Genomic DNA, 230686 nt, shown 5'->3' with positions numbered 1-230686 from the left:
CCCTGGGAGAGAAGACCCTGAACAAGGCGGCCAAAGCGGGTCTTCCCCTTCCGACAGACACGACCCCGGTGCCGTCGGCGGCACCGGCGTCGCCCGTGGAACCGGTGCAGGGGCACAGGGCTGAGGAACCCGGCGAGCGGTCCGCACGTGAGGTCTCGCCGGAATCGGTGGTCCCCGGCTCCGCCGACGAGGCAGAGCAGCGCATGGGACAGGATCTCCTGCGCATGGTGGCCAGAGCGCGGGGTCTCGGGGTCGATCCTGAACGGGCCCTGCGGCGTGCCGTCAGGGGCTACGTGGCACAGCACCGTGGGAATGCCTGACTTCATGTCCGATTGTGTGGGAATTCGATACGATGACCTCGGATATCGGTGCCGTCACGGGGGAGAAGTTCAGAATTTCCCACAAACTCACTAGGCTCGGTATCGAAGAGCCAATTCATTCTTCACGATTTTCTAGGAGCATTCAGATGGCTATCATCATCGACGTCCACGCGCGCCAGATCCTCGATTCCCGAGGCAACCCGACCGTCGAGGTCGAGGTCCTGCTCGATGACGGAAGCTTCGGCCGCGCGGCCGTGCCGTCCGGCGCCTCCACGGGTGAGTTTGAGGCGGTCGAGCGTCGTGACGGGGACAAATCCGTCTACCTCGGCAAGGGCGTTCTGGACGCGGTCAAGGCAGTCATCGATGAAGTTTCCGAGGTCGTCATCGGCATGGATGCGGCCGACCAGCGGGCCGTGGACGCCGTGATGCTCGAACTCGACGGAACGGACAACAAGGCCAAGCTCGGAGCCAACGCGATTCTGGGCGTTTCTCTGGCCGTGGCGCGCGCGGCGGCCGAGGCCTCCGATCTTCCGCTCTACAAGTACCTTGGTGGGCCGAATGCGCACGTTCTGCCGGTGCCGATGATGAACATCCTCAACGGTGGGTCTCACGCGGACTCCAACGTGGACATCCAAGAATTCATGATCGCCCCGATCGGGGCCCCGACTTTCGCCGAGGCGCTGCGCTACGGTGCTGAGGTCTACCACAGCCTCAAGTCCGTGCTGAAGGAACGCGGCCTGGCCACGGGTCTGGGAGACGAAGGCGGTTTCGCGCCGAACCTTGATTCCAACCGCGCCGCCCTCGACCTGATCGTCGAAGCGATCAAGAAGGCTGGCTATGCTCCGGGCAAGGACGTGGCCCTCGCGCTGGACGCCGCCTCCTCCGAGTTCTACAACAAGGAAGACGGCACCTACTCCTTCGAAGGCGGCCGGAAGACCGCCGAAGAGATGACCGCCTACTACGGCGAGCTCGTGGACGCTTACCCGCTCGTCTCGCTCGAGGACCCCCTGGACGAGGACGACTGGGAAGGCTACAAGACCATCACCGAACAGCTGGGCACCAAGGTCCAGATCGTCGGCGACGACCTCTTCGTGACCAACCCGGAGCGCCTCAGCAAGGGCATCGAACTGGGGGCCGCGAACGCCCTGCTCGTCAAGGTCAACCAGATCGGTTCCCTGACCGAAACCTTCGACGCCATCAGCATGGCGCAGACCCACGAGTTCCGTTGCATGGTCTCGCACCGTTCCGGGGAGACCGAGGACACGACCATCGCGGATATCGTGGTCGCGACCAATTCGGGCCAGATCAAGAGCGGCGCGCCCGCCAGGTCCGAGCGCGTGGCCAAGTACAACCAGCTCCTGCGCATCGAGGAGGAGCTCGGCGCGGCCGCCCAGTACGCGGGTGCGGCTGCTTTCCCGCGTTTCGGCGCCTCCCAGTGATTCCTGAGGGATGACCGCTCCGACGCCCCGCCGGGTTCCTCCCGGCGGGGCGTCTTTCGGTAGAGTAAGGGCTCGAAAGCTTCTTCCCCCGCCCCGAGAGGTTCGATCGCTATGAAGAATCCCTTCGCCGCCGTATCGCGCCGCCTCCGTTCCGGGCAGGGCCGAGCCAAGGGAACCTCCACGGCGGACCCGGCTCAGGAACGGGAGACCCCGGGCGCGGGCAAGACAACGGCGAAGGAGCCGTTCGGATTCGGCTCGTGGCGGCAGCGCCGCGTGGTCGAGCGTGCGGACGCGGAGGACGCCGCCACGTCTGACGAGAACCAGATGGGTCGCGAGGACTGGAGCGACGTCGAAGAAGCCCCCGAGCCTGTCGCGGCCAGGTCCTTTTCGGGACGAACGGTCCTGCTTCTGCTGATCGTGCTGGCACTGGTCGTCCCCCTGGCGCCCACGGTGCACCGCTATTTTGCCCAGCAGGCCGAGATCAACAGCCTGGAACAGCAGATCTCGGGGCTCAAGGATGAGCAGAAGGATCTCAAGGACCAGAAGGATCGCTGGAACGACGACGACTACGTTCGCCAGCAGGCCAGGGAGCGCCTGTCCTACGTCAGCCCAGGTGAAACCCCGTACATCGTGACGGGCAAGGACAAGTCCAGCGACCAGGCGGACGATTCATCGGCCGAGGCGGTCATCTCGAGCCCACCCTCTTGGGGTGAGAATCTCTGGTCCTCACTGTCCCAATCCGCCGAGTGACCCCTTGGCAACCGTGAACGATCTATCCCGCGAAGGAATCCGGTGACTCAGAATCCAGCCCCTCATCAACCCCGAGGGTTCGGCGCGAGCCGGGACACCCTCGCACCGACCGAGACGGACCTGCTGGTCCTCTCCCGGGAGCTGGGGCGTCCGGTGCGCGACGTCGTCGAGATCCCGGCGCGTTGCGTGTGCGGGAATCCGCTGGTCGCCGCCACGGCCCCCCGCTTGTCGAACGGTTCCCCGTTTCCTACCGTGTTCTATCTTGCTCATCCGGTCGTCACGCAGGCCGCCTCACGGTTGGAGGCCGCGGGGCTCATGTACGAGATGACCGACCGGATCGCCCAGGACAACGACGTCGCAGACGCTTACCGGGCCGCACACCGGAATTATTTGGCGGAGCGGGAGCGGGTCCGTCTCGCATCTGGTACGGATCCCGTGCCTGAGATCGAGGGGATCTCTGCCGGAGGGATGCCGGAACGGGTCAAGTGCCTCCATGCGGTGCTCGGGCACACGCTCTCGGTCGGCACGGGCATCAATCCCTTCGGGGACGAGACCCTTCGCGCGATCGAACAGTGGTGGACCCCCGAACGCTGCGCGTGCGACCCCGCGTGGCGCCGTGACGAAGAGTTGTCGAACGAGTCCTGAGGAGAACGAGAGAATATGCGCGTCGGCGCCATTGACTGCGGTACGAATTCCATTCGCCTTCTCATCGCGGATGTCACGAAGGCGTCCTCGGAAGGGGAACCTTCGGTCGTCACCGACGTCGTCCGCGAAATGCGCGTCGTGCGCCTCGGAGCGGGGGTGGACGCCACGGGCTGGCTCGCCCAGGACTCCTTGGACCGCACCTTTGCCGCGGCCGAGGAATACGCGCAGCTGATCAAGAAGCACAAGGTCAAGCACGTGCGGATGGTCGCGACCAGCGCGACCCGCGATGCGGGAAATCGTCACGCGTTCGTCGAAGGGATCAACCAGCGCCTCGGCGTCGTTCCCGAGGTGATTTCGGGATCGGAGGAAGCCGAGTTGTCCTTCCGGGGCGCGGCCGCGACCATCGGGCCCGTGGGCGAGGGCCGGGACCTGGTCGTCGACGTGGGCGGCGGCTCCACCGAGTTCGTGCTCGGGGACGCCTCGGGCGTGCTCGCCTCACGGTCGGTGAACATCGGTTGCGTGCGTCTGACCGAGCGCCACCTCAGCTCGAATCCACCGACGGACGGCCAAGTGCGCATGCTTCTGGGCGACGTCGACGTAGCGGTCACGACCGTTCTCGAGGCCGTCCCCATGCGGACGACCACGAGGCTGGTCGGCGTGGCCGGATCGGTCACGACCCTGACGGCCTACGCCCTGGGGCTCTCCGAGTACGACGCCGAGCGCATCCACGGCAGCGAGCTCAGCATCGACGCCGTCTCATCGGCCGCCGAGGCTCTGACTCGCATGACCCGTGCCCAGAGGGCCGAGCTCGGCATCATGCACGCGGGACGTGCCGATGTCATCGGGGCGGGCGCGCAGATCTGGGCGCGGATCGCCGAACGGGTCGCCGAAATCACCGACGGCGCGGTCACCACGTGTCTCGCCAGCGAGCACGACATCCTGGACGGCATTGCGCTGTCCGTGGCCGAGGCACGGAAACGGACCTGAATCATGGTGCGGCACGGTTGGGCCCTCCGGTGGCTCGCGGCTCTGGCGGTCGTCACGATCGCCTCGGCCGTTCCGGTCGCGGCCGCCGACGCTGAGTCGGGGCCTTCCGCGCCGTCGTCCTCCGACCGCACGGACGAAGAGGTCAGGAAGCGTGAGTACTGGCTTGACGAACTGGGTATTCGCTCCGCGTGGAAACAAGCGACCGGAAAAGGGGTCAAGGTCGCGGTGATTGATACGGGCGTCGATGGCAATCACCAGGATCTCTCCGGCAATGTGCTGGACGGCAAGGATGTCTCCGGGGGAGGCAGCGCGGACGGCTGGAAGCCGGTCGGCGCGGAACCCGAGCACGGAACCCTCGTGGCGTCGATGATCGCTGGACACGGCCACGCGGGCCGGGAGGGCGATGCGCAACCGGGAGGCGAGCCCGGCCAGGGGCTCGGGATGATAGGTATCGCCCCCGAGGCGAACGTCGTTCCGATCTCGGTATGGCTGGGCACACAGAATCCGGGGAACGTGTCGGTAGAGGACCAGATTCCCCGCGCGGTCGAGGAAGCGGTCGATTCCGGGGCGAAAGTCGTGAACCTCTCGGTCGGATCGTCGAAGACGGACTGGCCAGAGCGCTGGGACAAGTCATTCCAGTACGCCCAGGATCACGACGTCGTGGTGGTCGCCTCGGCGGGGAACCGGGGTTCGGGAGTGACGCAGGTGGGCGCCCCGTCGACCATTCCCGGGGTGGTTTCCGTGGGCGGCGTGGACCGCCAGGGCAAGACGTCCTGGGACTCCTCGGCGCAAGGGATTTCCTTGGCCGTTGCGGCGCCGAGCGAAGACCTCATCGGTGCCCTGCCGAACAACAAGTACGGTCTCTGGTCCGGAACGTCCGCCTCGGCGCCGATGGTGTCGGGTCTTCTGGCGCTGATGAGGCAGAAGTACCCCGACGAGTCGTCCGCACAGATCATCCAGCGACTCATCGACACCGCCGAAGACCGCGGAGAGAAAGGCCGGGACCCGCAGTACGGATACGGGATGATCGACCCGATGGCGGCCCTGTCGCGCGATGAGGATGTCTCCGGCACGCGCAAGAATCCTCTGGGATCCGTGGCGTCCTGGGCCAAGGTCCATCGCAGGGCGGACCCGACGGACGAGCCCAGCGAACCCCCTGTTGAAGAACACCAAGCCGGGGAGCGCATAGACCCCGTGGCAGCTCCTGAGCCCGCGCCGGGAAACCACGTGAATCTGCTGTTGCCGATCGGTCTCATCGCCGCCGTGGCCGGATGGATGTGGCTGCTGGCCTCCGGGACGGTCGCTCGGCTACGACGCGTGCTGGGGTCGCCGCCCCACCCGCCGATGCGGATTTTGGCCGAGAGTTTGGGATGGACCAGACGGCGGACGAAGGCCGAACGCACCGAAACGAAAGAACGCAGGTCAGATTTCTGGGGCCCGAGGCAATAAATCGGTGAAACCCGAATGGCGGCGTAAGGTCTTTGGTGACAACATTGGGAGTCGAGACCCTCGCAGTCCACGTGTATCCAAGGGAGTAGCATTTCTACCATGTCTTTTAACCAAGTTGCGAATGACCGCCCTCGTATTCTCATCGTCGGCGGCGGATACGTCGGCTTCACCGTTGCTAGCAAGATCCAGAAGGCCATCAAGGCCTCGGGCGGCGTCGTGACCGTGGTGGATCCCAACCCCTACATGACTTACCTTCCCTTCCTGCCAGAGGTAGCTGCCGGAAACGTCGAGGGGCGCCACGCGACCGTACCGCTGCGCCAGCACCTGCAGGACTGCGAGATCCTGGGTGCCAAGGTCGAGAAGATCGATCACGAGTCCAAGACGGCCACCGTGCGCGGCAACGACGACGGCGACACCTACGAACTCAAGTACGACCAGGTGGTCATCGGCGCGGGCTCCGTGACCCGCGCCTTCCCGATCCCCGGTCTGGCCGAGAACGCGATCGGCATGAAGACGATCGAGGAAGCCGTGCACGTCCGCAACTGGGTCCTCGACCGCATCGAGACAGCCTCCTTGCTCAAGGATGAAGCCGCTCGACGTCGGGCACTGACCTTTGTGGTGGTCGGCGGCGGGTTCGCCGGCGTCGAGACCATCGCCGAACTGGAGGACATGGCTCGGGCCGCGGTGGCGCGCAACTCGCGCCTGCGGGTCTCCGACCTCCGTTTCGTGATGGTCGAGGCCATGGGGCGCATCATGCCCGAGGTCCCCGAGGACCGGGCCGAATCCGTGGTCGCCCACCTGCGTTCCCGCGGCATCGAGGTTCTGCTCAACACGTCCCTGGGCGAGGTCGACGGGGATACCTGCAAGCTCATCAACATGGGAGACAAGTCTCCGGCGGGTGAGGTCGAGACTCAGACCCTGATCTGGACCGCCGGAGTCATGGCGGCACCGTTCCTGAAGCAGTCGACGTTGCCGATCGACGAGCGCGGACGTGTTCGAGTGGGCGCAGACCTGCGCGTGACCGGTGACGACGGTGTGGTCGAGGGTGCGTGGGCGGCAGGCGACAACGCCGCCGTTCCGGACCTGACCGGCAAGGGCGTGGGGGGCTTCTGCGTTCCCAACGCTCAGCACGCTTCGCGCCAGGCCGTGACCCTGGCTGAGAACATCATGGCCGCCCGCAATGGTGGAGAGCTCAAGGACTACTACCACGAGAACCTCGGTGCTGTTGCCGGGCTGGGCGTCTACAAGGGCGTGGCCAATATCAAGGGCCGTTCCTTCGAAGGGCCCCTGGCATGGCTCATGCACCGCGGCTACCACGGGATGGCCATCCCGACCGTCGAGCGAACCACGCGCGTGGCCGCGAACTGGGTGCTCAGCACGGTCTTCGGGCGGGACACCTCGCCGATCCGGAACGAGCGGACCCCGCGTCGGCCTTTCGAGGAGGCCACGGGTATCGCACCGAAGGAAGAAAAGGCGCGCATCTGATCCATGATCCCGTCCTCGTGACGGTCGACAGCTGACCTATGCACCCCGCACCTTCCTGGGAAGGTGCGGGGTGCGTTTCGCCCCAGTAGCCCAATCGGCAGAGGCAGCGGACTTAAAATCCGTCCAGTGTGGGTTCGAGCCCCACCTGGGGCACCGCGCATCGCTCGATGCTCTCTCCCGAGAGCGGAATCCCGGGCTCTCGCCTGCCGCCACCTCGCGGAAATCTGTAGAATGGACGAAATCCCGGGTTCGCACGGGCCGAGCCGCTCGCAGTGTCGCGCGATTCGGGAGTCCACCGCTTGAGAATCGAGGAATCCCATGGGACGTGGAAATCCCCTGATCAGGCGCATGAACAATGATGCGCAGCGAAATGACCATGCTTATGCCGGCCAGTCGCAGTACGGCCGGAATCCCAACGCTTCGCAGGGCGGCGGTGACGCCGCATATGGGCAGGCTCCGAGTGCGGCCTCCCTGAACCAGATGTACAACGCCCCCTCGGCCACTCCTGCGGACACGCAGCGGGCCACGATGGACGACGTCGTCGTCAAGACCCTCAGCATGCTGGGTCTCATCGCCGTCGGCGGTGCGGTCGGTTGGTTCCTGGGAGGCATCGCTGCCCTCTTCGGAATCATCGGTTTCGTGCTCGCCCTGGTCGTGATCTTCAAGCGCAAGACTTCGCCCGCGCTCGTGATGAGCTACGCGGTCTGCGAGGGACTCTTCCTCGGTGGCATCTCCCGTGTCTTCGAGACCCAATTCGGCGGCATCGTGCTGATGGCCGTGGTCTCCACGCTGGTCGTTTTCCTCGGAATGCTTGCACTGTACGCGAAGGCCGGGGTCCGTATCACCGGCAAGGCGGCGAAGGTCTTGGCCATCGGGATGGTTGCCTACCTCGTGTTCATCGTCGGCAACCTCATCTTCGGGGCCTTCACCGGTTCTTCGATGCGGGATGTCACCGTTTTCGGAATTCCGCTCGGGATCATCATCGGCCTGTTGGCCGTGGTCATGGCCTGCGCGTGCCTCATCCAGGACTTCCAGAACATCGACAACGCCCTCCGCGCGGGTGTTCCGCAGAAGGAATCGTGGCGACTGGCCTTCGGCCTCATCGTGACCCTCGTGTGGCTGTACGTCGAGATTCTGCGTCTGCTCAGCTACTTCATGCCACGAAACTAGCCGCATCTTCGGGACGCATCGTCCCCTGACACGAGGCCTCGCCCTTTGGGCGGGGCCTCGTTGTTGTTTCCCCTGATCGCAACCCGTCCGTATGATGAAATCCATGAGCTCTCGTTCGAACGTGACAGCAGACAACATTTCGGAAGTCCACTTGGACAGGAAGGAGTCGTCCGATCGTCCCTCCGGCGCACCGGACATTCCTTTCGCGCTGAATGTCGCGGCCGCGTGGTCGTGGAGGGTCATCGTGATCCTGGCGACGGCCGCCGCTCTCGTGTACCTGTGCCGTTCGATCAGCACGGTGATCGTGGCCGTTCTCGTGGCCGCGTTGCTGGCGGGACTGCTCTCGCCGTTCGTGCTCTGGTTCCGCAGCAAGAAGATCCGGGCCGGATTCGCGACCGCGATCGTCGAGCTCGGCGGCATCCTGGTGGTCCTGGGCCTTCTGACGGTCGTGGGGCAGCAGCTCATCAAAGGTTTCACGGAGCTCTCGGACCAAGTGGTGGTCGGCTACCAGAAGCTCATGAGCTGGTTGTCGGACGGGCCCCTGCAGGTGTCGGTCGACCAGGTCGACCACGCCATCAGTTCACTGACCACCACGGTCAAGGAGAACTCGAGTCAGCTCATGAGCGGGGCGGCGGCCGTCGGATCGACAGCCGGCGAGGTCGGTACCGGGTTGCTGATCATGCTCTTCACCCTGATCTTCTTCCTCCTGGAGGGGGAGAAGATCTGGCTCTTCCTGCTCAAATTCGTGCCCAGAAAGGCCAGAACCGCTGTCAACGGCGCCGGACGCCGGGGGTGGCATTCCCTCGTCTCTTACGCCCGTGTGCAGGTCCTGGTGGCTTTCGTCGACGCCGTCGGGATCGGCCTGGCGGCCTTGATCCTGGGCGTGCCGCTCGCGTTCCCGCTGGGTGTGCTGGTGTTCCTGAGTTCGTTCATCCCGGTCGTGGGAGCGCTCGTCTCGGGTGCGGTGGCTGTGCTCCTGGCGCTCGTCGCCAATGGGCCGATCAACGCCGTGATCATGCTCGCGGCGGTGTTGCTGGTGCAGCAGGTCGAGTCGCATATTCTGCAACCGCTGGTCATGGGTAAGGCCGTTTCCCTCCACCCCTTGGCGGTTGTGCTCGCGGTCGCCCTGGGTTCCATGGTTCTCGGCATCATCGGTGCCCTGTTCGCGGTCCCCGTGCTGGCGGTCGTCAACACCGTGGTCCGCTATCTGGCCAATCGGGAGTGGGAGACCGACTCGAACATCCGCACCACGCCGTACGCTTTCGACTGGGAGATACAGCGTGCGCAGAAAAAGTCGGCCGGCCAGAAGGTCAAGGAGAGACTGTCGTCGGCGGCCAAGAGCCGGAGCAACGGATCGGACAACGGCTCCGCCGGGGACGGTTCCCCGGACCAGGACGCACCCGAGGTCCAGAACGCGGACGACCACGCCCGCCGTTCGACCGGCTCGGCGACCGAGCAGTAGCCTATAGGGTGGGCCAAAACCCACTACCTCCACCGTCCGCAGTAAGGATGAATCAGTGACTCCCTTGGAAGATCTTCCTGTCCATGTCGAGGACATCGCGCAGGCCACACGGCTTGTGGAGGGGACCATTGAGAGGACTCCCATTGCGCACTCGCGGGCCCTGGAACGCAAGATCGGTTCTCCGGTCCATCTCAAGTGTGAGAACCTCCAAAGGTCGGGTTCTTTCAAGGTCCGTGGGGCGTATAACCGGATAGCGCAACTCAGCGACGCAGACAAGGCGTCGGGAGTCGTCGCCGCCTCGGCCGGCAACCATGCTCAGGGTGTTGCCCTGGCGGCGTCGAAACTGGGTATCACGGCGCGTATCTACATGCCCCAGGGCGCTGCCCTCCCCAAGATCGCGGCGACCCAGGACCACGGGGCGGAGGTCATCCTCCATGGCGACAACGTGGATGAGGCCCTGGCCGAAGCCCAGAGATACGCGGACGAGACGGGCGCCGTCTTCGTGCACCCTTTCGACAACAAGCACATCATCGCCGGTCAGGGAACTCTGGGTGCCGAGATCATCGACCAGGTCCCGGACGTGGACACGATCATCACCGGCGTGGGCGGCGGCGGTCTGCTGGCCGGTGTTGCCGTCGCGGCCAAGAGTCACGAGGCGAGGACCGGAAAGAAGATTCGAGTCATAGGCGTCCAGGCCGAGCACGCGGCCGCATACCCGCCGTCTCTCGCCGCAGACGCCCTCGTTCCCCTCAAGAAGGTATCGACCATCGCCGACGGCATCGCCGTGGGGCGCCCCGGACAGATGCCGTTCTCGATCATCAAGGAATTGGTCGACGACGTCGTCACCGTGTCGGAGGACGACCTGGCCCGAGCCCTGATCTTCCTCATCGAGCGCAACAAGCTCGTGGTCGAGCCGGCCGGAGCGGTCGGCGTCGCGGCCCTCATGAACGGCAAGCTCAACGAGAAGTTCGGCAATCTCGGGTCGACCGTATGCCTCCTCTCCGGCGGCAATATCGACCCCATGCTGATGCTCAAAGTGATCCAGCGTGGTCTGTCCGCAGCGGGACGGTACCTGACCGTCAAGATCATGCTGACCGACCACCCGGGCGAGCTGAGGGACATTTCCCGAATCATTTCGGAGTGCGACGCCAATGTGACCGGTGTGGACCACACCCGCGTCGGCGGTTCTTTGTCGATGGGGGACGTCTCCATCACGATCGACATGGAGACGAAGGGGGAGGAGCACAGCAACGAGGTGCTCCAGGCCCTCGAAGCCGAAGGCTTTACCCCGATGGTCGTCGGCTGAGAGACGCTTCGGCGGCCGACGGCGGCCGGGCGGCTCCCGCGTTCTTCCACAGTTCCTCTCCGAGGCAAAAAAATCCGGTCCCGCACCTGGCGGGACCGGATTTTTATGACGTCTGGGTCGAAGGATCAGTAAGGCTTGGCCGACAGAACCTTGAGGGGGATGTCCTTGCCGTTCGGGGCCTTGTAGGACAGCTCGTCGCCGACCTTGTGGCCGTGGATGGCCTGGCCCATGGGCGACTTCTCGGAAAAGACCTGGATGTCCTGGTCGCCCACGAGGGTCTCTGCGACCTCGCGGCTGCCGAGGAGGAAGGTCAGCTTCTTGCCGCCGATTTCGGCCTCCACCAGCATGCCGGATTCGACGACGCCGTCGTCCGCGGGCTTGGCGCCGACCTCGGCGTTCTCAAGCAGGTAGCGCAGCTGGGAGATGCGGCCCTCGTTCTTGCCCTGCTCTTCCTTGGCCGCGTGGTAGCCACCGTTCTCACGCAGATCGCCCTCGTCTCGAGCGGCCTCGATGCGATCGACGATTTCCTGGCGCTTCGGGCCTTCGCGCTCATCGAGTTCCGCCTGCAGGCGGTCGTAGGCCTCCTGAGTGAGCCACGTGCCGTTTTCGGTGGTTTCTTCTGACATGATGTCTCCTTGGTGTGACACCGCAGCCACGGACGTTCCGTGGTGGTTCCGGCGGGCGGTTTCCCTCCTGCGCGGCGTCTGTACGGATAGATAAAACCCGCCCGGGCAAACCCGTGGCGGGAGACGTCAAGGTTCCATTGTAGCTAGTGACGTACGGAACTGAAAACCTGCCGACTTAGTCCGCTGACCAGCAGGATTCCACGGTCGCGGTGTGCGCTTGGGACGTGGTGCGCAGGTTGACCCGATGGGACGACGTGTCGTTGTTGAGCTGGTCCGCGGGGACCTTGCCGACGGTGATTTCTTTCCACCCGACGATTGCGTGCTGGTCATTCAGGGCCTGGATCGCGCAGGTCACGGTCTCGTCATCGTCCTTGGTCAGCTCGAAGTCCATGGTCACCGAGTCGGCCCGCGAATCGTCGAAGCTGACCTCCTTGTAGGAGGGTGCGTGGGAATTGCCGTAGGCCAGCCATGCGACGAACGCCATGCACACGACCACTGCAAGGGCCGCAACGGCCCACCACGTGCGTTTGGAGAGGTGACGCGCAGAACGGCCCTTGCCGTAACGCTGGTCTAGAGTGGTAGTGGTCAATTTTCGACGAACCTGTTCATAGTCTGCGGGACCGTTCGGCCGGCGCGCACACGGACGTGGAGCGCGGCGAACGGCGGCCGGGAATTACTCTCTACTGTATCGAAAAGAATGAGGTGTCAGTACGTGACAAGCGCTCAGGAATCCGACGCGACGCAACCGACGGGCTCGGTGCAGCACCAGCTCGAGTCGGACTGCACGGGCCTGAGGATCCTTGCGGTTCACGCCCATCCCGACGACGAATCCAGCAAAGGTGCGGCGTCGATGGCAGCTTATGCCCGGCGTGGCGCCCGCGTGATGGTTGTCTCGTGCACCGGCGGGGAGCGCGGATCGATTCTCAACCCCGGCGTCGAAGAAAACCGAAGGTCGCATTGGGACCTGGCCGGGCTGCGTCACCGAGAGATGGCGGGAGCCCGCGAGGCGCTCGGCGTGGAGCACCGGTGGCTGGGATTCATGGACTCCGGACTGCCCGAGGGCGATCCCTTGCCGCCTCTGCCCTGGGGTTGCTTTGCGAAGACCCCGCTCGAGCGTGCCGCTGCGCCGCTGGTTCGCATCGTTCGGGAATTCCGCCCGCACGTCATCTTGGCCTACGACGAGAACGGCGGGTATCCGCATCCCGACCACATCATGGCCCACAAGGTCGCTGCTGAGGCGTGGGAGGCCTCGGGCGACCCGCGCCGTTACATCGCCGAGGGGGACGCGTGGGAACCGCTCAAGCTCTACTACGACCGTGCCTTCGACGTCGATCGGTTCAAAGCACTGCATGAGGCCCTGGAAGCGCGAGGTATGCACTCGCCGTTCGCCGAACGCATCGCCCGGTTCGCCGAGTCGGAGCCCGAAGGAGCGCCGCCGGTGTCCCGCCACCAGACCACGACCCGCATTCCGTGCGCAGACTGCTTCGACGTGCGTGACCAAGCCTTGAAGTCCCACGTGTCACAGGTCGACCCGGACGGTTTCTTCTTTGCCGTCAGCAACGACCTCCAGCGCGAAATCTGGCCGTACGAGGACTACGTACTGGCCGCAAGCAGGGTCGAGGCGAATCTCCCGGAGTACGACTTCGCCGAGGGCATCGACTACCGCCAGACACCGGAGACTCGCAGAGGAAATGACCAGACCGCATGATGCTCGTCAGCCACACCGTTCTCAACGCAACCGCAGGGATTCTCGCCGACGGTGAGTCCCCGAGCCTCAAGCCCGGTCTTGACGCCAACCAGGTCTCGCCGGGGGTCATTGGCTTTCTGCTGACCCTTCTGCTGGCGGTGCTCATCATCTTCGTGGCGCTCGACCACACCCGACGCCAGCGGCGGCTGAAGAACCGATTCGACTACGCCATGGCTCGTGAGCAAAAGGAACGCGAAGCCGCAGAGAGCGAGGCGGCAACACACGGTGACCGATCCGGCGACGCTTCCGAGACTCACACCGCGGGCCCCGCCCAGGATGTTTCGGCGCGTGATGACTCGGCCGACGATTCACCGCACGACGACGCCGCGAACAGCACGGGCCGCACCCCGACGGACTGACACGAGCCCGCGTGGCGCACGCGAATCAGGCGTACAAGGAGAACACCACGCCGGTGTAGTGACTCGCGAATCCCAAGATCGTGCATGCGTGGAACAGCTCGTGGAACCCGAAGACCCTGGGAGAGAGCACCGGTCGTTTGAACGCATAGAAGACCGCGCCGGCAATGTAGAAAACGCCCCCTGCGCAGATCAGGAGCGTGGCCACGGGGCTCACGGACCAGAAGTCTCCGAGGAAGAACAGCGCCATGAGGCCCATCACCACGTACAACGGGGTGTAGAGCATCCTCGGAGCGCCGGTCCAGAACACGCGGAACACGACGAGCAACAGCGCACATCCCCAAATGGTCCAGAGCAGAATCACCGATTTCGGCGGACTGAGCATCGTGACGGCCAACGGTGTGTACGTCCCCGCGATGACGAGAGAAATATTGGAATGGTCCAGTCTCTTGAAGAACATCCGTGCCCTGTCCCGCCAGTAGCCACGGTGGTACATCCCCGAGACGCCGAAGAGGACCACGCTGGTCAGGGCGAAGACGGCGCATGCGGCCGAGCGGGCGCCTCCGCCTGCGAGAACGATCAGGACGATGCCGGCCGCGAAGGCCACCGGGGCGAACGAGGAATGGAGCAGCCCCCGCCACAAGGGCTTGCGCTCAACGGCTTCATGGAACCGTTCGGCCGTCGTATTGGCGACGCCCCCGGCTTTGTCCGTGGCCGACCGCACGGTGGAACGGTGCGAGGAATCCATGGCTGCTGGGGTCCTTTCAGGAGCGGGCTGGTGATATGCAGTCTATGAGGAACGGTTGCGAACCACCTGTGAGGCTGTGGACACGGATCTCGGAGCCCATCAGGAGAAGGTACGGTTAAGTCACCAAGGGACTCCGCCCAATTATCCCCGTGGCAAGGGATCCCAGCATATGCCGCCTCGGACAAAGGACCATTATGAAGCTAGTCAAGCCTCTGTACAGCGTGTACGAGCGCAACCTGGCGGCTTCGATCCCTTCCGAGCGCTTGCCGCACCACGTCGGAGTGATGGTGGACGGGAACCGCCGGTGGGCGGCCCTCATGGGCCAGACCACCAAACACGGTCATCAGAAGGGTGCCGAGAGGATCATCGAGTTCCTCGGGTGGTGTCGTGAACTCGGTATCGACGTGGTCACGCTCTACATGCTCTCGACCGAGAACTTGAAGCGCCCCGCTTCCGAACTCGGTGACCTCGTCGGAGTGATCGACGATCTGCTGCGTGAACTCGGGAAAAGCAGGATCGCACGGCTCCAGCCGGTCGGGGCACTGAACCTTCTCCCTGACGGGCTTCCGGAGACGGTGGCGAGCGTGACTGAGCAGACCGCCGACGTCGAGGGCCTGCACGTGAACATCGCGGTCGGCTACGGCGGACGGCAGGAAATCGTCGACTCGGTCCGCGAACTCCTGAGCGATGCTGCGCGGGAAGGCCGCGACATCTCCGATGTGGCCGAAAGCCTCACCGCGGATGATATTTCCAGTTACCTCTACACTCGCGGTCAACCGGATCCTGACCTGGTGATTCGCACTTCGGGGGAGCAACGGCTGTCCGGATTCATGGTGTGGCAGTCCGCATACAGCGAATTCTATTTCTGCGAGGCGCTCTGGCCCGATTTCAGGCGGGTGGACTTCCTCCGCGCGCTGCGCGACTATGCAGGACGGCAACGCCGCTTCGGCTCGTAGACCCGTGGTCGCGCTGATCGGCTCATGGTGGCACGAAGGGGCGCACGGCGTCCTGCCGGCCTCCCTGGGATCGGCCTGCGTGATCATGTACTTGGTTTCCGTCGCCAGGCTGAGCCTGGTCGACGTCCTTCACCACCGGTTGCCCCGGGTATGGGTTCACCAGTTGTCGCTGGTCCTGGGCATTGGCCTGCCCGCTTCCGCGCTGTGCGGGGGAGAGCCTGCTCGTGTGCTGACCTCGGCGGCCGGGGCACTGGGGACGAGACTTCTCTATGGCACGGTCAGGGCCCTGTCGCCGGCCTGGCTCGGCAGGGGAGACGTCCGCCTGGCGCCTGTCCTTGGGGCGGCCTGCGGTTTCGTGTCGCCGGTCCACGCGGTGGCGGCCGTGGTGCTGACATTCGGCGCGTGCGGGGCCTGGGGTACGTTCCTCGTGCTCAGTCGCCGTGCCCGGCCCCACGATCGCATCGCGATGGGTCCATGGATGAGCGGATGCTCGACCCTGGTCTGGCTCGCTCTGCCGCCGACCTGACGTGGCCTCCCGCGGGTAAGGTGGGCACGAATGCCGACGTCGCCGCCCAAGGAGTGCGTACCCATGCCCACACCGGAATTCATTCTGTCCCTGCGCGAGAAGATCGGGCACGACCCCCTGTGGATGCCGGGCGTCACGGCCGTGGTGTTCAACGAAGTCGGTCAGGTGCTGCTGTGCCGTCGGTCCGACAACGGCGCCTGGACCCCGATCACCGGCATTGTCGATCCGGGGGAGGAACCCGCGGTGACGGCCGTGCGCGAGGCGGAGGAGGAAGCCGGCGTCGTGATCCAGGTCGAGGGACTGGCCTCGGTCAAGGCCAACCCGCCGCAAACCTTTCCCAACGGGGACCAGGCGCAGTTTCTCGACCTGACCTTCCGGTGCCGATACGTCTCCGGCGAGGCACGGGTGAACGATGAAGAATCGACCGACATGATGTGGGCTGATCTCGACGACCTGCCACCGATGAACGACCGCATGCTCGACCGGTTGCGGTCGGCATCCTCATTCTCGGGAAGGACATGGTTCTCGCTCGATGGGCTGGATACCTGACCGTCGGGGGACCTCTCCCCGCTCTCTTCCGCACGAGGTGCCCGAGGAGGCCAGATGGTGTAACTGATCGTGATGATGAGGTCGATGACGACGGGCGAACTTCCGGTCGGCCCAGGTGATCAGCCGTTGACCGTAGGCCACGGAGAATCCGATGGAGAAGGCGGACAGGGCGTGGGCGGAGGCGGCATGGCCGCGGGAACGCAGGTCCACGACGTTTGCACCCAGCAGGTCCAGGCCCACGAGAGGAGCCATGGCGACGAGCGCCGGACCCCATGCGGGTCGGCGCGCAAGATACCGCAGCGCCGGGCCGGACAGGAGAAACACCCAAAACCCGGTCTCGCAGGCGATGATGATGGCCAAGGACACGGTTCCCCTGTGGTGGTACACCCGTACCACCCAGAAAGTAGCACATATGTACTACCATCGGGAACGTGCCGAAGAGAATCGATGTGCAAGCTCGCAAGGAACAGCTGGCCGCAGCCGTGTGGGACACCATCGTCGAGAAGGGCATTGGAGCGGTCTCGGTGCGTACGGTCGCCGAAGCGGCCGGCGTCGCGGTAGGTTCCCTGCGACACGTATTTCCCACCCGTGCAGAATTGATCGAATTCTCCGCCCGGCTCATGATCGACAAAGTCTCTGACCGTGTGGCCGGCCTCCAAAGGACCGGCGACGAGCGCACCGACGTCGTGGCAATCCTCTCCCAGTTCTTGCCGTTGGACGCACAGCGGCGTGCCGAGCTCGAGGTCAACCTCGCCCTGATCGCCGAGACTCCGGCCTTACCGGAACTGCAGGGCATCCGCGACGATGCGACCCGGGCCCTGCGGGCGGCCTGCGTCCGGCTGGCCGAGCGGGTGAGGGGAAACGCCGTGAGTTTCGAGGATGCCCTGGCGGGGCAGGGCGACCAGCGTCGGGGCGCGACGCTTCACGCGCTGGTCGACGGCCTGGCGCTGCATCTGCTGGTGGATCCCGCCGCCGAGGAGGAGGCTCTGGCCATCGTGCGCGCTCAGATCGATACGCTGGCCGAGACGTAGGGAGACGGGCGGGGCCGAGTCCTCGCTGCTCGGGGAGCGACGCGCCTACCGTTGAGGGAGAAGCGTACCCGATGACGGCGTCCCGAACACACGAAATCCCGGCCGCCCCCCGAGAATGAACTCGGTTGCCGACCGGGACTGTGCGCTTTCTGAGGGGGCTACCTCAGCGCGTTGATGTTGCGCATGTTCGAGCGTGCCATCGACACGGCCTCGCCCGCACCGCGGTTGAACACGATCTTGGACATTGCCGTCGCGAATCCGAAGACCATGCTGTTGTTGATCTGCGGCGGGATCGACAGGGCCTGCGGATCAGTGATGATCTCGATGACGCTCGGGCCCTTGTGCGCCAGAGCGTCTTCGTAGGCCTTCTGCAGTTTCTTGGGATCGGTCACCCGTACCCCGTGGAAGCCCATGGCCTTGGCCACATCGGCGTAGTTGATGTCCGGAACGTCCACGCCGAAGTCCTGGAGACCGTCCATCATCATTTCCATCTTGACCATACCCAGCGTGGAGTTGTTGAAGACCACGATGTTCAGGGGCAGCTGGTACATGGACGCGGTCGCGAGCTCACCCATCAGCATCGAGAGACCGCCGTCGCCGGACATCGAGATGACCTGACGATTCGGGAATGCGACCTGCGCGCCGACGGCCTGCGGCAAGGCATTCGCCATCGAGCCGTGGAGGTACGATCCGAGCAGGCGCCGGGTTCCGAGCGGGTTGATGTACCGAGCGGACCAGACGTTGCACATGCCGGTGTCTGCGGTGAAGATCGCGTCGTCGTCGGCGACCTGGTCAAGCAACGAGGCCGCATACTCCGGGTGGATTGGCTTGTGCTTCTCCACGTTGCGCGTGTACGCGCCGACGGCCTTGTTCATGATCGTGTCGTGGCGCTTGAGCAGCTTCTCGAGGAACTTGCGGTCCTTCTTCCGTTCGACCAACGGGAGGAGCTTCTCCAGCGTTTCGAGGACACTGCCCTCGATTTGCAGGTCGACGTCGGTGCGGCGACCCATGTGCTCCGGCGCGATGTCGACCTGAATGGTCTTGGTGTCCGGCAGGAACTGGTCGTAGGGGAAGTCCGTGCCGAGCATGATCATCAGGTCGGCGTCGTGGATGCCCTCGGCGGCCGCGCCGTACCCCAGAAGACCGGTCATTCCGACGTCGAACGGGTTGTCGTACTGGATGAAGTCCTTGCCACGGAGCGAGTGCCCGATGGGGGCCGCGACCTTGTCGGCGAATTCGACCACGGTGTCGTGAGCGCCCTTGGCACCGGCACCGACGAACAGTGCGATCTTGGACGCCTTGTTCACCTCGGCGGCGAATTCCGCGATCGTCGCCTCGGAAGGCACCTTGGGCGAGCGGCGCAGGGTGCCGATGGCGGGAGCGTCGACCGATGCGTCCTCATCGGCAAGATCACCTGGGAGCGTCACCACGGAGACGCCCGAACGACCGACGGCGTAGCGAATGGCGGTCGAGAAGACCCGCGGAGCCTGATCGGTTGTGGAGACGAGTTCGTTGTAGACGCTGCACTGTTCGAACAGGCGGTCCGGGTGGGTCTCCTGGAAGTAACCCTGACCGATCTGTGCACTGGGAATGTGGGAAGCGATGGCAAGCACGGGGGCCTGCGAGCGGTTGGCGTCGAAGAGTCCGTTAATGAGGTGCAGGTTGCCCGGACCGCAGGAACCCGCACACACCGCGAGCTCACCGGTCAGCTGCGCCTCGGCGCCGGCAGCGAATGCGGCGGCTTCCTCGTGGCGCACGTGAACCCAGTCGATACCGCCCTTTCGTGCACCGCCCGTGGCGCGCACGGCGTCCACGATCGGGTTCAGAGAGTCCCCGACGATGCCGTAAATGCGGTGAACACCGGCCTCGATCAGCTGTTTCACGATCTGTTCTGCGAGTTTCACTGTTCCTCGATTCCTTGTCGATCGGATTCGACCTAACTCAATCACGCTTCTGCACAATTCAACCAGGGCCCAAAACGCACTATTCCGCTTTTTCCGCGCTTGAGTGTGGAATCACAGGGGGATGTGAACCGGAGCCATCGTGGTGATGCTCGGGGCGTCAGCCGGCGGTCTGGCTGCTGGCCGAGCGTCCGACCCACGGGGCGCGAGGTGGCAATCACGTGCGGCCCGGTGGTGCGAGGTGGCAATCACGTGCGCCTTTCGCGCGGAATACTGCACGTAGTTGCCACGTCCAGGGTCCCGACGACGTCGCGCGCTGGTGGGTTGCTCTGGCGGTGCAATTTTGCGTGGGGGTTACCCGAATCGGAGGCGTTTGCCCCTATGAGGAGGCGGTTTAACCGCCACCCAACGCAGGGAAACGCCACGCCAGCGGGTAACCGCCACCGAACTTCCGCCCAATCTCCGCGTCCGTCCAGGTTTTCGTGCCGGCAACCCCCTCTGAATCGGGCAACCACCACGGAACCGTACATCGGCCCCATACGGAAGGTCCGCACCAGAACCGGAACCAGAATCAGCACCAACGTCAGGCCCCACTGTGAGGTGAGGTGTGTCCGCGCCCCCGGCACCCGCAGGCCACAGCCCCCGCCCAAAGGCCCCCGCCGTCGCCCCCGCCCCCACGGAGGCGACGGTCAGGGAGGTGAAGGAGCGGCCAGGACGCTCCTCCTACCCTGAGTGGTGCTCGCTCTGCTCGGCCGGAGCGGCGTGGCGCGGCCGGTACCCGACCGAACCGTCGGAGGCGTCGGCTCGACCATCGGCGTCCGCGTGCGAATCGCGAACCTTCGCGTCCGAACCATCGGCTTCCGTCGAAGCATTTGCCGGTTGCCCCTCCGGATCATCGGCACGAGCGTCGTCGTCGGAGGAGTGGATGATCGGCTGCGACGCCGTCACGACGGGGAAGCCTCCCGTGGCCAACTGCTGGTAGGCGGCTTCCGCCTCCTCGCCGTCGACGGCTTCGCCACGAGCGACCATGCCTGATACCGAACGGAGCGGGATTTCCTTGAGGAAGAACGCCAGGACGAAGGCCAGAGCCATGAACGGCAACAGGTACCAGAACACCGGTGCCAAGGAATCGGCGTAGGCCGTGACGATTCCGTCCCTGAGGAAATCGGGCATGTCATCGAGCATTTGCGGGGTCAACGACGACGCCGAGTCGGCTCCTCCGCCCTGAGCGGCCGCTGCCTGTGCGGCCTGCGGCGGTAGCGAGTTGAAGACGTCGGTCAACTTGGTCGACAGGTGAGAGGTGAACATGGCCCCGAAGATGGCCACGCCCACCGAGGACCCCATCTCGCGGAAGTAGTTGTTCGCACTCGTCGCCGTGCCCAACTGGGTGAACGGAACCGAGTTCTGTACGACCAGGACGACCACCTGCATGATCAGCCCGAGTCCGAATCCGAAGCAGAACAGCATCGAGCAGACGACCCACACCGGGGTGTCGGCGCTCAACGTGGTCATCCAGACCATGACCATGGAGGTCACCAGAGTACCCACGATGGGGTAGGCCTTGTATTTCCCGGTCTTCGAGATCAGATTTCCGGAGACGATCGAGGTCAGCATCAGACCGGCCATCATCGGGAGCATGAGCAGGCCCGAGGCCGCGGCGGAGGTTCCTGTGGACATCTGCAGGAAGGTCGGGATGAATGCGAGGGCCGCGAACATGCACATGCCGAGGAAGAACCCGATGGCGGTGGCCACGATGAAGATGCGGTTCGTGAACAGGGAGAGCGGAATGATGGGGTCGCTCGCCCTGGACTCGGTCAGCACGAAGACGACCCCGGCCAGAAGCGCTCCGGCGCCCCACATCCAGGTCTCCATCGCCTGCCAACCGTGGCTGTCCGATCCGCCGAAGTCGGTGAAGAAGATCAGGCATGTTGTGGTGATCGAGAGGAAGATGACGCCCAGAATGTCGATCCGGTTCTCCGGCCGATGCGACGGCAGACGCAGGAAAACGATTGCCACGAGCAGGGCGAGAACCCCGAGCGGCACGTTGACATAGAAGCACCACTGCCAGCTCAGGTGGTCGACGAAGAAGCCGCCGAGCAGGGGAGCAATCACGGCAGACATGCCGAAGACCGACCCCATGACACCCATGTACCGGCCGCGTTCCTTGGCGGGGATGATGTCACCAATGATCGCCTGGGCGAGGATCATCAGCCCGCCGCCACCCAGGCCCTGGATAGCGCGGAAGATCACGAAGAACCAGAAGCTCGTGGCGAGGGAAATGACGAGAGACGCCCCGGTGAAGATCACCAGCGCGATCAGGAAGAGATTGCGTCGCCCCAAGGTGTCGCCGAATTTGCCGTAGATCGGCATGACCAGGGTCGAGGCGAGCAGATAGGCCGTGGTGACCCAGGTCTGGTGTTCGACTCCGCCCAGGTCGCCGACAATGGTCGGAAGGGCCGTCGACACGATGGTCTGGTCCATGGAGGCCAGGAACATGGCCACCAGAAGTGCGGCGAAGATGGTCCAAATCCGCCGTTTGGTCAGCAGGAACTTGCCGTCGGCATTCGTCAGTTTCTGATCGCGTCGCGACGTCCTGCCCGCCGCCGGGGCCGCGCTCTGCGCGGAGGTACTGGTCACTGTGTCTCCTGTGAGGTCTTATTCGTCGCGTCGTCCATGGGGAGGAAACCCATGCGGGCGACGTCGTTGTAGGTCTGGATGAGCTGGTCCGGTCCGTATCCCGCGGTGTCGGCCAGATGTTCTATGTAAATGTGGTGGACCGCTTCGACGGTCTTGAGCGCGATCGCGCGCTCCGCGTCCGTCAGGTGTGGATGGCGCTGCCTGAGAAGCTCCGAACGCTCCTGGAAGTTGGCTTCGGCCCGTTTGACGAAATGGTCGATCAGTTTGGGATTCTCGGTCAGGACGGTACGGATACGACGCATCAGCGCAGGCCGCTCGGAGTCCAAACGAGATCGCTCGATGTCCGCACGCAACGCGATGATCTCGCCAACCACCGAGCTGTCGGGCGATCGGTACGCCCCCGCCAGGTACTTCTCCCGGTAGCTGTCCTGGATGGCCTCGCCCTCCAGGTCGAAGATCGCGTCTTCCTTGCTCGAGAAGTAGTTGAAGAACGTCCTGCGCGAGATGCCTGCCCGGGCGGCGGCCTCGTCGACGGTGAATCCGTTGAGTCCGTGCTCCTCGGTGAGATCGAGGCATGCTTCGTGGATCGAGCGACGCGTTTCTTGGCGTTTGCGTTCCCGGAGCCCTTCGGTCCTGGAATCCTTGTCCGAAGATTCACTTTCTGTCACAAAGTGTATTTTTGCACTGCTCGACCGGTCGTGCAATCGGATGGTCTGTGATTTATGACTACGCGTGCAGGTGGGCACAGACGACAAAGGGCCGGCGTCGTCGTGGGAAGTGGGAAGTTCACGACGGCGCCGGCCGGGTCGCGCGCAAAGGCGCGTGTCTTGGAGCCTAGTTGTTGCCGAGCATCTTGGTCACGTCGAGCGCCTCGTCGAGCTGCTCCTCGGTCACCTCGCCGCGTTCGACGTAGCCGAGTTCGACAACGGCATCGCGCACGGTGGTCTTGTGCGCCACCGCGTGCTTGGCGATCTTCGCCGCGGCCTCGTAACCGATGAGCTTGTTCATGGGCGTCACGGTCGACGGTGATGCCTCGGCCAGGAAGCGGGCACGCTCTTCGTTGGCCTCCAGCCCATCGATCATCTTCTCGGCCATGACCTGGGTGGAGTTGCTGAGCAGACGAATCGACTCCAGCAGGTTCGCGGCCATGACGGGGATGCCGACGTTGAGTTCGAAAGCACCATTGGTCGAGGACAGCGCGACGGCGGTGTCGTTGCCGATGACCTGGGCCGCAACCTGGATGACGGCCTCGCAGATCACGGGATTGACCTTGCCGGGCATGATCGACGAGCCGGGCTGCAGATCCGGAATGCGAAGTTCTCCCAGGCCGGTGTTGGGGCCGGAGCCCATCCACCGGATGTCGTTGCACATCTTCATGAGCGAGTACGCGATGGTCCGCAACTGCCCGGACGCCTCCACGAGGCCGTCGCGGTTCGCCTGGGCCTCGAAGTGGTTGCGCGCCTCGGTCAGGGGCAGGCCCGTCTCTTCCGCGAGCAATTCGATCACGCGGGCCGAGAAGCCGTCCGGAGTGTTGATGCCGGTTCCGACTGCCGTGCCGCCGAGGGGTACCTCCGCGACGCGGGGGAGGGCCGCATCGATGCGTTCGATTCCGTAACGAATCTGTGCGGCGTACCCGGAGAATTCCTGCCCGAGGGTGACGGGGGTGGCGTCCATGAGGTGGGTGCGACCGGACTTGACGACGTCCTTGAACTCTTCGGCCTTCTTCTCGAGCGCGGTGGCCAACTGGTCGAGGGCGGGCTTCAAATCATTGATGAGGGCGCCCGTCACGGCCACGTGCACCGAGGTCGGGAAAACGTCGTTGGAGGACTGCGAGGCATTGACGTGATCGTTCGGGTGGACCTCGATGTCCTGGGACTCGAGGGCACGTGTTGCCAAGGTCGCCAGGACCTCGTTGGTGTTCATGTTGGAGGAGGTGCCGGAGCCGGTCTGGAACACGTCGATCGGGAAGTGGGCGTCGTACTCGTGGGAGATGACTTCGTCCGCGGCGTTGCGGATGGCCTCTGCCCGGTCACGATCCAGGACGTCGAGTTCCAGGTTCGCCTGGGCCGCGGCTTTCTTGACGCGCGCGAGCGCGGCGATGTGGGCCGGCTCCAGAGTCTTGCCGGAGATCGGGAAGTTCTGTACGGCACGCTGGGTCTGCGCGCGGTACAGTGCGTCGGCGGGGACGCGGACTTCACCCATGGTGTCGTGTTCGATGCGGAATTCTGTATTTTCAGCCATACCGCCAGTTTAGGACGCCGACGCCTGTATTACCGCTCCGAACGAACGAGCAGGCAAGATGCGTCTACGAATCCAAATCGTGTGAGGAGAAGACGAGCTCGGCCTTGCCATCGCGCAGGTTGTAGAACATGCCGACGACGGCCGTGCGGTTCTCCTCGACGGCGGCCGAGATGACCTTCGACTGGTCGATCATGCGCTCGGCGACCTGGCGGGTGTTCGTACGAACCATGTCGTTGAGCGAGGCGTCGTCGCCTGTCGAACGGCGGGTTTCGATGACGGCCGGCATGATCTCCTCGACGAGATTGCGGACGAATCCAGGCGGCATGTCGCCCGAGTCGTAGGACTGGTTCGCGGCGGTCACCGCACCGCACGAGTCGTGTCCGAGTACGACCATGAGGGGCACATCCAGTTCCGCGACGCTGTATTCCAGCGAACCCAAGGATGCGCTGCTGAGAACCTGGCCAGCGGTGCGGACCACGAAGGTGTCCCCGAGACCGAGGTCGAAGATGATCTCGGCGGCCAGCCGGGAATCGGAGCATCCGAAAATCACCGCGAAGGGGTTCTGCCCCTCGGCCAGGGACTCGCGTCGCGTGGCGTCCTGGTTCGGGTGATTGGGCCTGCCCTCGACGAACCGTGCGTTGCCATCGGCAAGGCGCTTCCATGCTTCCTGCGGACTGATACGAGCCTGGCTGTCGGACATGTTTCGCGCGGCCTTTCGTGGTGTGGGTGCGGGGGATCCGTGTCGGACCTACGCCTTGGACCATATTAGCCCGGGTCAGCCGTCACTCTGGGACGGGCTCTCGGTCGGTGAGGCCGCACCGTCGTCCTGGAGGGATGCCACGGACTCATGGGCGAGCTTCGCGAATTCGTCCTTTTCCGCGTCGCCCGACAGGATGAGCGTGGTTCCATTGACCTCACCCACGTAGGCGGTGGTTCCGTCGCCATCCTTCTTGTCCTGCTTGACGCGGGTGCTCCAGGTGATGCCGTCGATATCGGTCTCACCCGTGGGAGGCGCCGCATCCGTCTTCTGCGAAACCCAGGTCGGGTTTTCCTTATTGGTCTGGGTCACAGTGATGAAGCCCTGTGACGGGGTCACGAACCCGGCCTCCCAGAACGGGACACCGTCCGTGGACCCCGAATTCCATCGAGCGAAATTCGCGTGCCAGTCGTCATCCAGGCGGGGAGCGACCACGGGGTAACCGGCCGTCTCGCTGGCTTCCCGGGCCGTCTTGGTGAGGTCGACGTCGGGACGGTACGTGTCGTTGTCCGGCCTGGGTACGAGCCACAGGAAGGGAAGCAGAATGAGCAGGAGAGCGATCATCGAGAAAACCATGGCCCTGACCGGCGTGTTGAGCCGTTTGACCTGTGACTCGGTGAGTTGAGGCGTCACGGGCAGGTCGTCACCGGCGGCCGTGGACCCCGTGGACGTCTGCCGGTCTGACGTGTCTTCGTGGTTCTCGTGGTTGGATTCGCTCACCTGGCCATTCTGCCGCAGGCGGGATCGTGCTCAAAGCTGACCCAACGAACTCGCGGGATCTTCCACGGTTCTGCACAGTCGTTCTTGTGTCGGCGGACTATCGAACAAGTAAGCTGGGGTGAGCACCCGTGTCGGGCAGAATTGTCCACGGACACCGCGAGGCGCTCCGCAGGACGGTGCGCTGAGCACGACAACTTCGAAGGCGAGGATCTCTGTGTCGGAAGCGAACGAACAGAACAACCAGGCTGACCGCAACCTAGCGCTCGAGCTGGTCCGGGTCACTGAGGCCGCGGCCATTGCGGGAGGCAACTGGGTCGGGGCAGGTGACAAGAACTCGGCCGACGGCGCGGCCGTGGACGCGATGCGCAACATGCTTTCGACCGTCCACTTCAACGGAACCGTCGTCATCGGCGAGGGCGAGAAGGACGAGGCCCCCATGCTGTTCAACGGCGAACAGCTCGGTGATGGGGACGGCCCCGCGCTCGACGTCGCCGTGGACCCCGTGGACGGAACTCGTCTGACGGCCCTGGGCATGAACAACGCCCTGTCCGTGATCGCGGTCGCGGACGGTGGGTCGATGTTCGATCCCTCGGCCGTTTTCTACATGGAAAAACTCGTGACGGGTCCCGACGCCGCGGATCTCGTGGACCTGCGCCTGCCGGTCAAGCAGAACCTGCACTTGGTCGCCAAGGCCAAAGGCAAGCGGATCAACCAGCTGACCGTCTGCATCCTCGACCGCCCGAGGCACGCGCAGCTCGTCGAGGAAGTCCGGGCCACCGGCGCACGGACCCGAATGATTCTGGACGGCGACGTCGCCGGTGCCATCGCGGCCTGCCGGGAGAACACCGGCGTGGACGTCATGCTCGGAACGGGCGGTACGCCGGAGGGAATTGTGGCCGCCTGCGCGATCAAGGCGACCGGGGGCATCATCCAGGGGCGTCTGGCGCCCAAGGACGACGAAGAGAAGCAGAAAGCCATCGACGCGGGCCACAATCTTGACACGGTCATGACCACCAACGAGCTGGTCACCAGCAACAACTGCTTCTTCGCGGCGACGGGCGTGACAGACGGCGACCTCTTGCGGGGTGTCCGTTACTCCGGGAACCGCATCAACACGCAGTCGATCGTCATGAGGTCGAAGTCCGGCACCGTGCGCATGGTCGAAGCCGAGCACATTGCCGAGAAATGGGACAAGTACCAGCGGTAGACCTTGCCACCCGGTCATTGGCGGCCCGGCGGGCCAGGGAGAACCCCTGGCCCGCCGGGCCGTTTCTGTATCCTCAACCCGCCCGCCGTCGCCGGGGGAGGGGACGAGTCCGGCAACCTGGCGGCATAGACCCGTAACCTACCGTTTGACGACGGACCGCAGCCGCTTCACCGTGGCCGAGACGGAGTTCTTGATCGCGGGCAGACCGGTGTCCCGAGCCGAATAGGCCCATCGATAGGCCTTGTAGGGGAGGGCGCGGACGGGGAGATCCCAAGTTCCGGGGAGCGTGACCGGGTACCCGCCGAAGGACTTCTTGAACCCGGTGAAACCTGCCCACGGGTGATTCGGTTCGCCTTCGGGAGCGATCCCGAACATGTCGAATCTCTTCAACCCCTTGGCCTTGGCGTCCAGCATCATCGTGGACACGAGAGGATTGTTGGCGCTGAGCCGGCGATGTTCGAAGGACATGGAGGCGTGCGCGTAGGTCCTGGTGTCCTTCGAGTCGTACACCAGGGCGGCGCCGATCGCTTCGCCGTCGACCCGGGCAAGGTAGAGGGAGGCCGCGCCCAGGGGCATGAGAGAGCGGGCCGCCTGAGTCAGGTAGTCGTCCTTCTGACGATTGAAGCCGACCCGCTCTGCCGTCTTGTTCAGGTATTCCAGCAACACCGATACGTCCGCCGGATCGTGGGACTCCTCGAAGCTGACACCCTTCTTGTGGATGTTCCGGTGCAAATTCCTGTTCGTCGACTTCATCCCCTTGAGGATCGCGTCCTCGTCCTGGGTCAGGTCGACCATCCACGTGTGGCTGGGCTGGATCTGGCGGGGCGCGAAATGCAGGCCTCTCTCCTTGAGGTCCTCGGCCTGGTCCGCGCCCTCCGGGAACATCTCGTCCCGGGTGGGTTCGAGACGGACGAACAGGCACTTCTTGCTCGCGGCCAAGTCGCGGAGGTCCTCGAGGGCGCGCGTGAAACCTTCGGGGGAATCGGCGATCGGTCCGTACGGGCAGTACAGGTACCGCCCTGTGCGGCCTCCCTCCAGGGTGGCGAGGTAGGAGTACCCCTGGCCGTTCTTTTGGAAGACCTCGTGGCCGAGATCGCGCTGGAACGTTGCCCACGCGTCGGACTGCAGAATTGTGCTCATTCTTCCTATCTTAAGAGTCAGGGAACGGAGCAGGTGCCGTTCTCGGTCAGGTCGGCGGCCTGCTGGACGTCCAAGGAGCCGGAAGTGCCCGTGTCGCCGGTGGCCTGGGACTGGCCGCTCAGGCCAAGAACCTGGGCCATCACGAGCGGGTTGACCGAGGCGACGGGTGTCTTTCCGCCACCGGCCCCGTCCGCGGCCTGGGTGTCCGGGGTCTTGCCGTCCTTGGAGTCATGGATGACCTTGTCGACCGAGGAGCGGAACTCATCGTAATCGGGGTAGGTCGGGAAGTCCTCAGGGAAGTACGGCGGGGCCATGCCGTACTGGATGAGGTCGTGATCCTTCGCCTTGAGCCCCAGATCGACGAAGCTCGACAACTGGTTCTCGGGGATATCGGTTTCGATGATCTTCTGACCGGCATCCGAGATGTCCTGGAACCGGGTGAGGACCGTTTGTGGATCAAGCTGCTTGAGCATCGCGGACTGGACACACCTCTGGCGGGCCTCACGGTCGTAATCCGAGGCACCCTCACGGGACCGTCCGTACCAGAGCGCGTGGAACCCGTCCAGGTGCTGTTTGCCCGGTTCGATGTAGCCGTCGATCGGATTCTGTTCGCCCGTCATCTCGTCGTGGCCACCACCGATCGGAACGCGACCGCCCACGTTGATATCGATCCCACCCATGGCGTCGATCAGCTTGGAGAATCCGTCCATGTCCACCAGGACATACGACTGGATCGGCAGGCCAGTGATCCCTTCCGCGGCATCCTTCATGGCCTCGGCCCCGGCGTCCTTCGAGTCCGGGTACAGGTCCTTGTGGTCATTGGCGACATCGGGGTACAACGCGTTCAGGATGCACTCGTCGCCGCAGTTGTAACCGTCCGGGTAGACGTCCCACAGGGGCGAGTCCTTGGCGAACTGGGCGTTCTGCATATTGCGGGGCAGGGAAATCGTGACGGCCTGACCAGTCTTCGCGTCCACGCTGAAGACCGTCATGGAGTCGGGGCGGCGACCGACGCGATCGTCGCCTGCGTCGCCACCCATCAGAAGGAAGTTGTACCGCCCGTCGACGGGTTTCATCTTGGGCCCCTGAGCGAAGATACCGCTGACGGCTCCGCGTCCGACATTGACGAGGTAGGCCGAGTAGCCGACGCCGCCGGCCGTCAAGAACAGGAGCACCACGAAACCGATGATCACGGCCGGGCGCATTCCCTTGGCGAGAAGGACCGGTCTGATCAGTCGTAGCGTGTCGAAGAAGAGCAACGCCCAGAAGATCGCGAGGGCGATGAGCACGATCATCAGGACCAATGAAATGAATCGGCCGGTGACAAGCTCGATGACCCAGGCCCGATGGACCAGCCAGGTGAGCACCAGAAGAATGATCAGAGCCCACACGCACAGGGTGACCGTCAGGGCCACGCGTCCGACCTTCCGGTTTCCCGCGACGAGCTGAGCGGAACCTGGAATCACGGTGGTCAGAATCAGCAGCAGCCAGGCCCTTTTGGTGCGCGTGACCGATCCACCGGACCGGGGGTTGCGCAAAGGATCCGTCATGCGCGAGCCGCCGGCCCGTTCGTCAAGTCCGCGGGCTGCCTCGATGTCGTCCGAGGGGTCGTGGTTGCTTGGGGGAGTAGTCATGATCGACCCGATCTTACAGTCTGACCAGCGAAAACACGTGGCTTTGCCGGAGGAGTTGGGGGAAGTCTGAGCAGGCGCTCAGGTTAGGGAGCGTAGCCGGCCGGAGGATCGTCGTCGTAATCTTCCACGGCCTCGGGCGTGCGGTCCGATGCGGCGTGGCCATCCGGCCCGTCGTTGTCTTGTTTCCGGGACCGTACCTTCTGCGCGAGGGCGACGCCCTTGTCCTTCGCCGTCTGCCTGAGTCCTTCAGCGTATTCGGCCAATTGCCCGCGGAGTTCTTCCGCCTCCTTGGTGTCCCCGGCGCCGAGAATGCGCACGGCGAGAAGACCAGCATTCTTCGCGCCATTGATGGACACGGTCGCGACCGGGACGCCGGCAGGCATTTGTACGATCGAGAGCAGAGAATCCATGCCATCGAGGGTCTTGAGCTGGACAGGGACCCCGACCACGGGCAAGGACGTCACTGAAGCCAACATGCCCGGCAAATGGGCCGCGCCCCCGGCCCCGGCGATGAGGACACGGATGCCGCGCTCTTCCGCGGTCTTGCCGTACCGAATCATGTCCTCAGGCATCCGGTGCGCCGAGACGACGTCGGCCTCGTACGACACGCCGAAGTCTTCGAGGATCTCTGCGGCCGGCTCCAGCGTCGGCCAATCGGAATCGGACCCCATGACCAGACCGACGAGAGGGCTATCCAGGGACTCATTCATTGTTTCTCCTTCACGCTGATCGACCCGTTGCGGGTTCAGGCGTTCTTTGCGGCTCCACGGTCTCTGATGACCGCGGCCGCCTCGTTCGCTACACGGCGCAAGCGATCAATGGACTCGGACGGGCCGGTCACGTTGACGTGACCGACCTTGCGGCCGGAGCGAACGGACTTGCCGTAGAGGTGCACCTTGGCCTCGGGATATTCGGACATCACCTCGGGGAAGGCCCCGTACAGGTTCTGGTTCTCGCCTCCCAGGACATTCTTCATCACGGTGGACTCCGCAACGCGGTCCGTGGAGCCGAGGGGCAGATCCAGGACAGCTCGGAGATGTTGCTCGAATTGGCTGGTCACGGAGCCGTCTTGGGTCCAGTGGCCGGAATTGTGGGGGCGCATGGCCAGCTCGTTGATGAGGAAGCCCGGCCCGCGGCCCGGCGTCTCGAACAGCTCAGCGGCCATCACGCCGGTCACGCCGAGCTCCGAGGCTATGGTCAGAGCGGCCTGCCGGGCGGACTCGGCGATGTCCGGGTCGAGGTTCGGCGCCGGAACGATGACCTCGTTGCACACCGAGTCGACCTGAATGGACTCGGCAACGTCCCAGGCCCGGGACTCGCCCTCCGGCCTCCGGGCGACCAGGGCGGACAGTTCGCGGGAGAATTCAACTTTCTCCTCGGCCAGAAGCGCGCCGCCGGTCCATCCGGCCTCGACGGCCTTCTCGAACCATTGGAGGACCTCGGCGGAATCCGTGGACTGCTCGTCCACGAGCATGACTCCTTTGCCGTCGTATCCACCGCGGGGAGTCTTGAGGACCACGGGCCACCCGGCCCGTTGGCCGAAGGCGCGAAGCTCTTCGGGGCTCGTCACGGCCTCCCACAAGGGATTGGGCAGTCCGAGGCGATCGACGGCGCGTCGCATTTCGATCTTGTCCTGCGCGTGGACGAGGGCTTCCGGTTGGGGGTTCACGGCCACGCCGTCGGCCATGAGCGCACGGAGGTGTTGGGTCGGCACGTGTTCGTGATCGAAGGTCAGGACGTCGGACTCCCGCGCGAAGCCGCGTAGCGTCTCGAGGTCTGTGTACTCGCCCACGGGGGAGTCCGGGACGACCTGCGCCGCGCACACCTCAGGAGATTCTGCGAGAACTCGCAGATTTATTCCGAGTTCGCTGGCCTCAGGGGCCATCATGCGGGCCAGTTGCCCACCGCCAACTACACCGACAACAGGAGCTCTACTGGGAGATTTCACCCCTTCAGCGTACCCGGTGATCACCCGACGAGTGACAGTTTTACCGCCATTTGTGCATTCGAATCGGGCAGCACACGGGTAGACTCGCAGACTGGGCCACACGCGCCGCATCCGTGATGCGATGTCTTCGCGGACGGCGCCACTTTGTTCCCGTGCGCCGTGCGAATGACGCGGCGCCTTCCCCTGACCCCGAATCCGTGGAGTAATGAGTGTCGACCGTTGCTGAGAAAGTCCGTGGGCTCTGGGACCTATTCCTCAAAGAGGTTCTGAAGTTCGGGATCGTCGGTGCGCTCGCGTTCGTCGTCAACGCGACCGTGACCCTGCTTCTGATGAACACTTGGTTCCAGGACGAGGGGCACGCCAAGGCCAAGTTCATTGCAGGCGTCGTCGCCACCCTGTTCTCGTGGATCGTGAACCGTCTCTGGACGTTCCGTCACAAGCGCCAGGAAAACAAATTCCGCGAGGCCATCCAATTCGCGGTCGTCAATCTGATCGGGATCGGCGTCGAGTCCGGCTGTGTCATGTTCACCTTCTATGTCCTCGGACTGACGTCCAAGGAAGCCTCCTTCGTCTCGGGGACGATTGTCGGCACGGTGCTCGGAACGATCGTCAGGTACTTCGCCTACCGGTACTGGGTCTATGGCGGGCAGCAGCGCGAGGATATCGACCAGGACCGGGACCACATGACCCGCGAGGAACAGGTCGGCAGATTCGTCACGGAAGCCACGGAAATTGTCACAGGGACCCTCGACGCGGACGAGGTGGTGCGTCGCTCGAAGAGCAGAGGCCCCTCGGACGCATCGCCTGAGGAATAATTCACGACGCTCCACATCCCCGCTGCGGGGGAGAGGCCTCGGGGACCGATGACCGACGCCGCACGGTCCTTCGAGTAGTCAGCCCGTGGCTCCGCCAGGCCATTGCGTTGCCAGCACATCCCGCCGTCAGGCCATCGCGCCGTCAGACCATTGCGCCGTCAGACCGTCGAGACCGCTCGTTCGTCGACCGAGATGCTCGACAAGCTTTCCGCGCTCTTCGCCACCTGGCGATCCACCAGAATCACGGCCTTGCCCGCTGCCATGATGCCGCAGGACCTGGCCAGGACGTCCAGGCCGAGAGGTTCGGCGGACGGGATCACGACGACGCCGTCCGTTTCCTCGCCGAGTCCGCTCGCGCGATCGCACCACGCGGCGACTTCCTCCATCCACTGGCTCAGGGTGACGGCAGTGGTCTGACCGTCCGTCGTCGCCATCCCGATCTCATGGGATCCGGGGACGGTGTCGATCGGGTCGAAAAGATCGCCGAATGATCTGATCTCTGCGCAGTAGTCGATGGCATCGTCGGGCCAATCACCGGTGCCGCGACCGTATCGGGTGGCCAGAGCCGCGCGGTCCATGACCACGGCCACCTCGGCCTGATCGGCGCGCTCGTCGATCTCGAACCCCAACCAGAAGGTGGGCCGGTCGATCTCGGAATCGATGACACAGCCCGCGCGCAATGCGCCCAGAGCGGCCACGATGCTCCGCCAGTGTTGGGTCGCGGCCAGCCGGATGGAATCGCCATGGGTGGCGTCGAGTTCGTCCACGAAGAGGTTCGCGGACTTGGCGATCCAGTTCTCCGTGACCTTCCCAGACAGTTCGACCCGTTCTCCATCTGTTCCGTACCAGATCAGGGCGGGCCTGGGGGAAGAGGCCAGGAGGCGGCTGAAGGTTTCGAGATTTGCGAAATTCTGGGACGCAACGGTACGTGTCATGACGCCGAGTCTAACGACGACGCCCCGAGACCACGACATGCCGCCGTGAGCTGGACAACAACGTTGGTCCTTGACTTTTGAACTGCATTCGAGCTTGACGTCACGGGCTTACACCGTTGTAATTATGAGTGGAATTCTCACGAGTATCGCGCGGCAGGAAGCGCAAGGAAGGACGAGCATGGGCGAAGCACTGCGGCGCCGAGGCACATCACCCGCTTCCGACGAGAAGGGCATCAGTTCTTCCGTTCCGTCCGACTGGTACGTAGATCCTGCCGATTCTGCCGGACGAGGTCAAGGTGCCTCGTCGTCTTTGGATGATCAGGCCACGGCATTCCTCGAGGCGGCAGAACGCAGGGAAGCGGCGCATTCCTCCCCGCGCGAGTCCGATGAGGGCCGTGTGGACCTCTTCTCTTCCGACCCCGACATCCTGAAGATGTGGCAGGCCGCGGCCGGCCAGTACGGAACGGACGATGAAGAGGGCGAGCTCGCGTGGCAGGCAGATGCTCTCTGCGCTCAGACCGATCCCGAAGCGTTTTTCCCTGAGAAGGGAGGCTCGACCCGCGATGCCAAGCGCGTGTGCTCCGAGTGCCCGGTCAGCGAGGCATGCCTTGACTACGCCCTGGCCAAGGACGAGCGTTTCGGAATCTGGGGCGGGCTGTCCGAAAGGGAACGCCGTCGTCTTCGCAAGAGAGCAAGCTGAGCGGCTCACACCGCCCTCACAGCCGGTGAGAGTATTTTTGGGATCCCATGACTGAGAAAATTCGTATGTGCTCGCGCATGATGTGCCGTCGCGAAGCCTCATGTACCTTGACGTATGCGTATTCGCAATCCACCGTGGTCATTGGCCCTCTGGCCACCAGGGTGGAACCGCACGCGTACGACATGTGCACTTTTCACGCGTCCAAATTGACGGCTCCCCGCGGCTGGGACATTGTCCGAGTCGACGGCGAAGGAAGCCCGGTCATGTCCGAGGGAGAGGGCATCACCGAGACGTCTCCGGTCGGAATGGACAATGCCGCCCCGGTGCCGGACAATGTGACAAATCTTCACTTCTTGCGCGGTCTTGGCCCGCGCTCTTAATAGCAAATTGAGGGCCGCGTCGGGGGACGCGGTAGACCGCTCGCGCCGCACGTCGGAAGGAATATTGTAAGAGTGACCGAACCTACTCCAAAGAACCACAGGTCTGGCTCCGGCCGGACCACACAGGACAGAACCGCCCACAGCGATGGGGCGTCCTTCGGTCTTACACGGCGCCGAGCACTCGCAGGAGGCGCCCTGGGTGTCTTCAGCGCAGCGGTACTGAGCGCCTGCTCCGGAAACGATCAGGCGTCCAAGGATTCCTCGGCGAGTGCGTCACCGTCCAAGACCTTCACCCCGCAGGTCACGGTCACCCCGGAGGCCAATGCCAAGGAGGTCAATCCCGTCGTGCCGGTGAGTGTCACGACCGCCGAGGGCAGGATGTCCGAGGTCGAGATCACTGGCGGCAAGGAAGACGTCAAGGGTCACGTGTCGGAGGACGGCAAGACCTGGACCTCGGACGGCGATCTCGAGTTCGATACGAACTACACGATCAAGTACAAGGTCACCGGAGACAAGGGCGAGCACGAGTCGCAGAGTTGTTTCGCGACCGTCGTGGCCGCCAATGAGGCCGACGCCAAGCTCAACGTCCAGGAAGGGAAGACCTACGGCACCGGACAGGTCATCCAATTCGATTTCTCGGAGCCCGTGACCAACAAGGGCGATATCGAGAAGTCCATCACGGTCACCGGGGGCGGGGCCGCACCCGGTCTTTTCCGCTGGTACTCGGACACCATGGTCCGGTATCGCCCGCAGGACCTCTGGGCGCCCAATTCCGAGGTGACCATTGAGGCGAACATTCTGGGGAAGGATCTCGGCAACGGCCAGATCGGCAACCAGAATTATAAGGTGACCTTCAAGATCGGCGAGAAGCACTATGCCTTCGTGGACAACAACACGAAGAGTATGAAGATGTATGTCAACGACAACATGGTGCGAGAAGCGCCGGTGACCTTGGGCAGCAAGGACTGGCCGTCCGTGACCGGCAAGCTGGTCATCCTCGAGCAGGCCAAGAAATACAAGTTCGATGCGAAGACCCTGGGACTCAAGAAGGGCGACGAGCATTGGTACGAGCCCTTCGAAGCGACCAATACCAGTCGCCTGACGAATAGCGGCGCATTCGTTCACCAGGCGGAGCCTTCGGCCTACAATGTGGTCGGTGTCGCCAATATTTCCCACGGCTGTATCGGTCTGCTGCCCGACGATGCCGAATTCTTCTTCGACACCTTCGAGGTCGGAGACATTGTCGAGACCCAGAACACCGACTATGGCCAGGCCAACCCCGACAACGGGTACGGGGACTGGAACATCCCGTGGGAGCACTACACGGATACCAGCTGGCACGGAAACTGGTGACCCCCGGCAGCCAGGGCGCGTGAGGACCAGGGTTCCGAGCGTGTGAAGTCTGCCGACCGCCGCATATCGAGTAAGGAGAAGCATGTCCTCCACGTCCCGGCCCCAGGGAGAAGACACACCGTGGGCGGAGTCTCCCGAACAGGACTGGGACAATCTTCTTCCCGCGGTCTCCCAGGAGGCTGCGACGGATGCTCCCGAGGCACGGCGGTCCTCCGAAAAGCAGGTGGCCCCTGAACAGCAACGGCCCTCTGAACAGCAGGGGGCCGCGGCGGTTCGGAGGAGCGCTGGGTCTACCGGGAGCGAAGACCACCGTGGCAACGGGCCCTTGGAGCCCGGAGGTCATGACGATACGACACGGCAGGGTCGGGCTCAGACTCAACGGGGAACGGAACCCCGGACCAGGACTGCCCGCGACGCGGCGATCGAGGACAAGCCCCGCGCCCTCGGATTGCGCCGAGCTCTGATGACCATCGCGGTTCCGTTGGCTACCCTCATGCTCGGCGTCCGTGCGATCGCGACCCCGGCCTTCCTGTGGTTCGAGTACCATCGGCCGGGATTTCCGAAGGACTCCTTCGGGTTCTCGACCGACGACCGGATGACCTACGGGTCCTACGGGCTGGAATACGTTCTCAATGCGGCGCCGAGCCGTTACCTCGGCGACCTGACGACGTCGGACGGTCAGTCAATCTTCACCCCGGCTGAGGTCTCGCACATGACGGACGTCAAGCACGTGATGTTGTGGGCCATGGTCGGCGTCGTCCTGTTCTGCCTCGTTGCCCTGGTGGGAATGAAGGGCCTCAGGCGCCGTGCCCCAGGGGCGATCCGCAAGAGCATTTTCTGGGGCGCCTGGTTGACACTGGCCGTGCTCGTGGTTCTCGGAATCTTCGGGGCGTTGGGCTGGCAAGCCTTGTTCACGGGCTTCCACGAGGTCTTCTTCTCCGGAGGCAACTGGGCATTCCGGGAGTCGGACAGTCTCATCCGATTGTTCCCCGAGCAGTTCTGGGTCGACGCCGCCGTGGGGATCGCGATCTTCGGCGTCGTGGTCAGTGCCGTGCTGCTCATCAGCACGTGGCCCACGGCCTACCGGCGCCAGCGCGCGCTCAAGTCCGTCCACGACCGGCAGGAGATCCGCGACCGCTTGAGCCGCTGACTCACCACCTTCTTCGGCCGGCTCGCCGATGCGCGGACACGAAGGACCTGGGCTCCCCACGGGGTTCCGCGCGGCGCAGGATGCACAAAATTGCCACTTCGAGGCGAGATGCCCGACGCTCCGCGCCCGCCGGCCCGCCCGCCTGACGCTCCGCGCCCGCCGGCCCGCCTGACGCTCCGCGCCCGCCGGCCCGCCCGACGCTCCGTGCGAGCCGGGTGCCCGCTAGATCCAGGCGTCGAACCACATGCGCCACCGCCAGTGCTCGTACGGAATCATCTGCCCGCTCCAGATGGGCCAGAAGAAGTTCGTGATGAGCAGCGCCGCGACGAGGAACGTCCCGACCACGACCAGCCCGAGACGGCGTCGCCGCACCGTGTCCCCGGGCCTGCCGAGGCCGAGACCCAGGACGGCTGTCAGACCCAGAATCATCCAGGGCAGGAATGACAAGGCATAGAAGTAGAACGTGGTGCGATCCGGATACGCGAACCATGGAAGGTAGCCGACGGCGAAGACCATGAAGATCGCACCCATGCGCCAGTCCTTCTTGATGATCCACCAGATCAGAACGAAGAGCATGGAGGCGGCGGCCGCCCACCAGATCAGGGGGTTGCCCACGTTCAGGATGGCCTCCGAGCAGCGCGAGGCAGCGCAGCCGGCTTGGCCGGAATCGTAGGACTCGTAATAGTAGGACGTCGGGCGCCCGAGGATGAGCCACTGCCACGCCGGGGACATATACGTGTGAGGCGAATCCAAATGCGTGTGGAAACTGTAGGCCTGCCCGTGGTATTCCCACAGGCTGCGCAATGCAGGAGGCAACCAGGTCACGCCCTCGCCCGGGTGTTCTTCGGCCCAGTGCCGGTCGTAGGCGTCGTTGGAAACGAACCATCCCGTCCAGGTGACCAGGTACGTGACGAGTCCGATGCCCAGGACCGAGAGGGCGGCGGGCCACGAATCCTTGAGCAATGCGCCGGTGAACCATCCGCGTATCCCGACGACGCGTCGTGCGGACACGTCCCACAGGACCGTCAGGATACCGAACACGGCCACGAAGAACAGGGCGTTCCATTTCACTCCCACGGCCGCGCCGCAGGCGACTCCGGCGGCGATGCGCCACCACCTGATCCCGAGCCAGGGGCCGTAAGCAAGGAACCGTGAGGAGGGGGCACCGGAAGGGCCATGGCCTCCGGCACGACTGACCGCATGCGCGAGCTTGCGTCGGGTCGATATGCGGTCGGCCACCAAGAACGCGAAGGCCAGGACAAGCCAGAACATCAGGAAGATGTCCAACAGGGCCAGGCGGGACTGGACGATGTGGAGCCCGTCGATGGCCATCAGGAACCCGGCGATACTCGCCAGGGTGATCGACCGGAACATCATCCACGCGACCCACATGAGTAGGCCAATGGAGAGCGTTCCGAAGAGTGCGGCCGCGAACCTCCACCCAAAGGGGTTGTCATCGCCGAAAAGCATCATTCCGAGGGCGATCATCCATTTGCCCAGGGGAGGATGCACCGCATACTCGGCCATCGCCGAGGGGCGGACGGGGTCGCCCGAGAGGAACGAGGCATTTGCGTCCCTGGGCCATTGGCGCTCGTGGCCGAAATGCAGCAACGAGTAGCCGTCCTTGGCGTAATAGGTCTCGTCGAAGGCCATGGCATTCGGGTGTGCGAGGCCCACGATCCGCAGAAGAGCGGCCAGGATCAGGACGACGGCGGGCGCAACCCACCAGTACCGGGGCAGATGGACAGGAGCCACCCGGAGCCGATCGAGAAGAGCATCGAGGCGGAACGCACCGCGTGGGAACACCGGGTCGCGGTCGCCGTGACGGTGCGCGGAAGCGGTGGATCCGGGGTCCGTGGTCACTGAATCGGTGTTTCTCACCCGACCCATGGTACGGGAGCAACCCCAGGAAAGGAGGACTCCACGACGAGGCCCGGCAGGCGCCGGCCACTCGCCGCGGCCGCGTATTGGCTAGTCTGGACGGGTGAACACGAAACCGGAAGTCTCCGAAACGTCCCCGAGCACATCCGACGCAGGGATCCTCGTTCTGGCCGCCACGCCCATCGGCAATCTCAAGGATGCCAGCGAGCGACTCAAGGAGTACCTGACCAGTGCCGATGTCATTGCTGTGGAGGACACCCGCAAGCTCCGCAAGCTCACGAGCGGGTTGGGAGTGAGTGTCCGCGGCCGAGTCGTCACCAACCACGACCACAACGAGCAGCGTCGTGCCGAGGAGCTCGTCGACGCCGTCCGTTCAGGGCAGACGGTTCTTCTCATGTCGGATGCCGGGATGCCCACCGTCTCCGACCCGGGATTTCGGGTGGTGGAAAGAGCCGTCGAAGAAGGCCTGACGGTCTCCTGTGCCCCTGGGCCTTCGGCCGTCCTCTCCGCGCTCGCGGTCTCGGGCCTGCCCTCGGACCGTTTTGCGTTCGAAGGTTTCGTTCCCCGCAAGGTGTCCGAGCGCCGGGCTCGGTTGGCCGAACTGATCGGCGAACGCCGAACCATGGTCTTCTACGAGGCGCCGCATCGGCTCGCCCCCATGCTGGGCGCGCTGGTCGAGAGCTTCGGGGACGAGCGCCGCGGCGTCGTCGCCCGAGAACTGACCAAACTGCATGAGGAAGTCATCCGTGGAAGCCTGGGCGAGTTGTTCATGTGGGCCGACCACCACCAGGTGCGAGGCGAGATCGCTGTGGTCGTCGAGGGTGCCCCGGAACCCGAGGCCGAGAGCGCCGAATCGTTGACCGACGAGGCAGAACAGCTCGTGGCCGACGGCGTTCGTCTCAAGGAGGCCGTGAACCAGATCGCGGCCACCCACCAGGTCAGCAAGCGAGAACTCTACGAGGCCGTGCTGGCTCGCCGCGCCGAGGACGACGCCTGAGGCCCCCTCCCCATCCTCAATCACCAGGAGCAACACCACCCATGTGCACGCATGCCAATCCCACGTGGCACGATCTCGCGCCCGACGCGAAGGAGCTGATCAGATCCCTCTGGCCGGAGCCGAGCGCACGCCCCAAATTCGTTCCGGGGGAGACTCCACCGGCCTACGAGGCCGAACGGTACACGGGTATCGCCGATGAGGCATCGGGGGAAGGCACGCGACGTCGGAGCGCCTCGGGGGACGACGGTCGCTCCCGAAACCTGATTTTTCCTCCGGCCCCAGAGCCCCTGCCTTCCCCGGTCGTGGACGATCACACCCATATGGATCTGCTCGACGGCGAGGTCGAGATCTCCGCGCTGGACGCCCTGGACACCGGGGCGGCGGCGGGTATCGGTGCCATCGTGCAGGTCGGTTGCGACCTGAAATCCTCGGCATACGCGGTCACGGCCGCGGAGAGCGACCCCCGTGTGCTCGCTGCAGTCGCGATCCACCCGAACGAGGCTCCCGGGTTGGCGGCCCAGGGCAGGCTCGGCGACGCCCTGGGCACGTTGGAGGACATGGCGGGATCGACCAGAGTCCGCGCCATCGGCGAATCCGGGTTGGACTATTTCCGTACCGACGAGGACGGACGCGACGCCCAGCGGGAGAGCTTCAGGCTCCACATCCGGCTCGCCAAGAAGCTGGGCCTGGCCCTGCAGATCCACGACCGGGATGCGCACGATGACGTCGTCGCGATCCTTCGAGAGGAAGGAGCCCCGGACCGGACCGTTTTCCATTGCTATTCCGGAGGCCCGGACCTCGCCGAGATCTGCAACCGGAACGGGTGGTACATGTCCTTCTCCGGAACCGTGACGTTCAAGAACTCGCGCGGGATCCAGGAATCCTTGGAGATGGCCCGGCCGGAACTCGTCCTGGCCGAGACGGATGCTCCTTTCCTGACCCCACACCCATACAGGGGCCGACCGAATGCTTCCTACATGACCAATTACACGGTGAGGTACATGGCCGAGCGTCGGGGAGACGATCTGGCCGCCCTGTGCGACCGCATTCGCGAGAATTCCCTGGACGTCTACGGATCCTGGGGCATTCCCGGCTTTGGCAGGGACCGCTGAGCTCCCGACGGCGAAGCCCGGGAACCGATGACCCGCGACGGGGCACCTGTAGAATCCTTCGGGTGAACGAAACAGCTCTCCTGGGTGCCTCCGAGATCCGCGACCTCGCGGACCGGGCCGGTATCCGCCCGACCAAGACTCTCGGCCAGAACTTCGTGATCGACCCGAACACGATCCGAAGGATCATCGCGACCGCCGAGATCGGTCCGGAGGAGACCGTGCTCGAGGTCGGCCCCGGGCTCGGTTCGCTGACTCTGGGCATCCTCGACGTTGCCGAACGCGTGGTCGCCGTCGAAATCGATCCGCCGTTGGCCGCGCAGTTGCCGGACACGGTCGCCCGCTACCGCCCCGAGAGCGCGAACCGGCTCGACGTCGTCCTCGCCGATGCGCTGAAGGTCCGAGAGCTGCCCATGGTCCCGGACGCTGTCGTGGCGAATCTTCCGTACAACGTTGCCGTGCCGGTGCTGCTGAACCTGCTCGATCGATTTCCGTCGATACGGCACGGACTCGTGATGGTCCAGGACGAAGTTGCTGACCGGCTCGCTGCTCAACCGGGTTCCAAGATCTACGGTGTTCCCTCGGTCAAGGCCGCGTGGTACGCCAGCGTGCGAAAAGCGGGAATCATCGGGACGAACGTCTTCTGGCCCGCCCCCAAGATCCGTTCCGGCCTCGTCTCGTTCACCCGCCGTGCGGAGCCCCTGGCCGACGTCGACCGGACCGTCCTCTTCGCCGCGATCGACGCCGCCTTCGCCCAGCGTCGCAAGACGCTTCGGGCCGCGCTCGCGGGCTGGGCCGGATCTTCGGAGCGTTCGGGCGAGATTCTGGAGGCCGCCGGCATCGACCCCGGACTGCGAGGGGAAAAGCTGGGCATCGAGGAATTCATCCGGATCGCCCAGGCCGCGGAATCCCCCTCGATATGATTCTCTGTTCGAGGCAGAGGACCGGCCTTCAGATCAGCCGACGATGTCGGATAGCTCGAGCCAGCGCATCTCCAGCTCGTCGACCTCGTCCTGGATCTCCTGGGCGCGCCGCCCGAAGTCGGCGAGTCCTTCGTAATCCGACTGGTCGTGTGCGGCCATTTGTTCGTGGAGTTCCTTCTTCGACTCGCTGAGGCGCGCCAGCTTCCGGTCGATGGCCTTCATCTCCTTCTGTGCCTCCCGGATCTCGGCACCGGACCGGGCGGGCGCGGTCGTGGCGGAGGAAGAGGCAACCGGTGTGGGCTTCTCACGGTGTCTGGACTCGGCCTGCTCCTGCTCCCGCAAGTACTGGTCGATGCCGCCCGGCATGTGTCGGAACGAACCGTCCATGACAGCGAACTGTTGATCGGTCACGCGCTCCATGAGGTATCGGTCGTGGGAGACGACCAGGAGCGTTCCCGGCCAGGTGTCCAGGAGGTCCTCCATCGCGGCGAGCATATCGGTGTCCAAGTCATTGGACGGCTCGTCCAGGATCAGCACGTTCGGCTCGTCAAGCAGGATCAGCAGGAGTTGCAACCGACGCTTCTGGCCGCCGGACAGATCGCGAACGGGCGTCGAGAGCTGGGCATTCGTGAACCCCAACCGTTCGAGCAACTGCCCCGGCGTCATTTCCTTGCCATCCGCGACGTAGCTCGTGCGCTTGCGCCCGATCACGTCCGAGACCCTGTCGTTCTGGATTTCCTTCAGCTCGTCCAGCTGCTGGGTCAGAGTGGCGACCCGGACGGTCTTTCCGTGCTTCACCCGACCCGATGAGGGTGCGACGTCGCCCGTCACGAGCCCCAGCAGAGTCGACTTGCCGGCACCGTTGACCCCGAGGATCCCCGTACGCTCGCCCGGGGCGATGAGCCACGTGACATGGTCCAGCACGGGCTTCTCCTCACCGGAGGGGAGGGGGTAGGAGACCGAGACGTCCTCGATGTCCACCACGTCCTTGCCCAGACGCGACACGGCCATCTGGGAGAGCTTCACGGTGTCCCGGACCGGCGGGACGTCGTCGATGAGCTCGTTCGCGGCATCGATGCGGAACTTGGGCTTGGAGGTGCGGGCCGGTGCGCCGCGGCGGAGCCAGGCGAGCTCCTTGCGCATCAGGTTCTGCCTCTTGGCCTCGGCGGCCGCGGCCTGGCGGTCGCGTTCGACGCGTTGCAGGATGTACGCGGCGTAACCGCCCTCGAAGGGCTCGACGACGCCGTCATGCACCTCCCAGGTTTCGGTGCAGATCTCGTCGAGGAACCACCGATCGTGCGTCACGGTCAGCAATCCACCCTGAGACTTCGGCCACCTGTTCTTCAGGTGGCCCGCGAGCCAGGTGATGGCGCCGACGTCCAGGTGGTTCGTGGGCTCGTCCAGCATCAGGACGTCCCAGTCGCCCACGAGCAGTTCCGCGAGTGCCACGCGGCGGCGTTGTCCGCCGGACAAGGAATTGACGGGTGCATCCCAGTCGAGGTCCTGTACGAGACCGGAGATGATGTCGCGGATCCTGGAGTTGGAGGCCCACTCGTATTCGGGGGTGTCGCCGACGAGGGCGTAACCGACCGAGTGGTCATCATTGAGGACGTCGGACTGATCCAGGTAGCCGATGCGGACGCCGGACCGCACCGTGACTCGGCCGGAGTCCGGCTGGATGCGTTGGGCCAGCAGGGACAGGAGAGTGGATTTGCCGTCTCCGTTCTTTCCGACGACGCCGATGCGGTCGCCTTCGGACACGCCGACCGTGACTCCCTCGAATACGGTCCGGGTGGGAAATTCGATGTGAAGCGCTTCGCCTCCAAGTAGATGTGCCACGGTGTTAAGCCTACGTGCTCCCTGACTCGCGCGAAGAACCGCGCGCATGCTTTGATACGATAGAAAACCGTTCGAGGGGCCGCGCCCCAGGGAACAATCCGCCTTGGTGTAATGGCAGCACAGCGGCCTTTGGAGCCGTTTGTCTAGGTTCGAATCCTAGAGGCGGAACGAGTTGGCGCATCCGCGCCGGCAGCCTCCACAACAAGGAGTCCACTTCTCTTGACCTCTGGTATTCAGGAAGCGCCCTCAGCGGTCATCGTTCTGGCCGCCGGTGCCGGCACTCGTATGAAGTCCTCGTTGCCCAAGGTGATGCACTCGATCGGCGGCAGGTCCATGGTCGAACACGCGATCGCCACCGCCCGTGAACTCCAGCCGGACCACCTCGCCGTGGTCGTCCGGCACCAAAGGGACCGTGTCGTTGAACACGTGACCGGATTCGACGAGAACGTGCTCGTGGTGGACCAGGACGAAATCCCCGGGACGGGCCGGGCGGTCGAGGTCGCCGTCGATGCCCTGGACGGCTTGGGCCAGGGCGAGATCGAGGGCACCGTCGTCGTGACCTACGGCGACGTCCCCCTCCTGACCTCGTCGACTATCGGCGATTTGACCACGTACCACCGCGAACAGGGCAATGCCGTGACGGTCCTGACCGCGAACCTGGAGGAACCAGGTGGCTACGGCCGCATCCTGCGCAACGAGGGCGGCGAAGTGACCGCGATCGTCGAGGCGAAGGACGCGACCCCGGAAGAATTGGCCATCACCGAGGTCAACTCGGGGATCTACGCTTTCGATGCCGCCGCGCTCCGGGAGTCCCTCAAGGCGGTCACCACGGAGAACGCTCAGGCCGAGAAGTACCTGACCGATGTCCTCTCCATCGCCCGCGTCAACGGACGCCGCACCTCCGCCCTGACGGTCGAGGATCGTTGGGAGGTCGAAGGAGCGAACGACCGCGTGCAGCTCTCGGAACTGGGGCGCGTCCTCAACCAACGCATCACCGAGAAGCACATGCGCAACGGCGTCACGATCGTGGACCCCGCAACCACCTGGATTGATACCACCGTGCAAATCTCCAATGACGTCACGATCCTTCCCGGGACGCAATTGCACGGGCAGACCGTCATCGAAACGGGGGCCACCGTGGGCCCGGACACCACTCTGACCGACGTCGTGATCGGCGAGGACGCCAGCGTGGTCCGGACACACGGCTCGGGCGCACGGATCGGTGCACGGGCGAATGTCGGTCCCTTCGCGTACCTCCGGCCGGGGACAGTCCTCGGAGAAGAGGGCAAGATCGGCACGTTCTGCGAGACCAAGAACGCCGACATCGGTGACGGCTCCAAGATTCCGCACCTGACCTACGCCGGTGACGTCGAGATCGGCGAGAACTCGAACATCGGTGCGGCTTCGGTGTTCGTCAACTACGACGGCGTCAACAAGCACCGCAGCGTCATCGGGTCCAACGTCCGCATGGGATCCGACAACATGTACGTGGCCCCTCTCCATGTGGGTGACGGTGCATACTCGGGTGCCGGAACGGTGATCCGCAAGGACGTCCCGCCGGGCGCCCTGGTCGTCAACGAAGCTCCCCAGCGCAATGTCGAGGGCTGGGTCGAAAAGAAGCGTGCAGGCACACCGGCGGCGGAAGCCGCGCGGAAAGCGCGCGACACCGATGCGAACAGCAGCGAGGAAGGCTAGAGCCCATGACCCAGACCATGACGAACCCAGGAGAAAAGAAGCTCGTCCTGGTGACGGGAAGGGCGCACCCCGATCTTGCGGAGTCCGTGGCCGACGAGCTCGGATGCGACCTTCTTCCCGCGTCGGCCTATGACTTCGCCAATGGTGAGACCTACGTCAGGTTCGAGGATTCCGTGCGGGGCGCGGACTGCTTCGTGATGCAGTCCCATCCGGCACCGATCAACCAGTGGCTCATGGAGCAGATCATCATGATCGATGCTCTCAAGAGGGCTTCGGCCCGCAGGATCACGGTCATCGCTCCGTTCTATCCGTACGCTCGCCAGGACAAGAAGCACAAGGGTCGCGAGCCGATTTCGGCCCGCCTGATCGCCGACCTCTACAAAACCGCAGGCGCGGACCGCATCATGAGCGTGGACCTGCACACGGCCCAGATCCAGGGCTTCTTCGACGGCCCGGTCGATCACCTCATGGCGATCCCGCTGCTGGTCGGATACGTCAAGACGCGTGTGGACCTCAACAACGTCACCGTGGTCTCCCCGGATACCGGCCGTGTTCGTGTGGCCGAGCAATGGTCGGAGATGCTGGGTGGGGCGCCACTGGCCTTCGTGCACAAGACACGGGATATTTCGGTGCCGAACCAGGCCATGTCCAAGACGGTCGTCGGAGACATCGAGGGCCGCTCGTGCGTGCTGATCGATGACATGATCGACACCGGCGGAACCATCTCGGGCGCCGTGAAGGTCCTGCAGGACGCCGGGGCCAAGGACGTCATCATCGCAGCGACGCACCCCGTCTTTTCCGGCCCCGCCTGCGAACGTCTCGAGAACTCGGGCGCCAACGAAGTCGTGGTGACCAATACGCTCCCCGTGCCGGAGGAGCGCCAGTTCGAAAACCTCACGGTGCTCTCGATCGCGCCGATGATCGCGCGCGCCATCAAGGAGGTCTTCGAGGACGGCTCGGTCACGAGCCTGTTCGGCGGCGTCGGCTAGGAAACTCGACCGGTGTCACGGGATATGGGCCCGTTCCGCCGGTACTGATCATGTGATGGTGGGGAACATGCACAACGAGTGTGTCCACGGGGGATCTGGGCACGGGGGAGCGGCCTTTGACCGGCCGGAGCCATGGCCGTAGGCGTGCCGCGGGCCCTGTGGATTGTTCCCGTACCGGAGTACGGGGGAGTGGCCAGGCACGTGCTCGACGTCGCCCGGGTGGGTCTGCCGGGATGGGACGTCACGGTGCTGTGCCCCGAGGGGGAGCTGGCAGCCCGCCTGCGCAATCAGGGGGCGCACGTCATCACCGGCGCATTCGGTCCCCGAGCCGGCGTCCTCCGTTCGGCGCGAACTCTGCGCCGCATCGTCCGTGGCCTCCGGCCTCAGGTCGTCCACTCTCACCTCGCCTATGCCGACGTCGTCGCCGCGGCCGTGATCGGCGGGATGAAGATCGCCGCGGTCATGCCCGGGGTCCCTCCTGCGCCGGCACTCGTGTCCACCGAACACGGCATAGCGCCCGGGGACACGACCTATCGGACGTCGGTCCGGCGGGCACGCATCATGAACCTGCTCCACACTGCCAGACTGCGTGTCACCGATGGGGCGATCGCGGTCTCCGCATCGACTCGTCGCCTCATGGCCGACACATGGCGGGCGCGTCACGTTCGGGTGGTGCGCAACGGCGTCGACGTCGCCTCGGTCCGTGAGGCCGTGGACCGCGAGCGCGCTCGGACCCCGCGCGCCCGCGGACCCCGATATCTGACGCTGTCCAGGCTCGCACCTGAGAAAAGGATCGACGCCGTGATCCGGGCCTTCGCGGTCGTCGCGGCCCAGGAACCCACCGCGGTGCTTCGCATCGCGGGAGAGGGGCCGGCCAAGGACGACCTGGTGGCACTGACCCAGGACCTCGGCTTGGATAGATCTGTCGACTTCATGAGGTTTGTCGAGCCCGAGCATGCGCTGGCCTGGACGGATGTGCTGGTGCAGGTCTCCGAATGGGAGAACTGCTCCTACACCCTTCTGGATGCGGTGGCGGCCGGGGTGGCCGTCGTCGCGACCGACGTCGGGGGCAACCGCGAGATCCTCGACGACGACGCCCTGATCCCGCCCGATATCGTCAGCGACGCGTCTGCCGATCAGGGGTGGCTGCTTCCGGACGCTCTGCCCCGGACCGCGGTGTCCCGTGATGACCGCCCCGCATCGGTCCACGAGATGGTGAGCGGAATCGTCGCCGCCTACCCGGCCCGGAGCCGGGCGGAGGCCATGACGAGGAACCGGGCATCCGGCCGGCGTCTCTTTCTTGCGACGAATAACGGCGATATTTCCGGTGGAGAGACCATGTTGTTCCACATGGCCCGGGCGGCACGCGACCAGGGTCGCGAGGTCGTCGTCGTGGCGCCGACCTTCCCGCGCGATGTCCTGGACCGTGCCGTGCGAGAAGGATTCCCCGTGCACGGGATTACGGCGCGGAATCGCGTGCAGTACATGCGGGGTCTCGCGAAATTCGGACTGACGCATCGACTCGACCGGATCTGGTGCAACGGTCTGGTGCCCTCGTTCGCGCTCTCAGGTCACCCCCGACGGATTGTGCACCTGCACCAGGTCCCGCTCCGCATCCATCTGCCGCTGTGCGCAATCGCGAAAGTGGGGGCAACGATGTGTCTCACGCCGTCGCCCTACATGTCGGAACGCGTGCCCGGGAGCCGGATTTTCGACAACTGGGTACCGGAGGTGTCGTGCCGCGAGCGACGTCCTCGTGCGGACGGGACGATCCGGGTCGGTCACATCGGGCGAATCAGCCCGCGCAAGGGAGTGGTGACATTGGCGGATGCCTGCGTGCGGCTCATGGAAGAAGGGAATGACCTGGAACTGCACCTCGCGGGCGGCCAGCGACACGTGAGATGGGGCGAGGTGGTCGCAGTCGAAAGGGCGCTCGCGCGCGTACCCCGGAACAGACTGCATCGCACCGGAAATGTCCCGGTCGAGGAGTTCTTCGACCGCGTCGACCTTCTGGTCTGCGGCTCGGAGCTTCCGGAAGCATTCGGCCCCGTGGCGGCCGAGGCCATGAGCGCGGGCCTTCCCGTGGTCGTCAGTGACGCCGGAAGTCTGCCGGGCGTGGTGGGGGAGAGTCACCCATGGATTTTTGCCGCGGGCAACGTCGATTCTCTCGCCGAGACCCTGCGCCGCGCGATTCACGCGCTTACGGCCTCCGACGAATCCTTCCCGGCCATGATCGCGGCCGGCCGTGAACGGTGGCGTCGAAAGTATTCACCGGAGGCTGCCGCGGTCCGGATGCGCCAGGTCCTCGACGACCTTGACGCACTCGGCTGAAGTCGCTGCGTCGGGAGACACGATGAACCCCTTGACCACCGCTCGGTCGTCATCGCATGGGGGAGCGGATCGGCTCGCCACGCGCGCCGCACATCACCTCGCGGGAGGCTACGAGGTGAGGTACAAAAGATACGGTTGGGAGGACATGTGCACGGGATGCCGGCTGATCGGAAAGGGAGCCGCCGCTCGTCCCGGTCCGGAACTGACTGTGAGCTTCGCCGGAACGCTGCACCCCGCCGCACACGCCGAAATTTCTAGGAGTATCGATGTATCGCACCATGGCACGTGTGGCCGAACATCTGATGCCCGGAAGTCGGAATCCGGACTGTCCGCTGGCCATAGCCCACGATTACCTGACCCAACGCGGCGGAGCCGAACGTGTGGTTCTGGCCCTGCATCGGATCTTTCCCGAGGCTCCGATCTACACGACGCTCTACGACCCTGAGGCCACTTTCCCGGAGTTCAGGGACGCGGACATCCGAACCTCGGCGCTGAACAAGATCGGACTGCTCCGGAGGAATCACAGACTCGCGTTGCCGTTGCTGCCTCTGGTCTCGACGCTGTTCCGTGTGCCAGCCCGTCTCACCATGGTCTCCTCGACGGGGTGGGCGCACGGATTCAGAGCCACCGGCAGAATGGTGGTGTACTGCCACAGTCCGGCCCGGTGGTTGTACCTGAGCGACCAGTACATGGGGGAGGGTGCGGCGGCAAGGGCCGTCGGATTGTTTCTGAGAGTCCTGAAACCGTCGCTCATCAGATGGGACAAGTGGGCAGCGCGACGACTCGACCAGCCGTATATCGCCAACTCGACGGTGGTGCGAGACCGTATCCGGGCGGCCTACGGCGTGGTCGCCCCCGTTGTTCACCCGCCGCAGAGCGTGGACTCCCAAGAAGCCCAGACTCCGGTTCCGGGATTCGACGCCGAGGACGGCGGATTTTTCCTGGTCGTTTCGCGATTGCTTCCGTACAAGAATGTCCACCGCGTCATCGAGGCGGTCCGGGGCACCCACCATCGTCTGGTCGTGGTCGGCACGGGGCCTCTTGAACAGGAGCTCCGCTCGCGTGCCCCGGCAAATGTTCGGATGCTCCACAACCTTGACGACGCCCAGATGCGGTGGTGCTATGCGCATTGTTCGGCCGTGGTCGCGGTGTCCCACGAGGATTTCGGAATAGCGCCCCTGGAAGGTGCCGCCTTCGGCAAACCGACCATTGCACTGCGGGCCGGCGGTTTTCTGGATACGGTCGGGTCGGGGGAGACGGGCGCCTTCGTGGACTCTCCGACGCCGGCCGGCATCCGACGAGCCCTGGACCAGTTCGACCCCTCCCGTTTCGACGGCGAGGTACTGCGTCAGCACGCAGAAGAATTCGGCCAGGCGCGGTTCGAGGAGCAACTCCGGTCAATTCTGAGAGACCTCGGCGAGGAGGTCTAGCTCCCATTGTCGGGGCATCAGGGCCGTCCATGCGAATGCTGTGGCGCCGAAGCGATGGCTTCCGCCGGCGCCTTCACTCGCTGAGGTACCCTCCGGCCTCCAGTTTGCGGAACAAACGCTCCGACTCGGGGCGAATATCGGCTTTGGAAACCTCGTAGAGGGCCGACATTTCTTGGATGCTCTCTTCAAGGCTCCTTCCGTCCGCCCAGGACAACCACAGGTCGATCGCTGTGCCGGACAATTGGAGCGGTTGGTGGTCCGGAACCCGGGCGACGAGGCAGTGCGGCCCGTCCGGTCCGTTCGCGAGCACCCAGGCCACGTCGTCCGAAATCCGGGTCATTGGCTTCCTCGTCCTTTCGAACCCCCCAGGCCCCCACGCACACGATGCCCGATGTCGGCGCCCGCCCGACGCATGCGGCGCACCCATTCCGCGACCATGTCGGCACGGGACGGCCGGCGCCCGAGCCGCATCGACAAATGGTCCTTGTTCACCAGCAACGACGAAGCGGCAACCCGTGCCTTGGCGCGGAGCGTACGTGCCGCCGCGTACCGGGCAATCCATTCGTCGATCCTGGAACCTCCCACAGTCATGTACTTCCACAGCAAGTAGTCCGGGTGGTTCCTGTACTCCTCAAGTTCCCCCAACGAGGCGGCCAGCGCGATCTCCGCGCCGAACTCGGCGGCCCTGCGTCGCATCCGCTCCAGGTCGCGTGCTGACAGGACCCTGCGCAAGTACTCTATGTCCTGGGTCCCGCGCCACCCATCCCGACCCGCGTGAAGCATGATCAGCAGAATCTGGTCGGCGTCGGAGGGGACGGTGCACGGGTAATGGGCTATGGGCAGAGACTGCCGCTCGGCCCACAGGCGATCGAAGTTGTCCTCGGCGTGGACATCCATGCCGGGAAAATAGCGATGGATGTCCACCGCTCCCCACCACGGGTGGCGGAAGGTTGCCGCGTGCTGGAAAGCCGACCCGGACGAAAAATCTGCCACTTGTTCCCATCCGCCCGCGACCAACCGATGCGTGAAGGTATCGACGTGGCTCGGGCGTACCAGGATGTCCGCATCGGTGCTGTGTCGATTGCTGCGGTAGAAGCCTTCCGTCGCGGCATACCCCTTGACGTGCAGGATATCGGCTCCGCACGCGTTCGCGACGGCCTGCAGGCTGGCGTGAGCGAGGCGGATGCGGCCACCCAATTCGACGGCGTCCATGATCCCCTCGGCCCTAGGAACTGCGGCCGGTCAGGACACTCGCACCGGGGCCTGGGCGTCGGCCTGTTTCTTGGCCCCGTGCAAGGGCGGCTCGAAGCGAACCGGTACAGCGCAAAAGAATGTTTGCACTGGTCAGCCTAATAAATCTCGATATTGTCATGTGATTCCTCAAGGGTAGCCCCATCTGCCCAGAAGGGATTTCGCGCGGTACATCCGAAATAGGGAGTCGAGCAGAATCCTGAACGATTCTCGGGAACCGGGAATTGGCGATACCAAATCTAGCACCGCAACGGGGGAACACGTGCGCTCATCTGCACTCCTGGCGTCGAACAGGCGGGATATCGGTCACGGCGACGTGCTGCGTACCGTCCGCAGATCCGCGATGACCGTGCTGGCTGGGCTCCTGATGATCGCGGCATGGTGCTTCTTCTGGCCCGACGGGTCTCTCATCGGAGGGATACTGGTGAGCATCTGGTCGTGGTTGACGCCGACACCGTGGCTCCACGACCACATCGGGCCCAGGGTCGTGGAACAGGGGATGAATGCCGCGGTCTTCGTGCCGTTGACCGCGTGCCTTGTTCTGGCATTTCCGCACTTTCGAATCTGGGTGTGGTGGATTCTCTCGGCGCTCTGCTCCTGTTCGATCGAATTGTTCCAGCTGCTCTTTCTTCCGGGGCGTGTGTTCGATCCCGTCGACGCCGTATTCAATTCGATCGGGGGCATTCTCGGATCAATTCTGGGCCTGATGCTGCTGCGTCGAATTCTTCGGGCACGCGCCCGTGGGGACTCTCGAAGGGCACCTGTTCTGGGAGGGCGTCGTCGAAGAGTCCCAGGCAACGGGTTTCGTGCCGCGAGCCGATCGCATCGCGCCCAGGAGACACGTGAGGTACGTTGCGGGATCCCGGGCTTGCCCGGAAGCCGGGGAAGACCGCATAATTGAACGGCATGCCAAGGCGAGGGAGGAATGATCCTCCGTAATCGACGATGGCTGGTCTGCGAAACACCGTGGGAGATATCCCGTCCGGAACCGCGCCAGTTCCAATCAACTTGGCGCACATCAGAACCGTTCCGATACGAAAGGTGATTCAGCATGGCTGATCGCACAAAGATCTCCGCGGAAAACCGCAACGAATTCGGCAAGGGCGCTGCCCGCCGCATCCGCCGCGAGAGCAAGATCCCCGCCGTGATTTACGGTCACGGGGAAGACCCCATCCACATCGTCCTTCCGGGGCACGCGACCATGATGGCCGCGCGTAACCCCAACGCTGTCCTTTCCCTGAACATCGAGGGCAAGAGCCACCTCGCCATGATCAAGGACATCCAGCGCCACGCGATTCGTCCGGAGATCTACCACGTCGACCTGCTGACCGTTCGTCGCGGTGAGCGCGTTGAGGTCGAGATCCCCGTCACCGTCGAGGGCGAGGTCGCGCCGGGCAACCTCTGGACCCAGCCCGAGCAGGTCGTCGTCGTCGACGCCGACGCTCTGGATGTTCCCGAGGAAGTCCTCGTGTCGATCGACGGCCGTTCCGACGGCGAGCACGTGACCGCCGCCGATCTCCTTCTTCCCGAGGGTGTCAACCTCGTCTCCGAGGAAGACCTGATCATCGTGAACGTCTCCCAGGAGGTCGAGCAGGACCTCGGCGAAGAGACCGACGAAGAAGCCGAGGGCGAGGAAGCCGAAGAGGGAGCCTCCGAGGACAACTCCTCCGAGGATTCCGACGAGGACAGCGAGTAACACTCGCCGAAACCTCGCGAAAGGCCCGTCGATGCGCATCGACGGGCCTTTCCCTTGTCCGTTGCCCGTGAGCGAATCATCGCCACCGGGTCCATCCGCACAATGACGACGCCGGGCGCCCCGGCCTGGAGGAGAACATCATGGCCGAAACCTGGCTGGTCATGGGACTGGGAAACCCCGGCCCCCAATACGTCAATACTCGCCACAACGTGGGACAGATGGTCGTCGATACCTTGGCCCGCAGCATGCAGGCCTCGTTCAAACGCCACAAGACCGGTGCCGTCGTCGTCGAGGGCCGGCTCGGAATCGGTGGGCCTCGCGTGGTCCTGGCCAAATCCACGGGGTACATGAACACCTCGGGCGGCCCCGCTTCGGCCCTCGCGAAGTTCTACGAAGTCGATCCGGACCACGTGATTGCCGTGCATGACGAGATCGACATCCCTTTCGACACCGTCAAGCTCAAACAGGGCGGGGGAGAAGGCGGCCACAATGGACTGCGGGATATTTCGAAAGCACTGGGGACCAAGGACTACCTGCGTGTGCGCGTCGGTGTGGGCCGCCCACCCGGACGGATGGACACTGCCGACTACGTGCTGAAGAATTTTTCGTCTGCCGAGGCCAAGCAACTGCCGGCTCTCCTCGAGGACTCGGCGGATGCCGTCGAGCTCGTCATGACCCAGGGCCTGACCGCGGCCCAGCAAAAATTCCATGCACGTTAAGCCGCAAGGCACCCCGGCGGATATCCGCGAGCACTGGTCCTAGGATGGGGGCCATGAGCAATTCGACCCGCCAGAATTCTCCTTCCGCCACCGGCCCCCTGGACGACGCGAAGGTTCGGAGCCTGCTCCGGGACTTTCCGATACTCGCCAGGCGAGACGGTGAGGACCCGTTGGTGTACCTCGACACGGGGGCCACGAGCCAGAACCCCGCTCCCGTGCTCGATGCCGAACGGGACTACTACGAACACAACAATTCGGCCGTCCACCGCGGGGCCCACAGCCTGGCCGTGACCGCGACCGACGCGTTTGAGGATGCTCGCCGCACGGTGGCCGATTTTGTGGGCGTCACGGAGAACGAACTGGTCTGGACGTCGAACGCGACCGAAGCGATCAACCTGGTCGCCTACTCGTTCTCCAACGCTTCCGCCGGGTTGGGCGGACCCGAAGCCGAACGATTCGCGCTCGGCCCGGGGGACGAGATCGTGACCACCGAAGCCGAACACCACGCCAACCTCATCCCATGGCAGCAACTGGCCGCCAGAACCGGTGCGACGCTGCGCTACATCCCGGTGGGCGAGGACGGGCTGCTGGACGAGGACGCCGCCGAGGGCATCGTCGGACCGGCCACCAGGATCTTCGCCTTCACTCATGTCTCCAACGTGCTCGGATCGGTCACCGACGTCCGGACATTCGTCCGGCTGGCCAAGAAATACGATGCCCTGACGGTCCTGGACGCATGCCAGTCCGTCCCGCACATGCCGGTCGACTTCGCCGACCTCGGAGTGGATTTCGCGGCCTTCTCCGGGCACAAGATGCTGGGTCCCACCGGGATCGGTGCCCTGTACGGCCGATACGACCTTCTCAAGTCCATGCCGCCATTCCTGACCGGCGGATCCATGATCACCAAGGTCACCATGGATGAGGCACAATTCATGGAGCCGCCCATGCGGTTCGAGGCCGGCACACAGCGCGTCTCGCAGGCCGTAGCGCTGGCCAGTGCCGTCCGTTACCTGGACGAGATCGGAATGGACAACGTGCACGTGTGGGAGGCCGAACTCGGGCGGCGGCTCGCGGAGGGAGTCTCACAGATCGACGGCGTCCGTCTGCTCGGTCCGGAACCCGGCGCCGAACGTGCGGGGCTCGTGTCGATCGACGTGGATGGGGTCCATCCCCACGACGTCGGGCAGCTCCTGGACAGCAAAGGTATCGCCGTTCGGGTGGGGCACCACTGCGCCCAGCCGCTGCACCGGCGGTTGGGGATCACCGCCTCGACTCGGGCCAGCGCGTACGTATACAACACGACCGCGGACGTGGACCGGTTTCTGGACGCCCTGGGTGACGTCCGGCCCTTCTTCGGGCTGGGCGGCGCCTCCGACGGAGGACGGTCATGAGCGATCTCGACCAGTTGTACCAGCAGGTCATTCTCGACCACTCCCGACGCCGTACGGGCGAGGGGCTCGAATCCGGCGGTACTCGACACACCGCCGAGAACCACCAGTACAACCCGACGTGCGGGGACGAGATCAACGTGCGCGTGAGCCTGGACGACGCCGGGAACCGGGTGGAGAGCCTCACCTGGGAGGGTGACGGCTGCTCGATCTCGATGGCCTCCGCATCCGTGCTCTCCGAGATGGCACCCGGCATGAGCATGGGGGAGTTCGCGAACAGGGTCGACGAGTTCCGGCAGATGTTGCGGTCGCGCGGTCAGATCGAACCGGACGAGGAATCACTCGGGGACGCGGCAGCGTTCGCCGGGGTCTCCAAATTCGTGGCGCGGGTCAAATGCGCCATGCTGGCCTGGGTCGCGGCGGAGGAAGCCGCGAAGGAAGCGGCCCTCTGACCAGCCCCGAGGCCTCTCGTCCGGGGAGCCCCGGCCGCTCGGGACCGATTCAGGATGACGCAGGGTCGTCCTGAGACCGTGCCTGCGTCGCCTCGGATTCGTCCGGGGTGGCGCCGTCGTAGGTGTCCACCGCGACGCCCTGAGCACGAAGACGCTTGTAGTGGGTGTTGCGCATGCCCAGCAGAATTCCGCCCAAGATCGCCGAGAGCAGGGAACCGGTGAGCACACCGACCTTGGCGTGGTCGTCATGGATCGTGCCCAGACCGAAGCTCAGCTCCGCGACGAGCAGCGCGACGGTGAAGCCGATGCCGCCCATCATGGCCAGTCCGAAGACGTCGATCCACTTCATGTCCTCATCGATCTCCGCCCCGGAGACTCGCGTCAGAATCCACGTCGACCCGAAGATTCCGATGGTCTTGCCGGCCACGAGTCCCACGACGACGCCGATGGCGACGGGGTCCGAGAAGGCATCCACGATCCCGGGCCATCCGCCCACGGCAACGCCCGAGGCGAAGAACGCGAATACCGGGATCGCGATGCCGTTCGACAGCGGCGAGAAACGATGGGACAACCGGGGTGCCAAGCCGATCGGAGCCTCACCGGCCTGCGGTTTGGAACGGCGAAGCACCGGAACCATGAAACCGAGCACCACGCCGGCGATGGTCGCGTGGATGCCTGCCGAGTAGATGAGCACCCAGGTCACCACGCCGATCGGCAACAGGATGACCCAGGGAGCCCACCGGCTGTGGGCGAAAAACCGCGGCCACCGATGGGTCAGGATCCAGAACAGGGCCGCGGGCAGGATCGCGAGCCCGAGGTACAGGAAATTCACGCCCTCCGAATAGACGAACGCGATGATCACGATGGCGATCAGGTCGTCGACCACGGCCAAGGTCAGCAGAAAGGTCCGCATGGCCGTCGGCAGCGCGGAGCCCACGACCGCCAGGACGGACACGGCGAAAGCGATGTCCGTGGCCGTGGGAGTGGCCCACCCTCGCAGGGTAGCGGCGTCGCCCCAGATCAGATTGATGGCGGCGTAGATCAGGGCCGGCATGGCCACGCCACCGAAGGCGGCAACAACGGGAACGATGGCCTTCTTGATCCGACGCAACTCGCCGTCGACGAACTCGGACTTCAGCTCGAGCCCGGTCATGAAGAAGAACACGGCAAGAAGGCCCTCGGAGGCCCATTCGCCCACCGTGTGGAAAGCGCTGTCGACCGCGGGTATCCCGAGGTGGGCGTCGCGCAGACCGAAGTATCCATCGGCCATGAAGGAATTGGCGAACAGGAGCCCGAGGACCATGGCCGCGATCATCAGCAGTCCACCGGTGTTGCCGTTGCGCAGCTTCGAACCGAACGTGCTCTGGTGGTAGCCCTCTTGCTCGAGTGTTGTCGTCATGTCTTCCTCAGTGTGCGGGATCGTGGGGGTCCGCTCTTACGCTAACGGCGCCTCCCGGTCTCCACCGAATCCTCGTGACGACGAGGCTGTGTGGGACGGCCGGGAGGCGCCGCAGGCGAGGGGCCGGGATCAGCCGTGGTTCTTGATCCAGTCCTCGGCGGTCGTGCTCTGGAGGGACAGAGCCTTGCCGATGTACGGCTCGGCGGCGGCGGAGATCTTCTTTCCGACCAGCGGAATATTGGCCTTGACCTCGCCCTCGACGTCGACGACGGTCTGCTCGCCCTGGGATGCGAGGTCCTGGTGCGCGCTCGCCGAGACGGGCATTCCGGCGACGTCGATCGACGTGTCGACGCTTCTCGAACCGTTCTCCTGCGGTGCACTGTACTTGTCGACCTGAGTCAGCTTGACCCCGTTGCCGACGAACTTCTGGGCGACGCTGGGGACCTTGTCCGCTCCGACACCGCGAACGGTGGTCACGGTGAAGGCACCGGAGGTCTCGCCCTCGACCTTCAACGACTCGAATTCGACGCCGGCCTTCTTGGCCACGTGGCGGGCGAAGTCCTCCGACGTGAAGGCCTCGAGGACCTTGTCGATCGGCGCGTTGATGGTGTGCGATTCTTTCATGGCCATGGATGTCTCACTTCGTGTCGTCGAATGGTTCAGGCCTCAGTCTAGCGGGCAGGAGCCCGCCGACCGCGAGGGTTTCGCGGTGGGGTTAAGCCGGGAGCATGCGGGCGTGGAGCCCACGAGACGACCGGCGTAATGTAGTATCCGTTCGGCCCGAGACCGAACGTGCCCGCGTCCGGAACGGAATTCGGGCGCATTTCTGCGTGCCCGGAAACGGACGCGATCATCGCCCCCGACCACTCAAGGACCGTCATCTCATGAGCCTCACTGGGTTGCGCAAAGCCCTCGACCAGGAACCCACGTTCGCGAATGTCCTGGCGCAGGCATCCCGATCGGCGTCCGAACGGTCCTCCGAAACCGTGATCGGGGCGGCCGAAGGGCTCAGGGCACCCTTGCTGGCACAGATTGCGGACGGACTCTCGACCGCCGCGTCCGCCGGTCGCGCGGGACGGGAGGGCAACCACGCTCCGATCGTGCTGGCGATGACCGCGACCGATCGCGAGGCCGAGGACCTCGAGGCAGTTCTGGGATCGTATATCGATCCGCGCAGCGTGACCCGGTTCCCCGCTTGGGAGACCCTGCCCCACGAACGCCTGTCGCCAAGGTCGGACACCGTGGGCCAGCGTCTGGCCGTCCTGCGTCGCATGTCCGAGGCGAACGACGACGTCCGGGTGGTCATCGCTCCCGTGCGCTCTGTCCTCCAGCCCATTTCGGCCAGCCTCGAATCCATGAAGCCGGTCCGACTGGAGGTGGGGGAGGAACACGACTTCGAGGGAACGGTCGAGGCGCTGTCCGCCGCCGCGTATTCCAGGGTCGATCTGGTCACCAAGCGGGGCGAGTTCGCCGTACGCGGCGGAATCATCGACGTCTTCTCTCCCGTCGAGGACCACCCGGTGCGCATCGACTTCTTCGGCGACGAGATCGATACCATGAAATGGTTCGCGGTCGCCGATCAGCGCACCTTCACACCCAAGGACGAGGAAGACCCCACGGAGCTGATTGCCCCACCGTGCCGGGAAATCCTCATCACCCCCAACGTGATGTCCCGAGCGGCAAAGCTCAAGGACACTCTTCCGGGGGCCGAGTCCATGCTCGAACGCATCGCGGGCGGCATCTACGTCGAGGGCATGGAATCTCTTGCCCCATTGCTGGTCGACGAGATGACGACGCTGATCGCCTCCCTTCCTGACGACTCGATGACCGTGCTTCTCGAGCCCGAGAAGATTCGGGCCAGAGCGGCCGACCTGGTTGCCACGAACGAGGAATTCCTCCTGGCCGCGTGGGAGCAGGCGTCCAACGGACAACAGGCTCCCATCGATATCAACGAGACCGGCCTCGCGCAGGCCAGCTTCATGGCCGTCGCGGACGCGCGCCACGAGGCCTTGGACCGGGGGCACGGCTGGTGGTCCGTCACCTCTCTCGGTGTCGACGAAGCCATCGAGGACGAAGCCGACAGCCTGACGATCGCGGTCCGAGCTCCCCTGACTTTTGCGGGGAATATCGACGCCATGCTCGAGGTGGTCGGGGACCACGTGCGCAACGGGTGGCAGGTCGTCGCCGTGACCGACGGGCCGGGCCCGTTGAACCGGCTCGCCGAACTCTTCCAGTCCGCGGACCTGCCGGCCGCCCGGAGGGATGACCTGACCGAGGAGCCCCAGGCCGGAATCATCGAGTTGACCACGGCACCGCACGGGACCGGTTTCGTCCTCGAGGATGCCAAAATCGCCCTGCTCACCGAGTCCGACGTGCTGGGGAAGGCGAGCCCCTACACCACGCGCGACATGAGGAAGCTGCCGGCGCGGCGTCGTCGGAATGCGGTGGATCCTCTTGCTCTGAAGCCCGGGGACTACGTGGTCCACGAGCAGCACGGCATCGGCCAGTTCGTGGAACTGATCCAGAGGCCGATCGCAGGGGCCATGATCAAGCCTGGGCAGCCGAAGCCCATGAAGGAGTACCTGGTCCTCGAATACGCATCCTCCAAGCGTGGTGCGCCGAGGGACCGGCTCTTCGTGCCGACGGATCAACTCGACCAGGTCACCAACTACGTCGGTGGCGATGCACCCACGTTGTCCAAGATGGGCGGATCGGACTGGGCCAAGACCAAGTCCAAGGCCCGCAAGGCCGTCAAGGAGATCGCGGCCGATCTCATCCGGCTGTATTCGGCGCGTATGGCCTCGCGCGGTCACGCCTTCGGCCCGGACACCCCGTGGCAGCGAGAGCTCGAGGAAGCATTTCCCTATGTCGAGACTCCCGACCAGTTGACCACGATCAACGAGGTCAAGCACGACATGGAGCGGGAGATTCCCATGGACCGCCTGATCTCCGGCGACGTGGGTTACGGCAAGACCGAAGTCGCCGTGCGTGCGGCCTTCAAGGCCGTCCAGGAGGGAAAACAGGTCGCGATCCTGGTCCCGACCACCCTCCTGGCCCAGCAGCACTCTGAGACCTTCACCGAACGTTTCAGCGGTTTCCCGGTGCGCGTGTCCACGTTGTCCCGTTTCCAGACGCCCAAGGAGTCCAAGGCCGTCGAATCGGGGATCTCGGACGGAAGCATCGACGTCGTGATCGGAACCCATCGTCTGCTCTCCTCGGACATCACCTTCAAGGATCTGGGGTTGGTGATCATCGACGAAGAGCAGCGTTTCGGCGTCGAGCACAAGGAGAAGCTCAAGACCCTCCGGACCAACGTCGACGTCCTGGCCATGTCGGCAACCCCGATTCCCCGTACGCTCGAGATGTCGCTGACGGGTATCCGTGAGACTTCTACCCTGGCGACGCCGCCCGAGGAAAGACACCCGGTGCTGACCTTCGTGGGGCCGCACACGGAGAAGCAGGTTGCGGCGGCGGTCCGACGCGAGCTCATGCGCGAAGGCCAGGTGTTCTACGTGCACAACAGGGTTTCCTCCATCGACCGCGTCGCTTCCGACCTGCAGAAACTCGTTCCCGAGGCACGTATCGCGGTCGCTCACGGGCAGATGAGCGAGTCCCGCCTCGAGCAGATCATCGTCGACTTCTGGGAAAAGCGGTTCGACGTGCTGGTCTGCACCACGATCGTCGAGACCGGACTGGACATCTCCAACGCCAATACCTTGATCGTCGACCGCGCCAACAACTACGGCCTGTCCCAGCTTCACCAGCTCAGAGGGCGCGTGGGCCGCGGGCGCGAGCGGGCCTATGCGTACTTCCTCTACCCGTTGGAGAAACCGTTGGGCGAGGTCGCGCTCGAGCGTCTCAAAGCCGTTGCCGCGCACAACGAACTTGGCGCAGGAATGCAGTTGGCGATGAAGGACCTCGAGATCCGTGGTGCCGGCAACCTGCTCGGTGGTGAGCAGTCGGGCCATATCGCGGGTGTCGGTTTCGACCTGTACCTGAGACTGGTCGGCGAGGCCGTCGCCGACTACCGCGGTGAGGACCAGGAAGAGGCCCCGGCCGAGATGAAGATCGAGCTTCCGGTGGACGCCCACCTCCCGCACGACTACGTGCCGGGGGAGAGGCTTCGCCTCGAGGCGTACCGGAATCTCGCGGCCGCCGCGAGCGATGAAGCGGTGGACGACGTCGCCGCGGAACTGCGGGACCGTTACGGCGAGCTGCCGCAGCCCGCCGAGAACCTGCTCAAGATCGCCCGCCTGCGCATCAAGGCGCGGGCGGCCGGTCTCACGGAGATCATGGTCATGGGACCGAAGATCCGTTTCTACCCGGTCGACCTGGCCGAGTCGCGGCAGATGCGACTCGACCGCATGTATCCGCAGTCGATCACGAAGGTCGTCCAGGGCACGGAACAGAAGCAGATCCTGGTTCCCAAACCGAAGTCGGCCCCGGTGGGCGGCAAGGACCTCGTGGACGACGAGATCCTGGACTGGGCCGAGGCGTTCATCGACGCGATCCTGGCGTAGGGCGCAAGGCCCGAGTCTCTTGGGGATCAGGTGCGGCTCAGCCTCGATCGCGCAGAAAAGCGCCCCGCCCCGGGCAAACCGGGGCGGGGCGCTGTCTACGCGGTGCGGGTTATTCTCCGCGGCGTCTAGAGCTGAGTGAGTTCCTTGCCCGAGGGGGAGCCCTTGGCGGTCTTGCTCCTCAGGATGTTGAGCGGAACCATGAAGGTCAGTCCGTAGAGCACGATGGCGATCGCAAACGGCAACCAGGCCTTGGAATCGGAAATCCACAGACCGAAGCAGTAGAACGACGCAACCAGCAGAATCATGCAGAACACGAAGTTCAGCAGGTTGGTCACCAGATGGCCCTCTCCCGAGTGGCTGCGTACCTTCTGGTTGGTCTGGTACTGCTTCGAATTATGAGCGGGCCCGGACGCGCCGTGCCTGAACGCCGATTCTTCTCCGTGGGTCATACGGTCCTCATTCCTCAAGGTTGGTCACCCGCGCACCACAGCAGACGGGCACACGGTCGGATGACGAGTCCATTCCAGTATAGGAGCTGTGGGACTATCTCGCGTCCCGAACGATCTCGATGCCTTTGGACGCCCCGATTCGGGTCGCCCCGGCCGCGACCATATTGAGCGCGTCCTCGCGGCTGTGGATTCCGCCAGAGGCCTTGACGCCGATGTCGGGCCCCACGGTCTCGCGCATCAGCTGGACGTCGGCGACGGTTGCGCCGCCGGTCGAGAAGCCCGTGGACGTCTTGACGAATTCGGCACCGACAGCCACGGCGGCCCTGCACGCGAGCACTTTCTGGTCGTCGTCGAGCAGGCAGGCCTCGATGATGACTTTGAGCACGCCCTGTCGGTCGTGGACCGCGTCGGCCACGGCACGAATGTCGGCGACCAGGGCCTCCTCGTCACCCTCGATGGCCGCCGCGATATCGATGACCATGTCGATTTCTCGGGCGCCGTCGGCGAGGGCCGTTGCCGCCTCGAAGACTTTCGCGTCGGTCGTCGTCGCGCCGAGAGGGAAGCCAACCACGACGCACGGCACGGGGTCATGCCCCTCGAGCTCGTCGGCGACGAGTTTGGCCCAGATGGGATTCACGCACACGGAGGCGAATCCGTGCTCGCGCGCTTCGCGGCACAGGCGAAGGACATCCTCTTTCCGCGCATCCGGGGCCAGGATCGTGTGATCGATCATGCCGGCGAGGTTCGAGGGAAGGTCGGTGGATTCAGTCATGAGCTCTCCATTCGGGGTGACCGTCCGCGGCGGAAGGGACGGCAAAGACGCGGTGCGGGGCAGCGGCACTAGGACTCCGAGTCCACGCCCAGGGCAAGGGCGATGTCCTCGCGGAGCGCCGTGAGGCGACGGTTCGCCATGCCACGAGCCTCTGCGAGGGGCGTTTCCTTCTCGACCGGTACCACGGCCTCGAGGTAGCACTTGAGTTTGGGTTCCGTGCCCGACGGACGCACGATCACGCGTCCCCCGTTTTCGGTCAGGTACACCAGGGCATCGGTCGGTGGAAGGTTCTTGGAGCCCTGGGAGAGATCCCGGACCTTGGTCACTGGTGAACCACCCAGCTTCTCGGGCCGAGTCCCGCGCAACCGGCCCATCATGGCCGTCATCCGGTCCAGGTCCTCGACTCGGACGGACAACTGGGACGTCGCGTGGACCCCGTGCTGTCGGGCGATGTCATCGAGAACGTCCGTGAGCGACTTGCCTGCGTCCTTGAGCTTGGCGGCATAGTCGGCCACGATCAGTGCGGCAGAGATCCCGTCCTTGTCCTTGACCAGGTCGGGAGCCACGCAATAACCCAAGGCCTCCTCGTACCCGTAGACCAGCCCCTGGACGCGGGCGATCCACTTGAAGCCCGTCAGGGTCTCACGGTGTTCGATCCCGTGCGCCGTCGCCATGCGCCCGAGCAGACTCGAGGAAACGATCGAGCTGGCGAAGTAGCGGCGCGAACCGCTCGTCGCCGGAAGACGCTCGAGCATGATGCGTCCAATGATCGCCCCGACTTCGTCGCCCGTGAGAATTCTCCAACCATCGTCCGCTTCCGCATCCGGCACGGCGAAGGCGACGCGGTCGGCGTCGGGATCGTTGGCGACCACCAGATCCGCATCCCGGTCCCGGGCCAATCCGATCGCGAGATCCATGGCACCGGGCTCTTCCGGGTTGGGGAACCGGACGGTCGGGAACTTGGGGTCCGGCAAGGCCTGCTCGGGAACCACGTGAAGACGGTCGAACCCTGCCCGGGACAGGACGAAGGACATGACCTCCCCGCCCACACCGTGCATTGGAGTCAGAACCACGGAGAGGGACCGAGAGGATGGGGCGATACCCGGGATCAGGGAAGTGACCTCGTGCTCGTAGTCGCGCGCGAGCCGCTCCGGGAGCATCGTCCAGCCGGAATCCGCTCGCTCGATGCGATCGACGGAGGGGGCGTCGGCGATCTTCTCGGCGATCTCGGTGTCGATCGGCGGAATGATCTGCGCGCCGCGGGCATCCTCACCGACGGCCTGGCCGCCCAGGTAAACCTTGTAGCCGTTGTCGGACGCTGGATTGTGCGAGGCCGTGACCATGATGCCGACGTCGGCCTTCAGCAAACGAGTCGCCCAAGCGAGCACGGGCGTGGGAAGGGGTACCGGCATGAGGAAAGCGTCCAGACCGGCCGCCGTGAAGATCCCCGCCGTGTCCCGGGCAAAGGCGTCGGACTTGGTCCGGGCGTCGTAGCCGATCACCGCTCGAGGCGTTGCCGTCCAATTCTCCTTCGCGGCCCTCTCCTTGAGGTAGGTTGCGACGCCATAGGCCGCCTGGGCCACGACGGCGCGGTTCATGCGCATGGGTCCTGCACCGAGCGCCGCGCGCAACCCCGCCGTTCCGAACTGGAGCCGCCCGGAGAAGCGCTCGCGCAGGAGGGCCTCGCCTTCCTCGGTTTCGGCGTGGCTGATCATCTCCAGGAGCTCGCGCTGGGTCTGGGGATCCGGGTCGGCCTCGACCCATTGCATTGCTTCGTTGATCAGTTCCGTCGTCATGGATAAACCTCGTCGTTTTCCTGAAGTGCCGTGGTGCTAGTGGTCCAAGCGGGCAATGATCTGCGCCAGCAACTCGGAGATGCGCGGACCGGCGTTCCGCCCCTCTTCCAGGACTTCGTGGTGGCTCAGCGGGCTGTCGGAAATTCCCGCAGCGGCGTTGGTGACCAAGGATATACCGAATACTTCCAGGCCGGCGGCGCGGGCCGCAATGGCCTCGAGCGCCGTGGACATCCCCACCAGGTCCGCGCCCAGGGTCTGGGCCATGCGGATCTCCGCCGGAGTTTCGTAATGCGGTCCGGGAAGCTGGAGGTAGACCCCTTCCTCGAGGCTCGGGTCGATCGATCGGGCGATCTCCCGAATGCGGGGAGAATACAGATCCGTCAGATCGACAAAATGCGCTCCGACAAGAGGGGAACCGCCCGTGAGGTTGATGTGGTCCTTGATCAGCACGGGCGTGCCGGGGCGATACGTCGGTTGCAGACCGCCGCACCCGTTGGTCAAAATCATGGTCGAGCACCCGGCGGCCGCGGCCGTACGCACGCCATGGACAACCTGCTGGATGCCATGACCTTCGTACAGGTGGGTCCGCGCACCGATGACCAGTGCCCGGCGGCCCTCCGGCGTCCTGACGGAGGTGAGGGTTCCGGCGTGGCCCGCAATCTCCGAGGAACGGAATCCGGGAACGTCGTCGGCGTTGAGGACATGCGTCGCCTCACCGATGAGCTCGGCGGCGCCGCCCCACCCGGACCCCAGGGTGAGGCCATAGTCGTGGCGCTTCACGCCGGTCTGTTCGGCGATGTACTCCGCGGCGCGCTGGGCCAAACGATGCGGTTCGAACCCCATGCTCGAGGAGTTGTTCGGAAGTTCCGCGGGAAGTGTGTTCTTGCTGGTCGTCACGCTCCAAACCTAGCAGGATACGTTCGACGATGGGGCTCCTGGCCAGGTCTGACAGGTGAAAACGGTCCTCGGCGACGAGGCAGGAGGCTCCGGGACTTGGATCGGTTCGGATCTGTGGGGAACAATGAGGACCGTGAGCGAAGCTATTGCATTTACACCACAGAGGATCATCATCATCGGAGGCGGCCCCGGCGGCTACGAGGCCGCGCTGGTTGCCGCGAACCTTGGGGCAGACGTCACCCTTATCGAGGAGCAGGGCTTGGGAGGCTCGGCGGTGATCACCGACGTCGTGCCCTCGAAGACCTTGATTGCCTCCGCGGACACCATGAACAGGTTCAGCGAGGCGCCCGCCCTGGGCATCCGCACCCGGGCCGGGGACGAGCTCGTGGAACTCGAAGTCCACATCGAGAAGGTCAATCGTCGCCTGCTGAACCTGGCCCAGCAGCAATCCAAGGACATCCGTCGGAGTCTCGAGAAGGCCGGGGTGAAGGTCATCGACGGCACAGGGCGGATGCTCGATGAGCACACGGTCGAGGTCCGGGACAAGCAGGGCCTGACCTATGAGCTCGATACGCACGCAGTGCTGCTCAGCGTCGGTGCCCACCCACGTGAGCTGGAGACCGCCAAACCGGACGGGGAGCGCATCTTCAACTGGAAGCAGTTGTACCAGCTCAAGGAGGTCCCTGAGCACCTCATCGTGGTCGGCTCCGGTGTGACGGGTGCGGAGTTCGCCTCCGCTTATCGTGGCCTCGGTGCGGAGGTCACCCTCATCTCCTCGCGAGACCGGGTTCTTCCCAGTGAGGACGAGGACGCCGCGAAGGTTCTGGAGGACGTGTTCGACCGGCGAGGGCTGAATGTCATGCCTCGCTCGCGCGCCGCGTCGGTCGAGCGCGAGGGCGACGGCGTGATCGTGACCCTCTCCGACGGACGCAAGGTCTCCGGTTCGCATTGTCTCCTGGCCGTCGGCTCGATTCCGAACACCAAGGACCTCGGACTCGAGAACGCGGGCGTGACCACGACCGAATCCGGCCACATTGTGGTGGACGGCGTTTCACGCACCACCGCGCCGAACGTGTATGCGTCCGGAGACTGCACCGGCGTGATGCCCCTGGCCTCCGTGGCCGCGATGCAGGGCCGGATCGCCATCGCGCACCTGCTCGGAGACTCCGTGTCGCCTCTCAAGAAACACCGCGTGGCCTCCAACGTGTTCACGTCTCCCGAGATCGCGACTGTGGGCGTTTCCCAGGCCGATATCGAGAGCGGCAAGTACCAGGCGGACACCGTCATGCTGTCCCTCTCGACCAACGCGAGGGCCAAGATGATGGCCGTGGAAGACGGCTTCGTCAAGGTCTTCGCCCGCAAGGGGTCGGGGACGGTTATCGGCGGCGTCGTCGTCGGTCCTCGTGCCTCCGAGCTGATCTTCTCGATCTCCTTGGCGGTCAACACCAAGATGTCCGCGGACGATTTTGCCGACACCTTCTCGGTCTACCCCTCGTTGACGGGATCAATATCCGAAGCGGCCCGACGGTTGCACAAGATGCCTGTCTAGGCCCGAAGCGGACGACGAAAGACGCCGCCGCGCCCACCGTGAGAAGGTGGGCGCGGCGGCGTCTTTGTGCGGTGAGGCCGGGGGCCGCGTCTAGGAGGCGTCGGAGCTGATCGAGGCGAGATCGACGTCCCTGGTTTCCCGGGAGATGAGCAGAGCGATCATCGTGATGACCGCCGCACCCGCCAGGTACCAGCCCACGGCGCTGACCCCGCCCCAGGCGTTGAGGGACACCGCGATGTACGGGGTGATGGCCGCACCCAGGATCGATGCGACGTTGTAAGCGATTCCGGAGCCCGTGTACCGAACGTTGGTGGGGAACAGCTCGGGCAGGAACGCGGACATCGACCCGAAGGACAGGCCCATGATGGCCATGCCGATCGAGATGAAAATGATCAGGCCGGGGATGTTGGCGCCTGTCCCGGTACCGATGGTCGACGGGGCCATGAACAGACCGAAGCTGAGACCGAACGCGAGGATCAGTACGTTGGTCACGAGTTGCTGACGGCGCCGTCCGAAGCGATCCGCGAGCCAACCGGAGACCGGAACGAAGGCCGCGAAGAACAGTACCGAGACGAGCTGAACCTGCAGGAACGTGTGATACGGGATGCCCAGGCCTGCGCCCTTGGACGGTTTGCCGATGCCATAGGACAGGATCCAGGCTGTCATCAGGTAGAACAGCACGTAGCAGGACAGCATGATGAAGGTTCCGAGAAGCATCGGCTTCCACGCCGTGCGGAAAGCGTCCACCAGGGGAGTCTTGACCTTTTCGCCCTTCTGGACCGCCTGCTTGAACACCGGGGTTTCCTCGAGCCGGACGCGCACGTACAGTCCCAAGGCAACCATCAGCACGGAGAAGAGGAACGGGACGCGCCATCCCCAGATCAGGAAAGGCGAGTCAGTCGCGGCCGCATCCTTGGTGGAGTCGAAGTTCATCCACGTGGTCAGGAGGAGCACGAAACCGTTGGCCAAGATGAAGCCGATGGGGGCTCCCAGCTGGGGCCACATTGCGGCACGCGCTCTCTTGCCGGGCTTGGAGTACTCGGAGGCGAGCAGGGCCGCACCGGACCACTCACCGCCAAGGCCCATACCTTGAGCGAAACGGAGGATCGTGAGCAGCGCCGGGGCCCAGAAGGAGATCTGGTGATAGGTGGGCAGCAGCCCGATCAGAAAGGTCGCCACCCCCATGGTCAGCAAGGCGCCGATCAGAGTCGCCTTGCGGCCGATCCGGTCACCGAAGTGGCCGAAGACCACCGAACCCAAAGGTCGCCCGAAGAACGCTGCGGCAAATGTGGCCATCGACGCCAGAAGCTTGGTCGTATCGTCCTGGCCCGTGAAGAACAACGCCGGGAAGACGGCAACGGCGGCGGTCGCGTAGACGTAAAAATCGTAGAACTCGATGGTCGTGCCGACGAGGGAGGCCGTGATGATGCGGTGTTTCGGCACTCGCTGTTCCACGGGCGGGGCTTCGGCCGGAGAAGAACCGGTCGGAACGGACGTGTCAGGAAGTGACATCGAGGCTCCTCATGTTGTGAACGACGGCTCGCACGGCCGCCATGGTGCGTGATCGTCTTCTCACCATAAAGTCGGCATCTACATGGTGGACAAACGTTCCAAATATTGAGAAGACGTGAGGGCTTCGTTCCGCGTAGTGGCGTTGTTGTGGGGTTGCGGCGGCCACAATTGCACGAGAGTGCCACCTGGCGGTGGGGTGCGGGTCGCGGGCCGCGGGCCGCGGGCCGCGGGTGCACGGGGTTGCCTTCTCGTGGGGGGGGGGCGACGTCGTCGTTGTCTGGGGTGATGTTGTTGGGTGGGGGGTTGCCCGAAGGGGAGGAGTTTTCCGCCGTTAGGCGGGGTTTTAACCTCCACCTAACGGCGGTGAGCGCCACCGAATCGGGTAACCACCACCCAATTTGGGCATGGCAGGAGGGACCCCTCCGGGTAACCGCGACGCCATCGCGCCGGGCCGCCGAACCAGGCCCGCCGAACGAGGCCCGCCCGACCAGGGCATCCGCGCCGCCGTCGTGTACCGGGCGACGCGCCGCGTCACACGGCCGGGCGCCGCCTCAGGCCGGTCCGTGACCGGCCCGGAGACACGGCGGGCGGCGTCGTACGAAACGACGCCGCCCGCGCAGGTGTCTGCGAACCCGAGAGACTACTTGATCGTTGCGATCACGGAGCCGGCCGTGACTGTGTCGCCCGGTTTGGCCTTGAGCCCGGTGACCTTGCCCGACTTGTGGGCCGTCAACGGTTGCTCCATCTTCATGGCTTCGAGGACCACGACCAGGTCGCCTTCGCTGACCTTGCTCCCGTCCTTGACCGCCGTCTTGACGATGGTTCCCTGCATCGGCGATGTCAGGTCGTCACCGCTCGTCGCCGACGTGGCCGAACCGGACCGGTTCTTGCGCTGTCGCGTCTTCGAGGACTTGGAGGACGACGACGCGGCGCCGCCCACGTTCGGGATCAGCACCTCGAGCCTCTTGCCATTGACCTCGACGACGACCTTCTGACGATCGTCGTCCTCGCTGTCGATGGAGCCCGGGTTGCCGCCGTAGGGCTCGATGCTGTTGTTGAATTCGGTTTCGATCCAACGGGTGTGCACCGAGAACGGTTCGTCGCCTTCGGGGGCAAAGGCCGGGTCGGAGACCACGACACGATGGAACGTGGTCGCGGTCGGCATGCCGGTGATCTGCAATTCGGCCAGGGCGCGCCGTGAGCGTTCGAGCGCCTGCTGGCGGGAATTGCCCGACACGATGAGCTTGGCCAGCATGGAGTCGAAATTGCCGCCGATGACGTCGCCGCCGACGACGCCCGAATCCCAGCGGACACCGGGGCCGGAGGGGACCGTCAGCGTCTCGACTGTCCCCGGGGACGGCATGAAGTTGCGGCCCGGATCCTCACCGTTGATACGGAACTCGAAGGAGTGGCCGCGCAATTCGGGATCGCCGTAGCCCAGTTCCTCACCGCGAGCGACCCGGAACTGCTCCCGGACGAGGTCCAGTCCGGAGACCTCTTCGGAGACCGGGTGCTCGACTTGGAGCCTGGTGTTGACCTCGAGGAAGCTGATTACGCCGTCCTGGCCGACCAGGAACTCGCACGTGCCTGCGCCCTGGTACTCGGCCTCGCGGAGAATGTCCTTGGAAGATTCGTAGAGCCGTTCGAGCTGCTGGTCCGAGAGGAACGGGGCCGGTGCCTCTTCGACCAGCTTCTGGTTGCGGCGTTGCAATGAGCAGTCGCGGGTCGAAACGACGACGACGTTGCCGTGCGCGTCCGCGATGCACTGGGTCTCCACGTGGCGGGGTGCATCCAGGAATCGTTCGATGAAGCACTCGCCGCGCCCGAAGGCGGCCGTGGCCTCGCGAACGGCCGATTCGAACATCTCTGGGATGTCCTCGCGTTCGCGGGCGACTTTGATGCCGCGTCCGCCGCCTCCGAAGGCTGCCTTGATCGCGATGGGGAGACCGTGCTGATCAGCGAAGTCCAGGACCTCCTGCGCGTTGGCGACGGGATCCTTGGTACCAGGAACCAGGGGAGCGCCGACCTTTTCGGCGATATGGCGTGCGGCAACCTTGTCGCCGAGTTCGGTGATAGCAGCGGGGGAGGGACCGATCCATGTGAGGCCGGCTTCCTGGACGGCGTGGGCGAATTCCGCATTCTCCGAAAGGAATCCGTACCCGGGGTGGATGGAGTCGGCGCCCGAACGTCGGGCCGCATCCAGGATTTTGTCGATCACGAGGTAGGAGTCGGCGGCGGTCGAACCTCCCAGGGAGAAGGCTTCGTCCGCGAGCTTCACATGGAGCGCATCGCGATCCGGGTCCGCATAGACGGCCACGGTCTGCAGGCCTTCGTCCGCGGCCGCACGGATCACACGAACCGCGATTTCACCACGGTTGGCGATCAGCACCTTGCCGACCGGACCGCTGGTGTAACGGGAATCCGCTCTGTTCTTCTGCTCTGACTCAGTGCTGGTCACTCATCCACTCCTTATAATCCTCCCGTGAGCTTAGTAGCAAAAACGCCATTTGCCTAAGTATTCGGCCTCCACAATTCTGCTATGCGCCGGCCACGTTCTTCGAGCAGATCTTTCAATGCATTGACGCTCAGTCCCAGTACCGTATGGGACTCTCCCCGAATCCCTGCGATGAATGCCGCACCGTAGCCTTCGATCGTGAACGAACCCGCGACTTCCAGGGGCTCTCCCGTGGCCACGTATGCGGTGATCTCCTCATTGCTCATGACGTCGAAGGTCACTTCGGCGGACCGAATCCGGCCGGCCCCCGAAGGCTTGTGGCCGGTGTGTTCCGTATCCGACCGATCGACCAACCAGTGCCCGGTGTGCAGGATTCCGGTGGAGCCGCTCATTCTTCGAATGCGGGAGATGGCGACGTCGGGCTCGTGCGGCTTTCCGTAGGGTTCGCCCTCGAACTCGAACACGGAATCGCATCCCAGAACGAAACTTCCGCGGGTCTCGGGCAATGCCGCGACGGCTTCCGCCTTGGCCCGGGCCAGGACCAGTGCCGTGTGGTCAGGAGCCAATGGCCCACCCTGGTCGGCTTCGGCGGCGGACAAGGCCGCGTCTTCGTCGACCCCGGAGACGATGGTCCGGAACCGGATTCCCGAGGCGTTGAGGACCGAAGCCCGAGCGGGGGACTGGGAGGCCAGGACGAGATCGAGGTCGGGCACGGCGCCGGGGGACGCGGCCGCGTTCGACGGAGGGGTCTGTTCGAATGACTTCGGAGTGCACACGTGACCCAGTCTAGGCCAGCGGTGTGCACCCCGATCGTCAGGAGGGGCGTGGAATCAGAAGAGTCCGGTCGGCTCCTCGGAGTAGGAGACCAGCAGATTCTTGGTCTGCTGATAGTGGTCGAGCATCATCAAGTGATTCTCTCGGCCGTACCCGGATTTCTTGTAGCCACCGAACGCGGCGTGGGCCGGATACGAGTGGTAGTTGTTGACCCACACGCGTCCCGCCTGGATCGCGCGACCGGCCCGGTAGGCCGTGTTCTGGCCGCGGGTCCAGACGCCGGCCCCGAGACCGTAGGCGGTGTCGTTGGCGATCCGGATCGCGTCGTCGTAATCCTTGAAGGTGGTCACGCCGAGCACGGGCCCGAAGATCTCTTCCTGGAAGACGCACATCGAATTGTCTCCGCGGAACACGGTCGGCTGGATGTAGTAGCCGCCCTTCAGGTTCCCGTCGAGCTCGAGTGACTGGCCTCCCAAGAGTACTTCGGCGCCCTCTTGCGGGCCCTTCTCCAGGTACCCGGAGATCTTGTCGAACTGCTGCTTTGAGGCCTGGGCACCGACCATGGTTTCGGTGTCCAGCGGATTTCCCTGCTTGATCTTGCGGGCGCGTTCGAGGCCGTCGGCGACGAACTGGTCCGCGATGGATTCCTGAACGAGGGCACGCGAGGGGCAGGTGCAGACCTCGCCCTGGTTCAGGGCGAAGGACACGAATCCTTCGAGAGCCTTCTGATAGAAGGAATCGTCCTGGGATGCAACGTCCTCGAAGAAGATGTTGGGGGACTTTCCGCCGAGCTCAAGGGTTGATGGGATGATGTTGTCCGCGGCGGCCTTGGCGATTACCGATCCGGTGGTGGTCTCACCCGTGAAAGCGATCTTGCGAATCCGGTCGGACCCGGACAGCGCAGCGCCGGCTTCCTCGCCGAAACCGTTGACGATGTTGAGTACGCCGTCCGGCAGGATGTCCTGGAAGATTTCGGCGACCAGGAGAATCGAGGCCGGGGTTTGCTCGGCCGGTTTCAGAACGACCGTGTTCCCCGCGGCCAGGGCGGGGGCGATCTTCCACGTGGCCATCAGAATCGGGAAGTTCCACGGAATGATCTGGCCGACGACGCCGAGCGGCTCGTGGAAGTGGTACGCCGTGGTGTTCTCGTCGAGCTGCGAGAGGCGGCCTTCCTGAGTGCGGACGGCCGAGGCGAAGTACCGGAAGTGGTCCACGGCCAAGGGGATGTCGGCGGCCAGGCACTCGCGGACGGGCTTGCCGTTGTCCCAGGTCTCCGCGACGGAGATGCGTTCGAGGTTCGCTTCCATGGCGTCGGCGAGCTTCAGAAGAACGGCCGCTCGCTCGGTCGGGGAAGTCTTGCCCCAGCTGTCGAAGGCCTTCCATGCGGCGTCGATGGCCAGGTCGACGTCTTCCGCGGTGCTGCGTGCGACCTCGGTGAAGACCTCACCCGTGACCGGTGATTTGTTCTCGAAATATTGACCCTTGGTCGGCGGGACCCAGGATCCTCCGATGAAATTCTCGTAGCGGGAACGGAACGCGGTGGGCGAATCGGGTGTCCCGGGCTGTGCATAGACCGTCATGGTGTCTCCTTCGACGTCCAAAAAAACGTGACATACACAATACTAACGACTGCGGGGCGAGAGGGTCACCCCTCCCGCCCCGCAGTCATTGGGATCGGACCGTTGCCCACGGGTCAGCCGACGCCGGCTCCCGAAACCTGTCGCTCCGGACTGACCTCCTCGTCGGCCCCGGCGAATTCCTCGGCCGAGAGGTCGGATTCGAACCAGTCACTGGACCGCTTGGCGTTGTACAGGTCCTCGTCCAGAATTCCCTCCCTCTTCGAAATGATGGCCGGGATCAGCGCCTGACCGGAAACGTTCAGCGCGGTGCGCCCCATGTCGATGATGGGATCGATGGCAAGAAGCAGGCCGACGCCGTCGAGCGGGAGGCCCAGCGTCGACAGCGTCAGGGTCAGCATGACGGTCGCGCCCGTGGTTCCGGCAGTAGCCGCAGACCCCAGGACGGAGACGACGATGATGAGCACGTACTGCGCGATGCTCAGGTCGATCCCGTAGAACTGCGCCACGAAAGTCGCCGCCAGCGCCGGGTACACCGCCGCGCATCCGTCCATCTTGGTCGTGGCCCCGAATGGGACCGCGAAGGATGCGAAGGCCTGTGGGACACCGAAGTTGCGTTCCGCGACCCGCTGGGTCACGGGCATGGTCCCGATGGATGACCGGGAGACGAAGCCGATCTGTGCGGCGGGCCAGACGCCTGAGAAGAACTGTTTGACGGACAAGCCCTGGGTTCGCGCCAGAACGGGGTAGACCACGAATCCGACGATCGCGAGCCCCACGTAGAGAAGGATCACGAACTTGGCGAGCGAGCCCATCGTGGTCCAGCCGTACGTGAAGACGGCGGTCCCGATCAGGCCGAGGGTTCCGAGCGGGGCCAGGCGGATGATCCACCACAGGACCTTCTGGATGATGGCCAGGGCAGAGCGGATGAACGCGAGGAAGGGCTCGGCGGCCTTGCCGACCTTGAGGGCAGCGATGCCGATGGCTCCGGAAATGACCAGGATCTGGAGGACATTGAAGGTTGGGGACGAGGTCAGATCGCCGTCCGCCTCCTCGGTGCTCACGGTGAGGCCCAGGAAATTGGCCGGAATGATGCTGGTGACGAAGGACAGCCACGATCCCGTGGTGCCCGAATAGGCATCCGGTGCGGACATGCCGGTGTTGGCGCCGGGGCGGAAGATCGCACCCAGCAGGATGCCGATGACGACGGCGATCAGCGCCGTCCCGGCGAACCAGAGAATCGTCTTCCAAGCCAGCCGTGCAGCGTTCGTGACCTGGCTCAGATTCGCGATCGAGGAGATCACCGCCGTGACCACGAGCGGAACGACCGCGGCCTTGAGCAGGGAAACGTAGCTCGAACCGATCGTGTCCAGGGTGGTCATGAGCCAGTTGGGGTTCTTCTCCGCGTCCCCGCCGAGGGCGAGGGCCAAGAATCCGAGGGCCACGCCGAGGACCAGGCCCATGAGGATCTGGAGACCGAAGTTGGTCATCCAGGAGGGGAGCCGGCGAGTGCGGGGAGGGGGTGCAGATGCGGGAGTATCCGGCGTCGTGGCGGAAGGGCGAGTAGACATGACCTCAACCCTAAGGCGTCGAGCAATAACACAGAAAAGGACTGAGAAGAAATATTACGGGAATAAATGTGTCCTGTGGCCTAGATCATCGCCAAGGGCAGGCCTCACCGTGACACAGCGCGACGGAGAGTGTCGAGACCCACCGAACCGACCTTCAGGGCCCTGGTGTGGAAATCCTTGATGCTCTCACCCCGAGCCAGCGCCTCATCGCGCAACTGCTCCCAGATGCGCTGGCCGACCTTGTACGACGGAGCCTGACCGTACCACCCGAGGTAACGGTTGAACTCGAAGTCCAACTGCCCCTGGGGGATATCGAGGTTCTGCTTCAGGAATTCGTACCCGATCTCGGGGGTCCACGGGCCCGGCTCGACGCTGAGTTCCTCGGCCCACCGGCCGGGGATCGGCAGTTCGCAGTGGACGCCGATGTCGAAGACGACCCGTGCGGCACGCATCCGCTGCCCGTCGAGCATGCCCATCATGTCACCCGGATCGTCCAGGTATCCGAGTCCGGCCATAAGGCGTTCGGCGTAGAGCGCCCACCCTTCTCCGTGCCCTGAATACCAGAGGCCGTGGGCTCTCCACTTGTTGATGGACTCGGCCATCGCGGTCGACGTGGAGAACTGGAGATGATGACCGGGCACGCCCTCGTGATAGACCGTCGAGGTCTCGCTCCACGTGGTGAACTCCCGCTCCCCCTCCGTGACCGACCACCACATGCGACCCGGCCTCGAGAAGTCCGCAGAGGGGCCCGTGTAATAGATGCCGCCCTCCTGGGTCGGGGCGATCATGCATTCGAGCCGGCGCATGGGCCCATCGATCACAAAGTGTTCCCGCGAGAGGCCTTCGACCGCCCGGTCCGAGAGGTCCTGCATCCATTCTCGAAGAGCGTCCTTGCCCTCGATCCTGCGCGAGGGGTCCCGGTTCAGCAGTTCCTTGGCCTCCGCGATCGTGGCGCCCGGGCTGATCCGACGGGCGGCCTCCTGTTGCTCGTCGATGATCCGGTCCAGCTCGTCGATTCCCCAGGCGTAGGTTTCGTCCAGGTCGATCGTCGCGCCGAGGAACTCCCGAGAGCGGAGACGGTAGCGCTCGCGGCCGACGGCGTCCCGTTCGGGGGCCTGGGGGAGAAGTTCGTCCCGGAGGTATTCGGCCAGTTCGGCGTGGGCCGCGCGGGCCTTTTCTGCGGAGGCTCGCCCCTTCGCGTCCAGGGTCGGATCGGATGCGGCGGCGTCGGCGGCCAGGCCATCGAAGAATCCACCGGGTTCGGCGTAGGCTGCGAGCTGGTCGGCCAGGATGCCGACCTGCCGGGCTGCGGCGACCCGGCCCTGACGCGCGGCATCCGCCAGTGTGTCGCGGAAACCCTGGAGGGCTCGGCGAACGTTCTCCATGCGTCCGACGATGTGTGCCCAATCCTGCGGGGTGGCTTGCGGCATGAGATCGAAGACCTGACGGACGGCGTGCGCCGGGGTCTCGATGTTGTTCAGCTCCCAGTCGCCCAGGCCCGCCTCATGCATCTCGACGACGAGCCCGAGGCTCTCGCGCAACGCGTCCAGGGTCACCCGGTCGACGTCGTCCTGTGGTCTGAGCCCCTCGGCCTCGGCCAGCGTTCGGCGGGCGAGTCGCACATGTTCGAGCGCGCCCTCGGGGGAGAGGTCCCCGTACTCGGTCTCGCGGCCCGGGATGCCTTCTATCGTGGCCGCGGCCGGATCCAGGTCCATGAGGGAGTCGTAATAGCGGTCGGCCAGGCGGTCGACGTCGCTGGTCCGCCGATCGAGACGCAAGGATTCGGGCAACTCATTCGTCATGGCACCATCCTAGACCGTGATGACAGGGATCACAGGGGCGGGAAAATGGAAAAGCCCCCACCGGCCGCACGGGTCGGTGAGGGCTTTCGTGGAGCGCGGGGCTTACCTCGGTTTGGCGCGGCGCCAGGAACCCGGGCCGGGAGGGAGGCTCGCACCGATGCGCTGGCGTCGTGACAACAGGCGGCCGACGTCGGACAGCGGCCCGTTCGTCTGCCTCGATCTCGGCTCGGGCTGTCGTTGCCGTGACTGGAGCACGGCCACGGTCAGCGCGGCGATCTCTTCTTCGGTCGGGGACCCCTTGACCACCGAGAACATAGGCTCTTCGGGCGTGGATGCTTCGTTCTGCACAGCCATGATTCCTTCCCCTAGAGCGGGATGTTGCCGTGCTTCTTGGCGGGCAGCGCGGCTCTCTTGTCGTGCAGGGCACGGAGGGACTTGATGATGTTGACGCGGGTCTCCGACGGCGGGATGACCGCGTCGATGTAGCCGCGCTCGGCCGCCTGATACGGGTTGAGCAACTCTTCCTCGTACTTCTGGATCAGCTCGGAACGCAACGCCTCGACGTCCTCGCCGTTTTCCTCGGCCGTCTTGAGATCGCGACGGTACAGAATATTGACCGCGCCCTGTGCACCCATGACGCCGATCTGGGCCGTGGGCCAGGCGAGGTTGATGTCCGCGCCGAGCTTCTTCGACCCCATCACGATGTACGCCCCACCGTACGCCTTGCGCGTGATCACGGTGACGACCGGGACGGTGGCCTCCGCGTAAGCGAAGATCAGCTTGGCGCCACGGCGGATGATGCCGTTGAACTCCTGCTCGGTGCCCGGGAGGAACCCGGGGACGTCCACGAACGTCAGGATCGGGATGTTGAAGGCATCGCAGTGGCGCACGAACCGCGCGGCCTTCTCGGAGGCGGCGATGTCCAGGGTTCCGGCGAACTGCATCGGCTGGTTTGCGATGATGCCGACCGTTCGGCCTTCGACCCGTCCGTAGCCCGTCATGACGTTGGGAGCGTACAGGGCCTGCATCTCGAGGAAGTGGTCGTCGTCGACCACGGACTCGATCACCGCCCGCATGTCGTAGGGCTGGTTGGCCGAATCGGGAATCAGGCCGTCGAGGTCGAGGTCGTCGACCGTGATCTCCGGATCCTGGTCGTGCTCGACGAGGGGACCGTCCTGAAGATTGTTGGACGGAAGGAATTCGAGGAGTTCCCGCAGGAAATCAAAGGCGTCCTCTTCGTCCTCCGCGAGGTAGTGAGAGGTTCCGGTGACCGAATTGTGCGAGTTCGCCCCGCCGAGGGTCTCCATGTCGACCTCTTCGCCGGTCACGGTCTTGATGACGTCCGGTCCGGTGATGAACATGTGGGAGGACTTGTCCACCATGATCACGTAGTCCGTGAGGGCGGGGGAGTAGGCGGCGCCGCCGGCGCACGGGCCCATGATCACCGAGATCTGGGGGATGACGCCGGACGCGCGAACATTCATCCGGAAGATGTCCGCGAACATCGCCAGCGATGCCACACCCTCCTGAATGCGGGCGCCGCCGCCGTCGTTGATGCCGATGACGGGGCAGCCGTTGCGCAGCGCAAACTTCTGGACCTTGACGATCTTCTCCCCATTGACCTGGGAGAGTGACCCGCCATAGACCGTGAAGTCCTGGGCGTAGACGGCCACGAGCCGTCCGTCCACCGTGCCGTAGCCGGAGACCAGGCCGTCACCGAGCGGCCTCTTCTGGTCCATGCCGAAGGCGGTCGTGCGGTGCGTGGCCAGGGCGTCGAATTCCACGAAGGAGTCTTCGTCCAGGAACATCTCGATGCGTTCGCGCGCGGTGGATTTGCCGCGAGCATGCTGCCGTTCCACGGGCCCCGGGCCGGTGGGCATCCACGAGGCCTCGCGGCGCTCGTAGAAGTCTGCGATCTTGCCGGCAGTCGTGGTGAGATCCGGGCCCGACTCGTTCTGCGCGTGGTCGGAGTCCTGGCGGGAGAGATCTTCGGTCATCTTGTCCTCTGTACGAGTCCGGGGTCCCGGTGCGGAAGCATGCGAGTCCCGGCTGGAATTGCGCTGTCTGCCTGTCGACCCAAAGTAACAAAGGGCGACGGGCGGTCCGTGGCGCCGTGCCGACGAACCTGGGGACGGGGTATGTCCCGGTCTACCCTACCGACCCGAGGACCGGATTCCACGCACGAACTTCGTGCGCGGTCACGACGCCGTGGACGACCATGGGGTCCTTGGCCAGCAGAGACTCGACGTCGTCGGCGGTCTCGGCGGAGAAGATCAGCAGGGCACCCTCGGCGCCATCGTCGGTATACGGGCCGGACGCCAACAGATGGCCCTGGTCCAACAGGCTCCCGAGGTATTCGCGGTGTTGGCCTCGATGGGCGGCCTGCTGGTCTGCCGGGCCGTACGAATAGTGGACGACGAAGTGGGCCATGGTGTTCCTTCCGAGCGGAGTTGGCTTTCCGCCTCTAAACTAGCTCACAACACGTCACCGCAGGTGGCGTACCGGACGCCGATCGAGAGAGAGCATCGCTGTATGACCACGAGGAGCGCGAAGCCCCTGGACGCCGAGCGGCTGTTGCCGGGTCCCGGGCAGGACTACCGGCTCATCGGCGCCCCCGTCGAGCTCGTGGACGAGATCGGATCCACCAACGACGAACTGGCGCATCGACTGACCCGTTCCGAAGACGTCTCCCACCTCGCGGCCCTCCTCACAGAACACCAGGTCTCCGGCAAGGGCCGGAGGGATCGAGTGTGGACCGCGCCCAAATACAGTTCGGCCGTGGTCTCCTTCGCCGTGCGATCGCACGCGGGCGAGCAGCCGTTGCCAAATGATTCCCTGCACTGGGTCACACCGTTGCTGGCCCTGGCGGCACGCACGGCGATCCGGCAGACGACCGGGCTCCCCGTGGACATCAAATGGCCGAACGACCTGTTGATCAACGGTCGCAAGGTTGCCGGGATCCTCGCTCGCGTGGTCCCCATCGGGCCGGAGACACTCGACGTCGTTGTTGGCATCGGAATCAACGCCAACATCGATGCCGACCTGCTCCCAGTCGAGACCGCGACGTCGTTGCGCGCCGAGCTCGGGGGCGACGTGGACCGGACCGAGATCCTGATCAGGGTCATCCGCGAGTTCCGTGCCTCGGTCCAGGAATTTTGTGCGACCGGCGGTGACCCGGCGCTGCCCCGCGGCGCGAAGCCTTCCCTCGTGGCCGAGCTCCGTGAGGAACTGGACACCCTGGGCCGTCGAGTCCTCGTCCAGATGATGGATCCTGCCCCGGACTTCACGGGTCTCGCTCACGACATCGACGAGGACGGTTCCCTCCTCGTCCGCTGCGACGACGGAACGGACAGAACCGTCGCGGTCGGCGACGTGGTCCATCTCAGGCCGGAAAACGGGTCCTGGGCCGACGTCGCCGGAACGGGGATCGCGTGAAATTCCGTGATTCCCTCGACCCGGGTGAGCACGTCATTACGTGCAACCGGGCTCACGCCCTCAAACTCCTGAGACCGGCCATCGTGCTTCTGATCGCGATCTTCGCGACGAACTTTCTCCAGGTGGTGACGGCTGGGCATTCGGGCTGGACCGCGGTCGGGCCGATCATTCTGGTGGCCGCGCTCGTGTACGTCGTCGTGCGGTTCATCAAATGGGCCACGACCGGGTACGCACTGACCAACCGGCGTATTGTCGTGTTCCGCGGCGTCGGTGGGGGCGGGCCGGTGTCGATTCCCCTCGAGTACGTCGCCGGGGTCGTCGGGCCCAAGGGTGGGGCTCGCCTGACCGGTTGCGGCACGATCCGGATATCGGCCAGGGGCCAGACCTTCGAGCTGACCTGCCAGAAGGATCCGGGGCGATTCTCGGACCTGTGCTATCGGGCCCACCTGCGCCGAGTAAACGCTCTGCGTTGACCCTGAGTCTCCGGGGAATACTACCGGGAACGGCCCTGTGATCTGTAGCATGAGAACGAGGTGTGAAACCTCGGGGACAGTCGAGCGCGCTCTGCGCCAGCGAGCCCGCAGCCAGCCATGAGTCAAGGAAGGTGGAGCACGCTAGTGCCGCAGGAGGAACCCGAAGGCAATCCGGTCTATACAGGACCTCAAACGAGTCAGCTCAACCTCCAGAACCCGGCTCAGTTCAACCTGTACAAGTCCGACGACGCCAAGGCCGCCGTCGGTGCCCTTGAGCGCGCCCTCCTGGGGGAGAACCGCTCCATGACTCGCCGCGAGGCCGCCCGCGGGGGCGACGTCTCGCTCCTGTCCGCCCGGAAGATTTGGCGGGCGCTGGGGATGCCGAATCTCAAGGACGAGGACGTCTACTTCACCGGCTCGGATTCCGAGGCCCTCGGCACCGTGTCGGCCATGGTTCGCAGCGGGCATGTGACCGAGGACGGCATCCTCTCGATCGTGCGCTCCGTGGGCCAGATGATGGACCGCATGGTCGCGTGGCAGGTCGAGGCCCTGGTCGAGGACATGGTCGCCCACCAGGGCATGAGCGACGCCGAGGCTCGGCGCGAACTGCTCAACGTGCTCCCGGAGCTGCTGAACGAACTCGAGGACCTCATGCGCTACGGCTATCGGCGGCAGCTCAATGCCGCCGTCGTGCGCTTGGCCCTGAAGGCGGAGAAGCCCGTGGTCGGCAACGACGACGCCGTCACCGACTACCGATCGCTCCCGCTCGTCCGCGGCATCGGTTTTGCGGACCTCGTGTCCTTCACATCCCTGTCCCGTCAGATGAGCGAGAAGACACTCGCTAGCCTGGTCCAGCACTTCGAGCAGCGTTGCGCGGAGGTCGTGGCGGTCGGGGGCGGCCGCATCATTAAGACTGTCGGGGACGAAGTCCTGTTCATGACCGAATCTCCGGAAGCCGGCGCCCGTATCTCTCTGACGCTGTCGCAGATCATCCGTGAGGATCCGAATCTCCCGGAGGCGCGCGTTGCTTTTGTCTGGGGGCGGATTCTGCCTAGGCTGGGGGACGTATACGGTCCGACCGTCAATCTCGCATCGCGTCTCGTCGCGCTCGCGGAACCTGGTTCGGTCATGACCGATGCATCTACCGCCAACGTGCTCGAGGGCGACGAACGTTTCGTGATGAATCCCCAGGGGGTGCGCAACGTTCGCGGCTTCGGAGACGTCCGCCCCGTGTCGCTCGCTCCGGGCGTGGGAACCGAATTGGAGATTGACTTCGAATGACCGAATCGCTCGACCTCGCAACGTGCGTTGGGGCCACGACCAACAAGGGCAGTCATCGTTCCAACAACGAAGACTCCTTGGTGTCCATTGGCAATCTGTGTGCCGTGGCCGACGGTATGGGTGGGCACGAGGCCGGTGAGGTGGCCAGCGCTATGTGCGTCAATACCCTGGCCGAAGCCGAGCTCTTTCGTACGTTGTCCTTCGAGGTCGAACCCGCGGAGGTCCATGCGGAGGATTCGAAGGGACTGTTCAAGCGGCGTCGTCGGGCCACGTCGAACCTCAACGCGAAGATCATGGAGATCCTCAACGACATCAAGGGCGTGATCGGCGAGGCGGACGAGAGCATCAAGTCGGCAGCCGCCATGCGCGCAGGCACAACGCTCACGGGAGCCTGGCTCGTCAAGATCGGTGGCCAGAATATGTGGATCATCTTCAACGTCGGGGACTCGCGCACGTATCGACTCCGGCGGGACACCGACGAACCCATCAGCGACACGCCGACCTCCGTCTCGCAGACGCCCATCGAAGGCGTGAGCCTCGAACAGATCACGGTGGACCACTCCGAGGTCCAGTACCTGGTCGACACGGGGCAGATCACGGCCCTCGAGGCCCTCACCCACCCGAGGCGCAACGTGATTACGCGCGCCTTGGGAACGGGCAATTACTGGGAACCCGATTTCTGGGTCATCCCTGCGAAACCGGGCGATCGTCTGATGATGTGCTCGGACGGCCTTTCCGGAGAGCTGTCCAATGAATACATGGCCAGGGTCCTGTCGACCGTCGTCCACCCCAAGGACGCTTCGGCTGTTCTCCAGGCGGCGGCGATCCGCGCGGGCGGGCGGGACAACATCTCGGTCATCGTCGCCGACGCCGTGCAGGCCGGTTCCTGTCAGAACCACGGGTGCGACGGCGACACGGACGGCGTGGACCGTGCCGAGAGCGATGACGGCGTGATCGACCTGGACAACTGGCACGCCAACGACCTCAGCGATCCCGAGAAGACCGGCGACCGCCCGGACGGCCCATTGGCCACGAACGAGAAGCTACCCGGCGCCGACGACGAAGACCGGTAGGTCTTTCCCACTCGCGCCGGCGCTGGGGCTGGCGTTGGGTGCCGGGCTGGGCGTCCGGGCTGGGTGCGTGCCCGGGCTGGGCGTCCGGGCTGGGTGCCGAGGCGGCAGTTTCGAGCGCCATCTGCCTGCGAGATGGCAGTATTGAGCGATTTTCGCCGCTGGAACCGCTCGGTACTGCCACGTCGTGCTGAGTCTTGCTCACAGTTGCCACCTCGTCCTGGATGTCGCGCGGGATTGTCACCTCATGGGCGCCTGGCCAGGGTCGGGAGGACGTAGTCGGCGTCGCAAGTCGTGTTGAGTGGTGGTTGGCCGATCGAGTGCTGGTTACCCGACGACGTCGTGCCCTAGCGGAACCGTGTTGGGAGGCGGTTGCCCGATGGTGAGGTGTTTTCCCGCCTTGGGTGGGGTTCTAACCGCCACCTAACGAGGGCAATCGGCTCGGAATCGGGTAACCGCCACCTAATAAGGGGAGGCCAAGGCACGGGTGGGGTCTCGCGTAGCAGGCTAAGCGCCTCCGAATCGGGTAACCGCCGCCCACCGGCGGCATCCGGGCCTCCGTGAGATACCTGGCTTCTCAGGATGCGGCGAGTTACCTTGATCCCGCCCCGCCCCGCCCCGCGCAGACCCCGACCTCCGGTGTCCTGGGGCGGCGGACGATCGGCAGCCATCCAAGAAGTCAGCGGATCGGCGCATCCGCCGACGGCGAGGGCGAAGAAGAAGCAAAGGGAGCCAAAACGCGGATTGTGCGGAACAATGGTCTTCCGTGAGTAGCGCTGAAGAACAACGAGCACAGCAGGCCACCGAGGAGAGCCACCGCGAGGTCCCGGCCGAGGATCTCAAGGAACGGTATGCCCAACTGACCCAGCGGGTCAGGGACGCACGCGTCTCCTATTACGTCGAGGATTCTCCGACGATCTCGGACGCGGAGTACGACGCGCTCTACCGGGATCTCGAACGGATCGAGGCCGAGCATCCGCAACTCAAGGCGAACGACTCACCGACGCAGGAGGTCGGCGGTGAACCTTCCGAGGCCTTCGCGCCGGTCCAGCACCTGGAGCGGATGTACTCTCTCGAAGACGTGTTCTCGATCGACGAGCTCAAGGCGTGGCTCGACAGGGCCGAAGAGTCCATTCAGGAAGTGAGGCCCGGCCACGAGAATGCATGGCTGACCGAGCTCAAAATCGATGGGCTCGCGATCAACCTGCTCTACCGGAACGGTCGATTGACCCGGGCGGCAACCCGAGGGGACGGGACCACCGGGGAAGACGTCTCACACAACGTCGCGACCATCGACTCGGTGCCACAAACCCTCGAGGGCACGGGGCATCCCGAGGAGATCGAGGTCCGTGGCGAAGTGTTCATCGCTTCCGCGGACTTCAAGGAGCTCAACGAGGCCCTCGTCGCCGACGGCAAGGCCCCCTTCGCGAATCCGAGGAACGCGGCGGCGGGATCGCTCCGTCAAAAGGATCCCCAAGTGACGGCCCGGCGCAAGCTCTCGATGTTCGTCCACGGCATCGGTGCTCGCGAGGGGCTGTCCGCGCAGTCGCAGGCGGAGACCTACGATCTCCTGAAGTCGTGGGGGCTTCCCGTCAGCCCGTACACCAAACTTCTGTCCGGCGGCGAGGAAATCCTCGAATTCATCGCCGACTACGGCGAGCACCGGCACGATCTGGTCCACGAAATCGACGGGATCGTGATCAAGGTCAACGACTTCCGCACACAGCAGCTTCTCGGCCACACGTCACGGGTTCCTCGGTGGTCGGTGGCATACAAGTATCCGCCGGAAGAGGTCAATACCAAGCTCGAGGACATTCGGGTCAGCGTCGGCCGGACCGGGCGTGTGACCCCCTACGGCCTGATGGACCCGGTCAAGGTCGCCGGCTCGACCGTCGAGATGGCGACGTTGCACAACCAGGACGTGGTGCGGGCCAAGGGCGTGCTGATCGGTGACACGGTGGTCCTGCGCAAAGCGGGAGATGTGATTCCGGAGATCGTGGGACCAGTGGTCGCCCTGCGAGACGGTTCGGAACGTGAGTTCGACATGCCGACCCACTGCCCTTCCTGCGGGACCGAGTTGGCTCCGGCCAAGGAGGGCGACGTCGACATCCGTTGCCCCAACGCCCGGTCATGCCCCGCCCAGCTCTGGCAGACGCTGTTCCATACCGCGGGACGCGGGGCGTTTGACATCGATGCCCTGGGGGAGGAAGCCGCAAGGGCCCTGACTCAGCCGGTCGAACCCGAGACCCCGCCGCTGACGAGCATTGCTGGTTTGTTTGATCTCGTACCTGAGGACCTGGCGGACGTGCGTATTGAACGCGAGGTCAGGAAGAAGGGGGCACCCACGGGGGAGACGGAATTGGTCCCCTACTTCTACACGCGAGGGACGGCGAACAAGCCTTCGGCACCTTCTGCGAACACGCGCAGAATGTTCGACCAGATCGAGGAAGCCAAGTCCCAACCGTTGTGGCGAGTCCTGGTCGCCCTCTCTATTCGGCACGTGGGGCCGACGGCGTCCCGGGCATTGGCCACCGAATTCGGATCGATGCAGGCGATCCGCGACGCCGATGAAGAGAGACTGGCCGACACGGACGGTGTCGGGCCGACCATCGCGCGAGCGGTCAAGGAATGGTTTTCGGAGGAGTGGCACCGCGAGATCGTCGACCGGTGGGCCGCGGCCGGTGTCCGGATGGAGGATGAGCGGGACGAATCCGTTCCCCGCGTTCTCGAAGGGGTCACGATCGTCGTGACCGGCACTCTGGAAGAGTTCACCCGCGACTCCGCGAAGGAAGCGATTCTGCAACGCGGAGGCAAGGCCTCCGGATCTGTGTCGAAGAACACAGACTATCTGGTTGCGGGCGAGAACGCCGGCTCAAAGCTGGACAAGGCGGAAAATTTGGGCGTGACGGTGCTCAAGGGTGAAGACTTCAAAATTCTTCTCCAGGAGGGGCCGACGGCGCTGGATCGTGATGATGGCGCGGAAGACGGTCACGAAACGGTCACGGAATAGTCACATGCTTGTGACGCGGAACATGTCGGGGAGGGTTGCATCGCCTCTGGCCGGCTCATAGGCTGGCACGCGTGCCTACGGACCTGGCTGGTTGCCGGGTAGGGCACCAACCAAAAAAGTTTCGCTTCCATCGAGAAATTGGTTGCAAACTCCAAAATCGTTACTGTATCGTTATAAACAGTTCGTCGCCGAGAGGTGACTCCTGGGTTCACGCAGACTTGCGAGAACCCCTCCTGAACAATGCTGGGTGCTGCCGTAACACCGGACGTCGTCTAAAGGGCAGACACCTGAAACTTGACCTAAGACATCTATAGGTAGACGACGGCGCGAGGAAGTCCAGGGATGGACGGAGCGTAGGTGGCCTGAGGAGCATCGTGAACAATACTTCCACTTTCCGACGCAATGCCCGCCGCGGTGCAGCCGCCCTCGTGATCGGTGGCGCCGCCGCCGGTGCGCTGGCTACCGCTCCCGCAAATGCCGATAGCCTCGACTGGGACGCCGTCGCACAGTGCGAGTCCGGCGGAGACTGGTCGACTTCGACCGGTAACGGCTTCTCCGGTGGCCTGCAGTTCACCCCGAGCACCTGGGCAGCCTTCGGCGGCCAGGGTGACCCCCAGAGCGCTTCCAAGGATCAGCAGATCCAGGTTGCCGAGAAGGTTCTGGCTGAGCAGGGTCCCGGCGCATGGCCGAACTGCTCCGCTCAGGGTGCCGGTGGGGACTCCGGTTCCGATCAGCAGCAGGCTCAGCCGCAGCAGGACGTCCAGGCTCAGTCCCAGGATGTCCAGGAGTTCCAGGCCCCGGCCGAGCAGGCCCAGCCCGAGCAGGCTCCCGTTGAGCAGGCTCAGCCCGAGCAGGCTCCCGTTGAGCAGGCCCCTGTTGAGCAGGCTCCCGTTGAGCAGGCTCAGCCCGAGGCTCAGCAGGTTCCCGAGCAGCAGACCTACGAGGCTCCCGCCCAGGAGCAGGTTGCTGCCCCGGTTCAGTCCTCCGCTGCAACTCACACCGTGTCCGTTGGCGACACCTTGAAGTCGATCGCCGATCAGTACGGCGTGTCCGTGGATGCCCTGGTTCAGGCCAACGGCTCCGTCGTGACCAACCCGGACCTGATCTTCCCGGGCCAGACCCTGGAGATCCCGGCCGCGTAAGTGAGGCCTGTACAACTCACTGCGGTGAGTCCGTACACTTCTTGAGATCGTGCCCCGCCCTGTCCACAGGGCGGGGCACGATTGTTTTAACCCGTTCTCGGCCATGACTAGACTGGTACGGGACCCGCGCGTTCCCGCCCCAGGAGTCGCGCAGGGAAGAGACACCGCCAACGGAGCAGGAGAATTCATGACTGCCATTACGCGTGACCAGGTCGCACACTTAGCGGCCTTGGCTCACATCGAGATGGACGAGACCGAGCTGGAATCGATGTCCTCGGAGCTCGACGGGATCGTCGGAGCGGTGCAATCGGTATCGGCAGCGCCGATTGACGACGTCCCACCCACATCGCATCCGCTTCCGCTGTCCAACGCCTTCCGGGAGGATGTCGTGGGAGAAACCCTGACCAACGATGAAGCGCTGAACAACGCGCCCGATGCCGAGGACGGTCAGTTCAAGGTCCCGGCCATCCTGGACGAAGACTAGGAGGGCGCGATCATGACCACGAATCAGAACGCACTGATCACACTCAGCGCATCCGAGGCCGCCGAAGGCCTGCGCAACGGCGACTTCACCTCGGAGCAGCTGACCCAGGCCCACCTGGATCGTATCGAGACCACCGAGGGCACCGCCGTCGACGCCGAGGACCGGTCGCGCGGCAAGACCGGCCTGAACGCGTTCCTGCACGTGAATGCGGAGCAGGCATTGGATGATGCGAAGCAGGTGGATGCTGACCGCGCCGCTGGAAATCAGTTGCCTCCGCTGGCCGGTGTCCCGATCGCCGTCAAGGACCTCATCGTCACCACCGGGCAGCCCACCACGGCCGCTTCCCGGATGCTCGAAGGATGGATGAGTCCCTACGATGCGACCGTCGTCCAGAAGATCCGTGAAGCCCGGTTGCCCATCCTGGGAAAGACCAACCTGGATGAATTTGCCATGGGTTCCTCGACCGAGCACTCGGCATTCGGATGCACGCGGAACCCGTGGGACCTCGACCGCATCCCGGGTGGTTCCGGTGGCGGGTCCGCTGCCGCAGTGAGCGCCTTCCAGGCTCCGCTGGCCCTGGGCACTGACACGGGCGGGTCCATCCGTCAGCCGGCATCCGTGACCGGCTCGGTGGGAGTCAAGCCCACCTATGGATCCGTTTCTCGGTACGGCGTGATCGCCATGGCGTCGTCCTTGGACCAGGTCGGCCCGGTGACCCGGACTGTTCGGGATGCGGCCGCGCTTCACGAAGTCATCGGCGGGTACGACGCGCGCGATTCGACCTCGATCAACGAACCCGTGGGACCGTACCTGGCCGAGGCCGAGAAGGGCGCCTCCGAGGGAGGCCTCAAGGGGCTGAGGGTCGGCGTCGTCAAGGAACTGACGGGTGACGGTTTCCAGAGCGGCGTATCCCAACGTTTCCAGGAGTCCTTGGAGCTTCTCCGTGCCGCGGGTGCGGAGATCGTGGAGGTTTCCACGCCTCACTTCGACCATGCACTGGGCGCGTATTACCTGATCATGGCCTCGGAAGTTTCCTCCAACCTCGCGAAGTACGACGGCGTTCGCTTCGGCTTGCGCACGCTGCCCGCGGAAGGCCCCGTAACCATCGAGCGCGTCATGTCCGCGACCCGCGCCGCAGGATTTGGTCCTGAGGCGAAGCGGCGCATCATCCTGGGTACCTACGCGCTGTCCGCGGGGTACTACGACGCCTACTACGGTTCCGCCCAGAAGGTCAGGACCCTGGTGCAGCGTGACTTCACGAATGCTTTCGAGCAGGTGGACGTTCTCGTGTCGCCGACGTCGCCGACCACGGCGTTCAAACTCGGTGAGAAGACGGATGACCCTGTGTCGATGTACCTCAACGACATCGCGACGATCCCGACCAACCTCGCGGGCGTCCCGGCCATTTCGGTGCCAGCCGGGCTTGCTCCGGAAAACGGACTGCCCGTCGGGGTCCAGTTCATGGCCCCGGTCAAGGAGGACGCGCGGCTTTATCGCGTGGGCGCCGGTCTGGAAGCCGCGCTCCAACAGCAATGGGGCGGAGGCCTTCTCGACCAGTTGCCCGAGACCGAGTCCCTGATCGCCGCCCGGACGCAAGGAAGTGCCAAGTAAATGTCAGACGAGATTTTGTCCTTCGACGAGGCAATGGCCAAGTACGACCCCGTACTGGGTTTCGAGGTGCACGTCGAGCTGAATACCAAGACCAAGATGTTCGACGACGCCCCGAATGCGTTCGGTGACGAACCGAATACCAATATCACCCCGGTGTCCCTGGGCCTTCCGGGAGTACTTCCCAAGGTCAACGGAACAGCGGTGGAGTCGGCGATCAAACTGGGTCTGGCCCTCGGCTGCGACATCGCGCCGGTGAGCCACTTCGCCAGGAAGAACTACTTCTACCCCGATACGCCCAAAAATTTCCAGACCTCACAGTACGACGAACCGATTGCCGAGAACGGTTCGGTGGATATCGAGCTCGAGGACGGTACGCAGTTCACGGTCGAAATCGAGCGGGCGCACATGGAGGAAGACGCGGGCAAGCTGAGCCACAAGGGTGGCGCAGGCCGCATCCAGGGCGCCGAATACTCCCTGGTGGACTACAACCGCTCGGGCGTACCTCTCATCGAGATTGTGACGCGTCCGATCTGGGGCGCGGGGGAGAGGGCTCCGGAACTGGCCAAGGCGTACGTCAAGGCGATTCGAGAGATCGTGAAGAACCTGGGTATCTCGGACGCACGCATGGAGCGCGGCAATGTTCGCTGCGATGCCAACGTGTCGCTGAGCCCCAAGGGATCCGAAACCCTCGGCACCCGTACCGAGACCAAGAACGTGAACTCGATGCGCGCCGTCGAGCGTGCGGTGCGCTACGAGATCTGCCGCCACGCGGCGGTTCTCGATGCAGGGGAGCAGATCGTCCAGGAGACCCGCCACTGGCACGAGGACACCAGGGAGACGACCTCCGGCCGTCCCAAGTCCGACGCCGACGACTACCGCTATTTCCCCGAACCGGACCTCGTACCGGTCGTGACGAACGCGGAGTGGATCGAGCGGTTGCGGGCCGAGCTTCCGGAACCTCCCGCCGAACGTCGTCGTCGGCTCCAGGCCGACTGGGGCTACTCGGACGAGGAATTCCGGGACGTCGTCAACGCCGGTGTGATGACCGAGATCGAGGAAACCATTGCCGCGGGCGCCAGTGCGTCGGTCGCCAGGAAGTGGTGGATGGGGGAGATCTCGCGCCTGGCGAAGGTCCGCGAGATCGATCCCGGTGATCTGGGCGCGAGCCCCGAGACCGTCGTCGAACTGGACGGGCTCATCCAGGAAGGGAAGATCAACGACAAGATCGCCCGCCAGGTGCTCGAGCACGTGGTAGATGGAGAAGGGACCCCGGGGGAGGTCGTCGAGAAACACGGCCTCGCCGTCGTCTCCGACGAAGGCGAGCTCTCGAGCGCGGTCGACGACGCCTTGGCCAACATGCCCGACGTCGCCGAGAAGATCCGCGGAGGCAAGGTCCAGGCGGCCGGTGCCGTGGTCGGCCAGGTCATGAAGGCCACCCGCGGCCAGGCCGACGCCGCCCGCGTGCGTGAGCTGATCCTCGAAAAGCTCGGCGTCGAAGGCTGAGAACGTGCTGTCTGCAAAGCCGAGGGGCGCCCGGTGGCCTAGCTGGTCGATCGGGCGCCCCTCGGTCTTTGTCCGGGTCGAGGCAAGCCCCCGCCGGAGAGCCACAGCCGTCGAGTTGGCAATTATGTGCATTTCCGCCGGCGAGGTGGCGGTTTTGGGACGAATCCCGACGTTTTCGGTCCCACAACTGCCACCTCGTGACGCAAGGGGGCCTGGGGCTCGTGGAGACACGTGGCGGTTACCCGATGCGGTGGCGAAAACCCACGTCAGGAGGGGGTTGAACCGCCTCCGAACGGGGGAGATCGGCTCCGCATCGGGGTAGTGCCACGCAACCTTGTCCGGGGACAGCCACGGTGCGCCCAAGAGACCCGCCCACCGGATCCCGCCCGGGGGGGGGCTAGGAGTCGATACCGAGACAGTTGAGCAGGAAGGCGTACTCCCAGGCCGTGTCCTCCCACTGTCGATACCGTCCGGATCCGCCACCATGACCGCCGTCCATCTCGATGCGCAGCAGGATCGGGGCCGTGCCAGTGGTGAACTCTCGGAGCTTGGGGACCCACTTGGCGGGTTCCACGTAGAGCACCCGGGTATCGTTCAAGCTCGTCACCGCCGCAATGGGCGGGTAAGCCACCGGACGGACGTTCTCGTAAGGGGCGTAGGAAGTCATGTACTCGTAGACTTCCTTGTCCTCGATCGGGTTGCCCCACTCCTCCCACTCGAGAGCGGACAGGGGCAGATCCGGATCGCTGATGCTGGTCACCGGGTCAACGAACGGGACCGCGGCCAGGACACCGCAGTACTTTTCAGGGGCCATATTGACTATCGCGCCCATGAGTAGGCCGCCCGCCGAACCGCCATAGGCGGCGATGCGGGACTCGTCCGCCCACGGTTGCGCAGCCACATGATCGGTGACCGCGACGAAGTCGGTGAACGTATTGGTTTTCTGCAATTTCTTGCCCTGCAGATACCAGTCGCGGCCGAGCTCGCCGCCACCCCGCACGTGAGCCACCACGTAGACCACACCGCGGTCGAGCAGGCTCAGACGCGATACCGAAAACCCCGGATTCGAACTGGCCTCGTAGGATCCGTATCCGTACTGGATCACTGGGTGAGGGGTCTGCAGGTCGGCGTCGGCCCGGTGGATCACCGAGAGCGGAACCATCGTCCCGTCGGGGGCGTGTGCCCACTCGCGATGGGCGACGTAGTCCTCGCTCCGGAAGCCGCCCAGAACCGGGGTCTGCTTACGGAGTTCGAGCTCGTCCAACCCGGGGAAGTAGTCGTACTGCCGCCACGGCGTCACATACGAGATGTAGCCCAGACCCACGACGGGCGAACGCAACGCCATCGCCGTGATCTTGGCGGTATAGAGCTCCTCGCCGGAGAAGGGTTCCACGGGTTCGGGGAGGTCGCCGCCCTCGAGTGTTTGCCGAATCGCGTCCAGGCTGATGAACCCGGCCTTCTCGAGCCCGTCCTCACGCAGGCTGGCGGCCAGGTGGGTCTGGTTGAAATGGAAGCCATTGAGTCGTCGCGTCGACGACGCCGGCACCACTACGGTCCACGCCGAGCGCAACTCGTCCATCGACAGGCCCGAGAGCGCGGATTCGTAGTCGACAGCGGTCAATTCGCCATTCGGCGCCTGATGGTCATGGCACAGCAGAACATAGGAACGACCATTCAGATCGATCGGTTCGGCCGAGTACAGAACCCGTTCGTCTCGGGGGATGACCACGTGGGCGACGGGTGCCCGTCCCGACCCGGCGGCCTCGAGGTCGGCGAGAGCCAGGAGTCGCGTCTCGTTGTACTCCGAGCACCCGACGTCGATGCACAGATGCTTCTCGTCCGCGGTCGTCTCAGTACCCAGCCACAAGGCGACATCCTCCTCGTGGTGAAGGACCAAGTCCTGACCCACGGGCGTGCCGAGCCGGTGCGAGCGCAATTCGTAGGGGCGCCACGAGTCGTCCACCAGGGTGTAGATCAGATGCGACCCGTTCGGCGTGAGGAAGCCGCCGGCGAATACCCCCTCCACGACGTCGGGCAGGAGCGAGCCCGTGGTCAGGTTCTTGACGTACTGATCGAAGCGCTCGTCGCCGGAATCATCGACGGAGTACGTCAGCAACCGGCCGTCCTCGGTGACGTGGAAGGACCCGAGCGCGAAGAAGGGGAGGCCTTCGGCCAGCTCGTTGCAGTCGAGGAGAACCTCCTCGCCGTCGAGGGCGGCGTCCGCAGGAACTTCGGGCGGGGTCCAGTCCGCGCGCAGATCACCGGTGTTCAGGGCGGGGACACGGCAGAAACTCGCGTAATTCTTTCCCTCGACGGTTCTGCGGAAATACCACCAGTCGCCGAGCCGGTTGGGGACCGACAAATCGGTCTCCTGGGTTCGGGATCTGATCTCCCCGAAGATCGAGGAGCGCAGCGTCCCGAGCCCCGAGGTCACGGCCTCGGCATAGGCGTTCTCCCGCTCGAGGTGTTCGATCACCTGGGGGTCGTCCTTGGCTCGAAGCCACTCGTAGTCGTCCACGACGTCGTGTCCGTGCATCGAGCGCGTGGTCGGCGCTTTCCGGGTCTCCGGGGGCACGGCGTCGGTATTCCAGGTGGGGCGTGCGGTTTCACGAGAACGAGGTGAAGTCATGCATCCCAGCCTACGTTCGAAAGCACCGGCGCCGCCGCCCCGGACGGACGTTCCTACCGAATCTCCGTGGTGTCGACGGCCTCGCGCGTGCGACGAGTCAGGGGGTAAGCGAGGGCCAGGAGGATCACCCACACCGCCCCGATGATGAGGGACATGCGAGTGTCCTCGAAGAACCCGAGAAGCACGACGACGCCGATCATGAAGGCCAGCGCGAGCCAGGAAGCGGCCGGCCACCAGGGAGTCGGGAAGCGGGAGGGCCCCGAGCCCTCGCGGGAGCGTCGGCGTCGCATGGCCAGGTGCGTCACCAGGATCATGACCCAGACCAGAACCGTAGCGAACGTCACCAGGGTTGCGACGTAGAGGAATGCATTCTCGAAGAAGTGATTGACCAGCACCCCTGCCACGAGCACGATGCCCATCGCGGCCACCGTCATGCTGGGAGTGCCCCGCGACGATACTCGGCTGAAGGAGCGCGGCGCGAGACCGCGTTGGGCGAGACCGTACAGCATCCGCCCGGCCCCGTAGATGTCCGAATTGATCGCAGAGACGGCAGCCGTAAGAACCACCACGTTCAGGATGTGGGCGGCCGCCGGGATGCCCAACCCGGAGAAGATCTGTACGAAAGGAGAGCCTTCGTCGCCGATGCTGCTCCAGGGGTAGAGGGACATGATCACGCCCATCGTGAGGACATAGAAGAGCAGGATGCGCACCGGGACGGTGTTGATCGCCCCGGGGATGGATTTCTCGGGGTCTTCGGCCTCGCCCGCGGTGATTCCGATGTTTTCCACGCCCCCGAAGGCGAACATGACCACGGTGAAACAGGCCAAGAAACCGGAGAACCCGTGAGGGAAGAAGCCACCCTGTTCCCACAGGTTCGTCACGGACGGCTGGATCTCCTGGTGCAACTGAACACCGAAGACGATCAGTGCCAGGCCGCCGACGATCATCGCCACGATGGCACCGACCTTCACCAGGGTCAGCCAGAACTCGACCTCGCCGTAGACCTTCACCTTGGTGAGGTTGACCGCCATGATGATCGCGACGACCGAGACGATCCATATCCAGCTCGGCGTGGTCGGGAACCAGAACTTCATGTAGAGGGAAAAGGCCGTGACGTCTGCGACGGCGACTAGCGCCATCTCGAAAGCAAAACTCCATCCCGTGACGAATCCCGCCCAGCGGCCCAAATATTCGGTCGCATAGTCGGCGAAAGAGCCGGGGACCGGGTGGACCAGGGCCATTTCGCCCATGGCACGCATGACCATGAACACCGCCGCACCACCGATGACGTACGCCAGAAGCACCGAGGGGCCGGCGAACTGGATGGCGTCCGCGGACCCGAGGAACAGGCCCGTGCCGATGGCCGAGCCGAGGGCAATGAAGCGAATGTGACGCAGGGTCAGCCCGCGCCTGAGCGACGTCTGCGGGTTGTCGGCGACGTCGCCCGCGGTTCCCGTTCCGCCCCTTCTCGGGGACGGGTTTTTCTCCTGGCTCACGGTCTTCCTTCGGGGCGGTCGATGATGGTGCCGCCCGGTCCGACACCGGACGACCATGAGACAGGGTACGCAATGGTCTCGCTCACGTCATAAATGTCATGACGTTTCACGTGGGTGCAGTATGACGCCGGTACTTGACGCGCGCTCCGCCCATGCGAAAACCTTGTATCGGGTCAAGAGAGCCAGCGCAAAGCCCCAGCTTGCTGGCCGGCAACCCTCCAACCGCGGTGGGGTGCCCTGGGTGAGGACCTGGTGGTCGCGAAACAGCGATCGCAAGCGCGGGCGCGGTGTGCCCGGTCGTCTCGATCAGTGAGACTCGTATTCCCCGGTGAACCAGAGGGTTCCGGGTCGACCCGGGTGCTGATGGATCGGAAGACGGCCGGTCGCTCCATGCCCCTCGACATTGACAGGAGCAAAAATGAGCACTCAAGGTCTTCCCACTCCTTCCGCACCGCAGGGCTGGAAGTTCGAGACACAGCAAATTCACGCCGGACAGGATCCGGATTCCGCGACCGGTGCGCGGGCATTGCCGATCTACCAAACGACGTCCTTCGTGTTCGACGACGCCGAGCAGGCGGCCAACCGCTTCGGGCTGAAGGAACTCGGCCCCATCTATTCGCGCTTGACGAACCCGACCCAGGAAGTCGTCGAGAACCGCATCGCTGCGCTCGAAGGCGGCGTCGGCGCCCTTCTGGTCGCGTCCGGTCAAGCAGCCATCACCATCGCGATCCTTAATATCGCGAGGGCCGGGGACCACGTGGTCGCGAGCCCCAGCCTTTATGGCGGCACGTACAACCTCCTCAAGCACACCTTGAGTTCCTACGGCATCGAGACCACATTCGTGGAGGACTTCGACAACCCGGAGGCCTGGCGTGCCGCGGTCCGGCCGAACACCAAGGTTTTCTACGGCGAGACCGTGCCGAATCCGCGTAGCGACGTGTTCGATATCGAGCCGTTGGCCGAACTCGCTCACGAAGTCGGTGTGCCGTTGGTCGTGGACAACACGGTGCCCACCCCGTACCTCGTCAAGCCGTTCGAATGGGGCGCCGACGTCGTCGTGCACTCGGCGACCAAATACCTCGGAGGGCATGGAAACAGCATCGGGGGCGTGATCGTCGATTCCGGCAATTTCGATTATTCGAAGTACCCGGACCGGTTCCCGCAGTTCAATACCCCGGATCCCAGCTACCACGGCCTGGTCTTCGCCGAAGACCTCGGCCCCAACGGCGTCTTCGGGGTCAATCTCTCCTACATACTGCGGGCACGTGTGACCCTGTTGCGTGACCTCGGTGCCTCCATCTCGCCGACGAACGCATTCAATATTTCCATCGGCCTCGAAACTCTTTCCCTTCGCGTGGAGAGGCACGTCGAGAACGCTCGCAAGGTCGCCACATGGCTTGAAGCTCGTCCCGACGTGACGCGCGTGCACTATGCGGGTCTCGAGTCCTCGCCCTGGTATGACCTCGGCCGGAAATACGCGCCCCAGGGCGTCGGAGCGGTCGTCGGCTTCGAACTCGAGGGGGGTGCGGAGCCGGCCCGGACCTTCGTGGATTCCCTCCAGCTTCACTCCAACGTCGCCAACATCGGGGACGTGCACTCGTTGGTCATCCACCCCGCCTCGACCACGCACTCGCAGCTTTCGGAGAAGGAGCTTCGCGATGCGGGCGTGGCTCCCGGATTCGTCAGGCTTTCCGTGGGGCTGGAGCACATAGACGACATCCTGGCCGATCTCGAGCACGGTTTCGACGCGCTGACATCCGCGGACGGCGCGACCGTATCCGCAGAACCTGTATCCGCGAACGGGCAATAGACGAACGAGGAGCAGACGTGACGATCGTTGGTACCGGTGCGCGCAAGGCCGAGACCAGGGGAGACGGCGTAGTCAATTACTACGACGTCGGCGACCTTCTGGTGGACTCCGGCGCCGTGATCTCCGATGCCACCATCGCGTACGAGACCTGGGGGACGTTGAACCAGGACGCGTCCAACGCCGTCCTGGTTCTTCACGCCCTGACCGGGGACACGCACGCGGCGCACGGTGAGGCCCCGGAGGGGGCGAGTGATCTCGAGCGCCGGGCAGCCGAGGAAGAAGGCTGGTGGGAAGGGCTCATCGGACCGGGTGCAGCGATCGACACCGACCAGTACTTCGTTGTGTGTCCGAACATCATCGGCGGCTGTTACGGATCGACCGGGCCGTCGTCCCCGGCGCCGGCGACGATCGATCCGGAGCGGCGTCCGTGGGGATCCAGGTTTCCCCTGACCACGATCCGGGATTCCGTGCGGGCCGAAGCCGTGCTGGCGGATGGCCTCGGAATCGACCAGTGGTCCCTGGCGATCGGAGGCTCGATGGGCGGAGCCCGTGCGATCGAGTGGGCCGTGACCTTCCCGGACCGGGTACGCCACTGCGCCACGATTGCTGCTGGGGCCGAATCGACGGCGGAGCAGCTCTCCTGGGGCCAGGCCCAGGCGCTCGCGATCCGGCAGGACCCGAATTTTGCCGGGGGAGACTACTATTCGGGGCCCTTCCCGATCGATGGCCTGGGGCTGGCCCGCCGCATCGCCCATATCACCTATCGATCCGCGACCGAACTGCACTACCGTTTCGGTCGTCACCCACAAGGCGACGAGGACCCTTCGGGGCCGTGCGTGAACACGCGGGGTCGTTACCGGGTCGAAAGCTACCTGGACCATCAGGCGTCGAAGCTTGCGGGCCGATTCGACGCGAATTCCTACCTGTGCGTCAATGACGCCCTCATGAGCCACGACGTCGCCCGAGGCCGAGGCTCTCTGAAGGAAGCCCTCGCACGGGCGACGTGCGGATGGACGATTGTGGCCGTGGACTCGGACCGCCTGTTCTACCCCCGGGATTCGGAGATACTTGCGCGCTCCCTCCCTGAACCCGTGGAAGTGGGGTATATCAGCTCACCGAGTGGCCACGACGCCTTCCTGATAGAGACCTCCCAAATCAGCAAGTTCCTCCGTGCGGGCGATGCGCTGCGGGACGCCCCCTTGGGGTCGTCGGGCCGGGACTGACGAGGAACCCTTCCGGACGGCGGCGTCGTTGACCCGACACCGGCAACGACGTCGGGCGGTGGGCCGTACGGCCCTGGATCGTGAATAGGATGGGACTCATGACTCCACATCCCACCGTCGAATTCTCGCGCCCTGAATCCGAGCGTCCCGGGACGCACCTCGTCCTGATGCTTCACGGCTACGGTTCCCACGAAAAGGACCTCCTGGGGCTTCTGCCGGCTCTTCCCCAGGATGGCTTCACCTACGCGGGAATGAGAGCACCCGACCCGGTCCCGGGCGGCGGGCCCGGGTACAGCTGGTTCGCCCTCCAAGGCACGTTTGGCCAGGACATCACCGCCGACGTCGAAGAAGCCCAGCAAGCGGCCGCCGACGTCGTCGCCTGGATCGAGAACAACGCTGAGGGCTACTCGGACGTGACCCTTTTCGGGTTCTCCCAAGGAATGGCCGTCGCGACCTCCGTGTTGCGTCATCGCCCGGATCTCGTCCGCGCCGTCGTCGGGTTGTCCGGATTCGTTCTGGACGCCCAGAGCGACTTCCTCGACGACGCCGCACTGTCGTCTCTGTCCCCGAAAGTTCCCTTCTTCTACGGGCGCGACCAGGAGGATCCGGTGATCCCGTCCGACATGGTCGCCTTCAACCTCGATTGGCTACGTGACCACACCCAGGTGACCAAGGTCCTGTACGCAGGCATGGGCCATGGCGTGAACAACCAGGAGATGAAACACGTCTCCGAATTCCTGCAGTACTCGCTTCGGTAAAACTGGGGGCGAGGCGGCTTCGTTCCGCGTGGTGGCGTTGTTGTGCGGTTGCGGCGGTCAGAACTGCATGAGAGTGCCACTTGGCGGTGGGGTGCGGGTCGCGGGCCGCGGGTGCACGGGGTTGCCTTCTCGGGGGGGGGGGGGGGGGGCGACGTCGTCGTCGTCTGGGGTGATGTTGTTGGGTGGGGTGATGTTGTTGGGTGGGGGGTTGCCCGAAGGGGAGGAGTTTTCCGCCGTTAGGCGGGGTTTCAACCTCCACCTAACGGCGGTGAGCGCCACCGAATCGGGCAACCGCCACCCAATTTGGGCATGGCAGGAGGGACCCCTCCGGGCAACCGCCACTCAACTCGGGCACGGCAGGAGGGACCGATCCGGAAACCCGCCGAGGCCCGAGAGCGCCACCCCCACGCCCCGATGCCCGTGCCGCGCGTCGTGTCAGGCGCGCTCTATGCGGAGGGTCGCGTCACCGAGAGCGACGACGTCGCCCGGATGAAGCTGCTTGCCGCGCTGGTATTCCGGTTCCCCGTTCACGGAGACGAGGCCCTCGGCGATAACCTCCCGGGCCTCGACGCCGTCCTCGACGAGGCTGGCGAACTTGAGCAGTTGGCCCAGCCGGATCATGTCTTCGCTGATTTGGACGGTCTGATCGTCTGAAGTGGTCATGGTGTCCAGCCTATCGACATGGGATGGGTGCCCTGGGCCGGAAACCGGTAGTCTGGTAGGAGAATCGACCCCTGCGCGCGTCGCACTCCGGCGGCGCGCGATGATTGATGGAGTGAGCAATACCTATGGCACCAAAGTCCACGCTGGACAACGTCATCACGCTGGCCAAGCGCCGCGGATTCGTTTTTCAGGCCGGTGAGATCTACGGCGGTTCCCGGTCGGCGTGGGACTACGGCCCCCTCGGAGCCGAGCTGAAAGAAAACATCCGCCAGCTCTGGTGGCAGAATTTCGTGCGGTCGCGCGAGGACATGGTGGGGCTGGATTCCTCGATCATTCTTCCCACCCCGGTGTGGGAAGCATCGGGCCACGTCGAAACCTTCACGGATCCGTTGGTCGAGTCCTTGCACACCCACCGCCGGTATCGCGCGGACCACCTGATCGAGGCCTATGAGAAGAAGCATGGGCATCCTCCGGCCAATGGCCTGGCGGACATCAACGACCCGGAGACCGGGCAGCCGGGCAAGTGGACCGAACCGCAGCAGTTCTCCGGTCTGATGAAGACCTATCTGGGCGCCGTCGACAACGAGGAAGGCCTCCACTTCCTGCGACCCGAGACGGCCCAGGGCATCTTCGTGAACTTCAACAACGTGGTCACCGCCGCCCGCAAACGGCCCCCGTTCGGCATCGGACAGATTGGTAAGGCCTTCCGGAACGAGATCACCCCCGGAAACTTCATCTTCCGGACCCGTGAGTTCGAGCAGATGGAAATCGAGTTCTTCACCCATCCGGATGACGCGCCGAAGTACTTTGATACGTGGGTCGAGGACTGCTGGAACTGGTTCGTCGACCTGGGGATCAACCCGGACAATATGCGGAAGTTCGACGTCCCGGAGGACGAGCGGGCCCATTACTCGGCCGGAACCATCGACATCGAATACAAGTTCGGTTTCCAAGGCAACGAATGGGGCGAGCTCATGGGCGTGGCCAACAGAACCGACTACGACCTCGGCGTACACAACGAGAACTCGAACACCCGCCTCGAATACTTCGACCAGGGGACCGGGGACCGTTACGTGCCCTACGTGATCGAGCCTTCCTTCGGGCTCACCCGTTCCATGATGGCGTTCCTGGTTGACGCGTACACGGAAGACGAGGCGCCGAACACCAAGGGCGGCGTCGACACCCGCACGGTGCTCAAGCTCGACCCGCGCCTGTCGCCGGTCAAGGCGGCGGTTCTTCCGTTGTCCAAGAAGGAGACCCTGACGCCGACCGCGGAAAGGCTGGCCGCCGACCTCAGGAAGAACTGGAACGTCGACTACGACACGTCCGGCGCTATCGGCCGTCGCTACCGTCGTCAGGACGAAATCGGTACACCGTTCTGCATCACGGTGGACTTCGACACTCTGGAGGACAACGCCGTCACGATCCGCGAACGCGACACGATGACACAGGAACGCGTCAGTCTCGATCAGGTCAAGTCCTACCTCGCGGGCCACCTGATCAAATAACCCAGAGGGGAGCGGTATGGCGGACTACACGATCCGTGACTGGCACGAGGGCGACGATCTGCAGCTGATGCAGATCTGGCCCGAGGCCGAGAACACCCAAGCGGCCGTTTTTCGCGCCAAGTTCGGCCCCGACGCCGAGCAGCCGTGGCAACGGACCGTCGTGGCCGAACACGACAGCGTGCCCGTGGCCGCGGCAACGGTGTACGAGACGTCGTTGCACTCCTCCAGGCTCTGGGCCTACGTCGAGGTCGCTCCCGATCACCGTCGGGCGGGGCTCGGTGGGCGCCTGATGCAGGCCCTGCGGGATGCGGCCGAGACCGCGCCGTCGGGCGTGGTCTCCCTGCGAAGCAAGATCGAGCCCGGATCGGCAGGCGCAGGGTTCGCCCAGTGGGCGGGTCTCGGGTCGATCCAGCGCACTCGCATGATCAGGGTCGACGCCGGCGCCCTGCCCCAGCGCGCCCTGCGCGAGGACCAGGACGGCAACCTGGACCAGGCGATCGAGGACCTTGCCACGGGGTCCCTCGAGCTGACCCAGGCCGTCTGGGACTTCTATCGACGCGTCCACGAATGGGACCCGCCCGCGGAGCAGTCTCTCGGTCGGGTGAACCGCCTGTTCCTCTCGGACGAGGCCGAGGCCTATGGCGCGATCGTCATGCGCGACGGCGTGATCGAAGCCCGGAAGAACGGTAAGAACGCGCCGATCGCGGCCTTCGCCGTGAGCTACCGGCCCTTGGACGCCGATGCTCCCGGGCGGGAATTCTCGGAGGAAGAGCCGACCGAGGTCCTTCTCGGCTACGACGTCGACCGCGTGCGGTCCGGCGGGGACGTCGAGCAGCTGCTGGCTCTTCTCGTCGCCCAGTACCCCGTGGTGATCGAGGTGGACGACTCGATGAGCATCCTGACCGAACTCGTCGATGCCCTGTTGGACCGGGGCACGGCCCACCTCGAGGAAGAGACCCTGGTGGTCGCGGACCGCTAGGCGCTCGCGGGACACCAGCGATGGACGACGTACGGGTGGAGAGGATTCTGCGGGCCGTGGAATGCGTCCCGGAAGGCCGAGTCGCAACATACGGCCTGATCGGTCGAGTGGTCGGGGAGGTTCCGCGCGTGGTCGGGTACACGATGTCCCGTTGGGGCGGCAACGTCCCGTGGTGGCGCATCGTCAACGCCCAGGGAGTGATTCCCGGGCACGAATCCACGGCCGTCCCGCACTGGGAACGCGAAGGGCTCCTGAACCGTGACGGTGACGGTCTCTCGACATCGAGCGCGGCCTCAGGCCTCCGGGTGCGCCTGAGCGAGGTTCTGGCGGACGAGGACATGCTGGCCCGGGCGTGGGCGGAAGCGGTCGCGGGCCTGCCGGAGACCTGAATCGCTCACCCGGTCAGCGCGCTCGCGGGCCAGGTGAAGGCCATGACGCCGCCATCGACCGTGATCGTCTCGCCCGTGACGAAGGAGGAATCGTCCGAGGCCAGGAAGGCCACCACCGCGGCCACCTCTTCGGGCTTCCCGAGGCGTTCGAGCGGTGTGACGCGAGCCTGCTGCTCCCGGAAGCTCTTGCCCTCCGCATCGGCCGACCCCACCAGCTCGTCGACGAGCGGCGTTTCAATGGTGCCCGGGCAGACCGCGTTGGCCCGAATGTTGCGGGACCCGTAGTCGGTCGCCGTCGCTCGCGTGAAATTGACGACGCCGCCCTTGGCCGCGTTGTAGCCCGATCGATCGGCGTCCGCGGCAAGCCCTGAGAAGGAAGCCATGTTGACGATGGCTCCGTGTCCGGCGTCGAACATGAGCGGCACCAGATACTTGGTCACCAGGAATGTCCCGCGCAGGTCCACCGCGATGATCCGGTCGAAGAGCTCGGTCGGATATTCGTGGACCTTGCCGCCCTTGTTGTCGACGCCCGCGTTGTTGACCAGGGCGTCGATCCCACCCCATACATCGCTGACCTGCTGGGCCAGATCTCGGACGGATTCTTCGTCGGCGACGTCGACGACGAAGCTCTCGACCTCGGCACCCGCGTCCCGAGCCGCCTGGGCCGCGGTCTCCAGGTCCTTCTGGTTGACGTCCACGAGCCCCAGAATCGCTCCTTCGGAGGCAAGACGCTGAGCCGTGGCACGGCCGATGCCGGTCGCGGCCCCCGTGATGACGACTCGACGGTTCTCAAAACGTTTCATGGCGTGCTGTCCTCCGTAATACCTGGTCAGTCCCGGGCGAGTAATTCCCGGTACCCCAACGGTAGAAATCCCGCGGGCGCGGAGTCGAGGTTTTCGGAGGAATTCATGCCATGGAAATATATAGAGTTGGAAGACCGCCCGAAGAACGGCCGGTTACGGAGAGGGGATCCCATGAGCACACCAGGAACTTTCGTCGCGGGTGTTACCGACGCCGACATCGAGGAAGGCCGCCGCGCCTATCAACAGGATCGGGACCACGTGTTCCACTCGTGGTCAGCGCAGGGGACGGTGGACCCGATGACCGTTCTCCGCACGGAAGGCTCCTACGTCTGGGACGGCGAGGGGCGCAGGCTCCTGGACTTCTCCTCCCAAATGGTGAACACGAATATCGGGCACCAGCACCCCGCCGTGGTCCGGGCGATCCAGGACCAAGCGGGAAAGATCTGCACGATCGCGCCGTCTCACGTCAACGCCGCGCGCTCCGAGGCGGCCCGGCTGATTGCCGAGCTGACGCCCGGAGACCTGAACCACGTGTTCTTCACCAACGGGGGAGCGGATGCCAACGAGCACGCGATCCGTATGGCCAGGGTGCACACCGGTCGCCACAAAGTTCTCTCGGCCTACCGCAGCTATCATGGCGGCACGGACCTTGCGGTCAACGTGACGGGCGACGCCCGTCGATTCGGCAACGACCATGCCGGGGCGGGTGTGGCCCGCTTCCTGCCTGCATATCCCTACAGGTCGTACTTCGACTCGACCAGCGAGGAAGAAGAAACCAGCCGGGCCCTGCGCCACCTGGAGGACGTGATTCTCCTGGAGGGGCCAGAGAGTATCGCCGCCCTGATCCTGGAATCCGTTCCGGGCACACCAGGAATCTACGTTCCCCCGAAGGGTTACATGCAGGGGGTGAGAGACCTCGCGGACAAGTACGGCATCGTCTGGATCGCAGACGAAGTCATGGTCGGATTCGGGCGAACCGGTGAGTGGTTCGCCGTGGACCACTGGAACCAGCGGCCGGATCTGATGACCTTTGCCAAAGGCGTGAATTCAGGGTACGTGCCGCTCGGCGGCGTCGCGATCTCGGACGAGATCTACCAGACCTTCGAGGAGCGCCCCTATCCCGGCGGACTGACCTATTCGGGCCACCCTCTCGCCTGCGCGGCAGCCGTAGCGACCATAGAGGCGATGAAGGACGAAGGGATGGTCGAGAACGCGCGGCGCCTCGGCACAGATGTCTTCGGCCCCGGCCTTGCAGAGATCGCGGAGAAACACCCGTCGGTCGGTGATGTCCGAGGCCTCGGATGTTTCTGGGCCATCGAGCTCGTCAAGGATCGGCAGACCAAGGAGCCCCTCGCGCCGTACGGCGAATCCTCTGCCGCCATGGGAGAACTCATCGGGGAGCTGAAAGCAGGCGGCATGCTGCCCTTCGCAAACTACAACCGGATCCACGTGGCTCCGCCCCTGAACATGTCGACCGAAGAGGCCTGTGAAGGGCTCCGCATCATCGACGAGGCGCTCTCCGTGGCCGACGCTCACACCGTCTGAGACCCCTCCGCGCTTGCGGCACACTGCTTTGGCGGGCCGAGTGATGTGAGTTCGCTCTTCCTCGGCCCGCTGGTGGAGCAGCGTGTGAGAAAATCGCAACGTGACTACTGCCATCCCGACTCGCCTGTCCCTGCCTCCGCTCCAGCTCGGCCACCTCACGGTGGACGTGCCGGTAGTCCTCGCCCCCATGGCGGGCGTGACCAACAGGGCCTTCCGCAGACTGTGTCGGGAATACGGTGGGGGACTGTACGTGACCGAAATGGTCACGGCCCGGGCGCTCGTAGAACGTCGCCCCGAGTCGCTGAGGATCATCGATCACGACGACGATGAGAAGGTCCGCTCGATCCAGATCTACGGGGTCGACGCGGTCAACGTCGGCAAGGCCATCCGCATGGTTGCGGAGGAGGACCGGGCCGATCACATCGATCTGAACTTCGGGTGCCCGGTTCCCAAGGTGACCAAGAACGGCGGTGGTTCGGCCCTTCCGTGGAAGACCGATCTTTTCGAAGCCATCGTCGGTACCGCCGTCCGTGAGGCGTCGCGGGCCGACATCCCGGTCACGGTCAAGATGCGCAAGGGCATTGACGATGACCACATCACCTTCCTCGACGCGGCCAGGACGGCTCGCGACGCCGGGGTGGCCGCGATCGCGCTGCACGGCCGAACCGCGGCACAGCACTATTCGGGCCAGGCTGATTGGGACTCGATCGCGGAACTCCGGGAAGCCGTCCCGGACGTTCCGGTCCTCGGCAACGGGGACATCTGGTCCGCGGAAGACGCCGCCCGCATGGTCGAGCAGACCGGCGTGGACGGCGTCGTGATTGGTCGCGGGTGCCAGGGGAGGCCTTGGCTCTTCGGCGATCTCCAGGCCGCGTTCGAAGGCCGTGATGACCGTTTCCGTCCTGGAGTCGCCGAAGTCATCAAGATCATCTATCGCCACGCGGAACTGCTCGTGGAGACTTTCGGGGAGGAGCGCCGAGGTATGCGCGAAATCCGCAAGCACATCGCGTGGTACTTCAAGGGGTATCCGGTCGGCGGCGAGCTCCGCGCGCAGATGGCGCAGGTCAGCACGCTTGCGGAATTTCGGGATCTGCTGGGCCGACTCGACCAGTCGTTGCCGTACCCCGGCGCGGACGTCGAGGGGCCCAGGGGACGTGCGGGATCGCCGAAAAAGCCGCATCTTCCGGAGGGGTGGCTCGATTCCCGCATCCTCGGCGACGCCGAGCGGCTTGGGCTCGCGGACGCCGAACTCGACGTGTCCGGTGGCTGACTCGAGGCGGCAGGATTCCCCGCCGTCGTCTTCTGTCACCGTCTTCCGCGCCATGGCGCGGTAGCCTGGGTACGACTCGTTTCCCCGACAAAGGCGAACCCCCACATGACTTCTCCGACCGAACCCCGTCAGCCCGGTTATTCGCCCCGGGACGCTGACCGCTGGTTTCCGGAGCATCACAAGAATCTCTATCGCAGCCAATTCGAGCGCGACCGGGCCCGAGTTCTGCATTCCTCGGCCCTGCGCCGGCTGGGATTCAAGACGCAGGTCGTCTCTCCGAGCTCGGACGACTTCATACGGACCCGCCTGACCCACTCGCTCGAGGTCGCACAGGTCGGTCGGGAGGTGGGCCGGATGATCGGTTGCGACCCCGACGTCGTCGACGCGGCCTGCCTGGCCCACGACCTCGGTCACCCTCCGTTCGGGCACAACGGCGAGGCCGCCCTCGATGCGATCGCGGCCGATGCAGGCGGGTTCGAGGGCAACGCCCAGACGCTCAGGCTCCTGACGCGCCTCGAGCCCAAAGTCATCATGCCCGACGGGCGATCCGCGGGGCTGAACCTCACGAGGGCCTCGCTCGACGCAGCATGCAAGTATCCGTGGGCCAAGGAGGACGCCCCTGTCCGTCACGGGACCAAGAGCCGCAAATTCGGCGTCTACGAGGACGATCTCCCGGTCTTCGACTGGTTCCGGGAAGGCGCCCCGGAAGGTCGAAAGTGCCTGGAGGCCCAGGTCATGGATCTCGCGGACGACATCTCCTACTCGGTCCACGATGTCGAGGACGCCGTCTTCGGCGGACACGTGCAACTGGGGTGGATGGACCGCGCGGCGGACCGTGAACGTGTCCTGACGTGGACCCAACGCTGGTACATGCCGGACACGGACCCGCAGGAACTCGACGACGCCCTGGCGCGCCTCCAGAAACTCGACGAGTGGCTGCCTCTCGTGACCGGTACCCGTGCCTCCATGGCGGCTCTGAAGGCGTTGACGAGCCGGTTGATCGGCCGCTTCGCCGGCGAGGCGATCGCGGCCACGCGGGCGGAATACGGCGAAGGGAACCTGACCCGCTATGCGGCCAGGCTAAGGATTCCTCGGGACACCATCACCGAGATCGCCGTCATGAAGGGCATCGCGACCGCCTACGTAATGGCGGTGAGGGACCAGGAACCGCTGTACGACAATCAGCGCGAGATGCTCGCCGTCCTGGTCCAGGCTCTCCTCGACACCGACGGGATCTTCCTTGATCCCGTGTTCGCCGCAGACTGGCGGGAGACCGATCGTCACGACGACGTCGCTCGACTGCGTCTCGTGGTGGACCAAGTCGCATCGCTCACGGATTCCTCTGCCGTGCGCCTGCACGACCGCATCACGGGTCTCAACTGGCGGGTCGGGGACAAGCCCCTGTGGTGAGTCGTCCACGTTCGTCGGCCCGGGGCGGTCCGGATTTGTCAGGGCGGATAAACTGGCCCACGTGGCTGGTTTGATTCGACGCGAGGACATTGACGAGGTGCGCTCCCGCACGGACATCCGGGAGGTCGTCGAAGGCTATGTCACGCTCAAGTCCGCAGGCATCGGGTCCTACAAGGGGCTCTGCCCCTTCCACGACGAACGCACGCCGTCCTTCCACGTTCGACCCCAGATGGGCACGTACCACTGTTTCGGGTGCGGTGAATCCGGGGACGTGATCTCTTTCGTCATGGAGATGGACCACACGTCCTTCTCGGAGACCGTGGAGCGACTGGCCGCCCGCGTCGGGTACGAACTCCATTACGAGCAGGGCAGCGGCCCGTCGAAGGAGGAGAAGGGACGCCGGCAGCGACTCATCGATGCGCACAAGATCGCGCAAGAATTCTTCGAGAAGGCCCTGTACACGCGGCAGGCCTCGGCGGCCCAGAATTTCCTGGGCGGCCGCGGGTTCGACGGAGACGCCGCGCGGAAGTTCGGCGTCGGGTATGCGCCCCAAGGGTGGTCCACCCTGCTCAAGCACCTTCGGGACCGCGGGTTCACCGATGAGGAGCTCAAGGCCACGGGAATGTTCTCCGAGGGCCAGCGCGGTCTGTACGACCGCTTCAGGGGGCGCCTGATCTGGCCGATTCGGAACCTCACCGGTGAGACGATCGGCTTCGGCGCCCGAAAGCTCTTCGAAGACGACAAGGGTCCGAAGTATCTGAATACCCCTGAAACCCAGCTCTACAAGAAGTCCCAGGTGCTCTACGGGATCGACCTCGCGAAGAGGAAGATCGCGCAGGGCAAGCAGATCGTGGTCGTCGAGGGGTACACCGACGTGATGGCCGCACACCTGGCCGGGATCGAGACGGCGGTGGCCACCTGCGGCACGGCCTTCGGGACGGAGCACATCAAAATCGTCCGGCGCCTGCTCGGTGACGACGGCTCCGGCGGGGAAGTGGTCTTCACCTTCGACGGGGACGAGGCCGGGCAGAAGGCGGCCCTCCACGCATTCCAGGAGGACCAACGGTTCAGCGCACAGACGTATGTGTGCGTGGCACCGGAGGGAATGGACCCCTGCGACCTGCGTCTCAAGCGCGGGGACAAAGCCGTACGGGACCTCCTGAAGGCCAAGCGCCCACTCTTCGAATTCGCGATCCGGGTGACGCTGAGGGACTTCGATCTGGAGAGCATCGAGGGCCGCATTCGCGCCATGAGGGTTGTTGCTCCGATGGTGGCGTCGATCAGGGACTCGGGTCTGCGCCATGCCTACCAGCGCGAGGTCGCACGATGGATCGGCGTCGAACTCGAGGAACTCGATGGCGCCGTGCGAGGGGCGGCCCGTCAGCCGGTCGAACGACGTCGCGAAGACATTCAGGCGGCGTCGGCCGGCCCGGAAGATCGCCCCAAGCCCCAGGTCGAGCTGCCGGACTACACCAACGATGCCGCCGCCCGCCGGGAGCGCCAGGCACTCGAGGTCCTGGTCCAAGTCCCGGATTTGGTCGAGCGGTCGCAGTGGGAGGCGTTGCCGTCGATCCGAGTGAGATACCGGGTGCACCACGAGATTCTTCGGGGCATCCTCGCTGCTCATGACGAGATCGACGCCGTCCCCGGGGGACGCTGGGTCAACGGGATCAGAAACCATACCCATGAGGCCGCGCACTCGCTGTTGGCCGAGCTGACCGTTGCCCCGTTGCCGGCGACCACGCAACGGCAGGTAGAGAACCATGCCGTCTCGATCCTGAACAGGCTCCTCGCCCAGGAACTCAGCGTGCGCCAGCGCGACAAGGTCCGCGAGCTCGAACGGGTCGACTCCGTGGTCGAAGCGGATCGGTTCCGGAGCATCCAGCGAGAGATCCTCGACCTCGAGTCCAAGCGACGCCAACTCTCTGAGGTGCGGTGACCATCGTCACCGAGGGGCCGTTTTGCGTCGTGTCAGCGAAGCCTGTAGAGTTTAGTGCTGTTGCGAGCGTTGAAGAACGTCAGTAGCGGTCCCCCGTAGCTCAACGGCAGAGCATTCGACTGTTAATCGAAGGGTTACTGGTTCGAATCCAGTCGGGGGAGCCACAGGAGCCCGGAATATCAGGCAAGTAGCCAGGTATTCCGGGCTTTTTTCGTCAGACACCGCCCGGAGCCGCTTCGGGGCTCCTTTTAAGGGGTTGCCGCTCGAGGGCCGGCCGGGCCCGGGATCCGATGTTGCCTGGAACCCGCTGCTCGACATCACAAGAGCCGAGATGTGCTGAGGGGGTCGACTCCAACAATGGGCAATGAAAGTGCGATTCACGGTGCAGATCGTGACGACGTCGTCGTTCCCTGAAATTCTTTCGGCGAGTGACGCAATCGAATTTCGGAACGTTTCCTCTTCTCGTTCGAAGGGGTTCTGCAGACGATGGACGCCGCGCGAGCGGGGGCGGTCGAAGCCGCAGTCTTGCCAACCGGCGGGCGGGCGAGGGCGCCGTCCCGCGGCTCCGGCTCGGACCGGCACGTGGTACGGATCTGAAATAGTTCGAGGTATTCGGTTCGTGAGCAGGTTCCCCAGAAGAACAAAAAAACTCAGAAGCCCGTTCTCACGTGGCACAACTCTCTATGTCGCCCCAGAAATGATAGGTTTGGCTGTGAAATTCAATGACATTGACTAGGGAGGCTTGATGTCTCACTCCATCGACAACGGAGAGACCACTGACCAGCAGAAGCCCCGTTCATACCGGGGAGGCGTCAGCTCTCTGAAGGCTGGGGCCAGCCAGGTCCTGGGTATCGGCAAGGTGGCCTCCCGCTTGGGCCCCAAGCAGATCAAGGACGAAATCCAGATCGCCAAGCTGGAGATGAAGGACAAGGGCGTCAAGCTCGGCGTGGGTGCCGCCTTCGTCGTGGTCGGCCTCGTCTTCCTGCTCTTCGCGACCATTGCTCTGATCGGCGCGGCCATTGCCGGTCTCGCGACCGTGATGCCGCTGTGGCTCTCGGCGCTGCTCTTTGCCGCCTTGTTCATTGTCTTGCTGGCAATCTTCGCGCTCATCGGCCTGTTGAAGATCAAGAAGCAGCTTCCGCTCAAACCGGAATCCGCGATCTTCGGCTTCCTCTACGACCTCGGGGTTGCCAAGGAAGGCTCGTCCTACACCTCCAGCCGTGTGCGTCGTGAGATGCAGGAGAAGCAGGAGGCCAAGGCCGACGAGAAGCAGAAGGCCAAGGAAGAGAAGAAGAACCAGGAGAAGTCCGGTCAGGCGCCGGAGAATGCGCAGCCCACCCAGGATCAGCTGGAGCAGCGGACCAAGGCCCGCCGCGACCATCTGAAGTCCCTCCGGGACGACTTCGGGAATCAGTTCTCCTCCGTCCAGTCCTCCGCGACAGGACTCGTGGACAAGTCCAAGTCCGATGCCCAGTCGGCTCCGGACCGGGCGAAGTCGGCGGCCTCGAACTTCACCGCCAACGTGTCCGACCCGGAGAACATCAAGGCTCGGTGGAAGCCGTTGACCGCATTCGCCGTATCGGTCGGAGCATTCTTCGTGTTCCTCGGCCGCCTGTTCAAGAAGAACTGACTCGGCTCACGAGTTACCGGCCTCAAGCCGAAGAAGACGCCCGCTCACCATCTGGTGGGCGGGCGTCTTCGCATGTTCCCTGGCGAAGACCGGTCGAACCATGAAATACGCCTCACCCGAAGACGAGGGACAGCTCGCCCTCGGTCGGTAGACTGTGGGGGACCGCGTGGACGCCACGACCCACCAAGCAGACGACGGAACGCGACCGAGCTATGACTACCAGACCCTTGAAGATCCTCATCGGCGCGGACACCTATCCGCCGGACATCAACGGTGCCGCACAGTTCGGGCACCGGTTGGCGGAGGGCATGCGGGATCGCGGTCACGACGTGCACGTGCTTGCGGCGCGGACCACCAGCGGGCCTTCGTACGACATCGAGATCGATGGCATCACCGAGCATCGGCTGCGTTCCCACCACCCGCCGACACACCCGTACTTCCGGTTCTGCTTCCCCTGGGAGATGCAACGGAGGGTCGGCCGGTTGCTCGAGGAGATCAAGCCCGACGTCGTGCACATCCAGTGCCACTACATCATTGGCCGCATGCTGTCCTGGGAATGCAAGCGGCGGGGCATCCGGTTGGTGGCCACGAACCACTTCATGCCGGAAAACCTGAACCCTTTCCTCCCGTTCCCGAAGCTCGCGCTGGACGTGATTGCGAAGTGCTCCTGGATGGACATGGAGCGGGTGCTCGGTCGGGCCGATCACGTCACGACGCCGACGCCGATCGGTGCGAAGGCCATGCACGACCACGGTTTTGCGACGCCCGTCATCCCCGTGTCCAATGGCATTGACTCTGCGGTCTACGAACTGGGTCCGGGGGAGGAGATCGACAAGCGCGACCACCCGGTGATTTTCTTCGCCGGTCGCCTGGCGGTCGAGAAGAACATCGACGTGCTGATCAAGGCCCTGGCACTGTTGCCCGAGGAGCTCGACGCGCATCTGGAGCTCGCCGGCAGCGGCGAGATCGAGGACGATCTCAGGGCGGTCGCCCGTCACGCCGGGGTTGAGGACCGGGTGCATTTCCTCGGGTTCGTTTCCGACGCCGAGCTTCGTGCCGGATATCTCCGGGCCGATGTTTTCTGCCAGCCGGGGACCGCCGAGTTGCAGTCGCTCGTGACGCTCGAGGCCATGTCGGCCTCGAAGCCCGTGGTCCTCGCCGATGCTCTCGCCCTGCCGCACCTTGTCCGGGCAGGAGAGAACGGATACCTCTTCGAGCCGGGCAACGAGCAGGACCTCGGCGAGAAGTTGGCGCGCGTGCTCTCCGCGACGCCCGAAGAGCGACGTCGCATGGGAGAGGTCAGCCACACCATGGTCAAGAAGCACGATGTCGACAAGACCTGGGACGTCTTCGAGTCCATGTACGACGGCTCGTACAGCGGCTCAGAAGGCCAGTGATTCGAAGGCCGCGCCCCGACCGACAAGCGGATGGACGTTCGCTGCCGCGGGATGCGGTATCCTGGATTGCCGGTCTGTCCCGTTGTCTGCGGGATCCAGACCCTGCATTCGGGGGGTTAGCTCAGCTGGTCAGAGCAGAGGACTCATAATCCTTTGGTCGCGGGTTCAAGCCCCGCACCCCCTACCACCAGGCCCGCCCGGCCCGGAACGATCCGGGCGCGGCGGGCTCTCGGCCTTCCCCCGACCCCTTCCGAGCGACGGACCGGGCGTGTGCAGGGGGGCATTGCGGGTTCATTTTCCCGTGCGTGACCAATCGACGTCGCGACCGATGGTGGGAGCCCATTTCTCGATGGTTTCGGTCTTCCAGCCGTACCATTCGGACGTCTTGGACCCGTGCAGTATCGCGTCGGGCTTCGGCATGGTGCCTGCATTATGACGCTGTTGGATAGCGGCCGGAGTCATGCCCAGGGCCACTGCGATCTTGTGGCGGCTGACGTAGTGAATGGTCACGAGTGATGGATTCCTTCCGAGCCCGCAGGCTCTGAGTCGGGCACTGCACCATCACCCTAGGCGATTTCGGAATCCGCGGCAGAGTGTGGTTCACAGCGTGGAACGTGCCAGTGCGCCACGGCCCCGCCCAGGCTCATCCGCTAGGGGCCGGGGCCACGAGACCGCGGCAGGAGGACGGAGGGATGCAGCGCTCCCACCAGGCTCAGCGGGTTGATGTATTCGTCTCCGTCTCTGACGCCCCAGTGCAGGCACGAGGCGCAGCCTTCGTGCCGCAGCTCGGGATCACGGCGAGCTACGACGGTGCCCGCGGTGACGTGTGTTCCTCTCGGAAGTTGGTCGATCACGGGCTCGAAGCTGGTCCGGAGTCCGTCGTCCGTGGTGATGGTGATGACGCCACGATCCACGACCCAGCCCGAGTGGGATACGGTCCCGGATGTGGGGGCCCGTATCTCCTGGGCCTTGGCGCAGTCCAGGTCGATGCCGCGGTGTCCCGCCGTCCATTTCTGGACGGGTTTCGCGAAGGGGCGAACAACAGGTGGCCTCGGGGAGAGGGGCCAGCTCCACGATGGGACGCGGAGGGGTGTCGCAGACGGTGCGGTCCAACCTGCGGACAGGACCGTGAGCGTGGTCAGAACCAACGCGAGACGTGAACGCATGACGTCAGTACATCGCCGCTCACGGTTCGGGTCGGCGTCGTGCGAGGGGCCCGCTCGTTGTCAGTGGAAAAGTGTGATTGATATCGGTGAATATTTGGTCGGTGGACAATTCGCGCGTGCTGTATAGTTGCCGTAGCAGTGGACGATCTGTGTCCGCTGACTTCGCGTGACCTGTGCGTCCTTCGGCAGACGCAGGACGGTGCCAGCCAACGGTCCGCCACCCGCACGGTGGCGGTAACGGCCGGTTCAGGACCCGCTCGGGGCCTCCCGGCGGGGAATCGCAGATCGCCAGGAATGCGGTGGGCTTGTGTCCACCCGAGACAACCGATAACTACGAGGACGGTGCGTGACCCAGAAGCACGTGGGGCGTACCGCACCAAAGGAGACGACATGCCCGTCGTAACTATGCGCCAGCTGCTCGATTCCGGTGTCCACTTCGGTCACCAGACCCGCCGCTGGAACCCGAAGATGAAGCGCTTCATCTTCACCGAGCGCAACGGCATCTACATCATCGATCTGCAGCAGTCGCTCGAATTCATCGACCGCGCGTTCGAGGCCGTCAAGGCAACCGTTGCACACGGTGGAACCATCCTCTTCGTGGGCACCAAGAAGCAGGCCCAGGAAGCCATCGCGGAGCAGGCAACCCGCGTCAACATGCCGTACGTCAACCACCGTTGGCTCGGCGGCATGCTCACCAACTTCGCCACGGTCTCCAAGCGCATCGAGCGCATGAAGGAACTCGAGCAGGTCGACTTCGACGACGTCGCCGCTTCGCAGTACACCAAGAAGGAGCTCCTCCTCCTCCGTCGCGAGTTCGAGAAGCTCGAGAAGACCCTGGGCGGTATCCGCAACCTGTCCAAGACCCCGTCGCTGCTGTGGGTCGTCGACACCAAGAAGGAGCACCTCGCGGTCGACGAGGCACAGAAGCTCGGCATCCCGGTCGTTGCGATCCTGGACACCAACTGCGACCCGGACGAAGTCGCCTTCCCGATCCCGGGCAACGACGACGCGATCCGCTCCGTGAACCTGCTGACCCGCGTGGTCGCCGACGCCGTGGCCGAAGGCCTGCTCGAGCGCAACAACAAGCAGGCCGGCAAGGCGGACGCCCCCGAGGAGCCCATGGCAGAGTGGGAGAAGGAACTTCTCGAGCAGCACGAGGCCCAGAAGTCAGAGAAGGCCGCCGACGCTGAGACCTCCGAGAAGGCAGCTGATGCCGAGACCTCCGAGAAGGCTTCGGAGCCCGAGGCATCGGAGAAGACCGAGGCTCAGGAATCCGCCGAGGCTTCTTCCAACTAATTCCCAGTTGACCGGTCCGCGCACGATCGGACCGCACAGCAACCGCAGGGCCGGGCCGCACCGGCCCGGCCCTGCGTCGACGTGCTCATCACAAAACCTAAGGAGTTCAGATGGCGAACTACACTGCAGCCGATATCAAGGCGCTGCGCGAACGCACCGGTGCCGGCATGCTCGATGTCAAGAAGGCTTTGGACGAGGCCGAGGGCGATCAGCAGAAGGCCATGGAGATCATCCGCGTCAAGGGTCTCAAGGGCGTCACCAAGCGCGAGGGCCGCGCAACCGCTGAAGGCCTCGTCGCCGCGCGCGTCGAGAACGGCGTCGGCTACCTCGTCGAGGTCAACTCGGAGACCGACTTCGTGGCGAAGTCCGCTCCGTTCATCGAATTCGGAAACGACGTTCTCGAGGCGGCCGTGAGCGCGGACGCCGGCAACCTGGAGGACCTCCTGAAGGCCACCTCCAAGGGCAAGACCGTGGAGGAGCAGGTCACCGAGGCCGGCGCCCTGCTCGGCGAAAAGGTCGTCGTGCGCCGCGTCGCACGTCTCGAGGGCGACAACGTCGCCGTCTACCTGCACAAGACCTCGAAGGACCTGCCCGCACAGGTCGGCGTCCTCCTCGCCGTCGATGGCAAGGACGCCGAGGAAGTCGCCCACGACGTCGCCGTCCACATCGCCGCCATGGCACCGAAGTTCCTCGACGAGTCCGCGATCCCGGCCGAGCAGGTCGAGTCCGAGCGTCACATCGCCGAAGAGACCGCTCGTTCCGAGGGCAAGCCCGATAAGATCATTCCGCAGATCGTCCAGGGCCGTCTGAAGGGCTTCTTCAAGGAGAACACCCTCCTCGACCAGGACTTCGCCAAGGACTCCAAGAAGTCCGTCGGCCAGGTTCTGGAAGAGGCAGGCGCCCAGGCGACCGGGTTCGTGCGTTTCCGCGTCGGCAACTGACAAACCCAGTGATTGAGGGAGCGTCCACCGAGAGTGGGCGCTCCCTCTTTGCGTAAGCTGTTTGCGACAGCGCAGACCAACCACGACCAGCAGGGCCGGGAGCCCAGGAGGATCAATGTCCGTCAATACCACCCCCTCAGCCGCACCCCACCGGCGTCGCGTCTTGCTCAAACTCTCTGGAGAGGTTTTCGGCGGCGGCCGCGTCGGCATCGACACCGCAGTCGTGCGCAAGTTCGCCGAGCAGATTGCCTCGACCGTTGGGCAGGCGGAAACCTCGATCGTCGTCGGGGGCGGCAACTTCTTCCGGGGGGCTGAACTCTCCTCGGCCGGTCTCGATCGCTCGCGCGCCGATTACATGGGCATGTTGGGCACCGTCATGAATTCCCTGGCCCTCCAGGACATCCTCGAACAGAGCGGGGTGAACACCCGCGTGCAGTCGGCCATCGAGATGGCCCAGGTCGCCGAGAACTACATCCCTCGGCGCGCCATCCGCCACATGGAGAAGGATCGCGTGGTCATCTTCGGCGCCGGAGCGGGTCTCCCGTACTTCTCGACCGATACCGTGGCGGCCCAGCGAGCCCTCGAGATCGGTGCCGACGAGGTGCTGGTGGCCAAGAACGGCGTCGACGGTGTCTACACGGCGGATCCGAAGGTTGAGCCCGACGCCGAGATGCTGGCCCACCTGACGTACGGCGAAGCCCTTCACCGCGACATCCGTGTGATGGACCAGACGGCGTTCAGCCTGTGCAAGGACAACAACGTGACCATGCGCGTATTCGGCATGCAGGGTGAGGGCAACGTTGCACGCGCGATCCTCGGTGAGGAGATCGGCACGCTGGTTACCGCCTAGTCCTACGGGTACGGCGGTTAGCCCCGTCCGGAGCGGGGTGGCTAGACTGATTCAGGAGACTTTCGCCGACGTCGCGACCGGTCCGTTCGGGCCGGTGCCACGTTGTAGCGGCCCGGCCGGAACAGCCGGGTGCACAGAGAATGAGGAGATCGAAGTGATCGAAGAAGCCCTGTCCGATGCCCGTACCAAAATGGGCAAAGCCGTCGACGCCGCGAAGGAAGATTTCGCCGCCGTGCGCACCGGCCGCGCCAACCCGTCGATGTTCTCCGGCGTGCTCGTCAGCTATTACGGATCCCCGACCCCCTTGCAGCAGCTGGCTTCCTTCCAGAACCCCGACGCCCGCACGCTCCTCATCACCCCGTTCGACAAGACCTCCCTCAACGACATCGAGAAGGCCCTGCGCGATTCCGACCTTGGCGCGAATCCTGCCAATGACGGCAACGTGATTCGCGTGGTGATGCCCGAGCTCACGGAGGAGCGTCGCAAGGATTACGTGCGCATGGTCTCGGGCAAGGCAGAAGATGCCCGCGTCTCGGTGCGCAACATCCGGCGCACGGCCAAGACCTCGATCGAAAAGGCCGTCAAGGACGGCGAGACCGGCGAAGACGAGGGCAACCGGGCCGAGAAAGAGCTCGACGCCATCACGAAGAAGCACGTCGAGCAGATCGACGACCTGCTGAAGCGCAAGGAAGCCGAGCTGCTCGAGGTCTGATGTCGTCTCCCGCAGACCCCTCGACCTCGCCCAAGAAACAGTCCAAGGCCGGCAGAAATCTGCCGGCCGCCATCGGCGTCGGCGCGAGTCTGGTCGTCGTCGTCATCATCGGACTGTTCTTTGTCCCGCTGGTGATCGTGGCCCTCGCGGCCCTCGCGGCCGCCGTCGGCACGTGGGAAGTCGGTCGGTCCCTCAACCACAAGAGGGGAATGCGGGTCCCACTCGTGCCCGCCGTCGTGACGGGCGCACTGTTTCCCTTCGCCGCCTATTACGGCGGGGGAGAAGCCCTGATCCTGTCGGTCCTCGGAGCGGTGGTTCTGCTGACTCTCTGGAGGGCCTTCGGGCGAAAAGACGGAATGCTCCAGTCCATCATGGGCGGGATCTTCGTGATGAGCTGGGTTCCGTTCATGCTGGCCCTTGCGGTCCTGATCTTTCGTGAGGACAATGGGGCCGCCAAGGTATTCACGATCGTGCTCATGGCCATCGGCAACGATACCTGGGGGTACGTCGCGGGCGTTCTGTTCGGGAAGCACCCCATGGCCCCGAGAATCAGCCCCAAGAAGACGTGGGAAGGATTCGCGGGCTCGATGGTCGGTTCCATGGTGGTGGGAGTGCTGTGCGCAGTCTTCCTGCTCCACGGGCCGTGGTGGAATGGGCTGGTGATCGCCGTGTTGCTCGTCATCGCTTCCACGGTCGGGGACCTCGCGGAATCGATGGTCAAGCGCGAAATCGGCATCAAGGACATGAGCAACATCCTTCCCGGCCATGGCGGAGTCATGGACAGGTTGGATTCGATCGTCTTCGCCGCGGCCATCGGCTACGTCATCTTCGCCGCACTGCTGGTCTGACCCAACCCGATATTCACTGGAGGAAGCCATGCCCGGCTCATCGGTCCGAGAGCCCAATGACGCCGCCGTCACGGCGACGCAAGAAACCCATCGCATAGGTCGGGTCCCGCGCAAGCACAAGGGATACTCGACCTACCAGGTTCGGCAGATCCTTGACCGGTGCGGCCAGCAGGCCGAATCCCTGCGCGCCGGCAACCCGGAGCTGACGATTACCGCCGCCGAGATCCGAGGCACGGAGTTCGACCAGGAAAAGGGCGGCTACCGGCCGGCGGATGTCGACCGGGCCCTGGAATCCTACGAGGACCATTTCGCCGAGGTCGAGAAGAACGACGTCCTCCGGAATCAAGGACAAGATGCCTGGCACGACCACGCATCAGGCCTGGCAGACCTCGTGATGGGGAGGCTCAAGCGACCCGACGGGGAACGGTTCCGGCGCCCCGCCAGGCGCCGCACCGAAGGGTACTTCGTGGGCGACGTGGACCGTCTGTGCAGGGAGCTGCTGGACTACTTCCGCAACTCCGACGACATCTCGCCGGCCAAAATCCGCAGCGCTTCGTTCAGGCCCGCAACCACCAAACACGCCTACGACGAGGCTCAGGTGGACGCGTTCCTGGAACGAGCCATCCAACTCACTCAAGCATTGCGCTGATTTCGCTTCGGCGGTCGACGACCGCGGACGCTGATCACACCGTCCGATGACCGCCGTGCCCCCTTCCGACATCGCGGCGTCGTGCTCTGGAAGGAGAAGACTATGCGCAGCATTGCTCGCATCATGAGGGCCACCGGCTCGCTCTGGCCCTTCTATCTCGGCATCCTGATCTGTTCGGTGCTCACCGCGGTCGGATCGCTCGCCACACCCTTCGTGCTGAAGTTCGCGACCGACGCCGTGGTCGCCGCTCTCAACGGGCACGGCGAGTCGACCGTCCGCATCATTTTTACGTTCGCCGGGCTGTACCTGGTTATGCAGCTGTTCAGCACGTTCATCTCGAATTACGGCGGCTACCTGGGCGACATCATGGGGCAGCGCATGCGGTCCCTTCTTTCGACCCGGTATTTCCACAAATTGTTGAGCCTGCCGCAGAGCTACTTCGACACCCAGCTGACGGGGTCCGTGGTCTCCCGCCTCAACCGGTCGATCGCGGAAGTCACGTTCTTCATCAAGTCGATGTCGAACAACTTCTTTTCGACCATCATCACGACGATCGCGGTGCTCATCATCATGTTCGTCTACTACTGGCCGCTGGCCATCTTGTTGCTCGTGATCTATCCGACGTATTTGTGGCTCACGGGTCTGACCAGCCGGAAGTGGCAGGTCTGGGAACGTGACAAGAACGAGCACATCGACTTGGCCGGCGGACGATTCAACGAGGTGATCTCGCAACTGCGGGTGGTCAAGTCCTTCGGCACCCAGGCCCGGGAGCTCGCGGCCTTCACCCGGCACTTCACGGATACCGTGTCACTGACCAAGGACCAGTCGCGGCATTGGCACCGCATGGACAACTTCCGCAGGTCGGCGCTGAACATTGTCTTCTTCCTGATGTACCTGTTGATCTTCTGGAAGACCCTTGAAGGCGACTTCTCCCTCGGCGACATGGTGCTGATGATCCAGTTGATGGCGATGGCTTCCCAACCGGTCGCGATGCTCTCGTGGATCATCGACTCGGCGCAGCGTGCGATCGCCGGATCCCGCGAGTATTTCGAGGTCATGAACCTGCCGGACGATCCACGGTCGGGCTCCGTGGTGGCCCCGACGGTGACCGCCACGATCAACCGAGTCTCTACTGACGGGCGCGACGAGCCGGCCTCGACGTCGAATTCGTCGGAGAACCTGCCCGACCCGGTCATTACCTTCGAAGACGTTGCCTTCGCCTACGACGGCGAGCAGGCCGTTCTCCGGGACATCAATCTGGCCGTGTCCAGGGGCGAGAAAGTGGCCTTCGTGGGCGAGTCCGGGGGAGGGAAATCCACCCTGATGTCCCTCCTTCAGGGGCTGTACATGCCCACCGAGGGCAGGGTTACGGTCGCGGGATTCGACACCTCGACCTCGACCCTGGGGCAAATGCGCGCGGCCATGGGCATGGTGTTCCAGGATTCGTCTTTGTTCTCCGGGACCATTGCGGAGAACATCGCCTATGCGAGGCCCCAGGCCACGCGGGAGGAGATCGTGGAGGCCGCGACGCAGGCCAACGCTGATGTCTTCGTCCGGCAGTTTGCGGACGGCTACGATTCCCTGATCGGCGAGCGCGGTCTCAAGCTCTCGGGCGGACAGAAACAGAGGATCGCGGTCGCCCGTGCGATTCTCAAGGACGCGCCGATCCTGATCCTTGACGAGGCGACCAGCGCGCTGGACACCCGGTCCGAACGCGTGGTGCAGGAGGCGCTGGACCGGTTGATGATCGGGAGAACCAGCCTGATCATTGCGCACCGGCTGTCGACGATCTCCGCCGTGGACCGCATCGTGACGCTCGAGAACGGGAGGATCAGGGAAGTCGGCACGCCGAGCGAGCTCGCGACCTCGGGTGGCATCTATTCCGAGCTCCTGGAGCTGCAGCTGTCCGCCACGGCCGCCGATCGGCAGCGACTCAAGAAATTCGGCATCGTCGGCTAGGCCGCACCGCGATAGGGCGAGGTGTCTCCGGTACCGTCGGTATCGCCGATTGTCGAAAGGATCACCATGAAGCTCTCCCGCACGGTCATCGTCTCCGGGCTCCTGGGCACCAGTGTTCTGGGCCTCGCGGGCCCGGCGGCCCAGGCATCGGAGGCGACCACGGCCTCACACGAGATCTCGCCGTACCTCAACGTCAGCGAGTCCAACGTCCACACGTTGCAGGACAACCAGGCAGCTACCGGCGTGTCCGCGGCGACCCTGGCATTCCTCAACGCGCGTCCCGGAAGCTGCGATCTCCAGTGGGACGCGGCCGCCGGGCAGGGGCCGGGGTATCTTCAGGAACAGATCGCGCAGTATCAGCAGGCCGGTGGCGCTGCCACGATCTCCTTCGGGGGCGCGGGCAACCGGGACAACCTCTTGGCCCACACGTGCGACGACGTCGGCCGCATCACCGAAGCCTACAGGCAGGTCGTGGACACATATGGGGTCACGCACCTCGACTTCGACCTCGAACAAGGGGCCCAGAAGGATGACGCCGCCAACCAGCGCCGCAACCAGGCCCTGGCCCAGCTCCAGCAGGAACGGCCCGAAGTCACGGTCGACTACACCTTCCCGGTCGAGCCGAGAGGGCTGGGTCCGGACGCTCAGGGTGTGCTGTCCGATGCCGCGACCAAGGCCGTGGCGGTCAATACCGTGAACATCATGACGATGGACTTCGGCAAAGAACAGGACACCGTCCGTTCCGGAAAATACGCAATCGACGGGACCAATGCGCAGCTGGCGGAGCTGTACGGCGAGCAACGTCCAGGACTCGGAGTGACCTTCAGTATGGGCGAGAGCGCCAACCAGCAGGACTTCACCCAGGACGACGCCAGGGAGCTCCAGAGCTATGCCGTCCAGCAGGGAGCGTCGAAACTGTCATATTGGCAACTGGCCAAGGACGCCGAGACCGATTACAGCTATTCCCGGACACTGGCCGGCCTCGGATAGGTCACCCGGACGTGGTCGGGCTGTCAGGCCATCCTGTGTACTGCTCGGCCAGGAAGGCCCGACCGTGCACGGAATCGACCAGGGATCGCAGCTCTCCTCGATGCCTCGCGGCGGCGAAGGGGCCCTCCTCAGGATCCTGGTGCAACATCCCGGTCATCCAGTAGGAGAAATTCTGCGCCTTCCAGACCCGTGCGAGGGCGGTCGAGGAATACTCGTCCAGCAAACCCGTGTTGCCTCCGACCGCGGAGGCCAGCGCCGGAGCGAGGACGCGAACATCGGCGAGCGCCAGGTTGAGACCCTTGGCCCCGGTGGGCGGAACCGTGTGAGCGGCGTCGCCGGCCAGGACCAACCGCTCATATCTCATGGGGTCGCACACGAAGGACCGGAATTTGAGCACTGTCTTCTCGAAGATGGGGCCGGTTTTCAGTGTCAGGTGATCCGGGCCTTCGACGCGCTTTTGGAGCTCGTTCCAAATATCCTCGTCACTCCACGCTTCCGGGTCGGTGTCCGGGTCGCATTGGAAATACATGCGTTGCACGTCCGCGCTGCGCTGTGAGATGAGCGCGAATCCGTGCGGGGACCGAGCGTAGATGAGCTCAGGGGCGCTCGGGGCCGCGGTGGCCAGGATTCCGAACCAGGCAAACGGGTAGGTGGTCGACGAGTGCGTGCGCCGGTTCTCCGGAATAGCGTTGCGGCACACGGATCGTGACCCGTCGGCACCCACGACGTATCGGGCACGGACCACCCGGCTGGAGCCGTCCGATTCCACGAAGCCTATGCCAGGGTTCTCGGAGTCGATGTCCAGGGGGCGGGCCTCGGACACGTCGTAGCGGACGTCCATGGCGTGACGGTGCGCGGCCGAGGCGAGGTCGTGGAAGACCTCGTTCTGCGGATACAGCCAGACCGATTCGCCGACCAGTTCGCGGAAATCGACCCGATGGGATTCTCCGTCGAAACGCAGATCGATGCCGTCGTGCCGGTGTCCTTCGGACAGCACCCGTGACCCGAGGTCTTCGTGGGTGAGCATCTCGACGGAACCGTGTTCCAGAATCCCTGCCCGGTGCGTCCGATGGATCTCGTCCTCGCCCCGGGAATCGACAGTGACCGTGGACAACCCTTCGCGGCGCAACAGGTGGGCAAGCATGAGGCCGGCAGGGCCTGCCCCCATGATGGCGACGTCCACCGACTGATCGGACATGGTTCTCCCTTCGACGATTGTTCCAGCTCACATCGGATCGGTGAGATCGCACAATGCTCGTTCGCATGCCGAACAAGCTGCCGCGAGGCCAGGCATGGAACGGTATGCTCCGCACGGTCGTGCCCCTCCGACGACCGGGCGAGTGCCACTTAATGCATTCCGAGGCGAAGTGTCTCTGCTGATACGGTGACTTGGGCCTCGCCACCCATCGTTTCGCATGAGGAGTCCGGCATCCGCCTTCGGGCGTCGAACCGACTGAACTCTTCCCTGCTTCCGGCGAATGGTCCTGAACGGCCCTCACCTTCTTCGACGCTGACTTTGGAGAGATTCTTGACTCTGCCCCAGACCGTTTCCCTGGTCCTTCTGATCCTGATCCTGATCGGGGCCGTGTGGAAAAAGATCAACATCGGGATTCTGTCCTTGTGCGCGACATTCGTGCTGCTCATCGTCTCCGGAGCCTCCCCGGACGAGGTGTACAAGAGCTTCCCCGCCGATTTGGTGGTGCTGATCATCGGCGTCTCCCTGATGTTCAGCCACCTGGAGCTCAGTGGGGCGATCCGATGGATCATCAACGGAGTCTTCAGACTGGTCGGTCCGCGCCATGGCTTGATTCCATGGGTCGGCTTCCTGCTCGGCGGATTCCTCTCGACCGTCGGAATCTTCAGCACGGGGCCGGTAGCAATTCTGGTTCCGATCATCGCTTTCGTTTCCGTGACCTACCCCGGCACATACTTGATCAACGCCTTGGGCGTGATCATGGGAGCTATCGGTTTGGGGATGTCACCTCTGAACCCCACAGGAGCCACGCTCCAACACCTGGCGAGCAAGGCCGGCGTCTCCTACTCCGGCTGGGGCCTGTGGGTCGTGGCGGTCGTGGTCACCGCCGTCGCGCTCGCTGTGCTCCAGGTGCTCTTCCGTAACCTGGCCAAGCGAGGCAAGGCACTCGTAGAACCACGCGCCTCACAGGTCGAGGAAGGTTCCGACTCCAGCTCCGCATCGATCAACACTGCCTATGCGGTGGCATCGATCATCGGTCTGGTTCTGTTCGTGGTGTGCGTGATCGCCTTCGGCTTCGACGTCGGGCTCACGGCCATGGCGGTCACCGCGGTGCTGCAACTGATTTTCCACCCGCAGCAGAAGGACATGCTGGGGCGCGTCCCGTGGGGAGCGACCCTGCTGATCGGGGGCCTACTGACGTATCTCGGTCTCCTGGAATCCGTGGGAACCATCGACTCGATCCAGAACTCGATGAGCGGCGTGGCCTCAGGGGCGATTCTCCTCCTGGTCCTGGCCTACCTGACCGCCGTCCTGTGCAATGTGGAGTCCTCCGCCTTGGGTGTGCTGAGCCTGACCATGCCCCTGGTCTTCGGTTTCTTCGCGGATTCCCCGCATATCTTTTGGATCGTGGCGGCGGTTGCGGTCCCTTCGGGGCTCATGGTGATGAACCCGATCCACATCGCTGGCACACTCGTGGTCGCCAACGCGCAACAGGACAAGCAGAACGACGTCTTCAGGATGTTCCTCGCGACCTCGCTGGGTCTGACGATCGTCGTGCCCGGGCTCCTCGCCGTCATACCTCTGGCGCTGGGCCTCTGAGAGGGTGGTCACCATGACGACCGACGGATTGCCCGTATCCATCGTCCGCGGTGGGACCAGCCGCGGCGTATTCCTCAGAATTCGCGATCTGCCTCGCGAGCCCTCGGAGAGGGACGCGCTGTGCGTAGCGCTGATCGGCAGCCCCGACCCTTTGGCCGTCGACGGTCTGGGCGGGGGAGCTTCCTCGAACAGCAAGATCATGGCCGTGGACGTGCCGGAGGTGATCGCCGGCCTGCCCGGAGCGAAGGAGTGCCCGGACGACGTCGACCTGGTGACCTTGTTCGTCCAGGTCGATCCTCGGAGGCCCGACGTCGATCTGAGCGGCAACTGCGGGAACCTGAGCGCGGCCGTGAGTGCCTACGCCCTGTCTCGTGGCCTGGTCCGTGGCGTGGGCGAGCGTTTCTCGGTTCGGGTGTGGAACATGAATACCCAGGCGGTGTACGAGCTCGAGCACGTGCTCTCCGGGGGAGTCCTTCCTCGGTCTGGCGACTTCTCGATGCCCGGGGTGCTCACCGCCGGACCCCGGATTGATATGCGATTCGAAGCGCCCGGGGGAGAGCAGACCGGAGCCGCCCTGCCGTGCGGACCCATGTCCTTTCTTCCCGAAGCCGGCCTCGAGGCGAGCTTGGTCGATATCACGAACCCGCTGGTCCTCGTTCGGGCGGAGGACCTCGGACTGCCCGTCGGGGCCACGCCCGAGGAGCTCAACGTGCGGACCGAAGTTCTGGATCGTCTCGAAGTCCTGCGGAAGGAAGCGGGACGCCACATGGGGTTGCCCGCGAGCGCGGCGATACCCAGGGTCTCCTGCTTGGATCATGCCGAGGGTCCGCATGAGGTCGGAGTCTGAACGACATCCCTGGGGGTTTTCCACCATGCGATCCCCGTGACGGCGGCCATCGCGCTCGGCGGGGCGTCGGCACTCGGAGGCACCTTGCTCGATGAATGTGCCGACCCGACGCCGGACGGAGACCTGCTGATCAGCCAGCCCCAAGGCACCGTGACGACGACGGCACGCGCGTCCCAGGGGCGGGTGCAATCCGCCGGAATCGCTCGTAACGCACGAATTGTCGCCGATGCGGTGGTTCATCCGGCCTGAGGCCGGGCCCGTCCCAGCCTGGACTCGCGCACGGCACGGCGCGGAGCGACCGGGAACGTGCCGGGTGCTCGTAGAATCGAGCTCGCGGGCGATGACCGGTCCGCACAAGAAATGAACGGGAGACTGTGTGGATCTTTCTCAAGTCCTGGGCGGCTCGTGGCTGATGTTTGTGGTCGGTGTGCTCGTCATGGCGGTGGGCATTGCTGTGTCCATCGCGCTGCACGAGGTGGGGCACCTGATTCCGGCCAAGCTGTTCAACGTGCGTGTGACCCAGTACATGATCGGATTCGGAAAGACCTTGTTCTCTCGGCGCAAGGGGGAGACCGAGTACGGGATCAAGGCCATACCGCTCGGTGGATACATCTCGATGATCGGAATGTACCCGCCGGACAAGGACGGCCGCAGGATCACGAGCGACTCCACGGGACTCGTCCAGCAGATGGCGGCCGAGACCCGCAGCATGGAGGCGGAACGCCTGCAACCAGGTGACGAGAACCGGCAATTCTACCAGTTGCCGATATGGAAGCGGATCGTCATCATGCTGGGCGGGCCGTGCATGAACCTTCTGATCGGCGTCGTGTGCCTGAGCATCGTGGTGCTCTCTTTCGGCACCAACGAGCCGACGACCAAGGTGGAGTCGGTCAACGAGTGCATCCACAAGGTCCAGGCCGGTCAGGACACCCAGCGAACCGATTGCGGACCCGATGACCCCGCGGCCCCGGCCCACGATGCGGGAGTGAAGCCTGGCGACCGGATCGTCCGCTTCGCCGACCAGGACATCGAATCCTGGGACCAGTTGACCCGGTTGATTCGCGAGCACGGCGACCAGGAGGTTCCGGTCGTCGTCGACCGGGACGGCAGGCACGTGCAATTGAGCATGACCCCGATGATCACGCAACGTCCGGTCACCAACGCTGCCGGCGTTCCGGAGACGAAGGCGGACGGGACGCCCAAAACGGAGGACGTCGGCTTCGTCGGCATCGGGCCGGAACAGGAATTGCGCGATGGAACGGTGGGGGACATCCCACCGGTCATCGGGCAAACCTTCGGCCAGATCGGGGGAGTGATCATCAAGCTTCCCGTGCGCGTGTGGGATGTCGGCGTCGCCCTCTTTACACAGAAGGAACGCCCAGCCGATTCTCCGATGTCGGTGGTCGGTGTGGGCCGAGTGGCCGGCGAGGTGGCATCGACCCAGGACATCCCGACCTTTGCCAAGGCCGGGTACATCGTGTCCGTCCTGGGCACCCTGAACTTCAGCCTCTTCGTGTTCAACCTGATCCCATTGCTTCCGCTCGACGGCGGACACGTCGCGGGCGCCCTCTGGGAGGGAATACGCAGGCTCTGGGCCAGGTTGAGAAGAAAAGCGGACCCCGGACATTTCGACCCCATTCGCTTGCTGCCGCTGACGTACGTCGTGGCCGTGGCCTTCATGGGAATGTCGGTTCTGCTGATCGCCGCGGACATCTTCGACCCGGTGAAAATCTTCTGACCCCGGAAGCAGTGACGTCGTGAAATTCTTGGCACAGCGAGGCGAACGCATCTCGGGCCCCACCGTGCGTCCACTGACCGTGGACGACGACGCCGACCTCCTCTCCCTCATCGGGCGCAGCCCCCTGGCGAATCTGTTCCCCCTGGAACACTACGAACGCATTGGCCTGCCCAGGCCATCGTTCCTGACCAGGATGCATTCGGCCTCGCCCTTCGTCGGTGTCTTCGAACCCGCCGAACGTGGCGCAGAGGCCGGTCTCCCGGTCCTGGCGGGAGCCGTCTGGCTGGGGGCCAATCTGGTTCCGATTCACCTGGAACGGCAGCATTTTTCCCGGGTCGCGGACTATGTCCTGCGGACCCACAAACAGCCGGCGTCCGTCTTCGGGCCGGCCGACATGGTCATGCCCCTGTGGGAGAGAATTCGCGGAAACATGCCATTGCCTTTCGACGTCCGCCCCGACCAGCCCTTCATGAGTCTGGCCGATCCCGAGGCGGCCCGGCGGGCAGCGCAGCGGGAAACCGCGCGTGGTCTCTCGCCCGTGCGGTGGGCCGAGGCCGAGGACCTGGACGCTCTCTTGCCCGCGAGCGTGTCGATGTTCACGGAGGAAGTCGGGTACTCGCCCATGGATCGCAATCCGCAGGGGTACACGGACCGAGTCCTCGATTCGGCCAGGACGGGGCGCACCGTGCTCGCCACGGACCCGGAGGGGAACGTGATCTTCAAAACGGACCTGGGGCTGACCGCGGGGGACATGTGCCAGCTGCAAGGTGTGTGGTTGGCCCCGCGTCTTCGGGGACGAGGCCTCTCCGAGGCGTTCCTGGCTCAGGCCTGCGAACTCATCGCTCCCCGATTTCCGCGCATCAGCCTCTACGTCAATGACTACAACGGCCCTGCCCGCGCTCTCTATCGGGCCGTCGGCTTCGAGCGGATCGGTACCTTCTCCACGATCCTGATGTGACGGGGGAGAAGGCCCGAGCCGGTATGTACCAGGCGGTCGGCTCCTTTAGACTTGTCGGAGACAATCGGCACTCCAGAGAAACGGACACCATAGTTGGCCATTCGCCTTTCCTCGCTCTTCCTCCGCACCCTGCGTGAGAATCCCGTCGACGCGGACGTGGACAGCCACAAACTCCTGGTGCGCGCCGGGTATATTCGCAGGGCCGCACCCGGAATCTACTCCTGGTTGCCGCTGGGGCTCCGGGTGCTGAACAAGGTCGAGACGATCGTGCGCGAGGAAATGGACGCGATCGGCGCCCAGGAGGTCCACTTCCCGGCGCTGCTCCCGAGGGAGCCGTACGAGACCTCCAATCGGTGGGCCGAGTACGGCGACAACCTCTTCCGGCTCAAGGATCGCAAGGACGCCGACTACCTTCTGGCACCGACCCACGAGGAAATGTTCACGCTCCTGGTCAAGGACATGTATTCCTCGTACAAGGACCTCCCGGTCACCTTGTACCAGATCCAGACCAAGTACAGGGACGAAGCCCGTCCGCGGGCAGGTCTCCTGCGCGGCCGCGAGTTCATCATGAAGGACTCCTACTCCTTCACCGTGGACGAGGACGGACTCGAGGACGCCTATCAGGCGCACCGTGCTGCTTACCAGCGGATCTTCGCACGCTTGGGGCTCGAGACCGTGATCGTCCAGGCCCAGTCCGGAGCCATGGGCGGATCACGATCCGAAGAATTCCTCCACCCGACCCCGATCGGCGAGGACACTTTCGTCCGCTCCGACGGTGGGTACGCGGCCAACGTCGAGGCCGTGACGACCGTGGCTCCCGACCCCATGGACGCGGAAGGTCTGCGGACTGCCCACGTCGAGGAGACGCCGGATTCCCCGACGATCGATACCCTTGTGGCGCAGGCCAACGCCCTGCACCCGAGGGAGAACGCGTCCTGGACCGCAGCGGACACCCTCAAAAACCTGTTGGTCACCGTGGTGTTGCCGAGCGGCGAGAGGCAGATGGTCGCCGTCGGCATTCCGGGGAACCGTTCGGTCGACCTCAAGCGCCTGGAGGTAAGCCTCGCCGACGCGCTGGAGGTCGGTGGGGAGATTGAGGTCACCCAGGCGGACGACGCCGATCTGCGCAGCTACCCGATGCTCGTCAAGGGGTACATCGGACCGGGCCTCAGCCTGGACGCCCAGACCCTTGGCGCCGATTCGACCACGGGAATCCCGTACTTCGTCGACCCCCGCGTCGTCCCCGGCACTTCGTGGATCACGGGCGCGAACCTGCAGGGCCGCCACGTCTTCGACCTCGTGGCCGGACGGGACTTCTCCTGGGACGGCGTCGTGGAGGCGTGCGAGGTCCGCGCGGGCGATCCGGCCCCGGACGGCTCCGGCCCGTTGAAGACCGCCCGCGGAATCGAAATGGGCCACATTTTCGCCCTCGGACGCAAATATGCCGAGGCCCTTGGCCTGAAAGTTCTCGACTCGAATGGAAAGCTCGTGACCGTCACGATGGGCTCCTACGGGGTCGGCGTCACGCGGGCGCTCGCCGCGATTGCGGAGTCCAACCACGATGAACGCGGTCTGATCTGGCCGAGGAACCTGGCCCCGGCCGACGTCCACGTGGTGGCGGCCGGCAAGGGCGAGGAGATCTTGGAAGGCGCCGAGAGCATTGTCGGCCAGCTCGAGTCCGCAGGATTCGAGGTGATCTTCGACGACCGTCCCAAGACCTCGCCCGGGGTCAAATTCGGTGATGCGGAGCTTCTCGGAGTTCCGACCGTGCTGGTCGTGGGTCGTGGCTACAAGGACGGCACCGTGGAGATCAAGGACCGCGCGAGTGGTGAATCCCGCGAGGTCGAGATCTCGTCGGTGGTCGAGGAACTCACACGAGAGATGGGATCCTGACCATCCGGTGCCGTGACGCCGCCGCATAATGGCCGGAATCGAATCGTTGGACCCGGGAGTCCTGGTCCTGGTGCTGCTCGGCGGCTTCCTGGCGGGATGGGTTGACGCCGTCGTCGGCGGTGGCGGACTGATCCAATTGCCCGTCGTGCTGATGGTCCCGGGCATGACTCCTGTCCAAGCCCTCGCGACGAACAAGCTCGGATCCCTCTTCGGGACGAGCACGAGCGCGATCACCTACTTTCGGCGTACGACGACGCCCCTGAGGCCCTCGTTGCCCATGGCCGTGGTGGCCTTCTGCGGGAGCTTCGGCGGGGCCATCGTCGCCTCGTCCCTGCCCCAAGCCGTGTTCAAACCGGTGATCCTGCTCGCTCTGGTCGCCGTTGCGGCATTCACGGTGTTGCGCCCCGACGCGGGCCAATTGCACCAACCGATGACCAACGAGCGCACGGCGTTGTTGCGCTCGACGGCCCTCGGGCTGGTAATCGGCTTCTATGACGGAGTCCTCGGGCCAGGCACCGGGTCGTTCCTGATCATCGGCCTGATCACGCTCTTGGGGCAGAGTTTTCTGAGGGCCAGTGCGCAGGCCAAAGTCGCCAACATGGCGACCAATCTCGGGGCGCTCGCTTTTTTCGGTCTCCACGGTTCGATCCTGTGGACCCTCGGTCTTCTCCTCGGCGTGGCCAACATGGCCGGTGGCTACACCGGAGCCCCGGAGTGCCGTCGCCAAGGGAAACGGGTTCGTCCGCGTCGTGTTTCTGGCGGTCGTGTCCGTGCTGATCATCAAGACCGGTTGGGACGTGTGGCACGAGCTGGTGCTCGGGAAGAACTAGCCGCACGATGTTCGCCCCGGCGGCCTGTGCCGGCGGGCCGAGGCGCCGAATGCAGGATCAGGAGATGCCCGGCAGGGCCGGGATGTCCCCGCTGACTTGGGAGGACACGACCGTATTCAAGGCCAGTGACCGCGCGCCCCACGCCGTCCACGACTTCGTTCCGTGGACGTCGGATTTGCCCGGGTCCTGCGTCCTGATCAGCGCGATCGATTCGTGGGCCAGGTGGTCCGCCTGACCGGTCATGACCTTTCCGGGATCCTTCGTGTCGTCGGGAAGGTCGTAGGCCGCGTGCGGCTGGGGGACCGACTCGCAGGCCTGGTCCAGTCCGGCGCGCAGCTGCTGGAGTTGCGAAGAATGGACCGTGGCCGCGACGTCGAGCCGCTGAGCAGTGGCCTCGGCGGTGCCGTCGACGTCTTCCCGGGCCTGGAAGTAAGACTCGGCCCAGGAAGATGAATAGAGACCGGTCAGGATGTCGGAGAGCTCCTCGGAGTCCTCCGAAGCACCACGCTTCGAATCCCCGGAGGCCGACCCCGCCGAAGCCTTGTCCTTGGCCTCGTCGGACATCGCCGGGCACATCCCCGTAGCGTCCAACGCCTGGTTCTGCCCCAGACCCGTCATGTCCTTCAGCTGGGCGCTCGCTGTCGACGACGCATCACCCACCTCGCCCAGGGAACCGTTGAACAGCTGGACGGTGCCCCACTGGTTCACAGCGATCGAAACGAGCGTGGCGGATTCGTCCGAGCTCAGGCCGTCGGTCGAGGCGAGGTCGTAGACGGTCTTCGAGCTGCGAGTGATCTCATCGGTCAGCCCGCGAAGATCGGTAGGGCGGCGGGAATCGTCCGCTTCGGCCTTGTCGACGGCCGTGCGGTTGAGGGCATCCAGCTGTTCTTCCACGTCGGACTCCAGATTCTCCTTCTGGAACCCGGAGACCCCTGAGCTCGCGATGCCGGCCCGGAGGGTCTTCAGCTCGGCGGCCGCCTTCTGCTGTGCATCGACTCCGCTCTGTCCGTGTGACGTCCGCCACCAGACGAAGGCCGACGCTGCGAGGAGCACCAGGAGAACGACCAACACGATCACGAACAGGGTCTTGGCGGCTGCAGTCTTCATGCGTTTGTGGTTCCTCTGGTGCTTCGGGTTCCTGGCTCAACTCACCATCATGGCACGTCACCGGGCCCTCTGGGCGCGGTACCCTGGACGCAGGACATGACATGACCATCACAGGAGTTCTCTTGGCCAACAACGGCTCGAACCGCAAGACAGGTGCAGGCAAGAACAATTCCCGCGAGCGTCGCAGAATTGCGCGTTCCAAGGCCGACGCGGGCTACTCCGACCAGGCTCACCCGCGCAATTCCCTGTCGGACACTCTGGATCTCGACGCCCTGCGCAGCGTCGTCGAACCCGTCGTCGCCGAATTCGGGCTGGTGCTCGAAGAATTGGTCGGTCGAGGGGCCGGGCGGACCCAGACGGTGATGGTCGTCGTCGATCTCCAGGAGGACGACGAGGGAAGTGTTGGTCTCGACACGATCGCGGAGGTTTCGACCGCGGTCTCTGAGGCGCTGGACCGGACCGAGCAGGACCCCGAGGAAACCTACATGCTCGAGGTCTCCTCGCCCGGGGCGACTCGGCGCCTCACCGAACCCCGCCACTGGAAGCGCTCGCGGGGGCGTCTGCTGAGAATCAGGATGTCCGACGGCCAGTCGTTCCTTGGCCGCCTCGAGGAGACCGACGGGACAACCGCGACCATCGCCCGCAAGAAGGACACACCCAAGGGGGTTCCTGCCAAATACCTGGAGCCCGAGGACCTCGCGATCTCGGACGTGAATTCCGCCCAGGTCGAGGTCGAGTTCAGTGACTGAAGGATCCCGGCTAGAATAGGTCGGAATGCAGGGGCCGACCAGGACCAGGTCCGGGCCCAGCCGGGTGCCGGGGCGCGATTGCGTCCCGGTGCTTTGGCACATGGAGCAAGGAAAGGCCAGCAATGGACATCGACATGAGCAACCTCCGCCTCCTGGAGAAGGAGCGCGACATACCCGTCGATCAGCTGATCCGGATGATCGAGTCCGCTCTCTTGCTGGCCTACGAGAAGAACGCCGGGGCGATCCGCAATGCCCGCGCCGTGGTGGACCAGGACACCGGGCACGTGAGCATCGTGGCGCCCGAGATCGACGAGAACGGCGAGGTCATCGGGGAGTTCGACGACACGCCTCGGAACTTCGGCCGTATTGCGGCGGCCACCGCGCGTCAGGTGATCTTCCAGCGCCTCCGCGAGGCGGAGGACAACCAGGTTCTCGGCGACTTCCGTGATCGTGAGGGTCAGCTCGTCTCCGGCCAGATCCAACAGGGCGGACGGAACGACATGGTCCAGATCGACCTGGGCACCGTGGAAGGGGTGCTTCCCCCGCACGAGCAGGTGCCCGGCGAAACCTATTCCCATGGTGCGCGCATCCGGACCTTCGTGGTCGAGGCCCGGCGTGGTTTCAAAGGACCATCCATCACTCTGTCCCGGTCCCACCCGGATCTCGTGCGTCGCCTCTTCGAGCACGAGGTCCCGGAGATTGAAGACGGGTCGGTCGAGATCATGTCGATCGCCCGCGAGGCCGGGCATCGGACCAAGATCGCGGTTCGCGCAACCCAAGAAGGCATCAATGCCAAGGGCTCGTGCATTGGAGAAATGGGTTCCCGAGTCCGCGCCGTCACCTCCGAGCTGAACAACGAGAAGATCGACATTGTCAGTTACTCCGAGGACCCCTCGGCCTATATTTCCGGCGCCCTGAGCCCGGCCAAGGTCGCATCGGTCGAGGTCGATCCGCAGGGCAGGTTCCAGGCCAGGGCGATCGTCCCGGATGACCAGCTGTCCCTGGCGATCGGCAAGGAAGGGCAGAATGCCCGACTGGCGGCCAAATTGACCAACTGGCGCATCGACATCGTCTCGGAGTCCAAAGCTCGGGCAGCCCACACGGCCGAATAGCGTTCCGCATTTGTGTGGGCATCCTCACAGCTAGAGGTGTGTTTCGGCCAATCTTTGGGGGAAACACACCATCGGGGGATACACTGGACTCCGGTTATCGATTGCGCTCGACGCCCGGTATGAGCACGAATGGTCGGAAGGGGATGAGATTTTGTCTTCTCCCCCCGGAATCCGTACGTGCATAGGGTGCCGACGCTCCGATGATCGAACCGCACTAGTTCGTGTGGTCCTCCAGAGGGCGCAGGGAGATCGAACGGGCGAGATCGTCCTGGACCGGAATCGGTCCATGAAGGGGCGAGGAGCCTGGTTGCATCCCGATCGTCAGTGTTTGGACCGGGCTCTCGGAACGAAGGCCTTTGCCAGGTCGTTCCGGTGTCCCGTGGATCCGAAACCTCTCGAACGCCAATGGGCCGCGGAGGAAGACTCCGTGCCGCAACGCTGTGATCCGCGTGAGGACCGCCCCCTAGCTCAATCAACGGGTGCGAGTACACCTGAAGAAAGCGAGTAGAAAGCCGATGGAAACCCGATGAGTGCCGCGCAATGAGTACTTCACTGTGCTCGGCCAACGGCGAGTCCCGAGGCAACCGCGTGGTTGCCGAGAGCCTTATACGGAATTAAGCGGTTTGTGCCTGTTTCGGCGCAGACCGAGACAGGAGTAATGTGGCAAAGCCCCGCGTTCACGAGCTCGCGAAAGAGCTCAACATCACCTCGAAGGAAGCGATCGCCAAGCTTCAGGACTTGGGCGAGTTCGTTCGGGGAGCATCGTCCACGGTGGAACCCCCCGTGGTGAAGAAACTGCGCGCCGCCTTCGCGGACCGTGCGCAGGCCCCCGCAAAGGGAGGCCAGACACCCAAAAAGCAGTCGACCGGCAACGAAACCGGTTCGAAGGCCCCGGAAGCATCGACCCCCTCGGAGCCCGAGGCCACGACGCCGAAGAAGGATGCCCCGAAGCCGGGCGCACCCAAGCCGTCCGGCCCCACGCCGGCGACCGCGGGCAAGCCGACGCCCAAGCCCGGTGCCGCGAACAAGGCCGAACCGAAGCAGAACGCTTCCACGGGTCAGGCCGAGCCCGAGGCTTCGAAGGACAACGGTCAGGAACAGCCGACCCCTGCTGCGCCCGAGGACCAGGCGCCTCAGGAAGACACGCCCAAGGCACAGGCGACCAAACCCGGTGCGCCGAAGCCGGGCGCACCCAAGCCCGGTGCACGCCCCGGAAACAACCCCTACACGTCGCAGCAGGGCATGCGCACGGACTCGTCCGCGCCCAAGCCCGGTTCCGCACCGACTCCGGGGCCCCGCCCCGCATCGGCACGCGGCAATGCGCCGAAGCCCGGTGCACCCCGTCCGGGCAACAACCCCTTCAGCTCCCAGCAGGGCATGAGGGGCGCCAACGGCGGCAACCGCCGCGGCGGTCCGCGGCCCGGCCAAGGTCAGGGTCAGGGCCAGGGAGGCCCGCGCCCGGGTCAGGGCCAAAGCGGTCCTCGTCCCGGTGCCGGTGCCGGTGGGCAGCGCGGTAACGCTCCGAGGCCCGCGGCCCCCGCGGGCAACCGACCGAGCCCCAACATGATGCCGGCCAAGATGCCGTCCAACGTGGGCGGTCGCCCCGGTGGAGCAAGCCCCGGCGGCGGCAACGGTCCCCGCCGAGGCGGGCCCAGCGCCGGCGGGCCTCCGCGCGGCGGCGGTCGTGGACGCGGTAACGCCCAGGGCGCCTTCGGACGCGGAAACTCGCGGCGCAAGCAGCGCAAGTCGAGGCAGGCAAAGCGGAACGAGATGGAGCAGATGCAGGCTCCTACGGCCGGCGGCGTCGTTGTCCCTCGCGGCAACGGCGAGACGGTCGTCCGTATGCGCCGTGGTTCCTCGGTCATGGACTTCGCGGAAAAGATCAATGCGAACCCCGCAGCGTTGGTGACCGTGCTCATCCACCTTGGTGAAATGGCCACGCAGACCCAGTCGCTGGACCAGGACACCTTCGAGCTCCTGGGCGCCGAGCTGGGCTACAAGATCCAGATCGTCTCGCCTGAGGACGAGGAGCGCGAGCTGCTCGAATCCTTCGACATCAATCTCGACGCCGAGCGTGAGGCAGAGACGGATGAACAGCTCGAGGCACGTCCTCCGGTAGTCACCGTGATGGGTCACGTCGACCACGGCAAGACCCGCCTGCTCGACGCGATTCGCCACACCAACGTGATCGAAGGCGAGGCCGGTGGCATCACGCAGCACATCGGTGCCTACCAGATCACCACCACCGTGGACGACGAAGACCGGCTCATCACCTTCATCGATACCCCGGGTCACGAGGCGTTCACCGCCATGCGTGCCCGTGGTGCCAAGGTCACCGACATCGCCGTGCTCGTGGTTGCCGCGGACGACGGCGTCATGCCCCAGACCGTCGAGGCGTTGAACCACGCCCAGGCGGCGGACGTGCCGATCGTCGTCGCGGTCAACAAGATCGACAAAGAGGGCGCGAACGCGGACAAGATCCGTGGTCAGCTGGCCGAATACGGTCTGGTCCCCGAGGAATACGGCGGCGACACGATGTTCGTCGACGTTTCGGCACGTCAGCACCAAAACATCGAGGACCTGCTCGATGCCATCTGCCTGACCGCGGACGGGGCCCTCGAGCTCCAGGCCAACCCGGACAAGGAAGCTCGCGGCGTCGCCATCGAAGCGAACCTGGACAAGGGCCGCGGCGCGGTGTGCACCGTCCTCGTCCAGTCGGGTACGTTGCATGTTGGCGACAGCATCGTCGCGGGCGTGGCCCACGGCAGGGTTCGTGCGATGTTCGACGAGAACGGTCAGAGCGTCAGCGAAGCCGGTCCGTCCCGGCCCGTCCAGGTCCTGGGCCTGTCCACGGTTCCCCGTGCGGGCGACACCTTCCTCTCGACCCAGGAGGAACGGACCGCACGCCAGATCGCCGAGAAGCGCGAGGCTGCGGACCGCAATGCTCAGCTGGCCAAGCGTCGCAAGCGCGTCACGCTCGAATCCTTCGACGAGGCCGTGGCCCAGGGCAAGATGGACACGCTCAACCTCATCATCAAGGGTGACGTCTCCGGTGCCGTCGAGGCTCTGGAGGACTCGTTGCTCAAGATCGAGGTGGGCGACGGCGACGAGGTGCAACTGCGCGTGATCCACCGCGGCGTCGGTGCCATCACCCAGAACGACGTCAACCTGGCCACGGTCGACAACGCGATCATCATCGGATTCAACGTCCGTCCGGCAGAGCGAGTCACGGAACTCGCCGACCGCGAGGGCGTGGAGATGAAGTTCTACAGCGTCATCTACCAGGCCATCGACGAGGTCGAGCAGGCCCTCAAGGGAATGCTCAAGCCCGAGTACGAGGAAGTCGACCTCGGCTCGGCGGAGGTCCGCGAGGTCTTCCGTTCGTCGAAGTGGGGCAACATTGCCGGTTCGATCGTGCGCAGCGGGCTCATTCGCCGCAACGCGAAGGCCAGGCTGGTGCGCGACGGCACGGTGGTCTCCGACTCGCTGACCATCGAGTCGCTCCGCCGGTTCAAGGATGACGCGACTGAGGTCCGCGACGGATACGAATGCGGTATCGGGCTCGGATCCTTCAACGACATCCGTGAAGGCGACATGATCGAGACGTGGGAGATGCAGGAGAAGCCCCGCGACTGATCTCGCGCGAGCATCCGGTCATCCACAATCGATGATCTGACGAGCACGGGCCGGTGCCCAGGGGTAACCTGGACACCGGCCCGTACTTCACGGAGCACACTTTTTCGAGCGTCCCTTCGCGGGGCGCACTGACTTGAGGAGAGATCATGGCTGACGCAGCTCGTGCGGCTCGCTTGGCGGACCGGATCAAGGTCATCGTGGCCCAGGCTCTCGAGCGCCGGGTCAAGGACCCGCGTCTCGGTTTCGTCACGGTCACGGATGCCAGGGTCACCAACGACCTTCAGCACGCGACCGTCTACTACACGGTCTATGGAACCGAGGAGGAACAGGCCGGAACCCGTGCGGCTCTCGAATCCGCCAAGGGAATCCTCCGGTCGGAGGTGGGCAAGAACATCACGGCCCGCCTGACTCCCACGCTGACTTTCGTCCCGGACGAGGTCCCGGTCAACGCCAACCACCTCGAAGACATCCTTCGACAGGCCCGGGCCCGTGATGCGGAACTGGCCGAGGCGGCGGAAGGCAAGACCTTCGCGGGCGACGCCGACCCGTACCGTCGGGACGATGAGGCCGCTCCGGAGGGGACGGAACAACAGGAGAGCACGCCGCACACGGACGCGGCTCGCGCGGACCTCGCGGGCATGCGGGACGGTTACGACCCGGTCGACGAGGACTTCGGGAAGGGCGCCCACTGCGACCCAGACTCGGGCACCACCCAGATGCGCGAGGCCCAGGAGGGCACCGAGTAAGTGGCACGTGATCGTTCGCGCCAGGACGGGCCCTCGGGGCTCGTCGTGGTGGACAAGCCCGCGGGGATGACGAGTCACGATGTCGTCGGCCGCATGCGAAGAATCGCCGGTACCCGTCGCGTCGGACACGCCGGAACCCTGGACCCGATGGCCACGGGAGTGCTGATCCTGGGCATCAACAAAGCGACCAAGCTGTTGACCTGGGTCAGCGGCGAGTCCAAGACGTATTCGGCGACCATCCGCCTCGGGCAGTGCACGCTGACCGATGACGCGGAGGGTGAAGTGACGAGCCACGCGTCGGATTCGGTTCTCGCCGCGATTGCCGACTCGGCGGTGCATGCGGCGGTCGGTGAGTTGAGGGGCGAGATCATGCAGGTCCCCTCGGCGGTTTCCGCGATCAAGATCAACGGCGTGAGATCCTATGCGAAGGTGCGTTCCGGCGAGGAGGTCGAACTCGAGGCCAGGCCCGTGACCATCCACGCCTTTGAGGTCCTCGGTATTCGACGAGCTCACGCACCCGAGGGAGAAGCAACCCAGCCCGTCATCGACGTGGACGTTGAGGTGACCTGCAGCTCAGGTACCTACGTGCGGGCCCTGGCCCGAGACATAGGTGAACACCTTGGTGTCGGTGGCCACCTGGTCCGTCTGCGGCGACTGAGCGTGGGGGAGGTCGGGATCGACGATGCGGCCACGCTCGAAGACCTCGCGACCGCCAGCGAGCGCGGCGAGGCACTACCGATTTTGGCGCTCGAACGCGCCGCGGAACGGCTCTTCCTGCGCCGCGACCTCGACGACGAAGAAGCCACCGCCATCTCGAACGGTCGCTGGATCGCTCCGAGCCCCGACCGCGCGGTTCCCCCTGGGGATCGGAGCGACGATTCCGGGGCCAGGCGCACGGACGACATCGTGCCTGCCCGTGAACTGACGGCGGCCTTCGCTCCGGACGGGACCCTGGTCGCCCTGGTGCAGAACCAGCGGCGCCAAGGCAAGCAGGTCGGGGTCCCGCATCTCGTTTTCGTTTCGGGCACCCGGTTTCCGATCGACCGAGAAAATGGGGGAGAGGCGTGATTGCGGGCTACGACCTGTGGTTCTGGATTGCCTTGGTACTCGGTGCAGCATCCGCGCTCGTGTGCCTCGTGCAATTTTTGCGCGGACGGGCCACGGACGATCTGTCCCAGGGCTCGGTGCTGATTCTCGAGGCCTTTCTGGTGGTCTACCTTATTGGCTCGATCGTCATGCAGACCATCACCGACGGCCCATCCGGCGATGCCTGGGAATACTACGGCTACCTTCTGACCGCGATGCTGATTCCGGCCGGAACCTTCGTTTGGTCCATGACGGAACGGACCCGCTGGTCCACTTTGGTCCTGGCCGTCGCCGGTCCCATCATCATCGTGATGGTCCAACGCATGAACGTGCTGTGGTACTACTACTGAGTCTCCACCATCCGACCCACCAGAGAGGTCAAGACTGACATGAACGACGTCGAGGCGAACGACGCGCGGCAGACCCCGGGCCCGTCGGCCAAGTCGAAGGGCCCCGGGATGATCCTGGTCGCCGTGTACGCCCTGTTCTCCCTGTCCGCGGGGGCGCGGGCGCTCTACCAGATCCTTGCCAAATTCGACGAGGCTCCGGTCTCCTTCGTGCTCTCCGGCGTCGCGGCCGCGATTTACGTTTACGCCACGATCTCGCTGGCGCGAAAGGGCATCGGTGCCTATTGGTCTGCCGTGTGGGCCATCCTGATCGAATTGCTCGGGGTGATTGCGGTGGGCATCTTCTCCTACGTGCGGCCCGACATGTTCCCCTTGGCCTCGGTCTGGTCCCACTTCGGTTCCGGGTACGGTTATGTTCCCCTGGTTCTGCCGATCATCGGGTTGTTGTGGTTGTACCGGAACAGGCCGTTACGTCGCGTGCCCTCGGCGAGCTGAAGTGCCCGCCGAGACGTGCGGTCCTAGAGTGGTATCAGGAAGAGACGATCTACCCGAACGGAGCCGATCATGACCGACCCCTCGTCGTCCGAAAACAACGCGAAGGGCCCCGAGGGCCGTTCGACGAGTCCTTGGGAAGCGCCTCACTCCTCAGGCCAGCCACGGCAACCGGAGCAGCCCGGACAGCCACGACAGCCGCAACCATCCGCGTCCCAGCGTCCGTCTGCCGACCGGCCGAATCGCCCCGGAGCCCCGCAGAAAGGCTCCCGCGGAGCGGCGACATCCGCCGCCGACTCCCCCCGGAAGACCCGAGGAAAGGGCAAGGCGGCGCAGGGACAGGCCACGACCACGTCGAGTGGTAAGCCGGGCAAGCAACAGGATTGGGGTTTGTTCCGCGCCGTCGTCGCCCTCTACGGGCTCGTGATCATTGCCTACGGCGTGTGGCAGATTTTCGCGGGGACGGCGTCCCTGCCCGGTGAGTCAACCGGCTCGAGCGCCACGGTGGCCGCCTCCTACGGGGCTCTCGCCGCAGTCTTGTGCGGCGTTGGTGCCGCATTCGTGGCGATCGCCGTCAAATTCAAGTGGGCCAACGTCTTGTGGTTCGTGTGCCTCATGATCTTCCTCGGCGGAGTCGGCCGGATCTTCTCCTGGGCAATCTTCGGTCTGCCGCACCCGCTCATGATCGTGCTCATGGTCCTGGACCTCGTGATCCCGCCGTGCCTGCTGGTCTGGCACGCATGGATCCGCAAGGCGAATCGAATCCGCAGCGAGATGACCCAGGGCGGCACGCAGCCCGCCGAATCGAAGAAAGCGGGTAAGAAGCGTTCATAACAGTGGTCGCCGGACGGCGGCCCACTGGCACAAGGACTAGACTGATGGCCGCGGCTCGAGAACCGTGCCGCGGTCTGGTATGAGGAGATTCGTGGACTGTTTCAGGAGCCTGGACGAGATCCCGCAGGGATACGGCCCCACAGCGGTGACGATCGGGAATTTCGACGGCGTCCACCGGGGCCATGCTCGGGTCATCAGGACCGTCGTGGCGGAGGCGCACTCCGACGGGCTCAGGGCCGTCGCGATTTCTTTCGACCCGCACCCCGCCCTGGTGCACCGGCCGGACGTTCCGCACTTCCCCATTATGGGTTTGCGGGACAGCCTGGATCTCCTCGACGAGTTGGGACTGGACGCGCTCGTCCTGCTGCCCTATTCCCTCGAGTTCGCGCAGGAGACCCCCGAGGACTTCGTGCGCACCACGTTCGTCGAAGGCCTCGGCGCCAAGAAGGTCGTGATCGGTGCCGATGTCCGCTTCGGCCGCAACAATTCGGGAGATCTCGACGCGATGAAGCAGCTCGGACAAGAACACGGCTTCGAGGTGGCCGTGGTCGAGGACCTCTCGACCGACAACGATCTCACCGAACTGGACGCCGAGGACGAACACCGCCGATGCTCGTCGACCTGGATCAGGGAGCTGCTCGCCGCCGGCGACGTCGATTCGGCCGCGCACTTGCTGGGCAGGTACCACCGCATGCGGGGGGAAGTGGTTCACGGTGCGGCACGGGGGCGCGAGCTCGGATTTCCTACGGCCAACATGGCATCGAATTCGGACGGCTTGATTCCGGCCGACGGCGTCTACGCGGGGTGGCTCCACGACGAAACCGAGCAACGGTGGCCCGTGGCGATCTCCGTGGGGTCCAATCCCACGTTCGAAGGGGTGTCGCGGCAGGTCGAGGCGCACGTCATGGGTCGCCCTCACGAGGAGGTCGAGGACTTCGACCTCTACGGGCAGAACGTCATCCTGGAGTTCGTGGCGCACCTGAGGTCCATGGTTGCTTACGAGGGGATGGACGCTCTCATCCGCCAGATGACCAAGGACGTCGACGACGCCTGGCGGGCCCTGGGATACGATCCCGAATGACCTGAACCACACGGGCGCCGTAACGGCCGGCCGGAGTGCAGGAATACGGCGCCCAGGACACCAAGCGCGCAAAACCTGCTGGGTCAACCCGGTCGAGCCAACCCCGGCAGACGAGAGCACTGGGCCCCGGAGAGATGACTACTCTCCGGGGCCCAGTGCTCGCTCACGAGCCTAGAATTCCTCGTGCTTGCGAGGGTCGAATCCCTTGTAGGCAATGCCCGTATGGAGGCGTTTGATGACCTCCATCTGCTCAGGGCTGAGCTCCCAGTCGAAGACGTTCAGATTCTGCTCCATGCGCTCCGGCGTCGACGTCTTGGGGATCGGCACGATCTTGTTCTGGACCATCCACCGCAGAACCACCTGCGCGGGAGTGACCCCAAGGGTGTCGGCGATGTCACCGAGTTCGGGAGTCTCATCCAGTCCCTGCATGCGCCCGAGGGGAGACCATGCCTGGGTCACGATCTTTTTCTTCTCGTGGTATGCCCGCCACTTCTCCTGCTGCTCGCGGACCTGGAGCTCGATCTGGTTGACCACCGGGATCTCGCTGGTCTCTTCTCCGAGACGGTCAATGTGTTCGGGCAGGAAGTTGGACGTGCCGATCGAGCGCACCAGACCCTCCTCCTTCAACGCGATCATGGCCTTCCACGACTCGACGTACAGATCCACCGACGGATTCGGCCAGTGAATGAGGTAAAGGTCCAGGTAATCCAGGCCCATGGTCCGCAAGGACTCCTTGGCCGCGGCAATGGTGGGCTCGTATCCGTGATCTTTTCCGGCGAGCTTGGTCGTCACGAAGATCTCCTCGCGATCGACGCCGGAATTGCTGACGCCGCGTCCAACACCCTTCTCGTTGCCGTATTGGGCTGCGGTGTCGATCAAGCGGTGTCCGCGCCTGATGGCCTCGGCAACGTTCGCCTCGGCTTCGGCGTCGGACATCGGGTAGGTTCCGAACCCGACGGCCGGGATCTCGTGGCCGTCGCGCAGCGTGTGGGTGTGCATCGTGGTCTCCTGAATTCTGTGGTCGTCTGCTGTGGCGAGTTTACGCGGGGACGCCGTCGGTCGCTCTGATCACGGCGAGGACGGCGTCGGCCGACCTGCGTGCGACGATCTCCACGGACATATGGAAGTCCTGGTCGGCGGCCGGCCCGCACAGGTCGGACACACCTCGCACGGACAGGAACGGGACGTTGTGGCTCGTGCAAACCTGTGCGATCGCCGTGGTCTCCATGTCGGTCGTGACCGCGTGCGGGAAGGCTTCGCGGGTGTCCTTGACGTTACTCTGCGTCACAAACGATCCGCCCGCGAGCATCTGGCCGACGTGATGGGTTCCGTCTTCCGCCACGAGTCTCCGGGCGGCGTCGAGGAGCCCACCGTGGGGTGCGTAGTCGACCGGCATCCCGGGGACCTGGCCGCGTTCGTATCCGAAGGCCGTCGCATCCGCGTCCGTGAACGTGTAGGAATCGCCCACCGCGAGGTCGCCGACCTCGACGTCCTGCCGGAGCCCGCCCGCGCTGCCGGCCGAGAAGACAGCACGGGGACCCGACGCCGCAATCGCCGTGGTCGCGGCGCTCGCAGCATTGACCAGCCCGATGCCGGACCTGACCAGAAGGATGGACCGCCCTTCATGGCTGAGCGGGGAGTACCGCGCACGGCCGAACTCGACGTCGGGCCCGATGCGCTGGCAGGAGTCGAGGAAGGGGGCGGCCTCTTCGTCCATGGCCACCTGCACCACCACGCCGCCGTCCACCTCTTCACGAACTTCGGGGGAGAGCGGCGCCACCGGTTGGGGGCTCACGCGTACACCTCGCCCCAGGCGTCACGCTGTTCGAGGAAATCGGAGACGGCGCCCTGGGCCCCGGACAGGGTGTGGTTGCTGCCCCAGCCGCACTGGGTCTCGTTGGCCGCGGGCACCTCGCTCGCACCCAGAATGTCCCGGAAGGTCTTCTCGAGCACGGTCAGGAACTCGTCCGGTTCGAGGCCGAGCGTCAGAGCGTAGAAGCCCGTTTGGCATCCCATGGGCGAGAAATCGATGAGCGCATCGGTGTGGTTGCGCATGTGCTCGGCGGTCAGGTGCTCGATCGAGTGGACGACCGGCATGTCGAGGTGCCCCTGATTCGGCTGGGCGAAGCGGACATCGTATTTGATGAGGGTGTCACCGCCGGGAAGTTCTTTCCGGTCTGCGATACGCACGTACGGTGCCGCGACCTTGGTGTGGTCCAGGTTGAAGGATTCGACGTTCATCTTCTGCATGCATCAATTGTTGCGCACATGTGCACGTTAAGTCAGGGTCGCCCCTCGCTCACTCGTCGACGCCGTCATCCGTTTCGTCGGGCCACAGGGCCTTGAGCACTTCTTCGCGCGGGATCTCGAGGATCGCGACGACGCTCATCAGGGAACGCAACTTCGGATTGGATGGATTCCGGGTTGCGCGATCGCTGTAACCGTACTCCATCTGCTGATAGTGCTGGCGTGATATGCCCGCCGCGAGTGCGACCTTCTCCTGGGTGATACCGAGGTCCGCACGATGTGATTGCAGGAGGCTCCCGAGGCGCTGTGCCGTCTGGCGATCAAGGGAGTCTGAAGTCATTGATCCAGAATCCGAGCGCGCTCGATTCTGGTCTACCAAGTACACTTGGCAAACTCCGATATCCTCGATGATGCAAAGTGTACTCGGCATGGGGTGGGGGACGCAATGGATCCGAGCGCAGGATTATCGGGGCCTGAGGGGTGGCCCGTTCGGTCAGGGCCGTGGGCGGAGCCCTCCGAAACCTATGGGCTGACCTGGCCGGGGAAGCGGGCTGCGCGATGTCTCGCGGAGGCCCCGACGCAGTCCCGGTTCGTGTCCATGGACGGTCGAGAGATCGAACCGGTGTCGATTCGCCAGAATCTGGTGATCGAAGGGGACAGCCTGGAGGCCCTCAAGATCCTGAAGAGAACGCACCTGGCCTCCTTCGACGTCGTCTGCATCGATCCGCCGTACAACGGTGGAACGACCGCCGACTACAGGGACAACTTCCACAGACCACAAGCAGAAGAAGACCGAGCCGCAGGACTGGTCGGCAGTCGGGGCCGGGGCGCGTCGGCGGGGAAGAGTGCGGGGCGGCGACATTCCCTGTGGCTGGACCTGATGTACCCGAGACTGCACCTCGCCCGTGAACTGATGGCGCCGACCGGCGTGATCGCGGTGTCGATCGACGACGTCGAGGCACCCCGTCTCAGGATGCTCCTGGACGAGGTATTCGGGGAGGAGAATCACTGCGCGACCATCGTGTGGGAGAAGAAGTATGCGCCTGCGAACGATTGCCGATCTTTCTCGGTCGTCCACGACTACGTGATGCTGTACTCGGCATCCCCGGCCTTCCGCAGAAGGCTCCTGCCCCGCAGCGAGTCCGCGAATCGGCCGTACCGTCACGACGACGCGGACGGTCGTGGACCGTACCGAGCCAGTGACCTCTCCGTGCGTACCTACCACCCGGCCAACGACTACCCCCTGGTCAACCCGTTGACCGGTACCGAGCATCGCCCGCCGGCGGGGAGGTGCTGGGGGTATGACCGAGCGTCGATGGACAGGTTGATCGAGAACGGGCGCATCTACTGGGGCGCGGACGGGACCCGGTCCCCGCAGCTCAAGAGGTACCTCTCGGAAGTCCAGGACGGCATGGTTCCCACAACGCTGTGGACGCGCGACGTCGCCGGCCACACCCACACTGCCCGGGCCGAGCTCAAGGCCCTCTTCGGGACCACGGCGGTCTTCGAAACGCCCAAGCCGGTGCGGCTGATCCGACGCCTGCTGCAGGTCTCGGCGGACAAGGACGCAATGGTGCTCGACTTCTTCGCTGGATCAGGAACCACGGGCCACGCCGTCATGAGACAGAACGCGGAGGACGGCGGCCACAGGTCCTGCGTGCTGGTTCAGCTGGACGAGCCCATCGACGGCCGACGAAAACCGGAAGTCGCGAGGGAATTCGGGACCATCGCCGAAGTCACCCGACAGCGAGTGCGACGCGCGGGAGAGGCCCTGCGAGCGGAGTTTCCCGCGCTGGATCAAGGCCTGACTCGGTTCACCGAGGTAAGGATCGAATGACCAGGCGTTCCCGCTTTGGAGAAGGGCCTGGGCGTGCGCTATACCGGAAAAGATAGTTTTCCTCCCAGGAAAGGTGGCCCAATATGTCCGCTCTTGCCCCCACGCTCTTCTCTACGGCCGGATTGCTCGGCGGATACAAGGTGGCTCGCTCGACCGGAAATCGCCCCTTGGGCGGGGCAGTCCTGGCCGCCGCGGGTGTGGCCGCCTTCCGCGGGTGGAAGGCGAACGCGGGGACCGGCACGGCCGCCGCGCTCACCGGCGTCTATGTCCTGTCCTTCGGCCTCTCTCATCCGCTCGCCAAGAAGATCGGCGCGTGGCCCAGCGTCTTCGCCGTGACCGCGGCAACCGGTGCGGCGTCGGCCGTTCTGGGGCGGGACCTCGGCAAGGGCCGGGGGACCGGGCGGTGAGTCACGCGAATCCGACTCCCGCCACGGGGTCGGAATGCACGCGCTGGAACCCCGAGAGCTATCTCGAGTTCGGCGACCAGAGATCCCGGCCGCTGACCGATCTCCTGCGCCGCGTGCCCTTGTCCCGGGCCGAAAGCGTCGTCGATCTCGGGTGCGGACCCGGCAATGACGTGCCGGTGATCCAGCAGATCTGGCCCGAGGCCGTCGTGCACGGCGTGGACAGCAGTCAGGACATGATCGACGCCGCCCGGGCGGCCGGGGCCCCCGGAGCGGATTACGAGCACTCGGACGTCCTGGACTGGCTGAGGGCGCGGCAGGAGAACGGCTGGACGCACGCGGAGCCTCGGCTCATCGTCTCCAATGCGCTGTTCCAGTGGGTCGATGGACACCTGGACTGGCTGCCCGAAGTTGCCGATCTCGTTCCTGAGGGCGGCGTCTTCGCTTTCCAGGTCCCCGGCAACTTCGATGCCCCCTCGCACACCCTCCTCCGGGAGACGGCCGCGCAGCCTGCCTATGCGCCTCACCTGACCGAGAAGCTCCGCGACACCGTGATCGGAGCACGGGAGTATCTCTCCGTCCTGTCCCGACCGGGATGGTCGGTGGATGCGTGGGAAACGACCTACTTGCATGTCCTGCCGGGGGAGGACGCCGTGTTCCGGTGGATTTCATCGACCGGCGCGCGCCCGGTGCTCAATGCTCTTCCCGAGCCGGAGAAGTCCGCGTTCGTCGAGGAGTACAAGGCTGCGCTGCGCGAGGCCTACCCGGCCGAGTCTTGCGGCACCGTCCTGCCGTTCCGCCGGATTTTCGTGGTGGCCGCACGGCTCGCCGAGCGCTGAGGTCCCGGGGACGCCTCGCGCCCGGAGCAGAATGTGAGGCACCGACCAATGCAGATGACACGCGGAAAGTAAGGACCATGACAACGGGACAGCACGAATTCACCCCACGCCTCGCGCACAATTTCTCCGATACGGAGGATTCCCCGGTCAGGGCCCTTCTCGATCTGGTCAGCCGTCCCGGCGTCATTTCTTTCGCCGGTGGCGTGCCCGACCCGGCCTACTTCGATCTCGATGCCATCAGGTCCGCCTACGATGCAGCCCTGTCCCGGCCTGATCGTGCTCTCCAGTACTCCTCGAGCGACGGTGAACTCGAACTGCGGGAGATCATCGCGGCCAACCTGACCGACGAAGGCATTCCCTCCCAGGCCGGGGACGTGCTCGTGACCACCGGGTCCCAGCAAGGGCTGACCCTGATGGGGCAGGTCATGATCGACCAAGGCGACGTGATCTTGGTCGAGGACCCGACCTACCTCGCCGCGCTCCAGACCTTCGGGCTCGCGGGCGCGCACTTCGTCGCCGTCGACTGCGACGACGACGGAGTGGTTCCCGAGGCGCTCGAGAAAGCCATCGAACTGCACCGACCCAAGCTCGTGTACCTCATCCCGAGTTACCAGAACCCGAGCGGACGGACCATGCCGGCCCAGCGACGTCGGGACGTGGCGGATATTCTGCTCAGGACCCGGACCATGCTCATCGAGGACGACCCGTACTCGAGCCTGCGTTACTCCGGGGAGCACCTCGAGCCGATCTGCGCGATCGAGGGCATGGCCGAACAGACCGCCCTGCTGCAGACGCTGTCCAAATCGGTCGCCCCCGGAATCCGGCTCGGGTGGGCTCGCGTGCCCGCATCGGTCCGCGACGCACTGATCGTGGGCAAACAGGCGATCGACCTGCACAGTTCGACGGTCGACCAGTACGCGGCCGCTCACTACCTGGCCCACCCGGAGACGCACCAGTCGGATGCGGAAAAGCTCGAGGTGTACGGCCAGAGGCTGCGGACCATGGTCCGTGAGTTGCCCCGGGCCCTGCCCGAAGGCACGCATGTGACGTCGCCGTCGGGCGGAATGTTCCTGTGGGCAGAGCTTCCCGAGGCATACGACACGGATGCACTCCTGCCGTACGCGATGCGGGAAGGCGTCGGTTTCGTCCCCGGCAGTTCTTTCCACGTCGACACGAGTATCCGGAACACCATGCGAATTTCCTTCGTGACCAACGCGGAGAGCGAGATCGTCGAGGGTGTCACCCGGCTCGCACGCGCCGTCGAGGCCTACGAGGCGGAACAGTTCGCGGCCTGACTCCCTACTCGGCGCCCGGGGCCCGGGTCGGGAGGAGGGCCGTGCGTCGGGATCGGGGTGAGGTCACCGTCGGATCGTCCGGGATCCAGAACCTCAGGGGAGCGTCGACGTTCTTGCTGATGCCAATGCGGCGTCCGCGCACGAACTCAACGGGGGAGCGGGCGGGCTCGATCCAGAACCCGTCGCTCGGGGCCTCGTCCGCCGCACCGGAGTGCACCTGATGGACGGGGCTTCCGTTGTCCACCAGATCCAGGCCGAGGGCAGAACCCAAATTTCCCGGACCGCGAGCCAGGTTCGCGTCCGTGGAGGCGAGGCCGCGACGTCGACGGACCTCCTCGTGGCCCGACAGGACCTCGCCGGCACGCATGAGGCAACCGGAGGCCGTGCCGTCCGGCGAACAGACCAGATTGCCGGCCCGGTGAATCCCGTAGGAGGCGTAGACATAGAGATGGCTCGGTTCGCCGAACATGGTCGCGCACCGAGGGGTGGGGCCCTTGTGCGCGTGGGACGCGGGATCGGATGTTCCGAGGTACGCCTCGACCTCGGTCAGTCGGATCGCGACGGAACCTCGATGGATCACGGCACCGAGCAGGTGCTCGGCCACGACGTCGGCCGCTCGGGAGAAGTCGATCATGGCACCATCGTTGCACGCCGCGTAGCACGTCTCACACTCGGCCACGGAGGTCCGCGACGAGGCAATCTTCCGGCGGAGGACTCGATCCGTTAGACTGGGGAGCACGTCTGGCTGCAGTCCGTGGTTGCCAGTCGCCCCGAACACGTGATCCTCAGGCGGCTCAGCCCGCCCGGGACTGTCCGCGGTGTTCCGGGGTTCCCGGCGGCATTCGCCGTATCGGGCCGTTCACGGCACTGACTCTAGGAGTTAATTCAGTGGCACTGGATCCCGCTGTCAAGCAGGAAATCATCAAGGAGTACGCAACCCACGAGGGCGACACGGGTTCGCCCGAGGTCCAGGTTGCGGTTCTGACTCGTCGCATCAGCGACCTGACGGAGCACCTCAAGTTCCACAAGCACGACCACCACTCGCGTCGTGGTCTCATGATCCTCGTCGGTCGCCGCCGCAACATGCTCGGCTACCTGCGTCGGATCGATATCGAGCGCTACCGTACGCTGATCCAGCGTCTCGGAATCCGCCGATAAGGACGACAAATGCGAGGGGCGGCGCCGCCTTCCGGAATCCGGCTTTCTGACATGGGAGACTGGTGACCGGACGGCAGCGCCGCCCTCTCGCTGTTCACCACGAAACGGCGAGGTGCCCGGCGTGAGCCGGGAACAACGAGAAAACACCGTGCGAGGCCCAGCCTCTCCTTGCGGTCCTCGGTAGTGGCCCCCGGATGACACATCCGTGGGCCTCGATCGAAGACCGAGTCGAGGCGGGCCCGCGCGAAGAACAGAAACGGAGGTGACCCTTGGAGGGTCCCGAGATTCAATTCGCAGAAGCCATTATCGACAATGGCAAGTTCGGCAAGCGCACCGTGCGCTTCGAAACCGGTCGGCTGGCCAAGCAGGCAGCCGGATCCGCATTCGTCTCGATCGACGAGGACACCAGCATGCTGTCGGCCACCGCCGTCGGCAAGCACCCGCGCGAAGGCTTCGACTTCTTTCCGCTGACGGTCGACGTCGAAGAGCGCATGTACGCAGCGGGCCGCATCCCCGGGTCGTTCTTCCGTCGTGAGGGACGCCCCTCGACGGACGCGGTCCTGGCGTGCCGCCTGATCGACCGCCCGTTGCGCCCGGCCTTCGCCAAGGGCATCCGCAACGAGGTGCAGGTCGTCGTCACCGTGCTGACGATCGACCCGGACGAAATCTACAACACCGTGGCGATCAACGCCGCGTCGATGTCCACGACCCTGTCCGGTCTCCCGTTCCAGGGGCCGGTCGGCGGAATCCGCATCGCCCTGATTGACGGGCAGTGGGTTGCTTTCCCCAAGCACTCGCAGCTCGAGAACGCGGTCTTCGACATGGCCGTGGCCGGTCGCGTGGTGACCAAGTCGGACGGAACCGAGGACGTCGCGATCATGATGGTCGAGGCCGAGGCCACCGACAAGTCGTGGGACCTGGTCCAGTCCGGTGCCGCCGCTCCGACCGAGGACATCGTGGCCGAGGGTCTCGAGGCGTCCAAGCCGTTCATCAAGGCCCTGTGCGACGCCCAGTCGGACCTGGCCGAGCGCGCCGGCAAGCCGACCATGGAGATCGAGCGCTTCGGCGGCTACGGTGACGACGTCGCCCACGCCGTGGAATCCAAGTTCTCCGGCAAGATCAAGGACGTCTACTCCATCGCCGGCAAGCAGGACCGGGAGATCGCTTCCGAGGACCTGCAGAAGGAGATCGCCGAGGAGCTCGCCGGTGAGGGCAAGGAATTCGAAGGGCGTCTGGACGAGGTCAACGGGGCTTTCAACGCTCTGACCAAGCAGACGGTGCGCCAGCGGATCCTGACCGATCAGGTGCGTATCGACGGCCGCGGGCTGACCGACATTCGGCAGCTCACCGCGGAGGTCGAGGTCCTGCCGCGCGTGCACGGATCCGCGATCTTCGAGCGCGGCGAAACCCAGATCATGGGTGTGACCACGTTGAACATGCTCAAACTGGAGCAGCAGATCGACTCCCTCTCCCCGGTCAAGTCGAAGCGCTACATCCACCACTACAACTTCCCGCCCTACTCCACGGGCGAGACCGGTCGTGTCGGTTCCCCGAAGCGGCGCGAAATCGGGCACGGTGCCCTCGCTGAGCGGGCCATCACCCCGGTTCTGCCGTCCCGCGAGGAGTTCCCGTACGCGATCCGTCAGGTCTCGGAGGCGCTCGGATCGAACGGCTCGACGTCGATGGGCTCCGTGTGCGCATCGACCCTGTCGCTGCTCAACGCCGGTGTTCCGTTGCGTGCACCCGTCGCGGGCATCGCGATGGGCCTGGTTTCGGACGAGGTCGACGGCGAGACGCGATACGCCGCGCTGACCGACATCCTCGGGGCCGAAGACGCTCTCGGCGACATGGACTTCAAGGTCGCCGGCACGTCCGAGTTCGTGACCGCGATCCAGCTCGACACCAAGCTCGACGGAATTCCCGCCTCGGTGCTGGGTGCTGCGCTCAAGCAGGCCCGCGAGGCGCGGCTGCACATCCTCGATGTGCTGACCTCCGCGATCGACCAGCCTGACGAGATGAGCGAATTTGCCCCGCGCATCATCAGCGTGCACGTGCCCGTGTCCAAGATCGGTGAGGTCATCGGCCCGAAGGGCAAGATGATCAACCAGATCCAGGAGGACACCGGCGCGGACATCACGATCGAGGACGACGGGACCGTGTACATCGGCGCCGTCGACGGACCGTCGGCCGAGGCTGCACGCTCCGCGATCAACGCCATCGCGAACCCGCAGGTCCCCGAGGTCGGCGAACGCTACCTGGGAACGGTCGTCAAGACCACGACCTTCGGTGCCTTCGTCTCCCTGACCCCGGGCAAGGACGGCCTCCTGCACATTTCGGAACTGCGCAAGCTCAATGACGGCAAGCGCGTGACCGAGGTCGAGGACGTCGTCGGTGTCGGGCAGAAGGTTCAGGTCGAGATCACCAAGATCGACGACCGCGGCAAGCTGTCCCTGGCACCGGTGGTTTCCGAGGAAGACGCCGCCGCCCAGAGCGACGACGAGGAGTAATCTCCGCGTAGCCGTGAGAGAAGGCCCCGGTCGGGATCCTGTGAGGATCCCCGGCCGGGGCCTTCTGTCGAATTGGACCCGGTCCACGATGGTCCTAGACTCGACGCCGGGCCGGTCTACGCCGTCGGCCCCCAGAATGACCGCCCGCAGTGAGGAACTGACTGTCGCCATGCCATACGCATTGGGTCTCGATCCCGAGCAGCTTGCCGAAGAATTCGACTACGAGCACGGACGCCTGGTGTGCGCGACCGAGGGCGGCAACGAGGTGAGGCGATCCGTACTGCCCGGCGGAGTCCGAGTCCTGACCGAGCGGATGCCGGGCCAGCGCAGCGTCGCGCTGGGATTCTGGCTCGGCGTCGGATCCCGCGACGAGACGCAGGGCATGTACGGTTCGACCCATTTTCTCGAGCACCTCCTCTTCAAGGGCACGCCCTCGCGCAGCGCCCTGGATATCGCGGAGGAGTTCGACGCCGTCGGGGGAGAATCCAACGCCCTGACGGCCAAGGAGCACACCTGCTACTACGCCAGGGTTCTGTCCGAGGACGTCGGTATGGCCGTGGATGTCATCGCCGACATGGTGACCTCGGCCAGCATCGATCCCCGCGAGCTCGAGCAAGAGCGTGGAGTGATCCTCGAGGAAATAGCGATGGACCTGGACGACCCAACGGACGTTGCCTTCGAGAACTTCACCGCGAAGGTCATGGGGGAGCACCCCCTGGGCCGGCCGATCGGCGGCACTCCGTCCGAAATCACCCAGGTTGCCCGCGACGCGGTGTGGGAGCACTACGCGAAGTACTACACCCCGGACCGCCTGGTCATTTCCGCCGCAGGCGGACTCGAGCACTCCACTGTCGTGCGACTCGTGCTCGACGCGCTCGAACGGGCCGGATGGGAGCTTCCGGAGAGAACAAAACCCGCGCCGCGGAGGGTTCGCACCCCAGCCGTCCTTCACCCCGAATTCGGAGACCACACCGTTGACCGAGCCTTCGAGCAGGCCAACGTGGTGCTGGGGAGCACCGGCCTGATCGCGGGGGCACCGCAGCGGTATGCGATGTCCGTGCTCAACGCCTGCCTGGGCGGAGGCATGTCCTCCCGACTGTTCCAGGAGATACGGGAGAAGCGTGGGCTGGCCTACAACACGTTCTCCTTCGGTGGCTCCTATTCCGACGCCGGATACTTCGGGATGTACGCGGGGTGCACCGCGGACAAGGCGCCGGTCGTGGTCGACCTGATGCGGGCGGAACTTGACCGGCTCGCCGAGTTGGGTCTGCGCGAGCGTGAGTTGGACAAGTTCACGGGGCAACTCAGCGGGGCCACGATCCTCGGGAGCGAGGACCCGGGTTCGCGCATGTCGCGACTCGGCCGGTCCGAGCTGGACACCGGACACTTCACCGATCTGGACGAACTCCACGAGAACATCAGGGCGGTCACGGCTCAGGATGTCCAGGACCTGGCAGCGGACCTGGCAGAGCGACCGACCGTGACCACGTGGGTCGGCACGGGCGCGGCCTCGGCAGCGAACGCGACGGCGTCGTAACAGCTATGTTTTGAATGTGACATGGGTTAAAGTTTTTGCATGTGTTCCTCGATCTTCGTGACAGGAGAGGCGAAGTCCCCGTCGAACAACCCGATCACCTCCAAGTTCGGGCTTTTCTTCATCGGGCTCGTCGTCGATACGGACACGCACCGAATTCTCGATGCAGAATGCACGGCGACGTTGGCGCTGACGAACGCGTTCGTCAGGAGCTTGATCGTCGGTGCCGGCATCGATGAGGAGGAAGACCTGGTTGAGCGGATCTCCACCAGGTACCACGGATCGTCCCAACGGGCTCTGATCACGGCGTTGCGCAATGCGGCGTCCAAGTACCGTTGCGCGACCGACAACACACGTTAGGCACCTGATTGCTTGGTCCCTCCCCGGGGACCGGACCCAGTCGGAAATACCGGACCAGACTGTCCCGGTGTTTCCGACTTTTTTGTACTCAGGGTGCAGAAAGGAAACGAGCATGATCACCGACGGCTTCCTCTTCTTGGGGGTCTTGCTTGCGCTGGCTGCTGTCATCGTCTACTGCGAGAAACGCTCTCGTTTGGCATTCTTCCGTTATGTGCCGGGCTTCGTGCTCATGTACATCCTCACCGCACTGCTGAACACCGTGGGGGTGTTCAGCCAGGGCGACGAAGTCCTCGACCTCGGGACAGGGGTTCAGGACGCCCTGCTGCCCGCGATGATCCTGTTGCTGCTGTTCCAATGCGATGTCCGCAAGATCATCAAACTCGGGCCCAAGCTGTTGCTGACCTACGTGGTCACGGCGTTCAGTATCTTCGTGGGCTTCGTCGTCTCGTACCTGATCCTCCACGCCGTGTTGGACCCCGAGGCCTGGAAAGCACTCGGCGCGCTCGCGGCATCCTGGACCGGGGGTTCAGCCAACATGGTGGCCGTCCAGTCGATCCTGCACGCGCCCCAAGATGTCTTCGGATACGTGCTGATCGTCGACACGATCATCTACTCCGTGTGGCTCCTGGTCATGTTCGGCTCGGTCTCGATCTCGGACAAATTCAACAAGTGGACGAAGGCCGACACCCGGTATCTGGATGTGCACGCGAACAATGAAGGGACCGCGGACCAGAAGCCCATCGATCTGACCTCCCTGATCTGCGTAATCGGATTCAGTATCTTCATCTCCGCGGCGGCGTCCAGCATCGGCGGTCTCCTGCCGGAAATCGGCGTCGTGATCACCTCCAGCACCTGGACGATCCTGATCGTCAGCGTTCTTGGCCTGGTCATCGGCTCCACGAAGCTCGGCAACGTCGCGGGGTCCAGCGAAGTAGCGACGGTCATGCTCTACATGATCATCGGGATCATCGCGTCCCAGTCCGACTTCGCGTCGCTGGGACAGGCCCCGCTCTACCTCGTGGCCGGCGTGATCGTGATGATCGTGCACATCGCCATCGTGGTGCTGTACGCGAAGCTGACCCGCACCGAGCTGTTCAGCCTGGCCGTGGCGAGTACCGCCAATATTGGCGGCATCGCCTCGGCACCCGTGGTCGCGAGCGCGTTCAACCGTCAGCTCGTGCCCGTGGGTGTCCTGTTCGCGCTGATCGGCGCATTCGCCGGAACCTTCTTCGGCCTCATGGCCGCACAGGTTCTGGCGCTTCTCTGATGCTCGCCGCCCATACCCTTCGGAAAGGACAATCATGACCACGAACGGACTGAACCGGTTGCGGGACCTCCGCGCCATGCCGTACAGCGGACCGCTCAAGCGGCCGTTCATCACCTCGCGCCGGCGCGTCGAGTCCGTGCAGGGCGTGCTCGTCGAACTCGAGCTGGAGGACGGCTCCATCGGATACGGGACGGCCGCCGAGACGTGGGCGGTCACCGGGGAATCGGTGGCCTCCTCCCTGGCCGCGATCAATGGTCCCGTGTTCGAGGCACTCGCGGGTCGTGACCTCTCCCTGCGGGAGGCCGAGGACGCGATCGCGAGCTGCTGCGTGGGCAATACCAGCGCCAAGTCGGCGGTGGATGTGGCTCTCCACGATGCCTGGGCCACCGGACTCGGCGTGCCCCTGGCCGTCGCCCTGGGCGGACGGCCGGACGCACACGCTCCCACGGACATGACGATCAGCCTGGACGACCCGGAGGCCATGGCTCGCGAGGCCGTCGCCGCCAGCTCGGACGGATTCGAGATTCTCAAGGTCAAATTGGGCGGGGACCCCGCCGTCGACCTCAATCGTCTCGAGTCCGTTCACGAGGCCGTGCCTTCGGCCCGATTCCGGCTCGACGCCAATCAGGGGTGGGGCGCGAAGGAGGCCATCCGTATGATTCGCCGGATCGAGGACGCCGGCATACCGGTCGATCTGGTCGAACAACCCACGCCCAAAGCAAACCTGGAGGCGTTGGCCCAGGTCACGGCCGCTGTCGATACCCCGATCATGGCCGACGAGTCCGTGGCCGACGAACGTGACGCCTGGGAGATTCTGCGTCGAGAGGCAGCGGACCTCATCAACATCAAACTCGCCAAGTGCGGTGGTATCCGCCCCGCGCTGGCCATCGCCGACCTGGCCGCAACCGCCGGAGTCGGCTGCATGATGGGCGCCATGATGGAGCCTCGCGTCTCGGTTGCCGCGGCGGCCCACGTGGCACTCGCGCACCCCAATATTCAGCTCGTCGACCTGGACTCCGCCGAATGGATCCAGGACCCGCGGATCTCCGGGGGGTACGAGCTCGAGGGCTCCCGGCTCTCACTCACCGAGGCACCCGGTCTCGGCATGTCAATGGATTCTGCACTCACCGAAGGGACAGCACCATGAGATTTCACCGTTCTATCGCCACGGCCGGAGCACTCGGCCTGGCCTGTTCGCTGGCTGGTGGCCCGGCACTCGCCGAGCCCGCCGATCAGGGCCAGACTGTATCCCAGCCTGGGGAAGGGATCGAGGCCGGGGACACGGCATTCGTGGACACCACGGTCGCGACCCTGTGGGGCGAACCGGAGCAGACGCGGCCCATGGACGAGCCATCTACGACCAACCCGGTCGATCTCGATCAGTGGAACAAGAATATGGAAAGGACCGAAGACCGTGGGTGGCTGACCGGCCACACGGAGACCCAAGCGGTCTACGGGTCCGAGGTCTCGGTCATCGAGACCAAGGGGGACTGGTCCAAGGTCGCGGTCAACGATCAGTCGACTCCCAAGGACGATCGCGGATACCCGGGCTGGGTTCCCACGGGACAGCTGATCGAGAACCAGTCCTTCGACGAGCAGAAGGATTCCGGTCAACGCGCGGTCGTCACCTCGGACAAGGCGGCTCTGACCGGCGACTCGGGGGAGGACGGCAGCAACCTCAACCTGAGCTTCAACACGGAACTGCCGGTGGTCTCGCAGGATGGTTCGTCGGTGCAGGTGGGCCTGCCGACCGGTGGGACCGGATCGGTCAAGGCGACGGACGTCTCGGTATACGCCCCGGGGGAGAAGCCCGAGCGACCGACCGGTGAACAGGTCGTCGAGACCGGCAAGCAATTCGACGGGCTGCGCTACCTGTGGGCAGGCGTGTCCTCCTACGGGTACGACTGCTCCGGCTTCACGTACAGCATGTACCGGGCCCACGGGATCGATATCCCGCGCGACGCCGACGCCCAGGCGGAGTTCGGCCAGGACGTGGCGGAGGACGACCTTCAGCCCGGTGACTTGCTGTTCTTCGCCCAGCCGGGCGGTACGGGGGCCGTGCACCACGTCGGGATGTACATGGGCGACGGCAAGATGATTCACGCCCCCAACGAGTCGACCACCGTGTCGGTGACCGATTGGAAGCAATGGGATTCCAAGGGCGAGTTCTCCGGAGCCAAGCGGATGCTCTGACCCTCAACATGCTCCCGCCGGGGCCGGACGAGCCGGCCCCGGCAGGAGCAGATTGCGCTGGTAGGTCCTGCCTCAGACGAGGCCGTTGAGCGCGCGCAGAACCGTCCTGAACTTCGAAGCGGTTTCCGCGTGTTCGCTCTCGGGATCGGAACCCGCCACGATCCCGGCCCCTGCGTACAGGGTGATGAACTGCCCCTCGAGGCTCGCGCAGCGCAGCGCGAGCGACCAGCGGCCGTTGCCCGAGGAATCGGTCCAGCCCACCAGGCCGGAATAGTAGCGGCGTGACCCGCCCTCGAGGTCCAGGATCGTGCGTACCGCCGGGCCGACCGGGGTACCGCCCACGGCGGGCGTCGGATGGATGGCGAGGGCGGCTTCCAAGGCCGAGACCTCGGGCGCCAGGCGACCGGTGATCCGCGTGCCGAGATGCCACATCGAGTCCGTTGCGAACAGTTGGGGGCGGACCGGCACCTGGAGCTCGCTCGCGAGGCGGCCGATCGACTCGCGGATGTGCCGGGTTACGAAGCCGTGCTCGTGCAGGTCCTTGGCCGAGGACGAGAGCAGGCGCGTGGCCTCTTCGGCGTCCGGCCCTCCGGGGGAACGACCGAGCGATCCCGCCAAGGGGTGGGTCACGAATCTGGAGTCGTTGACATCCGCTATGATCTCCGGGCTCGCCCCGATCCAGGAGCTGCCGTCCTGCATGCGGACACGGAAGACGTCAGCCCGGCCGCCCACGCCGGACAAGCGATCGAACAGACGTTCCTCGGCTCTCCGGCGGTCCGTTTCCTTGAGCCGCATGGTCGTGGTCCGGGACAGGACCACCTTCTCCAGGGTTCCGGCACCGATCCGGTCCAGGGCCTCGGAGACGTTGTGCCGAAACCGCTCGGACTCGGGCGGGGCCGGTAGCTCCCCGGGAACGACGTCGCCCGAGCCGGTCGCGACGTGAGGGGTCCACACGGCGTCGTCGGTCATGCGCAATTCGGCGGGCTCGGAGAGATCGAAGGGGATCATTCCGCACAGCACCTGGGTCCGTCCGGTGGCGCGCTCTCGCTCCCGCAGATCGCGGATGACCTCCCGGGCCGCCCCCGGACTCCGACCGAAGACCGGCCACAGGACCTCGCCGCCCGAGGCTTCCAGGGTCCACCTGCCGGAGGAGAACGCGAAATCTGCGTTCCCATCCGCAGGAGCAGTCACGGTCGTCGTGGGTCTTTCTTCGAGTAGGGGAGAATTCATCGTTGTGTGGCGCCTCCGTCCACGGTCAGTTCGGTTGCTGTGATGTGTGCCGCCCGGGCCGACACGAGGAACTCGACGACCTCGGCAATGTCCTGAGGATCCGCGACGCGTCCCAGCGGAATTCCGGACCGATAGAGAGCGGCGTCGCCCATCACGGTCTGTGCCGTGCGGTCCACGCCCTGCCACAGGCCCTCGACCATGGGGGTCTTCGTGGTGCCCGGGTTGACCACGGCGCACCGAATTCCCGCGCCGCCGAGTTCGAGCCCGAGACTGCGCGTGTACTGCGCCGCGAATGCCTTGCTTGCTCCGTAGGCGGCGAAGTCGGCGCGCGGACCGGCGCCGGCATTAGAAGCAATGGTGACGATCGAGCGCAAGGGGCGGGTCCCTGGGTCATGGCCTCCCTGGCGGACCATCACGCGGGCCGCGGCCGTGCTCGCGCGCAGCACGCCGAGGGCGTTGACATCGATCATCCGGAGGACGTCGGCCTCCGTGGTCTCCAGTGCGGGACCCGTCGCAATCGTCCCGGCCGCGTTGACCAGCGACCTGATCCGGTAACGAGCCGAGAGGTCTTCGAAGAACGAGGCCACCGCGTCGGGATCCGTCACATCCAAATCCCTGTGCTCGACACCATCGCTCGGCCCGCCCTCGGTTCCGGGCCGGGGAGCACGGGTTCGGTCCGCGGAGACCACCACGGCACCACCGTGGTCCTCGGCGCGATCCCGCAACAAATCGACGACGACTCTGCCGATGCCGCCCGAACCTCCGGTCACGACGATCGCCTGGGGCAGATCCTTCACGAGGCCATCTCCTCGACGCGCCGCCCACCGCTGTCCCGTGAGGGCGCGACCGGACTCCGGACGATCTCCTCGGTCGTGCACACCTGTCCACACCGTCCGGCGACGTACTCGAGCGCCATCCGGTGGTGCGAGAGATCGAAATCGGCTTGGGCATCCGCGACGAAGAACACCTGAATGCCCTCCATATACGCTTCCAAGGCCGTGGTCAGGCACCCGATATGTGAGTAGACGCCGGCGATCACCAGCTGGTCCCGCCCGTGATTGCGCAACCTGTAATCCAGGTCGGTGCGGTAGAACGCGCTGTACCTCCACTTGGTCAGGACGGCGTCCCGCTCATCGGGAGCAAGCTCGTCGATGATGCCGGCGGCGTGCTCATTCGTCAGTCCGGGACCCCAGAAATCAGTCAGAAGCTGGCGATCGGCCGGGTCCTGGGACGGAGGTTGCGCCGTGTAAACCACCGGGGCGCCTGCTTCGTGGAAGAAGTCGCGCAGGACGCGGGACTGCTCGACGGCGGTCTCGATCTGGGAGCCGGGAGTCCGGTCGAAGGCATCGACGAAATGGTTCTGCATGTCGTGGACGAGTAGCAGCGCCCGGTTCGGATCGAACTGCCACTCGGTTCTGTTGGGCCACGGCGACTCGGCGTCGAGGGTGTACGGATCAATACTGGGCAGGGGCAATGGAACTCCTCATCGATGGGTCGAAGAAACTGTCCGAATTCCGCTCTTCGTGCGGTTCGGTCCTCAGCGCTCGGGCCAGGCCGTCGACGACGGCGCCGCGCCACCACGCGAAGTCATGACCGCCGGTGTACATGGTCAGCGCGCTGGACCACCCGGCGTCGAGCATGGTCCGGTGCAGGATTCGACCCCGCGGGACGGTGAGGCCCTCGCGCTCGCCGATCGCGATCTCCACGGACACGTCCTGGGGAGTCGAGGACTGGTACCGCTCGGTGATCCAGTCCATGCCCTCACGGGTCCCGAGATCGTGCGGTTTCGAGGCTCCGTCGGGGGTCCACCAGAGCGAGGGGGAGTGGGCGAGGGCGTGTCCGAAAGCGTGAGGCAGGTCCAGGGCGGCGACCAGCGCAGAGAGGCCACCCAGGCTCTGTCCGGCGATGATCCGGCCGTCGCGTCCCCTGAGCTCGATACCCACGGTCCGGGCGCAGTCCTCGGCCCACTCCGTCGCGTCCTCCGCGACGTCGCGCAGGAATCCCGTGTTCGCCCCGAGACACGCGATCCGGTCAGGGGTGTCGTTGTTGGCGATGCCCAGAACGGCCACCGGAGGAATCCGGCCCGAGTCCGTGGCCGCCTCCAATGCGTAGGGCAACCAGAGGTTTCCGAACCAGTTCTCGGCGTCGAAGATCGTGAGCAGGGCAAGGGGTGCTGCATGGCGCTCGTCCTTCACCGGGGACGGGAGGTACAGCCAGTGGTCCCTTGCGCGGCCCGAGGTCTCGGCGCGGGGAAGAGCCCTGACGTCTCGCACGATGCGCCCGCGCAACGTGCGGGACCTGTGGTCGTCCCATTCCTGTTGGGCCGGAGCCGTGGGTCCGGAGTAGACCGACAGGCCGTGCCGCCCCCGGTCCACCAGGGGCTGCCCGGGGTTGAGAGGGTCGAGCAAGGAATCGTAGGCGTTGAACCGAGGGGGACCGGAGCGTCGCTGCTGTTCCGGGGACATGGGCGTGAAGGCGTAACTGACGCGCAGGGACGGTTCGAGCTCGAGGGTTCGGACCCAGATGTCCGTCCCGGGGACGTGCCGCATCAGTCCGTGGTCGTAGAGGGCCTTGTCCGTCACGCGGTTCATGGCCAGGTGGACGGATTCGGAACCCTCGGCGTCGTCGCGGACGTGCTTGCCCCGCCACAGGAAGGTGACGAGGTCCGACCCGGGGTCCACCATGGGGGTCCCGCGACGAGAGACCTCGGCCCACCACCGTTCCAATTCCTCGCACGTCGCGTTCTTCATGGTTCGGGCGATCGACTCCTCGTCCAGGAAGCCCGTGGTCTCCAGGGCGTGTGTCGGGGTCTTCATCGTCGGAGCTCGTCCTTGCGTATCGGGGTGCACTGTCCTGTGGCCACCGAGTGGCCCATAAAATAAGCTACAGAAATCTAAGCTATTCCATACGGACTCGGGAGGCGCAAGCTGGATGTGCCGTAAGTCTCCGGTATGACGCCTGGATTCGGGAAGGGCGGTAGTCAATGGACTTTGCTTCGGCGATTTGGTTAGGCTCTACAAACGCCGGGCAAAGCCAGGCCAAGCTCCCCCAATTTTGCAAGGAATCCCATGAGAGTTCTCGTCATCGGTCCGCCCCTCTACGGACTCTTGTACCCCGTGATCTCGCTGGCGCAGGGCCTGAGGGCCTCGGGTCACGAGGTCGTCGTGGGGACCGCCGGAGACATGTCGCACCGTGTGGCCGAAGCCGGCCTGGTGTCCTTCGACGCGGCACCCGGCCTGGACCCCGACGCCGAGTACCGGCGTCGTGAGGACGAGCGGAAACAGGCCAATATTGGGACCGCGCCGGGAGACTTCTCCTTCTTCAGCCACGAAATGACGGACCGTCTCGTGGAATTCACCGGTTCGTGGATGCCTGACCTGATCGTCTATCCGCCGCTGGGCGTGGTCGGGCGACTCCTGGGCGCCAGATTCGGCATCCCCACGGTCCTGCAGACCGTGGGCTTCGCCCACCAGCAGAAGCACGTGGACACGGTGACCCACTCCCTCCGCGAGAAGTTCGAGCAGCACGGCGTCGCCGAACCCCGCGAGGACCTGGCCTGGCTCGACGTCGCGCCGCCGAGCATGAGCGTGCTCGACCACCCGTCCGAGCTGACCATGCCACTGCGGTATGTGCCGTACAACGGAGGCGCGATCTTCCAGGACTGGTGGGTCCGGCCGGAGCGGCCTCGGGTGCTCGTCAGCCTCGGCACGCTGAAGCCCATGGTCGATGGGCTCGACCTGATCGACTGGGTTCTCCACCGGGCCGACGAACTCGACGCCCAGGTGGTTCTGCAGCTCAAGGACAACGCCCGGGAAGAGCTCGTGGACGAGCTGCCGAGCAACGTGACCCTCACCGACTGGATCCCGATGGGCGGACTGGTCGAGAACTCGGACGTGTTCATTCATCACGGTGGTGCCGGCAATACGTTCACCGCTCTGGCCGCGGGTGTGCCTCAGATCGTCTTCGGCGAGGGCGCCGACCGCCCGATGAACGCGAGGATCGTGCAGGAACGCGGTTGCGGCATCGTTCCCGGCGACGGCGGTCTCACCGCCGAGACGATCCGCTCCGTCGTTCACGGTCCCGAGTACAGGGAACAGGCGGAAGAAGTTCGGTCCGAGATCCGCGGCATGCCTGGCCCTGCCGAGGTGGCCGATCGTCTCTCCGGCGCGCTGGTGGGGGTGTAGACGATCGTATCTACCACCGAATCCCAGACGGATCGTGAACACGACGAAGGGTACCTCCGGCGCCTGCTGAGGGTTTGTTGCGAATTCCCGGGCCTCGTCGGGCTCATCCTCGTGGTATCCGTGGCGACCATCGCGGCCGTCGTCGCTGGCCCCCTCCTGACCAGGCAAGGCGTCAACGGCGCTATGGCCGGCGACGTGTCCCAGCTGTGGTGGCTCGGTGCGGGTCTGGTCGGAATCGCGGCCTTCGACTTCCTGGGCGATTACCTCCGCCGGTTCACCGCGGGAAAGCTGTCCCTCCGGGTGCAGCACAGGCTCCGCAGCCGCGTCTTCGACTCGATCCAGCGACTCGACGGCCCGGCCCAGGACTCACTGCGCACCGGGCAGGTGGTCTCCAGGACCAATAACGACCTCCAGCAGGTCCAGTCCATGATGCAGATGTGCCCCGTGCCCGTCTCCGTCATCTCCTACTACGTGTTCGGCATCGCGGTCATGCTCTGGCTCTCGCCGAGCCTGACCCTGATCGCCGTCGGCGTGGTCGCCCTGTTGGGCTTCACCGCGTGGCGGACGCGCAAGCGCGTCTTCGAGACCTCGGCCGCCGCCCAGCACGACGTCGGGCAGATCACCGAGAACATCAGGTCCGCCCTGTCCGGAATCTCCGTGGTCAAATCTTTCGTTCAGGAGACGAGGCATATCCGGTGGGTCGAGAAGGCCAGCCGATCGTTGTTCTCGCGCCGCATGCAAACGATGCGTGCGCAGGCGGCCCCGAGCGCGACCATGCTCGCGCTGCCTCCGGCCGGCCAGGCGGCGCTCCTGCTCGTCGGCGGCTGGCAAGTCACCACGGGCCGGTTGGATCTGGGGACCTTCGTTGCCTTCTCCACGTACCTGAGCATGCTCACGGGACCAACCCGCGTGATGGCGTCGTTCCTGGTGATCGCTCAAAGGACGCGCACGTGCGCCGAGCGCATCTTCGAACTGATGGATGCTCGCCCCGAGATGAAGGACGGCGCGGAACACCCGCCCCGCAGCACGGGCCTCCAACTGAAGAACATCTCCTTCGGCTACACCTCGGACGAACCCGTGCTCCACGACGTCAGCCTGACCGTTCGGCCCGGTGAAACGGTGGCCGTAGTCGGCGCATCCGGGTCCGGCAAGTCGACCCTGGCCCTGCTCGCGCCCCGGTTCTACGACGTCACCGGAGGATCGGTGCTGATCGGCGATCCCGCCGCGGGGGAGACGACCGAGACGGACGGCCAGCGCGTCATCCGTGAGCTCAGGCTCTCGGAACTGAGACAGGAAGTCGGCGTCGTCTTCGAGGACCCCTTCCTTTTCCGCGCGACCGTGCGGGAGAACATTGCGTACGGGACCCCGGACAGCTCCGAAGAGCAGGTGCGTGCGGCCGCGATCGCCGCGGGCGCCGATGAGTTCATCGTCCAGATGGAGCATGCCTACGAGACCGAACTGGCCGAGGGCGGTCGGAACCTCTCCGGCGGGCAGCGGCAACGTATCGCCCTCGCGAGGGCTCTGCTCACACAACCGAGAGTATTGATCGTCGACGACGCCACGAGCTCCGTGGACGCGACCACCGAGAGCGGCATCAATGCGACCCTGCGTCGATACGCCAGGTCCGGGGCGGGGAGTCATCCAGGTGACGCGGCGGATCCGGCGTCGTCCAAGTGCACTCTGCTCATCGCCCGCCGTCGGAGCACGCTCGAGATCGCCGACAGGATCGTCGTGCTCGACGACGGCCGAACGGTCGGCGAAGGAACCCGCGAGGAGCTGATGCGTTCCTGCCCGCAGTTCGCCGATCTCATGGCCGGCGGGCACGAGGAAATCGACCGGGTTTCCGGAGAAACGGATCTCTGGCCCGACGCCGAGACCACGGAACCAACGAAGCCCGCGCTCGGCGCCGACATGCCGGAGGACGCGCAGGCCGACCGGGGCGGCTGGCTCACGCGGCTTCCCGACGCCGCGGCGTCGATGGCCGCCGACCCGAAGGTCACCCGCGTGGCCCAGATGCTGAAACCGGTCAAGGGGCTTTTCACGGCGGCACTGGTGCTCATCGCCCTGAGCTCGTTGGCCACCGTGCTGGTCCCGCTCATGATCCAACGCGGGATCGATGAAGGCATCGCCCCGGGCGATCACAGGACCCTGCTGTTCTACGCGATCCTGGCGTGGTCCCTCATCGCCGGAGACTGGATCTTCTACATCGGTCAGTCCTTGTTCAGTGCGAAGGGGTCGGAGTCCGTGCAATACGGGGTCAGGGTGCGCAGCTTCAGGCACGTGCTCGGATTCTCCCTGCCGTACTTCGAGAAGGAACAGGGCGGCCAGGTCATGACGCGGCTGACGGTCGACGTGGACTCGCTCTCGCGATTCCTGCAATCCGGCTTGGTCAACGGGTTGATGTCCCTGATCACGATGTTCGGTATCGGTGTCGCGATGCTCGTGTTCAATCCATTGTTGGCCGTCATCGCCTTGTCCCCGATTCCGCTGGTCCTGGTCGCCACGATCATCTTCCAGCGTCTCTCGACCAAGGCCTACGACAGGGCCAGAGAAGACATCGGGAAGGTCAACAGCTCCTTGCAGGAGAACATCTCGGGCCTGCGCGTGGTGCAGTCCCACGGGAAGCAGTCGATCGCTTCCCAGTTCTTCCAGAAGGTCTCGGACGCATACAGGGTCTCCCGCGAAAAGGCCCAACGGTACATCGCCCTGTACTTCCCGTTCGTGGTCTTTTGTTCGCAGGTCTCGAACGCCCTCGTCCTGGTCGCCGGCGCACGGTTCGTTGCGGACGGGACGGTGACCCCCGGTGTCCTGGCCGCGTTCCTGTTGTTCCTCGGGCAGTTCTACGGGCCGATCCAACAGCTGGCGAATATTTTCGATTCCTTCCAGCAGGCGCGGATCGGGCAGAAGCGCACGGACGAGCTGCTCGCGATACCGCAGGAGGAGGCCGACGTCGTCGACAGCGATCGTACGGCCGCGGATGCGTCCCGGCTTTCGGGTCACATCCGCCTCGACGATGTCTCCTACACGCACGACGGCGCCGTCGAACCCGCCCTCAAGAACGTCGATCTCACCCTGGACCAGGGGTCCAGCCTTGCCGTCGTCGGAAGCACCGGCGCCGGCAAGACCACCTTGGTCAAGGTCATGGCCTGGCTCTACGAGGCCGAGACCGGGCGGGTCGAGATCGGGGACCGGGACAGGGGAGGCCTCGACCGTGAGACGTACCGTCGTCGCGTCGGGGTCGTGGGCCAGGCGCCTCACCTATTCGACACCACGATCGCCGAGAACATCCGCTACGCGCGCCCCGATGCGACGGACGCCGAGGTCGAGGCCGCAGCCCGACGCAGCGGCGCGATCCTGGCCATCGCCCGCCTGCCTCGCGGATTCCGTTACCAGGTCGACGACGGCGGATCGAACCTCGCGCAGGGCCACCGGCAACTCATCGCCCTCGCGAGGGCCGAACTCGCCGGAACCGATCTGCTCCTGCTCGACGAAGCCACGGCGCACCTCGATGCCGCCTCGCAATCGGCCGTCATGGACGCGGTCGCCGCAACCGATGCGACCACGGTCATCGTGGCGCACCGTTTGGCGACGGCGGCCCGGTGCGACCGCATCGCCGTCATGGAACACGGCCGGATCGTGGAGTTCGGAACCCACGACGACCTGCTCGCGCAGGGCGGCCGGTACCGGCGACTCCATGCGTCGGCCGAAGCGGCCGTCGGCGCGCCAACGACCTCGGGCTGACGAACCCTCCGTCAGCCCGCCCAGGAACGGGGCCCCCCAGGCCCCCTGAGAAAAGGAAAGAAATCATGTCACCGCGCTATGAGAATGAACCACACCTCGCCACGACGGACACCGAATTCGCCGGTTCGTCCGAATCCGCCTCAAGGGCCGAGCGGAGGCAGGGACAGATCTCCGGACGACGTCGTTCCGGGTCCGCCGCCGGGGTGATCGCGGCGCTGGGCATCGGCGCCCTCGTGCTGTCGGGATGCGGCGACGCAGGCAGCACCACCTCGGAAGCCGATCAGGCGAGTGCCAGCTCGTCGGAGACGACCGGCGACAGCCAACAGGTCAAGCTGCCCTCGGGCTGGAAGCATGCGGTGGGGACCACCGATTTCCAGGACGTCCGGGCCGAAAGCAAACTGCCCACCACGGTGACCGACGGGACCGGGAGCGAGGTGACGGTCAAGGATGCGTCCAAGATCATTTCCGCCGGTGACGGCATTTCCTCGACTCTGGCCGCGCTGGGCCTCAAGGACAAGATCTATGCGGCCCCGAACAACAGCACCTCCTCCGCGGGCAAGGACGCTCCCGAGCACTTCGAGTTCAGCAAGCAGACCGGCACGGAAGGCCTGCTGGCTCTGGACGGATCGCTGTTCATCGGTGACAACACCAAGCGCCACGGAGACGTCGCCAAGCAGTTCCGCGACGCCGGAACGGATGCAGTCGTCGTCGACGACCAACAGAGCCAGGCCGAGAAGCTCCAGGCCGTCGCCGACTACGTGGGTGCTCACGACGCCGGGACCAAGCTGGTCGACAAGCTGAACTCCGACATGGATGCGGCCAAGAAGAAGGTCGACAAGTCCGACCTCAAGGGACACAAGGTCATCCAGGTGACCGCGACCGGTGCGGGTGGCGCAAACTCCGTGGCAGGAACCGGGACGCCCGGGACCGAAATGATCGAGAACCTCGGCATGACCTCGGTCGGGGCCGACAGCGGGCTCCGCGGCCTGTCCCGTGAGTTCAGCAATGAGGGCATTCTCGCCTCGGATCCTGACGTGATCGTGATGGCCGAATCCGATCTCGAGGCCTGGGGCGGCGAGGACGGCCTGTGGGACGCCTTCCCGACCCTGAAGGAGACGAAGGCCGGGAAAGAGAAGCACATCGTCGTCATGCCCGACGCCCAGATCCGCTACTCGAGCCCGGAGCTGGGAGCCGGTGCCGAAGCGCTCGCCAAAGCGATCTCGGAGTTCTGATCCCGCATGCCGATGACACGCAGTGAATCCGGCGGGACCGACATCCGCCGACTACCGCTGGCCGGGACCCTGATCGTGGGGCTCGTGCTCCTGGCAGGGCTCATGGTCGTGTCCGTCTCGATCGGACCGGTGCGGGTCGTGCTCACCGACGTGGTGCACATCCTGCTGTCTCCGGTCCTCGGCGGGGACGACTCGCTCAGTCAGAGGGACGTCTCGGTGGTCTGGCAGTTGCGGGTTCCCCGAATCCTGCTGGGCGTCATGGTCGGCGCGGCGCTGGCGATCTCTGGGGCGTGCCTCCAGAGCCTGTTCAACAACCCGCTGGCCGACCCCGGCATCGTCGGGGTCACCAGCGGGGCCTCGGTCGGTGCGGTCGGGGCGATCGTGCTGGCCGGCGGCTTCGCGTCCCAATGGGTCGTCCCGCTGGGGGCTTTCGCCGCCGGTCTGGCCGTGACCGGGCTGATCTACGCGCTGGCCAGGCCGGGGCGGACCACCGGGACGGCGCGCATGCTGCTCGTCGGCATCGCGGTCGGCTCGGCGTGTCAGGCCCTCGTGGGTTTCTTCACGTACATCGCCGATGACAGCCAGCTTCAGACCCTGGTGTTCTGGCAGATGGGCTCTCTCGGGCGAGCCAACTGGGCCCAGCTGGTCGGTGTTCTCCCGATCTTCCTGATAGGTCTCCTCCTGGTTCTGCGTCTCTCGAAGACGCTCGATGTGCTGACCCTGGGGGAGAGGCAGGCCCAGCATCTGGGCCTCAACGTGAAGTTGAGCCGGCTCGCGATCATCGTGACCACGGCGCTCCTGACGGCGGCCGCGGTGGCCTTCGCCGGATCGATCGGATTCGTCGGGCTCGTGGTCCCGCACATCATGAGGTTCCTCGTGGGCCCCGGCCACAAGGCCCTGCTCCCGGCCTCCGCGATCGCGGGCGCCGTCCTGGTGGTTGCGGCGGATGCCGCGTCTCGCACGCTCAACCCGCCGACCGAGATCCCGATCGGGCTGTTCACGGCGGCCGTCGGTGCGCCGTTCTTCCTGTTCCTGATCCTTCGTGAGAAGAGGAGGATCTCATGATGCGAGGCAAACGCGGTCGTCCGGAGACACCGGCGTCCGGGGACTCGATGCCAACGCCGCGTGGGCCCCACACACCCGTCGTCGAGGTGCGGTCCGTCAGCTATGCGATCGGCTCCAAGACCCTGATCGACGACGTAGCATTCGATCTGCTTCCCGGCACGGTCACCGCTCTGGTCGGGCCCAACGGGGCCGGCAAGTCGACCATGCTCGGGCTGCTCGCGGGCGACTTCGTGCCCCAGCACGGCCAGGTTCTGGTCGGCGGGCGCGCCCCCGGACAGTGGCGCCCTCTCGAACTGGCCCGCGAACGGTCCGTGATGCTCCAGCAGCAGACCACCCATTTCGGATTCAGCGTTGAGGAAGCCGTGGCCATGGGGCGTCTCCCGCACGACGTCGACGAGGAAAGAGACCGGGACATCGTCGAATCGGCCCTCGAGGAGTCCGATGTCGCGCGACTGAGACGACGGGACGTCACAACCCTCTCCGGCGGTGAATCGGCGAGAGTCGCCTACGCACGAACGGTCACCCAGACCACACCGATCGTGCTCCTGGACGAGCCGACCGCCGCACTCGACCTCCAGAACCAGGAAGCTCTGCTCCGATCGACCCAGCGTCTGGCCGAGAACGGTGCCGCCGTGGTCGTGGTCCTTCACGACCTCAACCAGGCGGCACGATATGCGACCCGCGTGCTCATGTTTTCCCGGAGTCGATTGGTGGCCGACGGGGCACCCCCGGAGGTCCTCACCCCGGAACGGATCGAGGCCGTCTACGGGCAGAAAGTCCATCTCTTGGAGCATCCCCAGACGGGGGCCCCGATCCTGGTGCCGGTGCACGACTGACCGGTAGGCCCGCGCCCCGGCGTTCGCCGCACGCATCCACTGACACGAAGGAAGGAAACCATGACCCAAACCGCCCTGAACGGCCGAACGAGCCTGGCCGAATATCCAGGGATTCCCGAAGAGTTCGCGGCGAAGTACCGCGCGGCCGGCTACTGGATCGACGAGACCTTCCAGGATTTCCTCCTGGACCGGTGCGCCCGATTCGCGGACCGGACCGCGCTCGTCGCCCGCTCGTCACGGGACCCGGAAACGGGCAGCCTGGCGACTCGGCGCTGGACCTACGCTCACTTGGAGGACGAAGCCAGGCGTTCGGCCCGAACGCTCCGGGACGTCGGCGTCGCGCCGGGCGACCGCGTGATCCTGCAACTGCCGAACACCGCCGAGTACATGGCCTACCTCTGCGGGTCGTTCCTGTTGGGAGCGCTGCCCGTCTTCGCCCTGCCCAAGCACCGGGCGAGCGAGCTGGGCCACTTCGCCCGAAAGACCGACGCGGCGGCCCACATCGTCTGCCAGGGGGCCGAAGGATTCGACTACCTCGGTCTCTACCGGGAGTACGCCGACGGCATGCGGACCGAAGGCCTCCAACCCCCGGTCCTGATCGAGGCGAGCGGGCAGGAGACGGAGAGCCAGGACGGCGTCGTCGCCATCCCGGACCGTCCGGAACCCTTGCTCGACCTGCCACGACCCGTGCGCAACCGAGGGGCCGAACGGCTGAGCGAGAACGTCGCGTTCCTCCAGCTGTCCGGAGGGACCACCGGAATGTCCAAACTGATTCCCCGAACCCACGCGGACTACCTCTACTCGGTCAGGGCCTCGGACCCGATCTGCGGTGTGGACCGCGAGACCAGAATGCTCGTGGTCCTGCCCGCCGCACACAATTTCACGATGAGCTCTCCGGGGATCCTCGGGGTGCTGCACGAGGGAGGCAGCCTCGTGTTCGCGGCGGATCCGAGCCCGCAGACCGCGTTCTCCCTCATCGAGCAGGAACGGGTCACGATGGCATCCCTGGTCCCGCCCCTGCTGCAGGCGTGGATTCTCTCGGCCCAGAGGAAGTTCCCGGACCTTTCGAGCCTCACGACGATTCAGGTCGGCGGGGCCAAGCTCGCCCCGAGCGTGGCCGAAAAGGTCGGCCCGGTCCTGGGCGCTCGGCTCCAACAGGTCTTCGGGATGGCGGAGGGACTGGTCAACTACACGAGGGACACCGACCCGGAGGAACTCGTCGTTCGGACACAGGGACTGCCCATCAGCCCCGACGACGAGCTGCTGGTCGTCGACGACGACGACCGTCCCGTGGCCGAGGGCGAAACCGGTCACCTCCTGACCCGTGGCCCCTACACGATCCGCGGCTACTACCTCGAGGACAAGGCCAACCGCTTCGGTTTCACCCAGGACGGGTATTACCGAACCGGTGACATCGTCCGGTTGCATCCCACGGGGCACGTCGAGGTCACCGGGCGGTCGAAGGACCAGATCAATCGGGCCGGAGAAAAGATCGCGGTGGACGAGATCGAGGACGTGACCCTGAGCGCCGACGGCGTGGCCGATGCCGTCGTCGTCGGGATACCCGACGACGACCTCGGAGAACGCGTCGGCCTGGTGGTCCTGCCCCGGGACGATGCCGACTTCGGCCCGGACCCGAGAACCTGGTTCCGCGCGTGGTTCCGGGAACGGGGGATCGCGGAATTCAAGATCCCGGAACGCGTCGAGATTCGTCGGGACCTACCCCTGACCAATGTCGGCAAGATCTCGCGCCGCCACCTCAGGACCGCCCTGGCCGAGGACCTCGCCGCGTCACGGGCCTGACCCCAGGAGACGTCCAACCGGCCGGTTGGACGGCCGGAGGATCCGGTTCCGCCGGAGGCACCGGACCAAGAACCAAACCATTGCCGTCGCGGCGCTCCACCGTCACGGCGCCCCTCATCATTGCCTGGTCATCACCGCACAAGGAGAAAAAATGATCGACGATTCGACACTCAAGTCAGTCCTGGCGCCGCACTTGCGCGAGGAGGGTGCCTTGGACAAGGCATTCCATGACCCCACGGCCAACTTGTTCGACCTGGGTATGGATTCCATCTCGGCATTCGCGCTCCTGGACGACCTCCAGGATCACGGGGTGAGTCTGGAATTCACCGAGTTGATCGCTGACCCCAGCGTCGGATTCCTCCGTGAAGCGTCGGAAAGGGCCTAGTCATCGTGGACCGGAACGACCCTCCCTGGTACCCGCTCACGGACGCGGCGCGTGGAATAGGCTTCGCGACCCGACTCGACCCGGACAATCCTTGCTACAACACCGCCGAATGCGTCGAATTCACCGAGCCGGTGGACGCGGAGGCGCTTCGGTCCGCGCTCAGGACCGTGTACGCGGAGAACGAGGGCTTCCGGGTCGAACTGGATCAACGCGGCAGCGAGCTCGGTTGGCGCCCGCTCGACATCGACCTCGACATCGACGAATTCCTCCGTCGTGTCACCGTGGGACGCAGCATCGGACTCGAGGCCACGCCCGACGAGGCGCGGCGGACGGTGCTCGATTGGTGCGCGGAAACGGTCGGCACGGCCCTCGACGTCGAGCGGGGCCGCACCGTGGATTCCGCGATCATCGAGTGCGGCGGCCGCCAATGGTTCTACCACTGTTTCCACCACCTGGTCGCCGACGGATTCGCCGCATTCGATGCCCTACGTCGGGTGGGACAGGTCTACGGGCGGATTCTCGAGGGTGAGGCCCCCGAGCCGGCTCACAGGCCGGGGCTCGCGGAGCTCCGGGCCCAGGACGCCGCCGACGCCGAGCGTCGCACTGCGGATCTCGAGGCCTGGTCGGAGCGTCTCGAGCACGAGGACACACCGACGGATTACTCCCTCGCGCAACGCGAGGCGGCGCCGTCGGCCACGGCCCACCGTGTTGTCCGGCCGGTCGACGTGAGTCTCCAGGAGGCGATCGTCGAGGTCGCCCGCGGCGCGGAGGCGCAATGGCCGACGGGCGTGGTGGCCGCCGTCGGCTCGTACCTCTCCCGAGCCCTTGGCCTGCCCCAGGCGAGTTTCGGCGTTCCCCAGATGAATCGGGCCCTGGCCGGTGGCCCTCGAGTCGCAGCCCGCACGGGATGCACCGCGGTGAATGTGTTGCCCATCCACGTCTCCGCCCTCACGCGCCCCCAGGACCAAGTGCGGCAGGTCCGAGACCAGATGGTGTTCAACCACGAGCATGCTCTGGCCCGCCAGGAGGATCTGGAAAGGCAGGCTGCGCGTCGAGGCGGTCGGCCCTTCGGGGCCCAGATCAACGTGGTTCCCTTCGACGCCGTCCTGCGATTCGGCCCGTGCCGGGCTCAGGTCCACAACGTGTCCGCGGGCCCGGTTCCCGACATGACGGTGTGCCTGAGAGGCATGCCCGGTCGGGGCCACGACCTCAGCCTCGAACTGACCGCCAACCCTGACTTGTATTCCCCGGAGGAAACAGAGCGGCACGCGCATCGAATCCTGCGATGGATGCATTCGTGGGCCGAGGCAGCAAGCACGAAAACTCCGACCGCGGAGCTCGACCAGGCACTTCCCGAGGAAATCGACCGTATCCGCGGCCTGTCCGCCACGGAGCACGAGGTCGAGGCGCGAACGCTCCTCGAACGGTTCGAGGAGCAGGCCGAACGCACCCCGGAGGCACTTGCCCTCCGCGAGGGACCTGCATACGGTGCCGCGGATCGTTTCGGGGGCGGGGCCAGAACCTACGCCGAACTCGTCCGCGCGGCCCGTGACGTCGCGGAGGGGCTCTCTGCCGCCGGCGTGGCCCGGGGCGACGTCGTCGGTCTCCGGGTCGAGCGCGGCGTCGAACAGTTCGAGCTCCTCTACGGCCTGTTGTACGCCGGGGCCGTGTACCTGCCGATCGACCCGACCCTCCCCGTCGGTCGCGTCGCGGCCATGCTCGAGGACGCCGAGTGCTCGACACTGATCAGCGGAACGGGTCTGGCGGTGCCGGACTTCTCCGAGGTCGCGACCGAGACCGACGCTCCGGCCCAGACCGCGCCTGTCCGCCTCCTGGAAGCCCGAGAGATCTTCCGACTGGGACGCGAGGCGGAGTCACGAACCCCCTCCGAGGCTTTTCCGGGTCGTCGAACCCGTCCGGACGATCTGGCCTATGTCCAGTTCACGTCCGGATCGACCGGACGTCCCAAGGGCGTGCCGACCACCCACCGGGCCCTGGACAACAGGTTGCGGTGGCAACAGCACCTGATTCCGATCGATGGGTCCGACCGGATCGCTCACAAGACGGCGATTTCCTTCGATGTCCACGTGTGGGAGCTGTACTGGCCGCTTCAGGAGGGCGCCTGCATCGTGATCGCGGCCCCCGGAGGCCACAAGGATCCCGAGTACTTGGCTCGGCTCCTTCGGGACGAGGCAGTCACGGGCCTACATTTCGTGCCGACGATGCTCTCGGCGTTCATCTCGACCCCTTCCGTCCGCGCACTCCTGGGAGCCGAACGAGTCGCGCTCCGCCGCATCGTGTGCAGCGGTGAGGCGTTGACCAGGGAACAGGTTCGAGGAACCTTCGACCTCTTGGGCGTCCGTCCCCTGAATCTGTACGGCCCGACCGAGGCCGCGATCGACGTTACGGCCTGGGACACGGAAACGGACCCCGACGCCGCCGTCGTGCCCATCGGGCGCCCGGCCTGGAATACCGGGTGCCACGTCGTCGATCCGACGGGCCACCTGTGTCCACCAGGTATACCGGGTGAGCTGTGTCTGTCGGGTGTCCAGGTCATGTCCGGATACCTCAATCGACCGGACGCCGACGCCGCTGCCCTGGACACGATTCCCCTGAGCAGCGGTCGCCGCCAGCCCGGATCTCCCGACGCGTCCTCGTCCGGGCCGGAGACACTCCGGGTGTACCGCACCGGCGATCTGGCCGTGTGGAGGGAGGACGGCGTCCTGGAGTACAGGGGGCGCCGGGACCACCAGATCAAGATCCGGGGCCAGCGTCTCGAACTGGGGGAAGTGGAAGCGGTCCTTGCCGACGTCGAGGGCGTCCATGCCGCCGTCGTTCTGGTCAAGAGCATCGGCGGGCAACAGACGCTGGCGGCCTTCATCGAAGGCGACTCCGAACGCGGCGATGAGGTTCTGGCCGTGGCCAAGCATCATGCTGCCGCCGTGCTGCCCGAGTACATGGTTCCCGCGCTGTGGTCGCGTGTGGACAGCATGCCCGTGACCACTAACGGCAAGGCGGACCGAAGGGCACTGGATGCGATGGAACTGGTCCTGCCGGACCAGGGAGGCGTGCCCCGATCCCTGAGGGAACAGACGGTCTGCACGATCTTCGCCGACGTCCTCGACGTGCCGTCGATCGGCCCGGACACGGACTTCTTCTCGGCCGGGGGAGCATCGCTGAGCGCCCTCGAGCTGGGGATCCGCGTCGAAGAGCAATTCGGAACGCCCTGTTCCCTCGCGAAGGTCTTTGCCCATCCCACGCCCAGGTCCCTGGCCGAGGCCCTCGAGGACGACGACGCGGGCGAGCTCGAACCGGCCCTGCGGCTGCGCAACGGGCAGGACCCGCAGGCGACGCCGGTCGTGTTCCTCCCTCCCGCGGGGGGTCTCGGGTGGTGCTACGCCTCGTTCCTGAAGTATCTCGATCCGTCATCGTCCGTCTGGACCCTTCAGGCCAGGCAGTTCTCGGACCCGTCGTCGCCATGGCCCGAGGCCTTGGAAGAGCTCGCGGAGGATTACGCCGCGTCCCTGTCCGCAATCGCGCCGCAGGGGTGCATCCTGGCCGGTTGGTCCGTGGGCGGGATCGCGGCCGTCGACGTCGCCGCGCGGGCCTCACGGGACGGCGTGGACGTCGAGAAGGTCGTGCTGTTGGACGCTTACCCGCCGTCCTACTGGCGGGGCCGCCCGGAGCCGACCGAATCCGATCTGTGGATCGCACTGATGCGCATGGGTGGGATAGAGCCACGGGAGGTGCCCGGCGATTTGGCCGGGACCGTCGCAGCGCTCAGGGAGCATGGCTCTCCGTTGGCCAACCTGGACGACACATCGTTGCGCACGTGCATCACGTCGGTGTGGAAGGCGATGGGCTACACGAGGGGCCGTGATACCCAGGCATTCGCCGGCAGGCTGATCCTGTGCTCGGCGCAAGACAGCCTGGAGGCCGGCGCCGATCCCACCGCGTGGTTGCCGTGGTGCGACGAACTGGAGACCCACGTCGTCGAGGGCGACCATGCCGCGGTTCTCCGAGGAGCAAATGCCGAGAGCGTCGCGCACTGTCTGGTCCCGGACGCGGCGGTCCGCGTATGACCCCTGCGCGAGGTGGCAGTGAGGTGGCAGTGTTGTGCAGCTTCCGGCGTGAAATCTGCACAACGTTGCCACCTCGCGGCGGGTGCGTGCGGGGCGGGAGCTAGTTCCCGCCCAGCCCGAGCGCGGCGACGAGTGCGGCGATGACTTCATCCGCCGCAGCCTCTTCGTAGCCCCGCGTGCACACGGCCAAGTAGCGGCAATCCTCGGAGCCGGGGTCCCCGATGAACGCGACGTCGTGCCGGTACCCCGGAACTTCACCGGATTTCGACCCCCACCGGATGCCCGTGGCGAGCGATCTCCCGATAGGGGGAACCGTCTGTGCTTCCAGAGCCTCGACGAAGAGCGACACCACATCGCGGGGCACGTCCCGGCCCGGCCCGAGGTTTCCCGTGACCGTGGCTCGCATGAGTTTCGTCAGATCACCGGCGGTCGTCTCGTTCGTCAGCCCTCCGTCCTGGGCCGCGGGGTCTCCGATCAGTCGTTCGACGCGCGTGGACTCGAGGCCCAGGTCCGCGAAGACCCGGGCGACGGCGTCGATCCCCACCGCACCCAACAGAATGTTGGTTGCTTCGTTCGACGAGCGAGAGATCATGAGGTGGCAGAGTTCGGCGACCGAGAGGTCGGTTCCGTCCGCCGGGAATTCGGCGTCGAGATGGTCACCGGTGAGGCAGAACCGTTCCCCGTCGGCCCCCTCGAAGGTCCTCGTGGCCCCGTACACAGACCGGAGAGAGAGATCCCCGGCGGCCACGGCCCGACCCGCGGCCAGAGCGACCCCCAATTTGATGGTCGATGCTGCGTAGTAGACGGTTCGGGGCTGATGGTCCGCGAGTCGTCGTCCGGCCTGGTCGCACAAGGAGAAGCTCACGGAGGGGAGGGGCACGCTGTGATCTGCCATGGTCCCGAACCTAGCAGAGGCCATGACGCGCCGGAGCGCCGGTACGGGTCAGTCGTGCTCCGGACCAGCCGTGGCCGTGCGGTCCGCAAGCTTTTTCTTCGCCTCCGCAACGGCGTCGGCGACCGTCTGGGCGTAGAGCTCCTGTCCCGGGGGCTCTGGGTGGACGCCGTCGGAGACCATCAGGTCGGGCCTGCCGTCCGACGCCTTGGCCCAGTCCGCGACGACGATCTTGTCGCTCTTCTTTCCTGCGGTACGGACCGTCTCGTTGGAGGTCTTGACCCAATCGAGTTTCGGCGGGGCCTGACCCGTGACCAGCACGATTTCCCGGGTCTGGTCCGATTCGGCCAGGTCGGTGAGGGTATCGACGTCCTCCTGGGTCATCCCTGAGTTGGTCGACAGGGAAACGACCACGATCCGGCCCAGCTCGTGCTTGTCCCGCTGTTTCCTGGCCACGTCCAGACCATCGGAGACCTCCCGGCTGACCTTGGCGTCGACCGAGATCCCGGGCATTTTTGATTGCAGGTCGTCGGCGGCGGACACGGTCACGGAATCGCCGATCATCGTCACGTCTTGTCCATCCGGCGTCGGCTTGTAGGCGCTGGGGCCGGACGGGCTCGGAGTAGCGGACGGCGAGGTCTCCGGCTGGTCCAGGGCGTCCTTGCCCTTCGAGATGACCGACTGGGCCTGGGTCCTCTCCGGTGCCTCCAAGCACGCGGCCACGGTGCCGGAGACGGTCACCACGGCCACGAGCATGGTCCCTGCCGCGGCCCACCGCACGTTCCCGGGTCGTTTGAGTGCCCGGAAGAGTGCGGCCGTGGCACCGAGGAATCCTTTGCGTCGGACCGGTTGTTCGAGCCACTTGTACGAGGCCGCCGCGACGACCACGGTGGCGGCGAGGACACCGATGTTCTTGGGCGTCTCCCACATCGTGGGCGCTCCGTAGTGCATGAGGGTCAGCATCGGCCAGTGCCAGAGGTACAGCCCGTACGAGCGCTTGCCGATCCACTCGAAGGGAGCCAGGGAGAGGAAACGTCTCAGTCCGGCGGCACCCGTCCCGCGGACGTCGGGAAGGAGACACTGGATCACGCCCAGACCGAGAAGCGACGCGGCGACCAAGCCCCACGGGGCCAAGAGCTCAGGGTTCTCCTCCGTCAGGAAACGTGCCAGAACGGGCAGGAGCACCAGGCTGGCCCAACCCACCAGGATGCGAACCACGTTGAGGCCGGGCGAATAGGCCTTCTCCACCGCAGGGACCTGAGTGCCCCGTCGTGGCGGGTACATGCTCCACGGCACCATGAGCGCCAGGACGGCGCCGAACATGAGCCCGAAGGCGTGCGAGTCGAGACCGTAGTAGCTGCGGATCATGTCGCCCTTGGCGGCGGTCCACGCCGCCATCGCCACCACGGATCCCGTCGCGAGGACGGCAGGTACCAGGGTTCTCTTCCGCCAGGACCTGACCAGGATGCAGGTCGTCACGAGGACGATCGGCCACGCCAGGTAGAACTGTTCCTCGACCGCGAGCGACCAGAAATTCGTGAACAGCTCGGGGGAAGTCCGTGTGAAGTAGTCGTTGTCGGCGACCACGTTCGCCCAGTTGGAGGTGTAGGTCAGGGAGGTCATCACCTGGCGGGGCATCTCCACCAGAACATCCCCGCCGAGGACCAAGGCCACGGAGGTACACACGAGCACGCACAGGACCATCGCGGGCACCAGGCGGCGCAAGCGACGCATCCAGAACTGCGGCAGGTGCATCATGCCCGTGTACGCGGCCTCGCGGAGCAGCAGGGCCGTGATGAGGTACCCGGAAATCACGAAGAACAGATCGACGCCGACGAGCCCTCCCGGCAACGCCATCGGCCACACGTGGTACACGATCACCAAGATGACCGCGATCGCACGGAGCCCGTCGAGTCCGCGCAGGACGAAGCGTTCCTGCCCCGCCCGGGGCGGGACGGACGAGTCGAAGAGTATCGGGGGTGTCATGGGGCGACGCGGTCCTAGCAACGAGATTCGGGTTCGATATCGGTATTGGTCCGGGGTCGAAGTCCGTAATGATTACCAGAACATGGTAGTAGTCCGAGGCCCAATGAGAGGCCACCGTGGACAAAGCTTCGGATGAGTTCGGCACCGGGAGGGGACAAGTCGGCGGTTTGTCGAAGCGGCGATAGGGTGGAAGACATGACTGATGTGATCAAGGTTGCTGTACTCGGCGCGTCCGGAAGGATGGGCTCGGAAGCTGTCAAAGCCGTGGAATCGGCGGAGGACATGGAACTGGTCGCGGCACTCGGCTCGAGCGACCCGCTCGACCGGACGGACGGTGCAGGGGCCGATGTCGTCGTCGACCTGACCGTTCCGGCTGCCAGCGAGGAGAATGTTCGCTACGCCGTCGAGCACGGGATGCATGCCGTGGTCGGGACCACGGGGTGGGACGAGGCCAAGCTCGATCGGTTGCGTGCGCTGCTCGAAGATCACCCTCGGACCGGTGTCCTGATTGCCCCCAACTTTGCTATCGGGGCGGTCCTCGCGGGCAAATTCGCGGCCACGGCGAGCAAGTACTTCGAATCGGTCGAGGTCGTCGAGCTGCACCACCCCAACAAGCTCGATGCGCCTTCGGGCACCGCCGCCCACACGGCTCGGGAGATCGCGGAGGCACGCCGGAGCGTCGGTCGCGGACCGAGCCCGGACGCGACCGAATCCGACCCGCAGGGTGCGCGTGGCGCCGTGGTCGACGACGTCCACGTCCACGCGGTTCGTTTGAGGGGCCTGGTGGCCCACGAGGAGATTCTCCTCGGCGACGAGGGGCAGCAGCTGTCGATCCGCCATGATTCCTTCGACCGCGTCTCCTTCATGCCCGGCGTCCTGCTGGGCATCAGGACCGTGGGGCAGCGCCCCGGCCTGACCCACGGTTTGGACGGCTACTTGGACCTGGACTGACGCGTGCGCGGACTCAAGATCTTCACTGGGGCGGCCGTCGTCCTGGTCGCCATCACCGTCTGGCTGCTTCCGGTTCCGGCCGGAACACGGCTGTTCATCACGGTCATTCTGGCCTTCAGCGCAGCCTTCGTCTTCATCGATTCGACGAACAAGGGGAAGACCTTCGCCGCCGTGACCGTGGCGCTCCTGGCCCTCTACCTGGTGGTCACCCTCCAGAGAGGGGTGCTCCTGGTCGGGTCGGGGAATCTCGCCGGAATCCTCCTGGGGGCGGGGCTCATCGTCCTCCCACTCATCGGGGCCTGGGCCTTGATCAAGGAGGTCCTCTTCGGCATTCGTGTTCAGCAATTGGCCCGGATCCTGGGCCGCGAGGGCGGGCTTCCCGAAGACAACCTGCCGCGGACGGCGTCGGGCGGTATCGACCGCGATGCGGCCGACGCCGATTTCGAGCGCTACCAGCGCGAGGCCGAGGCCGATCCGGAGGATTGGCGGTCCTGGTTCCGGCTCTCCTGCGCGTATGACGCCGCGGGGGACCGGAAGAGGGCCAGACGGTCGATGCGCGATGCGGTCGCCCTGTATCGGGGCCGTCCGGCCACGGCCTTGTCGCAGGGCGAGGAAGCCTGAAAGTGCTGTAGCCTGGGAAACATGCCTGAGTCTTCGATCGCGAACACTGCCACAGTCGAGCCCCTTTTCGGTCGCTTGCTGACCGCCATGGTCACGCCCTTCGCGGCCGATGGATCCGTGGATGAGGAGGCCACCGCAACGCTCGCCCGCGAACTGGTCGAGCGCGGCAATGACGGCCTGGTCGTCTGCGGCACCACGGGTGAATACTCCACGATGACCGACGAGGAGAACGCCCGTGTCTTCCGCATCGTCAAAGATGCGGTAGGGGACAGGGCGTTTATCATCGCGGGCGTCGGGTCCAACGACACCAGCCACACGATTCACGTGGCCGGACTCGCGGAAGAGGTCGGCGTCGACGGTCTGCTGGTCGTGACCCCGTATTACAACAAGCCGACCCAGGCGGGCCTGCTGGCCCACTTCCGGGCCGTCGCCGACGCCGTCACAACCCCGATCATGCTCTACGACATTCCGGGCCGCGCGGGAATCCAGATCGAGGCCGAAACCCTGATCGCGCTCGCCGAGCACCCGAATATCGTTGCCGTGAAGGACGCCAAGGCGGACTTCGCGAGCGCTACCGAGGTTCTGTCCCGAACGGACCTCCAGTTCTATTCCGGTGACGACGGCCTCACCCTTCCGTGGATGTCCGTGGGTGCCACGGGACTGATCGGTGTGACCACCCATGTGGTCCCCGAACAGTTCCGTGAGCTCATCGACGCCGTGGTCCGCGGCGATCTCGCGACCGCCCAGCGCCTCCACCAGGAGACGCATCCGGTGGTCACAGCGACCATGACCCGCGTCCCCGGCGCGGTGGCCGCAAAAACAATTCTTCAATGGCAGGGACGGCTAGCAACCTCCACGGTGCGCCTGCCGCATGTTGGACCCACCGAAGCCGAGACCGCACGAATCCGGTCCGACCTCGAGGGTTCGATTGCCGCCTCAAGCATCAGATAACATCCGGGCCCCGCTGCTGAGGCGGGGCCCTCATCATAAGAAAGGGGTCCCGTGACCCAGATACCCACCAATTTGCCGAAACCTCCGAAGCTGAAGAAGGACACGCTGCGCGTCCTGACTTTGGGCGGACTCGGAGAGGTCGGCCGCAACATGACGGTCTACGAACTCAACGGAAAACTGTTGGTCGTGGACTGCGGGGTTCTCTTCCCGGAAGAGACCCAGCCCGGCGTCGACCTGATTCTGCCCGACCTGAACCACATCCTGGACCGCCTCGATGACATCGTCGCCATTGTGCTGACGCACGGGCACGAGGATCACATCGGCGCGGTTCCTTACCTGCTCAAGCGCCGCCCCGACATCCCCCTGATCGGTTCGCAACTGACCCTTGCACTGGTCGAAGCCAAGTTGCAGGAGCACCGCATCCGGTCCACCAGCATCGCCGTCGAGGCGGGTGACGTCGAGGATCTGCGTCCGTTCGAATGCGAATTCGTGGCCGTCAACCACTCGATTCCTGACGCGCTCGCGGTGTTCATCAGGACCAAGGCCGGAAAGGTCCTGCACACCGGTGACTTCAAGATGGATCAGCTGCCGCTGGACGGCCGGATCACCGACCTCCGGCATTTCGCCCGGCTCGGCGAGGAAGGCGTGGATCTTTTCCTCCCTGACTCGACCAACGCCGAGGTGCCCGGCTTCACGCCCACGGAGAAGGACATCGGCCCCGTTCTTTCGGACGTATTCCGCGATGCCCCGAAGCGAATCATCGTCGCTTCCTTCTCCTCGCACGTGCACAGAGTCCAGCAGGTCATCGATGCGGCGGTCGAGCGCGGTCGCAAGGTTGCCCTGTGTGGTCGTTCGATGGTCCGCAATATGACCATCGCTGAAAAACTTGGCTACCTGCAGGTGCCGGACAATGTGCTGATCGATTTGAAGCACGTGGACAATTACCGCGAGGACGAAGTGGTGCTCATGTGCACCGGCTCCCAGGGTGAGCCGATGGCGGCACTTTCGCGGATGGCCAGCGGCGACCACAGGATCCAGATCGAGCAGGACGACACGATCGTGCTCGCCTCCTCCTTGATCCCCGGCAACGAGAACAGCGTGTACCGGGTCATCAACGGTCTGCTCAAGCTCGGTGCCAACGTAATCCACAAGGGCAATGCCAAGGTCCACGTCTCGGGCCACGCGGCCGCGGGCGAACTGCTTTACTGCTACAACATCCTCGAACCCAATTACGTGCTCCCGGTGCACGGTGAAGTTCGTCACCTCATTGCGAATGGCAAGCTGGCGATGGAGACCGGTGTGCCGGAGGAGAACGTTCTTCTGGGGGAGAGCGGTGTCGCCGTCGACATGAGAAACGGCGAGGCTCGTATCTCGGGCGCGGTCGATTGCGGATACGTCTACGTCGACGGAAAGTCCGTGGGTGAGATCACGGACCAGGACCTCAAGGATCGTCGCACGCTGGGCGAGGAAGGGTTCGTCTCGATCGTGATCGTGGTCGATCGCAAGACCAAGCGTGTCGTGGCCGGCCCGGACATCCACGCCCGCGGTGTTGCGGAAGAGGACTCGGTATTCACACCGCTGATTCCCAAGATCACGGAGGCCCTCGAAGAGGCCTTGAACGAGAAGTCGTCCAAGCGTCTGAGCAATCACCAGATGCAGCAGATCGTGCGCCGAACGATCGGCCAGTGGATCGGTCGCAAGCTGCGCCGCAAGCCGATGATCATCCCCGTGGTGGTCGAGCACAACCAGGAGGACTGAGGCCAGGAAGCTCGCGGGGACGACCCCCGTATCGATGGGGCGGTGATCCACGGATTCGGCCGGTTTCGAACCGGGCGAGTGTGGGTTCCGCCCTCATCGTCTACCCTGGAACATATGGCGACTCGTACTTCCCCCACCCCTCAGAAGGGCGCATCGCAGTCGCGGCGTTCGTCGGGCGGCACCAAGAAAGCCGCCACTCGTTCTTCGCGTGCGACCACTGACGCACCTGACCAGCCCAATTGGCTCGTCCGGGCGATCCTCGGTGCGTGGGTAGGTTGTGCCCACCTGGTCGGCGGCGCAATCCGTCGCATGGGCACACTGCGCACCGAACTTGCACCGGAGGACCGGCGCGACGGCGGAGCCCTGCTCATGCTCGCGCTCGCGCTGATCACCGCCGCCGTCGAATGGTGGAGTCTGGCCTCCGTGGGTCTGCAGGCCGTGTCCTGGCCGGCCATGGCGTGGCACGCCGTGGTCGCCGGGACCTTCGGGCGCATGGCCCTCCTGGCCCCGGTTCTGCTCGGCGGATTCTCGATCCGCGCATTCAGACACCCGACCGAGATGGGTGCCAACAACCGCATCGCTGTCGGACTGTTGCTCATGGTCATCAGCGGTTCCGCGCTCTTTGACCTGGCGGCCGGTTCCCCGAGCGTGGAATCGGGCTTGGACGCCGTCCGGAGTGGCGGCGGGATTGTCGGCCTGTTGGCCGGAGCCACGCTGTCCAAGCTCATTACGGTGCCCGGGACCATGACCCTGCACATTCTTCTGGCCCTGATTTCGATCCTTATCGTCACGGCGACGCCGATCCGTTCGATCGTTCCGAACATCAGGTCGGTCTTCGGGCGCCTCGTCGGGGAAAAACCGCAGGAGAGGGGAGCCGATCTTTCGGCTCCTGAGCACGACCGAAGCTACCTCAACGACGAACACGGGGAACAGAAATCTGTCAAGCCGAAGCGGTCCCTGTTCGGTCGCCGCGAGAAGTCCGGGAACGAAACCGAGCCCCTGGACGGCTACGCCGGGGACGAAGCCTTCACGAGGGCCGTAGTCGACAAGAACGCGCCGAAGGGGGACCCCAACGGCGGACGGCTGGGCACCGCGCCCACCGAGGTCTTCGACCACAATTCCGCCGGGGAGCCCGGTTCAGCGCCCAAGAAGAAGAAATCCGAACTGTTCGACCTGGGCAAGTTCAATCGGGCCAAGTCGGCCAGAGAAGACCAGCAACGCGAGGCCCAACCCGAGCAGAGTTCCTCCGAGGACCTGGACAAGACCCGCGTCATCGGTGGCGCCGATCCTGATGCGACCGAGGTCATCGACTCGGGCCAACCGGCCCCGGACGCACGGAAGCCTTCCCAGAGTTCATCCGCAACCGAAAAGTTGTCGGAGAACCCGCACGAAGGCGTCTCACCGCTGGTCGAGAAGCCGAACCCCAAGGAAGCCGAGACATTCTCCGCGGATGACGCATCGTTGGCGGACGATTCGATCCCGCACGCCCAACCGCAGAGCGGTGCGGCACGCGAGGCTGCGCTTTCGAGCACTGACTATGTCCTCCCGCAGCAGAAGACGTTGGTCCAGGGACCTCCCGCCAAGGAGCGTTCCGAGGTCAACGACTCAGTCGTCGAGGCACTGACCAACGTCCTCGACCAGTTCAAGGTCGACGCTCAGGTCACCGGGTTCTCTCGTGGTCCGACCGTGACCAGGTACGAGATCGAGCTTGGTTCCGGTACCAAGGTCGAGCGCGTCACCGCCTTGTCGAAGAACATCTCCTACGCCGTCGCGAGCGCCGACGTGAGAATTCTTTCCCCGATCCCCGGGAAGTCGGCGATCGGCATCGAAATCCCGAATACCGACCGTGAGACGGTTGCGCTCGGAGACGTTCTGCGGTCCAACAAGGCACATGCTTCGCCGCACCCGATGGTCATGGGTGTGGGCAAGGATGTCGAAGGCGGATTCGTGGTGGCCAATTTGGCCAAGATGCCGCACATCCTCGTGGCGGGTGCCACCGGCGCGGGTAAGTCCTCGTTCGTCAACTCGATGATCACCTCGATCCTGATGCGGGCCACGCCCGACGAAGTACGCCTGGTCATGGTGGACCCGAAGCGAGTGGAGCTGACGGCCTACGAGGGCGTCCCGCACCTGATCACGCCGATCATCACGAACCCCAAGAAGGCTGCGGAGGCTTTGCAGTGGGTCGTCCGCGAAATGGACGCGCGCTATGACGACCTCTCCCATTTCGGGTTCAAGCACATCGACGACTTCAACAAGGCCGTCCGTGAGGGCAAGGTCCAACCGGAACCGGGGTCCAAACGGAAGATCCGCCCGTACCCGTATCTGCTGGTGATTGTCGACGAGCTGGCCGATCTGATGATGGTCGCGCCCAGGGACGTCGAGGACGCGATCGTCCGAATCACGCAGTTGGCCCGTGCGGCGGGAATCCATTTGGTCCTGGCGACCCAGCGTCCGTCGGTCGACGTGGTGACGGGCCTGATCAAGGCAAACGTTCCTTCCCGGATGGCCTTCGCGACCTCGTCCGTGACGGACTCCCGCGTCGTGCTGGACCAGGCCGGAGCGGAAAAGCTGATCGGCCAGGGCGATGCCCTGTTCCTGCCGATGGGCGCTTCCAAACCGATGCGTGTGCAGGGCGCGTGGGTCTCGGAATCGGAGATCCACGACGTCGTCGAGCACGTCAAGACGCAAATGCCGGTCAGCTACCGTGCCGATGTCATCCAGGACCAGCCGAAGAAGCAGATTGACGAGGATATCGGGGGCGACCTCGACGTACTGCTCCAGGCGGCGGAACTGATCATCAACTCGCAGTTCGGCTCGACCTCGATGTTGCAGCGCAAACTTCGTGTCGGTTTCGCGAAGGCCGGGCGCCTCATGGATCTGCTGGAATCCCGGGAGATCGTCGGCCCGTCCGAGGGGTCCAAGGCACGCGATGTTCTGGTGGCTCCTGACGACCTTCCGGCGGCTCTCGCGAAGATTCGCGGTGAGGAGCCTCCGGCCGGTTCGGGCGATGACCAGAGCGGGCAAGGAGACGACCCCGTCGAGGAGTCGTTGCAGAACGTCGCGACCGATTACAACGATCACACGGACGAACCGAACGACGAAGACGCGTGGCAACTGACCGGTCGATGAGTTCGTTACCGGGCGGCACGAAGAAGGGGCACTCATGAGCAGCGCAGAATCATCGGGGTCTACCCCCAAGCAGTCCAACCTCAATCTCCCGAATGCGCTGACGACGCTCCGAATCCTGATGGTCCCGTTCTTCGTGTGGTTCCTTCTTGCCGGGGGTCACTTCGGCGAGCTGTCGATGGGGATGCGCTGGGCGGCGGTTGTCGTCTTCGGTGCCGCGATGTACACGGACAAACTCGATGGCGACATCGCGCGTTCGCGAAACCTCATCACGGACTACGGAAAAATCGCCGACCCGATCGCCGACAAGCTCCTGACCGGAGCGGCCTTCGTGGTCCTGTCGATGCTGGGGGAGCTGTGGTGGTGGGTCACAATCGTGATCCTCGTGCGCGAATGGGGAATCACGATCATGCGGTTCTTCGTGATCCGTTACGGAGTCATGGCTGCGTCCAAGGGCGGCAAGCTCAAAACCGTTCTGCAGACGGTGGCCCTTGTGCTGTTCATCCTCCCTCTGGGGGCTGTGGGCTGGTGGCTGATGATTCCCGGGTGGATCGTCATGGCCGCTGTGGTCGTGGTGACCGTGGTGACCGGGGTGGATTACGTGGTCAAGGCCGTGGCGCTCAGACGTGACTACCTGGCTGGGAACGGTAAGGCATGAGTCGGGCGCCGCTTCCGGAGAACGAGACGACGTCGGCCCTGGCCGCGCGCGTGGTCGCGTCCGGCACGGTGTCAGGCCAGACCGTGTCCACGGCGGAGTCATTGACTGCCGGGATGCTCGCGTCCACCATCTGCTCGGTCTCGGGCGCGTCCGCAGTCTTCTGGGGCGGAATCGTCTCTTACGACAACTCGGTCAAGTCCGGCCTGCTCGGAGTTCGCGAGGACCTGTTGGCAGACAAGGGTTCGGTAGATCCCGACGTCGCCCGCTCGATGGCAGCGGGGGCTCGGCGAGTCTGCGGCACGGACTGGGCCGTTTCCACGACCGGAGTCGCGGGCCCGAACCCTCATGACGGCAAACCCGTGGGCCTGGTGTACTTGGGATGCGCTGGGCCCCAGGGATACGCGGCCCGGGAACTGAGGCTCGAAGGCGACCGCGCGGAGATTCGGGAACAGACCGTATGGGCGGCATTGCGACTCCTCGTGGAATCCATGGCCAGGGAGGGCTGACCGCTGGCGATTCCGGGATACACGGCTTACCCAGAATATTCACAGCCTTCTCTCGCCGATAGCGGGAATGAATTCCCAGGGAACTTGGTTTGAATGAACGTGACGGTGCGAAAACAATCCGTCCACAGGCCTGACGCACAGATGCGAACTGCATTAGGCTGAAGAAACCACGTGGCACTCAACACTGAGAGGCCACATCGAAAAGGGAGATAGGCATAAAGATGACTAAGCAACCCGTGTCCGTGAACGGCGTCGTCCGTTGGAAGGATGTGGGACAGTCAGAAGATTTCACGCCCGAACCGCAGGAGCCCAAAGTGATTGTCCTTCGCCACGAAATCGGTGAGGTCCTTCGAGACATCCGCCAGCGACAGGGACGCACCCTGCGCGAGGTGTCCCACAGTGCCCGCGTCTCGCTCGGATACCTCAGTGAGGTCGAGCGCGGTCAGAAGGAAGCATCCTCAGAATTGCTCGCTTCCATTTGTGCGGCACTGGAGATTCCCTTGTCCCAGATGCTTCGAGAGGTCTCGGACCGTCTCGCGGCAGCCGAAGGGCTCAACGTTCCGGATACCGTCCCCAACGAACTTTCCGAGGAGTTCCGCCGCGAATACGGCATGAACGCCACCGGGTCGATGGATCTGCCTCATACGCAGCGAACTCGCCCGATCGTCCGATAATCACAGAGCACGTCGCATCCCGAGCCAGTTTCATCTGAGAAGCCGGAGCCCGGCGGGATGCGCTCCGTGGGCAGGACAGAAAATCCGTGTTGTCATCGCGAGAAAATCGCGGACGGCGCGGATTTTCGTGTGAGAGGAGCCCCCTTACGGGCAGACCGTCCGGGCCATAGCGAGCTGAACGGCCCGCCAGGATCTGATGTGCCCTGCCGTGCGGATATCGTGATGACGGATCCAGAGGAAGGCTGAACTATGAAGATTTCGGAGTTCTGGCGGAGCATGGAAGACGAATTCGGCTTCGGTTACGCGCGAGTCGTGGGGGACCAAACGGTACTCGACGCCGTCGGGAGCAGAACCGCGAACGAGGCGCTCGAAGAGGGTGTTGCGCCGCTTCGGGTGTGGCAGGCGGTGTGTCGCCAGCACGATCTTCCCGAGTCACGGTGGTTGGGCACAGATCCGGGAGAACCGAGCTGAGGCTCGGATCTGTGCCCAAGCGGCCGTCGCAGAACATCGAAAATATATTCGAATTCATGTTCGAGATCGGTTAGACTCGAGGCCAGAGGCGTGGCGCGGGTTTTCCACAGATGCCCCAAACCGCTTAACTTGTCAGTCCCCTTGACTAGCGTGAGGACTGAAACGCACGACAGCAGGCTCGTTGTCATCGACGGGCCACGGAATTGAGGTAATCATGGCTGCTAAATCGCGAAACACGGCTTCCGTATCCCGCGCGACCGGTTCGGACCGGGAAAAAGCACTGGACACGGTTCTTGCGCAGATCGACAAGAACTATGGCAAGGGCTCGGTCATGCGGCTGGGTGACAGGGAAGCGGTCAAGACAGAGACCATTTCGACCGGTGCCCTCGCACTCGACGTGGCATTGGGCGTCGGGGGTCTTCCCCGGGGCCGCGTGGTTGAGATCTACGGCCCGGAGTCCTCGGGTAAAACGACCCTCGCGTTGCATGCCGTGGCGAATTGCCAAAAGGCCGGCGGTATCGCAGCCTTCATCGACGCCGAGCACGCTCTCGACCCCGTCTACGCGGAAAAGCTCGGCGTGGACACCGATTCCCTCCTGGTCTCTCAGCCCGATACGGGTGAACAGGCCCTGGAGATCATGGACATGTTGGTTGGTTCAGGGTCGATCGACATCATCGTGGTTGACTCCGTGGCGGCACTTACCCCTCGCGCCGAGATCGAAGGCGAAATGGGAGATTCCCACGTGGGGTTGCAGGCTCGGCTGATGTCTCAGGCCTTGCGCAAGATCACGGGTCGTTTGTCGCAGACCGATACCACGGCTGTTTTCATCAACCAGTTGCGCGAAAAGATCGGTGTCTTCTTCGGGAGCCCCGAGACCACCACGGGTGGCAAGGCATTGAAATTCTACTCTTCGGTGCGCATTGATATTCGTCGCATTGAAACGCTCAAGGATGGCGCGAATCCGGTGGGCGCGCGCACCAAGGCCAAGGTCGTCAAGAACAAGATGGCGCCACCGTTCAAGATCGCCGAATTCGACATGCTGTATGGCGAAGGAATTTCTGTCGAGGGCGGCATTATCGATATGGCGGTCGAGCACAATATCGTCAAGAAGTCCGGAGCTTGGTTCACCTACGGCGGGGACCAATTGGGTCAGGGCAAGGAGAACGCGCGGCGTTTCCTCAAGGACAATCCGGAGCTCGCGGAAGAAATACAGCAGAAGACTCTCGTCAAGGCCGGGATCATCGATTCGGAAGACGAAGACCCCGATGCGGGATCCACTCCGATCGACGCGTCCGCCGGAGAAGATAGCGAGAATTCTGCCGAATTGAGCGATGACCCGCTGGATGCGTTGCCCGAGAACTTCTGATGAGTCTTCGCTCAGGTCGAGGCGACGGCCGGAACCGCTCTGGGGCCGGCCGTCGCCGCAAGGGTAGCCGGCTCGGTGGTCCGGCCGTCTCCCCGAAATACTCGGCGTCACGGGGCCAGGGGCTCGAAAGCTCGGGAGCTTCGGAGTTCTCGGTTCATTCTCGCAGTCACGATGTAGGGCAGAGTCCGGAGACGGCCGAAGAAAAGGTCTCCCGGCCGGCCGAAGAGAAGACCGAGTACGAGCAAGCCAAGGACATCGTTCTCCGGCAACTCACCATGGCGGCGCGCAGCCGTGCCGAGCTGGAGGACAAGTTGCGTTCGAAGCAGATCGGGGAGGAGACCATCACCGAGATCCTCGACAAATACGAGGACTGGGGGCTGGTCAATGACCAAGAGTTTGCGGAGATGTTCGTCAGAAGCCGAGCGACCAGCCGCAAGCTCGCACGACCAGCCCTGCGCCGCGAACTCGCCGACAAAGGCATCACGGGGGACATCGCGGAGGAGGCACTGGCCCAGCGCACGGACGAGGACGAACGGGAGGACGCCCGCGCATTGGTTCGGAAAAAGATCAAGCGTGGTGCGGATCTGAACGACAGGACCGTGAGGGAGAAGGAACTGCGACGGTTGGCTTCGATGCTGGCCCGTCGGGGGTATTCGCCCGGTGTCGCATTCGACGTGGCCAAGCAAGAGCTCCACATCGTGGGCGAGGAAGAATTCGACGATCTTCCCTGACCCGTCATCCTCTGGAGGCGAACCGTTGCTGACGAGGCCCAGTCCTCGTCCCCGGGAAGCTAGGAGCCAGCGCGGGTCGGCGCGAGTTCCGTGAGTATCGATGTCAGGACGAGGCGTGCGATGTCTTCCCGCTCTGACGTCACACTCCAACAAGAGGCCAGGAAGTCCCCGACCTCATCCCACTGGCCCGCGCTCGGACCGATGTCGGGCCCGCCCAAGTCCGGTGCCGAGGGCAGGCCCAGCCTGGCCTCGACCACCAGGAGCGCCGGGTCGCAATATCCGGTCCCCTCACCATCCATTTGCCGATAGGTTCCGTCGCCATCTTCGGCAAAGTTGGCAGGGTTCATATCGCCGCACCACATGACCGACAGCGCCGGGTCCAGAAATTTCCTGAGTTGGTCATCGGTGATACCCGCCTGCCGTGCCAGCCCCAAAGACGGCAGCGCCCCTGGGCAGCCTTTCGCCGCGGACACCGGATCCGACCGGCCTATTGAGTCACGGAACTCTTGCGCGGCCGGGGAGGTGGCAGGCACCACCAGGTCTGGCCAGGACCGGGCCCACCTCACCAGGTCCTCGGCGGAATACTGCTGGCCCGACCGAACGCCCAGGTCCTCGTGGATGAGTACCCTGGCTTCGTCGTCGTAGGCCAGGACTGCGGCCGCCCCGGGAAGCACCTTGGCTCCGAATTTGGCGCGCAAGTAACCGAAGCCGCTCGCATTTCGCGCTGAGTCCCTGCGCCGAAAATGTTTGAGAACCACTGACCGTTGCCTCGATCGACAGCGCGCCACGATGGAACGGGGTGTCGCGGACAGGACCTCAATGGAGTCGATGGCCCCACCCAACCGTTCCGCGGCAATCATCCCGCCTCGACTCACGTGAAGTCGTGCCCGCGAACTCGACCACGCAACGAGCTCATCGAACCCCGTGAATACCGGGCAGTCCGTGGCGCCGGAACGGGCGGGGGAGAAGCTATGGTCGGTCACGCCTCCCAGAATACGGTGGATGCGTGTGCCCCGGGCAGGTCGAAGCGCCCCGGACCGGCTCCCGTGACCGACGTCAAGGTCGTCAGCGAGAGGTGCCCGGTGTCTTGTACGCTGGCAGAGTGACTGCAAACCCAACCGACGAAGACCGCCAGACGCCTGCGCCCGATGCCGAAGCGCCCATGCCGGGCATCGACGAGCAGACCGGAGAGCACCGCACCTACGAGGTCAGAACCTTCGGGTGCCAGATGAACGTGCACGACTCCGAGAGGATCTCCGGACTCCTCGAGTCGGCAGGATACGTCCCCTTCTCCGAGGCCTCGCTCTCCGAAGGCGATGCGCCCGAGAAAGCATCGTCGAAGGACACGCCCGACCTGGTCGTATTCAACACGTGTGCCGTTCGCGAGAATGCGGACAACAAGCTGTATGGCAACCTGGGGAACCTCGCGCCCACGAAGCGCGAGAACAAGGGCATGCAGATCGCCGTCGGCGGCTGCCTGGCACAGAAGGACCAGAACACGATCGTGGAGAAGGCCCCCTGGGTCGACGTCGTGTTCGGCACGCACAACATCGGTTCGTTGCCGGCCCTGCTCGAACGTTCGCGGCACAACGAAGAAGCTGCCACCGAACTCCTCGAGTCCCTGGAAGTGTTCCCGTCCACGTTGCCGACCAAGCGGGACTCGGTCTATTCCGGGTGGGTTTCCATCTCCGTCGGATGCAACAACACCTGCACGTTCTGCATCGTGCCGTCCCTCCGGGGCAAGGAGAAGGACCGTCGCCCCGGAGACATTCTCACGGAAGTACAGGCCCTGGTCGACGACGGCGCGATCGAGGTGACCCTCCTGGGCCAGAACGTGAATTCCTACGGCGTCGAATTCGGCGACCGCGAGGCCTTCTCGAAACTACTGCGAGCCTGCGGGCAGATCGAAGGACTCGAGCGGGTCCGATTCACCAGTCCGCACCCCGCCGCATTCACCGACGACGTCATCGACGCCATGGCGGAGACACCCAACGTCATGCCCGTGCTGCACATGCCCCTCCAGTCGGGATCGGACAAGGTGCTCAAGGACATGCGTCGGTCCTACCGCTCCAAGAAGTTCCTGGGGATCCTGGACAAGGTCCGGGAACGGATCCCGCACGCCGCGATCACCACGGACATCATCGTCGGGTTCCCGGGGGAGACGGAGGAGGACTTCCAGGCCACCCTGGATGTCGTCGAGAAGTCCCGCTTCTCCTCCGCATTCACCTTCCAGTACTCGATCCGGCCGGGAACTCCCGCGGGCGAGATGGAAAACCAGGTGCCCAAGGAAGTCGTCCAGGAACGGTACGAGAGGTTGACTGCCCTCCAGGACCGCATCAGCCGCGAGGAGAACGAGCGACTGATCGGTACCCAGGTCGAGGTCATGGTCAGCGCCGCAACGGGACGCAAGAGCGGTGAGACGCACCGTCTGTCGGGTCGGAGCAAGGACCAGCGCCTCGTTCATTTCTCGGTACCCGCTGGGGCGGAGTCGCCGAGGCCCGGCGACCTCGTGACCGTCACGATCACGGAGGCCGCTCCATTCCACGTGATCTCGGACCCGGCATCGGCTTCCCCGGCCGATTACTCCGTTCGGCGTTCCCGCGCCGGCGACGCGTGGGATCGTGCCCAAGCGGAATCTTGTGGAACGGGCGGCGGCAAACCGGGGACCACCCTTCTGGGCATGCCATCGATACCTGGCCGGTCGTCGACCCTCACCGGCGCCCGGTAGCGGTGGCCGGTTCGATTCGTCACGCCGCCATGGAAAATGTGTCGGCGCCGCAGCGAACAAGTGACGATGGTTTGCCCGTTCTCCCGGTGCTTGCCGTGGTCGGCCCCACAGGCACGGGCAAATCGGACCTCGCCGTGGCCTTGGCCCACGCCCTGCACGGTGAAGTGATCAACGCTGACTCGATGCAGTTCTACCGTGGCATGGACATCGGTACCGCAAAAGTGCCCGCGGCCGAGCGGGGCGGCGTGCCGCATCACCTTCTGGACACGCTCGATATTCGGGAAGAGGCCTCCGTGGCGGACTTCCAGCGGCGAGCGCGACAGGTTGTCGACGAGATCCGCGGCCGAGGCCGCGCCCCAATAATGGTCGGTGGCTCCGGGCTCTATGTCCGAGCCGCCCTCGATGTCCTGGACTTTCCCGGGACGGACCCGGTGGTCCGTGAGCGGCTCGAAACCGAGCTGGAGGCCCAGGGGCGCGGACCACTGCTCGCCCGGCTGATGAAGGTTGATCCGGAGTCGGCGGATCGCATCAAAGACGACCGCCGACTCGTGCGGGCACTCGAAGTCCACGAGGTCACCGGGCGCCCGTTCTCCTCCTACATGCCGAGGCGCGAGTACTTCCAGCCGGCCCTCCAGGTTGGCCTGGACGGCGACCGGGATGTATTGCACGAGCGTCTCGCGACTCGCGTTCGCACCATGGTGCGGGATGGATTGCTCGATGAGGTTCGCCGCCTTGCGGACCATGGCCTCCGCGAGGGCAAGACCGCGCCGCGTGCGGTGGGGTACTCGCAGTTTCTCCGCGTCGTCGAGGGAACGACGTCGATCGAGACGGCGATCGAGGAAACCGTCGTCGCGACCCGCCAACTGGCTCGGCGCCAGAGCACCTGGTTCCGGGCCGATCCGAGGATTCATTGGCTGGATTTCTCGGACCCCTTGGACGAGAACGTGGCGCGTGTGGTTGAGCTGTTCCGTCGGACGGCGGCGGGTTAAACTGGAATGGTGACTTCTCATCGAACCGCTGCACCCGATCACTCCGTCGAAGAATCTGCCGCCCCTGGTGCCGCCGTCCACCAGACCGAGTCCGCGGGGGAGGACTCCCCGTGGGGTGAGCTGTCCGGCATGAGCCTGACGAAAGGACACGGAACGGGCAATGATTTCGTGCTGTTGACCGATGCGGAGGGGCGACTCTCTCTGGAGGGTTCCCTCGTCGAATCGGTGTGCGACCGTCACCGCGGTATCGGGGCGGACGGATTGATCCGAGCCATCCGGTCGGAGGAGCTGCCCGAAGGCAGGCAAGTGCTGGAAACCTCGCCCGACGCCGAGTGGTTCATGGACTACCGCAACGCGGACGGGTCTTTGTCGGAAATGTGCGGCAACGGTGTGCGGGTGTTCGTCCACTACCTCCTGACGGAGGGCCTCGTGTCTGTCGAATCGGGCCAGAGCCTGACCATCGGGACCCGGGGAGGGGCGAAGGTCGTGGCCAAGGTCGAGGACGGTTACGCGGTCGATATGGGACCGTGGGGGTTCATCCATGGCGATGAAGCACGAGACTCGGGTTCGGACAGCCTCGTGACGGCTCGCGGGCTGAGGACACCCCGCCCCGGCCTGTCGATCACCATGGGCAATCCGCACACGGTGGTCGCCCTGGCTGGTGAGGAGAAGCTCGGTAAGCTCGGGCTCGACGAGGTCCCGAATGTGCGTCCGGTTCCGCCCCAGGGGACCAACGTCGAGTTCGTGGTTCCGGTCGACTCCGAGGACAACGACACCATCGGCCGCATTGCGATGAGGGTCCACGAACGCGGTGTGGGCGAGACCCAATCCTGCGGCACCGGGGCTTGTGCGGCGGCTGCGGCGACTCGCTTCTGGGCGGGCGACGACGCGCCCGATGAATGGGTCGTCGAGGTGCCCGGAGGCGCGGTAGGAGCAACATTCGTCATGGCCCCGGACGAGCTGGAACACGTGGTCCTGTCCGGACCGGCCGTCCTGGTCGGAAAGGTTGTTCTCGGCTAGACTTCCCGGGCGGGTCCCCGCCGGACCTCGATGACACGAAACCCCTTGGCCGTGGCATATCGATGGACGGCGAACTCCGTACCCAGGTTCTGGGCCAACCACGGAATCAGAGAATCCGCGCCGAGGTTCTTCTGGACCACGAGGTAGGCCGAGCCCCCGGCCGAGAGCCTGGGCAACCAGGTCATCAGGATGTCGTGCAGAACGTCCTTACCCACGCGAATGGGCGGGTTGGACCAGATGGTGTCGAAGCTCAGACCGGGGTCGACGTCGTCGGGCAGAGCAGTCGAGATGGTGTCCAGTCCCATCGAGGCCGCATTGCGCCGAGTCAGTTCGATACTCCGCTGATTGACATCGACACCAAGGACCCGGGCACCGGGTCTCCTGAGCGCCAGGGCCAGGGTGATCGGCCCCCAGCCGCAACCTATGTCGAGGAGGGAATTTCCTCGTGGTTCGGGTGCTTCTCTGAGGAGAACCGCGGTTCCCTTGTCGAGTCCCTTGGGACTGAAAACACCCGATGCCGTGACGAGGTGTCTTTCGGAGCCCTCGAGCTCGACGGTCAGGGGTCGGGGTGTCAGCCCGTCCTCGTGGTGGGAGGAAAAGTAGTGCTCGGCCATGAAGAGCGATTTTACGGCATGAGCGGACCTGCGGGACCCGACCGAAAGCAGACCGCCACTGCTCCGGGCGGTCATCCACAGATCGACGTGCGCCACGGTGCACGACTTGGCGACGCGGATAGAATTGCAGAAGACGACGTCGCCGGAAAGGCGCGCGTTACCCCAAGAAAGGCACTATGCCCCAGAACGAAACCACAGGTTCCGCGGACCAGGGCGGTTCGCGGCCGACCGATGCCCAGCTCAGGGCCAGCGTGGATCGAGTCCTCGGTCGATTCTCCGCCGAAGAAGAACACGAGGAAGCGATCCTCGATCGCAAAGCCCCTGAACTGGCCCGCGAGGGCAGGGAACTGACCGCTGCAGACGGCGACCAGCAGGAACTGGAAGAACGTCGCGCGTTGCGCCGCGTCCAGGGTCTCTCCACGGAGCTCGAGGACGTTACCGAGGTGGAATACCGCCAACTGCGGCTCGAGAAGGTCGTTCTCGCTGGTATCTGGTCGGAAGGAACGCAGGCCGAAGCGGAGAACTCACTGCGGGAGCTGGCCGCGCTCGCCGAGACCGCCGGCTCCGAGGTGCGCGACGGCCTGGTCCAGCGTCGACTCAAGCCCGATCCGGGGACATTCCTGGGATCGGGCAAGGCCCAGGAACTTCGGGAGATCGTCCAATCGACCGGCTCGGACACGGTCATCATCGATTCCGAACTCGCGCCCTCCCAGCGTCGTGCCCTTGAGGACATCGTCAAGGTCAAGGTCATCGACCGGACGTCGTTGATCCTCGACATCTTCGCCCAGCATGCCAAGTCACGAGAGGGAAAGGCCCAGGTCGAGCTCGCACAGCTCGAGTACTTGCTGCCCCGACTCCGTGGCTGGGGCGATTCCATGTCCCGGCAGGCCGGTGGCCGTGCCGCGGGCGGTGAAGGCATCGGCTCCCGTGGGCCCGGTGAGACCAAGATCGAACTGGACCGGCGTCGTATTCGTTCCCGCATGGCGAAGCTGCGGCGCGAGATCGCGGCGATGAAACCGGCCCGAGAGACCAAACGGCAGAATCGTCGTCGCAACCATGTTCCTTCAGTCGCGATCGCCGGGTACACCAACGCCGGGAAGTCCTCGCTGCTCAACAGGCTCACGGATGCCGGCGTGCTCGTCGAGAACGCGCTGTTTGCGACCCTGGACCCGACCGTCCGCAAGGCTGTGACCCCTGATGGAATTGGCTACACGCTCTCGGACACCGTGGGTTTCGTGCGCTCTCTGCCGACGCAGCTGGTCGAGGCCTTCCGATCCACGTTGGAGGAAGTCGCGGATTCCGACGTCATCCTGCACGTCGTCGACGTCTCCCACCCCGAGCCCGAGGGCCAGATCCGAGCGGTTCGCGACGTGCTGGCCGATGTGGATGCCCACGACGTTCCGGAAATCATCGTGCTCAACAAGGCCGACGCGGCCGATCCTTATGTCGTTGAGCGTCTGCGCCAGCGGGAACCCCGACACGCCGTCGTCTCGGCTCGTACCGGAGAAGGGATCGAAGAGCTCAAACAGCTGATCTCGGACACCATTCCGAGGCCGGACGTTCGACTCGAGCTCCTGGTGCCCTACTCCCACGGAGAGGTTGTCTCGCGGTTGCACTCGTGGGATACCGAGATCCTCTCGACAGAGTTCGAAGAGGGTGGCACGCGGATGAGCGTTCTGGTCCGTCAGGATATGGCGGCAGAATTGCACGAATACACGATTTCGAACGCCTGAACTGTCGGAGGCTGGATTCATGAATACTGCGCCGACGGGTGAGGAACCGGAGACGCTGCCGGGCGCCAAGGACGTCCTGGAGCTGCTGGACACCGCAGTCGACAGGACGGGCGGACAACGGCGTGACGGGCAGAGGCGCATGGCCGCCCACGTGGCGCAGGCTCTGGAGACGAACAAGCATTTGCTGGTTCAGGCCGGTACGGGAACGGGCAAGTCGTTGGCGTATTTGATTCCGGCGATCCGGCGCGCGATCGACGCCGAGTCCCCGATTGTGGTGGCAACCGCGACCTTGGCACTCCAGGCGCAGATCGTCACCCGAGACATGCCGCGCCTGCTCGAAACCTTGGACGACCAGCTCGAGCGCCCGGTCGACGTCTCCCTGCTCAAAGGGCGGAACAACTACGTGTGTCTGCACAAACTCGAGGGCGGGTACCCCGAGGAAGAAGACCCCAACGCGCTCTTCTCCCTGAACTCCGAGGGGGCGTCCGCTTCTGGCCATCCGGATCGCGGTGGCACGGGACTCGCCGAGGAAATCGTGCGTCTCCGCTCCTGGGCGGAAACGAGCGACACCGGAGACCGGGACGAGCTGTTGCCCGGGGTCAGCGACAAGGCGTGGAGACAGGTTTCCGTGACCGCGTCAGAATGCCTCGGCCGCAAGTGCCCCCTGGTTGAGGAATGCTTCTCGGAACTGGCGCGACAGAAGGCCGGCGAGGCCGACATCGTCATCACCAACCACGCGCTCCTGGCGATCAACGCCTTCGAAGGAATCGGTGTCCTTCCGGAGCATGACACCGTGATCGTCGATGAGGCCCATGAACTCGTCGATCGGGTCACGGGTGCGGTGACCGGAGCGATTTCGCCCGTCATGGTGCGCTCCGCGGCCAGAGCGGTGCGCAAGCACACGAGCGCCTCGCACGACCCGCTGACCGCTGCCGCCGACGCATTGGACGCCGCCTGCACCGGGAAGCCCGCGGAGCTCATGGCACACGGTCTGACCCCGGATCTGCAGAGGGCCATGGAACTGGTGCGTGACGCGAGCCGCGCGGCTTTGTCCGACACCAAGCCGGAAGGCAAAGACGCCGACGCCGGTCGACAGACTGCCCGAGCCCGGCTGACCGAGGTCCTCGAGCTGGCGGAGAGGACGCTCGGCGCCGACGGCAAGTACGAGGTCGTGTGGATCAGCCGAGTTGGGGGCTGGGAGCCGGGACGCGGCTACGTTGCGGCGGCCGATACCGACCCGGCCACCATTCACGTGGCGCCGTTGTCGGTGGCTTCGAGGCTTCGGGAGGGCTTGTTCCAGGACCGTACGGTCGTCCTGACTTCGGCGACCCTCTCCATCGGTCACTCCTTCGACTCGGCGGCCGGATCGCTCGGTCTCAGAGGCGAGAAGGCGCCCGCGTGGGAGGGCCTCGATGTGGGCTCACCGTTCGACTATCCCAAGCAGGGAATGCTGTATCTCGCCTCGGACCTGCCGAAACCGGCGCGGGGAGTTTCTGAGGAACAGCTCGAGCGGGTGCTCCAACTGGTCGAGGCCTCGGGCGGAGGGACCTTGGGGCTGTTCTCGTCCAAGCGAGGGGCCGAGCAGGCGGCCGAGTACGTGAGGAACAATTCTGACCTGGAGGTCCTCGTCCAGGGCGAATCCTCCTTGCGCGGGCTGGTCAAGGAATTCACGGAAGACGCCGATACCTGCCTGTTTGGGACCATGAGCTTGTGGCAGGGGGTCGATGTTCCGGGAGCGTCGTGTCGCCTGGTGATCATCGACCGGATTCCGTTTCCGCGTCCCGACGACCCGCTTTCCTCCGCACGGGCCAGGGCAGTGAGCCAGACCGGAGGGAATGGATTCATGGCTGTCTCGGCCTATCACGCGGCCATCAGGCTGGCCCAGGGGACCGGTCGGCTGATCCGTTCGCAAGAAGACCGCGGCGTCGTCGCCGTCCTGGATTCCAGACTCGCCACCGCACGCTACGGCGGGTTCCTGCGCAGCGCATTGCCCCCGTTGTGGACCACTGACAAGTTGCCGACGGTCACCGCGGCCCTGCGGAGGCTCGCCGCCGGTTGATTCCGGCCCGGTGCACGCTGACCGCGCGATGCGTACGCGCGCCGGGCCCCGCGCCCGGGACCGAGTGAAGCTGGCCGGGGCCGGACTCACATCGAGCGCAGGACCGAAACGACCTTGCCCATGATCGTCGCGTGGTCTCCGAGAATCGGCTCGTACTGTCGGTTCTGAGGCAGCAGCCAGGTGTGCCCGTCCCGTTGCCGGAAGGTCTTGACCGTGGCCTCGTCGTCCAACAGCGCCGCGACGATGTCGCCGTTCTCCGCGTCGCTCTGCTGACGGACCACAACCCAGTCGCCGTCGCAGATCGCGGCCTCGACCATCGAGTCTCCTCGGACCTCGAGCATGAAGAGCTGGCCCTGGCCGACCAATTGACGGGGGAGGGCGACGACGTCGTCCACGTGCTGCTCAGCTGTGATGGGAACACCCGCGGCGATTCGGCCGACCAGCGGCACCTGGGCGGTTGCCCCATCCGGTTGGCTCTCCGGGAAGAGCGGCACGACCTTGTCGTTCGATTTTTCTCTTGATGGTTCCGCCACGGCCGGTTCCTGGGCCGTGGCGGCCGGGAACCGAGGACCCTCTTCACCCACGGGTGTTTCGCAAAGCACCTCGATGGCTCGCGGTCGTTTCGGATCGCGACGGATGAAGCCAAGGGCTTCCAACCGCGAGAGCTGATGGGTCACGCTCGACAGGCTGGACAGCCCGACCAGGTCGCCGATCTCTCGCATGGACGGCGGATAGCCGTGCGTCTCGACGGACGATGCAATCGCTTCGAGAATTCTGCGCTGTCGCGGGGTGAGCGGCTTGGCCTGGTGAGGAAGCTGGGTGGCCACCGGTTCGTCCTTCCCTGGAGGTGCTTAAGTTGTCAGTCGCCCCGTGTGTACTGGAACTACGGCCCAGGCGACCACGATCATCGTGCCGTCGCCCGTTCGGATGCGGTTGCTGAAAGTCGCACCGAAGGAGTCCTCCCCAGAGGGAATGCGATCCGGCCGGTACAACCGATTTGCGTTACCCCTCAGGCTAGGCCAGAGGAAGTGGCAAATCAAACAAGTGTTCTATTTTTCTCGACAGTGTTCGAAGACTTTGGTAGAACAGACGTACGAACTCGAACATCTGTTCGAACTCTCATCACTCACGCCGAATACGAAGGGATCTTCGCATGAGCACGTTTACTCAGACCAAGGGCCGTGACGCGGAATGGATCCGTCACGTAGGAGCCGCTCGTGCCCGAACCTCACACATGTCGCTGACTCGACGAGGCCGTTTCGTGTTCTTCGGGTTGCCGGTCCTGTCCGCCGTCGTTGTCCTCGCGGTGGCTCTCATGATGTTCCTCGTGCCGGGCACCGCGCAGGCGGGTACGGAGAATGCCGCCTCGACCACGCAATCCGTCGTCGTCGGCAGCGGGGACACCCTGTGGGACATCGCTCGGGACGTGGATTCCAGCGCGGATGTTCGAGTGACCATGGACAAGATCAACGATCTGAACGATCTGGGCAGCGGACAGGTTACCCCCGGACAGCGTCTTATTGTCCCGATAATTTCGGAGTAAGGTTCGGCGGTCCTTAGCATGGTGGGGTGACTGACTCATTGGACGCGTTGAACAACCTGCCCCTCCGGGACGACCTTCGAGGTCGGTCCCCTTACGGCGCCCCCATGCTCGAGGTGCCGTACGCGTTGAACGTCAACGAGAACACGCATCCTATGCCGGCCGAGGTTGTGGAGGCGGTGACCGAAGGAGTGCGAGAAGCGGCTCGTTCGCTCAATCGTTACCCGGACCGTGATTTCACGGAGCTCCGTTCCGAGCTGGCCGCTTTTGTGGGACACGGCCTCGACCAGAACAACCTGTGGGCGGCCAATGGGTCGAACGAAATTCTCCAGCAGATCCTGCAAGTTTTCGGCGGTCCGGGTCGCCGGCTCTTGAGTTTCGTCCCAACGTATTCGATGTATCCGCTCTTGGCTTCGGGGACCAATACGGAATTTGTGGCGGGGGACAGGGCCGAGGATTTCTCGCTGTCGCCCGAATCCGCGGCCCGTCAAGTTGCCGACCAAAAGCCTGCCATCACCGTCCTCTGCTCCCCCAACAATCCGACCGGCACGGCTCTCGACCCCGAGGTCGTCGAGGCCGTGTACGACGCCGCGACATCCTTCGATGGCATCGTCGTGGTCGATGAAGCCTACGCCGAGTTCGCCAGGGACCCTGATCGGACGGCGCTCAGGTTGTTGCCGGGGCGCGAACGACTCATCGTCACCCGAACCATGAGCAAGGCGTTCGCTCTGGCAGGCGCCAGGATCGGCTACTTTACGGCGGCTCCCGCCGTGGTGGATGCGATCAAGCTGGTCAGGCTCCCGTACCACTTGTCCGCTGTCACGCAGGCCACGGCCTTGGCTGCTCTGCGTCACCGCGGGCAGCTTCTGTCCAACGTGGAGGACATCAAGAAACAGAGGGACCGCATCGTCGAGCACTTGCGGGACCTGGGCCTGAGCCCCGCCTCCTCGGATTCGAATTTCGTCTTCTTCGGCGGGGTGGGGGACAGCCACGGGCTGTGGCAGGACCTGCTGGAAGACGGCGTCCTGATTCGTGACGTCGGAATTCCGGGGCATCTGCGCGTCACGGCGGGGACCGAGGAAGAAACCACCGCTTTTCTCGATAGTCTGGACAGGCACATCGAGCGGCGGCGGGACCTGGACTCCGCCGACGCCTGAGACTTTCGGAACCGATCCAGACAGTGAGGGCCGAGCCCTCTCGACCGCAGGAGAGTCATGACGACCCCATCACCGGCCCGCACAGCCAGCATGAGCCGCGAAACCAGCGAATCCACGGTTTCCGTCGACATCAACCTGGATGGAACCGGACGGTCCCGTATCGAGACGACCGTGCCGTTCTACGATCACATGCTCACAGCGCTGTCCAAGCATTCCCTGATCGATCTGGACATCCGATGCTCGGGAGATACCCACGTGGACGTGCACCATACCGTGGAGGATACGGCCATCGTCCTGGGTGAGGCATTGAAGGAAGCTCTGGGGGACAAACGTGGAATCCGTCGGTTCGGTCAGTCCGCGGTGCCTCTCGACGAGGCGCTGGCCCGAGCGGTCGTGGATATTTCCGGTCGCCCCTTTCTCGTCCACACAGGGGAGCCGGAAGGTTTTGAGTTTCACCTGATTGGTGGGCACTTCACCGGTTCTATGGTGCGCCACGTCCTGGAAGCCTTGTCCTTCCACGCAGGGATCTGCTTGCACATGGACGTCGTCTCCGGCAGGGATCCCCACCACATTGCGGAAGCAGAGTTCAAAGCGTTGGCCCGAGCGTTGCGCGAGGCCGTGGAGTCGGATCCGCGAGTAGAGGGTATCCCTTCCACCAAGGGAGCCCTGTAGATGATGTCCGAACCCGCGAAGGATTCGTTCGAGCAGTCCGACAGCTCGCGTCCGACCGTGACCGTTCTCGACTACGGGGCCGGTAACGTCCGTTCTGCGGTTCGGGCGTTGGAAGCCGCGGGCGCCGACGTCGTCCTGTCTCGCTCGGAGTCCGACGTGCTCGGGGCGGACGGGCTCGTGGTTCCCGGGGTCGGCGCCTTCTCGGCAGTCATGAGCTCCCTCAGAGCGGCGGGCGCTCCCAGAATGATCGGGCGCCGAATCGCCGGCGGGCGTCCCGTCCTCGGCATCTGCGTGGGTCTCCAGGTCTTCTTCGACCATGGGTCCGAGCATGGGCAGGAGACCGACGGTTTGGGGGAGTGGCCCGGCCGTGTGGAGCGACTGCGGTCTGACGTCGTGCCCCACATGGGATGGAACTCGGTCCAACCACCGGAGGGCAGCACTCTGTTCCGCGGTGTGGAGGACGAAAGGTTCTATTTCGTGCATTCCTACGGAGTGCAGGAATGGGAGTTCGACCAGACCATCGAAGTCATGAAGCCGCCGCAGGTCACCTGGTCCGATCATGGAGGGCCGTTCATCGCGGCCGTGGAGAACGGGCCGTTGTCTGCAACGCAATTCCATCCAGAAAAGTCCTCGACGGCGGGCCTCCAGCTGTTGCGGAACTGGCTGGGCACTCTTCCGCGCGCCGGGCGTCTAGAAACCGCCGGCGCGAAGGTGGACCTCGAACATCAGGATATCGACCCGAGAGGACGTGACCCGCGGTGAGCCCCATAGTCTCAGGACTGCTGCTCATGACCTTCGGTGCCTTCCTCGCCGGAGGCGCCATTTCCTTCCGCAAGCAGAAGATCACCGTCATCGCCCAGATCGTCCTCTGGGTGCTCGCGGTCGCCTTCTTCGCCTATGGCTTTTACGTGACAACTCTGGACTAGAGGGGACCACATCGCATGACAACCAACGAAAAACTCGAGCTTCTGCCTGCTGTGGACGTAGCCGACGGTCAAGCCGTGCGGCTCGTGCAGGGCGAGGCCGGATCGGAAACGGGCTACGGTGACCCGGTCGAGGCCGCCCTGGCCTGGCAGGAGGCCGGGGCCGAGTGGCTCCACCTGGTCGATTTGGACGCCGCCTTCGGACGAGGCAACAACGCTGACGTGCTTCGCCGTGTGTCCCAGTCGCTGGATCTCAGGATCGAGATGTCCGGCGGGATTCGCGACGACGAGTCACTCGAACGAGCTCTGGACCTCAAACCTGCGCGCATCAACCTCGGAACGGCCGCGCTGGAAAACCCCGAGTGGACCAAGCGCGTGATCGCCGAACACGGTGACGTCATCGCCGTGGGCCTCGACGTGCGGGGCACCACGTTGGCGGCACGCGGGTGGACGCAGGAGGGCGGTGACCTCTGGGAGGTTCTCGATCGGCTCAACGACGACGGGTGCGCCCGCTACGTGGTCACGGACGTGACGAAGGATGGGACGTTGAAAGGTCCCAACACCGAACTTCTCGCCGAGGTGGCCCGTCGCACCGACAAGCCGGTGGTTGCCTCCGGCGGCATCTCGTCCCTGCAGGACATCGAGTCCTTGCGCGCCATGGTGCCCCACGGTGTCGAGGGCGCCATCGTGGGCAAGGCCCTCTATGCTGGAAAGTTCACACTTGCCGAGGCCCTCGACGTCGCCGGGCGTCCGGAGCGCCCATGACCGGCAAGAAGGAGCTGCCCGCCCACATTCGTGCCCAGCTCGCGAGTGCAGGGCGGTCGACGGACACCGGGGGACAACCCTGGGAGGGGCGAAATCTGGGGGAAGGGACATCCCACACCCACGCGTATCCCTCCGATGACGGGCTGACGCCCACGGAGCTCGAGGCGGCTCTCGGCCGTTTCGCGCGCGGGGAAGCCCCGGAAGAGGTCGTCGTCGACGCCCTCGCGAACGTTCGGTTGTTTGCACCCGTGGTCGCCGAGCTGTCCCAATCCCACGTCACCGAGGAAGGGCTCGTCTCCGACAAGGAGTCGGACATGGCGCTGGTCAGCATCCAAGCACCGGACGGACGCAAGGCCCTGCCCGTGTTCTCCAATGTGGAGGACCTGGCTTCCTGGCATGATCAGGCCCGTCCCGTAGCCGCGGACTCGAGAAAAATGGCACTCTCGGCCGTCGAGGACGAGAACCAGCTGCTCGTGCTGAACCCTGGATCGACGCTGACTTTCGTGGTTCGCAGGCCGGCGCTGTGGGCCATCGCCAAAGGCACCAGGTGGCGTCCCGCTTATTCCGATCCCGAGGTGCTCGAGGCGTTGCAAGAATGCGGGGAGCCGGACCCGTCCGTTCTGTCGGTCAACATGGCTCCGGGGCGAGGAGTGGGATGCCGCGATGCCGAAGGGCGCCTCCTTCCGGGCGGAGGGCCGGGGCCGGAGCTGAGCGTTGAACTCACGATTCGTCCCGGGCTGGATCAGCGGGAACTCGACACGTCGGTCGAAGAATTCCAGAAGCGCTTCTCGGCTCATCAGACCCTTGCGGATCGGGTCGATTCGGCTGACATTCGTCTGCGCGCCGGATCCTGAGCGCCGCACAGGACCGACGACCCAAACCATAGCGGGCGCCGCCGCACCGGTGAGCGCGGCCCCGGCGGCCGGGCTCGATCACGCGACCCGGCCAAGCCCCGACCGACGCGGCTCGACCGGTGCCCTGGCCGGCGTCGCTCAGAAGACGGGGCCGGTGAACTTTTCTCCGGGGCCCTGGCCGGGCGCGTCCGGGGAGATGGACGCCTCGCGGAAAGCCAGCTGCAAGGAGCGGAGGCCATCGCGCAGGGGACCGGCATGCTGGGAGCCGATTTCGGGGGCCGCCGCCGTGACCAGCCCGGCCAACGCCGTGATGAGTTTCCGAGCCTCGTCGAGATCCTTGACGTCTTCCGCGTCTTCTTCGGCAGCCAAACCGCATTTCACGGCCGCGGCACTCATCATGTGCACCGCGGAGGTGGTGATGACCTCGACGGCCGCGACGTCGGCGATATCGCGCATTTGCTGCCCGATGGCTTCGACCTCCTCGGGCGTCGGCTCTGAGGCCGAAGGGTTCTGCGCTGCCGCGACGGACTCGTCGAATCGGAAGGTCTCCCGCGGGTTCGTATCGCGGCCGGAGTCCTGGGAAGAAGAATTGTTGGTCATGAGTCCAGCTTCCCACAAGGCAACGGCGATCGGGCTTCCCGCGACGAGGTTTGTCATGAACACCACTGGGAGCGGGCGTGCCGATGGTGTATAGTGGTCACCAGTTTCAAGCGGAGCTACGCTCCCACCCGCGCCAATCCCTCGGATTGCCGGGTTGCGTCACGATGACGTGGACTCATCCCATGGGTGAGGGCTGTTCGTATCGTGGTCAAGCCTCCGTTTGAAAGCAACGGAGGCTTTTTTGTTGCCGTTGCAGTTATCAACAACCTATGGGGAAACCCGCTGACTACAGGAGTGCCACATTAGCGATCCACGTATCAATGACCGTATCCGCGTCCCGGAAGTCCGCCTGGTAGGCCCAAGCGGCGAACAGGTTGGGATTGTCCGCGTAGAAGACGCCCTGCGTCTGGCGCGCGAATCGGATCTTGATCTGGTCGAGGTAGCACCGTCCGCCAAGCCGCCGGTATGCAAGCTCATGGACTTCGGCAAGTACAAGTACGAGGCCGCGGTCAAGGCTCGCGAATCCCGGCGGAACCAGACGAACACGGTGCTCAAGGAAATCCGTTTCCGGCTGAAGATCGATGACCACGACTACGAGACCAAGGTAGGACACGCCAAACGTTTCCTCTCCGCCGGTGACAAGGTCAAGGCCATGATCCAGTTCCGCGGCCGCGAGCAGCAGCGTCCCGAGATGGGGGTCCGTCTCCTCGAACGCATGGCGGATGACCTGGCAGAGGTGGGGGCCGTCGAGTCCAACCCCCGTCAGGACGGCCGCAATATGGTCATGGTCCTCGGTCCCTTGCGCAACAAGGCCGAAAGCCGTGCGCAGGCGCGCCGTGAACAGAAGAACCAGCAGGGTGGTGGCCGGAAGTCGCGCGAGCGAGTGGACACCAAGTCTGCCGAGCCGGTCACCAACAGCATGGCCGACGCCATGCCTTCCGAGCTCAAAGAGCAAGCCAAGGGACAGGAGAGCGGCACTTCGGCCGAGCCGAAGACCGATTCCTCCGCCGAATGATCAGGTGTCAACCGGTCGGTCGCACGGACCGGGCCAGGTTGCCCACGGCTGGATCCCCGTCAGCAGCGGCCTGAACGGTCGTTGCAAGTCCGACCCCGCGCGCTCCCTGTGAGCGTGTTGGGAGAAAACGTAAGGAGAACGGCTGATATGCCGAAGCAGAAGACTCACTCGGGTGCCAAGAAGCGTTTCAAGCTGACCGGCACGGGCAAGGTGAAGCGCCAGCAGGCGAACCGCCGCCACTACTTGGAGCACAAGTCCTCCCGTCTGACCCGTCGCCTCGCGAGCGACCAGATCGTCACGGGCGGTCAGTCCAAGGTCATCAAGAAGATGCTGACCAAGTAGTCACTCGTTCCGATCGGCTGAGGCCGTTCCGCCAACATTTTTGGACCGCCCGGGTGCGGTTCGCAGAACAGATAGGAGTGCACAAGTGGCACGTGTGAAGAGGGCGGTCAACGCCCACAAGAAGCGTCGTACGACCCTGGACCGCGCGGCCGGCTACCGCGGTCAGCGCTCGCGGCTCTACCGCAAGGCCAAGGAGCAGGTCACCCACTCGTTCGTATACAACTACGATCACCGCCGCAAGAGGAAGGGCGACTTCCGCCGGCTCTGGATCCAGCGCATCAACGCCGCTGCTCGCGCCGAGGGTCTGACCTACAACCGTTTCATCCAGGGCCTCAAGGCCGCTGAGGTCGAGGTCGATCGCCGCATGCTCTCCGAGCTGGCGGTCAACGAGCCGACCGCGTTCAAGGCACTCGTCGACATCGCCAAGAACAACCTCCCCGAGGACACCTCCGCCAAGGCCGCCTAGAGCCTGACGCCTCAACTCGAGGAAAAGACGCCGCCGCACCCACCTGGTCGTTCATCGACCCGGTGACGGTCCGGCGGCGTCTTTCGTCCGCGCACTTCCGTCACCGCGACGGGCGGAGCACCCGCGTCGGGTAGCCTGACACGGTGGATACTTTCGAATTGCTCTCACGGGAACGAACGCTGATCAACCCGCGGGCCGACCGCGTCAAGGACGTCGCAGCACTCGCGCGTTCCAGGGCTCGAGCCAAGACCGGGCTCTTCGTGGTGGAAGGGCCGCAAGGGGTCCGTGAGGCGCTGGCCGCTCACCGCGACCGGCCGATCCTGGACGCCGTCTACGTCACCGAAGCAGCGCTCGAGCGCCACCCCGATCTGAGCGATGCGATCGCGGCGGCCGCGGGGACCGGGGCGCCGTCGACATCGGGCAAACCGCGGAGGCTCTTCGTGCGCCTGGTATCCGACGAGGTCCTGGCCGCGATGTCGGATGCGCTGACACCCCAGGGTGTGCTGGCCGTTGCTCACGGGCGGGAAGTTCTCGGTTCGGGGCCCTGGGCATCGAACGTCGACCCCGGTCTGGTTTCCGCGATGGTTCGGGTCCAGGACCCAGGAAATGCCGGGACGCTCATTCGTGCATCGGATGCGGTCGGTGCGGACGCGGTCGTCACGACCAAGGGGAGCGTCGAGGTCCTGAATCCGAAGACCATCAGGTCGACCGCGGGATCGGTGTTCCACCTGCCGGTCACGGCCGGCATGGACTTCCACGAACTCGTGGGCCGGGCCCGAGATCGCGGCATGATGATCCTCGCCGCCGACGGACACGGGGACCATGACCTCGACGACCTGGCCGACGCCGCCGCTCAGGCCCGCCTCGGCGGGGAGAAGCAGATCCCCTCAACCGGCATTGATCTGCGTCGACCCACGCTCTGGCTCTTCGGCAACGAAGCCCAGGGGTTGAGCGATGAAGAAAAGCTATTGGCGGACGCTCGCGTCGCCGTTCCCGTCCACGGAAGGGCCGAATCCCTCAACGTGGGCACGGCAGCGACCGTTTGCCTCTATGCCAGCGCCCGAGCCAGGCGGAACTGACGCGGCGCCGGTAGGTGCACTCACCCTGAGAACCAATCATCGACCGGGAGCGAAAGAATGGCCGACAAAGGCGGAAACACAGCGATCTTCGCGGCACTCGGCGCCAACTTGGGCATAGCCGTCCTCAAATTCGGGGCGTACCTGCTGACCAAGTCCTCGTCCATGCTGGCGGAATCGATCCATTCGCTCGCCGACACAGGCAATCAGATCCTTCTCCTGATCGGGGGCAAGGCGTCCAGGAAAAAGGCCGACAAGGAACATCCGTTCGGCCACGGTCAGAACCGATACATCTATGCCTTCCTGGTGTCGATCGTGATGTTCAGTCTCGGCGGGCTCTTCTCTCTCTACGAGGGCTGGGAGAAGTGGCACGAGCCCCACGCGATTGAGTCATGGGCATGGGTCCCTATCGCGGTCCTGGTGGGGTCGATCCTCCTCGAGGGGCGGTCCCTCCTCGTGGCGTCCAAGGAAGCCCGAACGAAGAGGGGGCGCAAAAGCTGGTTGGGCTTTTTCCGCGCCGCCAAGTCGCCCGAATTGCCGGTCGTGATGTTGGAGGATTCCGCCGCCGTGACGGGCCTGTGCCTGGCCCTGGTCGGAGTCGTGATGACGGTGATCACCGGAGACGGGCGTTGGGACGCGGCCGGGTCGGGGGCCATCGGGGTGCTCCTGGTCGTCGTCGCCATTTTCCTGGCCATCGAAATCAAGTCCCTGCTCGTCGGCGAATCGGCTGGCCCGGAGAAGGAGCGGATGATCAGGGAAGCCGTGACTTCGGAAGAAGGAATCGAGTTGATCCACCTCAAGACCATGCACATGGGACCCGAGGAGATCCTGGTTGCGGCCAAGATCGCGGTCGGTGGCAGCGTCGATACCCTGGGTCTCGTCGATGCGATCAACGCTTCGGAGGCGCGTATCAGATCCGAGCTGCCCGAGGCTCGCCTCATTTACATTGAGCCGGACATCTACCGGGAGAATTACGTCCCCCAGGGACCGGAGGGTGACGACGGCGAGGGGAGCGCCCGATGACGGAAAAAACCTATCCGGTCCAGGTGGTCGGGGCCGCGCTCGTCGATGACCTGGACGAGCCGGCTCACCTGCTCGTCGCGTGTCGATCCGCCCCCGAGGCACTGGCCGGGCTCTGGGAGTTCCCGGGCGGCAAGGCGGAGCCGGGGGAAGACGCAGTGACTGCGCTTCGCCGGGAACTGCGCGAGGAACTAGGCGTGGACATCGACCTCGGCGCCGAAATTCCGGGACCGCAGGCTCAGGGTTGGCCGCTCACCGAACGCATGGCCATGAGGGTCTTCTGGGGTTCGGTATCGAAAGGCGTGCCCGAGCCTCTGGAGGACCATAGCGAGCTTCGCTGGATGAACCTGTCTGACGTGGACGGACTCCGGAACTTGGGCTGGATCCCGGCGGACCTGCCGATCGTAGAGGCGCTCGTCCACAGGGTGAGCTGAGGAGCCTCCATATCCTCTAGACTGGTGGTGCTCGAGCGAACATTTCGATCAGCTGCCCTGCGTCGGATCGGCCCCTCGAGCATCCCGCAGTACGAATCAGATCCAAGAGATGAGTTGTTCATGACTGAAACGTCGCCGGACAACGCCGCGCCATGGCCGGGCCCCGACCCGGTGCTCGAAGACATGGCCGGCGTTCTGGACACAGAACCCGAACGGGGCCTGGAGCGAGTTCGCGAAGCATTTTCCGCGGAAGCCGACCAGGCCATTGAGAGCATCGAGAACCGGACTCCGGACTTCGACGCACTCAAGCAGGTTCGGCTCCGGTTCACGGGGGAGAAGTCTGGCGTCGGCGTCGCCAACCGGCAGATGCGCTCGCTGTCGAATCAGCACAAGAAGGAGATCGGCAAGCTCCTCGGTCAGACTCGGGCCAGAATCACCCAGGCGCTGGAGACCCGCAATGAGCAGCTCGAAGCGGAGCATGCGGCGCGGATCCTCGTTGAAGAGGCCGTTGACGTCACGGCAGGTTCGGGACATCGCTCCATCGGCGGACGCCATCCCGTGGCTCTTCTGCAGGAGCAGGCCACGGACATGTTCGTTTCCATGGGATGGGAAGTCGAGGACGGCCCCGAGGTCGAATCGGAGTGGTTCAACTTCGATTCGCTGAATTTCAAGCCGGACCATCCCGCTCGAGAGCTGCAGGACACCTTCTTCGTGGACCCGGCCGAGGCGCATCTCGTGCTTCGCACACACACGTCGCCGGTCCAGATGCGTGCCCTCCACCAGCGTGAGTTGCCTTTGTACATCGTGTGCCCGGGGCGGGTTTACCGCACCGACGAGCTTGACGCGACCCACACCCCGGTGTTCCACCAGATCGAGGGGCTGGCCGTAGACCGGGGGCTGACCATGGCCGATCTGAAGGGGACCCTCGAGCACTTCGCCCGCCAGATGTTCGGCTCCGAGGCAAGGATCAGGCTCCGTCCGAACTACTTCCCGTTCACCGAGCCTTCCGCCGAAATGGACGTGTGGCACCCCAACGCCAAGGGCGGGCCCCAGTGGATCGAGTGGGGCGGTTGCGGCATGGTTCACCCGAATGTTCTGCGGGCCGGGGGAGTCGACCCGGACCAGTATTCCGGTTTCGCCTTCGGCATGGGTGTCGAGAGGACGCTCATGTTCCGCAACGGCGTCCCGGACATGAGGGACATGATCGAAGGCGACGTTCGCTTCAGCGAGCACTTTGGGATGGAGATTTAGTTCATGCGTATTCCCCTGTCATGGTTGCGCGAGTATGCGCCCCTCCCCGAGGGTGCCTCCGCGGAGTACCTGATGGAGACCCTCGTCCGTGTGGGACTCGAGGAAGAAGATGTACACCGGCCGTCGGACGATATTTCCGGACCCGTCGTCGTCGGGCAGGTGCTCACGATGGAACCGGAGGAACACTCCAACGGCAAGACCGTCAACTGGTGCACGGTTCGGGTGGTTCCCGAGGGCGAAGAACAGACACTGACCGGCGAGGGCATCGACCCGTCGGGAATCCAGGGCATCGTCTGCGGTGCGCACAATTTCGCGCCGGGGGACAAGGTCGTGGTCACCCTTCCCGGGGCCGTGCTGCCCGGAAACTTTGCGATTGCGGCCCGCAAAACCTACGGTCACGTATCCGCCGGAATGATTGCGTCGGTTCGCGAATTGGGCATCGGTGATGATCACGACGGGATCCTGGTGCTGTCCACCCTCGGGCTCGACCCTGAGATCGGCTCGGACGCGCTGGCACTGCTGGGTCTCGACGACGAAGCTGCCGAAATCAACGTGACGCCGGACCGTGGATATGCGTTTTCGATCCGCGGCGTTGCCCGCGAGTACTGCCACGCCGTGAACGAGGACTTCGTGGACCCCGCGACCGACCTCGCGCAACGCGCTCCCGCCGCGAACGCGTCGGGCCACCCGGTGAAGATACGCGACGACGCCCCCATTCACGACCATCAGGGCGCCACGCGGTTCGTGGCCAGGACAGTATCCGGAGTTGATCCCGAGGCTCCGACACCTCCGTGGATGTCCTCCCGCCTGAGGCTCGCTGGGATCCGTTCGATCTCACTGCCGGTCGACATTTCCAACTATGTGATGCTCGAGTACGGTCAGCCACTGCATTTCTACGATGCCGATCGACTGACGGGGGCCATTGAGGTTCGACGTGCGCATGCGGGGGAGACCCTGACGACCCTCGATGGGAAAGAACGTTCCCTCGACCCGGAGGACCTGCTCATCACCGACGAGACCGGCCCGATCGGCCTGGCGGGCGTCATGGGGGGAGCCTCGACCGAGGTGACTGCTTCGACCCGCCGCATCCTGGTGGAAGCGGCGCGGTTCGAGGAAGTGTCGATCGCACGGACGCGACGTCGCCACCGGTTGCCTTCCGAAGCATCCAAGCGTTTCGAACGCGGGGTTGACCCTCTCGTTGCGGCCGCCGCGGCCGAGCGCGCGGTCGAGCTGCTCGAAGAACTGGCCGGGGGCAGGGCCGAAGAGGGAGTCACGGACGTCTTCGACCACTACTACCCGCACGAAATCCACTGTGCCGTGGACTACCCGAGCAAACGCATCGGCATGGAGATTGCCGAATCGGACGTCATCACGATTCTGGAGGACATCGGCGCGACCGTGGTCCGCACGGGCGACGTTCTTCAGGTGACGGTGCCTTCATGGCGTCCCGACCTGCTCGAACCCGAGGACCTTGCGGAAGAGGTCGCAAGGCTCTCCGGGTACGAGAAGATCCCGTCCACCCTTCCTGTTCCGCCCAGCGGCCGTGGGCTGACCGTCGAGCAGTCGGTGCGTCGGCGTTGTCTCAATGCCCTGGCGGCCGCGGGACTCACCGAGGTGGCTTCGTATCCATTTGTCAGCGAGGCCGACAACCGTCTCTTCGGCACCCCCGAGGAAAACGAGCCCGTCCCGGCGATCGCATTGGCGAATCCGATCAGCGAGTCCTTCGGATCGTTGCAGACGTCGCTGCTTCCCGGCCTCGTCCAGGTGCTCAAGCGCAACCATTCGCGAGGATTCCGTGACCTGGCCCTGTACGAGTCGGCTCTGGTCTTCCACCCCCGTGAGCATCTGGGAACGCAGAACATTCCTGCGGTCGGGCAGAAGCCCGATCCCGGTGTCCTGGCCGATCTGCACGCGGGCCTGCCGCGCCAGCCCCGCCATATCGCCGCGATCTTGACCGGTCACGATGCCCAGGTCTCGCCAGGAGTCACCCCGCGCGCGTACGACTGGCAGGATGCGCTCGATGTCGCACGCATGGTGGCCGACACGGCGGGGGTACGTCTGGATGTCCGTCAGGGACGTCACCAGGCATTCCATCCCGGCAGAACCGCGGAGCTCTTCGTTGCGGACGGACGGCGTGTCGGCTGGGCCGGCGAATTGCACCCTCAGGTCCTCAAAGACTTGGACCTGCCGACGAGAACGGTTGCTGTCGAGATCGACTTCACCGAGCTGGCCCGTACTGCGGGTGCACCAGTGTCGGCGGAGGCCATCTCCGGGTACCCGGCGGTGACCCAAGATGTCGCCCTGGTGCTCGACGCCGATATCCCCGCGGCCGATGTCCTGAAGACGTTGCGCGAAGGCTCGGGCGAGTTGCTCGAGGATGTGCGCGTCTTCGACGACTACCGTGGATCGGGCATCGAGGAGCACAAGAAATCATTGGCATGCGCCATGCGTTTCCGTGCTCCTGACCGCACACTGACGAACGACGAGGCGAGTGAGATCAGAGAGGCCGCAATCGAGCTTGCTTCGCAACGCCACGGGGCCGTTCTCCGCGGGTAGACTGTTCGGAATCCACCGCACGAGACCGGGCTTCCCCCGCATGATCCGGTAGACGAGGAGAATCGTGTCAGAAGACTTCTTTGGCTTTGACGAGGACGACGAGCACTCGGGGCGCTATCTCCGCCGCCGGTCCAAATGGCGATGGCTGGGGGTTCTCATCGTCATTGTCGCTCTGCTGCTGGCCGGGTTGCTGACCTACGGTGGCGTTCGCGCGCTGCACGCGGCAAAGGAGGACGCTCCGCACGCCGGCCATTCCTGGGTGGTCTCCGGTCAGTTCCTGACCTCGACCAATGATCTGCAGACCAAGACGTTCAACGGTGTCTACCAAGGCAACCTGCCGAAGGACACGAACGTGTCCTATCAGCGGTTCGACGGCGGCGTGAACGACCCGATCGATGTGAAGCCGGGGCAGCAGGTCCAATTCCGTGGAACCCAGACTGGGGCCCAGGATGACGACTTCCCCCAGAACGTCGACGCACTGATGGCGGTGGACGACGGCGTGCTGAAGGTCGTCAAGACGGACGACCCGGGATCACTCAAGCCCGTGACCGACGATTCCGTATCCGCGGAGAAACGCAACGGGTGGCTGATGATCGCCGGTGCGATCCTCGTGTTCCTCGCCGGTGTCGTGGGCGCCGTCTACGCCGGGCGCAGGACCCGCCACGAGGAGATCGAGGCCTAGAAACAGTCGTGGTCGTCTTGCTCGATGACCGCTCGTCAGAGAAGCGATCAAGGACCGCCCAGCAAATGCTGGGCGGTCCTTCGTCATGTGTCCCGTCACCGGGTTCAGGGCATGAGCTCCGTGTCCCGCGGTGAGGACACCGCTTACCGGCTCAAGGCTCCAGGAGAACCTTTCCACGAGTCTTCCTGCCCTCGAGGTACTCGTGGGCGCCAGCGGCATCCGCGAGAGGGAAGGTCTGGTCATGGGTGATCTTCAGGCGCCCCGCGAGGATGTCGTCGAAGAGCTCGCCCATGCGCCACTCGAGTTCGCGCCGGTCCCGCAGATACGCTCCCATCGACGGACGTGTTACGTACAGTGAACCCATCGCGTTCAGCCGCTGAAGGTCAAAAGGTGGCACCTGGCCGCTGGCGCCTCCGAAGAGGACAGCCATTCCGCGCGGCTTCAGGGTTGTCAGCGAGTCCTCGAAAGTCGTCTTCCCGACCGAGTCGTACACGACGTCGACGCCGCGGCCGTCCGTCAGCTCGCGGGTCCGATCGGCGAAGTCGTCATAGCGCACCACGTGATCGGTCCCGTGACCGAGCGCGATCTGTTCCTTCTCGTCAGAGGACACCGTGGCGATTACCCGCGCACCGAGGTTCTTGATCATCTGGATGGCCAGGCCTCCGACTCCGCCTGCACCCGCGTGAAACAGAACCGTGTCCGATGCACTGACCGGGTACGTGGACCGAACCAAATAGTGTGCCGTGACGCCCTGGAGGGGCAGACAGGCAGCGTCCATGGGATCGATGCCCTCCGGAATGCGGACGCTCTTGTCGTCATCCACCACGAAATATTCGGCGTATGTGGCCGTGGCCTGACTCGTGGCGATGCGATCGCCCACCGTGGCATTGACGGCCCCCGGCCCGGCCGCCACAACGACGCCTACGGCCTCGCTGCCCGGGACGAAGGGGTAGGACACGTCGTACACGCCCGAGCGTTGATAGGTCTCGATGAAATTCACGCCCGTGGCCTTGGTTCTGACCAGCAATTGGGTGCCCGAAGGCTCAGGGACGGGCACGGATCTCTCTTCGAAGACCCCTGGCCCTCCGCTGGAAGGCGCGACCACTGCGGTCATGGACTCCGGTATCTGCTCTGACAAAGCCAACTCCTTCGGTCGTGAAGTGATCTCGCGGCCATCCTAGTCGCTCCATGCATAAAGATTTAGACCACTGTATAAATCTGCGGTACAGTGTCGTCATGACATTTTCGGTAGCAGTATCCGGTGCCACGGGCTACGCGGGCGGAGAGGTCCTCCGCCTTTTGTCTCAGCACCCCCAGGTGGACGTGACCACCGTGACCGCGAATTCCACCGCGGGCGCGCGATTGGGGGAACTGGCCCCGAACCTGCGATCCCTGGCCGACCTCACGGTCCAGGAGACCAGTGCGGCGACATTGTCCGGGCACGACGTCGTTTTCCTTGCCCTGCCCCATGGAGCAAGTGGCCCCGTGGCGGCCGAGCTGCCCGAAGGGACACTCGTCATCGACGCCGGGGCAGACCACCGGCTCCGAGACCCGGACGCGTGGGCTCGTTTCTACGGGACGGAGCACGCAGGTCACTGGCCGTACGGTCTGCCCGAGCTGATCACCGCGCCGTACCGGACCGGAGCGCCGACCAAGCAACGAGAGGAATTGGCCGGTGTTTCGAGGATTGCCGTGCCGGGTTGTTACCCCACGAGTGCTCAGCTCGCATTGGCCCCCGGCCTTGCCGCTGGTCTGCTCGACCCGGAGGACATCGTCATCGTTGCAGCGTCCGGAACCTCGGGAGCCGGCAAGGCCGCCAAGCCGCATTTGATGGCCAGCGAAGCCATGTCGTCGATGTCTCCGTACGGTGTCGGCGGCGTGCACCGCCACACTCCCGAGATGGAGCAGGGCTTCGGCGATGCCTCGGGCGAGCCCGTGAGCGTGAGCTTCACCCCAACCCTGGCTCCGATGCCTCGCGGCATTCTGACCACCGCGACGGCTCGAATTCTTCCGGGTGTGAGCGAGGACGAACTTCGCGCTGCCTGGGGTGCGGCGTACTCCTCCGAACCGTTCGTCCATGTGCTTCCCGAAGGCCAGTGGCCGACCACCAAGTCGGTGCAGGGAAGCAACCACGCCGTGATGCAGCTGGCGCTCGATCCGCATGTCGGGCGCGTGATCGTCACCTGCGCGATAGACAACCTGGCCAAGGGCACTGCGGGTGGTGCCGTCCAGTCGATGAACATTGCCCTGGGCCTCCCGGAGACCACAGGCCTTGACCAGGAAGGACTCGTGCCATGAGTTCAGAACCGAAGAACGCTCCGGAGATCGACGTCGAGAACGGACTGGCCGGAATCCGCGGATTCGAATATTCCGGGGTGTCCGCCGGGTTGAAGGCCAGTGGCGGGATGGACGTCGCCCTCGTGCGCAACTTGGGCCCCGAATTCACTGCCGCGGCTGTGTTCACCACGAATCGTTTCGCCGCGGCGCCGGTCGAGTGGTCTCGCGAGGTGGTGGGCGACGGGCGGGTGGACGTCGTCGTTCTCAATTCCGGTGGCGCGAATGCCTGCACGGGAACCGAGGGGTTTCGCAACACCCACCGGACCGCCGAGGAAGTTGCCACGCTGACCGACGCGGCCGCGGGCGATGTGCTCGTGTGCTCGACGGGTCTCATCGGCGAGCAACTGCCGATGGATCTGTTGCTGCCGGGGCTTCGGGACGCGGCGGACTCACTGGGCGAAGGCCCCGAGTACGACGACGCCGCGGCGTCGGCCATCATGACCACCGACACCGTGTCCAAGAAGGCCTCCGTGACCCTTCAGACTGAACAGGGGCCAGTACGCATCGGCGGGATCGCCAAGGGCGCCGGAATGTTGGCCCCAGGCTTGGCGACGATGCTCGTGGTCCTCGCCACCGATGCCTCGATGTCCGCGGAGAACCTCGATGCGGCTCTGCGCTCGGCCACGGAGCGCAGTTTCGACCGGGCCGACTCGGACGGTTGCATGTCCACGAACGACACCGTCGCGTTGATGGCCTCGGGCGCCAGTGGCGCGGTCCCCGAACAGCAGGAGTTCACGGATGCCCTCACTCGGGTTTGCGTGAGCTTGGCCCTCCAGCTGATCGGCGACGCCGAAGGTTCCAGTCACGATATTCACGTCACCACCGTCGGGGCCTCCTCGGAGGCCCAGGCGTTGGAGGTTTCTCGTGCCGTGGCGCGTTCCAACCTCTTCAAGTGCGCGATCTTCGGCAACGATCCGAATTGGGGACGCATCCTCTCCGAGGTGGGGACCACGTCGGTGGACTTCGACCCCTCGGACGTCAACGTATCCATCAACGGAGTCATGATCTGCCGGGGTGGCGCCATTGGTGAGGACCGGTCGCTGGTTGACCTGTCCGCGGACCGAATAGTGAACGTCGTGATAGACCTTGGCGCCGGGAGCGAGTCCGGGACCATCTGGACCAACGACCTGACCCACGATTATGTCGAGGAAAACTCGGCTTACTCGAGCTAGGAGAGGTGAGCACGGTGCCCCAACAGAGTGATCACATGCGTTACGCCTCGGCGCAGAGCAAGGCCGGTACGCTCATGGAAGCCTTGCCCTGGATCCAGCGATTCGCGGGCAAGGTCATGGTCTTCAAATATGGCGGCAACGCCATGATCAATGAAGAACTGCGCGAGGCCTTCGCGGAGGACATGGTCTTCCTCAGGTCCGTGGGAATCAAGCCGGTCGTGGTGCACGGAGGCGGGCCGCAGATCTCGTCCATGCTGGAAAGACTCGGCATCGAGAGCGAGTTCCGCGGCGGGCTCCGGTACACGACCCCGGAAGCCATGGACGTGGTGCGCATGGTTCTCACCGGACAGGTGGCCCGGCAGCTCGTAGGGCTCATCAACCAGCACGGCCCTCACGCCGTCGGGATGTCCGGCGAGGACGGCGGGCTCTTGAGAGCCAGGCGCATCACGACCGTCGTCGACGGGGTTGAGACCGATCTAGGTCTGGTCGGTGAGGTGGTCGGCGTCAACACCACCGCCATCACCTCGATGATCGATGCGGGGAAAATCCCCGTGATCTCCTCGATTGCCCCCGAAATCCTGGCCGACGGGCGAGCCGTCGAGCAGGGGATGCCCCTGGATACGCCCACGGGGGAGGTCCTCAACGTCAACGCCGATACGGCCGCGGCGGCCGTTGCCGCTGCGATCGGGGCAGAGAAGCTGGTGATGCTGACCGACGTCGAGGGGTTGTACGCCGACTGGCCGGATCGGGATTCGCTGATCAGCTCGCTGACGGCCGGAGAACTCCGGCGGATCATTCCCAGCCTCTCGGAAGGCATGATCCCCAAGATGAGCGCCTGCCTCGCGGCCGTCGAGAACCGTGTCCCCGCAGCTTCGATCGTCGACGGTCGACGCGCCCACTCACCGCTCTTGGAAATTTTTACGGATTCAGGGATCGGGACCCAGGTCACGGGGGAGGTTACGGAGCCCAAACCGTTGGCCGATTTCGTCCTGGTGAACCCGTTCCGGACGACCGAGGAGGAAACCTCATGAACCAGCAGGAATTGCTCAACGACTACCGCGAGAATCTCTTGGGAGTGTTCGGTGATCCGAGCCTTGTCCTGACCTCGGGCCAGGGGTCGAGGGTGACCGACGCGGACGGCCGCACCTACGTCGATCTTCTGGGCGGCATCGCGGTCAACGCTCTCGGATACGGCCACCCCGTGTGGGTCGAGGCCGTATCCCGTCAGGCCGGTCGTCTGGGGCATGTCTCCAATTTCTTCACGACCCCGGAACAGTTGTCGCTGGCCGGCAAGCTCCTGGACATCACCGGTGCCCCGGACTCGGGGAAGGTGTTCTTCACGAATTCCGGAACCGAGGCCAATGAGGCCGCGTTGAAGCTGGTCAGGTCCCACGGAAATTCGGCGACGCCGGCCAAGCAACGCATCCTGGCCCTCGACCACGGTTTTCACGGTCGGACTGCCGGTGCGCTGGCCGCAACCTCCAAAGAGGCCTATCGGACCCCGTTCGAGCCGCTGCCGGGCGGCGTCGAGTTCGTCGAACCGACCACGCAGGCTCTCGAAGCGGCGTTCGACGACGACGTCGCCGGCCTCATCCTCGAGCCCATCCAGGGCGAGGCCGGGGTGCATCCTCTCCCGACGGGATTCCTGGCGGCGGCAAGGCGACTGACCAGGGAGCACGCGGCCCTCCTGGTGGTCGATGAAGTCCAAACCGGTATGGGTCGTACAGGCCGCTGGCTCGCGAGCCAGGAGGTGCTGACGGGGGAGCAGGCCCCCGACGTCGTCACGCTCGCGAAGTCTCTCGGGGGAGGATTCCCGATCGGTGCGATGATCGTGATGACCCCGGAGGCGACCCGAGTTCTCGGTCCGGGCAACCACGGGACGACCTTCGGAGGCAATCCCTTGGCCATGGCGGCGGGGCTGGCGACCATTCAGGTCATCGAAGACGAAGGACTGCTCGAGCGTGCTCGTACCGTCGGCCAAGGACTTCGCGACGGCCTGGCCTCGATCGATGGGGTCGCGGAGGTTCGGGGAGAGGGGTTGCTCATCGGTATCGATCTCGACCTCTCACAGTTCTCGGCCGATGCCCCGGCCCCGGCCGTCGTTACCGAAGCCCGCGACCGTGGGTTCATCATCAACGCCACCGGGCCTTCCACCCTGCGTCTGGCGCCCCCTTTGGTGATCGAGGGCGCACATATCGACGCGTTCCTCGAGGCCCTCCCCACGATCCTGGATGCCGTCCGCTCCGTGTGAACCCCGCGATGCGCGACCGAATCATTGACCCAGAAAAGAATTGAGACCATGACACGCCATTTCCTGGTGGACACCGACCTTTCCCCGGACGAGCAGAAGACCGTCCTCGACCTGGCCGAGAGGATGAAAGCAGATCGCTGGTCCGAGAAACCCCTGGCCGGGCCGCAGTCGGTAGCGGTCATCTTCGACAAGACGTCCACGCGAACGCGCTTCTCCTTCGGCGTCGGCATCGGTGATCTCGGTGGGAACCCGCTGATCGTCAACCCGGGCGAATCGCAGCTCGGCCACAAGGAGTCGATCGCAGACACCACACATGTCTTGTCTCGCATGGTCTCGACGATCGTCTGGCGAACGTTTGAACAGTCCGGGCTGGAGGAGATGGCCGAGAATTCGACGGTTCCGGTCATCAACGCGCTCTCGGACGATTACCACCCATGCCAGATCCTGGCCGACCTCCTGACGGTTCGGGAGAGCTTCGGTCAGACGGAGGGCCTGACCCTGGCCTACGTGGGGGACGCCGCCAACAACATGGCCCACTCCTACCTTCTGGGCGGCGTTACGGCGGGGATGAACGTCCGTGTCGCCGGGCCGGATGGGTACCTTCCTCGAGAGGACATCCTCGTTGCCGCGCGCGGCCGGGCCGATGAGACCGGTGGTTCGGTTCTGGTGACCGAAGATGTCGACGCCGCCCTGGACGGTGCCGACGTCGTCGTCACGGATACCTGGATTTCGATGGGCCAGGAAAATGAAACCGAACAGCGCCGGAAGATCTTTGCTCCGTACGGAGTCACCGGTGAGTCCATGGCCAAAGCCAAGGACTCGGCCATTTTCATGCACTGCCTGCCGGCCTTCCGCGGGTTCGAGGTCACCTCCGATGTGATCGACGGGCCGTCCTCGGTGGTGTGGGACGAGGCGGAGAATCGGCTGCACGCGCAAAAGGCCCTGATGACATGGTTGTTGGAGGCTTCACGCGCCGGAAAGGAACGACGCTAGACATGGGAATCCCCTCGACCAAGGCCGCACGCCAGGCGCGCATCATCTCCCTGCTCGAGACGGCCAAGATCAGATCCCAATCCGAGCTCGCGGACTATTTGGAGAAGGACGGGGTCCAGGTCACGCAGGCGACACTCTCGCGCGACCTCGTCGAAATCGGTGCCGAACGGATTCGCGGTACGGATGGGGTCCTGATCTATTCGGTGGCCGGTATCGACCCCGTCAAGGAACGGGACGCTCCCGACAGGCTCAAGGGGTTGTTCCGCGATCTGCTGATCATGGCCGAGGCCAGCGGGAACATCGTGATGCTCAGGACGCCGGCCGGCGCCGCCCAGTTCCTCGCGTCAGCACTGGATCACACGGAGATTCCCGAAGCCATCGGCACCATAGCCGGTGACGACACGGTCATGGTCGTCTCCCGGGACCCGAATGGGGGCCAGACACTGGCGCAACGGTTCCTGGAGTGGTCCGAGTAGACCGGTGAGGTGACCACTGGGCGACTGGCAGGTCAGAGGATGCCGCGTTCGCGGAGCAAGACCTTCATATCGTCGATATCGAAGAATTCGGCGATCGCTCCGGCCGACTGCGAGCCCAAGGAGGGGTCGGCACCGGCATCCAGGAGCGCGTTGGTGATCTCGCGATTGTTGCGGAAGATCGCACTGGCCAGGGCCGTCTGCCCCCGATCATTGAGACGGTCCACATCAGCACCGCGCTCGAGCAACAATGCGACGATGTCCGGATGTTCCCTGTAGGCACCGAGGATGAGCAAAGTGTCACCCTTGGGGTCAGTCAGGTTGACCGGGACACCCTGGTCGAGGACGGCGGCCAGCTGCTGGGTTTGTCCTTCGCGGGCGAGATCGAAGATCTGGTGCAAAGCCTCCAGCTCCTGGTCACTCAGCTCGCTCGCGTTGTCACTGCTGTCGGTCATCGAAAGAACCATCCTCTTATTGTGAGCAATTCAGAATAACTCTACAGGATGCGCTCTGCCACTGGGGTGCGGGGTGGCGCGTTCATGCAGCTCGAGCCCGAATTTCGCCCCTAGAGTGCCACGTCGTCCGCTCGACCGCTCGCGGCTACCATGTCACGCCGACGCCGATGTGTATAAATACAATTCATGCTGTATAGTCATACAAGATGACAAGACAGGCTTCCGGTGCAGGCACCGGAGGAGCACGAGGAGAAAGGGCGCACCCCATGACGGATCGGGTTGTACTTGCGTATTCCGGAGGTTTGGACACCTCTGTGGCCATCGGTTGGATCGGAGAAGCCACCGGTGCCGAAGTCATTGCCGTGGCGGTCGACGTCGGGCAGGGCGGAGAAGACCTGGAGACGGTCCGGCAGCGAGCCCTCGACTGCGGTGCGGTTGAGGCCTATGTGGCGGATGCTCGGGAAGAGTTCGCGACCGATTACTGCATGCCGGCGCTCAAGACCAATGCGCTGTACATGGACGCCTACCCGTTGGTCTCCGCGGTATCCCGGCCGGTGATCGTCAAGCACTTGGTCAAAGCGGCCAAGCAGTTCAACGCCACCACGGTTGCCCACGGATGCACGGGCAAGGGCAACGACCAGGTACGGTTCGAGGTCGGCATCCAGACCCTCGGACCCGACCTGAAGTGCATTGCTCCCGTTCGGGATCTCGCCCTGACGCGCGAAAAGGCCATCACCTACGCCGAGAACAACGACCTTCCGATCGTCACCACCAAATCCAACCCGTTCTCGATCGACCAGAACGTGTGGGGCAGGGCAGTGGAGACCGGTTTCCTGGAAGACATCTGGAACCGGCCCACCAAGGACGTCTACGACTACACGGATGACCCGACCTTCCCGCCGGCCGTCGACGAAGTCACCATCACCTTCGAACAGGGCATCCCGGTGGCCATCGACGGCGAATCCGTGACTCCCCTTGAAGCCATCGAGATCATGAACCGCAGGGCCGGTGCCCAGGGCATCGGCCGGATCGACGTCGTCGAGGACAGGCTCGTGGGCATCAAGTCCCGCGAGATCTACGAGGCTCCCGGGGCGATGGCTCTCATTGCCGCGCACAAGGAACTCGAGAACGTGACGATCGAGCGGGAACAGGCCCGGTTCAAGAAGACCGTGGACCAGCGGTGGACCGAATTGGTCTACGACGGCCAGTGGTTCTCTCCCTTGAAGAAGTCCTTGGACGTCTTCGTGGAGGACACCCAGAAGATGGTCAACGGAGAGGTCCGGATGGACCTGCACGGCGGCCGGGCCACTGTGACTGGCCGCCGGTCCAACACGTCGCTGTATGACTTCAACCTGGCGACCTATGATGAGGGCGACAGTTTCGACCAGTCCAATGCGCGTGGCTTCATCGAGCTCTTCGGGATGTCGTCGAAGGTCGCCTCGTCGCGCGACCAGCGGTTGGGACTGTAACGAGCAAGAAAATCCGCCTCTGCCCGTCGACCTGGGTCGACGGGCAGAGGCGGATCACGTGCGCGCGGCCGATGCGGACGCGGAAGAAAGGTGAATGGTGACTTCACAGCAGGACAAGCACGGAACCAATGAGGGTGCTCTCTGGGGCGGTCGTTTTGCCGGAGGGCCGTCCGACGCACTCGCGGCCCTGAGCAAGTCGACACAGTTCGACTGGCGGCTCGCGCCCTATGACATCGCCGGTTCGCGCGCTCACGCCCGGGTGCTGCACGCCAAGAACCTGCTTTCGGACGCGGAGCTCTCAGGCATGATCGATGCCCTGGACAGGCTCGAACAGGACGTCCGGACCGGAACCTACCAACCCGCCGTTTCGGACGAAGACGTCCATGGTGCCCTGGAGAAAGGGCTCATCGAGCGGGCCGGCCCCGACCTCGGAGGGAAGCTCAGGGCAGGACGTTCGCGCAATGACCAGATCGCCACACTCGGCCGGATGTATCTGCGCGACCATGCCTCGATCCTCGCCGAAGGCGTTCTGGGCGTGATCGACGCCCTGGTGTCCCAGTCGGAACGCCACCCCTATGCGCCGATGCCGGGGCGTACCCACCTCCAGCACGCACAGCCCATTCTGCTGTCGCACCAGCTCCTGGCCCACGCCTGGGCGTTGTCCCGTGACCTCGAGCGCCTGCGCGACTGGGATTCCCGTGCGGCGGTCTCACCCTACGGGTCGGGCGCGCTCGCAGGTTCCTCGCTGGGGCTGGACCCCAACGCCGTCGCTCGGGAGCTCGGATTCGATTCGGCGACCCACAACTCGATCGACGGCACGGCAGGCCGCGACGTCTACGCGGAATTCTCCTGGATCTCGGCCATGATCTCCGTGGACCTCTCCCGCATCTCCGAAGAAGTGATCCTGTGGGCCACCAAGGAGTTCTCCTTCGTCAAACTGCACGATTCCTTCTCGACGGGGTCATCGATCATGCCCCAGAAGAAGAATCCGGACATCGCCGAGTTGGCCAGAGGCAAGGCCGGGCGTCTGATCGGTGACCTGACCGGCCTGCTCTCGACCCTCAAGGCCTTGCCCCTCGCGTACAACCGGGACTTGCAGGAGGACAAGGAACCGATCTTCGACGCGATCGATCAGCTCGAAACCCTCCTCCCGGCAGTCTCCGGCATGATCGAGACGCTGGAATTCAACACGGACCGTTTGGCCGAATTGGCGCCCCAGGGCTTCGCGCTGGCCACCGACGTCGCCGAATGGCTCGTGCGTCAGGGCGTGCCTTTCCGGGTCGCACACGAGATCGCGGGCGACGCCGTCCGTGTGTGCGAGGAGAAGGACTGCGAGCTGTGGGACCTGACCGACGAGGACTTTGCTGCCGTCTCCGAGCACCTGGTTCCGGCGGTGCGTGAGGTTCTCACGGTCGAGGGGTCGCTCAATTCGCGGGCGTCCCAAGGCGGAACGGCACCGTCGGCCGTTGCCGCCCAGCTCCAGGCGCTGAAAGACGCTTTGGCGGAGGACCGGCAGTTCGCGGCGCGATCCCGGGTGGTCGACTAGGGCCACGAGCTCGCATGACCGAACGTGTGCTCCCTGATCGCTTCGCGGTCGGGTGAACTGCCTGGGTCGGTTATCCCGCCGGAGAACTCTGGCGTACTCTGTTAGGTGCACTTTTCGTCCAATGGGGCCTCGCATGCCCGGAAGCCAGGCGAGTTATGAACGAATCCACGACGCCGACCGCGGATGAGCGGGTCGCGACGACCATCGACAAGGTCTGCGCGGTGATCCCGGACTACCCGGAGCCCGGCATCATCTTCCGGGACCTGACCCCTCTGTTCGCCGACGGCGCCGCGTTGCGCGAGGTCGTGGACGCACTTCTGCGTCGGTTCGAGGGCCAGTTCGACGTCGTGGCCGGGGTCGAGGCTCGTGGCTTCCTGCTCGCCTCCGCGGCGGCGTACGCGGCCGGCGTCGGCGTCCTGCCCGTCCGCAAGGAAGGCAAGTTGCCGCGCGAGACCTACGCCGAGTCGTACCAGCTCGAGTACGGGACCGCGACCTTGGAGATCCACCGAGATGATATCCCTCCCGGGGCGAGGGTCCTGGTCCTGGACGACATCCTGGCGACGGGTGGGACGCTCGGGGCCGCGGTCAAACTCGTCGAACGGGCAGGGATGCGCGTCGCGGGAATTGGCGTCGTGATGGAACTCGAGGGGCTCGCGGGTCGGGCCAATCTCACCGGCCATGAGGTCAGTGCGCTCTATACGGTCTAGACTATTCAGTCCTGACCACTCACAGCACGGCTTTTCCGAAGGAAGCACGGATTCCCATGTCTACCTCTCGCGAGGACACCTCGCAGCAGACGAACCCCGAAATCATGGCAGAACATCAGGCCTATGAGCGACAGCTCGAAGAGGCACTGAGGCACGAGCGCGAGTACGTCGATCGTCTGTACGGTCGTCTCGATGAGCTCCGTGAGGAGAATCGGGAGAAACTCGCCGACGTTCGTCGCACCGGGTCGTCCGGAAGCCACCAGAACCGTTCCGAGAGGGACGCTTATGCGACCTTCTATGAGGACCGGCTCGGTCAGCTCGACGCGGTGGACAACCGGCTGGTTTTCGGCAAACTGGATCTCGACGACGCGTCCACGCGGTACATCGGACGCATCGGGTTGGCGGACGAGAACCACGAGCGCCTCATGGTCGATTGGCGTGCTCCGGAGGCGGGCACTTTCTACCAGGCCACGGCCTTCGACCCGCAGGGCGTCCGGCGCCGCCGCCACCTCATCCTGGAGCGTCGCACCCTGCGAAACATCGAGGATGACGTACTCGACCCCGAGTTCCTCGAGGACGAGGAGATCCTCCATGGCGAAGGTGCCCTTCTGGCAGCCCTCAACCGCAAGCGCACGGGTCGAATGACTGACATTGTCGCGACGATCCAGGCAGAGCAGGACCGCATCATTCGTGCGGAGCTCGCCGGTGTGCAGGTGGTTCAGGGCGGCCCGGGCACGGGCAAGACGGCCGTGGCGCTCCACCGTGCGGCGTACCTGCTCTATACGAATCGCGAGCGGCTCCAGAAGTCCGGGGTCCTGGTGGTCGGGCCGTCGTCGTCATTCATGTGGTACATCGAGCGCGTTCTGCCTTCCCTCGGGGAGACGGGTGTCGTGATGTCTTCACTGGCGACCCTGTACCCGGGCGTGAGAGCCGTGCCCGAAAGCGATCCCCGCATCGGCCGTCTCAAAGGGTCCCTCGACATGGCTGCCGTGATCAAGAAGGCAGTGGCGGACCGGCAGAAGGTGCCGCAGAAGGTGCAGACCCTCTCAGTGGATTCTTCGCGCGTCGAGCTCGGGCCCAAACAGATCAAGCACGCCCGGGAACGCGCCCGCGCCACGGGGAAACCCCACAACCAGGCGCGGGAAACCTTCGTGAAGATTCTCGTGCAGGATCTGGCGGACCAGTTGGAGAAACAACTCAACGAGTCCAGCGGCAACGATATGGACCGTTCCTATCTGCTCGAGGACGTGCGGCAAGCCCGGGATGTGCGGGTCGCCCTGAACCTGGCATGGATGCCGATGACCGCGGAGACCCTCGTCAGGGACCTCTTTTCCAAGCGCCACTACCTGGAGTCGGCGGGAGCCCATCTCTCGGAGGACGACGTCGACGCGTTGCTCCGTCCCAAGGACGCACCGTTTACGGAGTCCGATGTGCCGCTGCTGGACGAGGCGGCCGAGCTACTTGGTGACTTCGAGGCCGCTGTCGGCCACAGCGCTGCACGTGCCGCGGCGGAGCGGAACTCGAACCTGGAAAACGCGACCAAGACCTTGGAGAACGTCGACGCCGCCCTGGAAGAGATGGGCGTCAACGGCGTCGTCACTGCCGAGATGCTGGCCGGGATCAACGAGACCGGAGCAACACGCATGACCGCCGCGGAAGCGGCCAACTCGGACCGGACCTGGGCATACGGGCATGTGGTCGTGGACGAGGCCCAAGAACTCTCCCCGATGCAGTGGCGTCTGCTGATGCGGCGGTGCCCGATGAAATCGTTCACGGTGGTCGGTGACATCGCGCAGGCCTCCGCGGCCGCTTCCTCGACAAGCTGGGGCGAGGCCCTGGAGCCTTTCGTCGAGGACCGGTATCGCCTGGACGAGCTGTCGGTCAATTACCGGACCCCGTCGCAGATTTCGGAGGCCGCGTCGTCGATGGCTCAAGCCGCGGGCCTGGAAGTATCCGCACCGCGCGCCGTGCGGGAGGGGGAGTGGTCGCCACGGGTCATCGCGACCGACGACGTTCTCGGCACGCTGTCCCGCAGGTTGCGCCAGGACCTGGACGCCGTGGCCGGCGGGCTCGTGGGGGTCATCGTTGCCCACCCCGAATACGACAAGGTCGTTCGGGCGGTGAGCGAGGAATTCTCGGATCTCACCGGAACCTCGGAGTCTGCGCTCGAACGACAGATTCTGGTGCTGACACCGTGGGAGGCCAAGGGCCTGGAATTCGACACCGTGGTGGTCGTGGAACCGAACTCGGTCGTGGAGGCGGCCTACGGGACCGTCGGCGACCTCTATGTCAGCATGACCCGACCGACCCAACGGCTCGCTCTGATCGCATCCCGCGGAGTGCCCGCAGGGTTGGAGCAGTGGACCACCGACGGTCGCGAATCCCCGGCACACTAGGCCAGGAGGAGCCATGAAGAAAGAACAGACGGATGGCGAATGGTAGCGTGAATGACGTGACGAATAATTCAGTGATCGACTCCGTGCACGGGCTGAACGAGCAGTCCAACGACCCGAGTTTCGACAACATCTGGCAGGAACTCACCTGGCGTGGTCTCGTCCACGTATCGACCGACCAGGAGGCCCTGGAAAAGGCCCTGGCCGAGGAGACGGTCACCTACTATTGCGGATTCGATCCCACCGCGGCTTCCCTGCACCTGGGGCATCTGGTTCAGCTCCTGGTGATGCGGCGGTTGCAGCTGGACGGTCACAAGCCCCTGGGACTTGTGGGCGGTTCGACCGGGCTCATCGGCGACCCGCGGCAGAGCTCGGAGAGGACGCTGAACTCCCGCGAAGTCGTGGCCGAGTGGGTCGAGGCGTTGCGCGGTCAGGTTCGTCGCTTCTTGTCCTTCGAGGGAGACAATGCGGCCCGGATGGTCAATAACCTCGATTGGACGGGCGGACTCTCGGCCATCGACTTCCTGCGCGACATAGGGAAGAACTTCCGTGTCGGCACGATGATCAAGAAGGAGATCGTCTCCAAGAGGCTCAACTCGGAGGAAGGAATCTCCTACACCGAGTTCAGCTACCAGATCCTGCAGGGCATGGACTTCCTGGAGCTCTACAGACAGTACGGATGCACCTTGCAATCCGGGGGATCGGACCAGTGGGGCAACCTGACTTCCGGCACGGAGTTGGTGCGCAAGGTCGAGGGCGAAACGGTCCACGCGATCGGCACGCCGCTCATCACGAATGCCGACGGAACCAAATTCGGGAAGTCCGAGGGCAACGCGATCTGGCTGGACCCAGAGCTGACGAGCCCGTACGCGTTCTACCAGTTCTGGCTCAACACCGCCGACGCCGACGTCGTCGATCGACTCAAGGTATTCACGTTCCGCAGTCGCGCCGAGATCGAAGAACTCGGGCGGAAGACCGAAGAGGAACCCTTCCGCAGGGAAGCGCAACGTGTCCTTGCGTTTGACGTGTGCTCGCTGGTGCACGGCGTGGAGGCCACGGAGAAGGTCATCGAGGCTTCTCAGGCGCTGTTCGGCAAGGGGGACTTCGCCGCTCTCGACGAACAGACTCTTGTGGCCGCAACCGCCGAACTGCCTCACGCGGAAGTCGACGGGAGCGACCTGTCGCTGGTCAACCTCCTCATCAGCACCGAACTGTGCGAATCCAAGTCGGCCGCCCGCCGGACACTCAAGGAAGGCGGAGCTGCGGTCAACAACGTCAAGGTCAGCGGGGAGGACGCCGTCGTCGAGACGGGCCAGCTCCTGCACGGCAAGTACGCAATCATCAGACGGGGAAAGAAGAACATGGCCGTGGTGACGGTGCGCCCCTAGCGGTTCGCTCGTCGCTGGAGGACCACGAGCCTCAGTCGAAAACAGCCCGGTTGTAGCCTCTTCGTAGGCGGCAACCGGGCTGTTTTTCCTTGTGGTGGTGGGGTTGTGTGGTTTGTGGTGTGTTTCACGTGGGTGTGGGTTGGTGTTTGGG

The 230686-nt window shown here is 64.9% G+C and carries 199 protein-coding genes, 4 tRNA genes, 2 pseudogenes and 1 riboswitch (1 of these 206 cut by a window edge); of the genes and pseudogenes, 147 read left to right on the top strand and 58 right to left on the bottom strand.

Going from position 1 to position 230686, the window contains the following annotated elements; translation table 11 throughout:
* The 11 genes from AB0Y14_RS09600 to ilvA all read left to right on the top strand — a co-directional run.
* On the top strand, positions 1–320 hold the final stretch of the coding sequence (locus tag AB0Y14_RS09600; RefSeq protein ID WP_436589036.1) for a MazG nucleotide pyrophosphohydrolase domain-containing protein. Its footprint begins 520 nt before the window's first position; only the last 320 of its 840 coding nucleotides appear in the window; its start codon lies off the left edge, out of view; its stop codon occupies positions 318–320.
* A gap of 146 nt (positions 321–466) precedes the next feature.
* Complete coding sequence (eno, locus tag AB0Y14_RS09595; RefSeq protein ID WP_436589035.1) at positions 467–1759, top strand: phosphopyruvate hydratase; 1293 nt, start codon at positions 467–469, stop codon at positions 1757–1759.
* A 111-nt stretch (positions 1760–1870) separates the two neighbouring features.
* Positions 1871–2509 carry an FtsB family cell division protein gene (locus AB0Y14_RS09590; protein WP_436589034.1) on the top strand — a complete coding sequence of 213 codons (639 nt, stop codon included), beginning with the start codon at positions 1871–1873 and terminating at the stop codon, positions 2507–2509.
* Positions 2510–2551: 42 nt separating this feature from the next.
* A complete protein-coding gene (locus tag AB0Y14_RS09585) occupies positions 2552–3154 on the top strand; it encodes a DUF501 domain-containing protein (protein WP_436589033.1) in 603 nt (200 codons plus the stop codon).
* A 15-nt stretch (positions 3155–3169) separates the two neighbouring features.
* The gene (locus tag AB0Y14_RS09580) at positions 3170–4141 is read left to right on the top strand and encodes a Ppx/GppA phosphatase family protein (protein ID WP_436589032.1); all 972 of its coding nucleotides are present in this window, start codon (positions 3170–3172) and stop codon (positions 4139–4141) included.
* A gap of 3 nt (positions 4142–4144) precedes the next feature.
* Positions 4145–5590 carry a S8 family peptidase gene (locus AB0Y14_RS09575; protein ID WP_436589031.1) on the top strand — a complete coding sequence of 482 codons (1446 nt, stop codon included), beginning with the start codon at positions 4145–4147 and terminating at the stop codon, positions 5588–5590.
* Positions 5591–5689: 99 nt separating this feature from the next.
* On the top strand, positions 5690–7075 hold the full coding sequence (locus AB0Y14_RS09570) for an NAD(P)/FAD-dependent oxidoreductase (protein WP_436589030.1): 1386 nt from the start codon (positions 5690–5692) through the stop codon (positions 7073–7075).
* 79 nt (positions 7076–7154) lie between these two features.
* Positions 7155–7228: transfer RNA gene (locus AB0Y14_RS09565), tRNA-Leu, on the top strand.
* A 165-nt stretch (positions 7229–7393) separates the two neighbouring features.
* Positions 7394–8245, top strand: coding sequence for a Bax inhibitor-1/YccA family protein (locus AB0Y14_RS09560; RefSeq protein ID WP_436589029.1), 852 nt, complete (start codon positions 7394–7396; stop codon positions 8243–8245).
* Positions 8246–8348: 103 nt separating this feature from the next.
* Complete coding sequence (locus AB0Y14_RS09555) at positions 8349–9707, top strand: AI-2E family transporter (protein WP_436589028.1); 1359 nt, start codon at positions 8349–8351, stop codon at positions 9705–9707.
* 55 nt (positions 9708–9762) lie between these two features.
* On the top strand, positions 9763–11013 hold the full coding sequence (ilvA, locus tag AB0Y14_RS09550) for a threonine ammonia-lyase (protein WP_436589027.1): 1251 nt from the start codon (positions 9763–9765) through the stop codon (positions 11011–11013).
* A gap of 125 nt (positions 11014–11138) precedes the next feature.
* Here ilvA and greA read toward each other — a convergent pair whose 3' ends face one another.
* Both greA and AB0Y14_RS09540 read right to left on the bottom strand, forming a co-directional pair.
* Positions 11139–11639: a transcription elongation factor GreA gene (gene greA, locus AB0Y14_RS09545; protein ID WP_436589026.1), complete on the bottom strand. Its 501-nt coding sequence runs from the start codon at positions 11637–11639 to the stop codon at positions 11139–11141.
* A 175-nt stretch (positions 11640–11814) separates the two neighbouring features.
* A complete protein-coding gene (locus AB0Y14_RS09540; protein ID WP_436589025.1) occupies positions 11815–12228 on the bottom strand; it encodes a DUF4307 domain-containing protein in 414 nt (137 codons plus the stop codon).
* Between the two features lie 168 nt (positions 12229–12396).
* Between AB0Y14_RS09540 and mca the strand changes: the two genes are divergently transcribed.
* Together mca and AB0Y14_RS09530 are read left to right on the top strand one after the other, a co-directional pair.
* Positions 12397–13347, top strand: a complete 951-nt coding sequence (mca, locus tag AB0Y14_RS09535; protein ID WP_436589125.1) for a mycothiol conjugate amidase Mca — start codon at positions 12397–12399, stop codon at positions 13345–13347.
* Complete coding sequence (locus AB0Y14_RS09530; protein ID WP_436589024.1) at positions 13344–13745, top strand: hypothetical protein; 402 nt, start codon at positions 13344–13346, stop codon at positions 13743–13745. The genes mca and AB0Y14_RS09530 overlap by 4 nt, the downstream gene beginning before the upstream one ends.
* A gap of 25 nt (positions 13746–13770) precedes the next feature.
* Here AB0Y14_RS09530 and trhA read toward each other — a convergent pair whose 3' ends face one another.
* Positions 13771–14490, bottom strand: coding sequence for a PAQR family membrane homeostasis protein TrhA (gene trhA, locus AB0Y14_RS09525; protein ID WP_436589023.1), 720 nt, complete (start codon positions 14488–14490; stop codon positions 13771–13773).
* Positions 14491–14684: 194 nt separating this feature from the next.
* On the opposite strand from trhA, the gene AB0Y14_RS09520 reads away from it, so the two are divergent.
* The 4 genes from AB0Y14_RS09520 (at position 14685) to AB0Y14_RS09505 (ending at position 17552) form a co-directional block, all read left to right on the top strand.
* Entirely contained in the window at positions 14685–15446 is a 762-nt protein-coding gene (locus AB0Y14_RS09520) for an isoprenyl transferase (protein WP_436589022.1), read from the top strand.
* Positions 15415–15972, top strand: a complete 558-nt coding sequence (locus AB0Y14_RS09515) for a prepilin peptidase (protein ID WP_436589021.1) — start codon at positions 15415–15417, stop codon at positions 15970–15972. The genes AB0Y14_RS09520 and AB0Y14_RS09515 overlap by 32 nt, the downstream gene beginning before the upstream one ends.
* A gap of 63 nt (positions 15973–16035) precedes the next feature.
* Complete coding sequence (locus AB0Y14_RS09510) at positions 16036–16521, top strand: NUDIX hydrolase (protein ID WP_436589020.1); 486 nt, start codon at positions 16036–16038, stop codon at positions 16519–16521.
* 431 nt (positions 16522–16952) lie between these two features.
* The gene (locus tag AB0Y14_RS09505; RefSeq protein WP_436589019.1) at positions 16953–17552 is read left to right on the top strand and encodes a TetR/AcrR family transcriptional regulator; all 600 of its coding nucleotides are present in this window, start codon (positions 16953–16955) and stop codon (positions 17550–17552) included.
* Positions 17553–17710: 158 nt separating this feature from the next.
* On the opposite strand, the gene AB0Y14_RS09500 is transcribed toward AB0Y14_RS09505, so the two are convergent.
* The 6 genes from AB0Y14_RS09500 to AB0Y14_RS09475 all read right to left on the bottom strand — a co-directional run bounded on the left by AB0Y14_RS09500 (position 17711) and on the right by AB0Y14_RS09475 (position 25808).
* Entirely contained in the window at positions 17711–19456 is a 1746-nt protein-coding gene (locus AB0Y14_RS09500; RefSeq protein WP_436589018.1) for a pyruvate dehydrogenase, read from the bottom strand.
* Positions 19457–20176: 720 nt separating this feature from the next.
* Positions 20177–22024, bottom strand: a complete 1848-nt coding sequence (locus tag AB0Y14_RS09495) for an MDR family MFS transporter (protein WP_436589124.1) — start codon at positions 22022–22024, stop codon at positions 20177–20179.
* Between the two features lie 62 nt (positions 22025–22086).
* Positions 22087–22758: a TetR/AcrR family transcriptional regulator gene (locus AB0Y14_RS09490; protein WP_436589017.1), complete on the bottom strand. Its 672-nt coding sequence runs from the start codon at positions 22756–22758 to the stop codon at positions 22087–22089.
* Between the two features lie 166 nt (positions 22759–22924).
* Entirely contained in the window at positions 22925–24331 is a 1407-nt protein-coding gene (locus tag AB0Y14_RS09485; RefSeq protein ID WP_436589016.1) for a class II fumarate hydratase, read from the bottom strand.
* A gap of 64 nt (positions 24332–24395) precedes the next feature.
* Positions 24396–25031, bottom strand: coding sequence for a carbonic anhydrase (locus AB0Y14_RS09480; protein ID WP_436589015.1), 636 nt, complete (start codon positions 25029–25031; stop codon positions 24396–24398).
* Positions 25032–25106: 75 nt separating this feature from the next.
* On the bottom strand, positions 25107–25808 hold the full coding sequence (locus AB0Y14_RS09475) for a DUF4245 domain-containing protein (protein ID WP_436589014.1): 702 nt from the start codon (positions 25806–25808) through the stop codon (positions 25107–25109).
* A gap of 208 nt (positions 25809–26016) precedes the next feature.
* Here AB0Y14_RS09475 and glpX point away from each other — a divergent pair, with 208 nt between their 5' ends.
* On the top strand, positions 26017–27015 hold the full coding sequence (gene glpX, locus AB0Y14_RS09470; protein ID WP_436589123.1) for a class II fructose-bisphosphatase: 999 nt from the start codon (positions 26017–26019) through the stop codon (positions 27013–27015).
* 138 nt (positions 27016–27153) lie between these two features.
* On the opposite strand, the gene AB0Y14_RS09465 is transcribed toward glpX, so the two are convergent.
* The 4 genes from AB0Y14_RS09465 to AB0Y14_RS09450 all read right to left on the bottom strand — a co-directional run bounded on the left by AB0Y14_RS09465 (position 27154) and on the right by AB0Y14_RS09450 (position 31677).
* Entirely contained in the window at positions 27154–28155 is a 1002-nt protein-coding gene (locus AB0Y14_RS09465; RefSeq protein ID WP_436589013.1) for a lipid II:glycine glycyltransferase FemX, read from the bottom strand.
* Positions 28156–28172: 17 nt separating this feature from the next.
* Positions 28173–29789 carry an LCP family glycopolymer transferase gene (locus AB0Y14_RS09460; protein WP_436589012.1) on the bottom strand — a complete coding sequence of 539 codons (1617 nt, stop codon included), beginning with the start codon at positions 29787–29789 and terminating at the stop codon, positions 28173–28175.
* A gap of 83 nt (positions 29790–29872) precedes the next feature.
* Complete coding sequence (purE, locus tag AB0Y14_RS09455; RefSeq protein WP_436589011.1) at positions 29873–30499, bottom strand: 5-(carboxyamino)imidazole ribonucleotide mutase; 627 nt, start codon at positions 30497–30499, stop codon at positions 29873–29875.
* Between the two features lie 35 nt (positions 30500–30534).
* Positions 30535–31677 carry a 5-(carboxyamino)imidazole ribonucleotide synthase gene (locus AB0Y14_RS09450; protein ID WP_436589010.1) on the bottom strand — a complete coding sequence of 381 codons (1143 nt, stop codon included), beginning with the start codon at positions 31675–31677 and terminating at the stop codon, positions 30535–30537.
* Positions 31678–31946: 269 nt separating this feature from the next.
* Here AB0Y14_RS09450 and AB0Y14_RS09445 point away from each other — a divergent pair, with 269 nt between their 5' ends.
* Positions 31947–32552 (top strand): GtrA family protein, encoded by a 606-nt coding sequence (locus tag AB0Y14_RS09445; protein ID WP_436589009.1) that lies wholly within the window; start codon positions 31947–31949, stop codon positions 32550–32552.
* A gap of 158 nt (positions 32553–32710) precedes the next feature.
* Here the strand turns inward: AB0Y14_RS09445 and AB0Y14_RS09440 are convergent, their stop codons facing one another.
* The gene (locus tag AB0Y14_RS09440; RefSeq protein WP_436589008.1) at positions 32711–33487 is read right to left on the bottom strand and encodes a TIGR03089 family protein; all 777 of its coding nucleotides are present in this window, start codon (positions 33485–33487) and stop codon (positions 32711–32713) included.
* 178 nt (positions 33488–33665) lie between these two features.
* Between AB0Y14_RS09440 and AB0Y14_RS09435 the strand changes: the two genes are divergently transcribed.
* The 4 genes from AB0Y14_RS09435 (at position 33666) to AB0Y14_RS09420 (ending at position 37070) form a co-directional block, all read left to right on the top strand.
* Positions 33666–34187, top strand: a complete 522-nt coding sequence (locus AB0Y14_RS09435) for a WhiB family transcriptional regulator (protein WP_436589007.1) — start codon at positions 33666–33668, stop codon at positions 34185–34187.
* A 47-nt stretch (positions 34188–34234) separates the two neighbouring features.
* Positions 34235–34567 (top strand): DUF3499 family protein, encoded by a 333-nt coding sequence (locus tag AB0Y14_RS09430; protein ID WP_436589006.1) that lies wholly within the window; start codon positions 34235–34237, stop codon positions 34565–34567.
* 72 nt (positions 34568–34639) lie between these two features.
* The gene (locus tag AB0Y14_RS09425; RefSeq protein ID WP_436589005.1) at positions 34640–35920 is read left to right on the top strand and encodes an Ig-like domain-containing protein; all 1281 of its coding nucleotides are present in this window, start codon (positions 34640–34642) and stop codon (positions 35918–35920) included.
* 82 nt (positions 35921–36002) lie between these two features.
* Complete coding sequence (locus AB0Y14_RS09420; RefSeq protein WP_436589004.1) at positions 36003–37070, top strand: TIGR01906 family membrane protein; 1068 nt, start codon at positions 36003–36005, stop codon at positions 37068–37070.
* 222 nt (positions 37071–37292) lie between these two features.
* On the opposite strand, the gene AB0Y14_RS09415 is transcribed toward AB0Y14_RS09420, so the two are convergent.
* Positions 37293–38960: a dolichyl-phosphate-mannose--protein mannosyltransferase gene (locus tag AB0Y14_RS09415; protein ID WP_436589003.1), complete on the bottom strand. Its 1668-nt coding sequence runs from the start codon at positions 38958–38960 to the stop codon at positions 37293–37295.
* A gap of 94 nt (positions 38961–39054) precedes the next feature.
* Here AB0Y14_RS09415 and rsmI point away from each other — a divergent pair, with 94 nt between their 5' ends.
* The 3 genes from rsmI to rsmA all read left to right on the top strand — a co-directional run bounded on the left by rsmI (position 39055) and on the right by rsmA (position 41980).
* Positions 39055–39948, top strand: coding sequence for a 16S rRNA (cytidine(1402)-2'-O)-methyltransferase (gene rsmI / locus AB0Y14_RS09410; RefSeq protein WP_436589002.1), 894 nt, complete (start codon positions 39055–39057; stop codon positions 39946–39948).
* Positions 39949–39989: 41 nt separating this feature from the next.
* Positions 39990–41060 carry a TatD family hydrolase gene (locus AB0Y14_RS09405; RefSeq protein WP_436589001.1) on the top strand — a complete coding sequence of 357 codons (1071 nt, stop codon included), beginning with the start codon at positions 39990–39992 and terminating at the stop codon, positions 41058–41060.
* Between the two features lie 62 nt (positions 41061–41122).
* A complete protein-coding gene (gene rsmA, locus AB0Y14_RS09400) occupies positions 41123–41980 on the top strand; it encodes a 16S rRNA (adenine(1518)-N(6)/adenine(1519)-N(6))-dimethyltransferase RsmA (protein ID WP_436589000.1) in 858 nt (285 codons plus the stop codon).
* A gap of 33 nt (positions 41981–42013) precedes the next feature.
* Here the strand turns inward: rsmA and AB0Y14_RS09395 are convergent, their stop codons facing one another.
* Entirely contained in the window at positions 42014–43819 is a 1806-nt protein-coding gene (locus tag AB0Y14_RS09395; RefSeq protein ID WP_436588999.1) for an ABC-F family ATP-binding cassette domain-containing protein, read from the bottom strand.
* 97 nt (positions 43820–43916) lie between these two features.
* On the opposite strand from AB0Y14_RS09395, the gene AB0Y14_RS09390 reads away from it, so the two are divergent.
* The 5 genes from AB0Y14_RS09390 to AB0Y14_RS09370 all read left to right on the top strand — a co-directional run bounded on the left by AB0Y14_RS09390 (position 43917) and on the right by AB0Y14_RS09370 (position 50264).
* A tRNA-Gln gene (locus AB0Y14_RS09390) sits at positions 43917–43987 on the top strand.
* A gap of 51 nt (positions 43988–44038) precedes the next feature.
* A complete protein-coding gene (gene glmU, locus AB0Y14_RS09385) occupies positions 44039–45514 on the top strand; it encodes a bifunctional UDP-N-acetylglucosamine diphosphorylase/glucosamine-1-phosphate N-acetyltransferase GlmU (protein WP_436588998.1) in 1476 nt (491 codons plus the stop codon).
* Positions 45515–45519: 5 nt separating this feature from the next.
* Positions 45520–46503: a ribose-phosphate diphosphokinase gene (locus AB0Y14_RS09380; protein WP_436588997.1), complete on the top strand. Its 984-nt coding sequence runs from the start codon at positions 45520–45522 to the stop codon at positions 46501–46503.
* Between the two features lie 132 nt (positions 46504–46635).
* Positions 46636–48834, top strand: a complete 2199-nt coding sequence (locus AB0Y14_RS09375; protein WP_436588996.1) for a glycosyltransferase family 4 protein — start codon at positions 46636–46638, stop codon at positions 48832–48834.
* 266 nt (positions 48835–49100) lie between these two features.
* Positions 49101–50264 carry a glycosyltransferase gene (locus AB0Y14_RS09370; protein ID WP_436588995.1) on the top strand — a complete coding sequence of 388 codons (1164 nt, stop codon included), beginning with the start codon at positions 49101–49103 and terminating at the stop codon, positions 50262–50264.
* Positions 50265–50337: 73 nt separating this feature from the next.
* On the opposite strand, the gene AB0Y14_RS09365 is transcribed toward AB0Y14_RS09370, so the two are convergent.
* Positions 50338–50604 carry a hypothetical protein gene (locus AB0Y14_RS09365; protein ID WP_436588994.1) on the bottom strand — a complete coding sequence of 89 codons (267 nt, stop codon included), beginning with the start codon at positions 50602–50604 and terminating at the stop codon, positions 50338–50340.
* Entirely contained in the window at positions 50601–51476 is an 876-nt protein-coding gene (locus AB0Y14_RS09360; protein ID WP_436588993.1) for a nucleotidyltransferase family protein, read from the bottom strand. Before AB0Y14_RS09360 ends, AB0Y14_RS09365 begins: the two co-directional genes overlap by 4 nt.
* A 382-nt stretch (positions 51477–51858) precedes the next feature.
* Between AB0Y14_RS09360 and AB0Y14_RS09355 the strand changes: the two genes are divergently transcribed.
* The 5 genes from AB0Y14_RS09355 (at position 51859) to sufU (ending at position 55770) form a co-directional block, all read left to right on the top strand.
* Entirely contained in the window at positions 51859–52416 is a 558-nt protein-coding gene (locus AB0Y14_RS09355) for a VanZ family protein (RefSeq protein ID WP_436589122.1), read from the top strand.
* A gap of 150 nt (positions 52417–52566) precedes the next feature.
* A complete protein-coding gene (locus AB0Y14_RS09350) occupies positions 52567–53211 on the top strand; it encodes a 50S ribosomal protein L25/general stress protein Ctc (protein ID WP_436588992.1) in 645 nt (214 codons plus the stop codon).
* Between the two features lie 140 nt (positions 53212–53351).
* Positions 53352–53930 (top strand): aminoacyl-tRNA hydrolase, encoded by a 579-nt coding sequence (gene pth / locus AB0Y14_RS09345; protein WP_436588991.1) that lies wholly within the window; start codon positions 53352–53354, stop codon positions 53928–53930.
* A gap of 53 nt (positions 53931–53983) precedes the next feature.
* Positions 53984–55321 carry an aminotransferase class V-fold PLP-dependent enzyme gene (locus AB0Y14_RS09340; RefSeq protein ID WP_436588990.1) on the top strand — a complete coding sequence of 446 codons (1338 nt, stop codon included), beginning with the start codon at positions 53984–53986 and terminating at the stop codon, positions 55319–55321.
* Complete coding sequence (gene sufU, locus AB0Y14_RS09335) at positions 55318–55770, top strand: Fe-S cluster assembly sulfur transfer protein SufU (RefSeq protein WP_436588989.1); 453 nt, start codon at positions 55318–55320, stop codon at positions 55768–55770. The genes AB0Y14_RS09340 and sufU overlap by 4 nt, the downstream gene beginning before the upstream one ends.
* Before the next feature lie 49 nt (positions 55771–55819).
* On the opposite strand, the gene nhaA is transcribed toward sufU, so the two are convergent.
* Together nhaA and AB0Y14_RS09325 are read right to left on the bottom strand one after the other, a co-directional pair.
* Entirely contained in the window at positions 55820–57169 is a 1350-nt protein-coding gene (nhaA, locus tag AB0Y14_RS09330; RefSeq protein ID WP_436588988.1) for a Na+/H+ antiporter NhaA, read from the bottom strand.
* 129 nt (positions 57170–57298) lie between these two features.
* Entirely contained in the window at positions 57299–57793 is a 495-nt protein-coding gene (locus AB0Y14_RS09325; protein WP_436588987.1) for a DUF2505 domain-containing protein, read from the bottom strand.
* Positions 57794–58053: 260 nt separating this feature from the next.
* Here AB0Y14_RS09325 and mfd point away from each other — a divergent pair, with 260 nt between their 5' ends.
* Positions 58054–61689 carry a transcription-repair coupling factor gene (gene mfd, locus AB0Y14_RS09320; protein WP_436588986.1) on the top strand — a complete coding sequence of 1212 codons (3636 nt, stop codon included), beginning with the start codon at positions 58054–58056 and terminating at the stop codon, positions 61687–61689.
* Between the two features lie 125 nt (positions 61690–61814).
* Here the strand turns inward: mfd and AB0Y14_RS09315 are convergent, their stop codons facing one another.
* The 4 genes from AB0Y14_RS09315 to AB0Y14_RS09300 all read right to left on the bottom strand — a co-directional run bounded on the left by AB0Y14_RS09315 (position 61815) and on the right by AB0Y14_RS09300 (position 65549).
* Entirely contained in the window at positions 61815–62138 is a 324-nt protein-coding gene (locus AB0Y14_RS09315; protein WP_436588985.1) for a hypothetical protein, read from the bottom strand.
* A gap of 94 nt (positions 62139–62232) precedes the next feature.
* Positions 62233–62910 (bottom strand): deoxyribose-phosphate aldolase, encoded by a 678-nt coding sequence (gene deoC / locus AB0Y14_RS09310; protein ID WP_436588984.1) that lies wholly within the window; start codon positions 62908–62910, stop codon positions 62233–62235.
* A 68-nt stretch (positions 62911–62978) separates the two neighbouring features.
* Positions 62979–64706: a phospho-sugar mutase gene (locus tag AB0Y14_RS09305; protein ID WP_436588983.1), complete on the bottom strand. Its 1728-nt coding sequence runs from the start codon at positions 64704–64706 to the stop codon at positions 62979–62981.
* 36 nt (positions 64707–64742) lie between these two features.
* Positions 64743–65549, bottom strand: coding sequence for a purine-nucleoside phosphorylase (locus AB0Y14_RS09300; protein WP_436589121.1), 807 nt, complete (start codon positions 65547–65549; stop codon positions 64743–64745).
* Between the two features lie 178 nt (positions 65550–65727).
* Between AB0Y14_RS09300 and AB0Y14_RS09295 the strand changes: the two genes are divergently transcribed.
* On the top strand, positions 65728–67152 hold the full coding sequence (locus tag AB0Y14_RS09295; RefSeq protein ID WP_436589120.1) for an NAD(P)H-quinone dehydrogenase: 1425 nt from the start codon (positions 65728–65730) through the stop codon (positions 67150–67152).
* A gap of 90 nt (positions 67153–67242) precedes the next feature.
* Here the strand turns inward: AB0Y14_RS09295 and AB0Y14_RS09290 are convergent, their stop codons facing one another.
* The 9 genes from AB0Y14_RS09290 to AB0Y14_RS09250 form a co-directional block, all read right to left on the bottom strand.
* Positions 67243–68664 (bottom strand): MFS transporter, encoded by a 1422-nt coding sequence (locus tag AB0Y14_RS09290; protein WP_436588982.1) that lies wholly within the window; start codon positions 68662–68664, stop codon positions 67243–67245.
* Positions 68665–69304: 640 nt separating this feature from the next.
* Positions 69305–71122 (bottom strand): acetyl/propionyl/methylcrotonyl-CoA carboxylase subunit alpha, encoded by a 1818-nt coding sequence (locus tag AB0Y14_RS09285; RefSeq protein WP_436588981.1) that lies wholly within the window; start codon positions 71120–71122, stop codon positions 69305–69307.
* A gap of 53 nt (positions 71123–71175) precedes the next feature.
* Positions 71176–71832, bottom strand: coding sequence for a Maf family protein (locus AB0Y14_RS09280; RefSeq protein ID WP_436589119.1), 657 nt, complete (start codon positions 71830–71832; stop codon positions 71176–71178).
* Positions 71833–71949: 117 nt separating this feature from the next.
* On the bottom strand, positions 71950–73473 hold the full coding sequence (gene exaC / locus AB0Y14_RS09275) for an acetaldehyde dehydrogenase ExaC (protein ID WP_436588980.1): 1524 nt from the start codon (positions 73471–73473) through the stop codon (positions 71950–71952).
* 113 nt (positions 73474–73586) lie between these two features.
* Complete coding sequence (locus tag AB0Y14_RS09270) at positions 73587–75041, bottom strand: dicarboxylate/amino acid:cation symporter (RefSeq protein WP_436588979.1); 1455 nt, start codon at positions 75039–75041, stop codon at positions 73587–73589.
* Between the two features lie 104 nt (positions 75042–75145).
* The gene (locus AB0Y14_RS09265; protein ID WP_436588978.1) at positions 75146–76843 is read right to left on the bottom strand and encodes a DUF885 domain-containing protein; all 1698 of its coding nucleotides are present in this window, start codon (positions 76841–76843) and stop codon (positions 75146–75148) included.
* Between the two features lie 102 nt (positions 76844–76945).
* Positions 76946–77197, bottom strand: coding sequence for an acyl-CoA carboxylase subunit epsilon (locus AB0Y14_RS09260; protein WP_436588977.1), 252 nt, complete (start codon positions 77195–77197; stop codon positions 76946–76948).
* Between the two features lie 11 nt (positions 77198–77208).
* The gene (locus AB0Y14_RS09255) at positions 77209–78840 is read right to left on the bottom strand and encodes an acyl-CoA carboxylase subunit beta (protein WP_436588976.1); all 1632 of its coding nucleotides are present in this window, start codon (positions 78838–78840) and stop codon (positions 77209–77211) included.
* 151 nt (positions 78841–78991) lie between these two features.
* Complete coding sequence (locus AB0Y14_RS09250; RefSeq protein WP_436588975.1) at positions 78992–79273, bottom strand: YciI family protein; 282 nt, start codon at positions 79271–79273, stop codon at positions 78992–78994.
* Positions 79274–79375: 102 nt separating this feature from the next.
* Here AB0Y14_RS09250 and AB0Y14_RS09245 point away from each other — a divergent pair, with 102 nt between their 5' ends.
* The 9 genes from AB0Y14_RS09245 to gatB all read left to right on the top strand — a co-directional run bounded on the left by AB0Y14_RS09245 (position 79376) and on the right by gatB (position 90852).
* A complete protein-coding gene (locus tag AB0Y14_RS09245; protein WP_436588974.1) occupies positions 79376–80278 on the top strand; it encodes a biotin--[acetyl-CoA-carboxylase] ligase in 903 nt (300 codons plus the stop codon).
* Positions 80275–80751 (top strand): hypothetical protein, encoded by a 477-nt coding sequence (locus AB0Y14_RS09240; protein WP_436588973.1) that lies wholly within the window; start codon positions 80275–80277, stop codon positions 80749–80751. Before AB0Y14_RS09245 ends, AB0Y14_RS09240 begins: the two co-directional genes overlap by 4 nt.
* A 144-nt stretch (positions 80752–80895) precedes the next feature.
* Positions 80896–82032, top strand: a complete 1137-nt coding sequence (locus tag AB0Y14_RS09235) for an adenylate/guanylate cyclase domain-containing protein (RefSeq protein ID WP_436588972.1) — start codon at positions 80896–80898, stop codon at positions 82030–82032.
* Positions 82029–83105, top strand: a complete 1077-nt coding sequence (locus tag AB0Y14_RS09230; protein ID WP_436588971.1) for a PP2C family protein-serine/threonine phosphatase — start codon at positions 82029–82031, stop codon at positions 83103–83105. The genes AB0Y14_RS09235 and AB0Y14_RS09230 overlap by 4 nt, the downstream gene beginning before the upstream one ends.
* A gap of 763 nt (positions 83106–83868) precedes the next feature.
* Positions 83869–86112 (top strand): NAD-dependent DNA ligase LigA, encoded by a 2244-nt coding sequence (ligA, locus tag AB0Y14_RS09225; protein WP_436588970.1) that lies wholly within the window; start codon positions 83869–83871, stop codon positions 86110–86112.
* 374 nt (positions 86113–86486) lie between these two features.
* Entirely contained in the window at positions 86487–87254 is a 768-nt protein-coding gene (locus AB0Y14_RS09220) for a transglycosylase family protein (protein ID WP_436588969.1), read from the top strand.
* Positions 87255–87441: 187 nt separating this feature from the next.
* The gene (gatC, locus tag AB0Y14_RS09215; RefSeq protein WP_129315755.1) at positions 87442–87738 is read left to right on the top strand and encodes an Asp-tRNA(Asn)/Glu-tRNA(Gln) amidotransferase subunit GatC; all 297 of its coding nucleotides are present in this window, start codon (positions 87442–87444) and stop codon (positions 87736–87738) included.
* A 12-nt stretch (positions 87739–87750) separates the two neighbouring features.
* Positions 87751–89349 (top strand): Asp-tRNA(Asn)/Glu-tRNA(Gln) amidotransferase subunit GatA, encoded by a 1599-nt coding sequence (gene gatA / locus AB0Y14_RS09210; protein WP_436588968.1) that lies wholly within the window; start codon positions 87751–87753, stop codon positions 89347–89349.
* On the top strand, positions 89350–90852 hold the full coding sequence (gene gatB / locus AB0Y14_RS09205) for an Asp-tRNA(Asn)/Glu-tRNA(Gln) amidotransferase subunit GatB (RefSeq protein ID WP_436588967.1): 1503 nt from the start codon (positions 89350–89352) through the stop codon (positions 90850–90852). It begins immediately after the preceding gene.
* A 397-nt stretch (positions 90853–91249) separates the two neighbouring features.
* On the opposite strand, the gene AB0Y14_RS09200 is transcribed toward gatB, so the two are convergent.
* Positions 91250–93481, bottom strand: a complete 2232-nt coding sequence (locus tag AB0Y14_RS09200; protein ID WP_436588966.1) for a S9 family peptidase — start codon at positions 93479–93481, stop codon at positions 91250–91252.
* A gap of 53 nt (positions 93482–93534) precedes the next feature.
* The gene (locus AB0Y14_RS09195; RefSeq protein WP_436588965.1) at positions 93535–95034 is read right to left on the bottom strand and encodes an amino acid permease; all 1500 of its coding nucleotides are present in this window, start codon (positions 95032–95034) and stop codon (positions 93535–93537) included.
* 114 nt (positions 95035–95148) lie between these two features.
* A riboswitch (SAM riboswitch) is annotated at positions 95149–95262 on the top strand.
* A 133-nt stretch (positions 95263–95395) separates the two neighbouring features.
* On the opposite strand from AB0Y14_RS09195, the gene AB0Y14_RS09190 reads away from it, so the two are divergent.
* The 3 genes from AB0Y14_RS09190 to AB0Y14_RS09180 all read left to right on the top strand — a co-directional run bounded on the left by AB0Y14_RS09190 (position 95396) and on the right by AB0Y14_RS09180 (position 98768).
* On the top strand, positions 95396–96787 hold the full coding sequence (locus AB0Y14_RS09190; RefSeq protein ID WP_436588964.1) for a bifunctional o-acetylhomoserine/o-acetylserine sulfhydrylase: 1392 nt from the start codon (positions 95396–95398) through the stop codon (positions 96785–96787).
* A gap of 17 nt (positions 96788–96804) precedes the next feature.
* Positions 96805–98010: a homoserine O-acetyltransferase MetX gene (gene metX / locus AB0Y14_RS09185; protein ID WP_436588963.1), complete on the top strand. Its 1206-nt coding sequence runs from the start codon at positions 96805–96807 to the stop codon at positions 98008–98010.
* Between the two features lie 98 nt (positions 98011–98108).
* Positions 98109–98768: an alpha/beta hydrolase gene (locus AB0Y14_RS09180; protein ID WP_436588962.1), complete on the top strand. Its 660-nt coding sequence runs from the start codon at positions 98109–98111 to the stop codon at positions 98766–98768.
* Positions 98769–99203: 435 nt separating this feature from the next.
* Here the strand turns inward: AB0Y14_RS09180 and AB0Y14_RS09175 are convergent, their stop codons facing one another.
* The gene (locus tag AB0Y14_RS09175; protein ID WP_436588961.1) at positions 99204–99431 is read right to left on the bottom strand and encodes an RNA-binding S4 domain-containing protein; all 228 of its coding nucleotides are present in this window, start codon (positions 99429–99431) and stop codon (positions 99204–99206) included.
* Between the two features lie 125 nt (positions 99432–99556).
* On the opposite strand from AB0Y14_RS09175, the gene AB0Y14_RS09170 reads away from it, so the two are divergent.
* The 3 genes from AB0Y14_RS09170 to AB0Y14_RS09160 are packed head-to-tail and all read left to right on the top strand — an operon-like array spanning position 99557 to position 102307.
* The gene (locus tag AB0Y14_RS09170) at positions 99557–100939 is read left to right on the top strand and encodes a glycine--tRNA ligase (protein WP_436588960.1); all 1383 of its coding nucleotides are present in this window, start codon (positions 99557–99559) and stop codon (positions 100937–100939) included.
* 16 nt (positions 100940–100955) lie between these two features.
* Positions 100956–101918, top strand: a complete 963-nt coding sequence (locus AB0Y14_RS09165) for an N-acetyltransferase family protein (RefSeq protein ID WP_436588959.1) — start codon at positions 100956–100958, stop codon at positions 101916–101918.
* A gap of 20 nt (positions 101919–101938) precedes the next feature.
* Positions 101939–102307, top strand: a complete 369-nt coding sequence (locus AB0Y14_RS09160; RefSeq protein WP_436588958.1) for an MGMT family protein — start codon at positions 101939–101941, stop codon at positions 102305–102307.
* 5 nt (positions 102308–102312) lie between these two features.
* Here the strand turns inward: AB0Y14_RS09160 and AB0Y14_RS09155 are convergent, their stop codons facing one another.
* Positions 102313–103110, bottom strand: coding sequence for an SDR family oxidoreductase (locus tag AB0Y14_RS09155; protein WP_436588957.1), 798 nt, complete (start codon positions 103108–103110; stop codon positions 102313–102315).
* A 171-nt stretch (positions 103111–103281) separates the two neighbouring features.
* On the opposite strand from AB0Y14_RS09155, the gene AB0Y14_RS09150 reads away from it, so the two are divergent.
* The 8 genes from AB0Y14_RS09150 to AB0Y14_RS09115 all read left to right on the top strand — a co-directional run bounded on the left by AB0Y14_RS09150 (position 103282) and on the right by AB0Y14_RS09115 (position 112488).
* Positions 103282–104655, top strand: coding sequence for an aspartate aminotransferase family protein (locus AB0Y14_RS09150; protein ID WP_436588956.1), 1374 nt, complete (start codon positions 103282–103284; stop codon positions 104653–104655).
* A 100-nt stretch (positions 104656–104755) separates the two neighbouring features.
* A complete protein-coding gene (gene dusB / locus AB0Y14_RS09145; protein ID WP_436588955.1) occupies positions 104756–105925 on the top strand; it encodes a tRNA dihydrouridine synthase DusB in 1170 nt (389 codons plus the stop codon).
* A 105-nt stretch (positions 105926–106030) separates the two neighbouring features.
* Positions 106031–107335: a deoxyguanosinetriphosphate triphosphohydrolase gene (locus tag AB0Y14_RS09140; RefSeq protein WP_436588954.1), complete on the top strand. Its 1305-nt coding sequence runs from the start codon at positions 106031–106033 to the stop codon at positions 107333–107335.
* A gap of 61 nt (positions 107336–107396) precedes the next feature.
* Positions 107397–109274 (top strand): DNA primase, encoded by a 1878-nt coding sequence (dnaG, locus tag AB0Y14_RS09135; RefSeq protein WP_436588953.1) that lies wholly within the window; start codon positions 107397–107399, stop codon positions 109272–109274.
* An 89-nt stretch (positions 109275–109363) separates the two neighbouring features.
* A tRNA-Asn gene (locus AB0Y14_RS09130) sits at positions 109364–109438 on the top strand.
* 581 nt (positions 109439–110019) lie between these two features.
* Positions 110020–110904 (top strand): phage holin family protein, encoded by an 885-nt coding sequence (locus tag AB0Y14_RS09125; RefSeq protein ID WP_436588952.1) that lies wholly within the window; start codon positions 110020–110022, stop codon positions 110902–110904.
* Positions 110905–111116: 212 nt separating this feature from the next.
* The gene (locus tag AB0Y14_RS09120; RefSeq protein ID WP_436588951.1) at positions 111117–112301 is read left to right on the top strand and encodes a glycosyltransferase; all 1185 of its coding nucleotides are present in this window, start codon (positions 111117–111119) and stop codon (positions 112299–112301) included.
* Between the two features lie 110 nt (positions 112302–112411).
* Positions 112412–112488, top strand: a tRNA-Ile gene (locus tag AB0Y14_RS09115).
* 104 nt (positions 112489–112592) lie between these two features.
* Here the strand turns inward: AB0Y14_RS09115 and AB0Y14_RS09110 are convergent.
* Both AB0Y14_RS09110 and AB0Y14_RS09105 read right to left on the bottom strand, forming a co-directional pair.
* Positions 112593–112811: a hypothetical protein gene (locus AB0Y14_RS09110; protein WP_129315736.1), complete on the bottom strand. Its 219-nt coding sequence runs from the start codon at positions 112809–112811 to the stop codon at positions 112593–112595.
* A 140-nt stretch (positions 112812–112951) separates the two neighbouring features.
* Positions 112952–113467 (bottom strand): M23 family metallopeptidase, encoded by a 516-nt coding sequence (locus AB0Y14_RS09105; protein ID WP_436588950.1) that lies wholly within the window; start codon positions 113465–113467, stop codon positions 112952–112954.
* A 390-nt stretch (positions 113468–113857) separates the two neighbouring features.
* Between AB0Y14_RS09105 and rpsB the strand changes: the two genes are divergently transcribed.
* From rpsB to AB0Y14_RS09065, 8 genes are all read left to right on the top strand, one after another.
* A complete protein-coding gene (rpsB, locus tag AB0Y14_RS09100; RefSeq protein WP_436588949.1) occupies positions 113858–114763 on the top strand; it encodes a 30S ribosomal protein S2 in 906 nt (301 codons plus the stop codon).
* Positions 114764–114873: 110 nt separating this feature from the next.
* On the top strand, positions 114874–115704 hold the full coding sequence (tsf, locus tag AB0Y14_RS09095) for a translation elongation factor Ts (protein ID WP_436588948.1): 831 nt from the start codon (positions 114874–114876) through the stop codon (positions 115702–115704).
* A gap of 115 nt (positions 115705–115819) precedes the next feature.
* Positions 115820–116554 carry a UMP kinase gene (gene pyrH / locus AB0Y14_RS09090; protein WP_436588947.1) on the top strand — a complete coding sequence of 245 codons (735 nt, stop codon included), beginning with the start codon at positions 115820–115822 and terminating at the stop codon, positions 116552–116554.
* A 154-nt stretch (positions 116555–116708) separates the two neighbouring features.
* Positions 116709–117266, top strand: coding sequence for a ribosome recycling factor (frr, locus tag AB0Y14_RS09085; RefSeq protein ID WP_436588946.1), 558 nt, complete (start codon positions 116709–116711; stop codon positions 117264–117266).
* The gene (locus AB0Y14_RS09080) at positions 117266–118114 is read left to right on the top strand and encodes a phosphatidate cytidylyltransferase (protein ID WP_436588945.1); all 849 of its coding nucleotides are present in this window, start codon (positions 117266–117268) and stop codon (positions 118112–118114) included. Before frr ends, AB0Y14_RS09080 begins: the two co-directional genes overlap by 1 nt.
* 28 nt (positions 118115–118142) lie before the next feature.
* Complete coding sequence (locus AB0Y14_RS09075; protein ID WP_436588944.1) at positions 118143–118763, top strand: DivIVA domain-containing protein; 621 nt, start codon at positions 118143–118145, stop codon at positions 118761–118763.
* Positions 118764–118865: 102 nt separating this feature from the next.
* Positions 118866–120722 carry an ABC transporter ATP-binding protein gene (locus AB0Y14_RS09070; protein ID WP_436588943.1) on the top strand — a complete coding sequence of 619 codons (1857 nt, stop codon included), beginning with the start codon at positions 118866–118868 and terminating at the stop codon, positions 120720–120722.
* A 66-nt stretch (positions 120723–120788) separates the two neighbouring features.
* Entirely contained in the window at positions 120789–121712 is a 924-nt protein-coding gene (locus AB0Y14_RS09065; RefSeq protein ID WP_436588942.1) for a hypothetical protein, read from the top strand.
* Position 121713: 1 nt separating this feature from the next.
* Here the strand turns inward: AB0Y14_RS09065 and AB0Y14_RS09060 are convergent, their stop codons facing one another.
* Positions 121714–122910: a 4-hydroxybenzoate 3-monooxygenase gene (locus AB0Y14_RS09060; RefSeq protein ID WP_436588941.1), complete on the bottom strand. Its 1197-nt coding sequence runs from the start codon at positions 122908–122910 to the stop codon at positions 121714–121716.
* A 330-nt stretch (positions 122911–123240) separates the two neighbouring features.
* On the opposite strand from AB0Y14_RS09060, the gene AB0Y14_RS09055 reads away from it, so the two are divergent.
* The 6 genes and pseudogenes from AB0Y14_RS09055 to AB0Y14_RS09030 all read left to right on the top strand — a co-directional run bounded on the left by AB0Y14_RS09055 (position 123241) and on the right by AB0Y14_RS09030 (position 130772).
* Complete coding sequence (locus AB0Y14_RS09055) at positions 123241–124506, top strand: SLC13 family permease (protein WP_436588940.1); 1266 nt, start codon at positions 123241–123243, stop codon at positions 124504–124506.
* 13 nt (positions 124507–124519) lie between these two features.
* A pseudogene (locus AB0Y14_RS09050) lies at positions 124520–125602 on the top strand (PrpF domain-containing protein).
* Positions 125603–125765: 163 nt separating this feature from the next.
* A complete protein-coding gene (locus tag AB0Y14_RS09045; RefSeq protein ID WP_436589118.1) occupies positions 125766–127091 on the top strand; it encodes a M50 family metallopeptidase in 1326 nt (441 codons plus the stop codon).
* 19 nt (positions 127092–127110) lie between these two features.
* Positions 127111–128049: a GNAT family N-acetyltransferase gene (locus AB0Y14_RS09040; protein WP_436588939.1), complete on the top strand. Its 939-nt coding sequence runs from the start codon at positions 127111–127113 to the stop codon at positions 128047–128049.
* A 93-nt stretch (positions 128050–128142) separates the two neighbouring features.
* Entirely contained in the window at positions 128143–129942 is a 1800-nt protein-coding gene (locus tag AB0Y14_RS09035; RefSeq protein ID WP_436588938.1) for a proline--tRNA ligase, read from the top strand.
* Positions 129943–129967: 25 nt separating this feature from the next.
* Positions 129968–130772 (top strand): annotated as a pseudogene (locus AB0Y14_RS09030) (sulfite exporter TauE/SafE family protein).
* A gap of 57 nt (positions 130773–130829) precedes the next feature.
* Here AB0Y14_RS09030 and AB0Y14_RS09025 read toward each other — a convergent pair.
* Positions 130830–131879: a hypothetical protein gene (locus AB0Y14_RS09025; protein ID WP_436588937.1), complete on the bottom strand. Its 1050-nt coding sequence runs from the start codon at positions 131877–131879 to the stop codon at positions 130830–130832.
* 101 nt (positions 131880–131980) lie between these two features.
* Here AB0Y14_RS09025 and rimP point away from each other — a divergent pair, with 101 nt between their 5' ends.
* The 10 genes from rimP (at position 131981) to AB0Y14_RS08975 (ending at position 141962) form a co-directional block, all read left to right on the top strand.
* Complete coding sequence (rimP, locus tag AB0Y14_RS09020) at positions 131981–132628, top strand: ribosome maturation factor RimP (protein ID WP_436588936.1); 648 nt, start codon at positions 131981–131983, stop codon at positions 132626–132628.
* 122 nt (positions 132629–132750) lie between these two features.
* Positions 132751–133740 carry a transcription termination factor NusA gene (nusA, locus tag AB0Y14_RS09015; protein WP_436588935.1) on the top strand — a complete coding sequence of 330 codons (990 nt, stop codon included), beginning with the start codon at positions 132751–132753 and terminating at the stop codon, positions 133738–133740.
* A gap of 151 nt (positions 133741–133891) precedes the next feature.
* Positions 133892–134248 carry a YlxR family protein gene (locus AB0Y14_RS09010; RefSeq protein WP_436588934.1) on the top strand — a complete coding sequence of 119 codons (357 nt, stop codon included), beginning with the start codon at positions 133892–133894 and terminating at the stop codon, positions 134246–134248.
* A 152-nt stretch (positions 134249–134400) separates the two neighbouring features.
* A complete protein-coding gene (infB, locus tag AB0Y14_RS09005; protein ID WP_436588933.1) occupies positions 134401–137376 on the top strand; it encodes a translation initiation factor IF-2 in 2976 nt (991 codons plus the stop codon).
* 146 nt (positions 137377–137522) lie between these two features.
* Positions 137523–138122, top strand: coding sequence for a 30S ribosome-binding factor RbfA (gene rbfA / locus AB0Y14_RS09000; protein ID WP_436588932.1), 600 nt, complete (start codon positions 137523–137525; stop codon positions 138120–138122).
* On the top strand, positions 138123–139190 hold the full coding sequence (gene truB / locus AB0Y14_RS08995) for a tRNA pseudouridine(55) synthase TruB (protein ID WP_436588931.1): 1068 nt from the start codon (positions 138123–138125) through the stop codon (positions 139188–139190).
* Positions 139187–139558 (top strand): hypothetical protein, encoded by a 372-nt coding sequence (locus tag AB0Y14_RS08990; protein ID WP_129315715.1) that lies wholly within the window; start codon positions 139187–139189, stop codon positions 139556–139558. The genes truB and AB0Y14_RS08990 overlap by 4 nt, the downstream gene beginning before the upstream one ends.
* A gap of 39 nt (positions 139559–139597) precedes the next feature.
* Positions 139598–140050 carry a hypothetical protein gene (locus AB0Y14_RS08985; RefSeq protein WP_436588930.1) on the top strand — a complete coding sequence of 151 codons (453 nt, stop codon included), beginning with the start codon at positions 139598–139600 and terminating at the stop codon, positions 140048–140050.
* Positions 140051–140119: 69 nt separating this feature from the next.
* Positions 140120–140881 carry a DUF4345 domain-containing protein gene (locus AB0Y14_RS08980; RefSeq protein ID WP_436588929.1) on the top strand — a complete coding sequence of 254 codons (762 nt, stop codon included), beginning with the start codon at positions 140120–140122 and terminating at the stop codon, positions 140879–140881.
* Positions 140882–140972: 91 nt separating this feature from the next.
* On the top strand, positions 140973–141962 hold the full coding sequence (locus AB0Y14_RS08975) for a bifunctional riboflavin kinase/FAD synthetase (protein ID WP_436588928.1): 990 nt from the start codon (positions 140973–140975) through the stop codon (positions 141960–141962).
* Positions 141963–142133: 171 nt separating this feature from the next.
* Here AB0Y14_RS08975 and AB0Y14_RS08970 read toward each other — a convergent pair whose 3' ends face one another.
* The 4 genes from AB0Y14_RS08970 to AB0Y14_RS08955 are packed head-to-tail and all read right to left on the bottom strand — an operon-like array spanning position 142134 to position 144549.
* The gene (locus AB0Y14_RS08970; RefSeq protein WP_436588927.1) at positions 142134–142961 is read right to left on the bottom strand and encodes an aldo/keto reductase; all 828 of its coding nucleotides are present in this window, start codon (positions 142959–142961) and stop codon (positions 142134–142136) included.
* A 40-nt stretch (positions 142962–143001) separates the two neighbouring features.
* Positions 143002–143757: a 5'-methylthioadenosine/S-adenosylhomocysteine nucleosidase gene (gene mtnN / locus AB0Y14_RS08965; protein WP_436588926.1), complete on the bottom strand. Its 756-nt coding sequence runs from the start codon at positions 143755–143757 to the stop codon at positions 143002–143004.
* Positions 143754–144212 (bottom strand): S-ribosylhomocysteine lyase, encoded by a 459-nt coding sequence (locus AB0Y14_RS08960; protein ID WP_436588925.1) that lies wholly within the window; start codon positions 144210–144212, stop codon positions 143754–143756. Before AB0Y14_RS08960 ends, mtnN begins: the two co-directional genes overlap by 4 nt.
* A 49-nt stretch (positions 144213–144261) precedes the next feature.
* On the bottom strand, positions 144262–144549 hold the full coding sequence (locus AB0Y14_RS08955) for a helix-turn-helix transcriptional regulator (RefSeq protein ID WP_436588924.1): 288 nt from the start codon (positions 144547–144549) through the stop codon (positions 144262–144264).
* A gap of 282 nt (positions 144550–144831) precedes the next feature.
* On the opposite strand from AB0Y14_RS08955, the gene AB0Y14_RS08950 reads away from it, so the two are divergent.
* From AB0Y14_RS08950 to AB0Y14_RS08935, 4 genes are all read left to right on the top strand, one after another.
* Positions 144832–146046: a site-specific DNA-methyltransferase gene (locus AB0Y14_RS08950; RefSeq protein ID WP_436588923.1), complete on the top strand. Its 1215-nt coding sequence runs from the start codon at positions 144832–144834 to the stop codon at positions 146044–146046.
* Between the two features lie 83 nt (positions 146047–146129).
* Complete coding sequence (locus tag AB0Y14_RS08945) at positions 146130–146453, top strand: hypothetical protein (RefSeq protein ID WP_436588922.1); 324 nt, start codon at positions 146130–146132, stop codon at positions 146451–146453.
* Complete coding sequence (locus tag AB0Y14_RS08940; protein WP_436588921.1) at positions 146450–147289, top strand: methyltransferase domain-containing protein; 840 nt, start codon at positions 146450–146452, stop codon at positions 147287–147289. The genes AB0Y14_RS08945 and AB0Y14_RS08940 overlap by 4 nt, the downstream gene beginning before the upstream one ends.
* Positions 147290–147366: 77 nt before the next feature.
* Positions 147367–148584 carry a PLP-dependent aminotransferase family protein gene (locus AB0Y14_RS08935; RefSeq protein ID WP_436588920.1) on the top strand — a complete coding sequence of 406 codons (1218 nt, stop codon included), beginning with the start codon at positions 147367–147369 and terminating at the stop codon, positions 148582–148584.
* 4 nt (positions 148585–148588) lie between these two features.
* On the opposite strand, the gene AB0Y14_RS08930 is transcribed toward AB0Y14_RS08935, so the two are convergent.
* Positions 148589–149218, bottom strand: a complete 630-nt coding sequence (locus AB0Y14_RS08930; RefSeq protein ID WP_436588919.1) for a DNA-3-methyladenine glycosylase — start codon at positions 149216–149218, stop codon at positions 148589–148591.
* A gap of 254 nt (positions 149219–149472) precedes the next feature.
* On the opposite strand from AB0Y14_RS08930, the gene rpsO reads away from it, so the two are divergent.
* The 7 genes from rpsO to AB0Y14_RS08895 all read left to right on the top strand — a co-directional run bounded on the left by rpsO (position 149473) and on the right by AB0Y14_RS08895 (position 157603).
* A complete protein-coding gene (rpsO, locus tag AB0Y14_RS08925) occupies positions 149473–149742 on the top strand; it encodes a 30S ribosomal protein S15 (protein ID WP_436588918.1) in 270 nt (89 codons plus the stop codon).
* A 269-nt stretch (positions 149743–150011) separates the two neighbouring features.
* Positions 150012–152249 carry a polyribonucleotide nucleotidyltransferase gene (locus AB0Y14_RS08920; protein WP_436588917.1) on the top strand — a complete coding sequence of 746 codons (2238 nt, stop codon included), beginning with the start codon at positions 150012–150014 and terminating at the stop codon, positions 152247–152249.
* Between the two features lie 169 nt (positions 152250–152418).
* Entirely contained in the window at positions 152419–153786 is a 1368-nt protein-coding gene (locus AB0Y14_RS08915) for a M16 family metallopeptidase (protein WP_436588916.1), read from the top strand.
* Between the two features lie 39 nt (positions 153787–153825).
* Positions 153826–154143: a DUF3870 domain-containing protein gene (locus AB0Y14_RS08910; RefSeq protein WP_436588915.1), complete on the top strand. Its 318-nt coding sequence runs from the start codon at positions 153826–153828 to the stop codon at positions 154141–154143.
* A gap of 112 nt (positions 154144–154255) precedes the next feature.
* On the top strand, positions 154256–155410 hold the full coding sequence (locus tag AB0Y14_RS08905; RefSeq protein WP_436588914.1) for a DUF819 family protein: 1155 nt from the start codon (positions 154256–154258) through the stop codon (positions 155408–155410).
* 34 nt (positions 155411–155444) lie between these two features.
* Complete coding sequence (locus AB0Y14_RS08900) at positions 155445–156557, top strand: dipeptide epimerase (RefSeq protein WP_436588913.1); 1113 nt, start codon at positions 155445–155447, stop codon at positions 156555–156557.
* Positions 156554–157603 (top strand): NlpC/P60 family protein, encoded by a 1050-nt coding sequence (locus tag AB0Y14_RS08895; protein ID WP_436588912.1) that lies wholly within the window; start codon positions 156554–156556, stop codon positions 157601–157603. Before AB0Y14_RS08900 ends, AB0Y14_RS08895 begins: the two co-directional genes overlap by 4 nt.
* A 72-nt stretch (positions 157604–157675) precedes the next feature.
* Here the strand turns inward: AB0Y14_RS08895 and AB0Y14_RS08890 are convergent, their stop codons facing one another.
* The 4 genes from AB0Y14_RS08890 to AB0Y14_RS08875 are packed head-to-tail and all read right to left on the bottom strand — an operon-like array spanning position 157676 to position 161649.
* On the bottom strand, positions 157676–158833 hold the full coding sequence (locus tag AB0Y14_RS08890; RefSeq protein ID WP_436588911.1) for an isochorismate synthase: 1158 nt from the start codon (positions 158831–158833) through the stop codon (positions 157676–157678).
* The gene (locus AB0Y14_RS08885; protein WP_436588910.1) at positions 158830–159630 is read right to left on the bottom strand and encodes an SDR family oxidoreductase; all 801 of its coding nucleotides are present in this window, start codon (positions 159628–159630) and stop codon (positions 158830–158832) included. The genes AB0Y14_RS08890 and AB0Y14_RS08885 overlap by 4 nt, the downstream gene beginning before the upstream one ends.
* The gene (locus AB0Y14_RS08880) at positions 159627–160307 is read right to left on the bottom strand and encodes an isochorismatase family protein (protein WP_436588909.1); all 681 of its coding nucleotides are present in this window, start codon (positions 160305–160307) and stop codon (positions 159627–159629) included. The genes AB0Y14_RS08885 and AB0Y14_RS08880 overlap by 4 nt, the downstream gene beginning before the upstream one ends.
* Positions 160288–161649, bottom strand: a complete 1362-nt coding sequence (locus AB0Y14_RS08875; RefSeq protein WP_436588908.1) for an enterochelin esterase domain-containing protein — start codon at positions 161647–161649, stop codon at positions 160288–160290. The genes AB0Y14_RS08880 and AB0Y14_RS08875 overlap by 20 nt, the downstream gene beginning before the upstream one ends.
* A 252-nt stretch (positions 161650–161901) precedes the next feature.
* Here AB0Y14_RS08875 and AB0Y14_RS08870 point away from each other — a divergent pair, with 252 nt between their 5' ends.
* The 8 genes from AB0Y14_RS08870 (at position 161902) to AB0Y14_RS08835 (ending at position 176161) form a co-directional block, all read left to right on the top strand.
* The gene (locus tag AB0Y14_RS08870) at positions 161902–163017 is read left to right on the top strand and encodes a nucleotide disphospho-sugar-binding domain-containing protein (protein WP_436588907.1); all 1116 of its coding nucleotides are present in this window, start codon (positions 161902–161904) and stop codon (positions 163015–163017) included.
* Between the two features lie 111 nt (positions 163018–163128).
* Positions 163129–166758, top strand: coding sequence for an ABC transporter ATP-binding protein (locus tag AB0Y14_RS08865; RefSeq protein ID WP_436588906.1), 3630 nt, complete (start codon positions 163129–163131; stop codon positions 166756–166758).
* A 65-nt stretch (positions 166759–166823) separates the two neighbouring features.
* Positions 166824–167990 carry a heme/hemin ABC transporter substrate-binding protein gene (locus AB0Y14_RS08860; protein WP_436588905.1) on the top strand — a complete coding sequence of 389 codons (1167 nt, stop codon included), beginning with the start codon at positions 166824–166826 and terminating at the stop codon, positions 167988–167990.
* A 12-nt stretch (positions 167991–168002) separates the two neighbouring features.
* The gene (locus AB0Y14_RS08855; RefSeq protein ID WP_436588904.1) at positions 168003–169055 is read left to right on the top strand and encodes a FecCD family ABC transporter permease; all 1053 of its coding nucleotides are present in this window, start codon (positions 168003–168005) and stop codon (positions 169053–169055) included.
* Positions 169052–169891, top strand: coding sequence for a heme ABC transporter ATP-binding protein (locus tag AB0Y14_RS08850; protein WP_436588903.1), 840 nt, complete (start codon positions 169052–169054; stop codon positions 169889–169891). Before AB0Y14_RS08855 ends, AB0Y14_RS08850 begins: the two co-directional genes overlap by 4 nt.
* A gap of 60 nt (positions 169892–169951) precedes the next feature.
* The gene (locus AB0Y14_RS08845; RefSeq protein WP_436588902.1) at positions 169952–171694 is read left to right on the top strand and encodes a (2,3-dihydroxybenzoyl)adenylate synthase; all 1743 of its coding nucleotides are present in this window, start codon (positions 169952–169954) and stop codon (positions 171692–171694) included.
* A gap of 151 nt (positions 171695–171845) precedes the next feature.
* Positions 171846–172079 (top strand): phosphopantetheine-binding protein, encoded by a 234-nt coding sequence (locus AB0Y14_RS08840; protein WP_436588901.1) that lies wholly within the window; start codon positions 171846–171848, stop codon positions 172077–172079.
* 5 nt (positions 172080–172084) lie between these two features.
* Entirely contained in the window at positions 172085–176161 is a 4077-nt protein-coding gene (locus AB0Y14_RS08835) for an amino acid adenylation domain-containing protein (RefSeq protein ID WP_436588900.1), read from the top strand.
* Positions 176162–176261: 100 nt separating this feature from the next.
* On the opposite strand, the gene AB0Y14_RS08830 is transcribed toward AB0Y14_RS08835, so the two are convergent.
* Positions 176262–177056, bottom strand: a complete 795-nt coding sequence (locus tag AB0Y14_RS08830; RefSeq protein ID WP_436588899.1) for a serine hydrolase — start codon at positions 177054–177056, stop codon at positions 176262–176264.
* A 48-nt stretch (positions 177057–177104) separates the two neighbouring features.
* Entirely contained in the window at positions 177105–179039 is a 1935-nt protein-coding gene (locus AB0Y14_RS08825) for an acyltransferase family protein (protein WP_436588898.1), read from the bottom strand.
* A gap of 195 nt (positions 179040–179234) precedes the next feature.
* Here AB0Y14_RS08825 and dapB point away from each other — a divergent pair, with 195 nt between their 5' ends.
* From dapB to AB0Y14_RS08770, 11 genes are all read left to right on the top strand, one after another.
* The gene (gene dapB, locus AB0Y14_RS08820) at positions 179235–179990 is read left to right on the top strand and encodes a 4-hydroxy-tetrahydrodipicolinate reductase (protein ID WP_436588897.1); all 756 of its coding nucleotides are present in this window, start codon (positions 179235–179237) and stop codon (positions 179988–179990) included.
* A 3-nt stretch (positions 179991–179993) separates the two neighbouring features.
* Positions 179994–180611 carry a hypothetical protein gene (locus AB0Y14_RS08815; protein ID WP_436588896.1) on the top strand — a complete coding sequence of 206 codons (618 nt, stop codon included), beginning with the start codon at positions 179994–179996 and terminating at the stop codon, positions 180609–180611.
* 21 nt (positions 180612–180632) lie between these two features.
* Complete coding sequence (gene dapA, locus AB0Y14_RS08810) at positions 180633–181562, top strand: 4-hydroxy-tetrahydrodipicolinate synthase (RefSeq protein WP_436588895.1); 930 nt, start codon at positions 180633–180635, stop codon at positions 181560–181562.
* Between the two features lie 51 nt (positions 181563–181613).
* Entirely contained in the window at positions 181614–183320 is a 1707-nt protein-coding gene (locus AB0Y14_RS08805) for a ribonuclease J (RefSeq protein ID WP_436588894.1), read from the top strand.
* A gap of 114 nt (positions 183321–183434) precedes the next feature.
* Positions 183435–186452: a DNA translocase FtsK 4TM domain-containing protein gene (locus tag AB0Y14_RS08800; RefSeq protein WP_436588893.1), complete on the top strand. Its 3018-nt coding sequence runs from the start codon at positions 183435–183437 to the stop codon at positions 186450–186452.
* Between the two features lie 34 nt (positions 186453–186486).
* Positions 186487–187107: a CDP-diacylglycerol--glycerol-3-phosphate 3-phosphatidyltransferase gene (gene pgsA, locus AB0Y14_RS08795; RefSeq protein ID WP_436588892.1), complete on the top strand. Its 621-nt coding sequence runs from the start codon at positions 186487–186489 to the stop codon at positions 187105–187107.
* A complete protein-coding gene (locus AB0Y14_RS08790) occupies positions 187104–187613 on the top strand; it encodes a CinA family protein (protein ID WP_436588891.1) in 510 nt (169 codons plus the stop codon). Before pgsA ends, AB0Y14_RS08790 begins: the two co-directional genes overlap by 4 nt.
* Before the next feature lie 221 nt (positions 187614–187834).
* Positions 187835–188287, top strand: coding sequence for a helix-turn-helix domain-containing protein (locus tag AB0Y14_RS08785; RefSeq protein WP_436588890.1), 453 nt, complete (start codon positions 187835–187837; stop codon positions 188285–188287).
* Between the two features lie 249 nt (positions 188288–188536).
* Positions 188537–188758 (top strand): DUF3046 domain-containing protein, encoded by a 222-nt coding sequence (locus tag AB0Y14_RS08780; protein ID WP_436588889.1) that lies wholly within the window; start codon positions 188537–188539, stop codon positions 188756–188758.
* A 214-nt stretch (positions 188759–188972) separates the two neighbouring features.
* Positions 188973–190124 (top strand): recombinase RecA, encoded by a 1152-nt coding sequence (gene recA / locus AB0Y14_RS08775; protein WP_436588888.1) that lies wholly within the window; start codon positions 188973–188975, stop codon positions 190122–190124.
* Positions 190124–190855: a regulatory protein RecX gene (locus AB0Y14_RS08770; RefSeq protein WP_436588887.1), complete on the top strand. Its 732-nt coding sequence runs from the start codon at positions 190124–190126 to the stop codon at positions 190853–190855. The genes recA and AB0Y14_RS08770 overlap by 1 nt, the downstream gene beginning before the upstream one ends.
* A 59-nt stretch (positions 190856–190914) precedes the next feature.
* Here the strand turns inward: AB0Y14_RS08770 and AB0Y14_RS08765 are convergent, their stop codons facing one another.
* Positions 190915–191838, bottom strand: a complete 924-nt coding sequence (locus tag AB0Y14_RS08765) for a hypothetical protein (protein ID WP_436588886.1) — start codon at positions 191836–191838, stop codon at positions 190915–190917.
* A gap of 179 nt (positions 191839–192017) precedes the next feature.
* Between AB0Y14_RS08765 and miaB the strand changes: the two genes are divergently transcribed.
* From miaB to dapF, 3 genes are all read left to right on the top strand, one after another.
* Complete coding sequence (gene miaB / locus AB0Y14_RS08760) at positions 192018–193583, top strand: tRNA (N6-isopentenyl adenosine(37)-C2)-methylthiotransferase MiaB (protein WP_436589117.1); 1566 nt, start codon at positions 192018–192020, stop codon at positions 193581–193583.
* Between the two features lie 29 nt (positions 193584–193612).
* The gene (gene miaA / locus AB0Y14_RS08755; RefSeq protein ID WP_436588885.1) at positions 193613–194572 is read left to right on the top strand and encodes a tRNA (adenosine(37)-N6)-dimethylallyltransferase MiaA; all 960 of its coding nucleotides are present in this window, start codon (positions 193613–193615) and stop codon (positions 194570–194572) included.
* A 129-nt stretch (positions 194573–194701) separates the two neighbouring features.
* A complete protein-coding gene (dapF, locus tag AB0Y14_RS08750) occupies positions 194702–195592 on the top strand; it encodes a diaminopimelate epimerase (protein WP_436589116.1) in 891 nt (296 codons plus the stop codon).
* Here the strand turns inward: dapF and AB0Y14_RS08745 are convergent.
* Complete coding sequence (locus AB0Y14_RS08745; protein WP_436588884.1) at positions 195589–196206, bottom strand: class I SAM-dependent methyltransferase; 618 nt, start codon at positions 196204–196206, stop codon at positions 195589–195591. The two genes, dapF and AB0Y14_RS08745, sit on opposite strands and share 4 nt — an antisense overlap.
* A gap of 176 nt (positions 196207–196382) precedes the next feature.
* Between AB0Y14_RS08745 and hflX the strand changes: the two genes are divergently transcribed.
* Positions 196383–197939: a GTPase HflX gene (gene hflX / locus AB0Y14_RS08740; RefSeq protein ID WP_436588883.1), complete on the top strand. Its 1557-nt coding sequence runs from the start codon at positions 196383–196385 to the stop codon at positions 197937–197939.
* A gap of 19 nt (positions 197940–197958) precedes the next feature.
* Entirely contained in the window at positions 197959–199998 is a 2040-nt protein-coding gene (locus AB0Y14_RS08735) for an ATP-dependent DNA helicase (protein WP_436588882.1), read from the top strand.
* Positions 199999–200084: 86 nt separating this feature from the next.
* On the opposite strand, the gene lexA is transcribed toward AB0Y14_RS08735, so the two are convergent.
* The gene (lexA, locus tag AB0Y14_RS08730; protein ID WP_436588881.1) at positions 200085–200825 is read right to left on the bottom strand and encodes a transcriptional repressor LexA; all 741 of its coding nucleotides are present in this window, start codon (positions 200823–200825) and stop codon (positions 200085–200087) included.
* Between the two features lie 326 nt (positions 200826–201151).
* Between lexA and AB0Y14_RS08725 the strand changes: the two genes are divergently transcribed.
* Genes AB0Y14_RS08725 through AB0Y14_RS08695 form a run of 7 tightly spaced genes read left to right on the top strand, consistent with a single transcriptional unit; the run spans position 201152 to position 205909 of the window.
* Positions 201152–201541 carry a LysM peptidoglycan-binding domain-containing protein gene (locus tag AB0Y14_RS08725; protein WP_436588880.1) on the top strand — a complete coding sequence of 130 codons (390 nt, stop codon included), beginning with the start codon at positions 201152–201154 and terminating at the stop codon, positions 201539–201541.
* A 26-nt stretch (positions 201542–201567) separates the two neighbouring features.
* On the top strand, positions 201568–202695 hold the full coding sequence (locus AB0Y14_RS08720) for a histidinol-phosphate transaminase (protein WP_436588879.1): 1128 nt from the start codon (positions 201568–201570) through the stop codon (positions 202693–202695).
* 57 nt (positions 202696–202752) lie between these two features.
* A complete protein-coding gene (gene hisB / locus AB0Y14_RS08715; protein ID WP_436588878.1) occupies positions 202753–203367 on the top strand; it encodes an imidazoleglycerol-phosphate dehydratase HisB in 615 nt (204 codons plus the stop codon).
* Complete coding sequence (gene hisH, locus AB0Y14_RS08710) at positions 203368–204129, top strand: imidazole glycerol phosphate synthase subunit HisH (RefSeq protein ID WP_436588877.1); 762 nt, start codon at positions 203368–203370, stop codon at positions 204127–204129.
* Positions 204126–204293, top strand: a complete 168-nt coding sequence (locus AB0Y14_RS08705; protein ID WP_436588876.1) for a hypothetical protein — start codon at positions 204126–204128, stop codon at positions 204291–204293. The genes hisH and AB0Y14_RS08705 overlap by 4 nt, the downstream gene beginning before the upstream one ends.
* 15 nt (positions 204294–204308) lie before the next feature.
* Entirely contained in the window at positions 204309–205055 is a 747-nt protein-coding gene (gene priA, locus AB0Y14_RS08700; protein WP_436588875.1) for a bifunctional 1-(5-phosphoribosyl)-5-((5-phosphoribosylamino)methylideneamino)imidazole-4-carboxamide isomerase/phosphoribosylanthranilate isomerase PriA, read from the top strand.
* Positions 205052–205909, top strand: coding sequence for an SseB family protein (locus AB0Y14_RS08695; protein ID WP_436588874.1), 858 nt, complete (start codon positions 205052–205054; stop codon positions 205907–205909). Before priA ends, AB0Y14_RS08695 begins: the two co-directional genes overlap by 4 nt.
* A 138-nt stretch (positions 205910–206047) precedes the next feature.
* On the opposite strand, the gene AB0Y14_RS08690 is transcribed toward AB0Y14_RS08695, so the two are convergent.
* Positions 206048–206365 carry a DUF1844 domain-containing protein gene (locus AB0Y14_RS08690; protein WP_436589115.1) on the bottom strand — a complete coding sequence of 106 codons (318 nt, stop codon included), beginning with the start codon at positions 206363–206365 and terminating at the stop codon, positions 206048–206050.
* Between the two features lie 445 nt (positions 206366–206810).
* Here AB0Y14_RS08690 and infC point away from each other — a divergent pair, with 445 nt between their 5' ends.
* The 9 genes from infC (at position 206811) to AB0Y14_RS08645 (ending at position 215351) form a co-directional block, all read left to right on the top strand.
* Complete coding sequence (infC, locus tag AB0Y14_RS08685) at positions 206811–207524, top strand: translation initiation factor IF-3 (RefSeq protein WP_436589114.1); 714 nt, start codon at positions 206811–206813, stop codon at positions 207522–207524.
* A 147-nt stretch (positions 207525–207671) separates the two neighbouring features.
* Positions 207672–207866, top strand: a complete 195-nt coding sequence (gene rpmI / locus AB0Y14_RS08680) for a 50S ribosomal protein L35 (protein WP_129315456.1) — start codon at positions 207672–207674, stop codon at positions 207864–207866.
* Positions 207867–207951: 85 nt separating this feature from the next.
* Positions 207952–208332: a 50S ribosomal protein L20 gene (gene rplT, locus AB0Y14_RS08675; RefSeq protein WP_436588873.1), complete on the top strand. Its 381-nt coding sequence runs from the start codon at positions 207952–207954 to the stop codon at positions 208330–208332.
* Between the two features lie 143 nt (positions 208333–208475).
* Positions 208476–209411 (top strand): TrmH family RNA methyltransferase, encoded by a 936-nt coding sequence (locus tag AB0Y14_RS08670; RefSeq protein WP_436588872.1) that lies wholly within the window; start codon positions 208476–208478, stop codon positions 209409–209411.
* Between the two features lie 57 nt (positions 209412–209468).
* Positions 209469–210431 carry a cation diffusion facilitator family transporter gene (locus AB0Y14_RS08665; protein ID WP_436588871.1) on the top strand — a complete coding sequence of 321 codons (963 nt, stop codon included), beginning with the start codon at positions 209469–209471 and terminating at the stop codon, positions 210429–210431.
* On the top strand, positions 210428–210862 hold the full coding sequence (locus AB0Y14_RS08660; RefSeq protein WP_436588870.1) for a (deoxy)nucleoside triphosphate pyrophosphohydrolase: 435 nt from the start codon (positions 210428–210430) through the stop codon (positions 210860–210862). Before AB0Y14_RS08665 ends, AB0Y14_RS08660 begins: the two co-directional genes overlap by 4 nt.
* A 120-nt stretch (positions 210863–210982) precedes the next feature.
* The gene (pheS, locus tag AB0Y14_RS08655) at positions 210983–212113 is read left to right on the top strand and encodes a phenylalanine--tRNA ligase subunit alpha (protein WP_436588869.1); all 1131 of its coding nucleotides are present in this window, start codon (positions 210983–210985) and stop codon (positions 212111–212113) included.
* Between the two features lie 3 nt (positions 212114–212116).
* Complete coding sequence (gene pheT / locus AB0Y14_RS08650) at positions 212117–214669, top strand: phenylalanine--tRNA ligase subunit beta (RefSeq protein WP_436588868.1); 2553 nt, start codon at positions 212117–212119, stop codon at positions 214667–214669.
* Positions 214670–214733: 64 nt separating this feature from the next.
* On the top strand, positions 214734–215351 hold the full coding sequence (locus tag AB0Y14_RS08645) for a hypothetical protein (RefSeq protein WP_436588867.1): 618 nt from the start codon (positions 214734–214736) through the stop codon (positions 215349–215351).
* Positions 215352–215502: 151 nt separating this feature from the next.
* Here AB0Y14_RS08645 and AB0Y14_RS08640 read toward each other — a convergent pair whose 3' ends face one another.
* Positions 215503–216465, bottom strand: a complete 963-nt coding sequence (locus AB0Y14_RS08640) for a quinone oxidoreductase family protein (RefSeq protein ID WP_436589113.1) — start codon at positions 216463–216465, stop codon at positions 215503–215505.
* A 122-nt stretch (positions 216466–216587) separates the two neighbouring features.
* Here AB0Y14_RS08640 and argC point away from each other — a divergent pair, with 122 nt between their 5' ends.
* From argC to AB0Y14_RS08610, 6 genes are read left to right on the top strand one after another with little or no spacing between them, the layout of a single operon-like run.
* Complete coding sequence (gene argC, locus AB0Y14_RS08635) at positions 216588–217649, top strand: N-acetyl-gamma-glutamyl-phosphate reductase (protein ID WP_436588866.1); 1062 nt, start codon at positions 216588–216590, stop codon at positions 217647–217649.
* Positions 217646–218860, top strand: coding sequence for a bifunctional glutamate N-acetyltransferase/amino-acid acetyltransferase ArgJ (gene argJ / locus AB0Y14_RS08630; protein WP_436588865.1), 1215 nt, complete (start codon positions 217646–217648; stop codon positions 218858–218860). Before argC ends, argJ begins: the two co-directional genes overlap by 4 nt.
* A gap of 35 nt (positions 218861–218895) precedes the next feature.
* Positions 218896–219891, top strand: a complete 996-nt coding sequence (gene argB / locus AB0Y14_RS08625) for an acetylglutamate kinase (RefSeq protein WP_436588864.1) — start codon at positions 218896–218898, stop codon at positions 219889–219891.
* Complete coding sequence (locus AB0Y14_RS08620) at positions 219888–221111, top strand: acetylornithine transaminase (protein ID WP_436588863.1); 1224 nt, start codon at positions 219888–219890, stop codon at positions 221109–221111. The genes argB and AB0Y14_RS08620 overlap by 4 nt, the downstream gene beginning before the upstream one ends.
* Before the next feature lie 48 nt (positions 221112–221159).
* A complete protein-coding gene (argF, locus tag AB0Y14_RS08615; protein ID WP_436588862.1) occupies positions 221160–222104 on the top strand; it encodes an ornithine carbamoyltransferase in 945 nt (314 codons plus the stop codon).
* A 2-nt stretch (positions 222105–222106) separates the two neighbouring features.
* On the top strand, positions 222107–222580 hold the full coding sequence (locus tag AB0Y14_RS08610; RefSeq protein ID WP_436588861.1) for an arginine repressor: 474 nt from the start codon (positions 222107–222109) through the stop codon (positions 222578–222580).
* A gap of 32 nt (positions 222581–222612) precedes the next feature.
* On the opposite strand, the gene AB0Y14_RS08605 is transcribed toward AB0Y14_RS08610, so the two are convergent.
* Positions 222613–223032, bottom strand: coding sequence for an ankyrin repeat domain-containing protein (locus AB0Y14_RS08605; RefSeq protein ID WP_436588860.1), 420 nt, complete (start codon positions 223030–223032; stop codon positions 222613–222615).
* A 266-nt stretch (positions 223033–223298) separates the two neighbouring features.
* Between AB0Y14_RS08605 and AB0Y14_RS08600 the strand changes: the two genes are divergently transcribed.
* The 5 genes from AB0Y14_RS08600 (at position 223299) to tyrS (ending at position 230535) form a co-directional block, all read left to right on the top strand.
* Positions 223299–224501 carry an argininosuccinate synthase gene (locus AB0Y14_RS08600; RefSeq protein ID WP_436588859.1) on the top strand — a complete coding sequence of 401 codons (1203 nt, stop codon included), beginning with the start codon at positions 223299–223301 and terminating at the stop codon, positions 224499–224501.
* Between the two features lie 94 nt (positions 224502–224595).
* Positions 224596–226047 carry an argininosuccinate lyase gene (gene argH, locus AB0Y14_RS08595; RefSeq protein WP_436588858.1) on the top strand — a complete coding sequence of 484 codons (1452 nt, stop codon included), beginning with the start codon at positions 224596–224598 and terminating at the stop codon, positions 226045–226047.
* A gap of 155 nt (positions 226048–226202) precedes the next feature.
* A complete protein-coding gene (locus AB0Y14_RS08590; protein WP_436588857.1) occupies positions 226203–226754 on the top strand; it encodes an adenine phosphoribosyltransferase in 552 nt (183 codons plus the stop codon).
* A 104-nt stretch (positions 226755–226858) separates the two neighbouring features.
* Positions 226859–229150, top strand: a complete 2292-nt coding sequence (locus tag AB0Y14_RS08585) for a HelD family protein (RefSeq protein ID WP_436589112.1) — start codon at positions 226859–226861, stop codon at positions 229148–229150.
* 56 nt (positions 229151–229206) lie between these two features.
* Positions 229207–230535: a tyrosine--tRNA ligase gene (gene tyrS, locus AB0Y14_RS08580; protein WP_436588856.1), complete on the top strand. Its 1329-nt coding sequence runs from the start codon at positions 229207–229209 to the stop codon at positions 230533–230535.
* Positions 230536–230686 lie beyond the last annotated feature (151 nt).

Source organism: Rothia sp. HC945 (genome assembly GCF_051370785.1).
Lineage (GTDB): Bacteria > Actinomycetota > Actinomycetes > Actinomycetales > Micrococcaceae > Rothia.
The sequence above is the reverse complement of the archived record's forward strand: the minus strand, read 5'-3'. Positions and strand labels throughout refer to the sequence as shown.

Excerpts from the sequence above, each read along its gene's own strand:
- AB0Y14_RS08665 (WP_436588871.1), top strand. The coding sequence starts at position 209,469 with ATGGCCGACAAAGGCGGAAACACAGCGATCTTCGCGGCACTCGGCGCC.
- AB0Y14_RS09440 (WP_436589008.1), bottom strand. The coding sequence starts at position 33,487 with ATGACACGTACCGTTGCGTCCCAGAATTTCGCAAATCTCGAAACCTTC.
- AB0Y14_RS09190 (WP_436588964.1), top strand. The coding sequence starts at position 95,396 with ATGAGCACTCAAGGTCTTCCCACTCCTTCCGCACCGCAGGGCTGGAAG.
- AB0Y14_RS09245 (WP_436588974.1), top strand. The coding sequence starts at position 79,376 with ATGACCACGAGGAGCGCGAAGCCCCTGGACGCCGAGCGGCTGTTGCCG.
- AB0Y14_RS09125 (WP_436588952.1), top strand. The coding sequence starts at position 110,020 with ATGTCTCACTCCATCGACAACGGAGAGACCACTGACCAGCAGAAGCCC.
- AB0Y14_RS09070 (WP_436588943.1), top strand. The coding sequence starts at position 118,866 with ATGCGCAGCATTGCTCGCATCATGAGGGCCACCGGCTCGCTCTGGCCC.
- AB0Y14_RS09170 (WP_436588960.1), top strand. The coding sequence starts at position 99,557 with ATGGCACCAAAGTCCACGCTGGACAACGTCATCACGCTGGCCAAGCGC.
- AB0Y14_RS09300 (WP_436589121.1), bottom strand. The coding sequence starts at position 65,549 with ATGGGGTTCGAACCGCATCGTTTGGCCCAGCGCGCCGCGGAGTACATC.
- AB0Y14_RS09265 (WP_436588978.1), bottom strand. The coding sequence starts at position 76,843 with ATGACGAATGAGTTGCCCGAATCCTTGCGTCTCGATCGGCGGACCAGC.
- AB0Y14_RS09365 (WP_436588994.1), bottom strand. The coding sequence starts at position 50,604 with ATGACCCGGATTTCGGACGACGTGGCCTGGGTGCTCGCGAACGGACCG.
- pgsA (WP_436588892.1), top strand. The coding sequence starts at position 186,487 with ATGAGCAGCGCAGAATCATCGGGGTCTACCCCCAAGCAGTCCAACCTC.
- greA (WP_436589026.1), bottom strand. The coding sequence starts at position 11,639 with ATGTCAGAAGAAACCACCGAAAACGGCACGTGGCTCACTCAGGAGGCC.
- AB0Y14_RS09530 (WP_436589024.1), top strand. The coding sequence starts at position 13,344 with ATGATGCTCGTCAGCCACACCGTTCTCAACGCAACCGCAGGGATTCTC.
- AB0Y14_RS09260 (WP_436588977.1), bottom strand. The coding sequence starts at position 77,197 with ATGGCTGTGCAGAACGAAGCATCCACGCCCGAAGAGCCTATGTTCTCG.
- priA (WP_436588875.1), top strand. The coding sequence starts at position 204,309 with ATGACAACCAACGAAAAACTCGAGCTTCTGCCTGCTGTGGACGTAGCC.
- gatB (WP_436588967.1), top strand. The coding sequence starts at position 89,350 with ATGTCAGACGAGATTTTGTCCTTCGACGAGGCAATGGCCAAGTACGAC.
- hisH (WP_436588877.1), top strand. The coding sequence starts at position 203,368 with ATGATGTCCGAACCCGCGAAGGATTCGTTCGAGCAGTCCGACAGCTCG.
- AB0Y14_RS09580 (WP_436589032.1), top strand. The coding sequence starts at position 3,170 with ATGCGCGTCGGCGCCATTGACTGCGGTACGAATTCCATTCGCCTTCTC.
- AB0Y14_RS09370 (WP_436588995.1), top strand. The coding sequence starts at position 49,101 with ATGTATCGCACCATGGCACGTGTGGCCGAACATCTGATGCCCGGAAGT.
- AB0Y14_RS08840 (WP_436588901.1), top strand. The coding sequence starts at position 171,846 with ATGATCGACGATTCGACACTCAAGTCAGTCCTGGCGCCGCACTTGCGC.
- AB0Y14_RS09555 (WP_436589028.1), top strand. The coding sequence starts at position 8,349 with ATGAGCTCTCGTTCGAACGTGACAGCAGACAACATTTCGGAAGTCCAC.
- AB0Y14_RS08825 (WP_436588898.1), bottom strand. The coding sequence starts at position 179,039 with ATGACACCCCCGATACTCTTCGACTCGTCCGTCCCGCCCCGGGCGGGG.
- exaC (WP_436588980.1), bottom strand. The coding sequence starts at position 73,473 with ATGACGGTCTATGCACAGCCCGGGACACCCGATTCGCCCACCGCGTTC.
- AB0Y14_RS09340 (WP_436588990.1), top strand. The coding sequence starts at position 53,984 with ATGAGCAATTCGACCCGCCAGAATTCTCCTTCCGCCACCGGCCCCCTG.
- AB0Y14_RS08855 (WP_436588904.1), top strand. The coding sequence starts at position 168,003 with ATGACACGCAGTGAATCCGGCGGGACCGACATCCGCCGACTACCGCTG.
- AB0Y14_RS08695 (WP_436588874.1), top strand. The coding sequence starts at position 205,052 with ATGACCGGCAAGAAGGAGCTGCCCGCCCACATTCGTGCCCAGCTCGCG.
- dapF (WP_436589116.1), top strand. The coding sequence starts at position 194,702 with ATGAGCCTGACGAAAGGACACGGAACGGGCAATGATTTCGTGCTGTTG.
- AB0Y14_RS08970 (WP_436588927.1), bottom strand. The coding sequence starts at position 142,961 with ATGCACACCCACACGCTGCGCGACGGCCACGAGATCCCGGCCGTCGGG.
- AB0Y14_RS09510 (WP_436589020.1), top strand. The coding sequence starts at position 16,036 with ATGCCCACACCGGAATTCATTCTGTCCCTGCGCGAGAAGATCGGGCAC.
- AB0Y14_RS09380 (WP_436588997.1), top strand. The coding sequence starts at position 45,520 with ATGACCCAGACCATGACGAACCCAGGAGAAAAGAAGCTCGTCCTGGTG.
- AB0Y14_RS08745 (WP_436588884.1), bottom strand. The coding sequence starts at position 196,206 with ATGGCCGAGCACTACTTTTCCTCCCACCACGAGGACGGGCTGACACCC.
- AB0Y14_RS08985 (WP_436588930.1), top strand. The coding sequence starts at position 139,598 with ATGAACGACGTCGAGGCGAACGACGCGCGGCAGACCCCGGGCCCGTCG.
- AB0Y14_RS09575 (WP_436589031.1), top strand. The coding sequence starts at position 4,145 with ATGGTGCGGCACGGTTGGGCCCTCCGGTGGCTCGCGGCTCTGGCGGTC.
- AB0Y14_RS08860 (WP_436588905.1), top strand. The coding sequence starts at position 166,824 with ATGTCACCGCGCTATGAGAATGAACCACACCTCGCCACGACGGACACC.
- AB0Y14_RS08725 (WP_436588880.1), top strand. The coding sequence starts at position 201,152 with ATGAGCACGTTTACTCAGACCAAGGGCCGTGACGCGGAATGGATCCGT.
- AB0Y14_RS09420 (WP_436589004.1), top strand. The coding sequence starts at position 36,003 with ATGTCCTCCACGTCCCGGCCCCAGGGAGAAGACACACCGTGGGCGGAG.
- AB0Y14_RS08690 (WP_436589115.1), bottom strand. The coding sequence starts at position 206,365 with ATGCGCGATATCGCCGACGTCGCGGCCGTCGAGGTCATCACCACCTCC.
- miaB (WP_436589117.1), top strand. The coding sequence starts at position 192,018 with ATGCCGGGCATCGACGAGCAGACCGGAGAGCACCGCACCTACGAGGTC.
- purE (WP_436589011.1), bottom strand. The coding sequence starts at position 30,499 with ATGAATGAGTCCCTGGATAGCCCTCTCGTCGGTCTGGTCATGGGGTCC.
- AB0Y14_RS08930 (WP_436588919.1), bottom strand. The coding sequence starts at position 149,218 with ATGATCGACTTCTCCCGAGCGGCCGACGTCGTGGCCGAGCACCTGCTC.
- AB0Y14_RS08980 (WP_436588929.1), top strand. The coding sequence starts at position 140,120 with ATGACCGACCCCTCGTCGTCCGAAAACAACGCGAAGGGCCCCGAGGGC.
- argB (WP_436588864.1), top strand. The coding sequence starts at position 218,896 with ATGCGTTACGCCTCGGCGCAGAGCAAGGCCGGTACGCTCATGGAAGCC.
- gatA (WP_436588968.1), top strand. The coding sequence starts at position 87,751 with ATGACCACGAATCAGAACGCACTGATCACACTCAGCGCATCCGAGGCC.
- AB0Y14_RS09250 (WP_436588975.1), bottom strand. The coding sequence starts at position 79,273 with ATGGCCCACTTCGTCGTCCACTATTCGTACGGCCCGGCAGACCAGCAG.
- AB0Y14_RS08910 (WP_436588915.1), top strand. The coding sequence starts at position 153,826 with ATGTGTTCCTCGATCTTCGTGACAGGAGAGGCGAAGTCCCCGTCGAAC.
- AB0Y14_RS08790 (WP_436588891.1), top strand. The coding sequence starts at position 187,104 with ATGAGTCGGGCGCCGCTTCCGGAGAACGAGACGACGTCGGCCCTGGCC.
- nusA (WP_436588935.1), top strand. The coding sequence starts at position 132,751 with ATGGACATCGACATGAGCAACCTCCGCCTCCTGGAGAAGGAGCGCGAC.
- AB0Y14_RS09230 (WP_436588971.1), top strand. The coding sequence starts at position 82,029 with ATGACCGAATCGCTCGACCTCGCAACGTGCGTTGGGGCCACGACCAAC.
- AB0Y14_RS08780 (WP_436588889.1), top strand. The coding sequence starts at position 188,537 with ATGAAGATTTCGGAGTTCTGGCGGAGCATGGAAGACGAATTCGGCTTC.
- AB0Y14_RS08735 (WP_436588882.1), top strand. The coding sequence starts at position 197,959 with ATGAATACTGCGCCGACGGGTGAGGAACCGGAGACGCTGCCGGGCGCC.
- pheS (WP_436588869.1), top strand. The coding sequence starts at position 210,983 with ATGACTGAAACGTCGCCGGACAACGCCGCGCCATGGCCGGGCCCCGAC.
- AB0Y14_RS08660 (WP_436588870.1), top strand. The coding sequence starts at position 210,428 with ATGACGGAAAAAACCTATCCGGTCCAGGTGGTCGGGGCCGCGCTCGTC.
- AB0Y14_RS08905 (WP_436588914.1), top strand. The coding sequence starts at position 154,256 with ATGATCACCGACGGCTTCCTCTTCTTGGGGGTCTTGCTTGCGCTGGCT.
- AB0Y14_RS08640 (WP_436589113.1), bottom strand. The coding sequence starts at position 216,465 with ATGACCGCAGTGGTCGCGCCTTCCAGCGGAGGGCCAGGGGTCTTCGAA.
- AB0Y14_RS08960 (WP_436588925.1), bottom strand. The coding sequence starts at position 144,212 with ATGCAGAAGATGAACGTCGAATCCTTCAACCTGGACCACACCAAGGTC.
- AB0Y14_RS09325 (WP_436588987.1), bottom strand. The coding sequence starts at position 57,793 with ATGAAAGAATCGCACACCATCAACGCGCCGATCGACAAGGTCCTCGAG.
- trhA (WP_436589023.1), bottom strand. The coding sequence starts at position 14,490 with ATGGATTCCTCGCACCGTTCCACCGTGCGGTCGGCCACGGACAAAGCC.
- AB0Y14_RS09150 (WP_436588956.1), top strand. The coding sequence starts at position 103,282 with ATGAGCACACCAGGAACTTTCGTCGCGGGTGTTACCGACGCCGACATC.
- argC (WP_436588866.1), top strand. The coding sequence starts at position 216,588 with ATGACATTTTCGGTAGCAGTATCCGGTGCCACGGGCTACGCGGGCGGA.
- AB0Y14_RS08600 (WP_436588859.1), top strand. The coding sequence starts at position 223,299 with ATGACGGATCGGGTTGTACTTGCGTATTCCGGAGGTTTGGACACCTCT.
- hisB (WP_436588878.1), top strand. The coding sequence starts at position 202,753 with ATGACGACCCCATCACCGGCCCGCACAGCCAGCATGAGCCGCGAAACC.
- rpsB (WP_436588949.1), top strand. The coding sequence starts at position 113,858 with ATGCCCGTCGTAACTATGCGCCAGCTGCTCGATTCCGGTGTCCACTTC.
- AB0Y14_RS08935 (WP_436588920.1), top strand. The coding sequence starts at position 147,367 with ATGACAACGGGACAGCACGAATTCACCCCACGCCTCGCGCACAATTTC.
- recA (WP_436588888.1), top strand. The coding sequence starts at position 188,973 with ATGGCTGCTAAATCGCGAAACACGGCTTCCGTATCCCGCGCGACCGGT.
- AB0Y14_RS09295 (WP_436589120.1), top strand. The coding sequence starts at position 65,728 with ATGAGGACCGTGAGCGAAGCTATTGCATTTACACCACAGAGGATCATC.
- AB0Y14_RS09590 (WP_436589034.1), top strand. The coding sequence starts at position 1,871 with ATGAAGAATCCCTTCGCCGCCGTATCGCGCCGCCTCCGTTCCGGGCAG.
- AB0Y14_RS09105 (WP_436588950.1), bottom strand. The coding sequence starts at position 113,467 with ATGCGTTCACGTCTCGCGTTGGTTCTGACCACGCTCACGGTCCTGTCC.
- AB0Y14_RS09160 (WP_436588958.1), top strand. The coding sequence starts at position 101,939 with ATGGACGACGTACGGGTGGAGAGGATTCTGCGGGCCGTGGAATGCGTC.
- argF (WP_436588862.1), top strand. The coding sequence starts at position 221,160 with ATGACACGCCATTTCCTGGTGGACACCGACCTTTCCCCGGACGAGCAG.
- AB0Y14_RS09460 (WP_436589012.1), bottom strand. The coding sequence starts at position 29,789 with ATGACTACTCCCCCAAGCAACCACGACCCCTCGGACGACATCGAGGCA.
- AB0Y14_RS09290 (WP_436588982.1), bottom strand. The coding sequence starts at position 68,664 with ATGTCACTTCCTGACACGTCCGTTCCGACCGGTTCTTCTCCGGCCGAA.
- AB0Y14_RS09465 (WP_436589013.1), bottom strand. The coding sequence starts at position 28,155 with ATGAGCACAATTCTGCAGTCCGACGCGTGGGCAACGTTCCAGCGCGAT.
- AB0Y14_RS09140 (WP_436588954.1), top strand. The coding sequence starts at position 106,031 with ATGACTTCTCCGACCGAACCCCGTCAGCCCGGTTATTCGCCCCGGGAC.
- gatC (WP_129315755.1), top strand. The coding sequence starts at position 87,442 with ATGACTGCCATTACGCGTGACCAGGTCGCACACTTAGCGGCCTTGGCT.
- AB0Y14_RS09305 (WP_436588983.1), bottom strand. The coding sequence starts at position 64,706 with ATGACGACGGAACTGATCAACGAAGCAATGCAATGGGTCGAGGCCGAC.
- AB0Y14_RS08610 (WP_436588861.1), top strand. The coding sequence starts at position 222,107 with ATGGGAATCCCCTCGACCAAGGCCGCACGCCAGGCGCGCATCATCTCC.
- AB0Y14_RS08845 (WP_436588902.1), top strand. The coding sequence starts at position 169,952 with ATGACCCAAACCGCCCTGAACGGCCGAACGAGCCTGGCCGAATATCCA.
- sufU (WP_436588989.1), top strand. The coding sequence starts at position 55,318 with ATGAGCGATCTCGACCAGTTGTACCAGCAGGTCATTCTCGACCACTCC.
- AB0Y14_RS09485 (WP_436589016.1), bottom strand. The coding sequence starts at position 24,331 with ATGGCTGAAAATACAGAATTCCGCATCGAACACGACACCATGGGTGAA.
- AB0Y14_RS08900 (WP_436588913.1), top strand. The coding sequence starts at position 155,445 with ATGACCACGAACGGACTGAACCGGTTGCGGGACCTCCGCGCCATGCCG.
- AB0Y14_RS09515 (WP_436589021.1), top strand. The coding sequence starts at position 15,415 with ATGCAGGACGGCAACGCCGCTTCGGCTCGTAGACCCGTGGTCGCGCTG.
- AB0Y14_RS09165 (WP_436588959.1), top strand. The coding sequence starts at position 100,956 with ATGGCGGACTACACGATCCGTGACTGGCACGAGGGCGACGATCTGCAG.
- pth (WP_436588991.1), top strand. The coding sequence starts at position 53,352 with ATGGCCGAAACCTGGCTGGTCATGGGACTGGGAAACCCCGGCCCCCAA.
- AB0Y14_RS08945 (WP_436588922.1), top strand. The coding sequence starts at position 146,130 with ATGTCCGCTCTTGCCCCCACGCTCTTCTCTACGGCCGGATTGCTCGGC.
- eno (WP_436589035.1), top strand. The coding sequence starts at position 467 with ATGGCTATCATCATCGACGTCCACGCGCGCCAGATCCTCGATTCCCGA.
- AB0Y14_RS08605 (WP_436588860.1), bottom strand. The coding sequence starts at position 223,032 with ATGACCGACAGCAGTGACAACGCGAGCGAGCTGAGTGACCAGGAGCTG.
- AB0Y14_RS09120 (WP_436588951.1), top strand. The coding sequence starts at position 111,117 with ATGACTACCAGACCCTTGAAGATCCTCATCGGCGCGGACACCTATCCG.
- AB0Y14_RS09075 (WP_436588944.1), top strand. The coding sequence starts at position 118,143 with ATGCCCGGCTCATCGGTCCGAGAGCCCAATGACGCCGCCGTCACGGCG.
- AB0Y14_RS09155 (WP_436588957.1), bottom strand. The coding sequence starts at position 103,110 with ATGAAACGTTTTGAGAACCGTCGAGTCGTCATCACGGGGGCCGCGACC.
- rbfA (WP_436588932.1), top strand. The coding sequence starts at position 137,523 with ATGGCTGACGCAGCTCGTGCGGCTCGCTTGGCGGACCGGATCAAGGTC.
- AB0Y14_RS08870 (WP_436588907.1), top strand. The coding sequence starts at position 161,902 with ATGAGAGTTCTCGTCATCGGTCCGCCCCTCTACGGACTCTTGTACCCC.
- AB0Y14_RS09025 (WP_436588937.1), bottom strand. The coding sequence starts at position 131,879 with ATGAAGACTGCAGCCGCCAAGACCCTGTTCGTGATCGTGTTGGTCGTT.
- AB0Y14_RS09360 (WP_436588993.1), bottom strand. The coding sequence starts at position 51,476 with ATGGACGCCGTCGAATTGGGTGGCCGCATCCGCCTCGCTCACGCCAGC.
- AB0Y14_RS09200 (WP_436588966.1), bottom strand. The coding sequence starts at position 93,481 with ATGACTTCACCTCGTTCTCGTGAAACCGCACGCCCCACCTGGAATACC.
- AB0Y14_RS08890 (WP_436588911.1), bottom strand. The coding sequence starts at position 158,833 with ATGAATTCTCCCCTACTCGAAGAAAGACCCACGACGACCGTGACTGCT.
- AB0Y14_RS09175 (WP_436588961.1), bottom strand. The coding sequence starts at position 99,431 with ATGACCACTTCAGACGATCAGACCGTCCAAATCAGCGAAGACATGATC.
- hflX (WP_436588883.1), top strand. The coding sequence starts at position 196,383 with ATGCCCCAGAACGAAACCACAGGTTCCGCGGACCAGGGCGGTTCGCGG.
- AB0Y14_RS08915 (WP_436588916.1), top strand. The coding sequence starts at position 152,419 with ATGCCATACGCATTGGGTCTCGATCCCGAGCAGCTTGCCGAAGAATTC.
- AB0Y14_RS09255 (WP_436588976.1), bottom strand. The coding sequence starts at position 78,840 with ATGACCGAAGATCTCTCCCGCCAGGACTCCGACCACGCGCAGAACGAG.
- pheT (WP_436588868.1), top strand. The coding sequence starts at position 212,117 with ATGCGTATTCCCCTGTCATGGTTGCGCGAGTATGCGCCCCTCCCCGAG.
- rpmI (WP_129315456.1), top strand. The coding sequence starts at position 207,672 with ATGCCGAAGCAGAAGACTCACTCGGGTGCCAAGAAGCGTTTCAAGCTG.
- AB0Y14_RS09045 (WP_436589118.1), top strand. The coding sequence starts at position 125,766 with ATGTTTGTGGTCGGTGTGCTCGTCATGGCGGTGGGCATTGCTGTGTCC.
- AB0Y14_RS09415 (WP_436589003.1), bottom strand. The coding sequence starts at position 38,960 with ATGGGTCGGGTGAGAAACACCGATTCAGTGACCACGGACCCCGGATCC.
- AB0Y14_RS09435 (WP_436589007.1), top strand. The coding sequence starts at position 33,666 with ATGGGCGAAGCACTGCGGCGCCGAGGCACATCACCCGCTTCCGACGAG.
- mfd (WP_436588986.1), top strand. The coding sequence starts at position 58,054 with ATGAGCCTCACTGGGTTGCGCAAAGCCCTCGACCAGGAACCCACGTTC.
- AB0Y14_RS09080 (WP_436588945.1), top strand. The coding sequence starts at position 117,266 with ATGTCGTCTCCCGCAGACCCCTCGACCTCGCCCAAGAAACAGTCCAAG.
- AB0Y14_RS08585 (WP_436589112.1), top strand. The coding sequence starts at position 226,859 with ATGGCAGAACATCAGGCCTATGAGCGACAGCTCGAAGAGGCACTGAGG.
- dapB (WP_436588897.1), top strand. The coding sequence starts at position 179,235 with ATGACTGATGTGATCAAGGTTGCTGTACTCGGCGCGTCCGGAAGGATG.
- AB0Y14_RS09270 (WP_436588979.1), bottom strand. The coding sequence starts at position 75,041 with ATGTCTACTCGCCCTTCCGCCACGACGCCGGATACTCCCGCATCTGCA.
- argH (WP_436588858.1), top strand. The coding sequence starts at position 224,596 with ATGGTGACTTCACAGCAGGACAAGCACGGAACCAATGAGGGTGCTCTC.
- AB0Y14_RS09570 (WP_436589030.1), top strand. The coding sequence starts at position 5,690 with ATGTCTTTTAACCAAGTTGCGAATGACCGCCCTCGTATTCTCATCGTC.
- rimP (WP_436588936.1), top strand. The coding sequence starts at position 131,981 with ATGACCATCACAGGAGTTCTCTTGGCCAACAACGGCTCGAACCGCAAG.
- nhaA (WP_436588988.1), bottom strand. The coding sequence starts at position 57,169 with ATGACGACAACACTCGAGCAAGAGGGCTACCACCAGAGCACGTTCGGT.
- AB0Y14_RS09480 (WP_436589015.1), bottom strand. The coding sequence starts at position 25,031 with ATGTCCGACAGCCAGGCTCGTATCAGTCCGCAGGAAGCATGGAAGCGC.
- AB0Y14_RS08875 (WP_436588908.1), bottom strand. The coding sequence starts at position 161,649 with ATGAAGACCCCGACACACGCCCTGGAGACCACGGGCTTCCTGGACGAG.
- AB0Y14_RS08800 (WP_436588893.1), top strand. The coding sequence starts at position 183,435 with ATGGCGACTCGTACTTCCCCCACCCCTCAGAAGGGCGCATCGCAGTCG.
- AB0Y14_RS09375 (WP_436588996.1), top strand. The coding sequence starts at position 46,636 with ATGGCCGTAGGCGTGCCGCGGGCCCTGTGGATTGTTCCCGTACCGGAG.
- AB0Y14_RS08850 (WP_436588903.1), top strand. The coding sequence starts at position 169,052 with ATGATGCGAGGCAAACGCGGTCGTCCGGAGACACCGGCGTCCGGGGAC.
- AB0Y14_RS09355 (WP_436589122.1), top strand. The coding sequence starts at position 51,859 with ATGACCGTGCTGGCTGGGCTCCTGATGATCGCGGCATGGTGCTTCTTC.
- AB0Y14_RS09560 (WP_436589029.1), top strand. The coding sequence starts at position 7,394 with ATGGGACGTGGAAATCCCCTGATCAGGCGCATGAACAATGATGCGCAG.
- AB0Y14_RS09180 (WP_436588962.1), top strand. The coding sequence starts at position 98,109 with ATGACTCCACATCCCACCGTCGAATTCTCGCGCCCTGAATCCGAGCGT.
- AB0Y14_RS08895 (WP_436588912.1), top strand. The coding sequence starts at position 156,554 with ATGAGATTTCACCGTTCTATCGCCACGGCCGGAGCACTCGGCCTGGCC.
- AB0Y14_RS09430 (WP_436589006.1), top strand. The coding sequence starts at position 34,235 with ATGACTGAGAAAATTCGTATGTGCTCGCGCATGATGTGCCGTCGCGAA.
- AB0Y14_RS08955 (WP_436588924.1), bottom strand. The coding sequence starts at position 144,549 with ATGACTTCAGACTCCCTTGATCGCCAGACGGCACAGCGCCTCGGGAGC.
- AB0Y14_RS08830 (WP_436588899.1), bottom strand. The coding sequence starts at position 177,056 with ATGGCAGATCACAGCGTGCCCCTCCCCTCCGTGAGCTTCTCCTTGTGC.
- tsf (WP_436588948.1), top strand. The coding sequence starts at position 114,874 with ATGGCGAACTACACTGCAGCCGATATCAAGGCGCTGCGCGAACGCACC.
- miaA (WP_436588885.1), top strand. The coding sequence starts at position 193,613 with ATGGAAAATGTGTCGGCGCCGCAGCGAACAAGTGACGATGGTTTGCCC.
- AB0Y14_RS09315 (WP_436588985.1), bottom strand. The coding sequence starts at position 62,138 with ATGACCCACGGAGAAGAATCGGCGTTCAGGCACGGCGCGTCCGGGCCC.
- AB0Y14_RS08590 (WP_436588857.1), top strand. The coding sequence starts at position 226,203 with ATGAACGAATCCACGACGCCGACCGCGGATGAGCGGGTCGCGACGACC.
- AB0Y14_RS08770 (WP_436588887.1), top strand. The coding sequence starts at position 190,124 with ATGAGTCTTCGCTCAGGTCGAGGCGACGGCCGGAACCGCTCTGGGGCC.
- argJ (WP_436588865.1), top strand. The coding sequence starts at position 217,646 with ATGAGTTCAGAACCGAAGAACGCTCCGGAGATCGACGTCGAGAACGGA.
- AB0Y14_RS09060 (WP_436588941.1), bottom strand. The coding sequence starts at position 122,910 with ATGTCCGATCAGTCGGTGGACGTCGCCATCATGGGGGCAGGCCCTGCC.
- AB0Y14_RS09450 (WP_436589010.1), bottom strand. The coding sequence starts at position 31,677 with ATGATGGCCCCTGAGGCCAGCGAACTCGGAATAAATCTGCGAGTTCTC.
- AB0Y14_RS08620 (WP_436588863.1), top strand. The coding sequence starts at position 219,888 with ATGAACCAGCAGGAATTGCTCAACGACTACCGCGAGAATCTCTTGGGA.
- AB0Y14_RS09065 (WP_436588942.1), top strand. The coding sequence starts at position 120,789 with ATGAAGCTCTCCCGCACGGTCATCGTCTCCGGGCTCCTGGGCACCAGT.
- AB0Y14_RS09520 (WP_436589022.1), top strand. The coding sequence starts at position 14,685 with ATGAAGCTAGTCAAGCCTCTGTACAGCGTGTACGAGCGCAACCTGGCG.
- AB0Y14_RS08785 (WP_436588890.1), top strand. The coding sequence starts at position 187,835 with ATGACTAAGCAACCCGTGTCCGTGAACGGCGTCGTCCGTTGGAAGGAT.
- AB0Y14_RS09195 (WP_436588965.1), bottom strand. The coding sequence starts at position 95,034 with ATGGTCGTCCGGTGTCGGACCGGGCGGCACCATCATCGACCGCCCCGA.
- dapA (WP_436588895.1), top strand. The coding sequence starts at position 180,633 with ATGCCTGAGTCTTCGATCGCGAACACTGCCACAGTCGAGCCCCTTTTC.
- deoC (WP_436588984.1), bottom strand. The coding sequence starts at position 62,910 with ATGACTGAATCCACCGACCTTCCCTCGAACCTCGCCGGCATGATCGAT.
- pyrH (WP_436588947.1), top strand. The coding sequence starts at position 115,820 with ATGTCCGTCAATACCACCCCCTCAGCCGCACCCCACCGGCGTCGCGTC.
- AB0Y14_RS09350 (WP_436588992.1), top strand. The coding sequence starts at position 52,567 with ATGGCTGATCGCACAAAGATCTCCGCGGAAAACCGCAACGAATTCGGC.
- AB0Y14_RS09405 (WP_436589001.1), top strand. The coding sequence starts at position 39,990 with ATGTGCACGCATGCCAATCCCACGTGGCACGATCTCGCGCCCGACGCG.